The organism is Paenibacillus sp. FSL R7-0313 (genome assembly GCF_037969885.1).
Taxonomy (GTDB): domain Bacteria; phylum Bacillota; class Bacilli; order Paenibacillales; family Paenibacillaceae; genus Paenibacillus.
Genome location: NZ_CP150219.1, coordinates 2,708,593 through 2,939,278, shown reverse-complemented (window position 1 = coordinate 2,939,278; position 230,686 = coordinate 2,708,593). Strand labels below are relative to the sequence as shown.

The 230,686-nt window shown below is 46.2% G+C and carries 200 protein-coding genes, 9 tRNA genes, 2 rRNA genes, 1 pseudogene and 1 riboswitch; of the genes and pseudogenes, 39 read left to right on the top strand and 173 right to left on the bottom strand.

The features are described from left to right. Positions 1 to 37 precede the first annotated feature (37 nt). Positions 38 to 259: a hypothetical protein gene (locus tag NSQ38_RS12915; RefSeq protein WP_036617217.1), complete on the top strand. Its 222-nt coding sequence runs from the start codon at positions 38 to 40 to the stop codon at positions 257 to 259. A gap of 16 nt (positions 260 to 275) precedes the next feature. Then, positions 276 to 782 (top strand): membrane protein insertion efficiency factor YidD, encoded by a 507-nt coding sequence (yidD, locus tag NSQ38_RS12910; RefSeq protein WP_339789693.1) that lies wholly within the window; start codon positions 276 to 278, stop codon positions 780 to 782. A gap of 42 nt (positions 783 to 824) precedes the next feature. On the opposite strand, the gene NSQ38_RS12905 is transcribed toward yidD, so the two are convergent. The 4 genes from NSQ38_RS12905 to NSQ38_RS12890 all read right to left on the bottom strand — a co-directional run bounded on the left by NSQ38_RS12905 (position 825) and on the right by NSQ38_RS12890 (position 3,266). Next, positions 825 to 1,301 carry an EVE domain-containing protein gene (locus NSQ38_RS12905; protein WP_339789691.1) on the bottom strand — a complete coding sequence of 159 codons (477 nt, stop codon included), beginning with the start codon at positions 1,299 to 1,301 and terminating at the stop codon, positions 825 to 827. A gap of 26 nt (positions 1,302 to 1,327) precedes the next feature. Further along, on the bottom strand, positions 1,328 to 1,864 hold the full coding sequence (locus tag NSQ38_RS12900; RefSeq protein ID WP_339789688.1) for a DinB family protein: 537 nt from the start codon (positions 1,862 to 1,864) through the stop codon (positions 1,328 to 1,330). Between the two features lie 67 nt (positions 1,865 to 1,931). Continuing rightward, a complete protein-coding gene (locus NSQ38_RS12895) occupies positions 1,932 to 2,879 on the bottom strand; it encodes a YafY family protein (protein WP_339789686.1) in 948 nt (315 codons plus the stop codon). Positions 2,880 to 3,095: 216 nt separating this feature from the next. Beyond that, positions 3,096 to 3,266, bottom strand: coding sequence for an S-layer homology domain-containing protein (locus tag NSQ38_RS12890; RefSeq protein WP_339789683.1), 171 nt, complete (start codon positions 3,264 to 3,266; stop codon positions 3,096 to 3,098). Between the two features lie 310 nt (positions 3,267 to 3,576). Between NSQ38_RS12890 and NSQ38_RS12885 the strand changes: the two genes are divergently transcribed. The 3 genes from NSQ38_RS12885 to NSQ38_RS12875 all read left to right on the top strand — a co-directional run bounded on the left by NSQ38_RS12885 (position 3,577) and on the right by NSQ38_RS12875 (position 4,604). Continuing rightward, complete coding sequence (locus NSQ38_RS12885; RefSeq protein WP_339790813.1) at positions 3,577 to 3,963, top strand: hypothetical protein; 387 nt, start codon at positions 3,577 to 3,579, stop codon at positions 3,961 to 3,963. Continuing rightward, positions 3,864 to 4,082 carry a helix-turn-helix domain-containing protein gene (locus NSQ38_RS12880; RefSeq protein ID WP_339789680.1) on the top strand — a complete coding sequence of 73 codons (219 nt, stop codon included), beginning with the start codon at positions 3,864 to 3,866 and terminating at the stop codon, positions 4,080 to 4,082. The genes NSQ38_RS12885 and NSQ38_RS12880 overlap by 100 nt, the downstream gene beginning before the upstream one ends. A gap of 111 nt (positions 4,083 to 4,193) precedes the next feature. Then, positions 4,194 to 4,604, top strand: a complete 411-nt coding sequence (locus tag NSQ38_RS12875; RefSeq protein ID WP_339789677.1) for a hypothetical protein — start codon at positions 4,194 to 4,196, stop codon at positions 4,602 to 4,604. Positions 4,605 to 4,648: 44 nt separating this feature from the next. Here NSQ38_RS12875 and NSQ38_RS12870 read toward each other — a convergent pair whose 3' ends face one another. Continuing rightward, positions 4,649 to 5,356 carry a phosphodiester glycosidase family protein gene (locus NSQ38_RS12870; protein ID WP_339789674.1) on the bottom strand — a complete coding sequence of 236 codons (708 nt, stop codon included), beginning with the start codon at positions 5,354 to 5,356 and terminating at the stop codon, positions 4,649 to 4,651. 215 nt (positions 5,357 to 5,571) lie between these two features. Further along, positions 5,572 to 9,111 carry an S-layer homology domain-containing protein gene (locus NSQ38_RS12865; protein WP_339789671.1) on the bottom strand — a complete coding sequence of 1,180 codons (3,540 nt, stop codon included), beginning with the start codon at positions 9,109 to 9,111 and terminating at the stop codon, positions 5,572 to 5,574. A 607-nt stretch (positions 9,112 to 9,718) separates the two neighbouring features. Between NSQ38_RS12865 and NSQ38_RS12860 the strand changes: the two genes are divergently transcribed. Beyond that, a complete protein-coding gene (locus NSQ38_RS12860; RefSeq protein ID WP_339789669.1) occupies positions 9,719 to 10,678 on the top strand; it encodes a hypothetical protein in 960 nt (319 codons plus the stop codon). A 486-nt stretch (positions 10,679 to 11,164) separates the two neighbouring features. Here NSQ38_RS12860 and NSQ38_RS12855 read toward each other — a convergent pair whose 3' ends face one another. Further along, positions 11,165 to 11,626: a MarR family transcriptional regulator gene (locus tag NSQ38_RS12855; protein ID WP_339789667.1), complete on the bottom strand. Its 462-nt coding sequence runs from the start codon at positions 11,624 to 11,626 to the stop codon at positions 11,165 to 11,167. A gap of 136 nt (positions 11,627 to 11,762) precedes the next feature. Here NSQ38_RS12855 and NSQ38_RS12850 point away from each other — a divergent pair, with 136 nt between their 5' ends. Beyond that, positions 11,763 to 12,641 (top strand): SDR family NAD(P)-dependent oxidoreductase, encoded by an 879-nt coding sequence (locus NSQ38_RS12850; RefSeq protein ID WP_339789664.1) that lies wholly within the window; start codon positions 11,763 to 11,765, stop codon positions 12,639 to 12,641. 67 nt (positions 12,642 to 12,708) lie between these two features. Here NSQ38_RS12850 and pstB read toward each other — a convergent pair whose 3' ends face one another. From pstB to NSQ38_RS12780, 14 genes are all read right to left on the bottom strand, one after another. Beyond that, positions 12,709 to 13,464 (bottom strand): phosphate ABC transporter ATP-binding protein PstB, encoded by a 756-nt coding sequence (gene pstB / locus NSQ38_RS12845; RefSeq protein ID WP_339789661.1) that lies wholly within the window; start codon positions 13,462 to 13,464, stop codon positions 12,709 to 12,711. 96 nt (positions 13,465 to 13,560) lie between these two features. After that, a complete protein-coding gene (gene pstA / locus NSQ38_RS12840) occupies positions 13,561 to 14,472 on the bottom strand; it encodes a phosphate ABC transporter permease PstA (RefSeq protein ID WP_339789659.1) in 912 nt (303 codons plus the stop codon). After that, on the bottom strand, positions 14,469 to 15,437 hold the full coding sequence (gene pstC, locus NSQ38_RS12835; RefSeq protein ID WP_339789657.1) for a phosphate ABC transporter permease subunit PstC: 969 nt from the start codon (positions 15,435 to 15,437) through the stop codon (positions 14,469 to 14,471). Before pstC ends, pstA begins: the two co-directional genes overlap by 4 nt. Before the next feature lie 105 nt (positions 15,438 to 15,542). Then, positions 15,543 to 16,406, bottom strand: a complete 864-nt coding sequence (locus NSQ38_RS12830) for a phosphate ABC transporter substrate-binding protein (RefSeq protein WP_278298649.1) — start codon at positions 16,404 to 16,406, stop codon at positions 15,543 to 15,545. A 72-nt stretch (positions 16,407 to 16,478) separates the two neighbouring features. After that, positions 16,479 to 17,873: a stalk domain-containing protein gene (locus tag NSQ38_RS12825; protein WP_339789654.1), complete on the bottom strand. Its 1,395-nt coding sequence runs from the start codon at positions 17,871 to 17,873 to the stop codon at positions 16,479 to 16,481. A gap of 307 nt (positions 17,874 to 18,180) precedes the next feature. Further along, a complete protein-coding gene (locus NSQ38_RS12820) occupies positions 18,181 to 19,008 on the bottom strand; it encodes a sugar phosphate isomerase/epimerase (protein WP_339789652.1) in 828 nt (275 codons plus the stop codon). Between the two features lie 146 nt (positions 19,009 to 19,154). Beyond that, positions 19,155 to 20,477: an LLM class flavin-dependent oxidoreductase gene (locus NSQ38_RS12815; RefSeq protein ID WP_339789649.1), complete on the bottom strand. Its 1,323-nt coding sequence runs from the start codon at positions 20,475 to 20,477 to the stop codon at positions 19,155 to 19,157. A gap of 71 nt (positions 20,478 to 20,548) precedes the next feature. Next, a complete protein-coding gene (locus tag NSQ38_RS12810) occupies positions 20,549 to 21,781 on the bottom strand; it encodes an MFS transporter (RefSeq protein ID WP_339789647.1) in 1,233 nt (410 codons plus the stop codon). A gap of 206 nt (positions 21,782 to 21,987) precedes the next feature. Then, positions 21,988 to 22,431, bottom strand: coding sequence for a GNAT family N-acetyltransferase (locus tag NSQ38_RS12805; protein WP_339789645.1), 444 nt, complete (start codon positions 22,429 to 22,431; stop codon positions 21,988 to 21,990). 247 nt (positions 22,432 to 22,678) lie between these two features. Further along, entirely contained in the window at positions 22,679 to 23,578 is a 900-nt protein-coding gene (locus tag NSQ38_RS12800) for an ROK family protein (RefSeq protein ID WP_339789643.1), read from the bottom strand. Between the two features lie 28 nt (positions 23,579 to 23,606). Continuing rightward, positions 23,607 to 25,079 carry a glycoside hydrolase family 32 protein gene (locus NSQ38_RS12795; RefSeq protein ID WP_339789640.1) on the bottom strand — a complete coding sequence of 491 codons (1,473 nt, stop codon included), beginning with the start codon at positions 25,077 to 25,079 and terminating at the stop codon, positions 23,607 to 23,609. Positions 25,080 to 25,106: 27 nt separating this feature from the next. Further along, complete coding sequence (locus NSQ38_RS12790; protein ID WP_017686933.1) at positions 25,107 to 26,714, bottom strand: ABC transporter substrate-binding protein; 1,608 nt, start codon at positions 26,712 to 26,714, stop codon at positions 25,107 to 25,109. 55 nt (positions 26,715 to 26,769) lie between these two features. After that, positions 26,770 to 27,651, bottom strand: a complete 882-nt coding sequence (locus NSQ38_RS12785; protein WP_091027870.1) for a carbohydrate ABC transporter permease — start codon at positions 27,649 to 27,651, stop codon at positions 26,770 to 26,772. Positions 27,652 to 27,667: 16 nt separating this feature from the next. Continuing rightward, positions 27,668 to 28,528 (bottom strand): ABC transporter permease subunit, encoded by an 861-nt coding sequence (locus tag NSQ38_RS12780; protein WP_223200008.1) that lies wholly within the window; start codon positions 28,526 to 28,528, stop codon positions 27,668 to 27,670. Between the two features lie 540 nt (positions 28,529 to 29,068). On the opposite strand from NSQ38_RS12780, the gene NSQ38_RS12775 reads away from it, so the two are divergent. Further along, positions 29,069 to 30,145, top strand: coding sequence for a LacI family DNA-binding transcriptional regulator (locus tag NSQ38_RS12775; RefSeq protein ID WP_339789637.1), 1,077 nt, complete (start codon positions 29,069 to 29,071; stop codon positions 30,143 to 30,145). Positions 30,146 to 30,262: 117 nt separating this feature from the next. Here NSQ38_RS12775 and NSQ38_RS12770 read toward each other — a convergent pair whose 3' ends face one another. From NSQ38_RS12770 to NSQ38_RS12715, 12 genes are all read right to left on the bottom strand, one after another. Further along, positions 30,263 to 31,081 (bottom strand): purine-nucleoside phosphorylase, encoded by an 819-nt coding sequence (locus tag NSQ38_RS12770; RefSeq protein ID WP_036617166.1) that lies wholly within the window; start codon positions 31,079 to 31,081, stop codon positions 30,263 to 30,265. A 165-nt stretch (positions 31,082 to 31,246) separates the two neighbouring features. Then, a complete protein-coding gene (locus NSQ38_RS12765) occupies positions 31,247 to 31,417 on the bottom strand; it encodes a hypothetical protein (RefSeq protein ID WP_165980249.1) in 171 nt (56 codons plus the stop codon). Between the two features lie 198 nt (positions 31,418 to 31,615). After that, the gene (locus NSQ38_RS12760; RefSeq protein WP_339789634.1) at positions 31,616 to 32,617 is read right to left on the bottom strand and encodes an endo-1,4-beta-xylanase; all 1,002 of its coding nucleotides are present in this window, start codon (positions 32,615 to 32,617) and stop codon (positions 31,616 to 31,618) included. A gap of 241 nt (positions 32,618 to 32,858) precedes the next feature. Next, positions 32,859 to 33,206 (bottom strand): hypothetical protein, encoded by a 348-nt coding sequence (locus tag NSQ38_RS12755; protein WP_081746078.1) that lies wholly within the window; start codon positions 33,204 to 33,206, stop codon positions 32,859 to 32,861. A 135-nt stretch (positions 33,207 to 33,341) separates the two neighbouring features. Beyond that, positions 33,342 to 34,214 carry an aminoglycoside phosphotransferase family protein gene (locus NSQ38_RS12750; protein ID WP_339789631.1) on the bottom strand — a complete coding sequence of 291 codons (873 nt, stop codon included), beginning with the start codon at positions 34,212 to 34,214 and terminating at the stop codon, positions 33,342 to 33,344. Between the two features lie 37 nt (positions 34,215 to 34,251). Continuing rightward, entirely contained in the window at positions 34,252 to 34,731 is a 480-nt protein-coding gene (locus tag NSQ38_RS12745; RefSeq protein ID WP_339789628.1) for a DinB family protein, read from the bottom strand. A gap of 29 nt (positions 34,732 to 34,760) precedes the next feature. Continuing rightward, positions 34,761 to 35,297 (bottom strand): GNAT family N-acetyltransferase, encoded by a 537-nt coding sequence (locus NSQ38_RS12740; RefSeq protein ID WP_339789625.1) that lies wholly within the window; start codon positions 35,295 to 35,297, stop codon positions 34,761 to 34,763. Positions 35,298 to 35,607: 310 nt separating this feature from the next. Then, positions 35,608 to 35,964, bottom strand: coding sequence for a hypothetical protein (locus NSQ38_RS12735; RefSeq protein WP_339789622.1), 357 nt, complete (start codon positions 35,962 to 35,964; stop codon positions 35,608 to 35,610). A 125-nt stretch (positions 35,965 to 36,089) separates the two neighbouring features. Beyond that, entirely contained in the window at positions 36,090 to 36,611 is a 522-nt protein-coding gene (locus NSQ38_RS12730) for a cysteine hydrolase family protein (protein WP_339789619.1), read from the bottom strand. 30 nt (positions 36,612 to 36,641) lie between these two features. Continuing rightward, positions 36,642 to 37,058, bottom strand: a complete 417-nt coding sequence (locus NSQ38_RS12725; RefSeq protein WP_339789616.1) for a hypothetical protein — start codon at positions 37,056 to 37,058, stop codon at positions 36,642 to 36,644. Between the two features lie 47 nt (positions 37,059 to 37,105). Then, positions 37,106 to 37,651, bottom strand: coding sequence for a GrpB family protein (locus NSQ38_RS12720; RefSeq protein WP_339789613.1), 546 nt, complete (start codon positions 37,649 to 37,651; stop codon positions 37,106 to 37,108). A gap of 129 nt (positions 37,652 to 37,780) precedes the next feature. Beyond that, positions 37,781 to 39,271: a glycoside hydrolase family 43 protein gene (locus tag NSQ38_RS12715; RefSeq protein WP_339789611.1), complete on the bottom strand. Its 1,491-nt coding sequence runs from the start codon at positions 39,269 to 39,271 to the stop codon at positions 37,781 to 37,783. 180 nt (positions 39,272 to 39,451) lie between these two features. On the opposite strand from NSQ38_RS12715, the gene NSQ38_RS12710 reads away from it, so the two are divergent. After that, positions 39,452 to 40,354 (top strand): ArsR family transcriptional regulator, encoded by a 903-nt coding sequence (locus NSQ38_RS12710; RefSeq protein WP_339789609.1) that lies wholly within the window; start codon positions 39,452 to 39,454, stop codon positions 40,352 to 40,354. A 105-nt stretch (positions 40,355 to 40,459) separates the two neighbouring features. Here NSQ38_RS12710 and NSQ38_RS12705 read toward each other — a convergent pair whose 3' ends face one another. The 12 genes from NSQ38_RS12705 to NSQ38_RS12650 all read right to left on the bottom strand — a co-directional run bounded on the left by NSQ38_RS12705 (position 40,460) and on the right by NSQ38_RS12650 (position 48,450). Then, complete coding sequence (locus NSQ38_RS12705; protein ID WP_339789607.1) at positions 40,460 to 40,609, bottom strand: hypothetical protein; 150 nt, start codon at positions 40,607 to 40,609, stop codon at positions 40,460 to 40,462. A 29-nt stretch (positions 40,610 to 40,638) separates the two neighbouring features. Continuing rightward, positions 40,639 to 41,385 (bottom strand): metallophosphoesterase family protein, encoded by a 747-nt coding sequence (locus tag NSQ38_RS12700; RefSeq protein WP_339789604.1) that lies wholly within the window; start codon positions 41,383 to 41,385, stop codon positions 40,639 to 40,641. Continuing rightward, positions 41,382 to 42,326 carry a GNAT family N-acetyltransferase gene (locus NSQ38_RS12695; protein WP_339789601.1) on the bottom strand — a complete coding sequence of 315 codons (945 nt, stop codon included), beginning with the start codon at positions 42,324 to 42,326 and terminating at the stop codon, positions 41,382 to 41,384. The genes NSQ38_RS12700 and NSQ38_RS12695 overlap by 4 nt, the downstream gene beginning before the upstream one ends. Positions 42,327 to 42,349: 23 nt before the next feature. Then, positions 42,350 to 42,826, bottom strand: coding sequence for a hypothetical protein (locus NSQ38_RS12690; RefSeq protein WP_339789598.1), 477 nt, complete (start codon positions 42,824 to 42,826; stop codon positions 42,350 to 42,352). After that, entirely contained in the window at positions 42,823 to 43,452 is a 630-nt protein-coding gene (locus NSQ38_RS12685) for a hypothetical protein (protein ID WP_339789595.1), read from the bottom strand. The genes NSQ38_RS12690 and NSQ38_RS12685 overlap by 4 nt, the downstream gene beginning before the upstream one ends. A 39-nt stretch (positions 43,453 to 43,491) precedes the next feature. Next, positions 43,492 to 44,193: a DUF1361 domain-containing protein gene (locus NSQ38_RS12680; protein ID WP_339789592.1), complete on the bottom strand. Its 702-nt coding sequence runs from the start codon at positions 44,191 to 44,193 to the stop codon at positions 43,492 to 43,494. 41 nt (positions 44,194 to 44,234) lie between these two features. Continuing rightward, positions 44,235 to 44,663: a GNAT family N-acetyltransferase gene (locus NSQ38_RS12675; RefSeq protein ID WP_339789590.1), complete on the bottom strand. Its 429-nt coding sequence runs from the start codon at positions 44,661 to 44,663 to the stop codon at positions 44,235 to 44,237. A 17-nt stretch (positions 44,664 to 44,680) separates the two neighbouring features. After that, positions 44,681 to 45,130 (bottom strand): GNAT family N-acetyltransferase, encoded by a 450-nt coding sequence (locus NSQ38_RS12670; protein WP_339790520.1) that lies wholly within the window; start codon positions 45,128 to 45,130, stop codon positions 44,681 to 44,683. A 33-nt stretch (positions 45,131 to 45,163) separates the two neighbouring features. Continuing rightward, positions 45,164 to 45,574, bottom strand: coding sequence for a GNAT family N-acetyltransferase (locus NSQ38_RS12665; protein ID WP_339789588.1), 411 nt, complete (start codon positions 45,572 to 45,574; stop codon positions 45,164 to 45,166). Positions 45,575 to 45,702: 128 nt separating this feature from the next. Next, the gene (locus NSQ38_RS12660; protein ID WP_339790517.1) at positions 45,703 to 46,929 is read right to left on the bottom strand and encodes an amidohydrolase; all 1,227 of its coding nucleotides are present in this window, start codon (positions 46,927 to 46,929) and stop codon (positions 45,703 to 45,705) included. Between the two features lie 219 nt (positions 46,930 to 47,148). Beyond that, entirely contained in the window at positions 47,149 to 47,703 is a 555-nt protein-coding gene (locus tag NSQ38_RS12655) for a methylated-DNA--[protein]-cysteine S-methyltransferase (protein WP_036617114.1), read from the bottom strand. A gap of 42 nt (positions 47,704 to 47,745) precedes the next feature. Further along, positions 47,746 to 48,450 carry a DNA alkylation repair protein gene (locus tag NSQ38_RS12650; protein WP_133385830.1) on the bottom strand — a complete coding sequence of 235 codons (705 nt, stop codon included), beginning with the start codon at positions 48,448 to 48,450 and terminating at the stop codon, positions 47,746 to 47,748. Positions 48,451 to 48,641: 191 nt separating this feature from the next. Here NSQ38_RS12650 and mgtE point away from each other — a divergent pair, with 191 nt between their 5' ends. Continuing rightward, positions 48,642 to 50,012: a magnesium transporter gene (mgtE, locus tag NSQ38_RS12645; RefSeq protein WP_339789585.1), complete on the top strand. Its 1,371-nt coding sequence runs from the start codon at positions 48,642 to 48,644 to the stop codon at positions 50,010 to 50,012. A gap of 69 nt (positions 50,013 to 50,081) precedes the next feature. Here mgtE and mmsB read toward each other — a convergent pair whose 3' ends face one another. The 6 genes from mmsB to NSQ38_RS12615 all read right to left on the bottom strand — a co-directional run bounded on the left by mmsB (position 50,082) and on the right by NSQ38_RS12615 (position 58,526). Then, positions 50,082 to 51,245: a multiple monosaccharide ABC transporter permease gene (gene mmsB, locus NSQ38_RS12640; RefSeq protein ID WP_036674453.1), complete on the bottom strand. Its 1,164-nt coding sequence runs from the start codon at positions 51,243 to 51,245 to the stop codon at positions 50,082 to 50,084. After that, entirely contained in the window at positions 51,214 to 52,779 is a 1,566-nt protein-coding gene (gene mmsA, locus NSQ38_RS12635; protein ID WP_339789583.1) for a multiple monosaccharide ABC transporter ATP-binding protein, read from the bottom strand. The genes mmsB and mmsA overlap by 32 nt, the downstream gene beginning before the upstream one ends. A gap of 21 nt (positions 52,780 to 52,800) precedes the next feature. Then, positions 52,801 to 53,886, bottom strand: coding sequence for a multiple monosaccharide ABC transporter substrate-binding protein (chvE, locus tag NSQ38_RS12630; protein ID WP_339789582.1), 1,086 nt, complete (start codon positions 53,884 to 53,886; stop codon positions 52,801 to 52,803). Positions 53,887 to 54,251: 365 nt separating this feature from the next. Then, positions 54,252 to 55,478 (bottom strand): response regulator, encoded by a 1,227-nt coding sequence (locus NSQ38_RS12625; RefSeq protein WP_339790514.1) that lies wholly within the window; start codon positions 55,476 to 55,478, stop codon positions 54,252 to 54,254. Positions 55,479 to 55,558: 80 nt separating this feature from the next. Beyond that, positions 55,559 to 57,427: a sensor histidine kinase gene (locus NSQ38_RS12620; protein WP_339790511.1), complete on the bottom strand. Its 1,869-nt coding sequence runs from the start codon at positions 57,425 to 57,427 to the stop codon at positions 55,559 to 55,561. 91 nt (positions 57,428 to 57,518) lie between these two features. Further along, a complete protein-coding gene (locus NSQ38_RS12615) occupies positions 57,519 to 58,526 on the bottom strand; it encodes a substrate-binding domain-containing protein (RefSeq protein ID WP_289390148.1) in 1,008 nt (335 codons plus the stop codon). A gap of 203 nt (positions 58,527 to 58,729) precedes the next feature. On the opposite strand from NSQ38_RS12615, the gene NSQ38_RS12610 reads away from it, so the two are divergent. Further along, positions 58,730 to 59,311: a LysE family transporter gene (locus NSQ38_RS12610; RefSeq protein WP_338588267.1), complete on the top strand. Its 582-nt coding sequence runs from the start codon at positions 58,730 to 58,732 to the stop codon at positions 59,309 to 59,311. A gap of 19 nt (positions 59,312 to 59,330) precedes the next feature. Then, positions 59,331 to 60,116 (top strand): AraC family transcriptional regulator, encoded by a 786-nt coding sequence (locus tag NSQ38_RS12605; RefSeq protein WP_338588268.1) that lies wholly within the window; start codon positions 59,331 to 59,333, stop codon positions 60,114 to 60,116. 308 nt (positions 60,117 to 60,424) lie between these two features. Here NSQ38_RS12605 and NSQ38_RS12600 read toward each other — a convergent pair whose 3' ends face one another. Next, positions 60,425 to 61,003: a hypothetical protein gene (locus NSQ38_RS12600; RefSeq protein WP_339789580.1), complete on the bottom strand. Its 579-nt coding sequence runs from the start codon at positions 61,001 to 61,003 to the stop codon at positions 60,425 to 60,427. 173 nt (positions 61,004 to 61,176) lie between these two features. Here NSQ38_RS12600 and NSQ38_RS12595 point away from each other — a divergent pair, with 173 nt between their 5' ends. Further along, complete coding sequence (locus NSQ38_RS12595; protein WP_339790508.1) at positions 61,177 to 61,842, top strand: phosphatase PAP2 family protein; 666 nt, start codon at positions 61,177 to 61,179, stop codon at positions 61,840 to 61,842. A gap of 164 nt (positions 61,843 to 62,006) precedes the next feature. On the opposite strand, the gene NSQ38_RS12590 is transcribed toward NSQ38_RS12595, so the two are convergent. Then, positions 62,007 to 63,440, bottom strand: coding sequence for a glycoside hydrolase family 1 protein (locus tag NSQ38_RS12590; RefSeq protein WP_339789577.1), 1,434 nt, complete (start codon positions 63,438 to 63,440; stop codon positions 62,007 to 62,009). A gap of 332 nt (positions 63,441 to 63,772) precedes the next feature. Between NSQ38_RS12590 and NSQ38_RS12585 the strand changes: the two genes are divergently transcribed. After that, complete coding sequence (locus NSQ38_RS12585; RefSeq protein WP_339789575.1) at positions 63,773 to 64,690, top strand: YafY family protein; 918 nt, start codon at positions 63,773 to 63,775, stop codon at positions 64,688 to 64,690. 73 nt (positions 64,691 to 64,763) lie between these two features. Next, the gene (locus NSQ38_RS12580) at positions 64,764 to 65,579 is read left to right on the top strand and encodes a class I SAM-dependent methyltransferase (protein WP_339789572.1); all 816 of its coding nucleotides are present in this window, start codon (positions 64,764 to 64,766) and stop codon (positions 65,577 to 65,579) included. Between the two features lie 99 nt (positions 65,580 to 65,678). On the opposite strand, the gene NSQ38_RS12575 is transcribed toward NSQ38_RS12580, so the two are convergent. The 4 genes from NSQ38_RS12575 to NSQ38_RS12560 all read right to left on the bottom strand — a co-directional run bounded on the left by NSQ38_RS12575 (position 65,679) and on the right by NSQ38_RS12560 (position 69,310). After that, complete coding sequence (locus tag NSQ38_RS12575) at positions 65,679 to 66,473, bottom strand: hypothetical protein (RefSeq protein ID WP_339790506.1); 795 nt, start codon at positions 66,471 to 66,473, stop codon at positions 65,679 to 65,681. Between the two features lie 122 nt (positions 66,474 to 66,595). Further along, positions 66,596 to 67,012: a hypothetical protein gene (locus NSQ38_RS12570; protein ID WP_339789568.1), complete on the bottom strand. Its 417-nt coding sequence runs from the start codon at positions 67,010 to 67,012 to the stop codon at positions 66,596 to 66,598. 332 nt (positions 67,013 to 67,344) lie between these two features. Further along, complete coding sequence (locus tag NSQ38_RS12565; protein WP_145150094.1) at positions 67,345 to 67,749, bottom strand: VOC family protein; 405 nt, start codon at positions 67,747 to 67,749, stop codon at positions 67,345 to 67,347. 280 nt (positions 67,750 to 68,029) lie between these two features. Further along, a complete protein-coding gene (locus tag NSQ38_RS12560; protein WP_339789565.1) occupies positions 68,030 to 69,310 on the bottom strand; it encodes an XRE family transcriptional regulator in 1,281 nt (426 codons plus the stop codon). 203 nt (positions 69,311 to 69,513) lie between these two features. On the opposite strand from NSQ38_RS12560, the gene fabV reads away from it, so the two are divergent. Beyond that, complete coding sequence (gene fabV, locus NSQ38_RS12555; protein WP_091027779.1) at positions 69,514 to 70,707, top strand: enoyl-ACP reductase FabV; 1,194 nt, start codon at positions 69,514 to 69,516, stop codon at positions 70,705 to 70,707. 187 nt (positions 70,708 to 70,894) lie between these two features. Here the strand turns inward: fabV and NSQ38_RS12550 are convergent, their stop codons facing one another. From NSQ38_RS12550 to NSQ38_RS12540, 3 genes are all read right to left on the bottom strand, one after another. Beyond that, a complete protein-coding gene (locus NSQ38_RS12550) occupies positions 70,895 to 72,124 on the bottom strand; it encodes a crosslink repair DNA glycosylase YcaQ family protein (RefSeq protein WP_339789562.1) in 1,230 nt (409 codons plus the stop codon). 134 nt (positions 72,125 to 72,258) lie between these two features. After that, positions 72,259 to 72,486 (bottom strand): hypothetical protein, encoded by a 228-nt coding sequence (locus NSQ38_RS12545; RefSeq protein ID WP_339789559.1) that lies wholly within the window; start codon positions 72,484 to 72,486, stop codon positions 72,259 to 72,261. 163 nt (positions 72,487 to 72,649) lie between these two features. Then, positions 72,650 to 73,768: an NADH-dependent flavin oxidoreductase gene (locus NSQ38_RS12540; RefSeq protein ID WP_339789556.1), complete on the bottom strand. Its 1,119-nt coding sequence runs from the start codon at positions 73,766 to 73,768 to the stop codon at positions 72,650 to 72,652. A gap of 224 nt (positions 73,769 to 73,992) precedes the next feature. On the opposite strand from NSQ38_RS12540, the gene NSQ38_RS12535 reads away from it, so the two are divergent. Then, the gene (locus NSQ38_RS12535; RefSeq protein WP_338588280.1) at positions 73,993 to 74,427 is read left to right on the top strand and encodes a MerR family transcriptional regulator; all 435 of its coding nucleotides are present in this window, start codon (positions 73,993 to 73,995) and stop codon (positions 74,425 to 74,427) included. A 245-nt stretch (positions 74,428 to 74,672) separates the two neighbouring features. On the opposite strand, the gene NSQ38_RS12530 is transcribed toward NSQ38_RS12535, so the two are convergent. Continuing rightward, on the bottom strand, positions 74,673 to 75,269 hold the full coding sequence (locus NSQ38_RS12530) for a restriction endonuclease (RefSeq protein WP_338588281.1): 597 nt from the start codon (positions 75,267 to 75,269) through the stop codon (positions 74,673 to 74,675). A 261-nt stretch (positions 75,270 to 75,530) separates the two neighbouring features. Between NSQ38_RS12530 and NSQ38_RS12525 the strand changes: the two genes are divergently transcribed. Continuing rightward, entirely contained in the window at positions 75,531 to 76,799 is a 1,269-nt protein-coding gene (locus NSQ38_RS12525) for a hypothetical protein (RefSeq protein ID WP_339789553.1), read from the top strand. 283 nt (positions 76,800 to 77,082) lie between these two features. Then, entirely contained in the window at positions 77,083 to 77,964 is an 882-nt protein-coding gene (locus NSQ38_RS12520; RefSeq protein WP_339789550.1) for a putative RNA methyltransferase, read from the top strand. Between the two features lie 93 nt (positions 77,965 to 78,057). On the opposite strand, the gene msrA is transcribed toward NSQ38_RS12520, so the two are convergent. From msrA to NSQ38_RS12490, 6 genes are all read right to left on the bottom strand, one after another. Next, on the bottom strand, positions 78,058 to 78,573 hold the full coding sequence (msrA, locus tag NSQ38_RS12515; RefSeq protein ID WP_315938472.1) for a peptide-methionine (S)-S-oxide reductase MsrA: 516 nt from the start codon (positions 78,571 to 78,573) through the stop codon (positions 78,058 to 78,060). 178 nt (positions 78,574 to 78,751) lie between these two features. Continuing rightward, positions 78,752 to 79,009, bottom strand: coding sequence for a GlsB/YeaQ/YmgE family stress response membrane protein (locus NSQ38_RS12510; RefSeq protein WP_062835823.1), 258 nt, complete (start codon positions 79,007 to 79,009; stop codon positions 78,752 to 78,754). A 308-nt stretch (positions 79,010 to 79,317) separates the two neighbouring features. Further along, positions 79,318 to 80,622: an AAA family ATPase gene (locus NSQ38_RS12505; RefSeq protein ID WP_339789547.1), complete on the bottom strand. Its 1,305-nt coding sequence runs from the start codon at positions 80,620 to 80,622 to the stop codon at positions 79,318 to 79,320. Then, positions 80,622 to 82,085 (bottom strand): RtcB family protein, encoded by a 1,464-nt coding sequence (locus NSQ38_RS12500; protein ID WP_339789544.1) that lies wholly within the window; start codon positions 82,083 to 82,085, stop codon positions 80,622 to 80,624. Before NSQ38_RS12500 ends, NSQ38_RS12505 begins: the two co-directional genes overlap by 1 nt. A gap of 500 nt (positions 82,086 to 82,585) precedes the next feature. Next, positions 82,586 to 83,404, bottom strand: a complete 819-nt coding sequence (locus NSQ38_RS12495; protein WP_036617064.1) for a TerC family protein — start codon at positions 83,402 to 83,404, stop codon at positions 82,586 to 82,588. Positions 83,405 to 83,681: 277 nt separating this feature from the next. Continuing rightward, positions 83,682 to 83,993, bottom strand: coding sequence for a DUF3817 domain-containing protein (locus NSQ38_RS12490; RefSeq protein ID WP_237176989.1), 312 nt, complete (start codon positions 83,991 to 83,993; stop codon positions 83,682 to 83,684). 216 nt (positions 83,994 to 84,209) lie between these two features. Between NSQ38_RS12490 and NSQ38_RS12485 the strand changes: the two genes are divergently transcribed. Next, positions 84,210 to 85,313, top strand: coding sequence for a glycosyltransferase family 4 protein (locus NSQ38_RS12485; RefSeq protein ID WP_339789541.1), 1,104 nt, complete (start codon positions 84,210 to 84,212; stop codon positions 85,311 to 85,313). Between the two features lie 21 nt (positions 85,314 to 85,334). Here the strand turns inward: NSQ38_RS12485 and NSQ38_RS12480 are convergent, their stop codons facing one another. The 11 genes from NSQ38_RS12480 to NSQ38_RS12430 form a co-directional block, all read right to left on the bottom strand. After that, complete coding sequence (locus NSQ38_RS12480; RefSeq protein WP_237176987.1) at positions 85,335 to 85,697, bottom strand: HIRAN domain-containing protein; 363 nt, start codon at positions 85,695 to 85,697, stop codon at positions 85,335 to 85,337. A 40-nt stretch (positions 85,698 to 85,737) separates the two neighbouring features. Then, the gene (locus NSQ38_RS12475) at positions 85,738 to 86,715 is read right to left on the bottom strand and encodes a WYL domain-containing protein (RefSeq protein ID WP_338588287.1); all 978 of its coding nucleotides are present in this window, start codon (positions 86,713 to 86,715) and stop codon (positions 85,738 to 85,740) included. 275 nt (positions 86,716 to 86,990) lie between these two features. Next, entirely contained in the window at positions 86,991 to 87,560 is a 570-nt protein-coding gene (locus NSQ38_RS12470) for a hypothetical protein (RefSeq protein ID WP_338588288.1), read from the bottom strand. 105 nt (positions 87,561 to 87,665) lie between these two features. Next, positions 87,666 to 87,797, bottom strand: coding sequence for a hypothetical protein (locus NSQ38_RS12465; protein WP_339789538.1), 132 nt, complete (start codon positions 87,795 to 87,797; stop codon positions 87,666 to 87,668). A gap of 30 nt (positions 87,798 to 87,827) precedes the next feature. Continuing rightward, a complete protein-coding gene (locus tag NSQ38_RS12460; protein ID WP_339789535.1) occupies positions 87,828 to 89,306 on the bottom strand; it encodes a M20 family metallopeptidase in 1,479 nt (492 codons plus the stop codon). Between the two features lie 95 nt (positions 89,307 to 89,401). Further along, a complete protein-coding gene (locus NSQ38_RS12455; RefSeq protein ID WP_339789532.1) occupies positions 89,402 to 90,385 on the bottom strand; it encodes an oligopeptide/dipeptide ABC transporter ATP-binding protein in 984 nt (327 codons plus the stop codon). Positions 90,386 to 90,424: 39 nt separating this feature from the next. Further along, the gene (locus NSQ38_RS12450; RefSeq protein WP_339789529.1) at positions 90,425 to 92,074 is read right to left on the bottom strand and encodes an ABC transporter substrate-binding protein; all 1,650 of its coding nucleotides are present in this window, start codon (positions 92,072 to 92,074) and stop codon (positions 90,425 to 90,427) included. A gap of 58 nt (positions 92,075 to 92,132) precedes the next feature. Continuing rightward, entirely contained in the window at positions 92,133 to 93,032 is a 900-nt protein-coding gene (gene opp4C, locus NSQ38_RS12445) for an oligopeptide ABC transporter permease (protein ID WP_339789526.1), read from the bottom strand. Positions 93,033 to 93,082: 50 nt separating this feature from the next. Further along, complete coding sequence (locus NSQ38_RS12440; protein WP_339789523.1) at positions 93,083 to 94,033, bottom strand: ABC transporter permease; 951 nt, start codon at positions 94,031 to 94,033, stop codon at positions 93,083 to 93,085. A gap of 22 nt (positions 94,034 to 94,055) precedes the next feature. Continuing rightward, a complete protein-coding gene (locus NSQ38_RS12435; RefSeq protein ID WP_339789520.1) occupies positions 94,056 to 95,054 on the bottom strand; it encodes an ABC transporter ATP-binding protein in 999 nt (332 codons plus the stop codon). Next, entirely contained in the window at positions 95,051 to 96,055 is a 1,005-nt protein-coding gene (locus NSQ38_RS12430; RefSeq protein WP_339790503.1) for an ABC transporter ATP-binding protein, read from the bottom strand. Before NSQ38_RS12430 ends, NSQ38_RS12435 begins: the two co-directional genes overlap by 4 nt. 379 nt (positions 96,056 to 96,434) lie before the next feature. Here NSQ38_RS12430 and NSQ38_RS12425 point away from each other — a divergent pair, with 379 nt between their 5' ends. Both NSQ38_RS12425 and NSQ38_RS12420 read left to right on the top strand, forming a co-directional pair. Continuing rightward, on the top strand, positions 96,435 to 97,175 hold the full coding sequence (locus tag NSQ38_RS12425; RefSeq protein WP_339789517.1) for a response regulator: 741 nt from the start codon (positions 96,435 to 96,437) through the stop codon (positions 97,173 to 97,175). Between the two features lie 3 nt (positions 97,176 to 97,178). Further along, on the top strand, positions 97,179 to 98,951 hold the full coding sequence (locus tag NSQ38_RS12420; protein ID WP_339789514.1) for a histidine kinase: 1,773 nt from the start codon (positions 97,179 to 97,181) through the stop codon (positions 98,949 to 98,951). 142 nt (positions 98,952 to 99,093) lie between these two features. Here NSQ38_RS12420 and NSQ38_RS12415 read toward each other — a convergent pair whose 3' ends face one another. The 11 genes from NSQ38_RS12415 to NSQ38_RS12365 form a co-directional block, all read right to left on the bottom strand. Continuing rightward, entirely contained in the window at positions 99,094 to 99,723 is a 630-nt protein-coding gene (locus NSQ38_RS12415; RefSeq protein ID WP_076212356.1) for a 50S ribosomal protein L25, read from the bottom strand. 280 nt (positions 99,724 to 100,003) lie between these two features. After that, a complete protein-coding gene (gene pulA / locus NSQ38_RS12410; RefSeq protein WP_339789510.1) occupies positions 100,004 to 102,880 on the bottom strand; it encodes a type I pullulanase in 2,877 nt (958 codons plus the stop codon). 479 nt (positions 102,881 to 103,359) lie between these two features. Then, entirely contained in the window at positions 103,360 to 105,408 is a 2,049-nt protein-coding gene (gene pulA, locus NSQ38_RS12405) for a type I pullulanase (protein ID WP_339789507.1), read from the bottom strand. Positions 105,409 to 105,581: 173 nt separating this feature from the next. Beyond that, positions 105,582 to 108,875, bottom strand: coding sequence for a DUF5704 domain-containing protein (locus NSQ38_RS12400; RefSeq protein WP_339789505.1), 3,294 nt, complete (start codon positions 108,873 to 108,875; stop codon positions 105,582 to 105,584). A gap of 397 nt (positions 108,876 to 109,272) precedes the next feature. Then, on the bottom strand, positions 109,273 to 110,541 hold the full coding sequence (locus NSQ38_RS12395) for an S-layer homology domain-containing protein (protein WP_339789503.1): 1,269 nt from the start codon (positions 110,539 to 110,541) through the stop codon (positions 109,273 to 109,275). A gap of 347 nt (positions 110,542 to 110,888) precedes the next feature. After that, positions 110,889 to 112,400, bottom strand: coding sequence for an extracellular solute-binding protein (locus NSQ38_RS12390; protein ID WP_339789500.1), 1,512 nt, complete (start codon positions 112,398 to 112,400; stop codon positions 110,889 to 110,891). Positions 112,401 to 112,621: 221 nt separating this feature from the next. Next, positions 112,622 to 113,734 carry a glycoside hydrolase family 88 protein gene (locus NSQ38_RS12385; RefSeq protein WP_339789496.1) on the bottom strand — a complete coding sequence of 371 codons (1,113 nt, stop codon included), beginning with the start codon at positions 113,732 to 113,734 and terminating at the stop codon, positions 112,622 to 112,624. Between the two features lie 24 nt (positions 113,735 to 113,758). Next, positions 113,759 to 115,258 carry an extracellular solute-binding protein gene (locus NSQ38_RS12380; protein ID WP_062835837.1) on the bottom strand — a complete coding sequence of 500 codons (1,500 nt, stop codon included), beginning with the start codon at positions 115,256 to 115,258 and terminating at the stop codon, positions 113,759 to 113,761. A gap of 61 nt (positions 115,259 to 115,319) precedes the next feature. After that, positions 115,320 to 116,192, bottom strand: a complete 873-nt coding sequence (locus NSQ38_RS12375; RefSeq protein ID WP_133385864.1) for a carbohydrate ABC transporter permease — start codon at positions 116,190 to 116,192, stop codon at positions 115,320 to 115,322. 45 nt (positions 116,193 to 116,237) lie between these two features. After that, positions 116,238 to 117,191, bottom strand: coding sequence for a sugar ABC transporter permease (locus NSQ38_RS12370; RefSeq protein ID WP_017686861.1), 954 nt, complete (start codon positions 117,189 to 117,191; stop codon positions 116,238 to 116,240). A gap of 282 nt (positions 117,192 to 117,473) precedes the next feature. Beyond that, positions 117,474 to 119,810 carry an AraC family transcriptional regulator gene (locus NSQ38_RS12365; RefSeq protein WP_339789493.1) on the bottom strand — a complete coding sequence of 779 codons (2,337 nt, stop codon included), beginning with the start codon at positions 119,808 to 119,810 and terminating at the stop codon, positions 117,474 to 117,476. Between the two features lie 527 nt (positions 119,811 to 120,337). On the opposite strand from NSQ38_RS12365, the gene NSQ38_RS12360 reads away from it, so the two are divergent. After that, on the top strand, positions 120,338 to 122,341 hold the full coding sequence (locus NSQ38_RS12360; RefSeq protein WP_339789491.1) for a DNA mismatch repair protein MutS: 2,004 nt from the start codon (positions 120,338 to 120,340) through the stop codon (positions 122,339 to 122,341). A 140-nt stretch (positions 122,342 to 122,481) separates the two neighbouring features. Beyond that, positions 122,482 to 122,733 carry a cysteine-rich CWC family protein gene (locus tag NSQ38_RS12355; RefSeq protein ID WP_133385867.1) on the top strand — a complete coding sequence of 84 codons (252 nt, stop codon included), beginning with the start codon at positions 122,482 to 122,484 and terminating at the stop codon, positions 122,731 to 122,733. Positions 122,734 to 122,793: 60 nt separating this feature from the next. Here NSQ38_RS12355 and NSQ38_RS12350 read toward each other — a convergent pair whose 3' ends face one another. The 5 genes from NSQ38_RS12350 to gcvH form a co-directional block, all read right to left on the bottom strand. Continuing rightward, a complete protein-coding gene (locus NSQ38_RS12350; RefSeq protein WP_339789488.1) occupies positions 122,794 to 123,939 on the bottom strand; it encodes a mannitol-1-phosphate 5-dehydrogenase in 1,146 nt (381 codons plus the stop codon). Then, complete coding sequence (locus NSQ38_RS12345) at positions 123,936 to 124,370, bottom strand: PTS sugar transporter subunit IIA (protein WP_339789486.1); 435 nt, start codon at positions 124,368 to 124,370, stop codon at positions 123,936 to 123,938. The genes NSQ38_RS12350 and NSQ38_RS12345 overlap by 4 nt, the downstream gene beginning before the upstream one ends. Further along, complete coding sequence (locus NSQ38_RS12340; RefSeq protein WP_339789484.1) at positions 124,367 to 126,469, bottom strand: BglG family transcription antiterminator; 2,103 nt, start codon at positions 126,467 to 126,469, stop codon at positions 124,367 to 124,369. Before NSQ38_RS12340 ends, NSQ38_RS12345 begins: the two co-directional genes overlap by 4 nt. Before the next feature lie 38 nt (positions 126,470 to 126,507). Then, complete coding sequence (locus NSQ38_RS12335) at positions 126,508 to 127,962, bottom strand: PTS mannitol transporter subunit IICB (protein WP_339789481.1); 1,455 nt, start codon at positions 127,960 to 127,962, stop codon at positions 126,508 to 126,510. Between the two features lie 420 nt (positions 127,963 to 128,382). Then, entirely contained in the window at positions 128,383 to 128,775 is a 393-nt protein-coding gene (gcvH, locus tag NSQ38_RS12330; protein WP_047844042.1) for a glycine cleavage system protein GcvH, read from the bottom strand. 344 nt (positions 128,776 to 129,119) lie between these two features. Further along, positions 129,120 to 129,242: riboswitch (glycine riboswitch) on the top strand. A 321-nt stretch (positions 129,243 to 129,563) separates the two neighbouring features. Here gcvH and gcvT point away from each other — a divergent pair. The 3 genes from gcvT to gcvPB all read left to right on the top strand — a co-directional run bounded on the left by gcvT (position 129,564) and on the right by gcvPB (position 133,629). After that, positions 129,564 to 130,700 (top strand): glycine cleavage system aminomethyltransferase GcvT, encoded by a 1,137-nt coding sequence (gcvT, locus tag NSQ38_RS12325; protein WP_339789479.1) that lies wholly within the window; start codon positions 129,564 to 129,566, stop codon positions 130,698 to 130,700. Then, positions 130,697 to 132,052 (top strand): aminomethyl-transferring glycine dehydrogenase subunit GcvPA, encoded by a 1,356-nt coding sequence (gcvPA, locus tag NSQ38_RS12320; RefSeq protein WP_339789477.1) that lies wholly within the window; start codon positions 130,697 to 130,699, stop codon positions 132,050 to 132,052. Before gcvT ends, gcvPA begins: the two co-directional genes overlap by 4 nt. 71 nt (positions 132,053 to 132,123) lie before the next feature. Beyond that, on the top strand, positions 132,124 to 133,629 hold the full coding sequence (gene gcvPB, locus NSQ38_RS12315; RefSeq protein ID WP_339790501.1) for an aminomethyl-transferring glycine dehydrogenase subunit GcvPB: 1,506 nt from the start codon (positions 132,124 to 132,126) through the stop codon (positions 133,627 to 133,629). 296 nt (positions 133,630 to 133,925) lie between these two features. Here gcvPB and ptsP read toward each other — a convergent pair whose 3' ends face one another. The 11 genes from ptsP to NSQ38_RS12260 all read right to left on the bottom strand — a co-directional run bounded on the left by ptsP (position 133,926) and on the right by NSQ38_RS12260 (position 147,549). Then, positions 133,926 to 135,638 (bottom strand): phosphoenolpyruvate--protein phosphotransferase, encoded by a 1,713-nt coding sequence (ptsP, locus tag NSQ38_RS12310; protein WP_036617013.1) that lies wholly within the window; start codon positions 135,636 to 135,638, stop codon positions 133,926 to 133,928. After that, positions 135,631 to 135,906, bottom strand: a complete 276-nt coding sequence (locus tag NSQ38_RS12305) for an HPr family phosphocarrier protein (RefSeq protein WP_036617010.1) — start codon at positions 135,904 to 135,906, stop codon at positions 135,631 to 135,633. Before NSQ38_RS12305 ends, ptsP begins: the two co-directional genes overlap by 8 nt. 77 nt (positions 135,907 to 135,983) lie before the next feature. Beyond that, a complete protein-coding gene (gene ptsG, locus NSQ38_RS12300) occupies positions 135,984 to 138,035 on the bottom strand; it encodes a glucose-specific PTS transporter subunit IIBC (protein ID WP_249911907.1) in 2,052 nt (683 codons plus the stop codon). 287 nt (positions 138,036 to 138,322) lie between these two features. Then, positions 138,323 to 139,177, bottom strand: a complete 855-nt coding sequence (locus tag NSQ38_RS12295; RefSeq protein ID WP_047844046.1) for a PRD domain-containing protein — start codon at positions 139,175 to 139,177, stop codon at positions 138,323 to 138,325. Positions 139,178 to 139,342: 165 nt separating this feature from the next. Beyond that, the gene (locus tag NSQ38_RS12290; RefSeq protein ID WP_249911906.1) at positions 139,343 to 140,890 is read right to left on the bottom strand and encodes a flotillin family protein; all 1,548 of its coding nucleotides are present in this window, start codon (positions 140,888 to 140,890) and stop codon (positions 139,343 to 139,345) included. A gap of 63 nt (positions 140,891 to 140,953) precedes the next feature. Further along, complete coding sequence (locus tag NSQ38_RS12285; RefSeq protein ID WP_017686844.1) at positions 140,954 to 141,490, bottom strand: hypothetical protein; 537 nt, start codon at positions 141,488 to 141,490, stop codon at positions 140,954 to 140,956. 279 nt (positions 141,491 to 141,769) lie between these two features. Beyond that, positions 141,770 to 142,933 carry an iron-containing alcohol dehydrogenase gene (locus NSQ38_RS12280; RefSeq protein ID WP_047844049.1) on the bottom strand — a complete coding sequence of 388 codons (1,164 nt, stop codon included), beginning with the start codon at positions 142,931 to 142,933 and terminating at the stop codon, positions 141,770 to 141,772. Between the two features lie 93 nt (positions 142,934 to 143,026). Continuing rightward, a complete protein-coding gene (locus NSQ38_RS12275; RefSeq protein ID WP_339789474.1) occupies positions 143,027 to 143,599 on the bottom strand; it encodes an MSMEG_1061 family FMN-dependent PPOX-type flavoprotein in 573 nt (190 codons plus the stop codon). 164 nt (positions 143,600 to 143,763) lie between these two features. Next, complete coding sequence (locus NSQ38_RS12270; RefSeq protein ID WP_339789470.1) at positions 143,764 to 145,362, bottom strand: UDP-glucose--hexose-1-phosphate uridylyltransferase; 1,599 nt, start codon at positions 145,360 to 145,362, stop codon at positions 143,764 to 143,766. 14 nt (positions 145,363 to 145,376) lie between these two features. Next, entirely contained in the window at positions 145,377 to 146,366 is a 990-nt protein-coding gene (galE, locus tag NSQ38_RS12265; protein WP_017686840.1) for a UDP-glucose 4-epimerase GalE, read from the bottom strand. A 1-nt stretch (position 146,367) separates the two neighbouring features. Beyond that, positions 146,368 to 147,549, bottom strand: coding sequence for a galactokinase (locus NSQ38_RS12260; RefSeq protein WP_339789467.1), 1,182 nt, complete (start codon positions 147,547 to 147,549; stop codon positions 146,368 to 146,370). A gap of 153 nt (positions 147,550 to 147,702) precedes the next feature. Between NSQ38_RS12260 and NSQ38_RS12255 the strand changes: the two genes are divergently transcribed. Beyond that, positions 147,703 to 148,677, top strand: coding sequence for an AraC family transcriptional regulator (locus NSQ38_RS12255; protein ID WP_339789464.1), 975 nt, complete (start codon positions 147,703 to 147,705; stop codon positions 148,675 to 148,677). Between the two features lie 81 nt (positions 148,678 to 148,758). Here the strand turns inward: NSQ38_RS12255 and mgrA are convergent, their stop codons facing one another. From mgrA to NSQ38_RS12225, 6 genes are all read right to left on the bottom strand, one after another. Beyond that, complete coding sequence (gene mgrA / locus NSQ38_RS12250; protein WP_036674510.1) at positions 148,759 to 149,766, bottom strand: L-glyceraldehyde 3-phosphate reductase; 1,008 nt, start codon at positions 149,764 to 149,766, stop codon at positions 148,759 to 148,761. Positions 149,767 to 149,844: 78 nt separating this feature from the next. Then, positions 149,845 to 150,585 (bottom strand): NAD-dependent protein deacylase, encoded by a 741-nt coding sequence (locus NSQ38_RS12245; protein WP_339789461.1) that lies wholly within the window; start codon positions 150,583 to 150,585, stop codon positions 149,845 to 149,847. A 115-nt stretch (positions 150,586 to 150,700) separates the two neighbouring features. Continuing rightward, positions 150,701 to 151,468 carry an HAD family hydrolase gene (locus tag NSQ38_RS12240; protein ID WP_339789458.1) on the bottom strand — a complete coding sequence of 256 codons (768 nt, stop codon included), beginning with the start codon at positions 151,466 to 151,468 and terminating at the stop codon, positions 150,701 to 150,703. A gap of 63 nt (positions 151,469 to 151,531) precedes the next feature. After that, on the bottom strand, positions 151,532 to 152,296 hold the full coding sequence (locus NSQ38_RS12235; protein WP_339789456.1) for an alpha/beta fold hydrolase: 765 nt from the start codon (positions 152,294 to 152,296) through the stop codon (positions 151,532 to 151,534). Between the two features lie 95 nt (positions 152,297 to 152,391). Further along, positions 152,392 to 153,057, bottom strand: a complete 666-nt coding sequence (locus NSQ38_RS12230; protein ID WP_017686833.1) for a bifunctional 2-keto-4-hydroxyglutarate aldolase/2-keto-3-deoxy-6-phosphogluconate aldolase — start codon at positions 153,055 to 153,057, stop codon at positions 152,392 to 152,394. Positions 153,058 to 153,145: 88 nt separating this feature from the next. Further along, on the bottom strand, positions 153,146 to 154,111 hold the full coding sequence (locus NSQ38_RS12225; protein ID WP_339789453.1) for a sugar kinase: 966 nt from the start codon (positions 154,109 to 154,111) through the stop codon (positions 153,146 to 153,148). 222 nt (positions 154,112 to 154,333) lie between these two features. Between NSQ38_RS12225 and NSQ38_RS12220 the strand changes: the two genes are divergently transcribed. The 3 genes and pseudogenes from NSQ38_RS12220 to ilvD all read left to right on the top strand — a co-directional run bounded on the left by NSQ38_RS12220 (position 154,334) and on the right by ilvD (position 157,745). After that, positions 154,334 to 155,374: a fucose 4-O-acetylase gene (locus NSQ38_RS12220; RefSeq protein ID WP_339789450.1), complete on the top strand. Its 1,041-nt coding sequence runs from the start codon at positions 154,334 to 154,336 to the stop codon at positions 155,372 to 155,374. A gap of 124 nt (positions 155,375 to 155,498) precedes the next feature. Beyond that, positions 155,499 to 155,741, top strand: a pseudogene (locus NSQ38_RS12215) (general stress protein); the annotation flags it as partial. A gap of 318 nt (positions 155,742 to 156,059) precedes the next feature. Beyond that, the gene (ilvD, locus tag NSQ38_RS12210) at positions 156,060 to 157,745 is read left to right on the top strand and encodes a dihydroxy-acid dehydratase (protein WP_074096200.1); all 1,686 of its coding nucleotides are present in this window, start codon (positions 156,060 to 156,062) and stop codon (positions 157,743 to 157,745) included. A gap of 84 nt (positions 157,746 to 157,829) precedes the next feature. On the opposite strand, the gene NSQ38_RS12205 is transcribed toward ilvD, so the two are convergent. Beyond that, complete coding sequence (locus NSQ38_RS12205) at positions 157,830 to 159,233, bottom strand: polysaccharide deacetylase family protein (RefSeq protein ID WP_339789447.1); 1,404 nt, start codon at positions 159,231 to 159,233, stop codon at positions 157,830 to 157,832. Between the two features lie 174 nt (positions 159,234 to 159,407). On the opposite strand from NSQ38_RS12205, the gene NSQ38_RS12200 reads away from it, so the two are divergent. Beyond that, positions 159,408 to 160,604 carry an AI-2E family transporter gene (locus tag NSQ38_RS12200; protein ID WP_289390208.1) on the top strand — a complete coding sequence of 399 codons (1,197 nt, stop codon included), beginning with the start codon at positions 159,408 to 159,410 and terminating at the stop codon, positions 160,602 to 160,604. Here the strand turns inward: NSQ38_RS12200 and NSQ38_RS12195 are convergent. The 14 genes from NSQ38_RS12195 to NSQ38_RS12130 form a co-directional block, all read right to left on the bottom strand. Beyond that, positions 160,583 to 162,394, bottom strand: a complete 1,812-nt coding sequence (locus NSQ38_RS12195; protein ID WP_339789443.1) for a penicillin-binding protein 2 — start codon at positions 162,392 to 162,394, stop codon at positions 160,583 to 160,585. The genes NSQ38_RS12200 and NSQ38_RS12195 overlap by 22 nt on opposite strands. A 122-nt stretch (positions 162,395 to 162,516) precedes the next feature. Then, positions 162,517 to 164,805 carry a methyl-accepting chemotaxis protein gene (locus NSQ38_RS12190; RefSeq protein ID WP_339789440.1) on the bottom strand — a complete coding sequence of 763 codons (2,289 nt, stop codon included), beginning with the start codon at positions 164,803 to 164,805 and terminating at the stop codon, positions 162,517 to 162,519. A gap of 234 nt (positions 164,806 to 165,039) precedes the next feature. Next, positions 165,040 to 166,368 carry a U32 family peptidase gene (locus NSQ38_RS12185; RefSeq protein ID WP_339789437.1) on the bottom strand — a complete coding sequence of 443 codons (1,329 nt, stop codon included), beginning with the start codon at positions 166,366 to 166,368 and terminating at the stop codon, positions 165,040 to 165,042. Positions 166,369 to 166,385: 17 nt separating this feature from the next. Beyond that, positions 166,386 to 167,315, bottom strand: coding sequence for a peptidase U32 family protein (locus NSQ38_RS12180; protein ID WP_339789434.1), 930 nt, complete (start codon positions 167,313 to 167,315; stop codon positions 166,386 to 166,388). A gap of 14 nt (positions 167,316 to 167,329) precedes the next feature. Next, positions 167,330 to 168,370, bottom strand: a complete 1,041-nt coding sequence (gene mltG / locus NSQ38_RS12175) for an endolytic transglycosylase MltG (RefSeq protein ID WP_338588329.1) — start codon at positions 168,368 to 168,370, stop codon at positions 167,330 to 167,332. A 75-nt stretch (positions 168,371 to 168,445) separates the two neighbouring features. Then, on the bottom strand, positions 168,446 to 168,760 hold the full coding sequence (locus NSQ38_RS12170) for a DUF1292 domain-containing protein (RefSeq protein ID WP_047844066.1): 315 nt from the start codon (positions 168,758 to 168,760) through the stop codon (positions 168,446 to 168,448). Beyond that, positions 168,761 to 169,060, bottom strand: coding sequence for a DUF1292 domain-containing protein (locus tag NSQ38_RS12165; RefSeq protein ID WP_017686820.1), 300 nt, complete (start codon positions 169,058 to 169,060; stop codon positions 168,761 to 168,763). It abuts the gene before it with no gap. Positions 169,061 to 169,072: 12 nt separating this feature from the next. Continuing rightward, positions 169,073 to 169,489: a Holliday junction resolvase RuvX gene (gene ruvX, locus NSQ38_RS12160; RefSeq protein ID WP_062835871.1), complete on the bottom strand. Its 417-nt coding sequence runs from the start codon at positions 169,487 to 169,489 to the stop codon at positions 169,073 to 169,075. Between the two features lie 125 nt (positions 169,490 to 169,614). Continuing rightward, positions 169,615 to 169,875 (bottom strand): IreB family regulatory phosphoprotein, encoded by a 261-nt coding sequence (locus NSQ38_RS12155; RefSeq protein ID WP_036616950.1) that lies wholly within the window; start codon positions 169,873 to 169,875, stop codon positions 169,615 to 169,617. Between the two features lie 242 nt (positions 169,876 to 170,117). Continuing rightward, positions 170,118 to 172,748, bottom strand: coding sequence for an alanine--tRNA ligase (gene alaS, locus NSQ38_RS12150; protein WP_339789432.1), 2,631 nt, complete (start codon positions 172,746 to 172,748; stop codon positions 170,118 to 170,120). Positions 172,749 to 173,183: 435 nt separating this feature from the next. Beyond that, a complete protein-coding gene (locus NSQ38_RS12145) occupies positions 173,184 to 174,251 on the bottom strand; it encodes an AI-2E family transporter (RefSeq protein WP_091027676.1) in 1,068 nt (355 codons plus the stop codon). Between the two features lie 288 nt (positions 174,252 to 174,539). After that, a complete protein-coding gene (locus tag NSQ38_RS12140) occupies positions 174,540 to 174,749 on the bottom strand; it encodes a hypothetical protein (protein ID WP_017686815.1) in 210 nt (69 codons plus the stop codon). Between the two features lie 10 nt (positions 174,750 to 174,759). Continuing rightward, positions 174,760 to 175,281: a PRC-barrel domain-containing protein gene (locus NSQ38_RS12135; protein WP_017686814.1), complete on the bottom strand. Its 522-nt coding sequence runs from the start codon at positions 175,279 to 175,281 to the stop codon at positions 174,760 to 174,762. A 164-nt stretch (positions 175,282 to 175,445) separates the two neighbouring features. Beyond that, positions 175,446 to 176,597: a cysteine desulfurase family protein gene (locus tag NSQ38_RS12130; RefSeq protein WP_339789429.1), complete on the bottom strand. Its 1,152-nt coding sequence runs from the start codon at positions 176,595 to 176,597 to the stop codon at positions 175,446 to 175,448. Between the two features lie 132 nt (positions 176,598 to 176,729). Here NSQ38_RS12130 and NSQ38_RS12125 point away from each other — a divergent pair, with 132 nt between their 5' ends. Next, positions 176,730 to 177,125 (top strand): hypothetical protein, encoded by a 396-nt coding sequence (locus NSQ38_RS12125; protein WP_339789427.1) that lies wholly within the window; start codon positions 176,730 to 176,732, stop codon positions 177,123 to 177,125. Positions 177,126 to 177,302: 177 nt separating this feature from the next. On the opposite strand, the gene NSQ38_RS12120 is transcribed toward NSQ38_RS12125, so the two are convergent. Next, complete coding sequence (locus NSQ38_RS12120; RefSeq protein WP_076212458.1) at positions 177,303 to 177,722, bottom strand: Rrf2 family transcriptional regulator; 420 nt, start codon at positions 177,720 to 177,722, stop codon at positions 177,303 to 177,305. Positions 177,723 to 178,043: 321 nt separating this feature from the next. On the opposite strand from NSQ38_RS12120, the gene mnmA reads away from it, so the two are divergent. Next, positions 178,044 to 179,168, top strand: a complete 1,125-nt coding sequence (gene mnmA, locus NSQ38_RS12115) for a tRNA 2-thiouridine(34) synthase MnmA (RefSeq protein ID WP_339789425.1) — start codon at positions 178,044 to 178,046, stop codon at positions 179,166 to 179,168. A 131-nt stretch (positions 179,169 to 179,299) separates the two neighbouring features. Here the strand turns inward: mnmA and crcB are convergent, their stop codons facing one another. The 4 genes from crcB to NSQ38_RS12095 are packed head-to-tail and all read right to left on the bottom strand — an operon-like array spanning position 179,300 to position 182,331. Then, the gene (gene crcB / locus NSQ38_RS12110) at positions 179,300 to 179,659 is read right to left on the bottom strand and encodes a fluoride efflux transporter CrcB (RefSeq protein WP_339789422.1); all 360 of its coding nucleotides are present in this window, start codon (positions 179,657 to 179,659) and stop codon (positions 179,300 to 179,302) included. After that, positions 179,656 to 180,057, bottom strand: a complete 402-nt coding sequence (locus NSQ38_RS12105) for a CrcB family protein (RefSeq protein WP_339789419.1) — start codon at positions 180,055 to 180,057, stop codon at positions 179,656 to 179,658. The genes crcB and NSQ38_RS12105 overlap by 4 nt, the downstream gene beginning before the upstream one ends. Positions 180,058 to 180,090: 33 nt before the next feature. After that, positions 180,091 to 181,398 (bottom strand): replication-associated recombination protein A, encoded by a 1,308-nt coding sequence (locus NSQ38_RS12100; RefSeq protein ID WP_091027662.1) that lies wholly within the window; start codon positions 181,396 to 181,398, stop codon positions 180,091 to 180,093. Positions 181,399 to 181,440: 42 nt separating this feature from the next. Continuing rightward, positions 181,441 to 182,331: a LysR family transcriptional regulator gene (locus NSQ38_RS12095; protein WP_339789416.1), complete on the bottom strand. Its 891-nt coding sequence runs from the start codon at positions 182,329 to 182,331 to the stop codon at positions 181,441 to 181,443. A gap of 136 nt (positions 182,332 to 182,467) precedes the next feature. Here NSQ38_RS12095 and NSQ38_RS12090 point away from each other — a divergent pair, with 136 nt between their 5' ends. Further along, on the top strand, positions 182,468 to 183,211 hold the full coding sequence (locus NSQ38_RS12090) for an SDR family NAD(P)-dependent oxidoreductase (RefSeq protein ID WP_339789414.1): 744 nt from the start codon (positions 182,468 to 182,470) through the stop codon (positions 183,209 to 183,211). After that, on the top strand, positions 183,208 to 184,110 hold the full coding sequence (locus tag NSQ38_RS12085) for an EamA family transporter (protein ID WP_339789411.1): 903 nt from the start codon (positions 183,208 to 183,210) through the stop codon (positions 184,108 to 184,110). Before NSQ38_RS12090 ends, NSQ38_RS12085 begins: the two co-directional genes overlap by 4 nt. A gap of 118 nt (positions 184,111 to 184,228) precedes the next feature. Here NSQ38_RS12085 and NSQ38_RS12080 read toward each other — a convergent pair whose 3' ends face one another. The 16 genes from NSQ38_RS12080 to NSQ38_RS12005 all read right to left on the bottom strand — a co-directional run bounded on the left by NSQ38_RS12080 (position 184,229) and on the right by NSQ38_RS12005 (position 206,573). Further along, entirely contained in the window at positions 184,229 to 187,588 is a 3,360-nt protein-coding gene (locus tag NSQ38_RS12080; protein WP_339789408.1) for an SIR2 family protein, read from the bottom strand. A 248-nt stretch (positions 187,589 to 187,836) separates the two neighbouring features. Then, on the bottom strand, positions 187,837 to 190,017 hold the full coding sequence (locus NSQ38_RS12075; protein ID WP_339789405.1) for a UvrD-helicase domain-containing protein: 2,181 nt from the start codon (positions 190,015 to 190,017) through the stop codon (positions 187,837 to 187,839). A gap of 135 nt (positions 190,018 to 190,152) precedes the next feature. Continuing rightward, complete coding sequence (locus NSQ38_RS12070; protein ID WP_176872515.1) at positions 190,153 to 190,323, bottom strand: hypothetical protein; 171 nt, start codon at positions 190,321 to 190,323, stop codon at positions 190,153 to 190,155. A gap of 39 nt (positions 190,324 to 190,362) precedes the next feature. After that, complete coding sequence (locus NSQ38_RS12065; protein WP_339789402.1) at positions 190,363 to 191,169, bottom strand: DUF4097 family beta strand repeat-containing protein; 807 nt, start codon at positions 191,167 to 191,169, stop codon at positions 190,363 to 190,365. Between the two features lie 21 nt (positions 191,170 to 191,190). Beyond that, entirely contained in the window at positions 191,191 to 191,856 is a 666-nt protein-coding gene (locus NSQ38_RS12060) for a TetR/AcrR family transcriptional regulator (protein ID WP_339789399.1), read from the bottom strand. A gap of 148 nt (positions 191,857 to 192,004) precedes the next feature. Next, on the bottom strand, positions 192,005 to 193,804 hold the full coding sequence (locus NSQ38_RS12055) for an ABC transporter ATP-binding protein (RefSeq protein ID WP_339789397.1): 1,800 nt from the start codon (positions 193,802 to 193,804) through the stop codon (positions 192,005 to 192,007). Between the two features lie 73 nt (positions 193,805 to 193,877). Beyond that, positions 193,878 to 195,176: an NCS2 family permease gene (locus NSQ38_RS12050; protein WP_339789394.1), complete on the bottom strand. Its 1,299-nt coding sequence runs from the start codon at positions 195,174 to 195,176 to the stop codon at positions 193,878 to 193,880. Between the two features lie 433 nt (positions 195,177 to 195,609). Beyond that, the gene (locus tag NSQ38_RS12045) at positions 195,610 to 196,368 is read right to left on the bottom strand and encodes a tRNA threonylcarbamoyladenosine dehydratase (protein ID WP_076320351.1); all 759 of its coding nucleotides are present in this window, start codon (positions 196,366 to 196,368) and stop codon (positions 195,610 to 195,612) included. Between the two features lie 18 nt (positions 196,369 to 196,386). Beyond that, a complete protein-coding gene (aspS, locus tag NSQ38_RS12040; RefSeq protein ID WP_336765247.1) occupies positions 196,387 to 198,165 on the bottom strand; it encodes an aspartate--tRNA ligase in 1,779 nt (592 codons plus the stop codon). A gap of 213 nt (positions 198,166 to 198,378) precedes the next feature. Continuing rightward, positions 198,379 to 199,632: a histidine--tRNA ligase gene (gene hisS / locus NSQ38_RS12035; protein ID WP_315938409.1), complete on the bottom strand. Its 1,254-nt coding sequence runs from the start codon at positions 199,630 to 199,632 to the stop codon at positions 198,379 to 198,381. Between the two features lie 822 nt (positions 199,633 to 200,454). Beyond that, positions 200,455 to 201,723 (bottom strand): SEC-C metal-binding domain-containing protein, encoded by a 1,269-nt coding sequence (locus NSQ38_RS12030; protein ID WP_339789391.1) that lies wholly within the window; start codon positions 201,721 to 201,723, stop codon positions 200,455 to 200,457. A gap of 630 nt (positions 201,724 to 202,353) precedes the next feature. Beyond that, complete coding sequence (locus tag NSQ38_RS12025; RefSeq protein ID WP_338588344.1) at positions 202,354 to 202,800, bottom strand: hypothetical protein; 447 nt, start codon at positions 202,798 to 202,800, stop codon at positions 202,354 to 202,356. Between the two features lie 104 nt (positions 202,801 to 202,904). Further along, a complete protein-coding gene (locus NSQ38_RS12020) occupies positions 202,905 to 203,411 on the bottom strand; it encodes a type 1 glutamine amidotransferase domain-containing protein (RefSeq protein ID WP_105601829.1) in 507 nt (168 codons plus the stop codon). A 266-nt stretch (positions 203,412 to 203,677) separates the two neighbouring features. After that, positions 203,678 to 203,845, bottom strand: a complete 168-nt coding sequence (locus NSQ38_RS12015; RefSeq protein WP_339789388.1) for a hypothetical protein — start codon at positions 203,843 to 203,845, stop codon at positions 203,678 to 203,680. A 76-nt stretch (positions 203,846 to 203,921) separates the two neighbouring features. Further along, positions 203,922 to 204,383: a D-aminoacyl-tRNA deacylase gene (gene dtd, locus NSQ38_RS12010; RefSeq protein WP_339789385.1), complete on the bottom strand. Its 462-nt coding sequence runs from the start codon at positions 204,381 to 204,383 to the stop codon at positions 203,922 to 203,924. A gap of 12 nt (positions 204,384 to 204,395) precedes the next feature. Continuing rightward, complete coding sequence (locus NSQ38_RS12005; RefSeq protein ID WP_062835889.1) at positions 204,396 to 206,573, bottom strand: bifunctional (p)ppGpp synthetase/guanosine-3',5'-bis(diphosphate) 3'-pyrophosphohydrolase; 2,178 nt, start codon at positions 206,571 to 206,573, stop codon at positions 204,396 to 204,398. A gap of 373 nt (positions 206,574 to 206,946) precedes the next feature. Between NSQ38_RS12005 and uraA the strand changes: the two genes are divergently transcribed. After that, a complete protein-coding gene (gene uraA, locus NSQ38_RS12000) occupies positions 206,947 to 208,263 on the top strand; it encodes a uracil permease (RefSeq protein WP_338588346.1) in 1,317 nt (438 codons plus the stop codon). A 153-nt stretch (positions 208,264 to 208,416) separates the two neighbouring features. Here the strand turns inward: uraA and NSQ38_RS11995 are convergent, their stop codons facing one another. From NSQ38_RS11995 to NSQ38_RS11970, 6 genes are all read right to left on the bottom strand, one after another. Continuing rightward, complete coding sequence (locus NSQ38_RS11995) at positions 208,417 to 208,929, bottom strand: adenine phosphoribosyltransferase (protein WP_017686780.1); 513 nt, start codon at positions 208,927 to 208,929, stop codon at positions 208,417 to 208,419. Positions 208,930 to 208,966: 37 nt separating this feature from the next. Further along, positions 208,967 to 211,375 (bottom strand): single-stranded-DNA-specific exonuclease RecJ, encoded by a 2,409-nt coding sequence (gene recJ / locus NSQ38_RS11990; protein ID WP_339789382.1) that lies wholly within the window; start codon positions 211,373 to 211,375, stop codon positions 208,967 to 208,969. 40 nt (positions 211,376 to 211,415) lie between these two features. Further along, positions 211,416 to 212,375 carry a cation diffusion facilitator family transporter gene (locus tag NSQ38_RS11985; protein ID WP_339789381.1) on the bottom strand — a complete coding sequence of 320 codons (960 nt, stop codon included), beginning with the start codon at positions 212,373 to 212,375 and terminating at the stop codon, positions 211,416 to 211,418. Positions 212,376 to 212,448: 73 nt separating this feature from the next. Continuing rightward, entirely contained in the window at positions 212,449 to 213,357 is a 909-nt protein-coding gene (gene secF / locus NSQ38_RS11980) for a protein translocase subunit SecF (RefSeq protein WP_051447454.1), read from the bottom strand. Continuing rightward, complete coding sequence (gene secD, locus NSQ38_RS11975; RefSeq protein ID WP_051447453.1) at positions 213,347 to 214,597, bottom strand: protein translocase subunit SecD; 1,251 nt, start codon at positions 214,595 to 214,597, stop codon at positions 213,347 to 213,349. Before secD ends, secF begins: the two co-directional genes overlap by 11 nt. A gap of 91 nt (positions 214,598 to 214,688) precedes the next feature. Further along, a complete protein-coding gene (locus NSQ38_RS11970) occupies positions 214,689 to 214,928 on the bottom strand; it encodes a post-transcriptional regulator (RefSeq protein WP_036617497.1) in 240 nt (79 codons plus the stop codon). A gap of 227 nt (positions 214,929 to 215,155) precedes the next feature. On the opposite strand from NSQ38_RS11970, the gene spoVB reads away from it, so the two are divergent. Further along, positions 215,156 to 216,790: a stage V sporulation protein B gene (gene spoVB / locus NSQ38_RS11965; RefSeq protein WP_339789378.1), complete on the top strand. Its 1,635-nt coding sequence runs from the start codon at positions 215,156 to 215,158 to the stop codon at positions 216,788 to 216,790. Between the two features lie 3 nt (positions 216,791 to 216,793). Here spoVB and NSQ38_RS11960 read toward each other — a convergent pair whose 3' ends face one another. Next, complete coding sequence (locus NSQ38_RS11960) at positions 216,794 to 217,552, bottom strand: DUF421 domain-containing protein (protein WP_339789375.1); 759 nt, start codon at positions 217,550 to 217,552, stop codon at positions 216,794 to 216,796. A 183-nt stretch (positions 217,553 to 217,735) separates the two neighbouring features. On the opposite strand from NSQ38_RS11960, the gene NSQ38_RS11955 reads away from it, so the two are divergent. Next, positions 217,736 to 218,128 (top strand): TIGR04086 family membrane protein, encoded by a 393-nt coding sequence (locus NSQ38_RS11955; RefSeq protein WP_036616878.1) that lies wholly within the window; start codon positions 217,736 to 217,738, stop codon positions 218,126 to 218,128. A 126-nt stretch (positions 218,129 to 218,254) separates the two neighbouring features. Here the strand turns inward: NSQ38_RS11955 and yajC are convergent, their stop codons facing one another. From yajC to NSQ38_RS11860, 19 genes are all read right to left on the bottom strand, one after another. After that, positions 218,255 to 218,569, bottom strand: a complete 315-nt coding sequence (gene yajC / locus NSQ38_RS11950) for a preprotein translocase subunit YajC (protein ID WP_145324035.1) — start codon at positions 218,567 to 218,569, stop codon at positions 218,255 to 218,257. 67 nt (positions 218,570 to 218,636) lie between these two features. Beyond that, complete coding sequence (gene tgt, locus NSQ38_RS11945) at positions 218,637 to 219,773, bottom strand: tRNA guanosine(34) transglycosylase Tgt (protein ID WP_036616872.1); 1,137 nt, start codon at positions 219,771 to 219,773, stop codon at positions 218,637 to 218,639. 35 nt (positions 219,774 to 219,808) lie between these two features. After that, positions 219,809 to 220,837, bottom strand: coding sequence for a tRNA preQ1(34) S-adenosylmethionine ribosyltransferase-isomerase QueA (gene queA / locus NSQ38_RS11940; protein ID WP_047844089.1), 1,029 nt, complete (start codon positions 220,835 to 220,837; stop codon positions 219,809 to 219,811). Positions 220,838 to 220,844: 7 nt separating this feature from the next. After that, a complete protein-coding gene (locus NSQ38_RS11935) occupies positions 220,845 to 222,932 on the bottom strand; it encodes a SpoIID/LytB domain-containing protein (protein WP_339789372.1) in 2,088 nt (695 codons plus the stop codon). A gap of 92 nt (positions 222,933 to 223,024) precedes the next feature. Then, positions 223,025 to 224,035, bottom strand: a complete 1,011-nt coding sequence (gene ruvB / locus NSQ38_RS11930) for a Holliday junction branch migration DNA helicase RuvB (RefSeq protein ID WP_091020485.1) — start codon at positions 224,033 to 224,035, stop codon at positions 223,025 to 223,027. A 55-nt stretch (positions 224,036 to 224,090) separates the two neighbouring features. Next, positions 224,091 to 224,705 carry a Holliday junction branch migration protein RuvA gene (gene ruvA, locus NSQ38_RS11925; protein WP_338588354.1) on the bottom strand — a complete coding sequence of 205 codons (615 nt, stop codon included), beginning with the start codon at positions 224,703 to 224,705 and terminating at the stop codon, positions 224,091 to 224,093. Continuing rightward, the gene (gene ruvC, locus NSQ38_RS11920) at positions 224,702 to 225,205 is read right to left on the bottom strand and encodes a crossover junction endodeoxyribonuclease RuvC (RefSeq protein ID WP_017686765.1); all 504 of its coding nucleotides are present in this window, start codon (positions 225,203 to 225,205) and stop codon (positions 224,702 to 224,704) included. The genes ruvA and ruvC overlap by 4 nt, the downstream gene beginning before the upstream one ends. 308 nt (positions 225,206 to 225,513) lie before the next feature. Then, positions 225,514 to 226,206, bottom strand: coding sequence for a BofC C-terminal domain-containing protein (locus tag NSQ38_RS11915; RefSeq protein WP_339789369.1), 693 nt, complete (start codon positions 226,204 to 226,206; stop codon positions 225,514 to 225,516). Between the two features lie 203 nt (positions 226,207 to 226,409). Next, positions 226,410 to 226,483, bottom strand: a tRNA-Pro gene (locus NSQ38_RS11910). A 7-nt stretch (positions 226,484 to 226,490) separates the two neighbouring features. Then, positions 226,491 to 226,569, bottom strand: a tRNA-Leu gene (locus NSQ38_RS11905). A 16-nt stretch (positions 226,570 to 226,585) separates the two neighbouring features. Continuing rightward, positions 226,586 to 226,662, bottom strand: a tRNA-Arg gene (locus NSQ38_RS11900). A 6-nt stretch (positions 226,663 to 226,668) separates the two neighbouring features. Next, a tRNA-Gly gene (locus tag NSQ38_RS11895) sits at positions 226,669 to 226,743 on the bottom strand. A 25-nt stretch (positions 226,744 to 226,768) separates the two neighbouring features. Beyond that, positions 226,769 to 226,846: transfer RNA gene (locus tag NSQ38_RS11890), tRNA-Asp, on the bottom strand. A 27-nt stretch (positions 226,847 to 226,873) separates the two neighbouring features. After that, positions 226,874 to 226,947 (bottom strand) — tRNA-Met (locus NSQ38_RS11885). A gap of 17 nt (positions 226,948 to 226,964) precedes the next feature. Then, positions 226,965 to 227,040, bottom strand: a tRNA-Val gene (locus NSQ38_RS11880). 7 nt (positions 227,041 to 227,047) lie between these two features. Beyond that, positions 227,048 to 227,119, bottom strand: a tRNA-Glu gene (locus tag NSQ38_RS11875). Positions 227,120 to 227,123: 4 nt separating this feature from the next. After that, positions 227,124 to 227,199: transfer RNA gene (locus tag NSQ38_RS11870), tRNA-Asn, on the bottom strand. A gap of 84 nt (positions 227,200 to 227,283) precedes the next feature. Beyond that, a 5S ribosomal RNA gene (gene rrf / locus NSQ38_RS11865) occupies positions 227,284 to 227,400 on the bottom strand. Positions 227,401 to 227,474: 74 nt separating this feature from the next. Continuing rightward, a 23S ribosomal RNA gene (locus NSQ38_RS11860) occupies positions 227,475 to 230,400 on the bottom strand. Positions 230,401 to 230,686 lie beyond the last annotated feature (286 nt).

Sequence of the window (230,686 nt, the reverse complement as noted above, 5' to 3'; positions counted from 1 at the left end):
TATTGCCATAATTCCAACATACGAAAGGATGATTTAAATGAGAGAGTACACAGTTGTTCCAGGTCCGAAAAATGTTCAAGTAAACCGAGGTGATACTCAGGCTGCTGTTAATTTATTTGCGGATATCATCAATCACAAAGCACAATCTGGATGGACCTATCAATCCATGGAGTCGCTATCCGTCACTGAGAAACCCGGTTGTCTCCAGCAACCTGTTACAACGCATCATTATATGCTGATTTTCTACAGAGAGATTTAATAATAGTACAACAATCATGAGAAACTCAGAATCTGAGGAACTGATATATAATAACATGCCATCCGAAGAAGAACTTATTAGACTCTTACATACACATCATGAAGAAAACGACCCTCGAAGCAGTTTCTATATAAGAACTCATGTTATTCCAGAAATTGATTGGTTGAAGTCTTTGCTTAACGTTACACTTGCATTATTCATAGGGCTAATCATCTCTATGATCTGTTTCTATCTCTTGAATCCATTCATTCCAGTATATGCTTTGCTGAGTGCCCAGATTGTTTTCATAGCAAGTATGTTCTTCATCGTTCTACGACGTGTTAGAGCGATCCTGATATGGAGTATTAGAATTTATCAACGTTTTGCCCCTATTAAGGTGAGGAACAAATGTCGTTTTGAACCAAGCTGTTCTGTGTATATGATTCAAGCTATTGAGAAATACGGGGCGATTAAAGGTCTTTCCTTGGGCATCCAGCGTCTTCGCAAATGTAATATCAACGGTGGAGGATATGATTATCCATAAAGCAAAAAGGTCCATAGACAATCTATGGACCTTTTGGTTTGGTTAACATTTCTGGCTTAAGCTAATATTTAGTAGTGACTGTGTCTCATCTTCCAACATGGAGGAAGCTATCATCATAAAGTCTTCAGCCCCAATTTCAAAGTGACCTTTACGAAATGGAAACCCCCAATTGCGATTCCCGCGTGTAAAACTAAGTTGGTCTAACAACGTTGCGATCTTTACTTCTCGACATGGAAGATAACGGAGATCTCGGCGAAAGGGTATAAAGGATTCCGACATCTGATATTGGTATATCCTGTCGTCCGTAATTTGACCAATAGCGGTAAAAGCCTGAAGTGGCTGCCCTGTTGATATGTCTGTGCGTGGAGAATAGTATATCAGCCAATCACCCGCGGACATCTGTCGCAACAGTGCGGACTTGCCATGGCACAACTGCGCAAACCCTCCCTCTACGGCTACATTCACATGAGAAGCAGATACAACACCAATCCAATATCTGCTGTCCTGATTTGGTTTCATGGATACATCCCATTCCCTTCTCTCGTTTACATTTCCAGATTCGATTTCAATCGATCTAATTGTAAAAAATGATGTCTGTAATGCATCTCTATCAACAAAAACCACTCCTGAGCATTTAGAGCGCCAAGCCTTGGATGACGTATTTTGTTATTTACGGATGCTTGGTGTAGAACAGATGCCGTGCTTCTCATCCGTTCCACGACCATGTGAAGCCCATCGCTCAAGGACTCCATGCTCTCGGGTGGTTGCGGGGTGTACTGCGGGGAAGCAGGGACTTTAACAGGCACGGGAGGGAATTGTCCTAATTCAAATACTTGCCTACCCAGTTCTGTTTTTTCCTCCCCCGAGTTTAACGTCGAATCCTCAATGCTCAAACACTGCTCAATATTATGCAGATGCAAGAAAAGCGCTGATTGAATCAAATGTACATACATCTGTCCAATGGACCATTCCTCTTCACTCTGTTTTTTATGTAAGCTCCCCATATCCAATTTGTTCAGTTCTGCCAAATATCGTTCCACAGCCGTTTCAAATGATTTCAATACTTCCGTTGTACTTCTCATCCTTCAACCCACTCCTCTTGATCTGTGATATATCAAAGTATAAAAAAACACTACTGACAGGTGTATGTCAGTAGTGTTTTAAGATGTTTTTGGCTACTTCCTGCATTCGGAAGCGTAAAGACTCCGGTTCCAAGACCTCGATATCTCCACCCCAGCCAAGTAAATAATGCAATATTTCCTCCGGGTAGCGGACACGAAAATGAAAAATCACATCTTCCTCTTGCTCCTCAAATGCATCCATATAAAAATGAAGTGCCTCCATAATTTTGTCAGCAATTTCGGGTTTTGCCCTGATTAATATGTGTTCGTTACGGTCATCAGGAGGTCGATAACTGTTTAGATCAAAATCCGGTGGCAAAAGGAATTGATCCTCCAGCACGGAAAGTTCAGTCATGCGTGACAAACGAAAATGACGAATGTCTTGTCGCATATCACAACGTGCAATTAACACCCAATTCTCCTGAACCAGTGAGAGTCCATAGGGTGATACCTCACGCATGTTATACCGATTGCCATCCGTTCCTGGCATTTTTTTCAGGTACATAAAGCTAATTTTACGTTGTTCCAAGATGGCATTACGTATCTGGTTAAGGTATGTTTTCACCCGCGCTCGGGTTAAAGGTTCAACCGTATGAAGCAGTCGCATCGTTTCCCGAACACGCGTGGATTCGTTACGAACGGCTTCTGGTAAAATCGCTTCAATTTTCCGTTGAGCCGACTTAGCCTCCATCGCGTATTCTGTATCCAATCTCTGTTCGATAAAATCAGCTCCCATGAGCAGGGATACCGCTTCTTCTGCGGTGAAGCTTACCGGGGGCAGAAAATATCCTTCCATAAGGGAATACCCATGACCCGGGGCACCCATAATTGGAACACCAGCTTCACTTAATGCCTGAATATCTCGATATATCGTACGTACACTTGTCTCCAATTGAGCAGCTAAATCTTCTGCTCGTAGCATCTTTCTTCGCTGCAATTCAAGCGTAATCGCAAGCTGCCGCTCCGTTTTGTTCATTTTCTAGCCCCCACCGTTTCATCATCCAAACCTAACTCATTCTATCACAGTAACTTGCCCTTTCGTCTCGTGAATTACAGCAATGGACCTTCTTACATGCCACCCCCGAAGAGATGAGCAACTCTTAATCTCAAAAAAACTGATACCCCAAAAGGATATCAGTTTTTTATCTACATTATATCTGCTGTCAATACGGTTAATTCTCTTTGTTACTTCTTACACATACATGGCCAACAACAACTTATAGATCATCGTCGCAGCTTCCGCTCGGGTCGTTTCACTTCCTGCACGAACCGTATGGTCCGTATATCCGCTCACAATCTTAGCCTGCACGGCTGTATCCAGTGCTTCTTGTGCCCAAGATGGCGTCTGCGATGCATCGGCCATTCCTTTTTACCTAGTCTAGCAGACTACTGACAGCCGTGTGTGCCAATCTTAAACTGGTTTTGGACCATTGTAACATATAGATACATTTTTCTATCTGTAAAGAATAGTAGATTAACAAAAACTAGAATAGAAACTAACTAATTTATCGATTTTATATACAAAAACACTTTCACTCGGACTTAAAAGAAGGTAATATATTCATATATAGGAACTAATGTTCTTATTTTAAGCGGAATTGGTTTCAAATTCTTTAGATATAGTTCCTAGATATTATGTATCATTACACTACACATGAAAGGGGTAAAATCCAATGAAAGATGCACAAATTAAAGAAATAATTGATGTCGAACTCCAGCGGATGGCATGGAGACTCCAGTATCACGGTAGGAAAGCAGCGAAGCAACATCCCTTCACTTTTGATTTCACAAGACAAGAATCCTTCGAAGATGAAATTATTGACGAGTTAAACATCAAAGATATATTAAGTCTGATCGATAAGGAAAGTGGAAGGAAGGTAATATATTCACTTTACGTGGAGGACAAAAGTGCTAAGGAAGTCTCAGTTGAAATGAATATTAGTGTTCAGGGGGTGAATAAATGGAAAAGAAAAACACTAGAGAATCTACGAAAGAAGATCTCACCCGACTACTCTTCCAAGCTAGAGCTGGAGAAGAACAGGCAACACTTAAAATATTAGAACTTTATTACCCAGAAATGGAGAAATTAGCAGAAACCATTAGAATGCCAAAAGAAGATACCATACAAAGTTTACGGCTCGAACTAATGGAGTTTATTAAGCTTTTTCCTACACAATAAAATTAAAGAAAGCAATACTATGGATATTTTTAGCCATAGCTTCTTTTTTTGTAACTTTTTGAATGATTGGACGTCTACATACTATAAGTACATTGAGGAAGGATGAAAAATTTGAAAGCAAAAAAAAAATGGCCCTTCGTGGTATTAAGCAGCTTTGTCGTGATAATTCTGGTAATCGTCTATTTCGTTTTCTTTTCAGATTATATGAAAGGATGGTCTTCACCAGCAAAGGAACAGCAATATTACACTGGCACCATCGTTGAAATAAAAGAGCAAAACAGTAAAGTAGACGGAGACAAGGTACTTTACTCGATCGTACTGGATAATGGAGAATATCTGAATGTAACGAAAAATTCGAGGTTTTATGTTACTTCGAGTGATTTTTATCAAGCAGACGCAAAATTCAGTAAAATGCGAATCGAGGCTGATTTCGATGAAGTTAAAGTAGGTGATAAAATTGAAAGTTGGACGAGACAAATAAATAATCATTTATTTGAAATATATGAGTTAACTATCAAATAAACAAAGAACAAGCCTTGGATAAGGCTTGTTCTTTGTTTACCACATTAATTTTTATTTATCAATTTAACCATGTTCCATACATATCTTCCCGGGGTCGGATCTGTACCATCTGCTTTGATCAGTTCACCATTAGCATACACTTGCATCTGAACGGAACCATCACCATCCAAGAAAACAGCGTTATTACAACCAAGATTTTCTTTAAAAAAGTCTCTTAAATTGTACAGGGTTTTCCATATAGTTGATGTCACTAAGTATGCATACACACCATTGCTTTCATTTTTAAAACCTAGTCCAGCCCGTCTTGTTCCAGGAATACCAGCGTGTACGTTCCACATTTCATCTTCGTGTACGGTCTTAAACTGGTCTTCTGTCCCAGTTAGATGAAGGCTCCCCCCACCAATAATTGTTTTGAACTGTAAGTTACCAACTTGTTGCTTTAAATTTGGAATAGTTGTGCAGCGGGTAATTCCTGCTTTAGTAACACCATTATCTAGGTAAGTAAAAAACGTACCACGATTCCGTGTCCCCCCTGCATTGCTTCCAGGATCTTGGGTTGCACCATCATAACTGATTGAGAGACCACCTGTTGGAGGCGCAGTATATAGATTTGATGCAAAAAAACCCCCATTAATACCATAATTGTTTGTAGAACAAACCGGTTTCTTAATAACTTCTGAGACAATATTACTAACATGAGTCTTGATTACACGATATCCACTGCTTTCAAAATAAGTATAGTTAGTAGCCATTCTCTTATCCCTCATTCTTAATTTAGTAAAGACGGGGAGCAAGAGGAAACGACCGTCCCAAGCCTTTCTATCCTCTTCGTCTTTCACTAACTAAGGAGTTTTTATTCTGTAATTAGAAACCAGTATTCAACTTTTTTAGTTAATGGACTGTACTAAACGTTGAAATAAACAGAGACCATCCCTCTTAGGACGGTCCTTGCTTCTTTCTATTGAGATTACACGTACATGGCGAGCAACAAATTATAGATCATCGTCGCAGCTTCCGCTCGGGTCGTTACACTTCCTGCACGAACCGTATGGTCCGTATATCCGCTCACAATCTTGGCCTGCACGGCTGTATCCAGTGCTTCTTGTGCCCAAGATGGCGTCTGCGATGCATCGGTGAAACTTGGTTTAACGGATGTATTGCCAGACATTCCGGCTTGTGCATCTGAACTTACTTTCAGCGCATTCGCCATCATGACTGCCATCTCGGCACGCGTAATCGTCCGATGGGGCTTAAATGTATTATCACCGTAGCCGTTCACGATTCCGGCTTGCACGGCTGCGGCAATATCACCTTTCGCCCAGTCTGGCAGACTACCTTGATCTGCAAATGTCAGATCCGACTCCACGGACTTCAATGCCAGCGCCTTACTGAGCAACGTAACAAACTCTGCCCGTGTGATCTTCTTCGATGGTTGGAATGTTCCATCTGTGTAACCTTGAATCACGTTCATGCCCAACAAACGATCTGCGTAGTCAGAAGCCCAGTGTCCACTCAGGTCAGACAGATTCACCGGTGTGTAACTGGACACAACAAATGTACCCAGATGATTAACATTAGCCGTTATGCTTCCTGCTGCATTCGTCTTGCCACCGATAAATACCCAACTCTGACGAGCTTCATTATAATAGTAGATTGCAGGTTGGGTGCCATTCGGCAGAGCTGCCGAATCCACATTCAGGCTCAATGCCGCCTGATCATTCAACGTTCTTCCGCCACTGCGGCTGATCTGTACAGCTTGTCCAAGTACATTCAGGGAAGCTGTATTCTGCAACTTGTCCTTGGCAACCACAGACACTTGCAACGTATCCTTGGAACCAATGGCTCCCGATGGAACATTGAATTGCACGATGTCTTTCAAACCCGTTTGGACCGGCTGATTCGCATCCACCTCTACCTTCACTTCAGTGGATGAATCTGACCCCGTTTCCGGGTTGGTTGGTGTGGTTGGAACAGTAGGCGTTGTTGGCACACTTGGTGTACTTCCTCCAGAATTCCCACCGGAGTTGCCTCCATTACCTCCACCTGAACCCCCGCTACCATTGCCTGTGCGGGCTTGTACAGTGACGGTACGGATGACTTCCTGTGCCGCATTACCAGCGATATCCTTCACGTTATACCGAAGGGTGTAGATCCCTGCTGCTTGTGTGTTCACCGTGCCATCCACCTGCACGGAACCACGGATGCCGACATTATCAAAAGCCTGTGCTCCAGGCTCGTTGTACGTATCTCCCACATTCAGCGTCATCTGGCTGCTACCTTGCAGGGTGATGACGGGAATCTCACGGTCTATTTTAATGACCAGAGGTAAAGTATACGTTTGTTCCAGATCATCGGTTGCTCGGAATAAAAGGTTGTGCTCTCCCGGCTCCGTTACCTCCAAAGGTGTATTCTCTGTATATGGTTCGTACGTCTGCCCTCCATCACGGGACAACTCGATGATCGCGGAAGTAGCAGGTGCGTATACTGCGCTGGTTACACTAACCGTTACGGACTGGTTCGTCCATGTATCCGTGTGATACGGCTGGCCGTCAGCAGTTGTCATGTTGCTTTTTAACACCAGCGCCTGATTATTCTTGCCTTCCACAATGACAGTGAACGTTTTGGGTTGTGACTCCGTGCCACGTTGCACAGTTGCCGTCAGTTCAAGTCGCTCATTATTGTCCGGTTGCGTTAGCAGCTTGCCCTCGTTATTCATTAGTTCCGGCTTGGAGCTGGACCAACTAATGGTTGCACCATGCTTCCCTTCAACAGGAAGGGTAAGATCGGAATGGACCGCGTTCAGATCCCCCAGATCGATTGCTTCAAGCGTATCGGTTACCGCCTGTGCGTCACTGTACGGTGTGGCACTCACGAAGATTGGGTTGGAGTAGAACCACAGATCGCGATAGTTGCTATCGTTAATTTGATTAAAGCGTGTCGTTGCATCAGCTGTCGTATTTTTCGGATCAAGCTGTGGTTCACCATTTACAGTCTCACCTGTCACGTTCATGCCCAGATTCGTACCGCGCAGGCGGAAATACTTGTCCTGATCTGTGGCTTTGATTTTGTACGTGATGATATTATAGCCTTCGGCATCTGTCGTCCAATCGTTGGATGTGAAGGTAGCCAGTACTTTGGTAGAGTCGTTGGTGTCTTTGGTATATGCGTCTGTGCCCTTCTGTGCCTTGGCTGTCACATCCCCAGCGATGAGATCGACGTGATCCACCACGGGTACTTGTCCAGCAGACGTGCCGCTGTTGATTGGATTTTCATAGTTGTTGCTTGTCGTTGGACTCTTGAAGCGGATCTTCAGCTCTACTTCATCGCCTTGAGTCACATTAAGGTCTCCGCCCATCTCAACCTGAGCACCCGCTCCGGAAGCTGTAAAGTCCAGTGCGTTGATCAGGTCACCAAATACGGAAAATGATTTTCCCGAACGCAGTCCATCCAGAACAGCCTGCATGCCTGTACCCTCAACCCATGAATAGGTCTTGGCATATTCGCCCGGAAAATAACCACTGGAATTCGTGCCAATCGTCTTGAAGTGATAATCCGAATTGCCATAGTTCCAGAAGTGACGTCCTTCTCCAAGCAATGCATCCCATAGTCCGCCAACCTTGGCAACCATATAGTCTACACCGCCGTATGTACGGTATTTGTATCCATCATCAGCGGTCGGATTAGCTACATTGTAGCTTGTGTTGTACCCTCCACGATCCGGTTCCATCTGGTTACCCAGCATGCCCTCGATACCAAATACCACTTGTGGAGCCAGATCGTTGAACTCACGGAAGTCCGCGATGGTATATTTGTTTTTGCCGCGTGAAGGATGGTTGATCATCGCATAACTTGTCATTGGATAGTTCGTAGCGAGCCAATTGATGGCGGTTAAGGCATCCTGATGGGTCGTGTAGGCACGCCCTCCGTTCTGATCCCATTTGGCTACGTCAGCCGCATTAAACAGGTTCGCTGCACGATTCGTGAAACGGTATTCGAATTCCTTGGCAGCGTTCAGCGCTTCGGTTGAGTTCGGCTCATCTGTAAGAATCCCCACCCCAACGTGTTCATGTGTTGGCATGTCCCATTCGAAACCGGAGAAGATCGTTTTACCTGCATATTTGCCTGCATCCTGAAGTGCCTTGATCTGTGGTACCTGATATTCATTCATCCCTTGGGACATGGGTATTGGTCCACCCGAAATGTCGTTCCCGTTGTGATCTCGCTTGGATAACCGCAAATGATCCGTAAGCGCGATCCAATCCAGCCCATATTTGGTTAAACCCGCGTCGAGCACGTTCTCCAGTGAAACCTGTGCATCATCGGACTCAAACGTATGTACATGCAAATCTCCGGTTTGCCAAGAACCTGTTACCGAGCTGTTGACCGGCGTGTTATCTCCTGCATCTGCATACGTTATCGCAGCAGGGAAAGCTCCCATGACCATCCCTGTAGCCAAAGGTATAAGTGTAAGCATAGCGAGCATTTTCTTGCCTTTATTATTGAACAAAATCATCCCACCACCCGTTCTGAGTTGTTGTGTCGGGAGTAAATATAAGAGACTTTTGGGGCAGGGTCAACGGTCTGGAAGTATGTATTTAAAATTTTACATATACATGCATTCTTTCATATTCCGTTAAAGTTTTTTCTAACTTATCCTAACGAAGTTATATTCTATACTGCTCCATATTGAGGGAGTGAATCTAGGAAAAACGCAGCATATAGGAGGTGATACAAAATTCAGAGATTGTTCACGATTCAGGAAAGTTCCACCACTGCTGTGGATCATTAGGAGGAGACCTCGTGTAGGAGAAATGATGAAACCGAGAACATAGTAGGTTTTGTAAAAAGATCAGGGTTACGTATACGCTGAGTATAGAAAAAAGCACCCACGAATCATAGGCATGATATGCCCAGAAGCCGCAGGTACTTTGAGTTGAGCGGGATTTTGTTTCAGCCTTTACATCTTTACTTTTGTAAACTGGGGACGAGTTGTTTGTGAAATCCGACCTATCTCCACTTTATATTTAAACTGGAAAAATACGATACATAAACCGATAATGTTGAAGATGGCTAATAACGCAAAGATCATTATTTATTGAAGGAGTTGCACAATTTTGAAAAGATTCTATCAAAGTTTTGGATTAACAATCATCGTTATCATTGTACTATTATCAAGCTCTTCTACAACTGAAGCAGCATCGAAGAAAGTAAACTTAAAATTGTCAGATGGAGCGACGTACTATGGTGAAGTTTTAAACGGGAAACCTCATGGTAAAGGAACCGCAAGATGGGGAGAAACCGAAGTTTACTCTGGAGATTGGGTGAGTGGTAAGCGGCAAGGAAAAGGCAAATATACATATACATTAGTTGAAGGTGGAGGTGTCCCCTTTGAGGATTACAATGAATCTAATATGGGCCATGGAACAGGTGAATTCACTACAAAAACCTACACCGGATCATGGATTAATGATACATATCATGGTAAAGGAAAAGAAATTACGCAATGGTTAGAAGTACAGTATCTTACTTCTGATGGTAAGGTTTACCCTGTACATGACCGTTACAACAACACCATTAACGATGGAACATTCAATCAGGGCAAGATGTCTCAGGGATATTACGCAATCCACTCTTCAGATACTGTCTCACTAGGATATACTGATCATACAACTACGATTGCTCTCCAAAATGATTATTTCAACGAAAAGTTAACCGGGGATAAGGACTTTTTTGACACGATTATCAATTATAAAAAGAAACATGGTTCTTCTGAAAAATATATTGGGATTAAACCATCCCAATTCTCCAAAGGTACATTAACTAATGGCAAATTCACGGGGGTTACACATCTAATCGATTATAGTAATTCAGTTAGTTATTCTAAACAAGTCATAATGAACGATAATGTATTAAAGGAGAATTACATAACTTCTGCCGTATTTCATAAAGATCGTAAGAAGACCATTAATGAATTCCTGCAAGCTATTAAGCCCTATTCAGTCAAAATCAATACCATCTCTGACGAGATTATGTCATTAAAAGACATTAACTATGAGGGAATGATCCCTAGGTAGTGGAGGTCACAAAATGAGCAAAAAGCGATGGATTGTGAGCATAGTCATTTTGATTATCATACTTTTCGTGAGCGAGTTCGTGATGTTGTACTCAGGGAAGGTTGGAATTCTCAACACAACGCAGAGAGTTATTTCAGGTGCACCTCATGTTATCATTCAAGGGCAGACACTGTCTTACCAAGGTAAGATTCATTGGGAGGATATGCAAAATAGTATCGAAGTATATTCCGTGAGCGATGAAGGGACGGTCTTGTATAAAGCACTAGGCACGCCTGTACCACCACCTTGGATATATGTGAGAAAAGGAAACCATCAGGGTTTCCGATATAAAATCCCGCAGCTTCCCTGGAAACTATAAAATTATTTGGTTACATCGCGAGCGGACATCACTAGATGTCCGCTTTTACTATGATTCTGTAGTCTCTCTCATTCAATGGTGACATAACCTATATTCCTTGTATTGAAAACATTCCACCATCGAATCTCTCACTTTTCTTCCAAACCGTTAAACTGCCGTAGCATGGTGGTGAAACGCTCCAGTTCCTTATCATCCCATCTGGATATACGGTCATAAAAAGCTGATTCCTTCTCCTTGAGTGTACCAACCGTCGATTGTTGACCAAGTTCCGTTAGAGACAGTAATACCCCGCGCCGATCTTCGGGGTCTGGCTCTTTGCTTACATATCCTGACTTTTCGAGTTGTTTGATTAATCGGCTGACCGAGCTGCGGTCCATTGCATTCGCTTCTGCCAAAGCCGCGGCGCTTGTTGGGCCATAGGAGTAGAGCCATCGTACCAGTTGAAAAGCGGCAGGTTGCAGGTTCGCATCAAAACGCTCGGCAGACCGAACGTTAAGCGCATGCGATGCACTGATCAGTGCATGAATCTGCTCACCCAGCGCTAGCTCCAGGGCTGTTCTATCTTTGGTTTTGACTGGATTTTTACTCATTATTGTTAACTCCCTCTCCCAGATACATGAAAGTAGACTTCTCGAAATATAGTTGACAAATATCAATTAATATTTATAGTTGATTTATGTCCATTATATAATTCCGAATCTATTCGTGTCAAAAGGAGATCTTCTCATGAAAACTAAACATCCCATTATTGTCATTACCGGAGCAACAAGCGGTTTAGGGCAGCTTGCAGCCATGGAACTCGCCAAACGCGGGGCACATCTTATACTCACAGCCCGAAGCAAGGAACGTGCCGAGGCTACCAGGTACAAAATCAAGGAAATCATGCCGTCTGCCAAAATTGAATTTTTCTATGGAGACTTGTCCTTACTGAGTGATGTAAAACGTGTTGGGCTTGAGATTGCAGCCGCTTATCCGCGTATAGACGTACTTTTGAATAATGCCGGACTTCATGCATTTGAACAGAGAGTCACGTCCGAAGGATATGCCGAGATGATTGCCGTGAACTATTTGGCACCTTGGCTGTTAACGCACACATTGCAATCTTCCCTGATTCAGTCCGGCCATGCCCGAGTCGTGAATGTTGCATCTGAAGCTTCGCGGAATCATGGCACACTGGTGCTGCCAGATGACTTAACGGATATCACTCCATTTACTGCACTCGGTTCCTCTCCAATCTATGGCAAAACCAAACTGCTCAATATTATGTTTACTGGTGAACTCGCCAGACAATGGCGAGGAACTGGGATTCGCGTAAATGCCTTGAATCCTGGCTTTAATGTTACGGGTCTTGGACGAGAGCTATGGTTTGCAAGTGTGCTTGAACGCATTTTAACCTTTTTGCACATCGGCGACCCACGACGGGGTGCGGATATCATAACTCGGTTGGCTGTGGAACAGAAGTATGGCGAGGTTTCGGGAGGATATTTCAATGTGGGAAATGGAGCATCTATAACTCCTATACATCCTGGCGAAGATGCGGCGATGCAAAACAGACTGTGGGTGGTTACGACACAATTGATGGAACAACGGGGGCTGCTAAAGTAATTAAAAACAGCAAAAAGCCTTTCAGATCAGATCTGAAAGACTTCCACATTCCTCAACTAATAAACAATCAACCAAATCTACCACTAATATAATCCTGCGTACGCATATCAACTGGCTCAGCGAACATGCTCTGGGTAGGGGAATACTCCACAACTTCGCCGTTCAGGAAGAACACCGTCTGCTGGGATACACGAGCGGCTTGCTGCATGTTATGTGTCACCATCACGATGGTATAACGCTCCTTCAATTCATGCGTCAGTTCCTCAATCTTGAAGGTGGATACGGGATCAAGCGAAGCGGTCGCCTCATCCATCAGCAGAATATCTGGCTCCACTGCCAGCGCACGTGCGATGCAGAGGCGTTGCTGCTGACCTCCGGACAGACTTAGCGCGGAGCGCTTCAGGTTGTCTTTTACCTCATCCCACAGGACTGCGGAACGCAGGCTCTGCTCCACAATTTCATCCAACTTCTTCTTGCCATGGATACCGTGCTGTTTGGGACCGAAAGCCACATTGTCGTAGATGGATTTTGGAAAAGGGTTCGGTTGTTGGAAGACCATACCGATCTTCTTGCGAAGGGTCTCCACATGAACTTCACCATTGTAGATGTCGGTCCCCCCTACGGCCACTTTGCCTTCAATCCGTGTGCCGGGTATCCGGTCATTCATGCGATTGAGCGTACGCAGCAGGGTTGATTTGCCACAACCCGACGGTCCGATAAACGCAGTGATTGCCCGCTCAGGAATTTCAATGGACACATCCTTCAGCGCTTGAAATTGACCGTAATACAAATTCAATTTGTTGATCTCAATAATAGGTTGCACAAGGCGCCCTCCCGGGTTGAAATGGAATGATATGCAGATTCAACTTACACAGTTATCGTTGTTCCAGGTGATACCGATTAGCGGTATCCTCTTTCATCAGGCTTGATTTTTGCGTGCATTCAGCCACAAGGGTACACGGAACAGAACATTAATGAGCAACGCCACAAAGATCAGCACCGCTGTGGTTTTCTGCGCAATTTCCTCGGCATCCGGCACAATGGCTTCCGATTGAATGTACCAGAGATGAACGGCAAGGGTTCCTCCCGGCGATAACAAATTAAAGTCCCACATCTCCCCGGAGGTAGACACTCCAGCGGTTAGAATAATGACGGCACTCTCACCAAATGCCCGACCTGCCGTCAGGCAAATACCCGTCATGATCCCGTTGATAGCCACCGGCAACAACACTTGACGAATCGTCTGAAGATGCGTTGAGCCCAGCGCAAACGATCCATTCCGAAGTTCTACCGGAACCGCCCTGACGGATTCCTCCGTTACTCTGGTAAGCACAGGCAGGTTCAGGAAAGCAAGGCTGACGGCTGCGCCCAGAATGGTAAGACCAATTTCGAAAAACTCCACAAACAGGGCAATACCGAACAAGCCAAAAATGATCGATGGCACAGAGGACAATCCCTCCACGCAAATACGAACGGTCTCGATCAGCTTATTATTTGGTGCAAACTCTGCCAGATATATGCCTGCCGCCATACCAATCGGGATGGAGATGAGCAGGGACAGAATTAACACATAGAACGAGTTGAACAGTGCCGGGCCGATCCCTCCGCCTTCTTCAATCTCACTCGGAACACCGTATAGGAAATCCCAGCTGAGCAGTGGCAATCCTTTGTTCAGCAGCAGAAATAACAGTCCAACAATAAACAAAATGACGACAATACCAACGCCCCATACCATGCCTGTAAAAAGCCGATCTATCACCATCGATGAACTTCTCCGTTTGCCAAAAGAATAAGACGGGACGACAGCGTTCGCCTGCTTCTTCACACTCATACGTTTCGGTCCCCTCTCTTCTGAAGCAATCTTACGATAACGATCATCAGGATCGAAATGGCGAGCAGGATAAAGCCCATCATGTACAGACCATGATTCCAGGTGGAGTCGAATTCGACGCTAGAGATTTGCATGACGATATTACTAGTCAGCACGGCTGTTGGCGTGAACAGACTGTTGGCGAGCTGCGCTGTATTACCAATGACCATCACCACCGCCATCGTCTCACCGATCGCACGAGTCATTCCAAGAATGACCGCGTACATGATCCCGCCTTTTGCAGCAGGTAAGACGACACGAGTCACAGTCTGGAATCGGTTCGTGCCGAGTGCATAGGCAGCATCACGGTATTTGTTCGGCACAGCAGATATGGCATCATCACTGATCCGGCTAATCGTGGGAAGTACCATAATAGTCAGTACGATGGACGCAGCGAGTAATCCGTCAGCCAGATCACGTCCGCTAATATCCCTTAGCCAGGGGATGAGGATCGTCAGTCCCAAGAAACCGTACACCACAGAAGGAATACCTACCAGCAGATCCAACACAGGTCGTAGAATATGGCGAAGCCATTTGGGTGTCATTTCGGCCAGAAATACGGCAATGATGACAGAGAGTGGAATAGCGAACAACATGGTGAGACCCGTAAGAGCCAGCGTTCCGAGGATAAAGGTCAGTGCACCATAGTGTTCATTTTCCGGGTCCCAGTTGGTGGAGAAAAAGAATTCACGCAGCGACACATCTGCAAAAGTAAGAACGCCCGTACGAAGCATGAGAATTAAGATACATAAGAGAACCAAACATACAAAGATCGTACTGCCGATGCAAACCATACGAAACAGGTTATTGGACCACCTTAAACGCGCTTTACGGTTAAACCGCGTGCCCGAATCAGCGGCCTTACCAAGGCTCGTGCCAAGTTCACTCGGGGCGGGGCTGTTCGGGGATGGATTCAAATCGATCATGAAGTGCTCTTCCTTTCACATAGAGAAGCCAGCTTGCGACCGTGCGCAGAAGCTGGCTATCCCTTTTCTTATGAAATGTGAGAATGTCGAACGTGTGAAGCGCCGTTATTTTACAGCCGCAAGCGGAATGAATTTCAGCTTTTTCAGGGAACCGTTCTGGAACTTGCTGCTTTGGATGTAATCAATGAACGCTTTGGTTGCACCGGTAGGTTGACCTTTGGTCATGTAATATCCGATACCCCATACTTTGTAGGTCTTGTTCAGAACGTTTTTCTCTGTTGGTGCCACGCCATTGATGGATACAGCCTTCATTTTGCTAGTTACATAAGGAAGGTCAATATAACCGATCGCATTCGGTGTCGTTTCGATGGTTGTTTTCATATCACCGCTAGAGCCAACTTCTTTGTAGTTGTCACCTTTGCTCATGAAATCCTTGCCGTCAAGCGCTTTTTGCTGGAAGTTGACCCGTGTACCGGAACCGAACTTACGGTTAACAACAACGATGTTGGCATTCGCACCGCCGACGTCTTTCCAGTTGGTCACTTTGCCGGAGAATATGTCCTGCAATTGTTTTGTGGTCAGACTGCTTACGCCCACATTTGTGTTAACGACAGCCGTGAATACTGTCACTGCTACTGGATTAGCAACCATTCCATCGAATTTCTTGAAACCAGGTACATCCTTGGATGCGTCCCAGTCCACAGCACCGATATCAGCAATCCCTTTACGTACGGATTGAGGACCTGTGATTGAACCTGCGGCGGAAGCCGAGATTTTGACTTTTGGATTATCTTTCTTGAATTCACTTGCAGCCTGAAGAGTCAGTGGAAGCAATGCCGAGGAACCGTTGATGACGATTTTACCTTTCTCTGTGCTCTTGGCAGCGGATGCCGTCGTTGCTCCTCCAAGTCCACCAATTAGCGATACAGCCATAAGCATTGCCGTGAAGGGTTTGATCCATTTTTTCATTTTCATAAACTCCTCTCGAATTATAAAATAGTTAATTGCAATTATGTGCTTATCACTCTTGGATCAAAAAAATCACTTCGTTACGGCTCTCCAGCTCCCACCCGCTTGTACCAGAACTCGGCCGTTCTCAATGACAGCCAATTGTGATCCGGCAACGGTAATGGAGGAAACATCGGAAGATACGGTATACAGTTTGGTTTGTTTTCCTGTTACCGTGTCGATGGAAATAATGACGCTGTTGCTGTCATCTTGCGCAGCCAGTACGTACAAGACGCTACCCGACAGAATCGCTTGCTCTACATCGTGAACGCCATACACCGTTGTTGCCTCCTGGGATGAATCCACAGATTGCAGCGAAGCATTGCTGTCCTCGGACGGTACACTTACGTAGTAGGCTTTCTGCCCGTCAACGGACCATACAAACACTTTGTCATCGGTTGAAGTCGTTAATTGCGCCGCTTCAGGTTTTGACAATCCGTTGTTATACGAAAATATTTGCTGTTGATTGGCTGAAAAGTCGATAGACACGTTGTCTTCATCTACATTGGTTGCATCGGAGGTTACCTTGCCCAGTGTTGTCACTGTGTAGATGAATCTTTTGCCGTCCGCAGACACATTCAGGTTTTCTTTGTAATCCACTTTGTCTTCAACCAGTTTCTTAATAGCGCCATCAGCCAGATTCAGACTTGCAATCACCGACCCCTTATCTCCTTGCAGGAAATACATTGCGCTTCCATCCGCAGACCATACCAACTCCGGTTTGATACTTGTGTCACTCGTGATTAATTTCGAAGCCTTTGTCTTCAGATCGATAACGTAGACGGCTCCATCCGCATTCGTATACGCCGCTTGATCTCCACTCGGGGAAACAACCAGATCCGATCCGCCATCTGTCGTTAACAACAGATCGTATTTACCACTCGTGGTATTCACGAGATAATCGGTTCGGCCATTGTCATCGCTCTTGGAAACGATCAGCTTGTCCGCTCCGGCAAAACGGGGATTCTCTGCGCCTTCGAGCAATGCTACCGTGCTAACTTCAAGCAGTCCACTTCTCTTGACGATTGTACCGCCAACGCTGGATACCAATGGACGAAGCGCAACGTAGCTTGTACCTCCAAGGATCGTAACCGGTTGATTCAAATTCACTTTGTTACCATCCACCAGAAGTTGTTTCGCATTATTCTGGAGTGTCACCGTGTGACCATTTAGCTTGATTACGGTCGTTCCACGTTGCACTTCCGCTTGTGCGCCAATAGCCTTGACCACATCGCGGAGCGACACAAGTGTCTCGCCATTCTTCACGATGGAACGAACGATAACGCTGTTTCCGTTTATTGTAAGCGTGGAATTTTGCACCTGAGCTGTACTAGCCGCAGGTTTCACTGCAGGAGCAGCTGATACTGCACTAACCACAGAAGTTGTTAACACTGTGGCTACCATGGACACTACTAACACCTTTTTCATTGACATTGGCTTTGGTCACCCTTCTTTTCTCCATATAATTTGCCTTGTATGCCGTGCCCTGTTGTCTGGTATGTTGCATGTATCATCAATATGAGAGCTTGTCCGCCTCATCCCCCCAAACTTCCACGTTCATAGTAAAAATGACCTATCACGTTTGTAATTATAGGAGCGAATTGTAAACGGAAAATCTTGGAATTGTTAACGAATTGTCAATGTTTTCATATCAGCACATTCATATTGTTAAAACAACAAAATGACCCATACAGAATGTATGGGCCCTTGCTCTCATTATATATTTTCTCACACATTATACTGTGACAAACACCTGATCGAAACCAGCCTTTGACTTGGCGAATAGTTCGTTCGTACTAAGATTCGATGCCGGTGCCAGTACTTCCTGAGCCACCACACCGTTGTAGCCAATGGCCTTCAGATTTTTCAAAAAACCATTCAGATCAATTACACCTTCCCCAGGATACAAGCGTTCGCCATCCTTCAATTCCTCGATCGGCAGATCATAGGCATCGTTGATATGCACATGAACAATCTGCTCTTTCTTCAGCTTCAACAGATCTTCCATCGGTAGACCATTCGTATGCCAGTGATAGGAATCTACGAGCAGGCCAACATTTGGCGCATGGATCGTCTCGATCCAGTCCAGCGTATCTTCAACACGCCAGATAAACGGGTTCTTCCATTGCGTCCGCAAGTGATGGCAGCCAACAAACTCCAGCCCTAACTTAATCCCGTAAGCATCCAAGATATCTGCGCAGAGTCTCAAACGTTTCGTAGCCGCTGCCATAAATTGCGCTGCCGGTTGATCCGTTGAGGGTAAAATATACGTGCAGCAGCTGTAACAGTCCAGCGAAGCAGAAGCTTCTGCCATAGCGACCAACGATTGCAATCCCTCACGGAATTGCTCATCTGTCGTCCGCCACTCCACCGTCAGCCCCGATGAACCGATAATCACCTGATTGCTTTCCAGCAGATGTTGCGCCTGTTCCTTGCCATACGTTTCAATCAATGAGAGCGGATTCAAATCTACAGATCCGAATCCGTGCTTGGCCGCATCTGTGATATATTGTTCATCAGACTCGATGTTGCCCAGTCCCGCATTCGTTAACCCTCTAATCATCCCAATCTCCTCCTGTGACTCGTCTGGAATTGCAGCTTGTATATCATTTTCTTTATCATTTTATAATAGCAGTACTCTCCGAAAAAGAAACCATCAAAAAAGAGCCGCAACAACGTTACATTAACGTCATTACCGCTCTAGCTTCTCTATCTCACACGCTCTAATGTATATCGATTACGCGGGATCTTAAGACCCAGATTCTCCCGTAGCGTCTCATGTTCATACTCCGTGCGGAACAGCCCTCGTTCTTGCAGAACTGGGACAACTAGCTCCACGAAATCTTCCAATCCATTGGGCACTACGGTACGAACATTGAATCCGTCTGCCGCTTCGCCTTCAAACCATTTCTGAATCTGATCTGCGATCTGATCTGGTGTACCAATGAACGATGTACGCGGAGTGGATGCCAGCAACGCGACTTGGCGCAGGGTCAGCCCCTGTTCCCGTGCCTGCTGCTTAATCTTATCTGTTGTACTGCGGAAGCTGTTGCTGCCGATCTCCCCAATCTCGGGAAAAGGTTCGTCCAGCGGGAATTGGGAGAAGTCGTAATGATCGAAGTATCGCCCCAGATAGTTCAGCGCCTGATCAATACTCACTAGTTCGGCAATTTCCTGATACTTATGCTCCGCCTCTTCCTCCGTTCTGCCCACAATCGGGCCGATGCCAGGGAAGATCAGGATATCTTCTGCCTTGCGTCCATAAGCCACCGCTCTTGCCTTCACATCCCGGTAGAACTCCCTTGCTTCCTCCAGCGTCTCATGTCCTGTGTAGACGGCATCTGCGGATCGGGCGGCCAGATCTTTACCAGATTCAGATGAGCCCGCCTGAAAAATCACCGGATGCCCCTGCTTCGAACGCCCTACATTAAGCGGACCCTGTACTGAGAAGTGCGCTCCTTTGTGATTCAGCGTATGCAGCTTGGCAGGATCGAAAAATACGCCCTGTTCCTTGTCTCCGACAAAGGCATCGTCCTCCCAGGAATCCCAAAGTCCTTTGACCACATTCAGATGTTCTTCCGCAATCTCGTAGCGGAGCGCATGGTTCGGATGTTCGCCTTTGCCAAAGTTCAGTGCCGAACCTTCCAGAGGTGAAGTAACCACATTCCATCCGGCTCTCCCACCGCTTAATTGATCCAAAGAGGCAAATTGCCTCGCAACCGTGAAGGGTTCACTATAGGAAGTAGATAATGTAGCAACCAATCCAATGTGGGAAGTTGCCCCAGCGAGTGCGGACAGAAGCGTCAGAGGTTCGAAGCGATTGAGAAAATGAGGATTGGACTTCTCGTTGATGAAGAGGCCATCTGCAATAAAGAGCAGATCAAACTTCCCTTTTTCCGCGATACGCACCTGCTTCTTGTAGAACTCCAGACTAACACTCGCGTTGATGGGAATATCCGGGTGACGCCAAAAGGATATGCTGTTACCTACTCCATTCAGATTAGCTCCCAATTTCAATTGTCGTTGCGACATATATATTCCTCCCTAGATTGTAGTGATGACCATTCAGTTCGAGTATCCTTTTATCTCTGAGAGTCGTTTCGTCATTTCTTTATGCTGTTTCCGCCAGCTTCTGCTGCTGCCATGCCTAATCCCCGTTTATCCGCCTGTTTCACAGCACTAACCCTGACTGCCCAAGCCGCTCCCAGCAATACAATCCCTGTGAATAGAAAAATAAACGGAATGCCGATCCATCCACCGAGAAAACCGCCGATCAACGGCCCAAGCACGATACCGAACTGACTCGCCGTCTGACTCAGACTAACAGCCCTCCCACGAAAATCGTGATCAGCATACTTGATGATTAGCGCATTAAGCGCCGGATAAACCGCGGCAAAGAACAGACCATAAACAAATCGCAGGCTGCCAAAATAAATCAGATTCGTTGCTGTCATTTGCAGCAGGCTTCCAATTCCACCACCAATCAGACCGATAAACAGGGTTTTCTCGTACCCGATCCTTCCACCAATCTTCCCCCAACGCGGCCCCATAATGACGGTTGCCACACCAATCGCCGAGAAGACAATCCCTGCACTAAGTGTTGCACTGCCAACATCTCCGCCAATCTGGACCACATAGAGCGTCAGCACCGGTTCTATGATGAGAACGGAGGTCGAGACTAGCAGAATCAAACCGTAGATTCGCATCAAACCCGGCGTGGAAGCTGCTCTTTTCAAATCCCCTATGATCTTCGTTGGAACGATCGTTCGAGCTTGTCGTGACTCCTTAACACCGAGGACCATCAGAGCCGCAAATAATGTAATCACAGCCGATGCAATGAAACATCCCCGCAGTCCGATCCAGTGACTCAACACACCACCGGCAAGAGGACCAAGAATCCCGCCCGCAGCACTGGCCGTGGAGATCACACCAAGTGCGTAACCCACATGTTTCTCCGGAGTATTGGTGCCGATCAGTGTAATTGAGGCGGGATGAAAACCAGCCATGAGTCCCTGAAAGATCCTCACTGCGATAAACGTATATGGATCGTAAACAAAGAAATTAGCCAGATGTGCAATGCCTAGCCCAACTCCTGAACGGACGAGCATCAGTTTACTGCCATATTTATCAGCCAGTGATCCCCAGAAGGGTGCGCATAATCCACTGATCAGAAAGCTGATCGAAATGGAGATACCCGACCAAGCTTCCAGGCCGCTCTGGATACCGAGATCATTTTGCAGGAAGATAGGAAAGAACGGAACGGATAATGAATACGCCATATGATTAAAAAACAGGCCGAACCACAGAATATACAGATTTCGCTTCCATTGTGGCATCTTGGCATTCTCCATACTATATAATTCCTATATAAAAAGTAGGTTATTATCCATATTAGGGTAACGTCATCGGAAAGTATAATAGAAAAGTTCAATAGACCCATTCAAGAATTAAATGAATGGGTCTGTTACGTAACCGTTACACTGACCACTACGCAGTCAGAACGTAAATATGAAGTTAACTTTCAATACGTATGGTAATCATACTATTCCGGCAATTGAACCGACATAAACACATCGACCTCATCTTCACTGTCCAATATAAATCCAAATCGTTCATACAATCGCCGAGCAGGACTTCCCTGCAAAACATTTAAAATAACCCGTTTCCCCTGAACTTCATCCTGTTCCAGCAGCATGTTCAATACCTGAGTTCCTATTCTCTGGCCCTGATAATCGGGATGTATGTAGAAATGTTCCAATAGATATTCCTCAGCCTTGGGCTTCAAGGCTACACAACCTACCATTGAACCCTCCACTTCAATAATCCGCGTATGAACAGGGTCGAATGTATTGCGGAAACGTTCACGCACTTTCACATCATCGTACCTTCCCAGCCTGGTTAGATCATCGTAGAGTACCAACGCTCGCAAATCAGCGAGTTTCTCTTGGTCTGCCTGTACAGCTTGACGCATTGTTATATGGTTCATTGGTTGGATTCCTTTCCATTCGAGACACGCTAAATTTTGAATGTCTTATCGCACTATAGGGATAGACACTAAAAATCATACCTTTGGCAGCTCACATGAGCAACATCGGATTTTAGAACGCAATATTTTTTTCAAACTATTTATCTCCGCAAAAAATAAAAAAGCCCAAAAAGGACGGTGCAGTCTTGCTTATACAAATAAGCGAATCCGCAACCGTCCCTTCTGGGATGAAGATTATTTAAGAAAACTACGAAGCATGTGACGCTTGTGCTGCATGCTGCAATGCTTCCAGACCCAATGCGAGCGCACCACACAGACCTGCATGCTGGCCCAATCCGGGCTGGACAATATATTGGTCGATATGTTGCGTGATTGGTGCAGCATTTACATAACCATTCAGATTCCGCACTACCTGCTCCCGGATCATAGAAAACAGATGATCTTGCTGCATCACACCACCGCCCAAGATGATTTTCTGCGGCGAATGAAGCAGGATGGCCGTTGTAATCGACTCCGCAATGTAAAAGGATTCGATCTCCCACGCCGGATGATCTGCCGGCAGTTCACTGCCAGGAATCTGCCAGCGAGCTTCAATGGCTGGTCCTGCTGCCATCCCCTCCAGGCAATCGCCATGATACGGGCATAATCCGGCAAAGTGATCGTCTGGATGGCGTCTTGTGCGAATATGTCCACCCTCGGGATGTAACAATCCGTGTACTCGTTTGCCCCCTGCCACAAGTCCGACACCAACTCCTGTGCCAATCGTGTAATATACACAGTTATCCAGCCCTTGCGCCGCTCCCCACGTCACTTCACCGAGCGCGGCAGCATTCACATCCGTATCCCATCCAAAAGGAACCGGAAATTCATGCTTCAAGGTTCCAATCACATTACAGTTTCCCCACCCAGGCTTAGGTGTGGTCGTAATATAACCATAGGTGGGACTATCCGGTTGCAGATCAATCGGACCAAAGGAGCCGATACCCATTGCTTCCACATTTTTATCCCTGAAATAGTCGATCACCTTGGCAAGAGTGGTCTCCGGATGTTCTGTTGGAAAGCTGATCCGATCTTCAATCTGTCCATGCTCATTACCTACACCACATACAAACTTCGTTCCGCCCGCTTCTATGGCTCCAATACGCATCGTTCTGGGCTCCTTTCCTTCATTACAATTAACCTTTAGCCTTGGTTGGTGATATCTCATAGATATGAAGTGAGGAGAAGACCAGATCAGTATTTTCAGCATGAGCAGAGATGCCCTTGGAATCCACATCCGGATAGATCAGATCCGTAATAACCGCCTGACCATCATTTGCAAATACCTCCACAGATGAATGATCTACATAGATACGCAAACTTTGATTCCCATTTACATCTTTTAACTCAGCTGCATGGCGGCTCAGGAAATGTTCATGAAAATCGCCGATACCCGATCCACTACGATCGATATATACTTCCCCTCGGTTGGCATCTACGCCAATGAGCGTTTCGTTGTCGGCTCCACTTCTTAAGGCAAAATGGAACGACTGATCTGGAGTCCACTCTGCATGGATCTCATAGTTCACTAGTTGCAGAGCGTTCAACTGCTCACTCACTTGCTGAATCGAAGCATCCTGTAGGGACAATAATGGCGTACGGGCTTGCTTAAGTTCACGTGCAGGACGTTGAATCAATATTACTTCTCCGACTCTTGTCTCGAGTGACAGCTCCCGTGCAATGGTCATTGCTCCACGATAATCATTGGTCGGCGTCTGGTTGGCATACATCCAGTTGCTCATCCACCCCATAAACAGGCGTCTGCCGTCTTCAGCCGGAATGTCTGACCAACTAACTCCCGCGTAGTTATCCCGGCCATGATCAATCCAGCGAATCGTATGGGATGCCTCATCTGGAACAAATGTTCTTCCATCAAAATCTCCGGTAAAATATTGTGTTCTGGATCCTTCTTTAAAAGCAGGATCTGCACCGATGCTAACGAGCATCACCCATTTCACCTGCTCTGAATCTCCATCCACTGCAAGCGGGAACAGGTCCGGGCATTCCCACACGCCATCGTGTGAACCGATCCCTTCGCCAAATTCACTTCCTAGCGTCCAATCCTTCAGATTGGGAGATCGGTACAGACATACCGTTTGACCACAAGCGATAATCATAATCCATTCCTTGGTCTGCTCATGCCAGAACACTTTGGGATCACGGAAATCAACAAAGGACTCATGCTTTAATACCGGATTACCCTCGTATTTAGTCCAGGTTCTGCCGTTGTCTTTGCTATACGCCAGACTCTGACGCTGAACAGGATGATCATTTGGTACTTCCAGATGATGTGTAAAAATGGCTACCAACCCCGGCTCATCTTCGAAAAATCCGGAAGTATTGTTCCAGTCCACCACCGCACTGCCGGAGAAGATCATGCCATGTTCATCCGGTGCCAGAGCTACAGGAAGTTCCTCCCAAGTGACGAGATCTCGGGTTACCGCGTGACCCCAATGCATCGGTCCCCATGTAGTACCAAACGGATGATACTGATAGAACAAGTGATACTCCCCATTGAAAAACACCATGCCGTTTGGGTCGTTCATCCACTTCTCTTTCGGTGAAAAATGGTATTCATTTCTGTAATCTTGTTTAAGAATTGTCGACATTATGGTTTCTCTCCTCCGTACTTTTCTTTATTTGTTATTACGGTCATATCCCGCTTGTTTAATCTGTAGCCATTCTTGCAATCCAAGGCGATCCAGCTCTTTCAAGTAAGCATCCCATTCCTGATCTATTTTCCCGTTCTGATACCATTCTGTACGCAAACGTAACACGTAGGCGAAGAGATCGGTCTCGATCGTGGACAATCGATCCAGTTCATCAATGGAGAAGAACACACTTGGATATACGTTCTCCGCTTTCATATGCGGAACCATAACCTTGTCGAGAAGTTCCATCCGCCAAGCCGCATCTTCCGGTTTGGTTGTGTATTTGTCATAATAACTGTCGAGAATGGCCAATGGTCCTGCGATACTGGTTTTTTGTCTAAGTTCAACTGGTGCAGAGCCTTCCAGCGGAAGATGCTTCAGCATCCCTTTGGCTTCATCGAATTCAAAAATATTTTGCTGACTCTCATCTCCATAGGTACCCCAGTTGTTCTGTACGGATTGGAGCGGATCGTACAATTGGTCTACCCACTTCGCTGTGGACTCCAGGTTTTTATTGCTGCTGGTGATGACCATGCGACCACGATCAAGCCCAATCCCGTTTGTTCTTGTGACATTAACTTCGCCGTTAGGTCCAGCAACCGGAGGCAGAACATCATACGTATCATTCATGCCTGTAATGTTAGCCTTATCCCAAGTGAAGTACATGCCGTACTTGTTGTCCTTGCCTTTCGCAAGATACGTGTTCCAATCCTGCTGATACGACTCAACATCGACGAGACCTTCCTGAACCAGCTCATGAATGTATTTAACCGCTTCCTTGTAGCCTTCATCAGCTGCCGTGAAGACCACTTTCCCATCATTGGTTACCACGGTATGATCCCAGTTCTCTCCGAGTCCAAATGCCGCAAAGAGGAATGTTAGATCTTCTCCGCCCGGTTTGTTAATGAAAGATAACGGAATTTCGTCTGCCTTACCGTTGCCGTTAGGATCTTGGGTTTTGAACGCGATCAATACTTCTTTCAGTTCTTCGGTTGTCGTTGGCATCTTCAGTCCAAGCTTGTTCAGCCATTCCACATTAATCCAGGGCAAGTTATCCACTGCCTGAATCCGTTGTTTGCCACTTCCGAGTTCTTCAATCCATGGGAATGAATAGATATGTCCGTCTGGAGCCGTGATCATGCTCTTGTATTCGGGAGCTTCCTCCAGCACCTTTTTCAGATTGGGCATGTGTTGTTCAATCATGTCCTCAAGTGGAATGATCGCCCCGTCCTTCGCCAGTTTCAGGAGATCATAATCCCCGTAACCTGCATCAAAAATAGCATCCGGCAAATCACCGCTGGCGACCGCCAGATTTCTTTTTTCTGCAAACACATCACTCGTATAGTTCTTCCAGTTGATATGCACATTGGTTTTCTCTTCGAGTCGCTTGTTAATCAGCTTGTCGTTCGGATCAGCGGGAGCCAGCGGAGAGCTCTGTGTTATAAAATTCAATGTCACCTTGCCATCAGGGGATTGCGCCTCACTTGCCGCGCCGCCTCCACCCCCGCCACAGGCGGTTAGAAAGAGCATTGCAGATAACATGGAAATGGATGCCGTTGTAACGGCTTTTCTGGATTTGTTCACTTTTTTCATAATAATGACCTCCATGAGTTGGATTGGATCAACTTACTGTATCGCAGGCTGTTCACTATTTGAGGGAACCGACCATGACACCTTTTTCGAAATACTTCTGGAAGAACGGGTACATGATGATGAGTGGCAGACTCGAAATGACAATCGCTGAGTATTTAATCATCTCGGAGAGCCGTTTCAGTTCTGCCATCGCAAGCTGATCACTGATCATGCCAGGTGCTGCCTGATTCTGAATCAAAATGGAACGCAGAACGAGCTGTAACGGATGCAGTTTCGGATTATCCAGATAGATCATTGCATCAAAATAGGAATTCCATTGCCCAACGAACGCATAGAGGGCAAGTACAAAAATGATCGGTTTCGACAACGGAATGACGATCTGGAAGAAAATCTTCATCTCAGAGGCGCCATCCACGTTTGCAGCTTCTTTCAGTTCTCGAGGGACTCCTTTGAAAAAGGTTCTGGAGAGAATGATGTTCCAGACGTTAACGGCTCCAGGGATGATGATCGCCCACACCGTATCAAGCATGCCGAGATTACGTATGAGTAGATAGGTAGGGATTAATCCCCCGCCGAAGAACATGGTAATGATAAAGATAATCATGAAAAATCCACGTCCCGCGAGCCTGTCATCCGACAATGCATAACCTGCAAATATGGATACGGTCACGGTGATCAGTGCAAAGGAAACCGAGTACAATACCGCATTTGCAAACCCCCGGATCATGGCTGGATTGGACAAAATCATCTGATATCCGTCCAAACTCCAGTCCGATACATTAAAGGACAGTCCACGATTCAGTAACACCGTGGGGTCCATGAATGAGGCGATAACAATATAAATCAGGGGAACAACCACAACCAGTACAGCACAGGTGAGAAAGATGGCATTGAGTGTGAGGATCAATCGATCCATTCCCGTGTGTTTAACAACCATGGATAATACTCCTTTCCTAATAGAGGCCTTCGCCTTCATTCAATTTCTTCACAATCAGATTCACCGTCACCAGCAAAATCACATTGATAACCGAGTTGAACAATCCAACTGCCGCAGAATAAGCGTAATCTCCAGACTGTAGACCCACCTTGTAGACATACGTGGCAATAATCTCGGAGGACGGCAGGTTCATGGACGTCTGCATCAGATAGGCCTTCTCAAATCCAATGGACATAATCCCGCCAGCTGCAAGGATAAAAACGATGGCCATAATCGGACGAATTGTTGGAAGGTCAATGTGGCGAATACGCTGAAGGAGATTGGCTCCATCCAGATTAGCCGCATTGTGAAGCTCCGGATCAACATTGGCCAAAGCCGCAACGTATATGATGGAAGCCCAGCCGGCTCCGGTCCAGATATCGGACAAAATGTAGATCCAGCGGAAATATTCCGGTTCAGACATGAACATGATTGGCTGACCTGTAATCCATGTGGCTAATTGATTAATTGGCCCTGTCGGTGAGAGGAAGATGAACAGCATACCCACAACCACAACAACCGAGATGAAATTGGGTGCGTACAGAAACAATTGAATATTTTTCTTGATGCCAGCTTTGCGTACCTGATTCAGCATGAGTGCCAGTAAAATGGGCACCGGGAAACTGAATATCAATCCCAAAAAGCTGAGTTTAAGCGTATTCATTAAAATGATATCGAAATTGGGTGAAGCTATAAATTTCTCAAAATGCTTCAGTCCTACCCAATCACTGCCCATGATGCCTTTGATCGGACTGAAATCCTTAAACGCAATGATGGCTCCGTACATCGGAATGTACTTGAAGATAAGAGTCAAAATTAAGGCTGGTGCAAGCAACATATATAAAAAGTAATTTTTTTTGAGCTGCTGCAACCTATGACCGCTTGTCGTCCTCACTTTCAGTACCCTTCCCTCGCCCTTTTTGCTGTCGGCTATGTTATCCAACACAATACCCCCGTTCCATTCTAGAAGTTGACAATTGTTTTCAGTAAGGGCTTTCAATATTTACAATTGCCTATTTAATAATTTACAATTTATCAGGTTTAAACGGATTTAGTCAATACGTTTTGTAAAAAAATATTTGTGCATTTGATCATTTTATCTTTGCATCAATGTAACTAAAGAGGATTAAATTTGCATATATATAGCACTGAATCGTTAATACCAGCATAGCTATTTCTATAGCATTACTGTAATAGATCATCATTGTTACATAGTTAAAGAAACTTCTGGAACAATTATGAAAATAGAATTCGCCTATCTAAATGTAAATACAATTGTGCATTTGTAAAACAGAGATTGCTATTTGTCCCGTTCTATTATACATTTGACTTAGAGAAGAATATGGATGACTATTGATGATTAGAGGTGAAGCATTAGATGGCAAAGGAAAAAGTCACGATACAAGACATTGCTGATGCTTTGGGGATTTCCAGGAATACGGCTTCCAAAGCATTAAATGATAGCGGAAACATCCCGGATGAGACCCGAAATCGTGTAATTAAAAAAGCAATTGAACTCAAATATAAACAGTTTGCCTATATGGACAATGAACATGTTCTAACCAAGGCTCCAGGCAATATCGCCCTGTTAACTGAAAACCTGCCTAATACATCTCACTTTGGTTCGTTGTTAATCAGTGGTTTGGAGAAAAGAATCAGTGCGGAGGGATACAATCTCTCGATTCATATCGTGCGTGAAGACGATCAAGATACACTTACACTTCCTAACAATTTTGATATAGCCAAAGTAGACGGCATCATTTGCATCGAATTATTTGATCTGGAATATACACAGCTCATTACCGATCTGGGCATCCCCACCATCTTTATCGATTGCGCTTCCAACATATGTTATCCCGAATTCCAAGCAGATTTGCTACTCATGGAGAATGAACATAGCATCTACCAGTTAACCAAAAAATTAATTGAGAGCGGCTACACAAGTATCGGATTCGTCGGGGATTACAATCACTGCAAGAGCTTTAATGAACGATGGGTTGGATATCAGCGCGCTATGCTGGAGGCGGGGTTGCAGGTCGACCTCTCCCATTGCATCGTAGATAATGATCGCCTGTGTTTCTCCAAGCCAGGATGGTTGAACCAGCGAGTGGCAGAGCTGGCATCCCTCCCTTCCGCTTACGTATGCGCTAATGACTTCATTGCAGTTGATCTGATCAGGGCGTTAAAAGATAGAAATGTCGCTGTACCACAGGATATTGTGATATGCGGATTCGATAATGCACCCCAATCTCGAATTATTGAGCCAGCATTAACAACGGTTCATATTTACAGCAATGAGATGGGCATTAAGGCTGCGGAGATGCTGTTATCCCGGATTAATAGCCCCTCACAACCTTATCAGGTCTCGCACATTGTGACCAAACCCATCATCAGGGAGTCCACGCCAGCAATCATGGCCGATCATTCTCAGATGGTTCATAGTTCTGCAAAATAAAAAAACGTATGTCTCACGAGTAACAGCTCGTGAAGCATACGTTTTTTTGTGTTTTCGATTTGGTTGGATGAAAACTCTATCCTATCCATCGCTGCCTAGATAGAAATCATCTCGCGATTAGATCTCTTTCAAGATGCCTTTTACCAAACCAATAAAGGTTGTTTTCACTTGCGCAGCCACTTCAATAACTTCATCATGACTTAACGGCTGATCCAGAATGCCACAGGCCATGTTGGTCAGACAGGAGATGCCCAGTACCTTCATACCGCCATGAATGGCAACAATGGCCTCAGGTACTGTGGACATGCCCACTGCATCCGCACCCATCGTACGAATCATGCGAATCTCCGCTGGTGTCTCATATGCCGGACCACTCCACCATGCATAGACACCTTGCTGCAGCCCAACATTTTGTTCTTCTGCAACCTTAAGGGCAATACTGCGCAGTTCGCGATTGTATACCTGTGATACGTCTGGGAAGCGCACACCCAGTTCAGCATTATTTGGTCCCATCAATGGGTTATTGCCTACCAGGTTAATATGATCTGTAATGAGCATCAGTTGACCTGGCTCAAAGCTTGTATTGATTGCTCCGCAGGCATTGGTGATAAGCAACTGCTCGACACCCAGCGCCTTCATGATGCGAACCGGGAATGTCACTTCGTCCAGTGTAAAACCTTCATAATAATGAAGACGTCCTTTCATTGCTACAACCGTTTTGCCCATCAGTTCACCAATAACCAATTCATTGGCATGACCGATAGCCTCCGATTGCGCGAAATACGGAATATCTGTATACGGGATAACGGTCGCATTTTCAATCTCGTCCGCGAGCGCTCCCAGTCCCGAACCCAGAATCATGCCTACGGCAGGTTTGGTATGGATTCGGTTTAATATGTAATCTCTTGCTTCCTGAATATGTGCGGATTGATGCATAATGATATCCTCCTGATGATCTGAATTGAGTTAACTAAAACTGAGTTAATGAAGTGCTACTCATCAAGTGTAATGAACAATGGTCTTGATGTAAATGGAAGCTGTTCTATATACAATAAAAAAACGAACGTGTACTCCAGAATCGTTTAAAAACATGGACATACCCTAATCCAATGTATATTTGTTTCTACTTTTCATGTAATCGATTGTCATGATCAGCAACAACATGAATGTAGCAAACATCAGCGGTTTGGCAAAAGTACCTTCTTCAAAGATATAATAACTAAATGCAAAATTTCCGGCAAAAGTAATTAAATAGTTTCGGATGTAATCCATCTTCTCATCTCTTTTCAGGAAAGAATTTGGTTCGCCATTTCTTCAAGCCTATCACAAAATTCCATTTAATACCATATTTTTATCATCCACACCAATCAACGCCTCAATCATGCACGAGATAGACGTACTGTATAATCTATATTGACTACAGCAAAAAATCGGCCACATTGTGACCGATTCTCTCCACTTCCCTGATGTTCAGGACATAGGGTTAATGATACGCCAGAATGATTCCTTAGGCTGCAACTGCTGATCAAAAACAAAGGGCCAATTTTTGCGCCCACGAACCGGGAAATGGTCCAGCCAGGTGTAATTGTCCGCTACTCCCCAGAACGTCACAGAGGTAATGGATGATTTATACTCACGGAACAAATTAAAGATCTCCTCATATCGACGCTCCTGTAGCTCAGCCATCTCCGAAGTTGGCGCGGTGAGGTCCGTTCGACGATCCTCATGACGAAACACGGACATATCCAGCTCGGTAACATGCAACTGTACATCCAGTGAAGCATAACGCTCAATAGCCATTCGGATTTCTTCAATGGAAGGACCATGGATATTCCAGTGTCCCTGCATGCCGATTCCATGTACAGGTGCTCCCTTATCCAACAAAGAACGCACCAGATTGTATATTTTCTCCCGTTTGACCGGATCCGTCTCATTGTAGTCATTATAGAAAAGAAGGGCATTGGGATCAGCTTCATGAGCCATGCTGAATGCTTGCTGCAAGTAGTCTTCTCCCACTAGCTCTAACCACTTCGTGTCCCGCATGAACAGGTCTGTCTTGTCTTCAACAGCTTCATTAACAACATCCCACGCGTATATTTGCCCCTTATACCGACCTACTACCGTATCGATATGTTGCTTCAAACGGGATAATAACAGTTCTCTGGAAGCAGGAGCACCTGTTGTATCCTCGAAAACCCATTTCGATGTTTGATTATGCCAGACCAAAGTATGTCCGCGAACCGCAATTCCTTGGGCAACGGCAAAATCAACAATTTGATCCGCCGCCTCAAATGTATAACGATCCTCTTCCGGGTGAATTTCTTCGAATTTCATCTGATTTTCAGCCGTGATGCTATTGAAGTGTTTGGCAATAAATTCCCCTTCGGACTGCAACATTCTGGTATGTACAGCAGCACCTATTTTAAACGTATTGGCGTATGCAGCATGTAGTGATGGAATTTTTGTTGGCATTTACAATTCCTCCCTGCCAGTTTTTATCCATCATATCGTTTGTTGAATACGCTTACAACGAACAAATTATACTTCTTCCCCCTCATATTTAACTATTTATGATCCCGGGCCCTGTGCGCGCAAAACAAAAACACCTCCACGTATGTTCCAATGCTCATCGCAACAGAACATTTCTTCGAAGGTGCTTTGTGATCGTGATGTTCAGTTAAATTCAACTCATGTACAAAGAGGGTATGAAGCGTTACAGCTTGTCTACCTGTAACAAGGTCACCTGTTTCACGGTGCATGCCGGGTTAATTTGCTCCTCGGACAGAATGTTCAGCTTGATCAGGCTTTTCAGCTTATGGCTGTCTACCTTGGACAACAATCGCCAGATGTCCGGGTCTGGAAGAGAAGCATACAGCTTCTGATCATCGTATTCCTTCCGGTTCTGCAGCACTGTTTTCACGGTGTAACCACCAACCTGCGTCTCATAGACCCCTTGTTCTGCACAATACGCGACAATCTCATCTCGTAGTACAGACAACTGCTGCTCAATATCTTTTTGCTGCTGCTTCAGTTCAAAGTACGTTTGCACTTTCTGCTCCATATCGATCACGCTCCTCTACTATCATAGGTATGCGAGGATCGCTAGTTTAGGACTGGCTGTTTATTTTAATTGAAAAATGCGGTCTTTTTATTACTTAATCGTATACTGTCGTCATTGTGTATCCCCGTATTACGATTACAGCAGATGTTCATTCAAATATGGATTATGGACAGCCATGCTGTGAACCCTTTCCATTACATCTGGCCCCATGGGTACATCCCCAACGCGTCTTAACAGAATCCAGCGCAGACAAGCTATCGCTTCAAAAACCTGCTCCTCTTCCAGCGTGTATGTATTACTTGCAGAATGTGCAAATTGAGAGCGATACATCTCACCGTAACTCTCACCATTATAGATCGTGATGAGAAACACCGACCATGCAATATCATACCTTGGATCACCGTATTGGCCGTTAGTCCAATCGATAATGGTGTAATCGCCTTCCATTTCAAGAATGTTTCCCAGATTATAATCACCATGAATCAAACAGTCCTGTCTGATCTGGACCTGCTGGATCAAGTTTGCCAGAAGATCATATATATCGTCATGTAACTCAATTTGAGGAAAAAAGTATTGAACAAAATCGTACCTGAATATGTATTCTTCATCTGCTCCAGTACCCACTTCATTCACCGGATAACGATGGACTTCCATTAATCGCCCAGCCAAATGTGTCAGTTTGGTTTGTGTTAATTGGGTAACCGGCTTTCCATCATAGCTCGTTAACAGCACTTGATTCCCTTGCTCGTTTAACCCCCAACCGTAGGATTCAGAAACACGAATCCCACTTTGATAAAGCTTGGACATTAATCGATATTGTTTGGCGATATCCGGTTTGGAATCCTTGTCCCAGACTTTCAATGCGTACCGCTGATCACCCATTTCGATTCTCATCACACTCGCTTCCAGTCCAGGTGGCAAAGGAATGATCTGATACTCCTGTTCCATCACCTCCTGGATACGCGCATCCAGTTCTATCCAATTAATCTGGCTAAGTTGAATCGTCATCGTTCTCCTCCTCCCATGTTATGACCGCCTCTCCCTGTTAGTCAGGTATAATCAGGCCTTTGCCAATCACATTGGCGGATACTGGCTGTTTGCCCAATTCTCTGGCCCATACCGACAGCTGTCCCATATGGTGAATCTCATGGGCGATCACATGTCGCATAACTTCTCCCCATGAATCTGTACTGGCCTTGCCCGCTGAGCGATGATCGATATAAGCTCTTTTTTCCATACTCGAATCCCATGCTGTAACAAATGCCTCCACATCAGGACGTAACTTGCGATCCAATTGCCTTACCGCCTCAAGATTCTGGTAGTTTGCAAAATCTTCCGCATCATCCGGTTTGCCCTGAAGCAACTGAAGCCAGCTCCACTCTACATCAATGATATGAAACAATGTTTGTAATATGTTGCCTACTCCGCCTGTACGAGGCCGAAGCAACTCTTCAAGCGGCACATCTTCACACCACACATACCATTGCTCACGCACCATCCAGTTATAACGAAAGAATGTTTCCATTAGTATATTCCCCTTTACTAGCTAGTTTTTCAGAGAGATTTGATCAATTCTGTATTGGCAAAGGTATCCTCCGAATATTCAAGATCACCATAAATTCCATTAATCTGATTGAATCCGGATTTGATCCAGAAGCGTAATGCAGGCCAATTTTTGAGTGCCACGTTAATTCGAATTTCCTTGTAACCAAGCTCGGAACAGTGCAGAGTTAGTGCCTGAATTAATTCTTTTCCATATCCCTGCTTCTGGATCTCGCTCTGGATATATAGAAATTCGAGATAGATCGAATCCTCGGAGGGATACCCATGGTACACACTTAACAAACCAATATAGCGGTCATCCTCATTCGTGCGAATGGATTGAATTCGATAATTCTCCAGCCTGCCTCCCGGCGGAAGGTGGCCTTCTTCAAAACATTCTTTCACATAATTCCGATCATGCTCTTGTCCATCCCATTGATGCAAGTACCGACTGGTCTCATATATGGACTCAAGTTCAGGAATATCGGATTCTTTCACATTCGAGACAATAAGCCGGTCTGACTTCCATTCTTCTGGAAGTTGTTTCATCGTCATCACTCCATCTTTACGTTCTAGTTAATTTCTTTTTAATATACAAGATTACATGAATCCCTGCATAAATAAACAGCACATTGAACAAATATAGAAGTACATTTAAATAGATGCCAGATATAAACCAGATTGTTCCCTCTGAATTAGCATAATGATAATCCGTAAAGAATCGGATCGGGAAACCATACTCTGTTCGGAGCGGTCCATCTTCAGTATGTAAAGTTCCAGGAATACATAGGATGGCTAATACAGCAAGCCAGGCTGATAGATTCATTATTCTTTTGTTAATCGTCAATACCTCTCCTCCTCATTCATCCTTAACGGGATCTTTACCAAAATACGTCTCTTTCAACTTTTGATCCATAAAGTCTCTTAAGTCCTTTTGATCAAGTATATATTTCGAATCTCTATTAAATCTGCTTTTTGTGGATACAATAATCTGTTTCCGATTGTATTGAATCGTAATTTCAGCGTTATGCTTTAATCTCAAAGCAATTCCTGCACTAATGCTTCCTGTGACATCATCTACTGGTATTTTGGCCGATTCCGGGGCTGCATTCAGCCAGCCGACTATACGGCTAATGTCTTCTTTACTTAACGTAACATTGTCAATACTAGTGTGTGCTCCACCGTCGCCTGTCCTGGTGTACACAACTATGCTCATCTCTGTGCTTATCACTTGATTTCTCGAAATCGGCTTATTTGGATCAGGGTTACTCGTGAATAGAAAATACAGAAACATGATTGCCGCACCTATGAAAAACCAGAATCGCCTACGTTTTCCTAGCATTACAGCGCATTCTCCGTATCCACCACGTTGGCAAACAGTCTCAGTACCGTATTGTGATGTTCAATAATCCGCTCCGCTTGAAGTGTCTTTGAATTCCATGTGCTGTGCGCATCTTGAACCAGATTGACCGTGTATCCCAGACTGTACGCTCTGCGGCAAGTGGTGTCTACACATACCTCGGTCTGCATACCCGCGAGAATCAACTCCGTCACGCCATTTTCTTGCAATTTCAGATGCAGATCGGTTTTGTGAAATGAATCCGGTGTCTCTTTTTCGATAACGAGGTCACCAGCTATAGGTGCAATGGACGGATGAATGGCCCATCCCGGAGTTCCTCGTTCCAGTGGACTGCCTACCCCTTCACTGTGCTGGATATATATGATGGAATGGCCTGCTTCACGGGCCCTGGCAATTAACACCTGAATCTTCTGAAGCAATCGTTCCCCTTGATATACGGGATCTGCTTCATCAAACATCGCTACCTGTACATCAATGATTAGAAGTGCACAATGCGTTGTCACTTTGCTTTCCTCCTGACGAATTAATATAATTCAACTCTTTCTTCTTTGCTTTTTTAACAAAACTTCCAATCCCATATCAATCAGTACAAATAGAATAGCAGCAAGAACGCCGAATAAGGTCAGAACTAACGTCTCTTTGAAATCCAAGATTGCTTCTCCTGCGCCCATGACCACATAATAAATAAACATGCCCAAAACTCCAGCACATGCATAACTCAATATCCTCGTACTTAGATACAAAACATGATTGACGAATTGTATTCGGCTGAGAAGATAGTCCAGCAATATTGATAAAGGTAGCCCAATCAAAAGGATCAGGGGGGTCGCGTATACCAGATAAATAAGAATGTAAAAATCAAAACTGTAGGATTCATTCATCGATATGATACTTGCAACCAAAGTAAAACAAATGATGGTTAGAACGGTTGTTATCAGCTTTCTTCCCATGTTCATCTCATCACTCCAAGTAAGTTATCTCTATTCATTGGATGTGCTCATGCGTCAGATTTTGTCGGTTGCCATCCGATTTCTTGAGACCAACGATGTGCTCTCTGTAATATGCTCCACACCATCGGTCCTTTTCCTTCAACATATTTGAGACGCTCATCTTTATACAATGACATGAGTCTGTGCTTTTCTTCCGCATAGTTCAAACAATCTTCTGGATGCTCCCTTAAATAGTCTCTGAACAACAAGGTCATCTGCTCGGAGAAACTGCCTGCCTGTCTAACGTGTATATGTATCCTTCTGTTTCCGGGTTCTTCACGAAAGTAACGTTTAGTCTTATCTGGATTTTCTGCTCTGAATACAAAACCAACTGTTTCGATCTGACGTTTGTAGTCCAACAGATTTTCATAATTAGAAACAGATATTTGTATATCGATAATAGGTTTGGCGTCTATTCCGACAATGGAAGTGGACCCAACATGATCAATCCGCACAGCTTTTTCCCCTAACGCTTCTCTTAATTTCCAACCCGTTTCGAGAAACAAACTAGGCCATGCCGGATCATACTTTGCGATTCTCCATTGATCCTCCATACAAGTCCTCCTTGGTTATCCAATCAAGCTATATAATTAAATAACACGTTCTCTTAACCTTTTGTTACATGTAGATTATTTGACACAAATTAAAAAAGAGAAGGACCCTTAGGCCCTCCCCTTAACTTCTTAATGATAATCACACTTGAAATTTGTAAACTCAGCTGAAGCATCTTGCCCGCTCGCGTATAACCCAATAAGTACGCCTGTAAAACCTCCTGCCACCTCCGAGGATAGGTATCTCGTCTGTGCCGTGCCCAGCAGAATCTCTTCACCATCTACTTGAAACAGGAAGCTGTAGCGTTCCTGGCTTGAGCAAATGACCAGCGTTGCATGCTGTTGATTTCCCAGATTCACTTCATGTTCTATTGATTTGACATCACCGATATTTAGACGCTCGATCACCTTATAACCGTCCTGCTGCCCACGAATAGCCACTTCATAATGATGATTCTCATCCATGTAGATCGTGATCCCAGCTTCTCCACTCGTCACACTGACATCGACTGAAATTGTGGCATTAAAGTCTTTTTGACGTAACCCAATGAACGTTGGGGATGCTGGAACGTCCAGCGTTACATCAGTTCCTGTTAGCGTAAGCTTGTCTGATTCAAGCTGATAGTGTTCTGTATTTGGATGACGAAGGTAACACCAGTCGAGGTTCCAGTCTGTATTTGCAAACGTATAATTCTTCTTTTCCTGCTGGATCACCGTGTCGGGAATACGATTAGTCTCAAAACTCGTCAGCGTTGTGCCTTCATGCCCGGCTGTAAACCATCCGTCTTCATCAAACGTGATCGGAGTCAGAAATACTTCTCGGCCCAGATGATGGTACGTAGCCCATCTGCCGATCTGTCGGAATCCCAGGTGAAAGAGCCAGCAGTTCCCCAGATCATCCTGAACCAGATCACCATGCCCCACACCCTGGAGCTCATAACCGCCCAGATTGCGGTTAGTCAGAACTGGATTGTGTACATAGGCTTCGAACGGACCTGAAGATGAAGTTCCCCGGGCATACGTAACCATATGACCATATTCGGTGCCGCCTTCAGCTGCAAGCAGGTAATAATAACCGTTCATTTTATACAGATGCGGGCTTTCCAGATATCGTCCACCTGTCCCGTTCCATATCGACCGACTTGGGGTCAGTTTGCGGCCCGTTTCAATCTCAAGCTCACACTGGACAATTCCGCCAACGCCTTCATCATCCACCCCGTTACTCATAAACAAGGTTCTTTCATCTTCAAAATACAAATCGGGATCAATTCCGCCTTGATCCACATAAATAGGCTCAGACCATTCTCCGTAAATATCGTCCGTCCAGACATAGAAATTCTGATGTGTTGTATCGTTGGTTGTGACCATATAAAAACGCCCGTCATTATGCCTAATGGTTGGGGCAAATACACCCCCGGAGCTGTTCACCGTCTCGAGCTGAATCTGGCTTTTGCGAGTCAGGCAGTGACCAATCTGCTTCCAATTCAGCAGATCCTTGCTTTCAAAGAGCGGTACGCCCGGAAAATATTGAAAAGAACTGCAAACCATATAGTATGTATCGTACACCTTAATCACACTAGGGTCTGGATAGAAACCTTTTACAACAGGGTTATTATATTTCATTACGCCACTCCACCTCTTATTATAAAATTCACAAATATAAGAATTCAACTTCGTAACAACTAAAAAAATTAAACACCATTGGGTGTAAACTTGCAATGAATTTGGATTGCATCTTGGAGTTAATTTTATTAAATTAATATATATGTGATTTTAGAAGATTGAGGTTAGGGAGTTGTACAGATGATCAAAGCAAACGGGGAGCCACAGTTCCTTCCTTTATATGAGGCGCTGGCAAGCGAAGTCAGATGGAGAATCATGGATATGATTGCAGATCGCGAAATGAATGTGAAGGATATTGCGGCAGTATTAGAGCTTAGCCCCTCCATTGTCACGATGCATATTCGCAAACTGGAGGATGCGGGTCTAATTGGGAGTAGAAGAGTTCGGATTAACGGAGGAACACACAAATTATGTTACCTCAAGCAAAATCAGATTGAGATCGAGCTGCCATCCGCAAGCCAAACTTCACGAACCAGAGAACAGACGATATCCGTCGGACACTATACTGCTTTTGATATCCATCCTACCTGTGGGCTAGGCACACTCGAGAAAGAAATCGGTGTATGGGATGATCCGCGTTACTTCCTTGATCCCGAGCGGGTACACGCCGCTATCCTGTGGTTTGGGAAGGGTTATGTTGAATATAAAACACCTAACTTTGTAATATCCGATCAGACTACCGATGCTATCGAAATTTCGATGGAATTAGCCTCTGAGGCTCCTGGTTTACGGGATCATTGGCCTTCGGATATTCGCTTCACCTTCAATGGTGTTTCTCTTGGAACGTGGACAAGCCCTGCCGACTTTGGCAGAGCAGCACGCGGCAAATATACACCGGAATGGTGGCATCGCAATGTGAATCAGTATGGATTATTGAAGACCATTCGTATTGATGCCTCCGGTACGTATATGGATGGTGAGCGGATGTCAGACGTTACTCTCAAAGATGTCAAACTAGACGAACCGTTCTGGACGCTTCGTTTCACAGTTGACGAAGAAAGCCCCAACGTAGGTGGATTAACAATCTATGGTGCCGGTTTTGGTAACCATGATCAGGATATTGTTATTCGTGTATTGGGTTAAAGTGGCTAGCTGCACAAGAATCCTCCCTTACCTGACCTACAGGAGAGGGAGGCATTGGAAAATGCTGATCCTTAGCTAATTTTGAAGCACAAGCCTAATCAATCTTTACCCTCGTTCTTTCAATAGGTCCTTAATTTCCCTTAACTCTGATAATATCTCTTTGGTTTGCTGGCTACTTTTTGAGTTATCTATTCCAACTTTTACAACATAAATACCGAGAAACAGATATACCACCAACATAATGATCATTCCCATGTACATCTCTCCTTTACCAAGAAACGTTGCTACGAACGTTTACTCCCCCCGTACTCTCTCTCCAACTGATTCCCATGGAATGCCTTCAAAAGAAAAGCCCGATCCGGAACGTTCAACCGTTCATACGATTGTAGATACTCCCTGTTGTCATATGGAACGCCAATAAATTTCACGTCCACTTTGCCCTCTTGGAGATCCACGATGCCATATCTGGCAATGGCAAGATCGTTACAACCTAAAGCGCCCGGATTCAGATATACTCTTTGATCTGTCCTATAATAATGAAGAATATGATGATGACCAAAACAAACCAAATCATGGGCCGTCCCCTGATACTTCGCGTCTAATTTGGTTCCAGATGGTTCTTTATCGATGACATCCAACTTGTCGTTGCTCATATGATAGTGAGTCAGAAGGAACCGACGTCCTTCTACCTCTTTTTCAACGAATTTCGGTAGAGCTTGTATACTCTTGATCGATTCTGCACTTAGATGTTGACCAATCCATTCGTGGTGCTCAGCTATGCCTTTATGCCCATCTAATGGCCCCTTATTCTGGAGCAAACTCAATACGGCTTCTTCGTGATTCCCCGAAATCGCTATCATATTTTTACGGCTGTACAACATCTCGATCACTTCATTGGAGTAAGGGCCAATACCGATCATATCCCCCAAACAAAATGTATGCTCAACATCTCCTCTGGAATCGATATCACTTAATACCGCTTGAAGAGCAGGAAAATTCCCATGAATATCGGTTAAGATGGCAACCTTCATTGTGATTCCTCCTCAGGAATATACATCGTCTGAATCTCCTGCACACCCGGAATAAAGCCCAGATTCAGATACACGGACTCCGCATCATTTCCTTGCATCACATACAATCGTAGAACAGGATACTTACCCTTAAGTTCATTTAATGCTCTCTGTAACATCTGTGTAGCAAGCCCTCTTCCTCTATATTCCGGGCGAACCCCAATACTATATACAGCAGCCTGATTATCCTGCAGACAAAGACGACAGTTGGCAATAAGCTGCCCCGTTTCCTTATCGTATACAAGCGTGGAGGCTTGAGTCAGAATTTCATTCGTATAATTAGGGTCATCGCTTGGAATAAAATCTGCAAGCGTGGTATGTTTTCTGCGTGTAGCTTCAAGACTTCCTGCAAAACTATTCAGGTCACATTGAGCAATTTCATCTTCATTCACATATTTTCTATTTCCGGTTTCACTTTCAATAATCTCTGGACTCTTCACGGTTACCCTGTTGTCCCACTCGATCTCAAAATGATCTGTAGGTCGTTGCATCCAGCGACATCTGAACTCCACTGGCCAGAATCCAGCTCTTGCGTATAGATCCACTTGGTCTGGAAGGATCTCAAAGGTCAGAATGCGTTTGGTGCGATCGGACCACTGTAATAATTTATGCTTCAGAAGCTTCAATACCTCAAAGCACTGCTGGAATGGCGGGATAAAAAACAAATGATACATCCGGTTAGGCTCCATTCTCACGCCGCCTATTTTGCTTTCCCCTTTGTAAATCCAGTACGCACTGATCTTGGAAGAACTGAACTCTTCTTCTCTGAAAAATCCGACATAACGCATATCATAATAAACCGTGCAATATAATCCCCATTCGGCAAAATCAGCTTTGCGAATTGAATATTCATCCGACAGATCATATTGGAGATTATCTGTAGACCACTCCGTTAAACCCATACGTCATTCCTCCTCAGTTCTAATTAAATGTACAGTAATTTAAGAAGCTTTCTATATTCCACCCCATGAACATGAATTAACACATGCTGTGCTTCCATACGTTCGAAGAAATCCAACATGTCCTTAAATGGATTCTCGAAATACGAAGTCAGGTATGCAAGCTCTGGCGTTGTTTTAATAAAATTATAAAAAAAGTAGGGGTCCATGTTACCCACATCTTCTGGACTACCAAGGGAAACCTCCAATATCTGCCCTGTTTCTGTATTCTGGAACATACAGTGCTCACCATGAACATCAAAAAACCAGTTTCCCGTTAATTCTTCTCCTCCATGGATTACATCCGCATTGGTCAGCATATCGTACGCACCTGCCAGGATCTCCATGCGATCAGGCTGATCGGTTTCCAGTATCAATTGGTCAATCAATTGCCGCGCGATTCTTTGGTACATATCCATCACAACCAATAATTCTTCCGTGATTTCCTGGGTTATCGCCTTCATACGTTCAGATCCTTATCCGGGTATCCAATTTCTGCAATTTCACCTTCGATATCACTTAATCTCAGTTCATCATTTAATTGCTGTAGTAAGGCCTCATCGATCGGCTTCATATCAAATACCTGTTCAACCAGTTTGATATCCAACGCTATCTCGTAGTAATCCTGTGCCCAAGCATGGTAATATTTCGCGCCGCCTACCAAAATCTCTAACAGTTCGTATTCATGATCCCCAAGCACCGTGCCCGCAGACCACCCTTCCTGATCCGCCACACTCCAGATACAGAACGTCGTCTGATCCATTACAAATGCCGGCTCTGCCAAAAATGTATTAAATGCTTCTGGAACACTCTTTACCACATCACTCCTGTCAACCTTATGCTGAAGTGCATGCTCTTTATCAAAGCCTTTAATAATCAGCCCATTCGGACTGAATATTGCAAAATAATGATCTCCTTGCCCATCTCTCATGGATGCCATTTGCTCACTCGTGTCCCACTGGGAATTATACGAGTAATACCTGTACTCCCATTCCGGCATCAAAATGGCATCCAGCATAGCTGCTGCCTTTAGAATCTGTTTGCATTCACTAATGTGAGGAAGTTTATCGATAAAATTAAGATTACCCATCGTGTGATATTGCCTCCTTTACCCTTTCAAATGAAGTAATTAATTGCTAGACCTTGCGGTTAGCAAAGATACGATAACGTAGCCAAAAAGTTGAACCGTAAATACAATGGCGACAAACTCAACCATCATGCTGTTCGCTGCATTGAAATCATTTACAAGATCCACGAAGATCTTCCCAGGCCGGGATAATACATCCCACGAATTCCACCGATTAAATCTACCAATGTAGACCCCTATACTGCTTAAGAGCAAAATAAAACCGACAACCATCATACTAATGTACTTATTGATTAATTTGTTTAACATGCCATGGATTTGAATGATCGAACAAGTCGAGAGCAGCAATCCGATAATTGCTACGGCAAACGTCAGGGTGAGACTATGCCAAAAATCAATATTAACCCAAAATCTAACCTCCCCTTGAGCATCAAAATATCTGAATGAATGCAGAATCTCCGTAAAAAGGTAGGTCGCATTGGGCAGAAAAAAGAGCCATACTCCACACATCAACCCTATACATATCGCGCTCATTTTCGTTACTTTTTTATTTGATATGTATCTAATGCAGGATGAGATGATGAATGGTACCCATGCCAGGAACATATCCCAACTTAAAAATCGATACATATTCGTATCTGTTTGGGCACGTAAATACATCACAACACCTAGACAACATATAGTAGCCACGAGCAAGGTAACGATGAGTCGGAGATCTTGAACCGGATGTTTGTTATCTTTCATTTCTTTGCTTCTACTTCCTTTTCCTTGATGAATGTTATACGTTATAAATACTTTTTAAATGCCTTGCTGGATTCTCCGTTGTACCCCAATTTCGTATAAAAGTGATGTGCTTCGTTTCTGGATGATCCGCTCGTAAGAAACACCTTCACACAATTTTTCTGCTCACATACATGCTCTATATGTTTCATCAATTCAGATCCATATCCCTTGCTCTGCACATGTTCCGTAATGATAACCCGCTCAACTACGCCGAATGGTCTATTTTCCACCAAAGCATCCAGACAAATATGTAAATGAGCCGTGCCGATCACCTGATCACCCAGTTCATACACCAACAAGAAACTGTTTGGGTTATTCCGAACCTCTTCAATACGTTCTGCCAGTACCTTCGTGTTTAAGTTGTTCGGCAATAATTCTTTATATAGTCTTTCGATAACCGCTGCATCCCTAGCTTCTGCCTCTCTTATCATCAAGCTTCCCCTCCCTGTTATTTCACTTGATAACTTAAAATGATATCACCGTTGTCTTCCAACTCACCCGTTTCTTGAAACCCGATACGCTTATACAGCGCATTTGCCGCAATGTTATGCGGAACATGGGATACCCTGATTTGCTGGCAGTCACTTCTCTCTTGCAACATACGAATCACTTCTTGAATAGCAAGTTTGCCGTAACCCTTCCCTTGGTACTTCTCATCCATCATGAAGCGCAGAATCCAGTAATACCCGTCATTGTAAATCTCGTTATCATATAAAATAAAACCGACCATCTGATTCTCTGCAAAAATGCCATATGGTTTGGACGTAATCTCCTTCGTCGCATGGATCAATGAATCCGCATTGCTTGCGACCAAATCGAGCTGATCTTCCCGCGGTTTAAGGTTGATGCATTCGAATTCATTTTCTTTGGTTATAGGTCGTAACGTCACTTGTTCCATACCCACAATCCTCTCTCCTTGCAGGCTTATTCACTAGATTTTCTTGATCAATATAATCTCCAAGGGTTGTGTATCCAGCAACAGAGCCCCTGCATCAACATACCCCAGCTTTCGATAGAAATGTTGGGCATGTTCGTCTGATTGCGTTGAAGTCATCACGGTATCGAAGCCTTGTTGCTTCATTAGACTTTCCCAGTGATGCACCACTTTTTTGCCAAATCCGCCGTTTCGATAGGGTTCATCAATCCAGATCATATTCATGAAGGGAAGGTTGTCCCAAAAGTATCCGTACCTCATCCATCCAACTCTGGATCCCTCGTCCTCGTCCCATAGGATGAATATTTCTTTCTCACGAATCTTCGTTTTCACAAGTGGCTGATGGATATGCCGATCTCTTTCAATGATATAGTCATAGTCAGCTTCCGTTGCATACTCAATCTTCATTTGAATTACTCCCTTCATTAACTACGTCCATCATAACCCAAAATGTGGTATATGCGAACAGTTCTTTCCTCTTTTTCTCCCATGCCAAAAAACCACGGTTTCCCGTGGCTTCACCCGCTCTATTTTCCTCAATCCGCTGTTGATCCGCTGACCAATTGCCCCTTGTACCATACGGCCTGCCGCGCAGATCGCCGCGCAACGGCTTCCGCCGAACAACTCGCATGCACCAATACAAAACTCGCGGTGTTGCCTACCTTCGGCCATACCTGTTCCCCTTGTGAATCCAGCGGTGTAATACCGCCTGTTACCCATGCCAAAGATTGAGACAAGGACAATTCGTCACTATAACCGTACAGTTCTGCGAATCGTCCCGCTTTCTCAAGCAGATCCCCATTGCCAAAAGGAGACCAGTGATCCGTCAGGCTGTCTGTGGCCAGCTTCACGTTCACACCCATACGGTGGAGCATGGGAAGAGGCATCATCGTTCTGCCAATGGGCACCGTGGAAGCAATGCTCATCCCAAGCGAAGCCATTCGCTGCGCCAGTTCTTCCGCTTCCTGCTGCCCTGCGCGGGCGAACCAGAATGCATGACTTACCGTAACTTTACCCTGAAGCCCTGCTGCTTCGGTCAGATTCGCGAGCTCCTGCAGTGTTTGTTTGCCGGCCTGCCCTCCATCATGCAGATGAATATCGATGCCCGCCTGGTGCTGAACAGCCAGTTCAACCATGGCGTTCAATGATTTCTCGATCTGTTCATCCACCGTATGAGGATCAAGTCCGCCTACATGTGTTGCACCTTCCTTCATCGCTTGGCCCATAAGCTCCACTGAATGGGAACGAAGCAGTCCATGCTGCGGGAAAGCCACGATCTCCGAAGAGATTTTGCCCGAAAATGATTCCAGAGCCTGCCGCGTCGCTTCCAGTCTTTTCAAGCCACTGACGGGTTCAATATTGCAATGACTACGCACATGAGTGGAGCCGTGCCCCTGAATCAAGGTCAGAATACTCTCCGCTTGACGTTTCGCATCTGGTAGCAGCTTGGGCAACAGAACCTTCTCTTCTTCAATACGTTCGAAAATACTGGAGATACGTTTAACCGCTGTCCACGGCCCATCGTAGTACGTTTTATCCAGATGAATATGTGCCTCCTCGAACGAAGGCAACAGCAGAAGTCCCTTGCCATCTACTTGTGGTAGATCGCTAGACAGCGGGTTGTTTCCTTCCACAATCTCCGCGATCACTCCCTCTTCAATCCGCAGATGAGCAGGGCTTGTCCGTGTCCCCGTCACCTGTTCCCCCTCCCAAACATAACCCCGCTCCACATTCACGTTTGTTAACCAATAAGCCTGCTTCATCATGTCATCCCTCTTTTCTTACCCGGCATTACGTACCCCGGATACCGATTGATCTATGATCCATGGTACCATACGGTTTCACAGGGCAAAAATACGTAAAACGTTGGTGTTCCATATGCGGAACGTTTGTATTACGCTACATTAATACATGCAAAAAACAGACACACTGAAGTGCCTGCCCTGTCCATATCACCTTAATCTTCTATGTTCCCTCTTCCATTAAAAATGAAACCGCGCATGCCCTCCATCGGTCACACCTTCAATCTGTTCGATATCCAGCAGTCTGCGCTTCATCTCCAAACCTCCGCGGAACCCTGTCAGCTTGCGATTAGCCCCAATAATACGGTGGCAGGGTAACAATACTGGAATTGGATTGGCTCCATTTGCAGCCCCAACCGCTCGCACAGCCGAAGGTCTTCCAATCGCAGCAGCTATATCACCATAGGTCCGAATTTCACCATAAGGCACACGCCCTAGCTCTCTCCATACCTCCTGCTGGAAGTTCGTTCCGATCAAGTCCAGTGGGATCGCATCTGTATAAGCCATCGGTTCCCCTGCAAAATAGGACTGTAACCAGTCCATCATACCTGTTTGTTTCAGAGCATCCTCGTTCTCTTCCAGTTCCACGCCAGGTGCAACTTTCTGTATCCAGCCATTCCAGTCCTCCAGTGTTTCGTTGGGCATGACCACTCGGCACAATCCTTGTTCCGTAGCGAGCAGCACCCATGGACGACCGTCCAACTGCATCGTAGTGTACATCAACTTTTTTCTCATCCGTTTATCGCCCTCTCCCCGGTGGAATGCTTAATGCTAGAACTAGGAGGTAATCTGCTTCTTCACCTTACGTTTCATACTGCGGATTATCTGCTTGCTCTCTGGATCAACGCGATAAGATTCCGTGATTTTCTGAAGTGCCTTATTATACGTAAAATCGTCCAAGGTATTATCCTTTAGATACCGCATAGTCACCTCAGGTTGTTTCACATAGGCCATTGAGATGGCCCAAGCAACTGCCATTCTCACATAATACGCCTCGTGACTAATCTGATCCAATACGGTCAGAACCTGATCAATATATCTCTCATTCAGATAAAAATTCAACAGCATTACCACGCCAAACCGGATTTCATATTCTTGATCTGATCTCAGATAGGGCTGCAAGAACACCCACATCGGCTCCGAATGGACCTTCGTATATTTCAGTCCCGCACAGAAGCTGTCACACACCGACCAGTTGTCAATCTTCGGTACAAATGTTTCAATAGCCTTTAACAGTTCGTCCAGATCAGCCTGGACATGTCCAATGACCATTGCTTGCAACATCACTTCTTCAAAATATTCATCCTCTGCCGTTTCCAGATACGTGCGCCAGTCCCCGGCGGCAAGTTGCTTGGCAATTTTTCGTAAGGCCGGCAACCTTACACCTAGTACATTCGTGATGTTGGGAATAAGCGCAGCCGAGAATTTCTGATACTCCGGCTCAACCATGCTGAGCAATTGTGTTCTGATATCTGCTTCCACTAGCGCATGTCCTCCTCGTCTGTTGCTATACAACAAGTATATCCTTGCAGCGGCTGTTTGTAAGCCCATATCGAATGTTTGAGCAAGATTACAATATCATTTTGGATATTCTCTTTTTTTCTCCATTTGTTTAACCGCCAACCTATTTCGTTTAAAAATATGAAGCTGACCGAATAGAAAGGAGTGTCGATATGAACGAACCTCATACCAAGAAAGATTTCTCCGTGGAGGAGATCACCGAACAACTCGTACAACATGTACAATCCCGGAACCTTCCCCACTTCTATAAATTGGTGAAAGAACTGCATCCCTACGACCTCTCACTTGTATATAAAAAGTTCCCTGAAGAAGAAACCAATCGGTTTCTGCTCCTGTTCAAACCTGATGCTCTGGCGGATCTCGCCGAGACCTTGAAGCTGCACGAACAGATTCAACTGTTTGAACGACTTGGGCCGGAACGAACACTTGAAGTCATGCAGCAGATGGACAAAAGTGACCTGATCCGGTTCATGCACGATTTGCCTGCCAAACGCAGAGAAGAATTGCTGTCCAACATGAATCTGGACCACTCTGCCATTATCCGATCCGTGCTTAATTATCCGCCGGAAACGGCAGGACGCATCATGACAGATCAATATCGGACCCTGCTCGCTCATGAGACAGCCAAGGAAGCCTTACGACAATCGCAAGGTACCATGCATATTTCAGCCTCTAGTTATCTCTATGTAACCGATAATGAAGGCAAACTGGTCGGTGTCGTGAGTTATCGATCCCTTGCCTTGGCTGACGATAAGACCCAGGTTGAAGAACTGATGACCCGGCGGGTGATCCATGCAACGGTTGATATGGACCAGGAAGAAGCAGCACAGCTTCTACAGCGTTATGAGTTCATTGCACTTCCGGTGGTAGATGAAAATCACAGATTATGCGGTATCATTCAGATGGATGATGTCATCGATATTATTATGGACGAAGCCAGTGAAGATTTGGCCAAGATGGGGGGTGGCAGCAAGGATATCGACTTTGATACCAAACCACTTGTTGCCGTCAGACGCAGACTTCCCTGGCTCATTCTATTGCTGCTGATTGGTCTAATCTCAGGAAGTATTGTGGATTTCTTTGAGGATACACTCAATCAGGTTGTGGCATTGGCATTTTTCATGCCGATGATCGCAGGTATGACCGGTAACACAGGAACGCAGTCTCTGGCTGTTGTGGTACGCGGACTGATCGGACGCAAACTCGACAAAGCCACTGTACTCGCACTGATTGGTCGGGAGATCAAGGTAGGCATAATGATTGGCTTGGTCTGTGGGTTGCTGATTACTGTCATCGCTTATTTCTGGCAAGGGGACTGGCTGCTAGGCGCCATTATTGGGGTGTCTCTGTTCCTCACTCTTGTCATTGGTACACTGACCGGTACCTGCATCCCGCTTCTGCTTAGTCGTTTCAAAGTCGACCCGGCTGTTGCCTCTGGCCCGTTAATCACCACATTAAATGATATCTTGTCCCTGTTTATCTATTTTGGAATCGCCACACGTTTCCTCGATGCCTTGATGTAACTAAGTTGGGCATACAGCAAAACAGACCTGATCCTGAGATCAAGGTCTGTTTTTTCATTTTATCCAGTGTTACGCTGATCTTTTATTTTTATTATAGATATCAAACGCTACAGCGAGCAGTAGTACCAATCCCTTAATCCCCTGTTGCCAGTCAATACCGAGACCAATCAGGGACATCCCGTTATTCAGCACACCCATAACCAAACCACCGATGATGGCACCAAATACCGTACCTATGCCCCCTGAAGCGGAAGCACCACCGATGAAACAGGCCGCAATGGCATCCAGCTCAAAGTTGGTGCCCGCTCTTGGCGTAGCCGCATTCAGACGTGCGGCGAAGATTAACCCGGATACCGCGGCAAGCGTACCCATGTTCACGAAAACCCAGAAGGTTACCTTTTTTGTTTTGACACCGGACAGACCTGCGGCCTTCTCATTACCTCCAAGCGCATACACATGTCGTCCCATGACAGTACGATTCATAACGAAGGAATACACAACGATCAGGACAAAGAGCAGGACCAGAATATTCGGAATACCTGCATAACTTGCGAGTACAAACGTAAATAGATTCGTCACAACAGCCACCACAATCAACTTGAGCAAGAACAGTCCCTGTGACACGACCTCGAATCCATATTTTCGCTGGGAACGGCGTTCACGCAGCTCATTGACAATGTACCAGACGGTGAGCACAAGACCAACAATGATCGATACCAGACCAAAGCCTGAGAATTGAATGTCTGCCAGGAAGCCCGAACTTATTTTCTGGAATCCACCCGGGAAAGGAGAGATCGATTGCCCCTCCAGGACAATCATCGTTAAGCCGCGGAACAGCAACATCCCTGCCAACGTTACGATAAATGCCGGAATCCGCACATACGCGATCCAGAAGCCTTGCCATGCACCGATCAAAGCACCAACTAGCAAGGAAGCAATGACTGCAAGCCAAGCCGGAAGCTGCCAATCAACCATCATAATCGCGGCAACGGCACCCACAAAGGCTGCAATGGAACCAACAGACAGGTCAATATGCCCGGTAATGATGACCAGCACCATTCCGATCGCCAGCACCAAAATGTAGCTGTTCTGCAAAATCAAATTTGTAATATTAATCGGCTTGAGCAACAGCCCGCCTGTAAGTACCTCGAACAAAAGCATAATCACTACCAAGGCAATAATCATGCCGTATTGACGGATATTATTTTTGAACAGCTTTGTTATCATTTCCATGCTTGCCGCCTCCAGACTTGGTCATATATCTCATCAACGTTTCCTGCGATGCTTGCTCCCGGTTGACTTCACCGGTGATTCGCCCGGCATTCATCACATAGATCCGGTCACACAGGCCAAGAACCTCCGGAAGCTCGGATGAGATTACCAGCACGCCCTTGCCTTCCGCAGCAAGCCGATGAATGATCGTATAGATTTCGAATTTCGCTCCCACATCAATGCCGCGGGTAGGTTCATCCAGGATAAGAATATCCGGTCCGGCAAAAATCCATTTGCTGAGCACCACTTTTTGCTGGTTGCCACCACTCAGATTACCGGTCTTCTGCAAAATACTAGGTGCTTTGATGTTCATGCTTTTCTTCATCTCTTCCGCCACCAGCACTTCTTCACGCTCGTTCACTACCGCGTTTCGCGTCAGCTTGCTGAGACCCGTTAAGGAAATATTGCGCTTGATGTCATCCATCAGAATGAGTCCGTATTCCTTGCGGTCTTCTGTCACATAAGCAAATCCGTTCTGAATGGCCTCCGTGACAGTATTGTTGTGGATCGGTTTACCATTCTTGATGAGTTGCCCCGAAATATTTCGGCCATAGGATTTGCCAAATATACTCATCGCAAGCTCGGTACGTCCAGCGCCCATCAGCCCAGCAATGCCTACAATCTCCCCACGTCTGATATTCATATGGATCTGATCCAGTACTTTCCGCTCGGCATGATGTTCGTGATATACCGTCCAGTCCTTTACCTCAAGGATAACTTCACCAATGGTGGCATGACGCTCCGGATAACGACTGGTGAGATCACGTCCTACCATGCCGCTAATAATCCGGTCCTCTGTCACTTTTTCCTTCTTCATATCCAACGTCTCAATCGTCTTGCCATCCCGTAAAATAGTCACGGAATCGGATACCTTGGATACCTCATTCAGCTTGTGCGAGATCAGGATACAGGCGATGCCCTGTTTCTTGAATTCCAGCATCAATTGCAGCAGATTTTCACTGTCATCCTCGTTCAGCGCAGCGGTTGGCTCATCCAGAATAAGCAGCCGAACTTTTTTGGAGAGCGCTTTAGCAATTTCGACCAGTTGCTGCTTGCCTACCCCGATGCTGGATACCAGCGTGTTTGGATTTTCGCTCAGTCCCACCTTCGAGAGTAGCTCCCTTGTACCCACAAAAGTTTCCTTCCAGTTGACAATTCCTCTGCTGGCACGCTCATTGCCCAGATATATATTTTCCGCGATCGAAAGGTAGGGAATCAGGGCCAACTCCTGATGGATAATAACGATTCCCAGATCCTCGCTCTGCTTGATATCCTTGAACTCACAATTTTTGCCCTGAAATAAAATGTCGCCTTCATACGTGCCATGTGGATATACACCACTCAGTACCTTCATCAACGTAGATTTACCTGCGCCATTTTCACCACATATGGAATGAATTTCGCCTTCACGGACTTTCAGATTGACATTTTCCAGTGCTTTGACGCCAGGAAAGGTTTTGGTGATGTTTTTCATTTCCAGAATGATTCCGGCCATGGGATGTGCTCCTTTCATGTATTATTTCAGTCCGATTTCTTCCTTCGTGTAATACTGGGTACCAACGATATCCTGCTCCACATTTGTACGATCCACGGAGATGGGATCCAAGAGATATGCCGGAACAACCTCAATTCCGTTGTTATATGATTTTGTATCATTAACTTCCGCCTGTTTTCCTTGCAAAATGCTATTGGCCATCTCTACCGTCTTCTCGGCTAACTTCCGCGTATCCTTGAACACGGTCTGCGTCTGTTCCCCGGCCACAATCGACTTGATCGAGGCAAGTTCGGCATCCTGTCCTGTAATAACGGGCAGCGGCTTGTTCGAAGTACCGTATCCAATCCCTTTCAAGGATGAGATGATACCAATACTGATTCCATCATAAGGAGATAATACTGCATCCAGATGATCACCCGAGTAATACGCACTCAGCAGGTTATCCATCCGTGACTGGGCCAATGCACCGTCCCAGCGCAAGGTCGCAATCTGGGCCATCGTCATCTGCTTGCTGCGCACGACCAGCTTGCCGGAATCGATGTACGGCTTCAGCACAGACATCGCACCGTCGAAGAAGAAATAGGCGTTATTATCATCAGGAGAGCCACCAAACAGCTCAATGTTATACGGTCCTTTTCCATCCTTGAGCCCAAGTTTTTGTTCGATGTAGGAGGCTTGAAGCACACCCACCTTAAAATTGTCGAACGTGGCGTAATAGGTTAAGTAAGGCGTATTGCGAATGAGCCGATCATACGAGATCACTTGTATCCCTTCGTCATGCGCTTTCTTGATTACATCCGTTAATGTGTTGCCATCCACGGACGCGATGACCATCACATCCACACCTTTGGTGATCATGTTTTCAATCTGTGAAATCTGATTTTCAACCACGTCCTCAGCATACTGAAGATCGGTTTTGTACCCCTGCTCCTGAAACAGACGGACCATGTTCTCCCCGTCTCCCACCCATCGCTCTGATGATTTGGTTGGCATCGATATACCGACATATCCCTTTTCTTTGCTGCCTGGCCCACTCTCTGCCAGATTGCAGGCCGAGAGCATCAAGGTCATCACCAGAAGCCAGATGAGCATTGCTCCTTTTTTCATATGAAGTTCCCCTTTCCTCACGTCATACGGTTCTGAATGAGTTCTAAGATAACGCTTACAATGCATGTGGTACATTCTGTTGCTTTGTGTTCCTGTCTGAGACCAATGGTAGCATTGGAGAAGCCGTAAGGTCTTTGCACGTTTTGAACCTTTTTTATAAAAATTTAACTTTTGATGGAAACGCTTAAAGTTCAAGTGTGACCCATGAGATACCATAACAGAGTCAAAAAAAAGACATGCTCCACTTCGCTTCACACGAAGTAGAACACATCCAGCTCTTTCATCATACGTCTTAATGATCAAGTATTGCGGTTATTTCTGTTGAGGTAAGTCTTTTGATTGGCCTCATATGCTACATATTATATTTAATTCGCAGAAGGATGATAAGCCGTTCCCCCGTTCTTTCTATACTGCACTGGCGAAATGCCCATTGTTTTCTTAAACGCGGTGCTGAAATAATGCTGGGTGTCATAACCTACACGCTCAGCTATGGTGTGGATCGGAAGTGTTGTTGAGTCCAACAGCTGTATAGCCTTGCGAATGCGAGCATGGGTGACAAGCGTGACAAAGGAATCATTCAGCTCTTTCTTCAACACACGACTAAGATATACGGCAGATACTTGTAGACGGGAAGCGAGCGATTCCAGGGTCAGTTCCCGCTCGGCATATTCTTCGTGAATAAGTTGTCTTGCCCGGCGAACCAGAGGCGACAACTGCACTTCCCCGTATACCCGTTCCCGGCAATGACGGTACGTATCCGGCGTTTCTTCCAGTGTCCCTGCATGTGTCTCCACATGAGCATGAATGGCAATATTCAGGCAAGAACTGATCTGCTGTTCCAGAAGGGACTCTATTTCTTCAGGGGCTTCCTGCCACAGACATATGCCGATCAACCCGCTTACGTCCCGAAACAGGACATGTGGCACGTCCCCCAGTAGTTCACTAATTATATTTTCCACTGCATACAGAAACAACTGACGATCATTTTCTCTCAGTATCGTCTGACGAGCTTCAGCGGCAGGCCAGCGTACGACCCCAATCTGCACAGGTGGGACGGCGGGTAACCGCAAAAACACAAGCTGCTCCGTCAGATCCCTCCCTTCAGCCTGCCCCTCCAACCACTCCAGCATAAATCGCTGGCGAAGCAGCGGGATATTACGTTCAATCTGATGAGCTGCCTGTTGTACATATGCCGTCCTCTGGTGTTCTTCAGTAAGTCGCTGATGCAATCGCTCAAGTGCAGCATATAATTGTTCTGCTTGCACAGGTTTTAAGATGTAATCCTCTACGCCAAGACGAACCGCCTCCTGCGCATATGCAAATTCATCATGTCCCGAGATGATCAGGTAACGACAGCCCGAGCACTTCTGCTGAAGGGCACGGATTAGTTCGATTCCGTTCAGGAATGGCATATTCATATCAACGAGAACAATATCCACACCCATGTCAGCCGCCCGTTCCAGCGCTTCCTCGCCATCTTCCGCTTCACCAACAACCTCCATCCCGAGAGTTGTCCAGTCAATGGCATCCCGAATCCCCTCACGAATGATCGGTTCATCATCAGCGATGAGCACGCGGTATTTCTTTGCCATGTGGCTATCCGGCGTAATCTCCATTACCTTGGTTGATTCGGATGTCTCATCTATCCCAGTGGAAGTTGTCACGGTCGATTTTATGAATTTTCCCATTCATTCTCCTGCCTCTCTTCATTATTGATTTGCTGGATTGGTGGGAGCTCTCGCATCAACGGATGAATGATGGTCACACTCGTTCCTTCACCTTCCTGGCTCTCCAGTTCAATACCGTACTCATCGCCAAAGGACAGCCGGAGACGGGCCTGCACATTCAACATTCCATAACTTTTGCCTGTCATCCCAGGCGAAGACGCTTCCAAACTTGCTAGAGGAGCTTCGAGCAGCTGCTGCATCTCGGCCAGTCGTTCGTTGGACATGCCTGCTCCATTATCCTGAACGGTCAGCAGCAGTCTGTTATGTTCCAATCTGGCCTCCACCCGAATGTGTCCTGGCCCACGCCTGCCCTTGATTCCATGATAGATTGCATTCTCTATCAGGGGCTGAAGCAGTAGCTTTAACACAAAAAGGTCCCGCAGTTCCTCTGGAATATTCAATGTATACTGAAGACGATCGCGGTATCGTGTCTGCTGAATTTGCAGATAGCTGGTCATATGCTCAAGCTCGGAGTGCAGTGGAATGTAATCCTGTCCTTTACTGAGCCCTATGCGAAATAATCGAGATAACGCGCCAACCATGCCGGACACATCTTCTGCACCTTCTTTGCGTGCCATCCAATGAATCGTATCCAAGGTATTGTATAAAAAGTGTGGTTTGATATGCTCCTGCAAACTTCGCATTTCAGCGTCGCGCTTCTGCCGCTCCCTCAATTCATTTAGTGATATCAGTTGTCTAATCTGTGCCAGCATTCGGTTATAACTGTTGCCAAGCATGCCAATCTCGTCAGCGCGATCGCTCCAGCGGCCTGGTCTGAGATTGCCGGTCTCCGCCCTGCGCATATAGGACATGAGCCGGAAAATGGGCTGAGCAATAGAACGGGAGAACCATAAAGAGGCGCTCAGGCCAAACAAACACACCACAAATACAAAGCTAACCACATAAAACTGGATCTGGCGCACTTCCGAGATCGAGTCTCTTGTGGGAAATACCCCTACCGTTCTCCAACCCGTAAAGGTAGACGACTGGTACATGAATAATAACGTTCCACCTTCTGTATCGGCGGTAAACGTTCCACTCTCACTGGAGGGGAACCAGTCTGTGGGAATGTGTTCTATTAGCGGATGCTCAGGCTTGTATACACTTTGACCCTCTGCATCCGTCACCATCACATAACCGGATTTCCCCAAGGTTACATTACGGGCAGCCTGAGAGACGGACCTTAGTTTAAGATCAATCATAATAACGCCCCGCACACGTCCTGACGCCTCATCCGTTATGGAACGTGCAACCGATACAATCTCATCGTCCTTGTACCGTACATGTGTCGTGAGATTACGCTCTTTTGGCTGACCCAATACCATGAAAATGCCCGGATTGGCCGAAGCTTTTTGATACCATTTTTCCTGGATCAGGCTCTGTTCCGCCCGGGGATACATCTCGTTGCTAATATAGTCACCACGTTCATTAACAAGAACAATCCCGGCGATTTCAGGATACAACGTTGTGAACCCCTGCAAGGTTTGCTTGATGCCATATAACCGATTTTGCTCCGTTGCGGCATTGGTGTCCATGTTCATCGGTTCGATGCCTGCATCATCATTCGGTGGCATTTTGTCGTTCATAAAAGCATCAATATCCGGGTCAAAGGCAATCAGGTAGGTCATGTTTTGCAAATTTTCCATTTTGCTGTTCAGAGCTTCATTCACTTTGCCAATCAGCTGCATGGTATGACCTTCAACCTGTCGCTCAACTACCCGCTCCACCGTCCAGTTCACAAGCAACCCAAGTCCTACGGAAGGTACAATGGCGAATAACAGAAAAAGCAGCATCAGCTGGTAGCGAAGGGGCATATTACGCAAGCGTAAACGCCGAATCCCGTTCCTGAAAGTGGAGAGAATTGCTCTCCTGCTCCAAGGCCTTGGACTCTTGGAATCTCCCTTGTTATTTGGCATAGTAATCATCCACATCTGAGCGTGTCACCACAGAGATCCCTGTGTCCACCATCACGGGAAGCGGTGCATTTTCACCGGATGAGGATGGGGCCGGAACCGTTAACTGGTGATGCAGATGGAACAAATATTGGAGTGACCAATATCCCATATTCCAGGTTCCTTGTGCAATGGTAGCTGAGATCGTACCGTTCTTGATCATGTCCAATGTATCCTTATTTGTATCAAACGAAATAATCTGCAATGGATGTCTGTCCCCCGCAGTCTGAACGGCTTCACCCGCTCCTGCTCCTCCGGTGGCTTCAGTCACAAAAATACCCGCCAGCTCCGGGTGTTCCTTCATCATTCTCAGTGTTTCGTCTCTGGATACCATCGCATCACCATGTCCGTCTGCAACTTCTACAATCTGCATGGAAGGGTATCTCTCCTTGATCGTATCGCGGAAACCCTTCGTCCTCTCTTCATGATTTTGTTGCCCAGGTAAGGTTAATACCGCGACCTCTCCCTCACGACCCAGTAGTTCAGCCATTTTATCTGCAGCCATTACACCCGACTTGTAATTATCTGTCCCAAGAAAAGAATAGGCCTGGCTATCAGGTGCATCAGCGTCAAATAATACAACAGGAATATCTGCGTCGATTGCCTTGTTAATCGCTGGAACTAGCGATTGCGGATCGATTGCAGATATGGCAATACCCGCCGGTTTACGAGCGATGGCCTGCTCAATCACCATCGTTTGCTCCTTCGCGTCATACCGGGTAGCTCCGCGATATTCTACGGTCACACCAAGCGCATCCGCGGCATCCTCGAAACCTTTGAGCGGGCTCTTCCAATACTCCAGCCCGGACTGGAATGTAATCATGATATACGTCTCTCCGATATCGCCGCGCAGCCCCCGGTCCTCCCAAGAACTGTTTACCTGACTGGTGTATTCGAATCTCAACACATACAATGCAAAGGCTGAGATTAGTAAAATGTATACCAGTAGCATTTTTTTCATTCCGTTCACTTCCTCAAGTGGTCTGATCACCTTGTACATCGTCTAAATTGTAAACGCAATCATTCAAAAAGAAAACTACTCCTTATCTTTTATAAGCAAGCTCCTGTTGCCAACCGTGTATCTGCTGCAATAATGTACTATATGGTTTCTCCCTCTGGACGTATGATCATGGAACTAGACTACAACCAGAGGAGAGCATCATCATGAATCTTGCATCTTTTTTAATCTACTGCATCGTTGTTACATTCACACCCGGCCCCAGCAATATCGTAATTCTTTCTTCTACACAGATCGTTGGCGCACGAAAAACAATGCGTTATGTCTGGGGAGCTACACTGGCATTTGGTCTGTTGCTTACCGCATCAGCGTTTCTTAATCAACTTCTTGCCGGCGTGTTGCCCGGAATTCTGAAGGTGATGCAGATCGTCGGCGGTCTGTACATGGTGTATCTGGCGTACCAGATCTACAAGATGGGTACCACCGAAGATGCACCGAAACAAGTTACCGGATTCTGGAACGGTTTCATCATGCAATTTGTGAATCCAAAGGTGGTCTTGTTTACTTTCACGGTCATTCCAAGCTATGTATTTCCCTTTTATCAAAGTTCCTTCTCATCGTTTCTGTTTGTGTTGCTCATAACGTTCATTGGTTTTCTGGCCTATTCCAGTTGGGTTGTTTTTGGCACGGTTTTCAAAACGTTGTTGAATCGCCACCAAAAATTACTGAGTATTCTCATGGCTCTTTTTTTGTTATACTCAGCCATTATAGTATCCGGATTGATCTAAAGCTTGGGAGGTGTGCTGCATGGAACGGTTTAACTATAAAAAGTCGCAAGACGTGCTGGCACTATCCGCCAGCTTTACTGATTTTGCATACAAAAAACATTGCCACGAAGAGTATGCGGTTGGCGTAACCCTGCGCGGCATTCAACAATACAACCTGGACGGACAATATCAGGCTTCTCACCAAAATGGTGTCATGTTATTCAACCGTGAACAGTCCCATGATGGAAGCTCCTATGATAAGGCTGGCATTGACTATGTGATGCTGTATTTGAAGCCTGAATTGGTAGAGGAAATTATAGGCAAAAAGGAATTGCGTTTTGGAAGTCCCATCGTCTATGATCCCGAGCTTGCACGCAGCATTCTGATGCTGAACGACTCCGTTCAACTCAGACAGGACGAAGCCGAGTGCAGCGAACGGGTCTTCGATCTGGTTCACCTGCTGGCTCAGAAGGAGATGGATACCAAGCTCTGGTTGCCTCAGGACAGTCTGGTTCGCAAAGCAAAGGAAATCATGTTTTGCAGCACCGAAGATGTGCTCAAGCTGGACAATCTGAGCTCCGAATTTGGCATGTCCAAGTTTCAATTTATCCGTGAGTTCAAGGCACAAGCCGGCATATCCCCCTACCAGTTTTTCTTAAACTGCAAGGTGGAACGTGCCCGTCAATCCATCGAAAAGCAGAAGGACGTCTATGCTGCTGTTGCCGATTGTGGATTCGTTGATCTGACCCATCTGAATAGGCATTTCAAACGGGTATTTGGGGTCACAGCTTATGAATACATGTTGCAGCTAAACTATACAAATTGAACTAAAAGATATTTACACTGGCCACTCCGATGACAGAATAACCTTCTGATCGCTGTTATCCCCAGATTTTTTTGATCGCTTTTATAAAGGGAAAATCCGGTGATAAAGGCGAACGCTCCGCTTCTTCAAGTTCTTTCTGTCCTCTCCGTTTTGTGTAAATGTTTAGTTTAATTTATATATTTCCATCGGATCGATAGAACCGACTCCAAATGGATACAATTTTGCCGCCACTCCTAAAAATCCCCGTATAGAACGTTAATGTACCTTAACACTCTGTACGGGGATTAGTTTCTTTTTTCGTTGGGCAATCAGATTCTTTTCTTGCGTCTCCAGACCCACACAACTGCCAATGCTGCCAATAAAATGACTGCACTGTATAAGATAAGATAGAAAGGCCCACTTTGCCCACCACCATCATTGGTTTCTCCAAAATCTTCTTTACTCACAACCTTGCCCGAACCCAACAATTTCAAATCGTCTCCGGCTTGTTCGACAGGAACATTGCGACTGCACAGATTCGTATGTAGCTTATGATCCACTTCATATTGAAAAGCATAGATCAGGTATGACTCATTCTTTTCAAATTGAATGCCACAGGATTCAGACCCTCCGTCACTCGCAAGGATTTTCATCTTTTTGGCATTAACCCCCTTCCATGCCGTATCTACATCAAAGGTATACTCTCTTAATAAGCCATCATGCTTCGACTGTTGAGAACGTCCCTTCTTCACCACTTCTCCTGTAAATACAGTTGTGTTTGTCTTCAATCTCTCTTGAACATCACTCTCGACACAACTGCAAGCATACACTTTTTCTCCGGGAAATAGAGCTAACCCAGACGTAACCAACAGTAAGATCAACATGCACATCACCAAACGTCGTTTCATTCCGACCGCTCCCCCTCCTACATTCTCTGCTTGAATAAGCGTTGTTAAGGTTACATATTTTTATTGCTGCTATATTTATTGTAAAATTATAGCACAATACAAATATCGTTATGTCCGAGATACGCAAGGACACAACATACGAAATCAACGATCACGGAGGAACTCAACATTTGATGCACAACTGGAAAAAGAATATCTCATTCCCGCTGCTCGTTGCAGCGTTATGCATGATCGCCTTTGTAAGCATCGCCCTGTCCCTCAGTGACAACCAGATTCATCGATTTGATGATACGCTGATCGGCTGGATTCAGGGGTTGGAGTCCCCCGGCATGACGCAATTCATGCACCTTTTTACCTGGATCGGCAGTGAAATGCCTGTGGTCTTCATTACCATCATCGCCATGATTGTGTTATACGTCTATCTGCGACACAAACGCGAACTGCTCTTCCTGGCTTGTGTGCTCGCAGGTTCAACCCTGTTAAATGCATTGCTCAAAATGATATTCCAGCGTGCTAGACCTACCATTAACCGGATCATCGAAGTGAGCGGCTACAGCTTCCCCAGTGGGCATTCCATGGCCGCATTTAGCCTGTATGGTGGATTGGCCTTTCTGATCTGGAAACATGTACCCACTGTTACGGGCCGTGTGCTGATGATTATTGCCAGCGCCGTATTTATACTGACCATTGGTATAAGTCGTATCTACTTGGGTGTGCATTATCCAAGTGATATCGTCGGAGGATACTTCTTGAGTGGTTGCTGGCTCTCCACATGCATATGGTTTTACCGGCGGCATTTAGAGCGCATGTCCCAACTGCAAAGCAGAAGGCTCGCCTAGGCGGTCCGCTATTGAACTACACAAAGAAATACCCGGCTTTCCTTAACTGAAGGATAACCGGGTATTTTTTATATTCATATATAGTAGTCCTGAACTCGTTCAGGACTACATGGACCGCTTGTCCCATTTAAGGGAACAGACCGATCTGGTTTTTTCACACCAACTTATAACTCTTCACCATTGGATTCGATAACTTTTTTGTACCAGTGGAAGCTCTTCTTCGGTGTTCTGCTTAAGTCACCTTTACCATCGTTGTCCTTGTTGACATGAATGAAGCCATAACGCTTCTTCATCTCTCCAGTGGATGCACTAACCAGGTCGATACATCCCCACATGGTGTAGGCAATCAGATCTACGCCGTCAGCTACCGCTTCTTTCATTTGTTCAATGTGACCTTTCAGATAATCAATGCGATAGTCATCTTGAATGGAGCCATCTTCCTCTACCACATCGACAGCACCCAAACCGTTCTCAACCACCATCAGTGGAATCTGATAACGATCATACAGATGATTCAGTGTGTAACGCAGTCCTTTTGGATCGATCTGCCAACCCCAGTCGGAAGCTTCGAGATATGGATTTTTGATGCCGCCCAGCAGATTACCTTCTGCTCTCTCGAGGGACTCGTCCGCACTCTCAACCAAAGACATGTAATAACTGAAGGAATAGAAGTCTACGCAGCCTTCACGCAAAGTCTGCTCGTCTCCCGGTTGCATCTCGATCTGGATACCTTCTTCGGCGAAGAAACGTTTGGCGAATCCAGGATATGCTCCACGAACCTGAACATCACCGCAGATCATATTGGAGATTTGGTCTTTCTTCTGTGCAAGTAACATGTCGTCCGGGTTACATGTGTTTGGATAGGTTGTCATGAAAGCAACCATACAGCCGATCTGGAAATCAGGGTTAATCTCATGTCCCAGCTTCACCGCTTTGGCACTCGCGACGAATTGGTGATGTAATGCCTGGAAACGAGTCTGTGGATCATCCACTCCGTCAACCAGCGTCTCTTTGCCTTCAAACAGAATACCTGCAGCCATATAAGCACCCATCGGCATCGTCAGACAGTTGATCTCGTTAAATGTCAGCCAGTATTTCACTTGATCTTTGTAGCGGTTGAAGAGAGTTGTACAATAACGGATATAACAGTCAATGACTTCACGGGAAGCCCAGCCGTTATACTTCTGTGTCAGACCAAATGGCGTTTCGTAATGGGAGATCGTTACGAGCGGCTCAATATTGTACTTTTTCAACTCGGCAAAAACATTATCGTAGAACTGTAATCCCTCTTCGTTTGGCTCCAGATCGTAACCGTTCGGATAGATTCGGGACCAGTTGATGGACATGCGGAACATTTTGAAGCCCATCTCTGCCATCATGGCAATATCTTCTTTGTAATGTCCGTAAAAATCAACCGCTTCATGGCTCGGATAATACGTGCCCTCTTCCAACACAGGCGTAATCCGGCGCGGAATCGTGTGGGTTCCTCCTGTCATCATGTCAGACGTGCTTGGCCCCTTGCCACCCTGGTTCCATCCACCCTCGAATTGATTGGCAGCCGTTGCGCCACCCCAGTAGAATCCTTCTTTCATTGTCATGACCAGTTCCTCCTTCATAATTAACTCATTTCGATATAAAGTGCTTGATAGTATGCAAGTAGCCGTTCCGGTCACGAATCGTTCTTCTGATCGCTGTTATCCTCGGATTTCTTTAATTCCTATTTCTAAATGGAAAAATCCGATGATAAAGGCGAACACTTCGTTTCGTCAGAATCGATATCGTCCCCTTCACTACTTCGCAATAAATAAAGAACAAATTATAAGACAGAGTCAAAATGTCTTGGTAATACTTTTACACCAGTGTACCATCCATACCCTGACACCTATTGTCATGGTATAATCAGAGCATGGAAAATAACCGACTATTTCGAATGTTGCTTTTGTTATTGGAGAAAAAGAAAGCCACCGCACCAGAACTCGCCCGTATGTTCGAGATTTCTGTACGTACGGTGTATCGCGATATCGACCGGCTGAGCGCCGCGGGCATCCCCGTCTATACCACGACCGGCAAGCATGGCGGTATCCATCTGATGGACAACTATGTCATGGACAAGTCCCTGTTGTCGGAAGAAGACCAGAACGAAATTTTGATGGGACTATACAGCATCAGTGCGATCCCACACCTTAATAGTGCTCATATGCTGCAACGGCTGACCGCTCTGTTTGATCACAAGCTGGATTGGATCGAATTCAATTTCTCACCATGGGGCAGCATCCCCCTGCAAGAGAGAGAACTGTTCAATCAGGTGAAACAGGCTATATTAACGAATCAACTAATTACGTTTCACTACATTAATTCGGATGGTGAGAAGAGCATTCCTACCGTGGAGCCACAGAAACTTATATTCAAAAACAGTACATGGTACTTCAAAGGATATATCCATGATGATCCTGACCGGAGAGAATTCGAGACATTCAAGATGAAACGGATTACCCAGTTGACTTTTCTGGCGAGAAAACACGATCACCCTGTTAATGCGGGGTCAACCTATCCTGAATCAGAAATAGCTCCTGCCCTGACCCCTCTGACACTCTCGTTTTCCAGCACCATTGCATACCGAGTACATGATTTTTTCGAACCGTCCCTCATTAAAAAAGAGCCTAATGGCAGGCTCCGTGTCTCTCTCGAACTGAATGTTGGGGAATGGCTCTACTCCTTCCTGATGTCGTTTGGTTCCGAGCTGACCGTCATCGAGCCTGCTCATGTTGGACAGGAATTGCTCAGGCGTCATATCAAAGCTGTTGAACATTTACAGAACGTCATGAACAAACAACCCGACAATGAATGATATAATATAGGCCTATACAACTTTTGAGCACAGCTGACTCTCTGTCGTCCATCTGACCGAAGGAGGTTTATCCATGCAAGACATTAGACGCAACAATGTGGAACGTTTCAAAGGTTTCGGTACGTTATACGATGAGAATCGCCCAGCTGCTCCCACTGAAGTGGTGGATATTCTAACGACATATCTTGGCAGTACACCGCGTATGGTCGCAGATGTTGGCTGTGGCACCGGTTTATCATCGTGGATCTGGCTTAATGAGGCAGAACGCATCATTGGCTTTGAACCCAGCGATGACATGAGGTCTGTAGCGGAATCCAAGTGGGAATCTGCCGGGAAGCCGGATAACCTGCGGTTTGTGTCCGGCTTGTCTCACGACCTAGGACTACCAGATGGCAGTGTCGATGTGCTGACCTGCTCCCAATCATTTCACTGGATGGAGCCGCAACCCACACTACGCGAGTTTGCACGTGTACTTCGTACAGGGGGCATATTTGCTGCCTACGACTGCGACTGGCCGCCAATGGTAGACTGGCAGTTAGAACAAGCCTATCTGAAGCTGAATCAGGAAGCAGATCAACGTGCAGCCAGTCTGGCTCCCCAGGATAGCCAAGCACACAAATGGAGCAAAGATGGACATCTGCAGCAGATTCAGCAGTCCGGGCTATTCCGATATGTTCGGGAAATTGTGTTTCATCACCACGAGACATTCACAGCCGATCGTTACGTCAATCTGGCCTTGAGTCAAGGCGGCTTGCAAACGGCGTTGAAGCTCGGAGCGGATGATCTATTAATAGCTGCCGACGACTTTAGAGCGCTGGCTAATCGTGTATTTGACGGAGAATCCAGAAAAGTACTCTTTTCTTATCGCATGCGCCTTGGTATTGTCTGAAAGTAGTACGTTGCTTGCATCTGTTGTACATACCAAAATGAAAAAGGAGGTCCTACACGTCATAAACATGATCTGTAGGACCTCCTTTTGTCTACATCCTCAGGAAGAGAATAGGTCACTTAATTGTCGCTCCTGTACATTCAATGCCAACACCAATTTGGTCGGGTCTTGTCTTGAATAAATGACGTTAATGATATGACCTTGCTGCACCTGCGGCAGCGCAGATGACAAAATTTCTTTTTGCGTTGTCACATTGAAGGTTTCACCGTTCGTCTTTGTTATGCTGAGTTTGAGCTGAAGCTTAATCTTATTACTGCCTCCACTCCCAAGTGGAGTGACATCGAGAATCTTGGCCATCGCTTTTTCACCTGTTCTCGCAATATCCATCATTTCAGGTGATCCCCCCTGCTGTACCATCTTCTCATCCAGTAATTGCTGCATATCTTCTTGCGACAACCGCCCTTTCAGATCAAGTCCTACCTTGCGCTCATCCTTTACAGAAACGACTAACGGAATGAAACTGCCCGGTTGGAACTGTGCCAGGGAGGTCAATGGAATGACTGTTTTCATCTCCGTATCGTATTTCTCACGCCCCTTACGCGACACCGTCAGACCCAATCGAACCTCAGGCTGTTCATTAATATACGTACCTGTCTGTTGTATAGTTTTAATGACCCCAACTGCTGGTAAACCTGTCTTCACTCGACCTACGCCAAAAATATTGCTCAAAATCGCAGGAACAAAGATCAGTGCAAACCCGGCAAAGATTGCCGGAGTATACCACCATGCCTGCATAATCATAAACGGATCGTTCCACAGCTGCTGTGCCAGAAATGGGGAGAACCCCACTCCAAACACCGTTAATACGCCAATCAATCTCAGGAAACCTACCATATGACCCACCCTCTCTTAATCTTTCTCTTAATATCTCTATCAAAAGCTTTAATAATATATCTATTAATCGTTGTTATACGCATTATTTAAATAGAGTATCGCTGTCTATAACCACATATCTTCTAGATGGATATTAACCCCATGTAGATCAGTTCGGACGGATTCGCTGGATTCTGGCCCAATCCCACCCGATCTCCAACTCGTGGAATCTGCATTTTGGACACCAATGTCTCCAATGTTCGCTGATACTGGTTGCCGTTTGTCTCTGTAACATCCAATACAAGCACAACAATCGGATCAAAATTGATCAGTTTGCCTGTATCGGTGATTGTCACCACCGTAGCCGTAGCTGTTAAAGGCAGAGAACCACTCGCTGCCAACTGTGCCTGCTTCGCCGAATCCAGACTTTGGTTGATGGCCTCCCGATGTTCCTTTGATACAAAACCTTTCATCATCATGCCAGTGAGTCCTTTATTCATCATTTTATCCGCTTTAGCAATTGCATCTTCCTGTTTGTTCTTTTTACCGAACCATCCCATATCAAGCACCTCATTTGTTTTATTTGTTTTTATATTATAGTTAAATTATAAACACCGTGACTTGTCCTTGAATACCCTTCTGGCGGCATACAAAAAAAACGATAAATCCGGCAATTGAATTACCGGATAATCGTTTCTTTGGTAAGGAAGTATGCTAATTCCGCAAAAAAAGATCTGCTAATCCGATCTTCATTTCACGATTGACGGCCATATTTTGTGCCAAGTGCTTTGGCAATGCACAAAATCATGCCAAAACAGCGGGATTTAACCCATAAGTTTTCCAAAACACACACTTTTTCAACCTTTTCACTGAGTGAGCTGTTCCCCTAGAATCAGCCCCTACCGCTGAAACGTTTGATCGCTTCCTCGGTCACTGGCTGGAAGAGGTTAATGAGATTGCCATCAGGATCACGGAACAGCACAGCACGATTCCCCCACGGCATCGTGGTCGGTTCCTTTACCCACTCGTCCACAAACGGCTGCAAACGCTCGTATTCGGCATCGACATCGTGAACGCGGAACTCGAGGATGACAGTGTGATTGTCGGCCGCCACTGCAGAACCAACGCCAAACAGTGGCACCGTCTGGGAGTGGCCAATCGCCAGGGTGCACGATGGCAAAACAAGTTCGGCAAAGACAGGCGCGGGGCGTACCGCCGAAACACCCATGACTTTCTCATAAAACTCGACAAGACGATCCACGTCGTCGGTAATAATGCGTACAGAAGCAAAAAACATAAAATAACATCCTTCCTGTTAATGATAAAGTACCCTATCATTTTTTGGGCCAGAATCGGCCTTCCATCCCTTTATGTTTACTTCATTGATGATAAAATAACGCTACTGACAACGGTATGTCAGTAGCGTTATTCAACATTTTTTTGGGGGTTATTCCTTAATGCTTCAAAGAAACAACCAACTCATGATTGACTCTTATCAGAAGGGCATTCTCAATTCTATTTTTTCTTTTATCCTTCTGATTAACACCCTTTATTACTAGAATTACTTTTAATCCAGTCTATTTTTTGCGTATCAGATATACCAGCTTCCGATAATACATGGCTGCTTCCTTGTATTTCCGCTGATCCTCGGATACTACAGCCAACCCTTCATATAACGGTTCAAGCCGCATGACATGCTGCGCGGATTCAAAATAAGGCAGACAGGCAAGCGCCCGCTCCATGAAAACTTCGCGATCTCCATGCGCAAGAGCCAGATGGCTCTGGTAGAAGGTTGCGCTCATCTGCTGGTCCTGTGTTGTTGCACATTTCAAGAGTTGATCTACACTCTGCGCCAGCACGCCCCAGTTCTTCCGCGCCAGAGCCACTTCGCATCGATATACACTGACGAGCGGTCGCATCGCGAGCTGTGTTTCTTCCGTTTCCTGCTGCAATAGCGACTCGAATCGTTCAATCTCCGTCTGTGCCTGATCCAGTTCACCTGTCATCGTTAACATGACAATCCGATTGTTCGCAATCGCCGTCACCAGATCTCCCTGGTTGCCGGCATATACAAGGTTTGCCTCCGCCATGGTTAATGCCGAGAGTGCCTCCTGAACCAGCCCCATTGCGAAGCAATAGCCACTATATGCCACATATAACCCGGACAACCGATGGAACATCCGCTGATCATAGACATGACGCATCGTAAGCTCAAATACCTGTTTTGCCTCTTCATACTGTTTGACCTGAATGTAGGCTTCCATCTTGATATTTTGCACAGACAGCCAGAATTCACTGCCAGGAAGCGCCAGCTCACTGAGCCTGGTTGCATGAGTTAATACATCCACAAAGGCCATTTTGGAGCGATAATATTGTATTTTATAGAACAAAAGTGCTTTGACTAACGGACGCGGCAGATCAATATCATCTGGACGACCGTACTTCTCTAGGTAAAAATTGAGGTAGGACGTATGTATATACTCATGAGCCGTTGCATCGTTTAATTGCTGATAATAGACCGCCTTCATCAAGGCCGTTGTCAACTCTACGGTCAGCGTGTCATCCCGATCTGCCAGAGCATGCACCGTATCTTCGGATATCGCCGACGCTGGAACAGACATTTGTTCGAAAATAACCTCTGCCCGTTCGAGTGTTTCCTCGTCCTGAGCCGCAGCCTTTAGAATATAGGAAGGGGATACCCCAAGACGCCCCGCGATGGCTTCTGCCAAGTCCTCAGGTAGAGGATAACGATCAGCCAGGATATTGGCAAAGTGGGCCTGCGTGACCAGACCTTCCACAAGGTCTTTACGTGAGATTTGTTTTCTTTTGCTTAGTAGTTCAATGCGTTCCTTCAGCATGGTATCCCTGTCCTTTCTATCCTAACAAACGAGTACATTCTATTCACATCATCGCAAAATTAGAGATATAACGCCACCCTTCCGGCGAAATCAAACGAAACGGTTTCCGTTTCCGAGGTAATTGTTTTACAATAAGAAAGTATGTGTAAGAGCATTTTATCGAAATGCTGAAACATGAGCTGAATATGAAAGGATGCAAATAAATGATTATTAAACCAAGAACACGTGGTTTTATTTGTACCACTTCCCATCCTGTAGGTTGCGCTGCGCAAGTGCAGGAACAGATTGATTATGTGAAATCCCAGCCTGAGCTGAAAGGACCCCGTAATGTGCTCGTCATCGGTGCTTCCACTGGATACGGACTGGCGTCACGTGTTGTCTCTGCTTTTGGGGCGGGAGCGAATACGGTCGGCATTTATCGTCCAAGCAGTTCCACAGAGAAACGTACAGCGTCAGCAGGTTGGTACAACTCCGCTGCATTCGAAAAAGCCGCTGAAGAAGCAGGCCTCAAATCGTACAGCATCACAGGTGATGCATTCGCAAACGAAACACGAGACAAAACCGTTGAACTGATTCGCAGTGAACTCGGTCAAGTAGATCTGGTCGTATACAGCGTAGCCTCGGCACGCCGTACCGATCCGAACACGGGTGAAGTGTTCAACTCTGTGCTGAAGCCTATCGGACAATCCTACACGAACAAAACGGTAAACTTCCACACAGGCGAAATCAGCTCCGTTACCCTTGAGCCGGCAAACGAAGAAGAAATTCGTCAGACGGTAACCGTAATGGGTGGAGACGATTGGGAACTATGGATGGATGCCCTGCAACAAGGCGGCGTTCTTGCTGACGATGCAACAACCATCGCTTTCTCTTACATCGGTCCTGAACTTACTCATGCCATTTATCGTGATGGTTCCATCGGTCAGGCCAAGAATCATCTGGAAGCGACAGCACACAAGCTGAATGATCGTCTGAGTGCCAAAGGTGGACGTGCGTACGTAACTGTAGCCAAAGCGTTGGTGACTCAATCCAGCTCCGCGATTCCAGTAGTGCCGCTGTACATCTCAGCATTGTACAAAGTCATGAAAGAAAAAGGCTTGCACGAAGGCTGCATCGAGCAATTGCAACGTCTGTTCGCTGATCGCCTGTATGCGGGAGGAGAAGTTCCAACCGATGCAGAAGGTCGCATTCGTATTGACGATTGGGAGATGAGAGCTGACGTTCAGGAAGAAGTGGCGAAGCTCTGGAATGAGTTGACCACAGAAAACATCTACGATCTGTCCGATCTGGAAGGTTACCGTCGCGAATTCTTCCAGCTGTTTGGTTTTGAAACCGATGGTGTGGATTATGAAGCAGATGTTGATCCCAACGTTGAAATGCCTCATCTGGTGAACTAAAGAAGTTTTTGCGTGGACGTGAGCTTAGGTTTTTGTTAGAGCTAACTGCGGATATCATGTTAAAACTAATTTTAAAATCAATGAAGAAGGAGGGGCCCTTGGGCTCCCCCTTCTTCATCCTTTTTAGATCCTTTTCCCCTTAACGATTCCAATTCCCTTATCCATACACTCCTTCGTATATCCCTAATCAAATCGATTTAAGTTGCTTTTTCAGCTCTTTTGGTACCGTCTTCTCGATAGTGATCGAACGCGCTCCATGCATGGACGCAAAGAATTGAAGCCCCTCCCGAAAATCCGTAAGCCATTTCGCCACAGGTGGAGCAGTCTCTTCCATTGATAACAAACGAACGGTAAGTACTCCCGTTTTGCGATCAAGTCGTGGGTCCATACGTCCAATCAACCGATCACCGTGAAGAATAGGCATGGCATAATAACCGTAGGTTCTTTTCACCTCTGGCGTATAAATCTCCCACTTATAATGAAAATCGAATAAATCGACAATACGTTCTCTTCTCCATAACAGGTTGTCCAGTGGCGGCAGGAAACGGACCGGGCCTGATGGATCATAGTGTGGCTCTTCCCTCTCCATGTGCAGCAGCAAATCCTCATCTTCAGCACGTATATAATAAGGCGTGGCCACGTCCTCCACCTTAAGCGGGATCATTCGCCCATCTGACACACGGTCAGCAATATCGGTGCGTCGTTCAGCCGCTGTAGATTTTAGCCAACCCAGACGGGGATCACGGGCATCTACGACACGATACGCATGAATGTATTTATCCAGCAGAGCCTGTCTTTGGGCCAACACATCCATGTCTTCTTTTATCGTAAGTCCCTGTTGTTGCAATCCGGATTCGGTAATATGAAAATAACGTTCATTCCCCTGCCTCGCCACCACACGAATCACAGCGGAGTCTAACAGTAAATTCAGAGCAAGTGTGGTATCCTTTGTCTTTGGCACATCTGCACTGTCCCAATAACCACTTACCCTTTCTACAGCACGAAAAGCTCTTGAAGGTAAAGGTCCTTCTTCCTTCAAACGCTGTAACACATGCTGCACTGTTTTCTCCAGACCTTGCAAGGACGGAGCCAGACGCTCCCTTAATCGAGCACGCACAGGTTCAAAGAGCGCATAGTCTTCTATTGGAATGACACAGGCAGCATTTGCAAAATATTCAAACACCTTGTGATCACTCAGCAGCGTATTTAAGCTGTCAGCAGTATAACCCGAGTCACGAGCCCCCAGCACCAAATGCTGGTTTCCAGTTACAGCAGCCACAGGATCGATCTGCACGCAACCAAGGGAGCGAATCAAACTCAAAACTTGGTCGGGTCCCGAAGGTAAGGAAACTGCGGGCCAACGTCCAAGTAAAGCTTGCGTTTGCAGCAAAAAACGCCGAACGATTTTTTTATTCATGTGCAGCGCTGTTGTCATATGTATAGGTTCTTCCCTTCATTAGATATACAAGGATTCATAGTTCAGTTCATTAAGATTGATTTTAACAGTCCACATCATTACTTTCCAACCAAAGAAAGAATTCAATGTCTTACTTATCCAGCAATCCGGTCCTTATGGACAAAATAAAAAGAAGCACCACCATCCTGGATGATCTGCTTCTTGTGTTTGACCTTTTGCAATTTTTCTTGCTTCGTAGGCATGAGCCGCACATGCTGGGATAACGCACCATAATCTCCGTTAACTCTTCGGCTCTGTTCCAAGCACCATTGACCTGACCGCTCTGCTTTGCGTAATGCTTTTTGTGTTTGTGTACGTGCCATAATGGATCACACACTCCTTTGGTTGATATACACTCAATATATCATGTGCAGCTATGCAAGTGAAGGTGAAGCTTTTTTTGTTGAAGCGGATAAATTAGTACAACTGTTCTTGAAATCAAAAAAAGCCGCTATTATTAGCGGCCTTTTTGATCTTTCATCTTCTTTATTGTTCAACTTTAAACCATGGACCTGCATTTTGTATGACACCCCATAGTTTCGCTGGCAACACAAGATCTCTAACGTTAGATGATTTAATCACGTTTTGAATTTCCAATTCTCTTCCTTGTTGAACTTTTTCAACCCACTCTGGATCGGAGATTAATACACGTCCAATTACCGCCAAAGAGAGTCCTCTCTCCATGCTTTCAGAGACATCCTCTGGGCTTTCCAAGGCACCCGCTGCAATTACAAAAATCCGATTGTTAGCATGTTCAACAATCAGCTCAAGATACGTTTTTTTGTTATCTTGGTTATATTTTGGTTTTGACGTAAGGGCTTGTACCAAGGAACCATGAACATAATCAACATTTTCTTCAATCAGTTTATCAATCAGTGCGTACGTATCATTCATTCTAAGGGCATCTTGTTGATGTTCCTCTGGGGAAATGCGGTAACCTAAAATAAATGGTTTTGTCGAATATCTCTCAATAGCTTTTTTCACCTCTCGAATAACAGCTATTGGAAAACTCAGACGTTTTTCCAGTGATCCCCCCCATTGGTCTTGACGTTTGTTGAAGAATGGAGATAAAAAGCTTTGAAGTAAAAAACCGTGGGCTCCATGGAGTTCAACACCATCAAAACCAGCTTCAATTGCACGTCTTGTAGTTTCACCGAACGCATGAATAATTCCCAGAATTTCTTCATGAGTAAGCTCTCTAGGGGATACTGCTTCAGTCAGAGCAACACCGCTCGGACTTACCACGTCACCATTAGGAACTAATTCAGCAATCGCTTTATCTCCAGCATGGAACAATTGAAGAATTGCTGGAGCTCCTCCACTCTTAGCAGCATCTGCCAATTTTTTTAGACTAGGGATAAATGAATCATTATATGCGGCGAATTCATGTGTAAATCCAATACCATTGGGTAGGACATGAGTACAGCCAGTGATAACTAAACCTACACCATTCACTCTTTTTTTATAATATGCAACTTCCTCATCGGAAATCGTGTAATCATCATTACTTGACCATGTCGTCATCGGAGACATAACCACTCTATTCTTTAAGGTAATCCCTTTATTGAATGTAAAGGGTTCAAACAATTTATTAAATTTACTCATTCTACGTTCTCCTTTATATTTTGATTTCTAAGTGCTTATTCATGGAACAGATGAAGATAACCTTATCTCATCCATCCCAATCACAAGTTCTACACAAGAATATCAGGTTAACCTAAGGGGAAGTAAAGTAGGAATTGATACGTAATTTTAAACGATTTTATTTTAACTACTATTCTATGTGATAAAATAACAGTTACAGTAACTGTAACTATGGAGGCGATCAGATGTTTTTTTCAATGAAGTATGTAGTGGAGAATTATAATATAACTGCAAAGACACTTCGATTTTATGAAGAGCAAGGGATATTACCGAATATTTCACGCGACGAAAAAGGGAATAGAGTTTATACCGAACAACAAATCGATTGGATTTCTTTTATTCTTTGTCTCAAAGAAACAGGAATGCCGCTTTCTAAAATTAAAGACTACAAGGAATCCTATGAGATGGGGAACTCCACCTATTTAGAAAGAGAGGAAATGTTAAAGAAACATAAAATTGAATTACAAAAGAAAATTGAAGAAAGTTTGAAACATATGGAAGAAATAAATTATAAATTAGCTATGTATGAACTTCAAAAAGATGAGGTTAGGAAAAATCCTAACCACAATTTTAAATGTCACGGCCTTGAGGTAAACATTGTCGATACCAGAGAGGGGTGAATCAAATATTCGAAATGCTAAAACTAACAGATGAACAAACGGAGCTCGAAATATCCATCCAGAAAAATAACCAGTCGCCTGTATCTAACTAGCGATTGGTTATAATCGTTTTAAAATCTGCATCTGTCGTATTCATCCATTTTTTTTGAGGGAGCCTCAACGGTTTAAACGTTAATCCTGACTACATTATTACTTTTTGATTATATTTAAAAAAATCTACGTTGTGGCACATTAATACAATGAAACTAGCGAGATTGCCGCTTTCGCCGGGACTGCCACGTCTCGATTGGTTCATGATCATCTTCTTCGATCAGTTCCAATGCTTCTTCCACTCTTCTCGCTTTGAATAACAGGATTAATTCCATCAGGTCTTCTCGGTCCAGCAACTTCACTCCATTGACTGCTGCAAGCGTCCGACAGGCTTCGGTGTAACGAGCGGACGTTAATACAATTGACCGGTCGGCTTCATAATAACGCATGGATGTATATATCTCCTGCACTGCACTCAATCCTACAGGATGATTCGCACCATATCGCTTCGCTTGTATCACACTTCGTCTGCCGAGTCTATCAACAAACACCAGATCTGCCCCAAAATCCCGGCTGCTCGTTGTCTTATGCACCTCCTCGTACCCGAGCTCTTCGAATAAATGATAGAGATATAATTCAAATTCCGAACCATCCTCCATCTTGTCGATGTCCTTTATTGTGATCTTACGAGGATTGGCTTCACTTCGGATCCGCTGCCCGCGCCCGATAACCCGCCGAATAATCCAGGCCAGCAACAACAATATGATGATACATCCAATGACCCATAGGGTCACATTTTCACTCCAGTTCATAGCTGTTCTCCTTGTTCATTTCCTATGTTCTATCCAACGTCTTACGCAGATATGGCTTGTCACCGCACTAAATATATCAGACTTCCACCTTCATCGAAAGAAGATGAATTCCCTGTAACCGCTAGACTTCACCAAACATGGTTATTTCGATAAACCAATGATAAAAGGTTACAGTGTGTTCGGTTGAATTCAGCTTGACTTTAATGGTAAAATTCAACAATCGGTTCTATTTTGAACCGAAGAAGAAAGGTGGTTTATCACTTGCATACATTGACCAAACACAAGTCCAAAACATGGGCTGCCCTCATTCTCAGCGGCATGCTCCTCTTCACCATGAATACAACAGGTTACGCCGCTGCTTCAACCGAATCCATGCCCAAACCGGCGTGGACGTCATCTTCCCTGATGTTATCTGAGGCTAATACAGAGAAAGATGTCCTGATTAAGGGAATCCATGCCGTGCCATCCAAAAATCTTGTATATGTACATGCCTCCCAGCCCGTGACCAAAACAAGCAGCAAAACAACACTCGACTGGCAACTGGACTCTCTCCAAGCATTCGATGCGACAACTGGACAATTGAAGTGGAATACGATATTCCATGAGAAAAGTGGTCCTTATACCACCTACTCTGATTCGGTATATGCCAGCAACGGTACGGCTTATGTGTATATGGAATATTCAGACAAAACCAAAAAATTGTACTCATTCAATACATCCGGTAAAACCAACTGGGTCAAAACGGTGAATTCACCTGCAAGCATATCCCTATTGGATAACGATACGTTGATGGTTGCTTCAAGTCAGGGCGTGCAATCGAATGGTTCGGTTCGCTCCGCCATCTCGTTATATGACAAAAAGGGCAAGCTGATTACCGAAAAGACCATTAACGGTAACGTGCTTAAGGCTGATAATGGTCGAATTATAGTGGATGCCAGCAAACAAACCAAGGTAGGAAACTTCTGGCAGCAAGCTGCGAATCCCAAAGTAGAGATCTATGATCGTACGTTGAATCGTCTGTCCTTCTTCCAATTCCCAGCCAATGCAAATACATTAGGAGATGGCGGCGGTGAATCGCTGGCCATTCTGGACGATGGTTCCATCATTATGCGCGCCAATTTTGAGAACACCGGTAACCGACTGATGGGCTTTGGCATCGATGGCAAGCTTGCTTGGGGACGTGCCATTGCTGGTGATGCCTACATTCAGACGGCTGGCAACGGTTATACAGTCTTTACAGGGCAGAAGCTGGAATTGTACACGATGAAAGGCAAAGTGACTGAGCGTACGTTCAAGGACGCACAGCCTGCGTTGATGCATGTCGACCAGACACAGGATGGTCAGTATCAGCTTGATTTTGCCAAAACAGGATACATTCTTGATTCACAGACGCTGGAAGACGTGCATATCTACACGACCAGTGCCTCGGTTCCTTCATTAGAAGGTGTCTCTACTTATGTGGATGATGTCATCTATTCCATGAACAATGAGACATTGTCCAAATATGCATTAAAGGTTGCTGCAAAATAATGAACAGAGCGCTTCTGTATGACCGCCTAAACGGTTGACAGGGCGCTCTTTTATTTCAAATCCGCCTGGCTCCCCTTACTTGTCATTTCTTCTCATCCTGTTATACTGGTAACGTTCTCTTGCTTCACCCTGATCTTGATAGGCCAAAGGAGCTTAACCTTCCTATGATTATTCAGTTCATTCGATACAGATAACTTGGGGCATAGCCATAAACCTCTTTTTTGAATTTTGTGCAGAGGTTTATTTGTTATGCCCTTTTCTTCAGTTATCCAAATCTGAATGAATGGGGTGTTTTTCCATGTCAGTCCATCGCAGAGAACGTAGCGCTGCGCTTATTAATCCATACATCCATATGTTGAACTGTCCCATTTGTCATAGCCCTATGGCAACCATTAACTCAGGGAGCATTCAATGTGTGTCCAGGCATAGCTTTGATCTTGCAAGACAAGGCTATATCAATTTCATGACACGTTTTTTCAAGGGCAACTATGACAAACGTTTATTTACAGCCAAAAGGAATATCTTATCGGAAACCGGTATTTATGCTCCTTTGACCGAAGTACTACGCAGGTGGATTGCACGTTATTCCGTTGACATCAGCTGTCCCGTGCATATTCTGGATGCAGGCACAGGAGAGGGAACATTTCTGCAGCAGATTACGCAGAATACTCCAGCCGTTGGCTGGGGCATCGACATTGCCAAAGAAGGCATTGCCATGGCTTCCTCTGCCTACAACCAGCAAATTTGGTTTGTCGGCGATCTGGCATGCAGTCCGTTTGCAGAAGGTCAGCTGGACATCATCCTGAATATACTTTCTCCTTCCAACTATGAAGAGTTTGGACGAATTCTGAAAGATGGGGGATGGATCATCAAAGTCATCCCCCGTGAACGATATTTAATTGAACTGAGAGAAATGCTGTTCCTGAATCGACCTGATCGAGCAGACGGCCGGGAACTTACGCTGGACCGATTCCGCAAACATCATCATCTCATCGCCAGCATTCCGCTGACCTACACGCTGCCCGTCACCGCAAACATGCTCTATTCACTCGTTCATATGACACCACTTTCCTGGCATCTGTCGGGAATATCCCGGATGGGCATTCAAGCTTCCTTGTCGAAGATTACCATTGACGTAGAAATACTGGTGGGAACGAACAATTAGATAACCGTTATGGCAGATTTCAGCCGCCATACAGCCAAAAAGCCGGGCGAGTTCCAACTGGAACTTTCCCGGCTTTTCATGTGATCTGATGCATTATTTCCAATTCTCGTCTATAAATTCGTCCCGTCCGGATAACGCACGGTCTTCCTTATAATGTTTCTCGTTTTTCTTGTGGTAATCCTGATGATAATCTTCAGCCGGATAGAATATAGCTGCATCGCGAATTTCCGTAACAATCGGTTGACTGAATCGTCCGCTGGCTGCCAGTTCCTGCTTGGACTGTTCAGCAAGCTCACGTTGACGTTCATTATGCACAAAGATTGCCGTACGATACTGTGTTCCCCGATCCTGGAACTGGCCTCCGTCATCCGTCGGATCAATCTGTGGCCAGTACAGCTCCAGCAGTCGTTCATAAGGGAATACATCTGGATCAAATGTAATCTCAACCACTTCGACATGACCGGTCTCCCCGGTTTTGACCTGCTCATATGTTGGATTCTCGACGTGACCGCCAGCATAACCCGATATAATGCCATGAATGCCCGGTTGTTCTTCAAACGGTGTAACCATACACCAGAAACATCCGCCAGCGAATGTAGCTTTTTCCATTCCGTTCATCCCCTCTTATCTAAACTACCTATACAATACTGATGCTAAGTTACGCATGTATCCTTATATTCTAAAACAACAAGAGGTTGATTGAAAGCCATGGTTATGGCTCTCAATCAACCTCTTCATTGGTAATGCATTTAGCTGACAACTAATTCAAGAAATTATCTTGATGAAGTTACCCGCGACTACGTCCCATCGAACGGAAGATCAAGCTTACGATGGCTACAAGAACGATCGCACCAATCAATGCAGGTACAATGTGGAATCCGCCCATCTCAGGACCCATATCGCCCAAGATTACTCCACCTAACCATCCACCGATGAAACCAGCAATGATGTTACCAATAACACCACCTGGAATGTCACGACCAACGATCAAACCTGCCAACCATCCAATGATACCACCGATAATTAATGACCATAACCAACCCATATCATTCACCTCTAATTAAAGTTTTTGTTGTTGTCTGTCTACTATTAACCGCTACAGAAGCATTTAAACAATTGGCATAAAAATTTTTGCATATTACCTTTTGTCCCCATGCATCTCTCTCTGCAAAACAAGCCTTAGTCAGGTATGGAACAGATCGCGTTACTTTCCGGCATCTCACCAGCTCAGGGCTGCGTTATGTACCTCCCGAAAGTCATTGTATGTTAGAGCAGACAAGGTTAGTATCACCAATTGAGGTAGGATTATTTATAAAATTGCGTCATATTATAGGATGGATGGATTAGATCTGATCAATAAAAGCCTGCACGGCCCTTACCTGGCTGCGCCAGCCAAGTATGTTTGTGGCTCTTATCCAGCTCGCCACGCATCGACTGAATGACTTTTACAATGTCTGTCTGTCCATTCTGATGCCATTCGAGTGCAGCGCTCACATACAACTCACCTAGCTGTGCAAGAGAAAACGTGTCGGTCAGACGAGCTGCTTCTACTGTGCCTTCTTCACCCGCAAAAATGGTGAAGCCTCGTTGGCGCAAGTATTGCAAGCGCAGCGCTTCATCTGGCAACGGAATTTCATAAGCCCGGTCAAACCGTCCAGCACGGTTCATGAGGCCAGGATCTATTTTCTCCGGATAATTCGTTGTCCCGATCAAGAAAATGCCTTCCTTCGACGTAGCTCCATCCAATGTATTCAGGAAAAAGGAACGGACTTCATCCGGCATCGAATCGATGTCCTCAATGATCAGTACCATTGGTGCCAACCGCTTGGCAGCCTCGAACACTTCACGCACCGATTCACTGTTGGTATACTCCGTAATCTGCCAATACGCAGCCGGGCCCGGGATACTTCCCGCAATGGATTTCACCAACGTGGTCTTACCATTCCCCGGATGTCCATACAATAGAATGCCCCGTTTGTACGGGATATCATAATCTCTGTAAAAGGAACGATCTGCTTCGAAGAACTGATCCAGCGAGCGGAAAATATCCTGCTTGATCTGTGCCGAGAGAACAACATCCTCTCGTCCCACGGAGCGAGTGATGGATTCCACATGGCGATCGCTGCCATTCCGGGCATCGGTGTAGACCGTTACTTTTTTCATATTTTGCTGACGTTCCCGTTCCCGGACACTTCCCAGAAATTGCTTCATCTCCTCATCACCGACGGCAAAGACAAAGTCTTCACTGTAGATCCCGTTCTCTCGGAAAAACGGAACCCGGACAAGTGCAACGCCCCATTTCGGATAGGCAAATACGTTATTGCGAATGGAGTAATGCACACCATAAGTGGGTACATCTCCATCATCGTCGTAATGTAACGTCTGAAGCTCCAGATCCTCGAATATGCGGGCTACCAATTCTACTTCGTCACTGCCATTTTGCAGGTCTTCCCGGAGTAACTCCCAATATTCATTGTTCGGGTCAGAACTGGCATAAAGCTTGTACTCAACTCCATAGCGCTGATGGAGCGCCTCACTGATTCCACGAATCAGCCTTGAATAGATAGCGTAACCTTCCACTCGAATTCGAGTATCATGTTGTTCGTCATAGGTATAGATCGCTTGAGTTGGATCTGTTTGTTGTTCGTTTATTGTCATTATTTCGCTCCCTTTACCGCTACAAGCGGTTTGCATTTGGCTACAACTTGAGCCAGGCCTGCGCCGGTAACACTGTCTATAATTTCATCTACATTTTTATAAGCCTGAGGTGATTCATCAATAATGGATTCAAGTGAGCGTTGATTTACCACGATCTCATCAAGTGTACCCACACCTAGTGCCGTGGCAAAATCTTCCACGCTAATCAATCGTTTCGTTGCCGTCCGTGAACGGATGCGACCCGCACCGTGACATATTGAATAATAATTATCAGCACCCTGCGGCTGACCTACCATGATATATGAAGCAGTTCCCATGGAACCGGGAATAAGCGCCGGATGTCCAGTTGCCAGATAAGGTTTCGGATTATCCGGGTGACCTGCCGGCAACGCACGTGTCGCCCCTTTGCGATGCACAAAAACAGAACCTTTGTCTACGTGAGATTCCTCCCAGGCATAGTTGTGCATCAGATCGTATAACGTACGGAATTCACATTTGGAGCCAAACACATCCCGGAATGCTTCGCGAATAGCATACGCAATCAGGTGCCGATTGACAACAGCGTAATTCAATGCAGAATACATCATGTTCACATAATGACGACCTTCCGCATGCTCCAGTGGAGCAAAGACCAGTCTGGGATCGGATGTACCCAGGTTAAGCCGCTGCATGACTTTGGCAATCGCTGACGAACTCGTCTGACTTACATAACCACCCCATGCACGAGAGCCGGAATGAATCATGACCACGACTTGTCCATCATACAATCCCCAAGCTTCGGCGATTTCACGATTCTCTTCAGCGATCTCAATCGCCTGGATCTCGGCAAAATGATTCCCCCCACCCAGTGTTCCGAGCTGACGATGCGAACGATGCCACGTCATATCAGGAACATGGTTTAACACATCCTCATCATAACTGAACTTGCTGCTTTCCACATGTGTCATCGAGGTTGATTTTTTCGGTGTATAGCTGTCGGGAATATACTTTTTGGGTAAACCATGCAGTCCTTTACGAACAATATGCTCCAGTCTGATGTCTGAGTAATGACCTCGCTGGTTCGCCTCCATCGGCAATACTTTCTCAATGGCCTTGACGAGTTTACGGCGAAGCTTGATGTCTTTCAATTCGTCCTTGTGCAAATTCGTCATATGCACTCGCATGCCACAGCCGATGTCACTACCCACGATGGAGGGAGAAACGTATCCGCTGTGGGCATCCCACACGGCTGTCGTTCCAATGCACGTACCTACACCGACGTGTACGTCTGGCGTGTAACTCATATAAGAGAGTCCAGGAATCTGCAGATTATTGTTTGCCATCTCGAACACCTTGTAATCGAGCGAGGAGAAGAGCTGTTGCGCCGCATATACGGTTAGGTCGCCTGCAGGCAATTTCACTTCATGCCGGTAACCACCTGCGATTTCATTTGGATTGGTAAATAAATTAAATTCTGTATTCATAAAAGTGTATTATTCCTTTCTGTACGTTCAGCAAATTCGGTTTGCTGATTCATCTGTAAAATAAAACTAAAAAAAGCCATAGGCTAATCGCCCATGACTTCTACTGAATGACAATAACGGAGAACAGAACAGCATACATGCTGTGTGTCTGTCATCCATCGCTATAATATAAGCGAAGAACGCATATCGATTATAAAAACCGCTAAACGATATGCCTATCCCCTATGTCGACCGTATGAGGCCAATGAAACGATGAGCCGGATATGCTATTGTGTCTACGTTGCGCCCTGTTTGAATCAAATCATAACCAAGCATCATGTCTCTCGGCCTCCCTTCGTTAATGTTAGTCTTATATTAAGGGGACTAGAATTCATGTGTCAACCCTTTTCTTGGAAATTGGTCCATGGTGTAGATTGCATATGTAAACAAAAACAGGAGATTGTCCTAGGACAATCTCCTGTTTTCCAAATAATAATGATGTTGTTAGCGTAACATGATTATTACAGTCCTGCTTGTTTTTCCAACTCTTCAACCGGATTTTCGTCTTCTTTTTCAGGAACTTTGGAAGACAGGAACCAACCACATACCGCAATGGTGATCAGTACAATATAGAATCCGAATTTCCAAATTTTATTTTCCGGGAAATGCTCATCCAGAACACCCAATGAAGGGTGTGCGAGTGTAATAACTGCCAGCTTAACCCCTACCCAACCTACGATTACAAATGCCGCAACTTCCAGTCCTGGACGGGAATGAAGCAATTTCACAAAGTATGAGGCTGCAAAACGCATGATCACAAGCCCGATGAATCCACCGAGGAAGATAACGATAAACTGTCCACCGTCGAGTCCGCCAATTGGAGGCAATCCACTTGGTGGCAACGCCACGGCCAAAGCAACAGCAGCCAGAATGGAATCAACTGCAAATGCGATATCCGCTACTTCGACCTTGAAAACGGTCATCCAGAAACCGGATTGTTTTTTCGGTTTCTTAGGCGTTGAATCAGCTGCTTCATCTGTCTTATTGCGACTACCCAGTATCTTTTTAACGATATGGTTAATCGAAATATACAGGAGGTACAGGGCACCGATCGCTTGTACTTGCCATACATCGACGAGGAAAGAGATCAGGAACAACGAACCTAAACGGAAAACAAATGCACCCATCAAACCATAGAACAACGCTTTTTTGCGCTTATCTTCAGGCAAGTGTTTAACCATGATTGCGAGTACCAATGCATTATCTGCTGCGAGTAATCCTTCAAGGACAACTAAGACAGCAAGCACCCACCCATATTCTAATAATAATGAAACATCCAAAATTGACTCCTCCTTAATATTCTTATGATGTACAAAAAAAAGGACCTTTACCATCACTGGTAAGGTCCTTTTATATCCACAAAAAGAGACCTTTACCGAGCATGAAAACTTGGTAAAGGTCTCGCTAACAACAAAATTGCTGCCAATAAAGCCGGGGATACGATCCCGAATTGACGACTTTACTGTAAAAGCTACTCCCCTTTAACAGGAATATGTAGTTTTAGTTGGAACGGGTTGTTTAACCTGTACTCATCATATTTCATAACGTTAAATAAAGTCAAGCTTTATTTAGTTGACGATACAGCTTACGGAATACGACAACATCGTAGATCATATTCCCCAGTGGAATGAAAGAAACAAAGAACAGAGCAATTGGACGGCGCAGACGCCACTTCTGTGAGGTGTACATACTCACCATGAATAACAAATACATTAAAAACAAAAAACCGTACAGATTTCCAAACCATGTGACAGCCTGCGGCATAATCCCTGCATCTCTCAACGGAAAAGCAACAAACAGTAGCAACACGTACGAAATGCCCTGCAACCACAACATCAGCCGGAAACGCCCCAGCGTAGAATGTAACATTATTTTCCTCCTGCTTTTATACATGTAACGAATTCAATTGTTCCCGTACAGTATATCACAAAAGTTGTCTATCTCCGCTTCATTCCATGCAACAGATTATTCCTGCATGCTTATATGGGTGGTTCATCTACCATTTCGCAGGAGCCAAATGCTTTAGCTTCTCATAAGATATATGACGAAGATTGTTACAGATGTCGGACAAGGAGGAGCCTGATCATGAAAATAGCTATGGTTGCACCCGAGAAATTGCCTTTGCCTGGTAATGGTTCTGTGGAAATCTGTATCCTGGGCATCGCTCGTGAACTAGCCCATCGCCATCAGGTGACCATTATAAGTCGTCAAATGGAAGGCCTCGCCGCCACGGAACAGATCGACGGGATCACCATTCAACGTGTCCCTGCGTCGAGTCCTGTCATGTACACCAAAGCAGTCATACGTTTGTTATCCAAACAACCCTTTGATGTAATTCAAGTGGATAACAGGCCACGCAGTATGGCGACCATCAAACGAGCTTTTCCACGCACACCTGTTGTACTCTATCTTCACTCGTTAACGTTTGCCCAGCCCGGACCTTCCAAACTCACATTAATGAAAAAAGCCGATTGGATTGCCGTCAATAGTCAATCCCTGAGACAAAGGTTAGGCCGCAGATTTCCGTTGGTAAAACATCGGATGAGTGTTGTCCCATTGGGTGCAGATCTAAGCCGCTTCAGGCCTGTTGAATCCAGCGAAGAACAGATTCATCTGCGTACAAAATTTGGAGTAACTAAACCATTCTCCATTCTGTATGTCGGCAGGCTTATTCCTGGAAAAGGTGTAGATGTATTAATTCGTGCAACTGCCCTCCTTCAGCAACAGATGCCTGTTCAACTGGTTGTTGCAGGCAAAGGACCTCCGTATTACATGCGTAAACTTCGCGAACTTGCCCAAAAACAAAAAGTCCATGTTTCCTTCCGTGGTCAGATAAACCATGAACATATCGATCAGTTGTACCGGGCAGTCGATTGTCTGGTCTGTCCGTCTCAAGAACATGAAGCTTTTGGCCTGGTAAATGTTGAGGCGATGGCTTCAGGATTACCCGTCATTGCTTCGGATAACGGAGGTATTCGTGAGATTATTGAATCAGGTATCAATGGATACCTTGTCACCGCTTATAAGCGTCCCCAACGTTTCACCTCTTACCTTTACAAACTTGCAAGCAATCCCACTTTTGCCGAGATGTTAGGGAAGTCTGGCCGAGACAGCGCAAGGGCACATTTCAGTTGGGCAAGAACAGCCATGCATCTGGAAGCGACCTATACCAGGCTCATCCGTAAATGAGCCTTTCTTCTGTTACGATGATCAAGCTTTTTCACGAAATTGCCATCCCTTAATCAAAGAATCCATCTGCGGAACAGGAATGTGACTCATCTCAATTAACTCCATAATAACCATATCTCTCATCATGAATCGTACTTTGGCACACGTTAGTTGATGAAATACATCGTAGAATGCCGTCCCGGTCCAACATCCATGAGGTACGACAAGCGGATCATTCACGATATAACCTACAGCTCCAATCGGGGGAATAACAACCTTAATCGCTTGATGATCCAAACGATTATCTGGATCTTTGACGAGATACACGGTATCCCCCACATGTAAAGCCTGTACTCCATGGTAGTGGTCCATCCCATACATAGCTGCGAATAATTTGGTGCTCATATGACCTGCTCCTTTTCCTGTATTTCTCCATAATTAAAATTTATTTTAGCAATGGTACATCGGTTTCATAATGTTCCAACCACTCCACAAGTTGCCTGCGTATCTCTCTACGAAACTCACGAGGTTCAAGTACCTCTGCCTCGGGCCCAAATTGATACAACCATTTCAAAAATTCTCTGCTGCTATTCAGTGTCACTTCAAATAACAATCCCCCATCCGACATATTCGTCATTCGCGGGCGAACAAACATTTCTTCTTCTTTTATGTAGGGGGCCACTTTCTCAGAGAATCTTACCTTGAAATGGATATGTTCGTCGCCACGGTCAATAGACCAGGTGTTCTTCATGTACTGTGTTATGTTAAAATCACCCATGTCGAAACCGGCATTTGTTCGTGTCACATCCAAAAAACGGCTAATTCGAAACAATCGAACTTTTTGCAGCAAATGACAGTATCCAATCAAATAAAAACGTTGATCACGTGGAATGAGATAATAGGGATCGATATCGCGAACTGTGATCTCATTTCTTGTCAGCGTATGATATTGAGTACGAATGGTTTGCTGGCTTAGAATAGCTTCGATGATGGGAATCAGCAGATTAGGGTCTTTTCCTTCCTCACGATAAGCTGGCGTGCCCATCCGAATAATTCCCGCAATATTCTCTACAATGTCACTGTTTCTTGATTTTAATTTGGTATGAGCCGACATAACCTTGTCAAAAGCTGAATCAAACTCAGCAGGTAACTTGGAGGTATCAACTACGGACGGGAGCAAGGAGAAAACCATTGCTTCCTGTTCAGTAAAATCTAATGGATACATTGCAAACTCACCAATAAATCGGTAACCTTTGCCGTATCCTTCATTCATAATCGGGGCGACCCTATCCAAAATCCGGAGATCACGATAAATCGTGCGTACAGTCGTACCGCATTTCAGCGCCAATTCCTTGGCCGAAATTCCAGGATTTGCTTGTATAGCCTGAAGTATACGCAGCAGACGAATTAATTTCTCTGTCATGTAGTTTCTCCCCTTCGATATTTTATCGGCAAGGAAAACTAGTTCCTTTAGTACAGAACTAAATCTTTAGTCCCAATATTATTTTCGCAATTTCACCATTTTTGTATAGTCCAATTGCACTCTTACCCCCCTTTAATATACATTCTCTTACTTGCTTGCGTAAAACATTAACCTAAAAGGCCTTAAACCTAAGCCTGAAAGCCTATACAATTTTCTAAAAATAATACAAAAAAAGCCCTGATCTCTACAAAGAGACAAGACTTTTCTCGGAATTACTAGTTATGCAACTGTAATAATTGATTCATCACATTCGCCATATGCTCACAGAGTTCAGCAATGTCCCCCATCTGGTCTTCATTCACACTGCGGTCAAAATAAACATGAGCCGTGACGTTATACATGATTGGCTGTTCATCAAAGATATATCGGATGTTCTGGCACATCCTCTGCTCAGGCCAGCTCTTCTGTAAGATCGGACGAATAACCGGGCACTGCTTCTCAGGGTCCTTCACAACCGTACTAAACCGTAGTTCCAAGCGGCAACCCGGATTTGCACCAGGCGTCTCCAGGATCTCCGCTGCAAGCTCCTCAAGGGAACTGCTTAATACGACTTCCCCTGTTACTTCCGGGCGATCCCTAAGACAGAATTTTATTGTGAACTCTCTGGACATCACTGCCATCTCCAGCCGATCTTTACGCCCTGTAATCTGAATACGTTCGTCCAGGTTATCCATATCATAGAGATAATTCTCAAACCCGACTTTCAGATTGTCATACACCGTTGGGTCAAACATTGAAATAAACCCACTTTCTTTTCCTTTGACTTCATCTGCACTGGTTCTCATCACTTGATCAAGCCTATGTTCAGGTTTATTGTAGTATATTCTCACTTTCCATGCACTTTTTCCGCAGCGTCCAGTAGCTCCGACCGTTGTTACCCCTCTGGTGGATTATTCGCTCTCTCCAGAGTTGCGTCGGATGGCAGTACGTTTAGCTTCGGTGTAACCAGCGGCTGGCCAGCCGCTGACTTGCTCCTGCGGTGCCCGAAGCTTTATTTTGCTTCGATGGTCTTTCTCTGCCATTGTCATTCTCTATATTCATTTGGATGGGAATTACACATTCATCGTTGTTTGTTCAGTTGCTGCTCCGCCAGTACTTTGAGAAAATGAAAGATTCGGAGGCATCACCTCATCGGGGAACGGACTAACGTATGACTCTCCATCCAGCCTTTCCGTCAGTTCAGCCTTTGCCATCTCGATGAGCACAGGATCGAGCAGCGCTGCAATGGCAGTACACGCCATCGCTTTCCCCGCGAGCAGCATGCCTTTGTGGGCATAGCCGCTTTTGCCCTGCGCAACGGTCTGCCAGGCATGGATTGGCGTCGCGTAAGCCCAGGTCGCCGTGCCGCATTGCGCAGTTGGCACATTCCAACTGACGTCTCCAACGTCCGTCGACGCCGGCATAACGCGCATTGTCTCCATAAGTGGAGCAACGAAGCTCGCAAGAGGGCGAGCCGAAAGCATGTCATGAACCCCCTTGCCATTTTGCCGCGATGCACTCGTCTTATCCTCATCCGGGATCACAGCAAAGATCTCTTGGGCAAAGGCCAATTCATCCTCCGTATAAATGGGAAGCTCCAGCCCACTAAGGAACTCGTGCATTTTGCCTTCCAGGGTCGCATTCGGAATGAGATTGGACGCTCCACCTTCATAGTGATATGACATCTTGGTTCCCGTCATCAGAGCCGCTCCACGAGCAACATCGAGAACCCGTTCGAACAGGTCAGCCACCTGGGAGGACTTCGGCGCCCTAACCAAATAATTCACTTCTGCTTCCGCCTGAACAACATTGGGTGCGAAGCCGCCTGTATTCGTCACGGCATAGTGGATTCGGGCATCCGAAATCATATGCTCACGCAAGTAGTTCACTCCCACGTTCATCAGCTCGACCGCGTCCAGCGCGCTTCGTCCGAGATGGGGCGCGGCTGCAGCGTGGGCACTGCGGCCTGCGAATTTGAAGTGCACATGTAGATTGGCAAGAGAGGACATATGCATGACAACATTCATCGTGGTAGGATGCCAGCAAAAAGCGACGTCGACATCCTGAAACAAGCCTGATCTGGCCATGTAGGCTTTACCGGATCCACTCTCTTCAGCCGGACAGCCATAGTAGCGAACCGTGCCGGAGATTTGATGCTCCTGCAAATAATTCTTGACCGCAAAGGCAGCCGCAAGAGATCCTGCTCCGAGCAAATTATGCCCGCATCCATGTCCATTTGTCCCTGGCACAACAGGATTGAATACCGCTGCCCCCGCTTGCTGGCTAAGACTGGCCAAGGCGTCAAACTCACCAAGAATTGCAATGATCGGGGAACCGTTCCCGAAGCTGCCTATAAAGCCAGTGGCGAGTCCGGCAACACCTCTCTCAACGGAAAACCCTTCACGTTCCAGTTCCTTGCAGAGCAAATCTGCTGACTCAAACTCTTCGAATCGCGTCTCAGCGAAGCCCCAGATCGAGTCACTTACATCAATAAATACATCTCTCTTCCCTTCGATATACGCAGTAACCTCTTCAATGATCTTCTCATTCATCCTAAACACCTCTCTCCTTCATTTTGGCTAATCTTCATTATTCACAGGCAAAGGATGCAACAGATGCAGCAAATACTTTGAGTACCGGCTATCGGTCAATCAAATGCGAAGCAGGCAACGGCATGATCGTGACCCTTGAGCTCCGGCTCAAATTCGCGACAGATTGCTTTGGCGATCGGACAGCGCGTATGGAAACGACAGCCACCTGGCGGGCGAACCGGATTAGGCACATCCCCTTGGATGATAAACCGCTTCTGCGAACGAAGCCTGGGATCTGTTACCGGATTTGCACTAAGCAAGGCGTTCGTATAGGGATGCTTCGGCACCCTGAACAGCTTCTCCCGGCTCGCAATCTCCACGATCTTTCCCAGATACATGACCGCTATTCGATCACTGATATAGCGGACGGCGCCTAGACCGTGTCCGATGAATAGATAAGCGAGCCCCTCCTCCTTCTGGAGCTTTTTCAGGAGATTCAGAATCTGTGCCTGGATAGAGACGTCAAGAGCGGAAACAGGCTCGTCACACACGATCAGCCTGGGGTTTAGGGACAAAGCTCTCGCAATGCCAATACGCTGTCGCTGTCCTCCTGAAAATTCATAAGGATAACGACTTTTGTCTTCTTTCGAAATTCCGACTGTTTCAAGCAGCATATCCACCCGATCCCGAACAGACGAACGGCTCTCGAGTCGGTGCGCTAGCAGAGGCTCTGCCAGAATATCACTGATCCTCATCCGGGGGTTAAGCGAGGAGTATGGGTCTTGGAAAATCACCCCTATGCTCGCCCGGGTTCGGCGAAGTTCCCTCTTGCCGAGTTCTGCCAATTCCCGGCCCGCATAGAGAACCCTTCCTTCATAAGGAGTCTCTAGTTGAAGCAGCGTGCGACCGACACTCGACTTACCACAGCCCGATTCTCCGACAAGACCGAGCGTTTCTCCTTCGCGAATCGAGAAGCTGACACCATCGACCGCCTTGATGTATTCTGTGACCTGAGAGAAAATGCCCTGCCGGATCGGATAATACGTCTTGAGACTTTCAACGCTCAGCAAAGGTGGTCTCTCCTTTTTCAAACCTGGCATCTACAGCTCCTCCCTGAACCGAAGCTAGTCGTTATTCGATCATGGGTTGAACGTCCACTTGGCGACATTGTTTGTCAGGCCGACTGTACTGGTCTCAAGGCCTTTGCCAAGGTCTAGATTTTTGGCCGCAGCATACATTTGCTTGTCAGCGAACAGAGCGATAACCGGAACATCGTCGTGCAGGATTTGCTGAACCTGCTTATAAATCTCGAAACGCTTGGATGGCTCCAGCTCCTCCGCTCCTTGGACCAGCAGCTCGTCGACTTCGGTGCTCGAATAGTCTGCGATATTGAAGCTGACTCCTGTCTTGAACAGCCCTAGCACGGAGTTCGGATCGAGAATGAATCCGAGATTAATTATCGTCAAGTCGTAATCGTGCTTAAGTGCTCTTTGATAGGTTGTCGGAAAATCAAGCTTTGTCACTTGTACCTTCAGACCGACTGCTTTTAGATTCTCCGCAATGATGTCAGAAGCTTGTTCACGGATCTTGTTACCTGTCGGAACGACGAATTCAATCGTCTGATTGAAGTCCCAGCCCGCTTCCTCCAACAGTGCTTTCGCTTTCTCCGGATCGTAGCCATACAGTGGTATTTCCTTATTGTAGTAAGGGTGGTTTTGGCCGAGCATGCCATCCACGAGTTCCCCTTGTCCTTTGAGCAATTGATCTACAATAAGCTGGCGGTTCATGGCATAAGCAATTGCTTGCCGCACTTTTGAATCCGGGAACTTCTTCGAATTGATGAACATAATGTTCGGATTGTTCGCATCGCCGTAGCCCGTAGTCACATTCGCCATATTGGCTACCTTGTAAAAATCCTGCACCGGAATAAGACCTACACCCGGAGAAGTCAACTGTATGTCCCCTGTCTGGAGCTGCGCTGCCAGATTTGTCGCCGGCATCATCTTGATGTAAATATTCTTGATATTTGGCGCACCTTCGTAATATTGCTCGTTCGCGGTCAGCTGAACGTACTGGTCCTTGGCGAATTTGACGAACTTGTAGGCCCCGTTGGTGACCGTAGGATTCATCATAAATTCATTCTTGTTCAGGTCCACCGGGGCTACATCTTTCAACATATGCTCTGGCAAAAAGCGGAAGTACGTGCCGAATTGACTCTTGAATTGATTCGTCTCCATCGGGTTTTTCGTTTTGATAACAAAAGTGTAATCATCAACCTTCTCATAAAATCCCAGCTCCGTCTGCCCCTCCTCTCTCTTACCGGCTTCGTTCAGTCCAGTGACAAACGTCATGTTGAGGAGTGTCTTCACGTTAACGTCCGTGAACATCCGGAATGTGAACTCAACGTCGTCCGCCGTGAACGATTCCCCGTCACTCCACTTAGCATTCTTGTTCAGCTTGATGGTGAAGTTCCGGTTGTCCGTCGTTTCGATTGATTCAGCAAGTTTCGGATCGAATCCATATTCGCTGTTCATCGCAACAAGCGTATCGCTCATCAACGAGTTAACGAAAACACCTGCATTGTCCAGATTGAAGACATCGAATGTTGTCACCGGATTCACAAGACCGATATAAAGAGGCTGACCGGAGCCTCCGGAAGCAGAAGCGCTCTCGCCATCCGATCCCGGAGACGTTGTTTTATTGCTGCCAGAATTCGAACCGCAGGCCGCGACCAATACCATTAATAATGTCAGTACTCCGCAAATCCAAACTTTACGCACCCTTTTCATCTGATCTCCTCCACCTGATTATCTTTTTGAATGCCATATTTGAGAGCTGCATTGTGGTTTATTGTTTAGGGTCGAGTGCGTCGCGCAGCCCGTCACCTACGAAGTTGATGGCGAGCACCGTCACCAGAATCATGATTCCGGGAGGCAGCCAAAGCCAGGGCTGGTCGGTCATGACGCTAATGGATTGAGCGTCCGTCAGCATATTGCCCCAACTGGCGGTCGGCGGCTGTACGCCCATGCCTAGGAAACTCAGCCCTGACTCCGCCATGATTGCCGCCGCAACACCAAAGGTCGCATTTACGATGATCGGTGCCAGCGCGTTCGGCAGGATGTGACGGAAGACAATGCGCGGCGTGCTGAGCCCCAGAGCGACTCCGGCTTTAATGTAATCCATTTGCTTGAGCGTCAATACACTCCCCCGGACAAGTCGGGCGATGGACGGCCAGGAAAACAGAGCAAGAACAAGTACGAGCGTCCAAAGCGTTGGTCCAAGCACACTGACGACAACGAGAATAACCATCATGTAGGGGAATGCCATAAACATATCGGTAATTCTCATGACCATCATGTCGACCCAGCCACCAACATAAGCAGACCAAAGACCGATGATCGTTCCGAACGCCACATACAGAGCGACCGTTCCGAACCCAACCGTGACAGCGACTCTCGTCGCGTATAGCAGACGAGACAGCACGTCCCTTCCCACCTGGTCAGTTCCAAGCCAATGGGAAGATGAAGGCGCGGCAGAAAATTCGGCGGTTACCGCATAAGGGCTATGCGGGGAGAGCCACGGGGCAAAGATGGCGATGAGGATAAGCAGCAAGGTAACGACAAGACCGGCGACGGCCAGCCGATGTTTCAGGAAACGCCGGGCCATTTGCCGGAAGACACCCTCGGGCTCTTCTTGTTGAATGGGAAGAATGACTCCTCCGGCGACTGGGGTATGTACAGCAGACATCGAGTCCGCCTCCTCTCATTCGTGTTCGTTTCACAGTAATAAGCCTTAATTTAATGATATTGGATGCGAGGATCGGCTACCGAGTAGAAAATATCCGTGAGCAGATTGGCGGCCAGCACAATGATGGCAGCGACCAGATTAAGGCCCATGATGGTGGAATAGTCGCGGGACATGATCGATTGGATGGTCAACTGACCGATGCCCGGCCATTGAAACAACTGCTCAACAATGACGGCTCCCCCGAAGAGCATCGGGATTTCCATTCCGACGACGGTAATGATCGGAATCAGAGCGTTGCGTAGCGCATGCTTGTTGGTAACATAAAACTCTTTGAGCCCCTTGGCTCGCGCTGTTCGCAGGTAATCCTGCTTCAGTACATCCAGCATGCTGGCCCGAATATAACGCACTTTGCGTCCCGCAATACCGACGGCCAGTGCTATGGAAGGAAGCACTAAATGACTGATTCGGTCGCCTAACCCTCCTCCTCCACCAAGATCCTCCGTTCCGCCGACGGGAAGCCAGCCCAGTTGAACAGCGAAAATATAAATGCACACGAGACCAAGGAAAAACTGGGGAATCGAGGTTCCGACAAACGATAGTCCAGTCATGAGGTAGTCAAATTTCGAGTTTTGCCGGACAGCGCTCATAATACCGATCGGCAGCGCGATCAAAAGGCCAATAAACAGAGCACAGATGCCGAGCAGCACCGTCTGCCCCAGACGCTCACCGATGAGCGAAATAACGGATTCGCTTGTGCTGAAAGAGTATCCGAGATTGCCGGACAGCAGTTGCCCTAGCCATTTGAAATATTGAATGATGATCGGATCGTTCAATCCAAGCTGCTCCTTACGCAACTCAAGCAGCTCCGGAGGTGTGTCCGGTGTCATGTACATGTCGATCGGGTTACCCGGCGCAAGGTTGATGATGACAAAGTTGATAATCGTAATGCCAAACAAGACGGGAATCGCAATCAAAATGCGGCGAATGACGTAAGTAAACATGCTCTCTCTCCTCTCTTGCGATTTATCCTGTAGTCAATGGATAATGACAAGCCGCTGCGTGTTCTCCTCCTTGCAGAAGAGGCTCCTCCTCCTTGCACTTTGCTTGAACGAACGGACAACGGGTATGAAACCGGCAGCCTGACGGCGGACTAGCGGGACTTGGCACATCTCCCTGAAGAACGATTCGCTCCTGTCCACGCTTGCGGGGATCCGGTACCGGATAAGCATTGAGCAAAGCTTGGGTATACGGATGGCGCGGACTCGCAAAGATCCGTTCCTTCGTTCCGATCTCAACCACCTTACCAAGGTACATAACAGCGATGCGGGTACTGATGTACTTAACCGCCCCTAGACCATGAGCGATGAACAAATAGGTGAGTCCGAGCTCCCGCTGCAGCTCCTTCAACAGGTTCAAGATCTGTGCCTGAATGGAGACGTCGAGCGCGGATACTGGCTCATCGCACACAATGAGTTTCGGGTTCATGGAGAGTGCGCGGGCGATGCCGATGCGTTGCCGCTGGCCGCCTGAGAATTCATGAGGGAATCTCTGCTTGTAGCTGCGGGGAATGCCAACCGTATCCAGAAGGGTATCTATTCTTGCCTCTAGCTCTGCTCCACTGGCCAAGCCATGCACCCGCATTGGCTCGGCCAGCAGCTCCTGCACCCGCATCCGGGGATTAAGAGAGGAGTAGGGGTCCTGAAAAATCATCTGCATTTTCGTTCGTTCCTCGCGGAGGTCCGACATTTTGCTTGTCGTAATTTCTTGCCCTTCGAACCAGATTCGGCCGGCCGTTGGATTCTCGAGTCGAATGATGCTCCGGCCGATGGTCGACTTGCCACAGCCCGACTCACCAACAAGTCCTAGCGTCTCTCCTTGGTACAGCTCCAGCGAAATGTCGTCCACTGCTTTGACATTCCCGACTGTGCGGGATAACAATCCTCGTTTGATGGGGTAGTACGTCTTTAAGCCTTCGATTTTAAGCAGAGGTTCTTGGGCCACTCTGCGTTCCGCAAGCGTCATATGACCCCCTCCTCTCGCATCTTCCAGGCACCGGGATCCTGTGACATCCAGCAGCGCACTTGATGTCCCTCCTGAACCGGAAGCAGCTTCGGCGCTTCGGAAAGACATTTCCCTGCGGCAAACTCGCAGCGAGTATGGAATCGGCAGCCCTTCGGCATGTTGGTAAGTGGAGGCACCGCGCCCGGGATGGAGGTCAGCATCTCATCGGCATCAGTTTCAATGTGGGGAATGGATCTCATCAATCCTTGCGTGTAAGGATGAAGCGGCTTCTCAAACAGGGTAAACACGTCCGTTTCCTCGACCACCTGACCGGCGTACATGACCACAACCTTGTCCGCCATCTCCGCAACAACGCCGAGATCATGGGTGATGAGCATGATCGAGGCACCCATCTCTTCGCGGAGCTCCTTCATCAGATTCAGAATCTGTGCCTGAATCGTCACGTCCAGTGCGGTCGTAGGCTCATCGGCGATGAGTAGCTTCGGCTTACAGGAAAGTGCCATTGCGATCATCACCCGCTGTCTCATTCCCCCGGATAGAGAGTGTGGGTAGCTCTTCATAATCGCTTCAGGACGGGGAATGCCGACCTTTTCAAGCATTTCGACTGCGTATCTTTCAGCAGCCTTGCCTCTCAATTCGGTATGTAGCCGGATGGCTTCCGTCAATTGATTTCCAATAGTGAACACCGGATTGAGTGAGGTCATCGGTTCCTGAAAGATCATCGCAATATCTCCGCCGCGAATCAGGCGCAACTCGGCCTCAGGCAGCTTCGCGAGATCCTTGTCCATGAACCGTATTTCCCCCTCCCTGATGCTGCCGTTCTTGCCGAGCAGCCTCATGATCGAGAGAGAAGTGACACTCTTACCGCAGCCCGATTCGCCGACGATACCGATGGTTTCCCCCTTCTCCAGCTTAAGGCTGACCCGGTCCACCGAAGTGACTTCCCCTTTTTCCGTTTTGAAAACGGTCCTTACGTCCTTAAGCTCTAGTAGCATGCGCAGCCCCTCCTTTGCCTCAATATTTGGTATGCCGATAAGCAGTTTTATGTTATGTTTGTTAACATTTAAAAGAACATCCTAAAACCCTATTATGAAGGCACCTGTGAAATCCCACACTTTTTTCTCTTTTTTCTTGGGGAAAACTACATATTTTTCATAGGCCACTTATGCTATATTTCAAATATAAGATTCATTTTCTTGCGAACGCCCCCTAACATTTCAATCATGTCTCTCTTCTTGTAACTTTATTTAACGTCAATATGACGATTAATTAAAGACACTTTACATTAGCTTTTGGAATCATTTCTTGGCATCCATGCCTCCGTAAGACCAGAAAGGTATCAAATTTTAAGAATTAATAAAAAAGAAGGGAGTGTGGGCCGTGTACAATCTTCTAATCACCGATGACGAGAGCGAAATTCGCAACGGTCTAAGTAACTATTTCCCATGGCATGAATTCGGTTATCAAGTTGTCGGGCAAGCGTGCGACGGTGAGGCTGCACTCGCCTTTATCCAGGAGCAGCCTGTGGATGTGCTTCTCTGTGACATCCGCATGCCCTCCTTGTCGGGCATTGATGTAGCAGAACGGCTATACCGACAAGGCTCGGAGGTCAAGGTTGTTCTTCTAAGTGGCTTCAAGGAATTCGAATACGCGCAGTTGGCCGTACAGTATGGAGTCAAGAGATATTTGACAAAACCTACTAAATACACGGAAATCGCCGAAGTGTTCGGACATCTCCGAAGCGAAATGGACAATGCAAAAATGCCTGCCCCTCCCCTCTCTGCATCAACCGCAGAGAGCGGCCTGGCGGACCAGACCATCGAGAAGGTTAAGATTTACTTGCAGGATAACTTGTCCGCCGCCACCCTGGAGAACGCCGCAAAGCATGTTTTTCTTAACCCCTTCTATTTAAGCAAATACTTCAAGACCAAGACCGGTGAGAACTTCTCGGATTATGTGACGAAGCTTCGCATGCAACATGCGGCCGTACTTCTGAAGACTACCTACTGCAAGACGTACGAGATCAGCGAAATCGTCGGGTACAGTAACGCAAAGAATTTCACGCGAATGTTCCGGAGCTTTTTCGGCATGACTCCCAGAGAATATCGGAACGAGGAATAACTTATGATCACGACCACCGTCCGCTTTTTCATCAAGAACCTGTTGACCTTCCTTTTGCCCATGCTGATCCCTCTCCTCGTTCTCGGTGCTCTGTCCGCCTTCCTGATTCAGCAGTACGTCGTTCACGGAATTAACAACAACAACATGAACATGCTTAAGCAGACCAAGGAGAACATTGAACTTCTGTTCAATGAACAGAACTCCCTGAACCTGCATATCATCGCCAGCACGACCCAGTTCATGAACCTCAAGGGTATGCTGAACAAGCCCCTGCCATCGGCAGAGGATTACCAACAACTGGCGGTCTTAAAAAATTTTATCGATTCACCCTCCATTGCCAGCCCCTATATTGATTCCATCTATATTTTTCTAAATAACGACAACCAGCGCTACATTTCATCCGTTACCGGAGGCTTCATCGAGCTTGGAGAGGATCCAGACCACTTATGGTACGACAGCTATCTAAAGCATGAGCATCACGAAGCAATCTGGACGGAAAGCCGGGCGGTTCCGCGCTATAATCTGAACGAAGAGATTGAATATGCAGATGTCATTACCATGTACCGCAATTTCAAGGTGTCAGATGACACTCGCGGTGTTATCGTCCTTAATATCAAACGGGAGTATATTGAACGCAGATTGAACGATCTCTCAACAGCAAAAGGGCAGCTGCTCGCCGTTGTAGATCAACAGGGCTCTGTTATATTCCGCAATAACGCCCGGTACGAGCTAAGTCCCGAGGAATTGGAACAGGTCATTTCAAGTAAAAGCAACTTTATTACGACACAAACTCCGAATGACGAGGCCTTGATCAATATGATTTACTCCAAGACCTATGACTGGGTATTCATCTCCGTCACTCCAAAGCAAACCCTGTACACCGCGCTTAATCGCCTGCTTCGCATCGGGGCTGTGCTGATGATCATGGCGTTGCTCGCAGCGCTTCTGCTAGCCTTTCATTTGACGAAGAAGAATTATTTGGACCTTAAGATCATCATGTCCATTCTCGGCGCAGCAGAACAAGGCAAACCGCTCCCTCTACACCGCACAAAGGGTAACAGCGTTCACAGCCATATCATCCGCAGCTTGCTTCAAAATTTTATCGAGCACAACTATATGCGCGTTCAACTTTCAGAGAGCCAGTATAAAACGCAAGCCGCCCAGTTCGCCGCCCTACAATCGCAGCTCAACCCTCATTTTCTCTATAATACGCTGGAGACGATACATTGGAAGGCAGCAGGTTATACCGAAGGGCCAAATGAGCTAACGAGCATCGTGGAGCATTTGTCCGATATTCTGCGGTACTCCCTGGACGGGCAAAATGGACTTGTGCCGCTTAACGTGGAGATCGCCAATACGAAGAGCTACACAGCGATACAGAAAACAAGATATGGGGAGAGATTTTACATTTGGTGGGAGTATGACGCGGAGCTAGAGAAGTACCATGTGCCCAAGCTGATCTTCCAGCCACTGATCGAGAACAGCCTACAGCATGGCTTGAGTCGTTCGGATCAGAAGCTGGCAGTCAAGATCAAGATTCAGCGTTGTGGCAATTCCCTCCGCTTGGCCATCATTGACAACGGCAACGGTATATCGGAGGAGCGAATGGTCGAGCTTCACACGAGGTTGTTTAGTGATTCGACGGATGCAAACCACATCGGCCTTATTAATACACAGAGAAGAATTCAGCTTGCTTACGGTCATAAAAGTGAGCTTCGCATCAAGAGCAAGCCCGGCTGGGGAACGCTAATTGACATTACGCTTCCAATCAGTTAATTCGTGGATTGGTGGCTGGGGTGTTACAATATTTTTCACATGTATTTCACTTCCATATGTTTGTCCTGGAAATATAAAAAGCCCAGTCACTAGGACTGGGCTTCGGCTAAGCATGGGATCTGATGAGATCCCTGAGCTTCGCTTATTCTTCTGTAGCTTTTTCTTCAGCTGCCGGTTCAGCTTCCTCAGCAGAAGCTGTTGGCTCTTCCTCAGCCGCTTGTGGCGGCATGACGGACGCGATGATGGACTCAGGTGATGTTATGAGTGTCAAACCTTTATCCAGCTTGATATCCGCAGCAGTCAAGCGATCGCCAATATCCAATCCGCTCACATCCACCTCAATGGACGTTGGCAGATCCGCAGGCAATCCTTCTACTTCCAATTGTGTTTCTTGTGTCTGGAATACACCGCCAGCTTTTGAGCCAGCCGCTGTACCCTGGAAGTCGATCGATACACTTACGCTGATCGGCTTGTTCTTGGAAATTTGCAGGAAGTCTACATGCAGCAAACGTCCGTTACGCTCTTGCTGATCCTTGATCAGCACCGGAACCGTTTTACCGCCCTCAACATTCAGGTTGAACATTTCGGAGCGGCCTGTGCGTGCCACTTTCAGCATTTCTTTTTCATCTACATGTATTGAAGCACCTTCAAGTCCCGGGCCGTAAACGACTGCGGGAACTCGTCCGCCTTGTCTTAACAGGCGCAGTGCTGCACCTTTCTTTTCCGTTCTTGGCGTTGCTGTAAGTTGAGCCATTTTTCCGTTGGATTTCATGATTGAACATCCTCCTTCAAGGGATCACTACATTATATTTGTTGGAAAGCGCTAAAGCGTCGCTTATAGACCATAATGGTCTTTTTTCCTTTGGCCGAATCGTGGGCCATATCTATATTTACCCCAATGTTAGAGGATCTCAAACACGAAACAGGACAATTCTTTATTTTTTGGCAAGTTATGCGGCTTATAATCAGACCAAAAAAGCAGTTGGAATCTCTTCCAACTGCTGATTTAACAAGGTTTTGACGAACTACGTTCGACGTTATAAATTAAGAAACTATGCGCTATCACGATCCTCTGTTTTTTCACTTTCACGAATGATCTGCATCTCGTCTGATCCGCTACGGACAATAATGTGCACATCCCCATCTTCAGGTACAATGTCCACGTAACGGTCTCCGCACGTATCTTTAGCTTCCCATTCGTTCAATCGAATGATCAATCCCAGGTGATGCAGACCCGGAGCAACGCGGAAGCGGGCTTCGGCGGCATTTCCGACTTGTTCCAGCCGTACTGCTCCGTCCTCCATACCTGTGCCCCATACCCAGACATCCCAACCTTCATAATGTTGGTCTTCCCGTTCGTATCGAAGCGTGACGGTTCGCGAAATCTGTTTATGAATCGTCACGGCAAGCGTTGCCCGGATTCCTCCAGCTTCAGCAATAATATGGGTTACTCCAGGTGTCATCGCACGTACGATCCCTGCTGCACTCACCGCTGCAAGTTCTGGATGAGAAGAGCTCCAGCGTATATTTGAATCCTGAAGCGGCTGACCAAATTGATCCAGAACCAAAGCACGGAAGCGACTGATTCGAGTCATGTACATGACTGGTTCGCCCACAATTTCGATTCGTTCAGCATGACGATAATCCACTTGTAACATACAGCTTGCCGTTATGTCCCCACAGTGGACTGTAATCGAAGTTTCCCCCCGTTCCAGTGCATGGATTGTTCCATCAGGCTGGATCTGAATAATAGCCGGATCAGAAGAAGTCCAGGTAACTGGAGCTTTTTCTACCACATTACCAATGCTGTCCCGTACGATCGCTCGCAGTTGAGTGGTCTCCTGTGGACTATATACCTGGCGAGGAAAACTAATCTCCACTGTTGATGGTTCAGCGCCTCCAGCATGCTCTGTGTCATACAATACCATTAAGGACCATCGTTCTACCTGAACAGTACCACGAACAGTCTCGATCAATTCTGTGCCTGCCTGATGATCATTGACTACAACATGCCAGTCCCCTTCCCCCAGGTCGACATGCTGTTGGTGCTCCGTTCCGTTATAGATGACCATAATCTGATTCCAAGTGTCCTGATTCGCACCATCATGAAGTATGAAGGCAACTACATTGCCATCCCCACGAATGACACGAAGGTGATTTCGTACCTGTTCTGCATCAATCATACGAAAAGCAGGATGTGTTCGCCGCAAATGAATGAGACCACGATAGTAGTCGAACACCGGTCTAAACCGTGATTTGTTGGCCCATGTGATAGCGTTCACCGCATCCCCGCTCCGATAACTGTTATGATCACCGGCTTTGGATCTGAGCATCTCATCCCCTGCATGCAGAAACGGAATTCCCTGAGAAGTAAGCAGAATGCCGGAAGACAGTAACGAGCGACGAACCATCTCATGATCCAAAACATCATCTGCATCCACATACCGATAAGGATCTGCTGCTTTTACAGCGGACTCAGCACTCCCGCCACCCACGGGCTGTCCGTCCTTCCATACGGGAAATCCTAATTCATGTCTAAGGTTCATTGTTGTTGCAATTTTATCCCACAGATTAAGATTGTCATGGGCAGTTACATAATTGACAACTTCCACAGGTGAAGATGTGAAATCATCCAGTGCTCCGGCTAATCCTCTGAGAATCTCATATTCCTGTCCTCCGGCACCCGTGACAAACCCTCTGCCGCTGCCATCACTATCGCCCTTGATTGCACTGCGAAAGTGATCATTAAATACTGCAAACCCCTGACCTCGCTGGGTTCCTTTTAATGTTTTGCGGTCCAAAGGTGAATCTCCACCCATCCAGGGTTCCCCATAGATCAGAAACGCCGGATCGATCTGTTCCTTCAATTCGCGTGTCAATTCATTCATCGTTTCCGTATCAATCAGGGCCATGAGGTCAAATCGAAATCCGTCCACATGATATTCTTCTGCCCAATATCGGAGAGAATCCAAAATATATTTTCGCACCATTGGACGTTCTGTCGCCAATTCATTGCCTACACCAGAACCATTACTGAGGGTGCCATCCTCCCGATAACGGTAATAATAGCCTGGTACAATCCGTTCAAAAGGTCCCTCTTCCACGCTATACGTGTGATTATAGACAACATCAAGAACAACGCGAATGCCTTGTCTGTGCAGCGATTGAACCAGGGATTTGAACTCCCGGATGCGAACTGCCGGATCACGTGGATCTGTCGCATACGAACCTTCGGGAACGTTATAATGCTGGGGATCATACCCCCAGTTGTATGGTGCTCTGACATTTGAACCCACATCTGCTGTAGCGAGTTCATTCACCGTCTGATAATCTGCCACAGGCAGAAGATGTACATGAGTGACTCCCAGTTCGGCAAGATGGTCTACCCCAATGCTATTGCCAGCTCTATCCGTCAGTCCAGATGCCGTGAATGCCAGATATTTTCCCTTATACGGAATATCTGCATGTGGATCCGAGGAGAAATCACGGACATGCAACTCATATAACACAGCATCGACAGGACGCAGAAAAGCAGGTTTGACATCCAGGTCCCAATCAACCGGATTGGTGGTCTCCGGATCTATAATAGCCGTTCGTTGCCCATTAGCCGTTACCGCTCTGGCATAAGGATCAACAACCACTTCAATCCGCTGCTCATCATGGATAATGCGGTACATATAATAATGTCCTGCCCAATCGCCGCTGAGCTTCAGACTCCATATTCCGTCCGCATCGCGCGTCAGAGTATGTTCCTGCCCATTTTCATGATCTTGTACTTTACCAGTATCGTTGTAATGCCCTTCATCGTCAAAAATCAATATATAAACCTGTTGTGCCGTAGGTGCCCACAATTTAAAAGTACTTGCAGCACGAGTATATGTTAAGCCAAGATCGTTGCCTTCGTAACGAAAAGAAGTCCATTCCGGCATCGTTCCCACCGCCTTTATATCCATTGTTTTCGTGTTGTCCCGATGTTACGGAGCGGGACGTGATTTGTCAACCCGGGGTTGTCTGTACTCATCATATCGGTCCAATTTGCGTATTCAATTAGCAATCGCTTTCAAAATATAGATATGAAAACAAGCGCCATAGATTGACAGCATTTGTACCTGTCCTGACAAAAAAAGTTTGGAGTATACAAGAATATAATGCAGGGTGTCATTTGGTTGAGATTAAAAATGCCCAACTGATGCACAACATAAAGAAGGTCGATATATGACGATGTATAGTTCTAAGACCAAGCCAATGGCTCTGATGCATCAACAAATCCTCCTTTCTTTCGAGAAAGGAGGATTTGTTTTATCTCAATTTATTTGATTAGATTTGATTGGAATCTTGAACTTGGCCTTGTTAGCCATTTTACTAATGGTTTGTTGGGCTCTTCAATTCTTGGCTAGCATTGCGTTCATTAGGAATTGGAATACATCACCGTTATGGATAGCGCATTCACATTTACCTGTTCGCCCTGTACGGTACGTATCGTATTAACGCCTGCTTGTCCTTTTTCTACAATCACATTCCATGTCCCTGTGGGAACAGCGATGTCAAGGTTTTCTTTTGCCGCGTTGTATATGATAACAATACGTTCCCATGAATCGCTGGTTGCTGTACCGTTCAGTTCATAGGCTAGCAGCCCATTACCTTTTTCGATTAGACGAACATGCTTCTCGATCTCTTCCCGGGTACGAAGCCGAAAGGCTGGATGTTCTCGCCGAAGACGGATCAGCCCACGATAATAATCAAATACCGGCTTGAACAGCTTCTTCTGTTCCCAATGTATGGCATTGACTGCGTCTCCACTCTGGTGGCTGTTGGCGTCCCCATATTTGCTGCGAAGCAGCTCATCTCCAGCCGCGATCAGGGGAACACCCTGGGAGGTTAGAACGATACCACTGGCAAGCAGACTACGCCTAACGGTCTCATTCTCCAGAATGTGTTCCGGATCAATCTGCAGGTAAGGCTTAGCCTTCTCTACGGCCTCCTCCACACTCTGGCATCCACGAATACTTCCATCCTCGTCATAGGTGAGGAAATTCAAGGTATCGTGGAGTCCTTGTGTACGTGCGACTTTGTCCCACAGGTTGAGATTATCATGCACTGTTACATAGTTAATCGTCTCGGATGGACCATCCGTAAAATCTTGAATGGCTCCCCGGACGCCAGTCCACAATTCGTCTTCTTTTCCGTCCGCACCCGTCGCAAATCCCGTCCCCATGCCATCACTGTCTCCCTTGATCACTCCGCGGAAATTATCGTTAAACACAGCAAAACCTGCTCTGCTCTGCGTTCCTTTTAGAGTCATATCATCCCCAAGCGGCGAATCCAGCGCGCCCCATGGTTCACCATATAACAATATGGAAGGTGACACATCTGTGTGCAATTCCGCTGCAAGCTGTTTCATCGTAGTTGTGTCGATCAGGCCCATGAGATCAAATCGAAAACCATCAACATGGTACTCCTCTGCCCAATAACGGACCGAGTCGATGATAAACTTACGAACCATGGTGCGTTCAGTAGCTACCTCATTGCCCGTACCTGAGCCATTGCTATAGGTACCATCAGCGTTTTGACGATAGTAGTACCCTGGTACAAGTTTTTCAAAAGAGCTGCCTGCCGTATCAAACGTATGATTATATACCACATCCATAATGACACCTATTCCCTTGTTATGAAGGGCAAGCACCATTGATTTGAACTCACGAATCCGTGTCTCCGGATCATCTGCACGTGATGCATAGGACCCTTCCGGGACATTGTAATGAAGTGGATCATATCCCCAGTTATAGTTGGAGGCATCAGACGTATCACCATCCACCCTGGATTCATCCACCGTCGCAAAATCAAATACGGGGAGCAGATGAACATGGGTAATTCCGAGTTCAACCAAATGATCGATCCCCAGTGTGTTGCCCTCCGAATCACGCAGACCCGTCTCGGTGAAAGCCATGTATTTACCTTTATTCGTTATACCCGATGATGAGTGAATGGAAAAATCACGTACATGCAGTTCGTACAGGACTGCATCTACAGGACTGGTCAATTCCGGGCGAATATCCTCACTCCATCCATTCGGATGTGTCTGCTCCAGTCTCACAATTACAGCCATTTCTCCATTCATGGTCACTGCTCGTGCGTAGGGATCTACAGCATGGGTTGAATGTCCATTTTCGAAAGTAGGCTTGTACATGTAACGGTAGTTACTTAAATCGCCCTCCAGTTCCAGAACCCAGACGCCTTGTTCTTTCTTTTGCATAGGTAACGCCTGCTGTTTCCGTTGATTGGGCTCTTCCTCCGGGCTCCCCCCTGTCAAAGGTGGGTACAGAAGTAGTTCCATCTGAACAGCTAACGGTGACCAGACTTTGAAGTGACAGGTTTGTGCTTCTAATGTGACGCCTAAATCTCTTCCTTTGTATGTATCTTCTGAAATCAATAGTTCCTGCTTATCCTCTTCAATCATGTGTGTTGTTCCCCTCTCGTTGAGAAAATTGATGAATATGGATGGTACGAGTGCTCTTTACCCTTTATACCCGTTCTGCTGCCCGACCATAATCCAAATTACACAAAAAAGAAGACAAACGTCATGTAGATTCACATGACGCCTGCCTTCTTTATGGGTAAAACGATACCTCTCTAATGTGGTACCTGGGATTGGAAATCATTTCGGCTGGATTGATCCGCGTGGTACAAAACCACGTCCCCATCTTGCATCGGCCAACTTCTCCCCTGACCATCTACCGGGCTGTTATCAAAACCTTCCATTTGCCATTGATTCATCAACGGTGCATGAATATATTGCAGATGGGGTGCATTCGTATTGCCGCTGCGCAATGTTTCGATATTGAAGTTAACCACAATGTAACCGCCCCTCAGAAATACCGTTGCCTTCTCATCCAACCGGTTTTGTCTGGCAAGCGACTCGAGATCGGTTCCTTTGGGCACTGCATATACATCTGCTGGCAAGCTATATTCCCCATACCAGCGCTGAATCGCTGCATTCGCCCGATCCACATTAACACTGGAGGGAATATCTGCTTTTGGGCCAATGAGTGTGCGGATCTGTGAAGGAAGAATCATCCAGTCATAACGACCTACCCACGTTTTATGATGAGAGGTCTGATCCACGAAACGAACCATATGTTCCGCCATTGTACCCTGATTACGTTCCTCCGCCGACAGTTCATAGGTATACTGATAACGCGCTGTATCACCCAACTCCGTACCGGGGACATTCCGCAACCGTGAGTTCAGGACAACAAAACGTTTTTCTAAATCTTGTGCCGATCCGATACGAATGAGTCGATCCTGTCCTCGATGGTAGTATAAATCCACTTCTTGCCGGTTGGTGCCATCTTTACTCACAAAAGAGAACGTCGGCGTGATTCGGATACCATCCTGTTTCCCAAACATATTGCCCTTGGTTTTCAGATCAAACTTGAAATGGTAACCTGTCTTCACTGCAGCATTTCGGAAACCCTGTACCGGATGACTGCCGGGACGAATGGGAAGTACAAAGGGAGCCAAATTACCTCGGGGATCTCCGTCTATACTGTTTCCTCCGGCCCAGTAGCTCACACCCGTTGGTTCGGAGCTGCCTATCCGCTTGCGGAACACATTCTCCCAGTTGTAGTCTGAAATATCGGTGATGTGAAAATCATACAATCGTCCGATAACCTCTATCGCAACGGTATCTGCTGCGACATGATGAGTCAGATTCGTATTGGCATCCTGTTGTTCTGTGAAGTTTGCCGGTGCATTTTCGGCGATATTACGAAACTCAATCTGGTAATTCCCTTCATCTACCCATACAGGAAGATAAAAAGGGGTGTCCAACTGATTTACCGGAATATCCACCCATGTCATGGCCGGAATAAACTGACTTCTGGCACCGTTATAAACATCGAATGGGAAACGAACCTGTTTGATCCGGAAATATTTCGCATAATCATGGTTTCCATACCCAGGGTAACTCGCTACATCCAGATGCTGCCCTGAAGTTGGGATGCGTACAATAAACGGACGCTCTAAAATAAGTGCAGCTCTGGTCGGATCTGGCGTAGTCTTCTGATTATGAGGCTGATCATCTGACACCCAAGCATAGTTCACAACTGGAGTATGTACCGTCACCGAGTTGATGCCCAGAATAGGGAATTTCTGATCCTGCCCTCCGTTAACATTGCCAGGGAGAAGTCCATACGTAATCTCACCCGTGGTCGGCTGGTTAGCTACGTTCAACAATGTGTTTTTGATCGTCAGACGGTTCAGGTACAGAACATCGTCTCCGATCATGCCAGGCTGCGGGATCGTCCCAGGTCTTGGAGCTGTTTTCTCCACAGGAGCAGGATCAACAATCGTTGCTCCATTAAAGGTTACCTTGTCGTTATTAACGGTGTTCTCTCTAACCTCCGCTTCAGCTTCAGATTGAAACAATGACGTTTCATCTGGCGTAGAGGGTTCAGTAGAACCACCTGGGACCCCTTTGATGCCAAGATCAATTTCTCGACATGGTGCAGGTTTCACATGACTGGTAACCATAGTATCCATAGCCGATTGCAAAGTCGGTGGTGTATATGCAATGGGCATAAGGGTCACGGTGTCACCATAACCGCCTAATGCATAGTTAGAGACCTTAGCCTCATTTAACTTGTATACCTCCAGGTTATCGATCTGCCAATAGCTATATGTCCTTGTTACTTGCATCGTTTTATCCCCAGGCACATCACGTTCTCTCGGCTGAGGAGGTGTTCCTGGATCCCCCTCACCACTAGATGCTCTTCCCGGGATCGTCCAGGTTTTATGATAAACCCTTTTCACTTTAACGGTGTAAGTCACCGTCCCTGTCATATTAACCCAACGGTGCTGAAACAGATATTCCTTGGCCAAGACATTGGCATAGAGATCTTCCGAAGTCGGAATACCACGGGTAACATCGAACTTCTCAGATCCCCGATCGTCTGCCTTCAACACACCTCGAACAGACGGGTCCATAACCGATGCTTCAATAACCGTGCCTCTACTCGGTGGGCTGATAGTCACAGGGCAAGCGTTCGCAGGGTCGCCCCCCGGATCGCCATCATTACCACCTTCTCCATTATCCGTGCAGTCCTTCACCTCAAGCACCTGAGTTCCTTGTTCATCCAGTTGCTGAGCTGAATCAAGAAAATGGGCTTTGATGGTAGTGCTACCCACGATCCCTTTTGTTGTGATTTTGCCATCAGCACCAATCGTGGCTATAGTCGGATTCGAGCTCTGCCACGTCAATTTGGGATGAGCCGTCAGTTTATGAACAGAGCGATCCGGTTTTGTTAAAACTGCTTCTGCCTGTAAAGGTGTCGTATTGGCCTTACAAGCATTCGGCAGATTCACAACAAGTCCTGGCTCAGACGTGACTGTTATGGTGGCAGTATCCGAGATCAGATATGTACCATTGTTCCAGATCGCACGCACAGTGACCGTGCCCGGACTTTCGGCTGTTAACATCCCTGTTTTGAGCTCTATACTCGCAATCGTCTCGTCAGAAGAAAACCATTTGATCTCTGCCTCTCTTCGCGATACGTCGATGCCCCCATTAAAATCTGTTTCGCCATAATGTCTTGTGCTAACTTCGGCTTTCATCTGCTTTGTTTGTCCAATAGTCATAACCGAATCCGGTGTTACATCGATCTCTTTCTCTTCAACCAGATCACCTTCCCAGATGATATCCATGGGCGTATGGTAGGCTACCACTTGCTTGAGACAACCTTGATTTGTTCTACCACCGTTCTCATAATCATTCCACTCCGTTACTTGGTGTGAACCTCCTGTTTTGGTAATGATTTTTACTATGGTACTACCTTCTCTAATAACCGTAGTACCAACCCCAGTATAGAATAACTGCTTATTGCTTGTTTGATAATCTACACTCTTAATCCGAATATTTTCTACCATTCGCTGTGAAATTCTTTGGGATTGGAACTCTGGCCATTGTTCAGCTGGCCATCTGGAAAAATCAACTTCGTTAGGTATATCCCTCTCAGCTGGGTATGGTTTAGAACATGAATTAGCATTAAGGTTCTCCGAGAGAGTTGGTCCAGAAGTATGGTCTGCCCTGAAATTACCATTATCAAGTTGATACCAGTAAACACCTGGATTCGCTATTCTTTTTTCAGATTGTACAGTATTAGATATTTTTTGCTTTTTAGGTCCATACGAATCTGAACTTGAAGCTTCAATTGAGGATGTGAAATGAAAAAAAAGCATATAAATAAGAAAAATTGAGATAAAAATTAAGGATTTCTTCTCAACATGGGCACACAAAAATATCTCCACCACCATTAAGTTTGATTTACATATTCTGAATTTTTAGTATATTTTCACTTTTTTGATTAAAGGAATATGCTCCATTTTCACCATCTAAAACGGATGTAATCCAAAATCTCTTCTTCACATCTTTTTTTATCAAATCCCTTGAACTTTCTGGAATAGTAACTAGGCCATTCTTGGATGCTTGCTTAAGGTCCAATCGATTAAACTGTAAAAAACCATTGTATAAGCCTCCATTAAATGTGATTAGATTGGATTTCTCAATTTTTGATGTAAAAGATATATCTGCAAAAGCCATATAATTACCTTTGAAAAGATGTGTCTCTGAACCAATAAATAATGGTGCATAGATACCTTTTGCTTTACCTTGGGTAACATCTATGACGATATATCTATGGAGTGTAACTACACCAGATTTATTGGATAAATTAATTTCTTCTTTTGATATATCACTTACTTTGACAGAGTTCTTAGTATAAAAATAATCACTAATTGTCGTTAAATTCGTACCCGTCGTACCGACCTCTCTCATCTCATTCAGGTCACTGTACTTCCCGGCGTCCGTGCCCTCCACATCCATATAACGCAGCAAAATGGCTGATACTTCTGCACGAGTGGTGGAATCCGCTGGTTTTAATGTGCCATCCTGGAATCCACCGACAATACCTGTCCCACGAACAAGGGCAAGATACGGAACCTGCTCGGCACGAATCGTGCCACGATTCACTTCCGGTGTAGGAAGCAGCGTATTTTTTGAATCGTTAAAAGCATCCTGGAAGCTGGTTCCGGACTTAATCAGTCCATCGGCAATCCATTTCATCATCTCGTAACGCGTTAGCTCCGCATTTGGATTGAATCCTTTGGCGTAATCGCCAGCGTTAATGAACCCTTGTCCTACAAGCTGGTTAACCGCCGCTTCAGACCAATGTCCCTTGAGATCAGCAAAGGGATTCTGCCCCTCTACCTTCTCTAGTCCAGTCGCGCGGGCGAGTATTGTCGCATATTCCCCACGCGTGATTTTGCCATTGGGACGAAACGTTCCGTCCTGGTAACCAGAGATCAGATTTTTTTCATAAGCTTTGGCAATTGTCGCTTGAGCCCAGTGACCCTTGATATCTTTGAACTTGCTAAGGGCCGTGTCACTTATTCCCGATGCAGCATTCGCTGTTGACGTCAAATGTACGGGGCCAATCGGTAATAGTGTTGCTGCCAATACAGCTGTCGTTACCAATCCGACGATCCAAACATTCCGTTTTTTCTTCTTCTCATGACCTTCAATTCGTTTCTTCAATCTACTCACGCTCCTATGTACCTTAGTATGGGGATGCTTTACTTGGTCAAGCTAGTCACTTCTCTTCATAACCAAAACCTAAATTTGTCATAATAATCAATATTCTACCATGTTGTACTAGGCTATTGGTATTATTTTTCGACCATCCCCATCACTTCAAGGCGTGCAACGCTCCTTCCATAGACCCACTTCATTCGCCTAAAACACAAAAAAAGGCCATGAATCCGCAGATTCATAGCCTTATGCTTTAAGGGTGTGGTCTTTCTTATGATATTGGAAAAATGAACTCACTCATAGAATAAACCATATCATTCCATTTGATCAACCTTTTTTTATTTCAGCCAGCTTTATTTTCCGTTCAATTCCTTATAGGACGCTTCGAGTTCCGTGATCAATTGATCACCACCGGCTTTTCTCCAGCTTGCGATTTCCTGCTCCCAACCTGCGTCATCGATTTTACCCATAATGTACTTGGTCTGCGCATCCCAGATCATCTGGTCCAGCTCCTGACCACGCTCGGTATAGATCGCCGAAGATAATGTAAGTGCCGGATTGGCAATGGCGTACTGCTCATTCTCACGCGCCATCTTTGTACCTTTCATACCAATGGGAACATCAACCAGTTCAGGCACATTATAACCCTCAATGCTTAACAAATTATCACGATATGGCTTCACTTCACGCTGATAAGCGTCAAAATCTTTGAGTTCGGTTTTCCCATCCGCAGTCTTGGTGTAGTGCACATCGAGCAATCCACGGAGCTGCAACGTGCTTAATTCCTCATCCATCAACTGGTCCAGGAACGTGAGAACTTGTTTCAATTGCTCCTCATCCGTAACGGATGCCTTCGGGATGACCAGCATTCCATAGTTTCCTGGCTCTCCGGCGATACGAATACCATCGGTTCCTTGGAACGGAGCCACATCAATCTCTCCGTCCGGAGCATTAGGCGTAAGCCGTTGCTGAGAGGACTTTCCGTTCTGGGCCACACCATTCAGCTTCATGCCAACCAGGCCCGAATCCATTTTTTTGTCCGCATCAGAAGGATCCAGCGCAGGGAAGTCACTATTAATTAATCCCTCGCTAAACAGTCGCTTGAAGAGCTTCATCGTATCCACATATTCGGTGGTCAGGAACTCCGGAGTCAATCTCCCAGCATCGTCCACACCCCATTTGTTAACGCCGCCAATACTTACAGCGATCCGCGTCAGCGGGGAAGAGACACCCTCATTATACTTTTTGAAGAGCAGTGCACCATACGTATCTTCCTTACCATTCCCGTCAGGGTCATCTTTACGAATAGAGCGCATCACTTCATACCAGTCATCCAGCGTTTTGGGTATGTCCAGCTTCAATGTATCGAACCAGTCTTTGCGATACACGATCGCAGTCCGTCCAATATCCCGGAAGTTTGGAATACCGTAAACCTTGCCTTCAATTTTGATATTGTTAAAATAAGCTTCGGATTGGGCAGACAGGTTTTTATAATCCTTCAAGTATGGCCCCAGTTCCCAGAACAATCCCGTTTTGGCGGCATTAAACGTTGTCGGTACATAATTCACACGCATAATGGTAGGCATCTCGCCTGAAGCAACCATAACGTTCACTTTATCATCAAAAGCAGACTGCGGAATCCACTGTACATTGACATCCGTATTCGTATATTCCTCAATCTTCTGCTCAATCCCGTTCTCCTTGGCCGGTATATCACCTACCTGCATTAAAGAGATGGAAATGGGAAGTTTACCTTCCCCTGCAGCAGGCGCTTTTTCTCCCCCGCAACCTGCAAGCAATCCAGCGGACATTGCACCAATTACAACGATTCCGCCTAAACGGGACATTGGACCTTTTGGACTCATGAACCATCTCTCCTTTTGGATAAGGTTATGTACACAGACCACTCCGATGACAGAACAACCTTCAGATCGCTGTTATCCCCAGATTTTTTGATTCCCTTCTAAACAAAGGGGAAAATCCGGGGATAAGCCTATGCTTCCGATGCAGCTTTCTTTCAGAAAGCTTTTAGGCGAACGCTTCGCTTCCTCAAGTTATTTCTGTCCTCTACGTTCTCATGTACATGTTAGTTGGACTTGTAAAGTTCAATCTCCACTCCCGCCAAAATGAACGGAGCGACCGACTTCGGATCATTGATCCGAATGGACTCGGTCACATAATACTCGTAGGACCCGTCACGATACGGGCTTCCTCCGAGACCGGCTCCGCCATTACACTGCGTCAAGGACAGCACGCCTTCACGGTCCGTTTGCAGCAGATGCTGTAGCAGACCCTGATATCCTTTTTCCGCAACCGCTTTGAACTTGCCACTCAGATATCCTTTACGTACACCTTTGCCCAATGCATAGACAAACATCGAGGTCCCAGAAGCCTCCAAATAGTTCCGCTCACGTCCCGGTTGATCCAACAAATGTGGCCATAGTCCGGTCTGCTGATCCTGCACATGCACTAGTGCGTTTGCTACCCGTTCGAAGATACCCACAATCTGCCCGCGCTGCGGATGATCTACGGGGAGGTGATCCAATGTATCCACAACCGCCATCACATACCAGCCCATCGCCCGACTCCAGACATGTGGAGAACATCCGGTCTCTCCAGAACTCCAGCGTTGCTCTTTGCTCTCATCCCAGGCATGGTACAAGAGACCGCTACGCGGATCACGTGTACGTTGCTCCACCAGCAAGAGCTGCAGAGCCGCCTTGTCAAACCACTTCTCTTCGCCTGTCACTGCGCCATACTGGGTCAGATATGGAGTGGCCATGTACAATCCATCCAGCCACATCTGGAAAGGGTAAATCTTTTTATGCCAGAATCCGCCTTCACTTGTGTGTGGCTGTCCCTTGAGCTGAGTCATAAGCAACTCCGCAGCTTTGCGATACTTTTCTTCTCCCGTTTTCTCATGCAGCAGGAACAACGATTTACCCTGATTGATCTGATCCAAATTATATTCCTCGATCGTATAGGATCGAATGGAGCCATCGTCCTGAACAAAATGATCCATCAGCTCACGGATGTAGTCAAAATACTTTTGCTCCCCCGTGTGTGTGTACAGCTCCTCCAGTGCTTTCAGCAGGCAGCCATTCTCATAATGCCAAGTGGAGTACAGCTCATGGTTGCGATAACTTTCCATGAACTGCTGTGCCATGCGCACCGATGTGAATTGCAGTGTTTCTTTCATGATCAAGCCTCCGCTTCCGGCTCTTTATTGAGCCTGTTTTTTGTAATCTTCGGCATATTCCTCACGAATCTTGTTTCCACCAGCATTGCCCCAATTCTCGATTTCCTTTTCCCAGCCACTTTGATCGATCTTGCCCATAATGTATTTGGTTTGTGCATCGGCAATCACCTGATCCAGATCCGCCCCGCGGTCACCATACGTTGGAGAATATAACGTCAGCGCAGGGTTTGGCACAGCATGCTCCGCCAGTTCCTTGGCAAGTGCCGTACCTTTTTCACCCAGTTCGGTATCCTTCAACTTCGGTACGTTATATCCTTCGACATAAGGCAGGTTGTCACGGTAAGGCTTCACTTCACGCTGGAATGCATCGAAGTCACTCATCTCCACCTGATCTTCGCCCACTTTGGTGTAATGTTTGTCTTCCATACCACGCATCAACAGGGTCGCCATCTCAGGGTCCATCAGTTTATCCAGGAAGGAGAGCAGGTTCTTGAGTTCTTCTTCCGATTTCACCGTTGATTTAGGGAATGCCAGAATTCCCGAGTTACCCGTCTGTCCTGCAACACGATCTCCGTTCGCTCCAAGCAAACCAGCGATGTCTACCACACCATCCGGATTGTTTTTGGACAAACGCTCTTGCTGACTTTTTCCGTTCTGAGCAACACCAACACGGATACCGACAACACCGGAATCATACTTTTTCTCCGCTTCCGTAGAGTCGAATACGGCAAAGTCTTGATTTAGCAATTTCTCATCGTACAAACGTTTCAGTAGATCCAGCACCTGCATATATTCCGGTGTCATGAATTCCGGCGTGAAGCTGCCATCATCCTCGACCTTCCACTTGTTAGGAGCACCAAAACTTACGCCAAGGCGCGTTGTGAAGGAGTATTGGTCCTCATTATATTTTTTGAAAAGCATCAGTCCAAACGTATTATCCTGACCGTCTCCATCCGGATCGGAGGTGGCCAGTGTTTTGATCGTTTCATACCATTCATCCGGTGTTGTTGGCACCTTAAGATTCAACTTCTCGAACCAGTCCTTGCGATAGATCACTGTAGCCCGCGCAATATCGGAGAATACCGGAACCCCGTAGATTTTGCCCTCTACCTTGATGTTGTCAAAAAAACGCTCGTTCTGTGCCGACAGATTTTTGTAGTCTTTCAGCAAAGGCCCCACTTCCCAGAACACGTCATTACGCATCGCGCTGGTCACCGTTGGGTTATATTGCACTTTCACAATTTTTGGCATATCGCTTGAAGCGATCATTACGTTAATTTTGTCATTATAGGCCGAAGCCGGAATCCACTGGATATCCAGTTTGGTATTGGTATACGCTTCAATCTTTTGCTGAACTTCATTGCCTTTGCTTGGCACATCACCCACCTGTGCAATGGCTATGGACACATTTTGTACGCCGCCCTCGGCAGCCTGACCCTCATCTGATCCGCATCCTGCCAGCAAACCTGTCACCAGTGCCAGTGTGCTCAAGACAGCTACGGCTTTCTTTTTTGTTGCTTTCATAACATGAAAACCTCCCTTTTTTATGCAGTCATATTGAACTGACTTTGAACCATGTGCCGACTCAACCTTTCACCGAACCCAGCATCACTCCTTTTGCAAAGTGCTTTTGCAGGAATGGATACACCAGCATAATCGGGATTGTGGAGAATACGATAACCGCCATGCGAATGGTAAGCGGCTGGATCTCGGTCTCTTCAATACTCGTGTCTCCGATTCGACTCTGTGCCAGAATGACTATCTCACGCAGCCAGACTTGAACAGGCCACTTCTCACTATCGTTGATATAGATAACAGCGCTGAAGAAACTGTTCCAGTGGGCCACCGCGTAAAAGAGTGAAAATGTCGCCATCGCTGGCATGGACAAAGGCAGAACAATCCGGAACAATACGCCGACATCGTTACATCCATCAATTTTGGCTGCATCCTCCAGTTCGTCGGGAATGGCCTGGAAGAAGTTTTTGAGTACGATCAAGTTAAATGCACTAATAGCGGTAGGCAGCATCAGCGACCATAACGTATCCGTCAGGTGCAAAGATTTCACGACAAAGTATGTTGGAATCATCCCGCCACTGAAGAGCATCGTGAACAATACACCCAGCAAAATTGGCTGGCGTCCACGCAAATATCTTCTGGAGAGCGGATATGCCATAAGTGATGTAAACAGCAGGTTGATGAAGGTACCAATCACCGTAATATAGACCGATACACCCAGACTGCGAATCAAGGTATCTGTAGAGAAAATGTAACGGTATGCGGCCAGAGAGAACTCTTTTGGAAAAAGAATGAATCCTCCCTTAGCCACTTCATGCGGACTGGTAAATGAGACAGCCAAAATATAAATGAACGGGATGACCGTTACGATACCAATCAACAGCAGCAAGCCGTGATTCACAAAATCAAAGATCCGGTTGCCCCACGTTTTATCCTGTTGCATCTTAATGTTCACTCCTGTCTGGTGAAGAACGTCTGCTCCCGAGAGTTAGTAGACGCCTTCCTCCCCGAATTTTTTGGCCAGCGTATTGGCACCAAGGACAAGTGCCAGCCCGACAACCGATTTGAACAATCCGACAGCAGCACTATAACTGTACTGTGCCTGTGTGAGCCCCTTCGTGTACACGTAGGTATCAAATACCTCGCCCACATCCCGGTTTGTCGGAGTCAGCATCAGGAAGATCTGTTCAAAGCCTGTATCCAGGAAGTTGCCCAGACGCAGAATGAGCAAAATCACGATCGTACTGCGAATGGCCGGCAACGTAATATGCCAGGTTTGGCGCCAACGATTGGCACCATCAATCCGTGCAGCTTCATAGAGCTGTGTATCAACACCGGAAAGCGCCGCCAGGAAGATAATTGTGCCCCAACCAACTTCTTTCCAGATGGATTGTCCAACAATCATGGTTCGGAACCAACCTGGTTCAAGCAGGAACGCCACTTTTTGTCCAGTCAGGTTATAGAGCAATTCATTAATCGCACCACCCTCGGTTGTGAACAGCATGTAGAACACACCGACAACAACAACCCAGGAAACAAAGTGTGGAACATAGACGAGCGTTTGTACAAATCGTTTGAAGCGTTCACGGCGGACCTCATTCATCATGAGTGCCAGTACAATCGGCAGTGGGAAAAAGAACACAATGTTGTAAATGGCAAGCAAAAACGTATTTCGAAACAATGTCCAGAACTGCGGTTCTCCGAAGAAACGCTGGAAATGTTTGAACCCTACCCAGTCACTCCCCAAGATGCCCTTGTAAGGCGTGTAATCCTGAAAAGCCATCGTGATGCCATACATGGGTATGTATTTGAAAATAACAAAGTAAAGCACACCCGGTATTAACATGATATACAGCCACCGGTTTTTGATAATGTCCCTCCACAGCAGGTTTTTGTCACTGCGGGTAGCGGGCCGTGTTCGTGCCGCCGTTTCGGCTTTCATATTGTCTTCCTCCCCACATTGGAAACGATTACAAAATATCACTTCCTGAATTCATGTCTTCATTGTGGAGGATAAACGAATGACTGGCTATCGTCTCGTTTTAGCCTTTTGTTTTTCCTTATGTAGCAAGACTTTAGCCCATTTCCCTCACAGAATCTAAAGGTGAAATGAACTGCTTTCAACCTCCATATTCCTGTCTTAACTTCATGGAGAAAAGCGGTCTTCTTTCTTCATCTGGACATGAAAAAGCCTGCCTGCCATGGCAGGCAGAGCAGGTTTGTCTTATCGCTGCTGCTCCCGGTACTTGCCGGGGGTTGTTCCTGTAATTTTGCGAAACGTACGGATAAATGCGGTTGGATTGGTATAGTTTAATTTCTCGGCAATCTCCGATATTTTAAGATTTGTCGTTTGCAGCCATGTCTTTGCTTTTTCCATACGATACTCTGCCAGATATTCCGTAAAATTAACTCCCGCTTCCTTCTTGAAAACCCGACTTAAGTAGACAGGATGGAAATTAAGCTCTGCGGCACAGGCTTCCAGCGACAATTCACGATCATAACGTTCCTCGATCAAACGAATCATACGTCTCGCAATATTCATGTATTGGGATTCTTCCTGCTCTCGCCAGAAACGGATGACGGGCAGGAACAGCCGTTTGCGGAACCAATTGGTCATCTCGTCCAATGTGGACAACTTGAGCAAATGTGCCATGGATGCTTTTTCACCCAGCACTTCGGCTACATCTCCGCCTTGCTCCTGCACAAGCTGATATACACGAGACAATAACTGAACCATAATGACGGGATATTCACTGAAATGAAGCTTCTTGTCTGCAAGAAGTCCCAAATATTGCTTAAAGTAGGCGTCTGTCTTCTCTTCATCTCCTTGCTTAAGCGCAGAAGCAAGCTGATCCTCAATCATGCGTAACTGGGTATACAACGCAGCTTCCATCTGACCACGTGGCTGTATATCCTCGTAATGTAAAATAATACGGCTGCCCAGACTAACCCGGCCTTGCAGTGCCTCTCGGCTCTCCTGAACCGCTCTTGGCGTATCTCCGATACAAGTATAAGAACGACTGATGCCGATACTTACGGGCAGATTCAGATAGGTCACGACACGTTCGCGAATCCAGTCTGCCTGGGTATGCATCCATTCCTTCAGCTTCACCTCATCCGTCAGTTCGGAGGCAAGAACGGTGACCTGAGCATCATCCAGCATGACCGGAGTGAACCGAACTGCTGAAGGAAGGAGCTCACCTACCATATTGTTGACAGCAAACAGCAACAGATCGCGATCCTGTTCCTCATATCGGGTCCCTTCCAAGGTATCGATCTGGAGCATGAGTACGCCAAGATTTGCCCACCCTGTCGGGAAATCGTACAATTCTCCCTGATATCTGAAATCCTCTTCCGAGATTTTGCCTGTGAGCAGTTTGGTCATAAAAAACTCTTGGAGGTGCACATGCTGCCCCTTCATCTGCTCACGCATCGTTTTCTCCGAGCTGAACAAGGTTGACAATTGCTCCTCAATATAGATAAATTCATCCTGACGGCGTCCTGACGGAGCAACTGGGGAATCCAACCCCTTCGTAAATTGCAGCAGTCTGGAGATCGGTGAGTACATCCGCCGACTGCCGTATATGGCGAACAATCCCGTTACACATAACATGACCAGTGTAGCGATACCGGTGACCAGTGCAATTTTCTGTGACTGGGCCGTAATCTGTCCAAGAGATACAACCGACACGTATAACCAGCCATTGAGCGGAGATTGCCTATAACTAACCGCCACTTGATTACCTTCCACCTCCGCACTGAAGAAACCCTCTGACTGGGCCGTCGTTTGTACCATTTCCTGAATTTCCTTATTCAGTGCGTCATATTTCCCGCCTTGCTGCATATCGTTCAGAAAATACTTCTGCTCCCGATCCAGAACGTACATATCTCCAGAATTCGTATTTCGGCTCAAGTAGGTACTCAGTTCCGTATCGGCGATATCAATCACAAGAAATCCCTTTGGTTTCACATTGGTTGGTATCATCGGGATTTTGAATACCATACTGACCACATTATCCGATGATATAAGGGTAGGTGCCTGTTCGGGTGTTAGTTCACCCATACCTGCTGACACAGGTACACTTTCTTTGGCTGAACTGGCATTCTGAGTGACCCAGAACAGGCTGTTGGTATAACTTAGGTAGGAGCCAATTCGGTCTCGAATACTGAAATCATCCAATTTGCCAAAAGAACGCGTCGAAACAACCCAATCTTCATCCAGATTAACCAGATAGGCTTGGTCAATGTTCGTAACCGCTTGCAAGTTGTTAAAACCAGATGTCAGATCACGAATCTCCTGAAACTCGCTGCTGTCTAGTGGTTTCTTCATCGCCTGTAGTACCAAGGGCGAATTAACATACTGGATGGATGATAATTGCAGGCTGCGCAGAACTTGTTCTACCCGCATTTGGGTTTGATGCAATATCTGAAGATTGCTTTCACGTACTTTCTGTTCAATGTCACGTGATGCAATCGTATACGAGACCGAACCAATAACAATGACCGGAAGGGCTCCGAGGATCAGGGTAAAACAGAGCAAACGCAGTAAATACTTAGGCAAGAAGAGCATCCTCCTTTATACGTGTGTTTATTAAAATAAATCGCTTTCATTGGATTATTTTACTATTGTTATTTTAAAACCCATTCTTATTCAAGTCCACTCATTTATTCTAAAGGTTGACTTCAAACCAATTTCCAGTTTATATTGGTTGCATATTCCTCAATCAAAGGAGAGATTTTTAATGTCGGTGAATGTTCTTAACTAACCAAGTTTCATATTCAGGAGTTTGGCCTTTCATTGCGCTTGTGCCCATATGGCATACGTGTATTTCATGATGCGCCAGATCCCTGTACTTAGTTAAGAACAGCGGATATCATAAATCGCCTCCGGGATTGTCATTGTCCGGGTCTATTTCCGCGCTGAGTTCAGCGCGGATTTTTTAATATAGACCTGTAGTGGACTTTGCTTTCCCATATGTTTAGGGCGGAGAATGACGTTTGTTCATTCTCCGCCCTTTTTGCGTTTTCCAGGAATATGTTTCAGCGCATCAACTGAAATTACAATTCAAATTCAAGGAGAGATTACGCATGAATGAAAACACATTAAACAGTCTGGGTTATCCACAAATTCAAAAAAACGTTGCAAACTGCGCCCTGTCTTACCTGGGCAAACGTTATGCGAGAGAACTAAAACCGATGGTAGATGCTCACCTTATTCAGATTCGCCTGGAAGAAACTGCAGAAGCGGCTGCGTTGATTCGCTTCGGGGCCAGTATTCCCCTCCCTTCACTCGACGGAATGGAAACCATTATGGATCTGCTTGGCACCGGTTATCTATTCAGTGAACGCGACTTCAGTCATCTCGCTCAGTTCCTGCGGAGCTGTGCACAACTCATGAAGTACATGGAGGGCAAATCTGGGGCCGCTCCCACCGTCAGTCGTTATGCAGCATCCATGATTCTGATCGAACCTTTGCTGAGTGAGATTGAGCGCTGCATCCATAGTGGACGCATTCAGGATCAGGCGAGCAAGGAACTCATTCGTATTCGTAAAAAAATAACGGTCAATGCGGAACGCATGAAACGAAAACTTGATTCTCTGGTGAGTAAACATCGCTCCATTATGCAGGAACATGTCATCAGCCAACGGGGAGGAAGAACGGTTCTGCCCATTAAGAAAGAGTTCCGTAAACAGGTGAAAGGCAGTGTACTGGATGAATCCGGGAGCGGGCAAACCGTATATATCGAACCTGTTGAATTAGTAAGTTTACAGATGGAATTGGCCGCTCTACAAGCGGAGGAGTCCCGAGAGGAGATGAGAATTCTCGGTGATTTAACCTCCCTGGCCGAATCGTATAACCGTGAAATCGCCCTGAACACCGAAACGGTAGGTGTATTGGACTTCCTGTTTGCCAAAGCCAAATATGCGGCCACCATGGACGGACGTACCGTTCGAGTCAATACTCAGGGCCACATTAGCCTTCAACGTGCACGTCATCCGTTCATGGGTTCTTCCATGGTCCCCCTTGATTTTGCAATCGGCAAAACGTACTCGTCGCTCATTATAACGGGCCCGAATACAGGGGGTAAAACGGTCGCACTCAAAACACTTGGTTTGTTAACCCTGATGATGCAATCGGGTTTGCTTATTCCGGTGGAGGAAGGTGGCGAGATGGCTGTTTATAACGAGGTAGCAGTTGATATTGGTGACGGGCAGAGTTTGGAACAAGCACTCAGTACATTCTCTGCACACATTCGCAATATGATTGGCATACTGGAACAGGCCAATGCGTCAACTCTGGTGCTCATTGATGAGATGGCTTCCGGCACAGATCCCGGTGAAGGTGTTGGACTATCCATCGCCATGCTGGAGGAACTTCACAGCCGCGGAGCAACCGTTGTAGCGACAACACATTTTGGTGAAATTAAACATTTTGCAGCTGCCACGCCAGGATTCGAAAATGCCCGTATGGAATTTGACACCGTTTCTCTCCAGCCGCTGTATCGATTACGTATCGGAGAAGCTGGTGAGAGCTATGCTTATTCCATCGCATTAAAGCTGGGCATGCCACAGCGAATTATCGAGCGATCCAAGTCCCTGTCCAATCAAAGTATTTCAAGAGATCGTACATTCGTGTTCACATCACCTCCTTTGGAAAATCCGGCCCTGACGCCTGATCGTTCCGTTGCAGAAGCAGACGGCCCAGCAGAGTTATCCAAGCGGAACCAGTCGAAACAGTCAAAGGATTCAATCGGTCCCCACAAAAAGACAACAACTAGAGAGTCGGATTCTCCTGCTCCTGCCAAAACTTTTCGCAAAGGGGATCGGGTGTATGCGGCCTATCTTAATCAGTCGGGCATCGTCTGTGATGTGGAGGATAGCCGTGGAAATATCAGGGTCATGCTGCGAGGACGCAAAGTCAAAATCCATAAGAAACGCCTGACCCTGCATATATCAGCCGATGAGCTTTATCCGGGTGACGATTATGACTTGGACATTGTGCTAGAAACAAAGGAAAATCGAAAGAAGCGTAAGTTGATGGGACGCAAACATGTGGAAGGCCTACAGATCGAATTACCGCCTGAAGAATAGCCGATGGGAGAAACAGATGTGGTGAACTGGAAGTCATATATACAGAGCGAAATCCATAATCACCGGCACATTTCTGTTATACTGGGGACCAGTATGTTTAACTTCAGCTCGTAGCTATTGCACAGGGAGGGAAGAACTGAATGTCTGCAGAACAAGACGATCAAGAGCACATCCATATCGATGTTCTTGTCTGCCCATTATGCGGGGAAGCTAATCGCTGTTCCTATGCCGCAGGACATCCTCATTCGGAATGCTGGTGTAACCGGGCTACTTTCCCCGAGGGTGTGTTTGACCGCATTCCGCCAGAGCAGCGCCGAAAATCGTGCATATGTCAACGCTGTTTGGACGAATATGCCGATAAAAGCCAACAAAAAGAAGAGCCACACAGTTAACAACTGTATGGCTCTTCTTCATTATGCCTCATCTATACTGTTAGCTGGCTGCTACTGTTCTTACATTTGGTTATACTGGGCAACAGCCTGTTCAAGCACCGGATGATGCTCATCCATGGACGTATAATGATGCAGTGCAGCTGTAATCCCCTTCTGGCGGATCATGTTCTGCAGTTCAACTGCTTCCGGATCATCGGAGACATCGAACTTGCAGGCTGCTGCCATACCCATAGCCAGATAAGTCGTATCAGTTCCATCCGCATATGCCTGAAGGGCCGGGCGAACCAGACGATCATTTTGAGACAACTTGCGCAGCGGGGAACGACCTACTCGAGTAACCTCATCGGTAAGATACGGGTTGACAAACCGTCCCAATATTTTGACAATATACTGCTCATGTTCTTCCGGGTTGAATGCAAACCGTTTCACCAGAACTTTTCCGGTTTCCTGCAAAGCACCGTATACAATCGATTTCACCTTCTCGTCGGCAATAGCCTTCTGAATCGTGTCATACCCGTGCACATTACCTATATAAGCTGCAACGCAGTGTCCTGTATTAACAGTGAACAACTTCCGTTCGATATACGGCTCCAGATCATCGACATATAGAATGCCCTCAACCGGTTTGAATGCAGGAGCCATCTGGGAACGATCCACCACCCACTCGTAAAAAGGCTCCACCTGTACATGCAACGGGTCTTCATGATGCTGAATAGGCACTATCCGGTCTACGGCTGAATCTGGAAAATAAACGTATTGATCCGCAAGGGAACGTACCTTTTCATCAAGCAGAGCATATACATGCTCTTTCAACTGTGTACTGGCTCCAATGGCGTTCTCGCAAGCGATAATGTGAAGCGGGTTTTGAGCAGGACCGGAATTTAATCTTTTCTCAAGTCCTTTCGCAATACCTGGTGCAATATGTTTCAGCACACCCACGCCCACTGCAGTTGTAATCAGATCCGCTTCCACAACGGTTTGGGCAACCGTCTCCAGTTGGGTTCCATCGATTGCATTTACACCTGTGACGGTCTCCTGATCCTTGCTCTCGTTAGCCAGTTCCACCGTATATTGCCCCCGTTGCTGAAGAGCGGTTACCAAGGTCTGATTCACGTCGGAGAAAACCACCTCATAGCCCGCACGGGAGAGGATCAATCCGATAAACCCGCGTCCAATGTTACCTGCGCCAAAGTGTAGGGCTTTCATAGCTCCATTTCACTTTCCAGAATTGCGATAACTTCTTGGGCTGTTTTGGCTAGACGCAGGGCCTCCATGTTCTCATCCTCAGCACAGATCACCGCGATGCTAGTCAGGATCTCCATATGTTCCCCGCCTTGAGCCGCGATACCAATGACCATATAAGCCTTTTCTTCGCCAAAATCAACACCTTGAGGATACTGAATGACAGAGATACCTGTGGATAAAATAAAAGCTTTTGATTCCTTCGTACCGTGTGGAATAGCCAGGCCGTTCCCTACATAGGTCGAGACAATCTCTTCACGCTCAATCATCTTTTCAATGTAATCAGCGGTAATATGTCCCGCATCCTTCAAAATCTGTCCTGCCATACGAATCGCTTCGTATTTGTCCTGAGCCGTCGCGTTCATGATGACTTTATCTGTTGTTAACATACTCATAATGGTTGACCTCCAATTTCGGTTTTACTGCGATAAAATCCAACAAGTTCCTGGGACAGGTAATGAATGAGTTCATCCCTGATTCCTTTTTCCAGCAATGTAATCATTTCTTCCTGCAATAACAGGGCGCTGATCTCACTGAGAACCTCCAGGCTTTCCTTGGATAATTCTCTGGGACCAAGCATCAAGAGGACATGGGTAACTCCAGCCGGATCATCCGGTGTACGAAGGAGTGGCTCAGTGAGCTGAAACAAGCTAATGGACGGCCTATAAATTCCCTCACTGCGTGTATGAAACAGCGCAAGTCTTGTGCCGGGAATCTTCTGACTCCCCACTGCCTCACGTGCCTCCAACCGTTTCGCGATCTCCCCCGGTTCCTTCAACACACCAGTTCCATGGAGTACGTTGCACATCGCATACACCGTTTTATAGAATCCGATATCCTGGTTATCCAGCGGATAAACCTGAAACTTACCAATAATTCGGACGATTTCAACTAAAATAGCTTCCATTCCATCCGGGTCAGAGTAATGACTTGTCGTCTGAACCTCTGCTTCACGGGGCTTATTATGCTGTCGTTGTAATGTTGTTGTTCGGATAAAATGACGCAGACGTTCGCTCTCTTCCGCGGTAAGCAGTGGACTCACTTTGTAATACTGATGCTCATCCATCGGTAGATCAACAGTGGATAAGACCAGATCATATTGATCTGTAGGTATCCGGGCAGCCTCGTACCAGGACACGCTATCCATGATCCGAATCTCGGGAATCTCCTTGGATAATCGGCTGGAAAGCATGCGTGATGATCCAATTCCGCTTGTACACACGATGATCGCCCTGATCTCCCGTTTCAATGCACGTAACCTCTCGATGGAAGCTCCAAAGTGCATAACCAAGAAACCAATCTCCTCATCGGGAACGTCTGTGCCTGGCCAAGCTTGCCCCACAGATTTTTTGACATCTTCAAAAAGTGAATCATAATCCTTGCGAATCTGCTGCAAAAGCGGATTACGAATCATCTGTTGTCCTTCAATTCGCTCCATTACAGGTTGCATGTGACCAAGCAAACCTTCACGAAGCAAACGATCCTCATGAAAGGCGTAATGCGTTCTCGCCTGCATCTGATCAATCAGTGAATGTACCCTGTCCAGTAAAATCAAGTCGTCTATTGGCAACAGCCGCGAAGAGTGAATCCGCTGCTCTGTCTCAATTAATAGTCTATGAAAATAAGCTTGCTCATCTTGGGAGAATGTCAGCCCCAGCTGGGTGGATAACACACCACACAAGCGGGAAGCCATATAAGGTGGAACCTTCATTTCATCCTGCTCTGCGACTTCATCTACCTTGTTCACCAGGGGAGGTATACGGCCAATGCCAAAGCCTTTACGAATCCGTACAACCGCTACGGATAATTGAATCAGCAACTTCATGTATTGGCGTTCCGGGATGTTCTCCAGCCATTCGATATCTGGTTGCCATAACGCATTCTCGACCGTAAGCACATCACCGTGCCCAATCATATCCAACAGTTTTTGGTTTACGATGGAGCCTCCCTGTTCTGGCTGTCTTCCGAATAGGTCGGACTCATCCAGAAATTCGAGAGCAAGTGCAGCTATGGCTGTGCGATGAATCGTCTCACTTCCGTTAATCTTGACGCCATATCCACGTCTGCGAACCAGCTTCAGTCCCGCCTGACGAATTCGTGACTCCAGATCGTCCAGATCAGTGGTTACGGTGGATACGGTCACTTTCAGATCCGAAGCCAAGGCGAGTAACTTTACAGGCTCCGGTTCATCCAGCAGGATGCAAAGCATGAAGAGCTTACGCTCTTCCGGCGTAAACTCTACATATTCTTTACCCTCTAGTTGATGGCGCAATACAGCCAGATCATCGGAACCGGCATCAATTCGGATACCGGTTCCTGATTTTTTTTCCAGCTTCATGCCCAAAGGTTCAAGCCATTGTTCAATCATTTGCAGCTCCCGGTGAACTGTTCGGGTACTGACCTTAACTTCAACGGCGATTTCGCCGGCAGTGACTTCATGTGGATGCTCCAGCAGAAACTCCACGATTTCACGTTGTCTTTTGGTAATACTCATATCTCAGCCTCCGGCTCAGGGAAAACGAATGCGTGCAATTACTTTAGACGTTCAACGAGCGCATCGTATTCCGGGCTTTTTAGGAAGTTGTCGATGGATATATGTTCTGCGTTCGGCGCAACGGAGCGGGCACGATCGGTTAATATTTGTTGTGTGATGACCACATCTGCATCCGGCGGGATATCACTGATAGCCGTATTGGTCACCGTAACGTCAATCCCCTCTGCCTTCATCTTCTTGCGCAGAATGGAAGCACCCATGGCACTCGACCCCATGCCTGCATCACAGGAGAAGACAATTTTCTTCACGTCTGTTTTGACTGTAGAAGAAGCCATATCTGCGGCTCTGTCTGCTTCACGATGATTAGCCGTAATGCCAGCGTTTGGCACGGTTCCTTGACTCTTCATGTCTTTCATCCGACTGGATGCGGACTCCAGATCTTCGTCCTTTTGTTTACCCGTTTTCAGCAACACTGCTGCTACCAGGAAGGAAACGACGGCTGCTACAAGCACCCCTGCAAGCATTGGCAGGTATCCACCTTTCGGTGTTAAGAGGAAATACGCGATAATACTACCCGGTGATGGTGCTGAAACAAGTCCTGCTCCGGTGAGCATAAATGTTAATGTACCTGCGACGCCACCCGCAATTGCGGCAAGAATCAGAATCGGTCTCATCAAAATGTAAGGGAAGTAGATCTCATGAATTCCCCCGAAGAAATGAATGATAACGGCACCTGGTGCAGAAGATTTGGCCATTCCGCGTCCGAAGAAACAGTAAGCAAGCAAGATACCAAGTCCCGGACCCGGGTTCGATTCAAGCATGTATAATACGGATTGCCCTAACTCTCTCGCTTGATCTGTTGCAATTGGTGTCAGAATCCCGTGGTTGATTGCATTGTTCAGGAACAATACTTTACCTGGTTCAATGATTAGGTTGACCAGCGGCAGCAAACCAAGATTCATTAAGCCTTGTACCCCGGCAGATAATACTTTGCTAATTGCTTCTACAGCAGGCCCGATGCCCAGTAGCGCAAAAATCCCCAAGATCCCGCCAATAATACCGGCTGAAAAGTTGTTAACCAGCATTTCAAATCCAGCTCTAACTTTACCTTCGATCGATTTATCAAACTTTTTGATGATCCATGCTGCCAGTGGTCCGGCAATCATGGCACCTAGGAACATCGGGATATCACTACCCACGATGACCCCGATGGTCATAATGGCACCCACGACACCACCACGCTGACCATGCACCATCGTACCCCCGGTGTAACCAATTAACAGTGGCAGCAAATATTTGATCATCGGATCGACTAGCTGCGCAAGCGTCTCGTTAGGGAACCAGCCTGTTGGAATGAACAGAGCCGTAATTAATCCCCAGGCAATAAACGCTCCCATATTCGGCATGACCATACCACTCAGGAATCGGCCAAAACGCTGAACACCTACCCGTAGCCCACCTTTGGAATTGGACGATTGGTCCAAATTACTCATTGTATTATCCTCCTTGGATCAAGTCATTATGATTTATGAAAGGGGTATCATTTCTCCCCTGCTGTAATCCTAAGCGAGAATGCTCTCCTGTTCAATGAAATGAAAGCGTACTTTCGTCATGAACAATGATGACAACATTAGGTTATGTAATCGTTTTAATTGATGCATAATGGCTGAACCCATTGGTACACAAGGCTTTTCTTGCCTATGACTTTTATCATTTCCAAAATCAATTTCTAACCTATAGCTTGGTCTAATCAGGCGATTCACATCCACAATCTGCTTCAATCCGCATTGGAAACCATTCTCGGAAAGCACAAAAAACCTGTGCAAGCCTCAGGCTCACACAGGTCGAAACAATATGAAGCACATCTCATTTTGTTTATAAAATGTATGTTAATAAGTACAAGTTCGTTGATACTATTCTTCCGTATGTTTACGATACGCGTCTGCATTCATCAATGTAGACAATGCTGCTGTCAGATCTCCCTCAACACGGATTTCAATCATCCAGCCTTCCTCGTATGGAGAGCTGTTGACAAGTTCAGGGGAGTCCTGCAACGAATCATTCACTGCAATAATTGAACCAGTGACGGGAGAAAACAAGTCCGAAACCGTTTTGACCGATTCGATCGTTCCAATGCTGTCCTCTGCTTTTACATTGGTTTCAAGGTCAGGCAATTCCACAAACACAATGTCACCCAGCTGATGCTGCGCGAACTCGGTAATGCCAATACGTACAGTATCCTCCCCTACGGTTTGCACCCATTCGTGCTCTTCACTGTACAGGAAATCACTTTTCAATTCGCTCATCGATATCCGCCTCGCTTTTCATTAAATGAGTGCATGCGTTCTTTGACCTTAACCTTTTTCCCAGAACATAGCGTATGATATTTTTGATTCAAATGTCAAGATACCTCACAATTTATTTATTGATCACCTCTAAATCCTGTAACCCGATTACACTCTTTCTTCATATACTGGTGAATATTAGAATAGTAAGCGCAGTCTTTTTAAATACACGAACAATAACATTTAAGATAAATTAAATATTCGGTTTTTAGTTATGATCTATGACATCGTTCTTGACATCGGCAGTGGATTCACGTTTTAATGAGAGGAGTAAATGTGTTTATTGGACTATGTTATACCCGCGGATGAATGTAAAGGGAGAGATTACCCGTGACACCCGATTCGGGATGTACATGAGGTAACGCCGAAGGAGTAAACCACCGATAAGCGGGGGTGAATCTCTCAGGCAAAAGGACTTTTACGGGACGCAACTCTGGAGAGCATCTATTCGCCCTGAGCGGGCGTTATGATCACCCAAGGGGAAACCTGCTGCACAAGGCAGCGGGGTAACTCTCAGGTACAAGGGACAGAGCCTTAGAATACAGCGTGCTACTTGGCATGCCGATTCTTTGGCCTGTCCTTTTCCTTTTTCCCAAAAAACGAAAAACAGGATTCAGATCGGCGCTGCCATAGCTGCCTTACCATACTTATGTGATGAAAATATCTAGCGGAAAAATGTAAAAATACCCTGGTTCATTGATCCACGATTGTATATCCGGCCGGTTGACGGCCCATGACGAGGTGATTTGATGTCCGATTTGCTTAGAACACCACTCTTCCCACTGTATCAGCAATACGAAGGCGTACGGTGCATTGATTTTGGAGGCTGGGAGCTTCCGGTACAATTTAGCGGAATCCAGAAAGAACATGAAGCGGTGCGTGAGCGTGCTGGACTGTTTGATGTATCCCATATGGGCGAATTCACAGTACAGGGTGAGCAGGCTGAAGTTTTTTTGCAACAAATGATGACCAATGATGTGACCACGCTCGTTCCGGGTCAAGCCCAGTACACCCTGATGTGTTACCCAGATGGCGGTGTGGTGGATGATCTGCTCGTGTATAAGCTGGAAGATCAGCATTATATGCTCGTCGTTAACGCCTCCAATATCGACAAGGATTGGGCATGGCTGCAAGAGCACTTGATCCCTGGCGTGAGCATGACCAACGATTCGGAGCAGACGGCGCTGCTCGCCTTGCAAGGACCACTGGCTGTAGACATTATCGGGAAAGTTACAGATACGGATGTATCCTCGATTGAGCCTTTCCGTTTTGTACAGCAGGCAGAGGTATGCGGCGTTAAATTACTGTTGTCCCGTACCGGTTATACCGGTGAGGACGGCTTTGAACTATATGTACCTGCGGACCAAGCCGCTGCGGTGTGGAATGGATTAATGCAAGCCGGTGAAGGTCACGGACTCGTACCAACCGGACTTGGTGCCCGGGATACACTGCGCTTTGAAGCAAGGCTCCCCCTGTATGGACAGGAATTGTCGGCAACCATCTCTCCGCTCGAAGCTGGCGTAGGCATGTTTGTGAAGCTGAATGCGGGACCTTTTATCGGACACGAAGCCTTGTTACAGCAAAAAAATGACGGGCCTGCCCGCAAATTGGTCGGCATCGAAGTGCTGGAGCGCGGTATTCCCCGCCCTCATTATCCGATTTACGCCGAAGGCGTACAGATTGGCGAAGTTACTACAGGCACACAATCACCTACATTGAAGCGTAATCTGGGGCTTGCTCTCATCGACAGTAAATACGCTGCGCTGGGAACCCCGCTTGAGATTGAGATCCGCGGCAAGAAACTAAAAGCCGAGGTCGTGAAGACCCCTTTTCATAAACGGACACGTACGTCAAAGACACCTACTCAAGGAGCTGATCAAGCATGAGCAAGCACCGTTACATTCCCATGACTGAGCAAGATCAGAGCGCCATGCTCGCAACCATCGGTGTGGATACGCTGGAGGATCTGTTTCAGGACATTCCAAAAGAGATTCGTTATCAGGGAGAGCTGCCCGTATCCTCCAAACTCGATGAATATGCGCTGACACGTCACATGTCCAAACAAGCTGGTGCCAACGCCAATTTCGAAACACACTCTAGCTTCCTCGGCGCAGGCATATATGATCATCATGTTCCTTCCGTCATCAATCATGTCATTTCCCGTTCCGAGTTCTACACTGCCTACACACCTTATCAGCCTGAGATCAGCCAAGGTGAACTACAGGCCATTTTCGAATTTCAATCCTACATCTGTGAATTAACAGGTATGGCTGTAGCCAATGCCAGCATGTATGACGGCGCAACTGCCTTTGCAGAAGCAGGTAATCTGGCCGCAGCAGCAACGCGTCGCAAACAGCTTATCGTATCCCGTACCGTTCATCCGGAAGCCCGTCAGGTATTGCAGGCGTATGCGCATGGATTGAGCCTCGAAATTGTCGAGATTGGTTATAAGGATGGCGTCACTGATTGGGATGCCCTGCAAGCTGCCATATCGGACGATACCGCTGCTGTCATGATCCAGAGTCCAAACTTCTTTGGTGCTGTGGAAAATGTAAAACAAGCGGCTGACCTCGTGCATGCGCACAAAGGCCTGCTCGTTGTAAGTGCTAACCCGCTATCGCTGGGTCTGCTGGAAGCCCCAGGCAAGCTGGGTGCCGACATCGTTGTTGGCGATGCGCAGCCCCTCGGTATCGCCGCTTCACTCGGCGGCCCGACATGCGGATATTTCGCCGTATCCCAGCCTCATATGCGCCGAATTCCTGGCCGAATTGTAGGCCAGACAACCGATCGCAATGGCAAACGTGGATTTGTACTCACACTGCAAGCACGTGAGCAGCATATCCGCCGCGAAAAGGCGACCTCCAACATCTGTTCCAACCAAGCTTTGCTTGCACTCAGCGCATCTGTGTACATGTCCATCATGGGTAAACAGGGCATGATCGATGTCGCGGATCTGAATTTGCAAAAGAGTCATTACACCCTGAATACATTAACTGCAATTCCTGGAGTTGGCCTTACTTTTAATGCACCAACATTTAATGAGTTTGTGATTAAACTTCCTGAAGGAACAGACGTGGATGCTCTTCAGTTGAAACTGCTGGATGCAGGCTTTATTGGTGGCTACGAACTCGGACGTGATTATCCGGAGCTTGCCGGACATATGCTGATTGCTGTTACGGAACGGCGCACTAAGGAAGAGATTGACGAATTCGCACGAGCATTGGAGGGATCACTGTGACTCAGGAAACGACGACGACAACGACAACATCGGTACAAGGACAATCGGTAACAGGTACCTCTTTCTCCACTTTGCCTCAATCTGAGACAGATACAACATTCAGTGCACAGACCTTATCTCCTGCTCCGGAACAATCATTGATTTTTGAACTCAGCAGCCCTGGACGTGTCGCTTATTCCTTGCCAGAATGTGATGTTCCTCGTCAGGCTGCCGATACGTTGATTCCCCGGGAAATGCTCCGTTCGGAAGCAGCAGCACTGCCGGAAGTGTTCGAGGTAGATGTTATTCGACACTATACTGCGTTGTCCCGCCGGAACTTCGGCGTAGATAACGGATTCTATCCACTGGGCTCTTGTACGATGAAATACAATCCAAAGATTAATGAGGATGTTGCACGTTATAACGGTTTTGCCAAAATCCATCCGTACCAGCATGAATCCAGCATTCAAGGTGCACTTGAATTGTTATATACGTTGCAAAACGACCTTGCAGGTCTGACAGGCATGGACGCTGTGACCTTGCAACCAGCCGCTGGTGCCCATGGAGAATGGACTGGACTCATGATGATTCGTGCCTACCACGAAGGTCGTGGCGAACAACGTACCAAAGTCATCGTGCCCGATTCATCTCACGGGACCAACCCGGCAAGCGCAACCGTTGCAGGATTTGAAACTGTGACGATTCCATCCCGCGCAGACGGACTGGTCGATCTGGACGCACTCCGTGCAGCCGTCGGTTCCGATACGGCAGCCTTGATGCTGACAAACCCGAATACACTTGGTTTGTTCGAGAAAGATATTCAGGAGATTGCATCCATCGTACATCAGGCTGGTGGCTTGCTTTATTACGATGGAGCGAACTCCAATGCCATTATGGGCATTACCCGGCCAGGTGATATGGGCTTTGACGTGGTGCATCTGAACTTGCACAAAACGATGAGCACGCCTCATGGCGGTGGTGGACCTGGCGCCGGACCAGTCGGTGTGAAGAGCCGTTTGATCCCGTTCCTGCCTAAACCGATGGTGATCAAGAATGATGATGGTGTATATTCACTGGACCGTGAAGGCGATCAATCCATTGGCCGGGTGAAAGCATACTACGGCAACTTCGGTATTCTGGTACGCGCGTATGCCTACATTCGTACCTATGGACCGGAAGGTTTGCGCCGTGTCTCTGAATGTGCGGTACTGAATGCCAACTATATGATGGCCCGTCTCGCACCTTACTACGAGATTCCATATCCAGGTGTATGCAAACATGAATTCGTTATGTCTGGTCGGGGATTGAAACAATATGGTGTGCGTACACTGGATGTTGCCAAACGATTGCTTGATTTTGGATATCACCCGCCTACAGTGTACTTCCCGCTCAACGTGGAGGAATGCATCATGATCGAACCGACAGAAACCGAAAGCAAAGAAACGCTGGATGGGTTCATCGATACGATGATACGGATTGCCAAAGAAGCGGAAGAGACACCTGAGTTGGTACTGAACGCACCTTATGGTACACCGGTCACTCGTCTTGATGAGACTACCGCAGCCCGCAAACCTGTACTGAACTGCGCTTGCAGTTAATTAAATCATTGTTAATACGAAAGCTCTTGCTGAGGTTCCAATCAGCAAGAGCTTTTTATGTTGCCTTCCCGGTCTACTTATGCCACTCTTACAGCTCACCATCCTCCTGCTAGAGCGTGTCTCAAACGCAGGCAAGTTATGCTCCGATGTATACCAGTGTCCGAATCACATGTCCTGTTTATAACAAAAAAAGCCGATATCCACAATGAATCGCGGATACCGGCAAAATCGCTGCATCAATGCAGCTCATTATCGGAAAAAGAAAAACCTCAAATCCGGAGGAAACCCCGGCAAAATTACGCTTTAATGCTTTGAACCAATTCAACGACTTGTTCAGCCGTTTGCATATCCAGAGCTTTAGCAGCCAGTTCCTGCATATCAGCACGGGAAAGTTTGGTGATCTGACTACGAGCTGGCAGAATGGATGTTGCGCTCATGCTGAACTCATCCAATCCAAGACCAAGCAACAATGGAATTGCTGTTTCGTCTCCTGCCATCTCACCACACATGCCAACCCATTTGCCTTCACGATGCGCTGCATCGATAACCATTTTAACCAAACGCAAAATGGCTGGGTTGTAAGGCTGGTACAGATAAGCCACTCGTTCGTTCATACGGTCAGCAGCCATTGTGTATTGAATCAGATCGTTCGTTCCGATACTGAAGAAATCCACTTCTTTGGCAAACTGATCCGCCAGAACTGCAGTCGAAGGAATTTCGACCATGATTCCAAGTTGAATGCTGTCAGAAACAGCAATACCTTCAGCAACCAGCTTCTCTTTCTCTTCGAGCAAGACAGCTTTTGCTTCACGGAATTCACCAAGTGTTGCGATCATTGGGAACATGACACGCAGGTTTCCATGTACGCTTGCACGCAGCAATGCACGCAATTGTGTACGGAAGATATCCAGACGGTCCAGACACAGACGAACTGCGCGGAAGCCGAGGAATGGATTCATTTCTTTTGGCAGATCCAGGTATGGAAGCTCTTTGTCTCCACCGATGTCGAGTGTACGAACAACGACAGGTTTGCCTTCCATTTTTTCCAGTACCGCTTTGTAAGCATTATACTGAATGTCTTCAGAAGGAAGCTTGTCTCTGCCCATGTACAGGAACTCGGTACGGTACAGGCCTACAGCCTCGCCGCCATTCTCCAGAACACCCGTTACATCATTTGGTGTACCAATGTTGGCTGCAAGTTCAACATGAACGTTGTCCACCGTTACCGTTGGCTCGTCACGAAGTTTTCTCCACTCTGCACGTTGTGCATCATACTGTTCCTGTTTGGCACGGTATTCAGCAATAACTTCATCAGTAGGGTTAACCAGTACGTGACCATCCAAACCGTCAACAATAATCATATCGCCTTGTTTCGCTTGAGCCAAGATGTCCTTGGTTCCAACAACAGCTGGAATTTCAAGAGAGCGCGCCATGATCGCCGAGTGAGAAGTACGTCCACCAATGTTAGTTGCAAAACCTTTAACAAATTGGCGGTTCAATTGAGCCGTGTCGGAAGGTGTTAGATCCTCCGCAAGCACAATCACTTCTTCATTGATCTCAGCTGGACTCATGAAGTCGATACCAAGCAAGTGATTTAGCACACGTTTGGTAACGTCACGCATATCTGCAGCACGTTCCTGCAGGTAAGCACTCTTCATGTTCTCAAACATGGAGATAAATTGTGATGCCGTTTCGTTCAAAGCAAATTCTGCATTGATCATGTCATCTGCAATTCTAGCTTTAACCGGATCAATCAGTTCCGGGTCATTCAAAATGAGCAAATGCGAAGCAAAAATCTCTGCTTTTTTCTCGCCAAGCTCTTGTAAAGTACGCTCTTTGATCGCCTCAAGCTCAGCCTGGGATTTACCCAGAGCTGAGTCGAGTTTTGCGATCTCTGCGTCAACGTCGTTAATTTGGCGTTTTTCTACAGAGTAATCAGGATGCTCCAAGATAAACGCCTTGGCGATAGCAATACCCGCCGAAGCCGCGATCCCGGAGACATTAAGCATTAATTTCGCCCAACCCTTCGTTAACCATAACGTCAGTCAAAGCTTGAAGAGCTTCAGCTTCGCCTTCGCCTTCAACGATGATGCTGATGGTGTCGCCTTGTTCCAATCCGAGGGAAAGAACACCCAGAATGGATTTCAAAGTTACTTTTTTACCGTTAGCTTCTGCAAAGGATTCTGCACCTTTGAATTTGTTTGCTGTATTAACCAGGGCTGTCGCCGGACGTGCGTGGATACCATCTTCGTCTGTAATTCTGAATGTTTGTTGCATTACAATCATCTCACTTTCAGTAGTTTGGTTTAGGCATTGCATATATTTACACTTGCTTGCCATCGTCGTAACACTTCTTATTTTATCTCAATGATTGGCTGTTCGCCAACTTTCAGCACTCCACTCTTCTTCAGAGTTACTGTGGAGCCCTCTGGCAGGTTAGTGAAAATAACTGGTGAAATGATCGAAGGAGCGTTTGCTTTGACATACTCCAGATCCACTTCCATAATCGGCTGACCTGCCGATACCAGATCACCTTCCTGTACCAGTACGTTAAAGCCTTGACCTTTCAGCTTCACCGTATTAACACCTATATGAACAAGCACTTCCTTGCCACCATCGGACATGATGCCCACGGCATGTTTGCTTGGAAATACATTAAACACTTTACCATACACAGGAGAAGTTATCGTACCATCATGTGGCAAAATTGCGAACCCATCACCTGTCATTTTCTCAGCAAAGACCGGATCAGGTACGTTTGTAATGTCCAGCAATTCACCATTGACTGGCATAACGATATCCTCAGCAACGATGCGCTCGCCTTGCTCACCTTGTGCCTTCTCCTCTTCTGGAGTTGGTTTGGCAGCTGCTGGCGTTGGTGCTGGTGTTCGTCCTGCAATAATATCCTGCATCTGAGATTTGATCGTGTCGGAACGTGTTCCGAAGATGGCTTGAACATTATTACCCACTTCAAGTACACCAGATGCACCCAATTGTTTCAAACGATCTTTTTTCACATTGGATTTCTCATTAACTTCAATCCGCAAACGAGTAATACAAGCGTCCAGATGTTTGATATTCTCTTTGCCACCAAAGGCTTCGAGAATGTTATGGGGCAGGTCATCCGTTGAACCAGAGCCTCCGCCAGATTCGGTTTCAGGCGTTGCATCCTCTCGTCCAGGTGTTTTGAGATTGAATTTGCGAATGATAAGCCGGAAACCGAAGTAATAGATCACCGCAAGAATCAATCCGACAATAATCACGTCCCACCAAGGTGTACGGTTCGGAATAATCCCGAAGATCAGGAAGTCAATGAACCCACCGGAGAAGGTCATACCGATCTTGACACCCAGAATTTGCATGGTCATGAAAGACAAACCTGCAAAGATACAGTGTACTGCAAACAGGATTGGTGCTACAAACAGGAACGAGAATTCAAGTGGTTCTGTTATACCTGTCAGGAACGAGGTCAGCGCAGCTGAACCCATGATACCTGCAACATATTTTTTGTGTTCCGGTCTTGCTTCATGGTACATCGCAAGTGCGGCCGCTGGCAAACCAAACATCATGAACGGGAATTTACCAACTTGGAATGTTCCTGCTGTGAGAGCAACGCCATCACGTAACTGGCTGAAGAAAATCTTCTGATCCCCACGAATAACATCTCCGGCTTTATTCACATACTCACCAAACTCAAACCAGAATGGGGAGTAGAAAATGTGATGCAAACCGAACGGAATTAATGAACGTTCCACAACTCCAAAGATGAACGCCGACAAGGTCGGACTTGTATCTACCATGAAGTGAGATATGGAATTCAGTCCATTTTGAATCGGAGGCCAGATAATCACAAGAAGCAACCCGATTACAAGGGATACTACCGATGTGATAATCGGTACAAATCGTTTACCTGCAAAGAAACCGAGGTAAGACGGCAGTTCGATTTTGAAAAACCGATTGTAACATAGCGCGGCGGCAATACCTATGATTATACCTCCGAACACGCCTGTACTTAATGTTGGGATACCCAAGATGCTGGCATAACCCGGTACTTCACCGATCATGGCCGGAGTAACCCCTACTGCGCTACCCAGTGTGACGTTCATGACCAGATAACCGATGATCGCTGCGAGACCTGCAACCCCTTCGCCACCGGCCAATCCGACGGCTACACCGACGGCGAACAGCAATGCCAGATTATCGAATACGATCTGACCTGCGTTCATCATAATTGTTGCGATCGAGTTCACCCAAGGGGTGTCGAGCGCCGTTACATATTGCAAGAAATCTGGATTAACCAGCATGTTACCAATTCCGAGCAGCAAACCTGCCGCAGGTAGAATGGCTACAGGCAGCATGAGAGCTTTACCTACTCTTTGCAATACACCAAAAAGCTTTTTAAACATCGCGTCGTTTCTCCCTTTCGTCTAATTTATATGTTGTGATGCAAGCAAGGGAACACAAAAAAAGGCATGAATTAATAAAGTAAACTGTGCCAACCTTGGGGTATAGCATACCCTGTACAAGGAAAGAACAATCACACTTTAATTAACTCATGCCTGATCGAGTCAGTAACACGTCGCTTATGTTTATTCAGTTGCTTGATTACGGAAACCATTGTAGCACCAGTTCTAATCTATTGCAAGCCTTTACACCAAAAAAATAAATTCCGCATTCCATCACTGGAATGATCTCACTTATTCTCTTCTTCCTTCCGCTGATTCAGCCTTTGCAGATGAATGGTAAGATAACCTACCTCCGCAGGATAAACCGGCAGTTTCAGTCTTTTCTCCATTACTTTGGTCAGTTTCCATGCAAGCGAGTACATTTCGGGATACTCCAACTTAAGCAGGGAATCTAACTTATGAAGCTCTTCCACTTTGTCTCCACGGCGAACACGCTCAAGGGCGAAACGAAGATGAGTCAGCAAACGAGAGTAATCAAGCGATTCCGTTTCAAACGAATAATCAAGTTGATCAGACACCAGGTTCACCAAATCAGTGATCAATTGTGAATGTTCACGTACCTGGGATATATTTTGATTGGTCATTGCACTATAGATATGGAGGGCAACAAAACCAATCTCGTCCATCCCCAGATCTACACCCATTTTCTCTTTGATCAGACGAACAGCGTATTCTCCCATTCGATATTCTTCAGGATAAATCTCGCGGGTTTCATATAAAAATGGATTTTGTATGATAATGCCCTGCTCCTTGCGTTTTAGCGCGAAAGAAATGTGATCGGTTAATGCAATATGGATATGTTCATTCAGAGGAACGTCCGTACGCTCTGCAATATACGTAATAACTTCGTTAATAATCTCGATCAGTGCTTCATCCACCTGTGGAAGAAGCTGTTTGTACTGCTCTTGCTCCTGCTGGTTTTTCAAAATGAACATTTTCTCCACAGCCATCAATGGAATGTGATCACTCGGTTTTCGGTTAAAGCCAATGCCTTTACCAATAACAACGACTTCCCCGTGTTCTGGATGCTGTGCAATGATTACATTATTATTTAGCGCTTTATCTACATGCAAGCTGCTCATTGTTTGCACCTCTTTTTCACACCATCTTAGGTGTGATTAAGTCACACCCTGTTACGAACGAAAAGACACCCGGAGCGGGCAAACCGCGCCGGACGTCTCGCTTAAAAAGTAACAAAAATTCGCCTTAAGGTCAATAGAGCAACCATGCAAGATTCGAAGTGCTTCTTACTCGTCAACTCCAGCTCTTTCCACAATCTTGTCGATTATAGAAGGAGTTGTAACAGCCTCGCTCTGTTGAATGGCAACTGGCGCAGGTGTTTTAGACTTCGTAAGGCCTTTAATCAGCTGCTCTACATCAATGCCGGATACACTTTTGAGCATCTCTGGAGCGGTCGCCATAAGTTCAGTAACATAGTTACTCACTCGTGCTGCACCTTCACCTTTACCTGTATCTACCACCGTCAGTTTATCAATAGATGCAATTGGCTCTGCAATTTTACCAGCCAGTTCAGGCAGCATTTTGACAATGATATCGAGTACAGCTGCTTCGCCAAACTTCTGGAACGCTTCGGCCAGTTTTTCCTTCGCTTCTGCTTCTGCAAGACCACGCAAACGAATAACTTCTGCATCTGCTGTACCTTTGGCAAGTTCTGCATCCGCCATGGCCTGACCTTCAAGTCGCTTCTGTTCAGCTGTTGCTTTGGCATGTGTTTCGATGGAATACTGTACAGCATCGGCTTCACGCATTCTTTTGGCTTTATCTGCTTCGGCAGCCTGCTCTACCGCATAACGATCCGCTTCTGCCTTTTTCTTCACTTCAGCATCATATTGTTTCTCACGTACGACGATTTCTTTTTCTTGGAGATCGATCTCACGTTCTTTACGAACGAGTTCAACCTTCATTTCTTCTTCTACCACGGTCTGTCTCGCACGAGCTTCATGGATATGGTACGCCTGATCAGCTTCCGCTTTGGCTGTATCCTGATCCCGTTTAAACGTGGCTACTTTCAGTTCTTTCTCTTTCGCTGCCTCGGCGATATTGGTATCACGCAGCAACTCTGCCTTTTGACCCTGCTCTTCCGCATTTGCCTTCTGAATACGTGCATCACGCATGGCTTCCGCTTCAGCAATCTCGGCATCACGCTTCACAGCAGCAATTCTCGGTTTACCGAGCGCATCCAGGTAGCCCTGTTTGTCACGAACATCCTTGATGGTAAATGAAACAATTTGCAGTCCCATTTTCTTCAGATCTCTAGCTGCTACGCCTTGAACCTCTTGCGCAAACCGATCCCGGTTCCGATATACTTCTTCCACCGTCATTGTACCGAGGATGGCCCGCAAATGCCCCTCCAGTACTTCCTGTGCTTCGCTTCTCAGCGCTTCTACAGGTTTACCGATGAATTGCTCAGCTGCCGTAGCAACATCCTCTACAGCGCCTCCAACCTTGATAATCGCTACGCCGTCAGCAATAACCGGAACCCCTTGCTCCGTGTACACTTCAGGTGTGGAGACATCCAGCTTGTGGGACAATAAGGAGATAAACTCGGATTGCTGGAATACCGGCAAGATAAATGCACCGCCACCACGAACAATCTTAATTTTTCGGCCAGAATCATCATCGGAGATATTTTTACTACCCAGGAATGATCCCGTAACGATCATCGCTTCATCCGGTCCAACCGTTTTGTATCTCGCCCAGAAAGCCAATCCCAAAATCAGAATCACACCAACAACAACTGCAGGAATCAACAACACATCCCAATTTAAATCCATTCCACATCTCTCCCCTTATTCATTCATGATGAGTGCTTAAACTAATTAGGTGATAAGAGTACTTTATAAATCTTTAAGTACATTTTCATCCCATTCCGACACACGTAGTACACCATCTACAACATCCACCACGACAACACGCGCTCCCGCCGCAATGGGGAGGTGCTCAAAACTGGATGCCGTTTGAATCGTACTACCGGATGCAAAGCGGATCATCACTTCGCCAAAACCTTTTTCCGGCACCGGAATGGTAATTTCCCCAATTTTCCCAGATAACTCTTTCATTGAAAATGCAATCGAGACATCGCTGTTACGCATCGGTTTGATATATGCAAAGAATACCAGCATGGCTGCAGCAATACCTATAAGCAGGGATAATATTAGACCCGACATCGCACTTAATGAACTATAACGTGTCAGCATAATGCCTGCCCCACCGAAGGTTGTAATGGAACCAGCTAGCACAACGGGTTTGAAAAAATCAAGACCTGGCATTTCGAAGGCTCCGTCCAGCAAGCCGTCAATCAAGTCACCCAGCACAAGACTGACAACCGCAAATATTGCTCCTCCAATCAGACACCCCCAATAAATTGTCTCCATCCCCTGTTCCTCCTCTCCTCTGCCGCAAATTCATCCTAACTGGGCATTCCACATGTAAATAAATACGTAGCTAACATCAAAATGTTTCAAAATCTTTCCTCAAATGTATTCTGAACCCGATAATGGGTATTATCACGACATTCGGTTCTTCTTGCTTCATGTTCCTCCATCATTCACGTGTACAGCCCGAATACATGAAAAAACCGCAAGCCTCCATGAAGGAGACTTGCGGTTATTCGACAACAGGATGTGTCCGTTCACTTGTCAGTGATTATAAAATTACAGAGAAGCCTTGTAGATGGATACAACATCTTCCCGTTGCAGTTTCTTGAAGTTACCGAATGGACCAAATAGCATCGCTTTATCAGCCATTACGTCGATCTGGCTATCATCGATATCGTAATCTGCCAGACGGTTAGGTGCACCAATGGATGTCCAGAATTTGCTGAGCGCATCAATACCTTCTTCGGCAATCTGTCTGTCCGACTTCCCTTCAGGATTCACTTCGAATACATTAATTGCCAGACGTTTGAATCGGTCCACATTGACATCCAGGTTATGTTTCATCCAGTGTGGGAACAAGATTGCAAGTCCACCGCCGTGTGGGATATCATACACTGCGGATACCGCGTGTTCGATATTATGTGTTGCCCAGTCTCCTGCGAGACCCATATTCAGCACGCCATTCAGTGCCATTGTTCCGCAATATAGAATCGTTTCGCGAAGTTCATAGTTCTCCAGATCTTCAACCAGACGAGGTGCTGCTTCCATAACGGTACGCAGAATTGTCTCACAGAAGCCGAGTTGAACCGGTGTGTTGGCATCCAGATGGAAGTAATGCTCCAATACGTGGGACATCATATCCACCATGCCGTATACCGTTTGGTCCAGTGGAACAGTGTATGTATTCACCGGATCCAGGATGGAGAAAGCAGGGAATGAATAAGCGCTACCCCAGCCCAATTTTTCTTGTGTATCCTGATTCGTAATAACCGAACCGGAGTTCATCTCCGAACCGGTTGCTGCCATCGTCAATACGGTACCGAGTGGAAGAGCATCCTGTGCAACAGCTTTGCGCTGTGCAAAATCCCACATATCGCCATCATATTTGGCACCTACAGCAATAGCTTTGGAGCAGTCCAATACACTACCGCCACCTACAGCGAGGATCAGGTCGATGTTATTTGTTTTGCAGAGGTCTACCCCTTTATGCACCGTAGAAAGACGCGGGTTAGGTTCCACACCTGCCAGTTCAGTCACTTCTGCTCCAGCTTCCTTAAGCAATCCGATCACTTGATCGTATAGACCACTTCGTTTGATACTGCCGCCACCATATACAAGCAGAACCCGTTTACCGTATTTCGGCACTTCTGTCTTTAATGCTTCCAGTTGTCCTTTGCCGAAAATCAGCCGGGTTGGATTATAGAATTGGAAAGATCTCATATCTATTGTCGCCTCCAATGGAGTTTAGAATTTTTAGTGCAACTCCAATTATAGTACCCCGTTTATAGAAAAACAAATCGATAGTCACTCACTTTATAACAACCCGTTAATCTCCAAATGGGCTCGAAACATCTCGCTAGTAGAAGGCAAATCTTCAGGTGCTACCCATGTTTCAGGTGACCATAATCCAGCCTGTTTGAATGCCCGCGGACAATGGATAAAACACTCTTCCACATCCACAATGACAGCCGCACCTATGGTTTTACCACTCCAGCCCATACTGGCGATGAATTCCTCATCCTTGGTGATGGATGCTGTACCATTAATGCGCAGCACTTCATTCAGACCCGGAATCAAGAAAAGCATACCAATACCTGGGTTCGACAACATGTTCAACAACGAGTCTATCCGCCGATTGCCTGGGCGTTCGGGATAGACAAGCCGGTATGTATCATACACTTTTACAAATCCCGCTCCATCACCCCGAGGTGACACATCACTTTTTCCATCACGATCGGAGGTGGAGAGGAAAAATAACGGTGACATGGATAGAAAGTTCTGAACATGTGAATCCACAAATGAAATTGCCTTGTTACGCACATGTTCATGCGGTTCACCCACCATGCCTTGCAGTTCCTCAGCATCTGTAATCAACGGAATATTCAATGACTTCTTTTCCAAGTTATTAACCCCATTTCCTCAATTCATTGTGGTACTCTAGGACTTCAGTCCATTATAACTTGCCCGGAATTTCTTTCCAATGCACACAAATGTCTAGAACAAGAACAACACCCGCTCATGATTGGGCGGGTGTTTTGGTTTGTTGACTACTATTCAGTGTATCCCATGCTGCTTACAAAACGACGGAAAGCCTGACGTCCTGCTTCATCATATTTGTAGACACCTGCATGTTCCAGAATCTCGGCAAATTTCAAGCCGACTTCCTGTTGTACAATGGCAACGGCTTGTTCTTTGTCCAGGTTAGGACCAAAGCGTTCAATCAATTCTTCCGCCCAGCCCAGATGTTTGTTCAACACATGATCAGAAGCTTTGGAGGCTTCAGCAAGTTTGACATCTCCAGCGAGGATATCCGCGATACTGTCCAGTTCTTCTTTCAAACGACCTGGCAGGATGGCAAGCCCCATCACTTCGATCAGACCAATGTTTTCTTTCTTCAGATGGTGCATTTCACGGTGCGGATGGAAAATCCCTTCAGGATGCACATCATTCGTACGGTTGTTACGCAATACAAGATCCATCTCATAACCACCATCTGCACTACGACGAACGATTGGTGTTACCGTATTGTGTGGTACTTGTTCCCCGTCCACTTCACTGAATGCTTCGATATCCACAGCAGAATCACTGTAGACCTTCCACGCTTCATATACGGCGTTACCCGCTTCTAGCAGCTCTGCAGGGTCGTGAGAAGCCAGACGCATTACAGACATTGGCCATTTCACAAGACTCAAAGTAAGTCCAGGTGCATCCGCATGGCGGAAGACCGCTTCAGGCTGTGCATTTTGAATGGCGAACGTATGACGACCACCTTGGAAATGGTCATGTGTCAGAATCGATCCACCTACGATCGGCAAATCCGCATTAGATCCGATAAAGTAATGCGGGTACTCCCCGACAAAGGCAAGCAGTCTGCGCAGTGTATCTTTGGTCAGTTTCATCGGCACATGATCATGATGGAAAATGATGCAGTGCTCGTTGTAGTACACATACGGCGAGTATTGGAACAACCAAGGCTCGTTGTTAAGTTCCAACGGAATGACTCTCAGATTCTGGCGGGCCGGGTGATTCACCCGACCAGCGTAACCTACATTTTCACGACACAGTTGGCATTTTGGATATACCGGTGGCGGAAGCAATTTCGCCATGGCAATTTCCTTTGGACTTTTCTCCGGTTTTGACAGGTTGATAGTAATCTCCATGTCTCCATAGGCCGTGTCCTGTGTCCAGTAGACGTTCTTCGAGATCCGATCCATCCGAATATAGTTGGAGTTAATTGACAAGTCATAGAATTGAGATGTAGCTGCCTCAATACCTTCCGTCTGCTCCGTGTGGCGGAATGCGCGTACCACTTCGGATGGGCGTGCCATCAGATGGCCCATGATTTTGGCATCCAGCAAATCACGGAATGTATCGCTATTTTCAGGAATGAGTCCAATGGAAAATCCATAATCAATCAACGTATCCAGCATAGCCTGTGGACCATCAGGCACAGTCGTGTCCAACTCGCCGGCATAAGGCTCTGAGAATCCGAATTGTTCCAGCAAGAGGTTGCGGCTATAATCCCAATCCGCTTCCTCGATTAATTGTTTCTGCAAGGCAAATGCAACCAGACGTTCAATGGCATGCAGTGCTTCCTGCTGCTCCGGTGTCCGCTCTGTGGCACCTGCTGCAATATGAGTCTGTGACATAAGGTGTTCGCCTCCTAGTTTTTTCCGTAGCCGTCAGGACGTGATTGGTGCCAGCTCCAAGCGCTTTGAATGACATCTTCCAGATTGGTCCATTTCGGATTCCAACCCAGGACAGATCTCGCTTTGGCAGATGAAGCTACCAGCACAGCCGGGTCACCTGCACGACGTGGTTCCTGTACAACCGGAATATCGAGGCCAGTCACTTTTTTAGCTGTTTCGATCACTTGTTTTACCGAGAATCCTGTGCCGTTACCCAGGTTGAACACATTACTGTTCTCACCTTTGCGAAGATAATCTACTGCACGCAGATGTGCATCAGCCAAGTCGCTTACGTGGATATAGTCACGGATACATGTGCCATCTTCTGTTGCATAGTCGTCACCAAACACGGCGATGTGCGGGCGTTGTTTCAATGCTGTTTGCAGTACAAGTGGAATCAAGTGACTCTCTGGTTGGTGATCTTCACCAATTTTACCGCTGTCATGAGCACCGGCTGCATTGAAGTAACGCAGGGAAACGTATTTGATATCCTGAACTTTATCGAACCATGACATCATGCGCTCCATCATCAGCTTTGTTTCGCCGTATACGTTGGTTGGCTCTGTACGATCACTTTCTTCGATTGGCACTTTCTCAGGCTCACCGTAGGTAGCTGCCGTAGAGGAGAAGACGATGCGGCGTACGTTCGCTGCATTCATCGCTTCCAAGAGACAGAGTGTACCAAACACATTGTTGTCATAATATTTAACCGGGTCTTTCATACTCTCGCCTACGAGTGAGTTGGCCGCAAAGTGAATGACTGCATCGATTGAATTCTCAGCGAACAGCTTCGCCAGAATTTCTTTGTCACGCAAATCCCCTTCATACAATTTACCGCCGAGCAACGCCTCACGATGCCCTGTCTGCAAGTTATCCAGTACGACAACCTCTTCCCCACGTTCCAACAATGCTGCTACCGTATGAGAACCAATATACCCTGCTCCACCTGTCACCAAAATTGCCATTTTACTTCGCCTCCTTCAATTCTTTAACACCGTCGCCTACACCGCATACATAGAAATCACCTTTGAGACTGGTACGCGCTTCATATGCAGCGCCCACTTCACTTACAAAACGCTCGACATCATCTTCATGCACAAGTGATACGGTACAACCGCCAAATCCTGCGCCAGTCATCCGAGCACCAAGCGTGCCTGGAATCCGCTGAGCCTCTTCAACCATAACATCCAGCTCATCACAGCTTACTTCGTACAAATCGCGAAGCGATTCATGAGAAGCGTTCATCAGCTTGCCAAAGGTTTCCAGATCGTTACCCTGCAATGCTTCGACCGATGCGAGCACGCGAGCGTTCTCTTCCACAACATGTTGTGCACGCTGTCTTACTTTCTCATCCTTGATCTGATCCTGTAGTGTTACGAACTGCTCTGGCGTCAATTGAGCCAGGTAATTCAGTGCAGGCAGCTGTTCCTTCAAGATGGCAAGTGCCTGCTCGCATTGGGAGCGACGTTCATTGTATGCCGAATCTACCAGACCGCGGCGTTTGTTTGTGTTACCGATGACCAATTTGTAGGAGCCTGTACGGAAAGGAACCTTTTCGTACTCCAGTGTGTCACACATCAGCAGGATCGCGTGATCCTGAGCACCGTTTGCAACAGCGAACTGATCCATGATTCCACAGTTGACGCCTACGAACTCATTTTCCGCTTTCTGGGACAGAAGCGCCAGTTGAACCGTATCAATATCCGATACACCCTCCAGAGACTGAATCGCAAATCCGGTGAGTACCTCCAGAGATGCAGATGATGAAAGTCCTGCCCCGTTCGGAATCTCCCCGTGGTACAGGAAGTCGTAGCCTTTTGTTACATTTACGCCTTTGCCTTGCAATTCAACCATGACACCAACAGGATAGTCGGTCCATTCTCCGGTTTTTTCCTTACCGATGGAGGAAGTGTCTAGTACCCCTTCGTAAGACATGTTCGTGGAAGCCAGTTGCAACTTGTTGTCCTGACGCTCACGAATGATCAATGTAGTTCCGAATTCAAGTGCTGCCGGGAGCACGTATCCACCGTTATAGTCAATGTGCTCACCGATCAGATTCACACGCCCAGGGGCATGAAATACACGGATGTCCGCTCCACTCTCTCCGTACTTCTCAATAAACTTTTGTTTCAATTCAGTTACGTTCACTGCTGGTGCACCTCGCCTCGTTGTTGTGGTTTTCTTAATGTTATTATATAAGAAAGCGGTGCCTCTTGTAATGCAACCATGTGTGTTTCATATGGATAAATGTGACCTTAAGGCGTATAATGATCGGAGCATCCCAGAAAGAAGGAAACAACCATGGCAGATCAATCCAACGGCAAGAAAGACCCTCTTGCATCTACTATCGAAAAAATACAGGAATCACCTTCCGGTAAAAGTGGAGCACTCAGTTATTCGGTTGCCTCCAATCCCGTCTATTATGAGCAAGGCGCACTGCATGTCCTGTTTGCCGGAGCAAGCCAGACCCTTCCGGGTCACGCCGTCGGACCCAAACTGTTTGATTATTATCTGCTGCATTATGTAGAAAAAGGAGCGGGTACGTTCCGTACCGAACTGCACACCTACGAGTTATCCGCAGGTGACTGTTTCCTCATTCACCCCGGGCAGCTGGTAAGCTACCAGTCTCATGCCCGCAATCCATGGCAATACCGCTGGATCGCCTTCACGGGCAGCCAGGCTGCCCAGCATGCCGAGGAGGCGGGATTCCGCCCTGAGAAGTCCGTTTTTCATGCCGGATCCTCGTGTGGAATTTCCGATTGGTTATCCGTGATGCAAGATGCTTTTGCCGAGCGCAAAGAAAGCTCCCATTTCACATCACTGGGTACGTTATATATGATTCTAGCCGAAGCACAGAATCACCTTTCGCAGGGCCAAACCTTAATTCCAGGTGAATCATCCATCCGACGTACGGTGAAACAGATGATTCAATATATGTCCACCCAATATGCCTATCCTGTCTCCATTGAACAAATGTCTGCAAGTCTCGGGTACAATCGTGCGTATCTATCCCGTATTTTCAAACAGGAAACCGGACTTTCGCCAGTCACTTATCTGCTAAAACTGCGGATCGACAAGTCGCGCCAACTCTTGAGAGAACGCCCGGATCTGTCCATCGAACAGGTATCTGCCTCAGTGGGACTGCCAGACGCGCTGTATTTCTCCAAACAGTTCAAACGATTTCACGGTGAAGCGCCTAGCTTGTATCGAGAGAAAATACTGTCCCGCCCACTACATCAGGGGATACAGAAGAATGCTCAACAAAACAAACGGTAAGCAACTTAACGGACGGAACCACGTAAGACAAAAAAAGGTGCATTCCGCCATTATGGCTAAGATGCACCTTTTGCACTTTATTTATTTGTCATCAGGCTCCGGAGACAGGATGGATTCAATCCGTTCCAATTCCTCTGTAGAGAAATCCAGTTGACTGAGCGCAGCCACATTCTCTTCAATCTGGGAAGGACGACTTGCGCCAATCAGCGCGGAAGTTACCCTGCCATTACGCAGCACCCATGAGAGTGAAAATTGGGCCAAACTCTGACCGCGGGCTGCTGCAATCTGGTTCAGCGCACGCACTTTGCGGAGCGTCTCTGGAGAGATGTTGTTTTCATTCAGGAATACCGACGGTCCTTTGGCACGTGAGTCTTCCGGGATACCATTCAAGTATTTGTTCGTGAGCACACCTTGTGCCAATGGACAGAATGCAATACTGCCTGTTCCATACTCATCCAGCACGTCCTGCAAACCATCTTCAATCCAGCGGTCCAGCAGCGAGTATTTCGGTTGATGGATTAACAGGGGCGTACCCAGACTTTTCAAAATTTCGGCAGCCTGTCTTGTTTGCTCTGCGGGATAGTTGGAGATCCCTACATAGAGGGCTTTACCCGAGCGAACAATATGATCCAGTGCCATCATCGTTTCTTCCAAAGGCGTTTCGGGATCATAACGATGTGAATAGAAAATATCTACATAATCCAGGCCCATACGCTTCAAGCTTTGATTCAGACTGGATACCAGATTTTTGCGTGAACCCCACTCGCCATACGGCCCGGGCCACATATAATAACCCGCTTTGGTGGAGATCACCAGTTCATCACGATAAGGTTTCAGATCCTGGGCCAGTACCTGTCCAAATAACTGCTCTGCCGAACCTGCCGGTGGGCCATAATTGTTGGCAAGATCAAAATGTGTAATACCCAGATCAAATGATCGGGTAATCATATTACGGCCATTCTCAGCGTTATTGATACCGCCAAAATTATGCCACAGCCCCAGTGAAATCGCTGGCAGTTTCAAACCAGAACGTCCAACGCGGTTATATTTCATCGTTTCATAGCGAGTATCGCTTGCTACGTAGACCATTATGAATCCCTTCTTTCCCCAGGTTCCGCCTCTTGTATCCGGTCTACGCCGGAGAATGCGGTTATTCAGTCCATACGTTCAACCAAGAAGCTGGTCCACAATATTCATTACCTCACCAATCGGCTCTGTAATCAGCAAATCAGCCCTGCGGTCGTAAGCGGTAGGTGTGGCGTTAAGAAGAACGGTATGTTTTCCTTGAAAATACGTAATTAACTGGGCGGCTGGATATACCGTCAGTGACGTGCCGCCCACGAGTAACAGATCGGCAGAAGACAATGCATCAATAGAGCGATACAATGTCGTCTGGTCCAGCTCTTCCTCGTACAGCACTACATCCGGCTTGATTACACCACCACATGCGGTACAGCGAGGTACGGTATGTTGGGATTGTATAATATCATTCAGCGTATAAAACTGTTTGCAATCCATGCAGGCATTACGATGAACTGAGCCATGAAGCTCCAAGACAGTGCTGTTGCCTGCCTTCTGATGTAGTCCGTCGATATTTTGCGTGATCACTGCCTGAAGTTTTCCTTCCTGCTCCAGACGGGCCAATAGTCGATGACACCCATTCGGTTCCGCATCTGGATGAAGCATTTTGCCACGATAAAAATCATAAAAAATATCGGCATGTTGATCAAAAAAATGCCGGCTTAACAATTCTTCTGGTGGATAAGGCGAATGCTGCTCTGTCTGATACAGACCCGCAGCCGAGCGGAAGTCGGGAATCCCGCTTTCCGTTGAAGTCCCGGCCCCTCCGAAAAAAACAATACGGGAGCTTTCCTGAATCCAGGCAGCCAGTTGTTCTATTGCGTTCATCCTCTCTCCTCCTTTTGTTTACTATATAAATTGAACTAAAGAATATTTACACTGGCCGCTCCGTTTTGTATAAATGTTGAGTTCAATTTATATCGTTCAACCAAACCAGAGTGACTTATATAATCACGCTTATCTCATTATAATGACGAATAATGGCATGGGCATCAACCAGGTGGGATCCTTGATCTAACTGTGGACAGTAACCAAGCGTATAGGATACCTCTGCGTGCCGCCCCATCTGCATATCCCCATTGCTGTCTCCAATTACAACGGCCTCCGCAGGATCGATATGTAATTCACGGCAAGCCAAGAGTGCTGCTTCTCTATCCGGTTTGCCCTGGGTCACCCGATCACAGCCCACAATGGATGTGAAAAAGGAACGTATCCCCATCCAATCCAGATGTGTTTCTGCTGCCGCTGTACTGTCTGAAGTGACGACCGCCAGTGGTATGTCCGCTGCCCTGCATTTCTGCAAGAAATCCAGCAATCCTGACATGGGTTCAGCGGATTTGCGCTCTCTTACCGATCTCATGGCTACACTTGAAAATTTGCGTATCGTTGTGATCGCTTCATTCCATGGCATGCCTGCTGCATATAGCTGCCCGGCAAGCAATCCCGTGCACTCATCCACAGTCGCAATGGCCAGCGGGCCTTGCGGATCATATCCAACAATATGACCTTGGGGATTATGGATGGTGCCCAGAACGTGCTCCCGTTCAACCGTAAATGAAGCTCCAAGTTCATTCATACGTGATTGCAACTGATCCAGTAATGTCTCTGCCCACGGTCCCCATAGCTGGAGAAATTCCAGTAGTGTTCCATCTTTATCAAACAGGATACCTTTACATGGGATCTGCGCTCCATTCACTTGAAGCATGGTCATCCGTATCACCTCCATCAAGTATGCTATAAATGCATACAGCCCTTAGTGCAGAATAACCAAAACCTACTTGATGGTACTTAACCAAGCCAGAACTGTCTTGACGGTCTGATTCAGCTGTTCTTCTCCACTCACTTCCGGCTCGCCATCTCCTTTTTGATGACCATAATCACCGAACTGGGCGTGGTTACCACCTTCAATGGTGTAATATACCGTCTCTACAGGCAAATACATACGTCCACTCTGATACTTAGTCATATTCACAACCTCATCTTTAGTACCCAGAATGGATAATGCAGGTATTCCCAGTGTCATTACGCTTCCTTTTTCATCCGGGTAGGATGCCAGAAAGAAGATGCCGTGAAGTGCATCAGGATGCGATGCTACATAACGTGCAGCCATCGCCCCGCCGAGAGAGTGTCCACCCATAACAAATTGTTCGTCCGGATATGCGGCCAGAATCTCATCTGCCAAGTTTGGCTTGAGCACTGCCAGGTTAACTGGCATCTTGGCAATAATCGTGTGATGACCCGCAGCGGCCAACTCATGCGCAAGTGGTGCGTAACTTTCAGGTTTTACCAGTCCACCAGGGTAGAAAAGTACACTTTTCCCAGTCGGTTTATCTGGCACAAAATCAATCCAGTTCTCTTGTTCGCTCACGGTCACCTTATTGGCTGTTTCCATGGCCGTTTGAGCTGTTTCCTGTGGACCGTATGGTGTGAATAATTTCCACGCAACAAATCCACATCCAATGACAATGAGCGCCAGAAGTACGAGCAGGAATTTCCCGATGCCCCTCTTCTTGCGCCCTGTATTATACCGATTTCTCAACGTTAATCACCTTTCTTCACTTCCGCAGGTGCCGCGGCTCACAGAATTGGGAGCCTTCGTTAATTCAGGCTCCCTTTCTCCGAATTGAACAAATATTATTCAGCCTTGGCCTTGCGATAAGCATCCATATATTGTTCCGCTTTGCGACGGACATGACTCAGGTCACCCGTCTTCACAGCTTCCGATGTCAAGTCGGAGCCGATACCAACAGCCACTGCTCCACCCTTGATCCAATCCCCCAGATTAGACAAGGATACCCCGCCAGTTGGCATAAAATTCGCCTGTGGCATAGGCCCTTTCATCGTTTTGATAATCGAAGGATCATACAGATTACCCGGGAACAACTTCACGATGTCCACACCGAGTTCCAATGCGCGTTGAACATCAGCAATCGTCATCACACCAGGCAGAATCGGAATTCGATACAGGTTGCAGATCTGAACGGTATCCGGATTCAGGGAAGGTCCGACTACAAACTCGGCACCCGACATGATGGCCGCTCTTGCCGTTTGCGGTTCTAATACCGTTCCCGCACCAATAATCGCGAACTTCTCTGGATCTTGTGTGTTCCAATGGTATACACGGCTTAATTTTTCAATGGCTTTGAGCGCACTGGGCACTGTCATCGTAATCTCGATAACTTTAATGCCACCCGCAATCGCTTGCTCGGCCATGGCAATGACTTGATCAGCAGAATCTGCACGCAGAACTGCCACAACCCCATTGTCCGTAATCTTTTGCAACAGCTGAAGCTTCTTCATTTCATTCTCTCCCTTGTCAATGTGGTGGTTGTGTATACAAGCCTTACATTTAAGAACGAAGATGAGCCATATATGATTTCAGCAGCGACTAGCGCTCAACATGGGCAACGTTGTTCAGCTTGGCCTCGACCTGCCCCCACGTGGGGAGCGCCTCCCAATCGCCAACAGCCTGTATAACCATGGAACCGGTCAAATTGCCGAGACGGGTTGCTTCCTGCGGGGAGTATCCTTTTAACAACCCCGATAAAAATCCCGCGCAGAATCCATCTCCTGCTCCTACCGTATCCAGAACATAATCCGCCTTAAAGTACGGAACTTCCGTTAGGGTACCATTCGCCAATACGTAGGTCAAATCAGGGCCACCCTTCACGATGCACACAGCATTCATGGCAGATAAACGCTCAAGCACTTTTTGATCATTTTCTTCGTTATATAGAAGTTTCATCTCGTCCAGACCCGGTAAAAAGTAGTCCGCCAGTTCAGCTAAACGCAGTATAACCGGACGAGCCTCATCCGCAGACCATAGTTTGAGACGCAGATTTGGATCAAAGCTTACTTTCACCCCTGCCTGTTTGGCAATATGTATGGCAGCCTCTACCGTTGCAAGTCCGGACGGGCTTATCGCCGCCGTTATACCTGTAACATGTAATATCTTCGCCCCGGCAATATAGTCGGGATCCAGATCATCAGGTGTAATCGCACTTGCAGCAGATAGCTTCCTATAATAATGCACCGAGGCTTTCCCGGAAGCGTTCTCACGAATCATCAAACCAGTAGGCTCGTCATCACTTAACCTTACCCGGGATACATCTACACCTTCACCGCGAATGGCTTTCAGAATCATACTGCCGATCGGATCATTGCCCAAGCGTCCAAACCAACCACTGGTATGCCCCAGGCGGGATACGCCAATAGCCAGATTGCTCTCAGCACCCCCGAAAGACTTGTCCAGTGTGGCTGCATATTCCAGCCCTCTTGTATCCTTGGCGGTCAGCAAACCCATACTCTCCCCAAACGTAATAATTTCCGGGCTTGGATAGGGACTCGTTGACATGATTTCTTCCCTCCTTATATTTACATTCCCTCATCTTCTTTTACTATTGTCATCCTCTATGCAACCGTTGTCAATCCCGTTGCGTTCATTTTGTTGTCACAGCTTTGAGAAAAGATAACGCTTACCAATGTGAATTAAATCACAATAGATAATGTACATCCGTATTACCCTTATTACAGATGCAAATGACCTTGCAACTAGGGTCTATAAGGGGGCTACACCATGAAAAAACAGACACTGATCCGGGATGATCAGGAATCTTTCTTTTACAATCTGCGCTTTATGCTTATCGTCTGTGTCCTTGCTGGTAATGCACTGGAACCACTCATCACACGCTTTGCAGGAGCAGAAGCTCTGTTCCTGTGGATATATACGTTTCACATGCCACTCTTTGTATGGGTAACCGGGTATTTTGCGACACACTCACTTCAAGGTGCCTCTGGGCGAAATGTCCTGAAGCAGATTGCCTTACAATATGTACTGTTTCAGTCCTTATACGCATTAATGGACTTTACCGTCTTCCACACACCCCATATGCGGCTATCCTTCTTTGCACCTTACTTGCTGTTATGGTTTCTCGCGAGTCATTTCTGTTGGCGACTGTTGCTTCGTCTGACGATTTCATGGAAACCGATATATCGGCTGATTGGATCGATTGCGCTCGGTGTAATTGCCGGGTATTTGCCTATCGACGGATTCTGGCTCAGCTTCAGCCGTACGTTTGTGTTCTTGCCTTTCTTTGTTATCGGTTATGACTATGGAGCATCCATTCGTTCTCGTTTATTATCCGGTTGGGGGCGAAGAACTGCAGCCATCCTCTCCGCTGCACTGTTGGTATGGATCGCGTATGGCGGTTTGAATATTTCATCGGGATGGTTACTTGGCAGCATGACATACGCCGAACTGGGCCATCACGAATGGTATGCCGGCATCTTCCGACTTGGTGTCTACCTATTGGAAATCGCATCGGCAACACTTTTCTTGGCCTGGGTACCTTCCCTGACTTCCAGACTGACGGACCTTGGACGACGCACACTCTATGTATTCCTGCTGCATGGTTTTCTCGTTCGTCTCGCGATCTGGTCTGGAGTCTACAGTTATATGGGAAGCTCAGCTTATATTCCAGTCATACTTGTCATCGCGGTACTCTTTGCAGTCACACTGGCTCTACCGGCTGTACGTCACATGTTCAAACCCTTAATTGAACCGGATATATCCCGCTTTTCTTTCAATCGGCATGGGGTGTTCAAACGGTCGGCCTAACGCTCTGACGGATCTCTTGACCATCGATTCCATCCTGGTGTGTTGTTTCAGGCTGGAAATGATGTGGTAAATTAGGGATAACGCGCTACAAAAAACAACTTATTGTTGTAAGGAGTGATTTGTAATGGCACGTCAACCGACGTCAGAACGCAAGATGAGCCGTGAGGAAGCCGGTAGATTAGGTGGTAAAGCCACTTCCAAGAACCATGATCGAAGCTTCTACCAGATGATTGGAAAAAAAGGTGGAGAAGCGACTTCAGATGCCCATGATACTGACTTTTACAAGCAGATTGGTCGCAAGGGCGGCGAAGCAACCTCCGAAACCCATAACAAGGAATTCTATCGTGAGATTGGACGCAAAGGCGGAAGCAACTGATGAATTCCGCTCGCCACATCGAAACATGATCATAGCTTTCCCGCAAATCAAGAAGTCTAATTCCATGAAAATGGTTTGAGGCTTCTTTCTATTGATTGTAGAAATATGACGACGGTTGTGATAGACTCAATAGAAAAACCGGGTGTTCACGGGTTTAAAGCAGCAAAGAATTTCACAAACTACGGGGAGCTCGACACCGGCAAGCCCGATCTTTTTTTTAGAGTACGGATGAAATTAAACGACAGATGCACTGCCATTTACTTTTCCATTCATGTTGCTCAATATTATATATTTGGGGGGAAACACACCATGTCAGCCAAGAAGATGCGTTCCGATATGATCAAAAAAGGTTTTGACCGTGCACCGCACCGGAGTTTGCTCCGCGCAGCGGGCGTTAAAGAAGAGGATTTCGGCAAGCCATTTATTGCCGTATGTAACTCTTACATCGATATCGTGCCCGGCCACGTCCACCTTCAGGAATTCGGTAAAATTGTAAAGGATGCTATTCGTGAAGCCGGTGGCGTTCCATTCGAATTCAACACCATCGGAGTAGATGATGGTATTGCCATGGGACACATTGGTATGCGTTACTCGCTGCCAAGCCGTGACATTATCGCGGATTCCGTGGAAACCGTTGTATCTGCACACTGGTTCGACGGCATGGTATGTATCCCGAACTGCGATAAAATTACACCCGGCATGATGATGGGTGCACTCCGTTGTAATATCCCTACCGTGTTTGTCAGCGGTGGACCGATGAAAGCCGGTCGTGACAGCAATGGTAAAGCTCTGTCCTTGACCTCTGTATTTGAAGGCGTAGGCGCTTATCAAGCGGGTAAAATCGATGACAAGAGCTTGCTTGAACTTGAACAGTTCGGTTGTCCAACATGTGGATCATGCTCCGGTATGTTCACAGCGAACTCCATGAACTGTCTGGCTGAAGCGATGGGACTGGCTATGCCAGGTAACGGAACCATCCTGGCTGTTGCTCCTGAGCGTCGTGAGTTTGTTAAACAATCCGCTAAACAACTGATGGAACTTATTAAAATGGATCTGAAACCACGTGATATCGTTACTGTAGAAGCGATCGATAACGCGTTTGCACTGGATATGGCTATGGGTGGATCTACGAATACAGTACTGCACACGCTGGCACTGGCTCATGAAGCAGGTATAGAGTATCCAATCGAACGGATCAATGAAGTAGCTAACCGCGTTCCGCATCTGGCGAAACTTGCACCTGCTTCCGATCTTCACATCGAAGACGTTCACAATGCAGGCGGCGTAAGCGCAGTGCTGAACGAATTGCTCAAGAAACCAGGCGCGATTCATGGTGACTGTATTACAGTAACAGGTAAAACAATCCGTGAGAACGTTGAAGGAAAAGAAATCCAGGATACCAATGTCATCCACCATCTGGATAACCCGCATTCCGAAAAAGGCGGCCTGGCTGTATTGTTTGGTAACCTTGCACCACAAGGAGCTATCATCAAAGTTGGTGCTGTTGATGCTTCGGTTGGTGGATACCACAAAGGTCCTGCCATCTGCTTTGACTCCCAAGAGCAAGCGCTCGAAGGTATTGCTAACGGCAAAGTAAAAGAAGGACATGTTGTTGTTATCCGTTATGAAGGACCAAAAGGTGGACCAGGTATGCCTGAGATGCTGGCTCCTACTTCCCAGATCGTAGGTATGGGTCTTGGTGCCAAAGTTGGTCTGATCACCGATGGACGCTTCTCTGGTGCATCCCGCGGAATCAGTATCGGACATATCTCTCCGGAAGCAGCTGAAGGTGGTCCAATCGCCTTTGTTGAAGAAGGGGACATCATCGAGCTGGATCTGAACAACCGTATCATCGAATTGCACATCAGTGACGAGGAGTTTGAACGTCGTCGCGCAGGTTGGAAAGGCTTTGAACCGAAAGTAAAAACCGGTTACCTGGCTCGTTATTCCAAACTGGTTACCAATGCAAGCAACGGTGGCGTGCTGAGTATCTAATTCACTAATAAAAAAGGGTTGCTCTTCTGCCAAATCTGGCGAAGGGCAACCCTTTTCTTTTGCTGGTTGGTGTGATCAGTCCGTTCAGTTCCGTTCTGGCAGTATCTCTTGTTCAATTAACAGCGATCCATCTCTCGACTCTTCTACCGTTGCTGCCACCTGCGTCGTATGTTGACCATAACGTTCCAGCAGTACATCCAGCGGCATGGCAATCATCTTGGGTACCAATTGTTCTGTACGCTGTTTCAAACGTTTGGTTCCTGCTGGATGGATCACACTTAAGAGCAGTTTCAGGTATACTTTGGATGCAGCACTGAACGGTCCAGGAGGCAATTCTTGTATGGTAAATCCAAATTTTTCTGGTCCTCTGTTAATCATGCTCACACCGTATATCGCCTTGGCGGAGCGTAACTCCGGTTCGAGTGCCACCATGCGTGCCAAATCCGGCAATTGCTGTTCCATCGTCCGAATCATGCGAATAGCCAAATGCATACTGGAACGCGAAGTCACCCCAAGTTCGAACAACTTCTGATTGTCAAAATGCAGTTCTATCACCGGATCTCCATTTTGAATGACATGGCCATCATTCATCTCCACCCGTGCTCCGTGATATACACGTGATCTGAAGTGCAGCATCGGGTCCTCTGGCGAAGCCGTCCGCAGATGATATACCCAGTGGAACAACTTCTCCCAGTCCAGCCATAAGGCAACAACGATTCGTTTCCATAGCTTCAATGGTGTCTGTAATTGCGTTTTGTTCTGAGATTCGCTCACTGTGATACCTCCCATCAACGTATCGACACGTACACTTTGCAGGCCTAGCCGTTCAGCTTCCTGCAAGACGACTTCCAGCGCCTGAAGCATCTGCTCCGGCGCGTGTGCATCTGCACCAAGGGTCGTTCCTCGATCATGCAGCAGCATGACCTCTCCACCTCTCAGTTCCTTCAGCATCCGTTCGGTCAATCTCTCGGCACCTATTCGGCTTCTCCAGTCTTCAAACATGGAAGACCACAGTACGATTTTACGTTCTTTCTTGCTGAAAAAATCAAACAGATTCATAATCCCCCACGGTGGACGATAATAACAAGTCTTCACGCCGGTTACTTCATGGATAATCTGACCTGTTCGCTGAATCTGATCACGAACGGTACGCGGCCGCATGAGCCAGTTCGTCTTGTGAATATAATTATGAATACCAATAAGATGACCTTCGTCATGTATGCGCTGAATGAGTTCAGGATGACTCGCGGCATGTTCTCCAACGACAAAAAATGTTGCTTTTGCTTGATGCTGACGAAGCAGATCGAGCAGTCTCGGCGTATAATGTGGATCTGGCCCATCGTCAAACGTTAATGCAAATTGTGTATCACTTCTTCCCCGTCGAAATACACGAAAACCAAAAAGCCTGCTAATCAAACTTGGAATAAAGGCGTAAAAAGATGAAAGATACAATAACCACAGTAAAATACTATGAAGTATCGTTGTCATGATGCAAGCTCCCCACTTCTCATGCTGAATTACGGTGCACAATGGCACTATCTAAAATAAACCGCCTTTAATTTTATCATAGTTCATACTTTTCTTAAATCCTGTTTTCCCAAAAAGATAGCTATCGTGTACAATAAATACAATCTAATTATTTCCATTAAAGGAGCCATGTCCATGCTACCGCTTTACAAAAAATACGGGCGCACTGTCTTTGATATCGCGCTGCTCGTATTAACCGTGTATGTGATCATGTACGGTTTTAGTCAATTATACCAAGTGGCTGCACCGGTCTTTCTATCATTCATTGTGTATTGGATGATTGAACCGCTGGCCAAATTTTTACATCGCAAAGGATTGCCCAAGACACTTGGAGCCGCCATCTCCGTCTTGTTGTTTCTTGCATTAATTGTCGCTGCCTTTTTTGGTGTAGGTTTAATTATCATTTCACAAATTTCCAATCTTCAAGATAATTTCCCTGTATACATTGAAATGATACAGCGTGAATTCACCAATCTGGTGTTATTCATTCAGGACAAGTCAGACGCTCTTCCTGATGGAGTTATGGAAAAAGCGAATGATTATTTTGCAACACTGACCGGGTTCCTGTCCAAATGGGTAACTAGCGGAGCACAATTCGTTGTAGGTTTCCTCAGTTCATTCTCTTCGTTTATTACGAACTTCGGAATTGCGATTATTCTGGCATTTTTCCTCAGTATCGAGATTGAATCCTGGCGCAAGTTCGCCCGTGCGAAAACGCCCAAAACATTAAAGTTAGCTATTGAATTCATGCGTAATCACGTGTTCAAGACCATCCGCTCGTATCTGAAGGCACAGATGATCATGATGCTCATTACGTTTGTATTGATTTATGCAGGTTTGTTGATTTTGGGAACCTCTAACGCCTTTACCATTGCAGCAGTCTGTGCGGTTTTTGATCTGGTACCATTGCTTGGCGTTCCTGTTGTATTTATTCCATGGATCGTCTACTTATTCATTATTGGCAATAGTAGCTTGGCGATTGGCCTGATTGTGATTCTGGCAGTAACGATGCTGACACGACAATTGCTGGAACCGAAAATATCGGGTAACTCGATTGGTGTATCTTCGGCGTACTTGATGCTTTCGTTTATGCTGATCTCCCTTTCGATCTTTGGCCTGGCTGGTGTAGTGTTATCTCCAGTGCTTCTCATCCTACTGAAAGAACTGTTACAACAAGGGTACCTGCAGAAGTGGATTCACCTGCCAAAAGATGAATTTGAATCCTCTCCATTAGTGATGGACCCCCCCGTTAACAAGGCCTCAGCGAATTCTGCCGAGTCTACTGTACAACGTCCCGTTTCTGCGAAGGATCATGAGGACTCAGCCAAATAGTCCATCACCTTCCTGAAGAGAGCCGTCGCCTTATGTTGGCTGTCAGGAGAGACATTTTGAACAAGAACGGCTACAGCATATTGGGGTTGTTCTACAGGTCCATAACCAATGAACCATTGATTGTTTCGCTTCTCCCCATGTTTCTGTACCTGAGCTGTACCTGATTTCCCTGCAACATGCCACCGTGCACGCTGCAGGGATTTTCCTGTTCCCTCACGGACGACCTTATTCATCCAGGATAACAGTTTATGCGCTGTTGCGGGAGCAATCTGTCCTGATGCTGAAGGTGAATCATGCAAGGGCATCTCCAGCATGGTGCCACCATCCGCATATCGGATGCGCTTAACGAGACGCGGGGCAGTAACCTTTCCATCATGTAACAGTGTAACGATCAGATTGGCAGCTTGCAGCGGTGTGACCAAGACATCTCGCTGACCGATTGCTGTCTGTATTTTTGCACCTTCATCAGCAGAAGAAACAGCCTCTGTTCTCACACGCCCGTGATCCTCATGATCAAAGTGTCGTAACACGGGTATTCCTGCCATTTGCTTCCCCTCCCAGCCAATCGGACGCGCGAGTCCAAGACGATCAGCCGTGTTCTCCAGTTGTTCCATACTAAGCCTGCGCGCCGTTTCCGCGAATACGATGTTGCAAGACTCAGCGAACCCTTGCTCCAGGTTCAGGTCTCCATGCCCATGCTCCTTCCAGCAGGACAGCCCGTATCTTCCGTACTCACCACCGCAATGGAATTCTTCTCCGTTAGAAACCGCATGATACTCTAAAGCGGCAGCGGCAGTGACAATTTTGAAAATGGAACCCGGTACGGCTCCCTGTACTGCACGATTCCCCCATGCCGATTGCTTGGGGTCTACATGCTGTGGCTGATAGAAAGGGCGGGAAATCATGGCGCGAACATCTGCGTTAGCGGCATCTAACACAACCACGGCCCCTTCTTGTAATCCAGATTCTTGCGTCAACTGCTCCAACCCACGCTGTAACTCAGCATCGACTGTGGTTTCTACACGTAAAGGATAATGACTATTGGCCGGTGCAATGACGTGCGGCTGAATATCAGGAATAGTCTCTCCACCACCCGAGACCATACGTGATACAAGCGTAGGGCCAATTCCCCTCAACAGGGGTTCAAGTGTCCTCTCCAGTCCCGCTGCCCCTGATTTCATGGCAAATGGCTGTTTTACTTCATCCTGATGCCCAATTAGAACTTTGGAGGACTCAGGCTGTTCAGCCAGATAACCCATCCACTGCATCCCTGTATGCCCCAGAAGATACCTTGTCATCATCGGATAGATGCCAGCTCCTTGCAGGTGCAAACTACGTAGGCGCTCCACCTGAGCAGCGTTCAAATGAACAGGCTGATCTGTACCTGCTGTCCAGAAATGAGGTGCGCTTTCCTGATTCCATTCCTTCTTCAATTGATCCAAATCTGTATGTAATATAGCTGCCAACTGTATTATCTCGGAGCCTTCTAATGCCCCTTGCTTGCGTAATTTCTCTAATGGACTTGCCTGTGGAAAAAGAACCAGTCCCCATTGCAGTTTACCGGTCAACGCCTCACCCTTGTAATCCGTAAATTGTCCCCGCCCTGAGTCAAGCATCACCCCGCGTTCACGCTGCAATACAGACATTTCCCGTACCGTTCGATGAAATCCAGGCATCGTCTGATTCACCTGAACGATCTGGATCCATCCCAATCGCAATATAAGCAATCCAAAGACAAGAGTTAGAAGAATACAAGTAATATAGATTCGCCGTTTCGCAAGGAGATGCATCCCAATCTCACCTTTTGTCGTTTTGACATATTATTGCTGATATGGCTTGGAATTATCCGGTAAACAAAAAGAAAACCTGTCCCATGTGCGGGACAGGTTCTCCTCATTTCAACCTTGGCTTGTTACACCGTAAAGCGTGACAAGGTTTCTTTCAGTTCAGTAGACACATTCTCCAGTTTGCCAGACAGATTTACCAGCTGGTTACTGATATTTTGCTGTTCACTGCTCAAGGAAGCTACTTCTTGGGACGTTGCAGAAGATTCTTCAGCTACAGCGCTGACATTGCTCATGGCTTCAGACAACGTACCTTGAGATTTGTTTAAATCTCCAATAGAACCTGTCACCATGCCCAGACGTTCCACAAATGCACCCATCTGTTCCTGTACGGAAGCAAAGATGACGTTGGTGTCTTTAACCGCATCCATCTGTTCCTTGAATAACGGATAAGCTGCCGACAAAGCATCCACGGTTTCATTCATTTCAGTCATGATTTTGTCTGTAATCTCTCCAACCATCTCAATAGATTGTCTGGATTGAGCCGCGAGCTGACGAACCTCATCAGCCACCACCATGAATCCGCGACCGGCTGCACCGGCACGTGCTGCTTCAATGGTTGCATTCAGGGAAAGGATATTTGTCTGTTTCGTAATGTTTTGCAGCACTTCAAGCACTTTCAGAACAGAAGACGTACTCTCTTTCAGCGAATCAACCTTATTCACCAGTGCACCAATCATTTCTTCTGTCTTCTGCGTTTTGGTCATCAACTGATTCAGATGTTGCGTTCCTGTCTGACTGGACTTCTCTACATGACGCGCAGAATCACCCATCTGTTCATTCGTAGCGATTACACTCTGCATCTGACGAGAGATATTGTCAGTTAATTCATTGCCACGTTCCGCTTCGGTTGCCAAACTGCCTGCACCGCCTGCGATCTCTTCTGTAGCTACGGCAATCTCCGAAGCAGATACAGCCGTTTTCTTGGATGCACTGCTCAGCTCAGAGGCCGTATCCAATACTTCCTGCGCAGAACGATTGGTTTGTTCAACCAGTTTTGTGATCTGCTCCATCATCAGATTGAAGGCGGATGAGAGCTGACCGATTTCATCCTGGGAGCTATATGGTGTACGAACTTTAAGATTACCTTTCGCACCTTCCTGCATCAGGTCTTTTAATTTGCCGAGTGGACGAGCGATCATACGCACCATCCAGATCCCGATCAATACTGCAATCCCCGCATCAATCAGCGCCATCCACAGGGTCAGGGTCAGAATGCCTTTTGCATCCTGAACCAAAACAGAGGTAGGTATCATACCAACCAGTTTCCAATTGGATGTGTCCATCGTACTGTATACAGCCAACATTTCCGTAGATTTGCCATCTACCGTATACTCCGTATTCGTGCTACCTGCTGGTTCGGTCAACTCTTTGACAAATGCAAGCTCTGTATCTTGTCCCGTACGATCCGAGATGGAGGATGCAACCACTTTATTATCGGGAGCAATCAGTTGAAGAACAGCTCCTGAACCCAGATCAAGCGATTTCAATTGTTCCTCCAGAACTTCCAGTTTCAGTTCAATAACCAGAACATACGACTGGGTCGTTCCCTGCAGGTTTTTCATTGAACGTGCAATTTTGAACGTTGGCGTTGAGCCATCTTCCTTGACCTCTGTTGGAAGCCAGCGATAACCGCCCGCCTCAATCAACTCACTGTACCATGCTTCCTGGCGAATATTGCCCATGGATGAACTGTTGCTACCTGTACCCATAATGGACTTTGTATCGTCCGTAGGTACCAAATAAATCGCTTCCATAGATTTATTTGTAAATGCAACATTGGACAGTTGCTTGTTGATTGAACTTGAGTTTATGAATGTATCATACGCAGTCAAATTCGTATCTGACATTTTTTGAAGCAAGGACTGCATTTCCGGATCAAAGAAAATCTGTGTGGATGTATCCACAAACCGCTCCAAAATGATGTCCATTTTTTGTTTGGTCTGATCAATTGTCTCCTGATTGGCCCGAGATGCATTCTTCTCTATCGTACCCTTGGCTTTTGAATAGGATAATAGACCCAAACTCACTACAAAAATCATAATTCCCGCAAAAAAGATCAAGAACAGTTTAACCCCTACGGATTTAACTGGATTTGCCTTCTTAATCTGTTGGAAAGAAGACCCTCCAAGGTTTTTCCAATCCCGGTTTTTTAATTGTTTCTTCACCCAATCAGTCTTGATCCAGCCCAGCTTGAGCTTGCTGCGGTCAATCTTAAACATTTTTTTGCCACTGCCTGTTGTTTTGCTTTTGACTACTTTTTCTTTCTTCACTTTCTGAACCTTCTCAGGATTAACCTGCTCGGCTTTTGTCACTTGCTCCCCACTGTCGTTCTGCTTCTTTTGAACCAATCCCATTCACCTGCCAGTAATTTACTTGTTGGATTTTTCTTTCTCTCCCCTATAAATATGTAGTATTCGACAGCTTTCTTCGTTCCCCTTTCACTTTCCAGAAATATTTTACAACTTTATTCCTATTTTTCTATAAAAAAAAGACCCCCATCTGCCGATAAACGGAGGTCCCCAAGTAAATTTCATAACACTATTTTGTTAAATCATAATACAATATTGACACATTATAGGTATTTGAGCCTACTTCTTTTTTCTCATCATATCGAAGTAAGAAACAGGTTGATCTACCTTCATTTTAATCAGTTGCAACGGGTGACGAGCAGCATCTAGAACATTGCCTTCTTCATCCTGTATTTCACCGACGACCTGTTTGAAAAAGTGACCTCCCGGACCGAAAAATTCAATTTCCTGTCCTGGTTTGAAGTGATTGCGCTGTTGAATGGTTGCCATTCCTGTTTCAGCATCATACCCCATGACCAATCCAGCGAAGTCAAAAGGTACAGCCTTTTCTTCCGGTTCATAGATATGATCTTCATGGTCTGGTGTATCATAGAAAAATCCGGTATTCAGCGGGCGATTCGCCGCTTTGTTCATTTCTTCAACCCATTCAGGTTTCAGAACATAATTTTCCGGGTCTGCCATATAGGCATCAATTGCTTGACGGTATACGTTAACCACAGTTGCCACGTAGTGGATCGATTTCATACGTCCTTCGATCTTGAAACTGTCCACACCCACATCAATCAACTCGGGAATATGGCCAATCATGCACAGATCCTTAGATCCCATGGAGAATGAATTGTCCTGTTCCTGGAACAGAGGAAGCTGGTTCTCACCCAGTTTGAATGGCGCAGGTGCCTTCATCTGCACGTCCTCTTCGCTAACCCAAGCCGTATCTTCTCTCGCATCCTCGAACAGATCATACTTCCAACGACAAGACTGGCAACAGCCACCCCGGTTGGAGTCCCGATCCGTAAAATGGTTAGAGAGCACACAACGTCCGGAATACGAGGAACACATCGCCCCGTGAATAAAGGCTTCAATTTCGATATCCACATTGGCCTTGATCTCTTCAATCTCTTCAAAGCTAGTCTCACGTCCGAGAACAACACGTGGAAGTCCTTCATCTTTCCAGAACTTCACGGCTTGCCAGTTGAGTGTGGATTGTTGAGTACTCAGATGTACCTCAAGGCCCGGCACAGCACGAAGGGCAACTTCAATAATAGCCGGATCAGCTACGATGATCGCAGAGATTCCCGCATTATAGAGGTTTTGCAGGTATGTTTCGATACCCTCAACATCCTCATTATGTGCATAGATGTTCGTCGCTACGAACACTTTGGCTCCATACTTTTTGGCAAACTCCACACCTTCACGCATCTCTTCAAAGCTGAAGTTATCCGCGTTGGAACGCAGTCCATAGGCCTGTCCACCGATATATACGGCATCTGCACCGTAATGGATTGCAAATTTCAGTTTTTCCAGATTACCCGCCGGAGCTAACAGCTCCGGTTTGTCCAGACGGTTACGTTTACCCGAGAACTTCCGCTGTACCGCCACTGTTTCCATTCTGTTCACCTCATCTATTAATACACTTGTTCTTTATAGAAAAATCCAAATGATAATTCACGTTCAGGGTCCTGTAACTTCCGCACCTCATCTAGCCACTCTTCAGAGAACGCATATGCATCAGCATCGGCTACATAACTGTCAATCGCTGTCCGATATGCACGTACAACAGCTTCATTGTAGGTAAGCGATTTTAACATACCTTCAATTTTGAAACTGTGCACACCCGCCTCCATCAACAGATGAAGATCTTCGAGGATACATATATCCTCTGAGCTCATAATGTGTGTACCGTTAATATCCTCGTAGATCGGGAATTTCTCATCCCGACGTTCAGCCTCGATCAAGAACAATCCCCGCTCTTTGCCCAGATGTCCCTCAACCGGCCGCCCTTGATGAGCCATATAACTTTGCACCAGACTGCGCTTGGAATGATAAATATTCGTCATGCCATGCACCTGAACCTGAGCTTCCACCTTCAGAAAAGGAACCATTTCCGTCAACTCGTCCATATTCAGCTCTCGGGCAAGTACAACGCGACTCGCTCCCTTGGTTCCCCAATAGTTGGCCGTCGCATAGTTCGTTGAAGTCATCTCCGCATTCCAGTGCAGCTTCACATGTGGTGCGTATTCCTTCATGGTAGCCAGCACGGATGGATCATTAAACTCCACACCATCAATACCGATTCTGCCAAGTGCTTGAACATATTCAGGCAATTCTTTTAACAGTTCGTTGGACATCAGATTAGTCATGGATACATACACACGCGCCTGATGTTTGGCTGCAATGGCAACCACCTCTGCTGTCTCTTCCACGCTAAAACTGCCTGGAAGACGCATGCCGAATCGATCATCTCCGATGACCAGAGCATCTGCTCCAGCCTGGAGCAGCACTTCTGCCTCTTTCACATTCGCTGCTGTAACGAGCAGTTCATGTTTCTTACTCATATAATCCCCTCCGCTTATTGCGCAGCCTTACTTTTGGCTATATTTTGCTGGTGTTCCTTATACGTTTTGGCAAATAGATGTCCGGATGACCCGTCCTTTTTCGTCACATAGAACAGATACTCCGAAGCTTCCGGATTTAGCGCTGCTTCAATGGACGGAAGACTTGGACTCGCAATTGGACCTGGTGGCAAGCCTTTATTCAGATACGTATTATACGGACTTTTCACCTTAAGATCTTTGTAAAACAATCGTTCCTTTGGCCTATCGAGCAGATATTGCACGGTAGCATCAATCTCCAGCTTCATATCCTGATTGATCCGATTGTAGATTACACCTGCAACCAGAGCACGTTCCTCGTCCACCACTACTTCTTTCTCCACAAGTGAAGCAATCGTCAGCAGTTCATGCAGGGAAAGGTTCTTTTCCTGAAGCTTGGCTTCCAAATCAGGTATGGAATTGATCTTGGTCTGGAATTCTTCCAGCATCCGTTGCATCACATCATGCGTGGAACTTCCCTTTTTCAGTTCATACGTCTCCGGGAACAGATACCCTTCCAATACGTAGCGAAGTTCTTCATCCACTGGAATATCTTTGATAATATCTACATCGAAGGCCGAAGGATCATTAGCCAGCTTGATGAATTCATCCCGATCTACAACATGCTCATAAGAAAGCTTACCCGCCATTTGCAAAACGTTATAACCCTCCGGAATCGTAAATTTCACCATTTCCTCAGGTACAACTTCACCACTACTCAGCTTGCTAACAATCTCATCATATGTCACGCCAGGATTCATAGAATATGTACCCGCCATGAAATTAGACCCTAGTTTCTTCCACTTTAAATACCCTTTAAAGGTTAACCCGCTTCGAATGAGGCCTTCTTCTTGAAGCTGATCCGCGATTTTCGAAGTTCCCGATCCGCTCTTAATCTCGAATACGACCGGTTCTGTAGAAGCTTCCACGGGACGCATCATACTCCATACGTAACCGCCTGCACCACCGGCAAGAACTACAATGATAAGCAGTATGACTAAAATTACTTTCCCTTTCAAAAAAGAAACAACTCCTTTACACAACCAAAAAGAGCGGACTTCTCCGCCCTCCCGGTTTCTTCAATTTGAAGCTGATTAATCTTCGTCAATGGGGAGTGTACACTCATCATACAGCTCCGAGATGTTCTCCCACTCATCATCATCGTCGATCGTAACTAACTCTGGCATGATCTGGTCTTCACTTCCAGGTGATACCCGCAGAAGTTCAACCTCGTCATAAGGTCGCAACGAACTGCGGAGCACCGCGTACTGCTGACCGTTCACTTCGAACTCAGCCAACAAGTCATACGGTTGTGATTTACCGTTCTCTTCCTCGAGCTCAACATGAGCACCGAATGCCAGACGCAGTGAATCTGTCCATTTCAGGTCTTTGCGGCTATATTCCGTCATTTAGTTCGCTTCCTCTTCATCTTCAGCAAGAAATGTATTAAACGTCTCCTCGACGATATCCCATTCGGCATCATCTTGGATAACGAAAAGTTTGATATCGTCGCCCTCTTCTTCATAACGGAATGCATATACATCCGTTTCGCCATCTTCAGGTTCAACCGGAGCAACCATCATGTACTTGGCCTCCGAACCATCTACTTCAAACTTCATGATGACTTCGAATTCCTCTTCATTACCCTCGTCATCCGCAATGTAAATGATTTCCGCTTCTTCTTCCATACCCAGTTGATCTTCAGCCATTGTTGATCCCCCTCACCTTCTACTATTGGCATCCAAATAATTTTGCAAAATCAAGCTTGCGGCCATTTTGTCCACAACCTGCTTGCGTTTTTTCCGACTGACATCCGCTTCGATCAGCGTACGTTCTGCTGCCATGGTTGTCAGCCGTTCATCCCAAAGGTGAACAGGTAAATTCAGTTCATCCCGCAGGCGTTCGGCAAAAGCAATGCATATCTCACCGCGCGGTCCTACGGTGCCGTTCATGTTTTTGGGAAGTCCGACTACGATCTCACTAATCTCATGCTCACGCACAAGTTCGGCAATCCGAGCGAACTCGCCTTCATCACGGCGGCGTTCTAGCACTTCCAATCCCTGGGCAGTCCAACCGAAGGCGTCACTCGCGGCAACTCCGATTCTTCGGTCCCCATAGTCCAAACCTAATATTTTCATCCATGCTCTCCCATCCTGGGGCCTGCTCAGGTCGATTCAACATCGCCTTCTCAAGCTTCAGGCTGTCTTCTGTCGGTTCATTTCCCGCTGCCTGCATAGCTGCAACACAGCGGAAGCGGCGTACATTACCGGTGATTGGCCAGATAGGAACGTACAAGCTCTTCAATCAGCTCATCGCGCTCCTTTTTACGGACCAGACTACGTGCGTTGTTGTGACGAGGAATGTATGCCGGGTCTCCGGAAATCAGATACCCAACAATCTGGTTGATCGGATTATACTCCTTATCGACCAATGCATCATATACCGTGAGAAGAATCTCTTTGGATGATGCTTCCTGTTCGTCACCTTTCACATTAAATTTAACCGTCTTATCCATGGAGTCCATTGATGACACCTCGCTCCTGCATGAACATGGGGACCATGTCCTGCCGAATTGATTTCTGTTTATATAATAACATATTCTGACTGCCACAAGTAAACAAAGGATAAGGCAATTGTGTTTTTTGCTTGTCCTTTACTGGCTTCAGCATATTGCATCATTCGATTCCACACGCTCTCGGGTACAAAAAAATAAACGAACAGAACCATTTCGATTTATTTTTTGACGATTGAAAGCCCTCGTTCGATTTATGCAGTATGCCCGCTAACCAGCGAAACCGCCAGTTTCAGCGCTTCATCCAGCTTGGTCGCATCCTTACCTCCGGCTTGCGCCATATCTGGACGTCCACCGCCACCGCCGCCGCATACTGCTGCGACTTCTTTGACGATTTTGCCTGCGTGTAATCCTTGTTTTACTTGTTCAGCAGGTACAGCTACAACAAAATTCACTTTGCCGTCCGCTGGAGCACCCAATACGAGTACCGCGTTAGGCAATTTTACTTTCAACTCATCTGCCACTGTACGCAGCGCATCCATGTTCGGAGCATCTACGCGTGCTGCCAGCAATTGTGTATTTCCTGCTTGTACCACTTGATCCGTCAATTGACCAGCTTCCATAGCACTCAGCTTGCTTTGCAGGGATTCAGTCTCTCTGGCTGCTTCTTTCAGTTGTTGGTTCAGACCTTCAATCCGTTTAGGCACATCAGCCACATTTGCTTTGAGCAGTGCTGCTGATTGTTTGAGCAGTTCCAACTGGCTTTCCACATACAGATATGCGCCGCGACCAGTTACAGCTTCGATCCGGCGTACGCCGGAGCCAATTCCGCTCTCGCTCACCAGTTTGAAGATTCCGATCTCTGAAGTATTATTTACGTGACAGCCGCCACAAAGTTCCAAACTGTAGTCTCCAACTTGAACGACACGTACAATATCTCCATATTTTTCGCCAAACAGGGCCATTGCACCCATTTCTTTAGCTTCATCAATAGCTTTCAGCTCGATGTTCACGTTCAGACGATTCCAGATCTGTTCGTTCACCTGACGTTCAATCTCTGTCAACTCTTCCGGCGTAATACTACCGAAGTGAGAGAAGTCAAACCGCAGACGTTGTGGCTCTACGAGCGATCCTGCCTGGTTTACGTGTGTTCCGAGCACATCTTTGAGTGCCTTGTGCAGCAAGTGGGTAGCCGTATGGTTTTTGATAATGTCGCCACGTTTCGCTGAGTCTACTTCGGCATTAATCACATCGCCTACACGCAGTTCACCAGACTCCACAGTCACCAGATGTACATGTTGTCCAAGTGGAGCTTTGAACAAACCTTGTACTTTCGCTGATACACCAGCACCTCGCAGCAAGCCCTGATCACTCACTTGACCGCCACTTTCCGCGTAGAACGGAGTCTTGTCCAGAACAACCTGACACGTCTGTCCTTCGCCTACAGATTCAACAAGGGCGTCACCCGCTACGATGGCTACCACTTTTGCTTCCGTCAACAGGTCAGTATAACCAACAAACTCGCTTTTAACCTCCAGATCAGCAAGTGGTCCGCCTTGGACTTTCATGCTCTCGTTCTCTTGACGTCCAGCACGTCCAAGCTCACGTTGTTTCTGCATGGAAGCATCAAAACCTTCACGGTCCACAGTCAGACCATGCTCTGCGGCATAATCTTCTGTCAGGTCAAACGGGAAACCGTACGTATCATACAGTTTGAAAGCTTCAGGTCCGCTAATAACCGTGCGTCCTTCGGATTTGGCAGTGCCGCTGATATCAGCCAGAATAGCCAGACCATCTGTGAGTGTTTCGTGGAAACGCTCTTCCTCGGTTTTGATTACTTTGGCGATGAACTCCTGTTTGTCTACTACCTCAGGGTAGTACATGCCCATCACTTCACCAACGGTTGTAGTCAGTTCATACAGGAATGGACGGTCAAGTCCAAGCACTTTTCCATAACGAACTGCACGGCGAAGCAAGCGACGGATGACATATCCACGTCCTTCATTACTTGGCAGAACGCCATCACCTACTGCAAAAGCAACCGTACGGATATGATCGGCAATGACTTTCAATGCAACATCAATCTCTACGCTGTCGTTATATTTCACACCCGCAAGAGCGGCTGTTCTTTGAATCATCGGTTGGAACAGGTCTGTGTCGAAGTTGGAATCCACATTTTGCAGAATGGAAGCAAAACGCTCCAAACCTGCACCTGTATCAATGTTTTTGTTAGGAAGCGGTGTGTAGCTACCATCTTTGTTATGGTTGAACTGGGAGAATACCAGGTTCCATACTTCCAGGTAACGTTCGTTTTCCCCACCTGGATACATTTCAGGATCACTCATGTCGTTTCCGTAAGCTTCGCCGCGGTCATAGAAGATTTCTGTACAAGGTCCACATGGGCCTTCGCCGATATCCCAGAAGTTTTCATCCAATTTAATGATACGTTCAGCAGGCAGTCCTACTTTTTCGTTCCACAGTTTGAAAGCTTCTTCATCTTCCGGATATACCGTTACGGACAGGCGTTCCGGATCGAATCCGATCCACTCTTTGCTGGTCAAAAATTCCCAAGCCCATGTTACGGTCTCCTCCTTGAAGTAATCTCCAATGGAGAAGTTGCCAAGCATTTCGAAGAACGTATGGTGACGACGCGTTTTACCAACATTCTCGATATCATTGGTACGGATACATTTTTGGGAGTTCGCTAGACGCGGGTTCTCTGGCTTCTCACGTCCGTCAAAATATGGTTTGAGCGGTGCCATACCTGCATTGATCCACAGAAGGGAAGGATCGTTGTGAGGCACGAGCGATGCGCTCGGCTCGATTTTGTGACCTTTACTTGCAAAAAACTCTATCCATTTGGACCGGATTTCACTGGCTTTCATACTGGATGCCCCCATTAAATTATAATAGTCCGTTGCGTATTCGCTCCGGTTGGTCAACATTGTTTTTGTAAAAATAAACACAAAAAACGCCCCTGAATAATCAGGGACGATGTTATCGCGGTACCACCCTGGTTATTGCTGTTCATCCCTTGCTGCCCGGACAAACAAACAATCTCCTCGTTCATGCGAAATAACGGTCGCTCCCGGCAGGGTTGTCCTGCACTCCGAAATTAGCTTTCCGCCGCTTCATCTTTCAAGACTCTTCCAGCCATCAGTTCAGGCTCACCCTGATCCGATGAAGTCTATTCTCTGAGGAAAGGAACCCTCGGCGTACTTTATTTCATCATCGATTTCATGTTCTCAACATACACACTCATTATATCGGTAGCACAAGCGGGTGTCAACGCGGCCTCGTTGATGTTTTAACCCTGCTATTTAGTCGGTCCTTCGTTTGATGTAATAGGCGAAAAAGTGTTGCACAATCACCTTCAGCACGGCAAAAACAGGTACTGCCAGAATTAATCCTACAATGCCTGCCAGTTCACCTCCGACGAGCAGTGCAAATATAATCGACAGTGGATGCAGATGCAACGTACGTCCCACCACCTGAGGAGAAATAACGTTACTCTCCAACACCTGGCACAGTGTGTTCACAATGACAACAAGTAGCACCATTTTAAACGATACGGTTGATGCCATGACCACAGCAGGAGCAGCTCCAAGGAACGGCCCCAGATAGGGCACGATGTTAAACACAGCTACAATGCTTGCAAGCAGCAGGGCATACGGCATATCAATGATGATATAACCAATGTAGGCAAAGATACCAACAATGACACAGACAATAAACTGTCCCCGAATGTAGTTCCCCAGTGCAGTATCGATCTCTTTCATCACCGAGACAATCGCTTTACGACGTGAACGCGGAAGATACGCTACAATGGTGCGCTCGAATACCTCAAAGTCTTTTAACATGTAAAAGATCAGAAATGGCACGATAAACACATTAAATAACACATTAATGGTCGCCCCGATATTGTCCATGAGCACGGTAATTCCCTGAGTTAGTCGATCCTCCATCTGAAAAAACCAACTGTTCATGCCTGTTCGCACACTTGGCGGCATTAATTTGTGATCCATATTGTTCATCAGGCTCTGGGCACGCATGGATAGCTCAGGCATATGCTCGTTGAGTTCCCCCAGCTGTTCAATCAATACCGGAATGACATTCATCAGAATGACACCGAGACAGGTCAGGAAAAAGGCATATATGAGGAGTACCGCAATCGTACGAGGCACCTTGCGCCCTCCCAGCATGCTGACAATCGGATTAAGTACATAGGATATGATAAGGGCTACGATAAAGGGTGCCAGCACTGTTTTCAGGAAAGCATATATATGAAGCAGTAAAGGCCGCAGCAGCCATATAAAATATAAAATGATCAATCCGAGCAGCAGCCAGATCGCGTAACGGAACAGCTTGTTTTTGGTTAATTGCTCCACTTGCATCTCTCCTTTTGGACTGGCTCTGAGAGTCAGTATATGTAGGAAAGGTAATATTTATTAACACAGCGCAGAAGTGGAAAGGAGCAATCCGAACATTTTTTCCTCAAACCAAAAAACGCCTCCTTCATCAGAGAAGGAAGCGCATTTTGCAGTATAGGTTAGCATATAATCATACATACACCAGCCCTATGTAACCGCATCTATATACATCTGCCAACAATTAACGACAGCCTCTCATGACAGACATTGTCATGAAACCGCATATAGAGGAAGTTATTCTGCTTATTAAGAAGAAGCGTGAAGATGAGGGAAGTCTTGTGGCAGCTCGTCCCCGAAAAACAAATCATCCAGGGAACTCAGCGTACCGTCTTCTTCCACCTGATATACAGACATTTTCTCACCGTTCACCGTTAATTCAATAAAGCATCCCCAGCAATAAAACTGGTGGGAACCAATTTTCCCGATATCTTTGGAACTACAGTTTGGACATTTCATATTCATTCACCTATCCATTAACAGAATGAATGGCATTTTCCAAGCGTTGTTCACTCAGAGACGGCACCATAATGGCACTTTCCCCGATGGACATATCGCTTGTACATGGCAGCCATTTGCGGCCCTCGATCAGATCGGACACAAAACCGTCCGTAATTTCAATCCCTATTATTGTATTTCCCAACTCTTGGTCAAAATAAACATCGGAGACACGCCCGAGCAGCAAACCTTCTTCGGTGAGCACGGACATCTCCTTCAACTTAGACCGACCGAGGAGGTACGTGTATTTTATGTCGTCGGCTCCCGTCTTGCGGACAGCCTGTTGATTACGGATCATGACGGCATCTTCGCCGTAGGCAACGATATCTTGCCACTGCACGATTTTGACATGATTGGTAAACAGACCTTTGTTCTCAAGCTCAATGCCTTCGATCTCCCAATCATCATTCACAATGAAATCCTGGATTTTACCGACCTGCTTCCCGTCCTCAACATCAAAAACGGCAAGTCCGATCATTTCCTGAAGCTTCATCGCTGGGTCCCCCTCATCTTCTTATCATTAAATAGGCGCGGCGCTATTGCTAGGTATGCCCAAAGTTGATGAGTGGCAATCAGACGCCGATCATCAAAACCGCTTCTATCCAACCGATGAAATGGAACTTCTTCCCTCCTTCTGTTCCATGTGTAAAGTTCCCCTTAGGGTCTATTACGCAGACGTCCAAGAATGGTTCCAATTTTTTCGGCGGTTATCATGATTTCTTCCGTAGTATTACCCAATCCCCAGCTAAATCGAATCGCAGAGTGTAAAAATGTTTCAGGTAATTTCATCGCTTTCAGCACATGAGAGACTTCAAGTGACCCGGAAGTGCAGGCCGAACCGCTTGCAACAGCAATCCCTTCCATATCCAGATTCATTAACATCGTCTCTGTGGACACTTCTGGAAAGCTGATATTCAGGATGTTTGGCAGCGTATGCTCCGGGTGTCCATTCACATGAAAGTGCTCCGTACCCACATGAAGTTCAAGCTGTTCCAACAAAAGTTTACGCAATTCCAAATCATGCTGACGATGCACATCCGTTTGAGCTGATACAATCTTGAGAGCCTCTGCAAATCCGGTAATACCTGCGATATTTTCCGTACCAGCGCGCCGCTGACGCTCTTGCAATCCACCGTGAGCTCTTGCTTCCAGCACAATTCCTCGCCGTACATAGAGTGCACCCACACCCTGAGGCCCGTTGATTTTATGCGCTGAGAAGCTGATCAGGTCCACAGGCAGTTCCTTACAGGAAATATTCTGGCTGCCCAGAGCCTGAACTGCATCGGTATGGAAAAGGATATTATGCTGACGGGCAAGCTCACCTACCTCGCGGATCGGCTGAATCGTGCCTACTTCATTGTTGGCATACATCATGGTGATTAACACCGTATCCGGTCGAATGGCCTCTTGCAACTCATCCAAATTTATTCGTCCATAACGATCCACAGATAGATAGGTTACTTCATAACCTTGCCGCTCCAATTCCTGACACGTATGCAAGACAGCATGGTGCTCAATTGCAGTCGTAATGACGTGTTTCCCCTTATCCTGCCTGGATGAGACTACTCCAAAGATTGCCAGATTGTCGCTCTCCGTGCCGCCTCCGGTGAATACCAATTCGTCCGGGAAACAGCCCAAAGACGCCGCAATGACATCCCTTGCTCCGCTGACAGTCCGTTTGGCCTCACGCCCAAAGGCATGGATACTTGATGCATTGCCAAATTGTCCTGTCATGACGTTCATCATCGCTTCTGCGACTTGTGGATGCATAGGTGTCGATGCGGCGTGATCCAAATAAATTCGTTTCATTTATCTTCACCCCGTTATATGTTAAATTTCTATCTGATGGCAAACTGTCAAAATTGGAAACTGAAACGGATGCTCTATTGTCACATCTTCGTGTATAATGTTATATATCCATTTCAAAAAGGAGAGAGAGACATGAGTGACCCCATTCTCGGGCAGATTCTGAATCAGCTTCAACAAATGGACAAACGATTCGACAGTATTGATGGACATCTTGGAAAAATAGACCGCCGGCTTGATGCTATGGAAGAGAGGCTCGGTGCCGTAGAGAGCAGACTAGACACTGTCGATGACAGACTGAATACCATGGAAAGCAGATTGGACACCATTGAGGAACAAACTAAAAACATTCCGCTTCTTCAACAAGCTGTTCTGGAAACATTGACAGTTACGAAACGTCTTGACGCTTCCCAATCCGCCTCTGAACGCAAAGTAACTACCGAATTGAATACCCATCAGCACAGCATTGATATTTTGAATCGCCGTCAGTTACGCATGGAAGCTGATATAGAAACTTTAAAAAGTCGCTGATTTACAAGTGATCCAGTTAAATTCACACTTGACCATCTTGTAAATCACGCGGCTGAATACATAGCCCTGCTCAATTAAGATGATCTGTAGAAATTGAAGAACAAAGTACCCATTGGCATGTCTAAAGCCCCCAAGTTGGGGGCTTTATTGTGTCTTCTGTGATGCGAATTAATGATCTTAAATATAGAACATGTAGCTGTCTTTTTTGTCCTGATCCTGGAAGGTAATCAGGTCTTTCAGTGTTGTGGAATCCAACACTTCCGCAATGCCGTCACGAATACGCAACCAGAGATCACGTTTCGCCGGATCATCTTCCTCTGTGAAATCTACTGGAGAGATTGGCCCTTCCAGTACACGGATTACATCGCCTGCAGTCACGGTTGCAGGATCACCCGCAAGGATATAACCGCCGTAAGCACCTCTAATACTTTTCACCAGTCCTGCATTACGTAGTGGAGCAATCAGTTGCTCCAGGTAATGCTCCGAAAGCTGGTTGCGCTCGGCAATGCTTTTAAGTGATGTAGGGCCTTCGCCTGTTCTGGCAGCAAGCTCCATCATGATTGTGAGGCCGTAACGGCCTTTTGTCGATATTTTCAAAGGAGTCACCTCTTTCAATTTTCAGAAACGATTGGAAACTTTATATTTAATCCTATGGTCCATGACCGTATGTTTCACGATCTGTCCACAGCGGAGATGCATTGAGATTAGCATAAACCTTCTAATCCTCCGTATTCCGATCATAACCCTCAGCTAATGTTAACATATCTGCATGCTTTATGGAAAAGAAAGATTGACGATATTCCAAAATGTGCGCCTCTGGTGGACACTATCCAAAATTGGCCGGGTGTATCGTATCTTGAGTCCGGTTATGCTAGAATAAGAAACGAAACACATTTATATATAGAAATGGTGATAACGATGTCCAAAACAATTGAAAATACACGGGTCGTCGTTGGCATGTCCGGAGGTGTCGATTCTTCCGTTACCGCACTGCTGCTGAAAGAGCAGGGGTACGATGTCATCGGCATTTTCATGAAAAACTGGGATGACACCGACGAGTTCGGCCACTGTACCGCTGAAGAAGATTCAGAGGATGTACGCCGCGTATGTGAACAGATCGGCATTCCTTACTACACTGTCAACTTCGAGAAAGAGTATTTTGATAAAGTATTTACCTATTTCCTTGATGAATATAAGTCGGGTCGCACGCCAAATCCGGATGTCATGTGTAATCGTGAGATCAAATTTGGTGAATTCCTGAACAAAGCTCTGGATCTCGGCGCAGATTATGTAGCTACAGGACACTATGCTCGCCTGATTAAAGAAGATGGCACACTCAAGTTGCTTCGTGGTGTGGACAACAATAAGGATCAAACGTATTTCCTTAACGCACTCAATCAGAACCAGCTGTCCAAAGCCATGTTCCCGATTGGTCATCTGCCCAAACCGGAAGTACGCAAAATCGCAGAAGCTGCTGGTTTGTATACTGCCAAGAAAAAAGACAGCACAGGTGTCTGCTTCATCGGTGAGCGTAATTTCAAAGAGTTCCTGAGTAACTATCTGCCTGCCAAAGGTGGAGACATGGTTGATATCGCAACCGGTGAAGTCAAAGGTCGTCATGACGGTCTGATGTACTACACACTTGGACAACGCCAAGGTCTTGGCATTGGTGGTTCCGGCAATGGTGAACCCTGGTTCGTTGCAGACAAGAATCTGGAGAAAAATCAATTGCTTGTTGTTCAGGGCGATGCCCATGCAAGCCTGTACTCCACGGGTCTAACCGCTACGGGTGTGAACTGGATTGCCGGTGCAGAGCACATGCCTAATGTGCCATTCCGTTGTACTGCCAAATTCCGCTATCGTCAGCCGGATCAAGGTGTTACATTGACCTGGCAGGAAGATGGAAGTGTGGATGTACAATTTGATCAGCAGCAAAAAGCCATTACGCCAGGACAAGCCGTTGTTTTCTACGACGGAGAGGTCTGCCTGGGTGGGGGTACGATCGATCAGGTGCAAAAGGTACCTGTACCCGCAATGCAATAATAGAGCTTGTCCATTAAAATGCGGATTATACACAATACCGTGTATCCCTATTAAAAAAGCCGTCTTTCATGTATACCATGAAGGATGGCTTTTTTCCTGCTTTTCTTTGCAAAAAAAATAAAATTAGTTCGTTATGCAGTCAACCAGACTCCTGCCAAGGAGGCCAACACCCCAACTACAACCGAACTGACGACGTAGAGCGCCGCGCTTACGTATCGTTGTCGACCCATAAGTCCTAGCGTTTCATAGCCAAAGGTGGAGAACGTGGTGTACGCACCGCAGAACCCGGTTCCCCAGATCACCCAGATTCCATCTGAGATCATTGCAGATTGATGCCACCCGTATAACAGCCCAAGCAGCAGTGAACCACTGATGTTGATGATCCATGTTCCCCATGGAAAAGCCGTTCCCAGCAAGCCAGAGACCCATTTTCCCAGACTGAAACGCAGTACCGCACCCAGCACACCTGCAAAACCAATCCACAGGATCATGAGGCATCACCCTCTTGTCTTTGTGCTCCCAACATACGATGTCCAAGGCTCATTCCCAGCGCACAGAGCAACAACCCTGCCAACAGACTTACGATCATATAAATAGCGGCACTGATCCATTCGCCCCCTTCGGATAAACGAACAATATCCAGTGTAAACGTGGAGAATGTTGTAAATGCGCCAGTAAAACCTGTGCCAATCGCCAGTCGAAGTTGTGGTGTTATTTTGCCTGGAACAGCTATGGTAAAGAACCACCCTAAAAAAAGACTGCCCATCGCATTGATTAACAGCACTGCCCAAGGGAACCCCCCATTGACAGTTGGTATCGCCAACTGTATGGCATATCGGGTCACTGTTCCGAGAAATCCACCTGCCCCTATATACAAAAGCTCTTTCATGTTATGTGCATCTCCCGAGTGATCTGACTGATCTTACAAATCCCTACGCCGCTGTTGGTTTAACCTAATCTTCGATTCGTTCCCCTGCTCCGTGGCCTCATAGAATACTCTCCGTGAGAGCTGCTTCGGCAAATATTCTTGTTTCACGTAATGCCCCGGATAGTTGTGTGGATATTGATAACCCTCATGTCCAAGCTTCACGGCACCAGAGTAATGCGTATCTCGCAAGTGAAGCGGAACTTCTGCCGATTTTACCTCATCAATGGCGTTCATGGCTTTGGAAATGGCGGTATACACCGCATTGGATTTTGGACTTTCGACCGCAAACAGAATCGCTTGTGCAATGTTCAGCTTGGCTTCGGGCCAGCCGTTATTTCGGTACGCATCAAGCGCTCCAATCGCCTGAGTCATGGCTTGCGGGTTCGCAAGTCCAATATCTTCACTGCTCGCTGCAATCAGACGCCGAATGAAGGTCATCGGGTCCATGCCGAGCTTCTCCACCGCGTATAAAAACCAGAACAGCGCCGCATCACTGGAACCCCGAATGCTCTTGTGAAATGCAGACAGCACATCATACTGGGTGGATTCATCTGCCTTCACAATGGGGCGTCGAATAGACTCTTCTGCTACACCAAGCGTAATATGAATGGACCCATCCTTCTCCGGTGGCGTGGTCAACGCAGCCAGTTCAAGCGCGTTAAGCGCACGCCGAATATCTCCGTTGGCCATCGTTGCAATATGCTCAAGCGCCTCATCGTCCGCCTGCAGTTCCATGAACCCCAGACCTTTGTCCGCATCACTCAATGCTCTGCGCATTGCAATTAGGGAATGATCCTTATTTAGCGATTCTAGCTGGAACAGAGTAGAACGGCTCATCAAGGCTCCATTGACATAATGAAAGGGATTCTCTGTTGTTGCACCGATAAAAATAATCGTGCCCTTTTCTACCGCTGGCAATAGCGCATCCTGACGTGAACTGTTAAACCGATGTACCTCGTCGAGGAATAGAATGGTTTTGGTTCCATACAGCTGTTTGTTCGTTTGCGCCTGTTCGATGACTTCACGCACATCCTTGACGGAAGCTTCCACTGCATTCAGTCGAACGAACTGTCCTTGCGTTTGCTGAGAAATAATATGTGCAAGGGTTGTCTTACCGCATCCCGGAGGGCCGTATAACAAGATGGATGATATCTGATCAGCCTCAATGGCGCGCCGGAGCAATTTCCCCGGTCCAATAATATGTTCCTGTCCAATATATTCATCCAGATGCTCTGGCCGCATGCGGTCTGCGAGCAATCTAGCTTGTGGTTTTGAGTCTTGCTGAAACGAAAATAAATCCATTGCTCATCACTTCCTTAACGGATTGCCTTGCCTTGAATACAATTACACTTCTGATGGTTCTCCACTCTCTATCATATCATACTCTCGCGGTAACATAGCCATAAATGCATGAAGTGCACTGCTGACAAAGGCATCCTTGCGAGTAATAAAATGAGTCATCATACGATTCATACCGACGGGGAGTGTATGCGTGCGCAGTAATCCATTTTCGATCTGATGCCTAATCACAATCTCTGGTAATAAGGAAATTCCCATACCTGAAGTAACCCCACTAATAATCGCTTCAAGGGTTCCGAATTCCATAATTACTGGGCGGGTAACACCACCCACCTCTAACCATTCCTCCAAAACCTGACGATAGGAACACCCCATGCTGTAGACAAGAATGGGTTTACTCTTAAGATCTTCATCCGTAGGACCCATACCAGAATAGACAACAAATAGTTCCTCATCAAATATGGGAATAGAAACGATATCAGGATGATCACAGGGACAGCCTATAAATGCTCCCTCCAATTCATACCCAATAACCTGATCCATAAGCACCTGCGAATTACCAGTAACCAGTGACAAGGAGACACCTGGATACTGTTTATAATATCTGACGAAAAGTTCAGGTAGTCGCACGGCCGCCGCGGTTTGTGTAGACCCTATTCGCATTGGACCCGATGGTGTGCTCGTCGCCCGAAGTGCCTTGGAAGCATCATTCAGCAAACCAATAATTTTATCTGCATAGGTCAGCAACATTTCTCCGGCTGGAGATAACGTCATGCCTCGGTTATGACGAATGAACAACGTTGTACCTACTTCTGCTTCCAGATGCCGGATTCGTGCCGTTACGTTGGATTGCACATACCCCAGTTTAGAAGCAGCTTTGGTCAGATTCCCTTCCTGTGCAACACACTGAAATATTCTAAGATCCCCGCTCTCCATGGTCCCTCCACTCTGACATCATTCAAAATGATATCCGCTTCATTACCAATCATTATACTTCATGTGTAAACCGGACTACAATTCATGTAGATCCCAAACCAGTCAGCTGACTGGGTGATGATAAGGAGTGTTCAACATGACATACTGGAAAAATAGAGTTGCTCTGATCACAGGTGGTGGAACAGGCATAGGCCGTGCTGTAAGTCTGATACTAGCCGAGCGTGGAGCGTCGGTTGCCATCAACTACTCCCGCTCACGAGATGCAGCAAACGATACAGTCCAACACATTTTGGATTCAGGAGGCAATGCATTCGCCGTTCAAGCCAATGTAGCCAATGATCTTGATATCCGGCGGATGGTCACTACAATAACTGAAACCTACGGCCCAATCACTGCACTTGTAAATAACGCCGGAATCACGCACCATATCCCCATGCACGATCTGGAGTCTGTTAAAGATGACGTCTGGAATGAGCTGCTTGATGTGAATGTGAAAGGCATGTTTCATTGCGCTCGTGCAGTGACGGAAGGCATGAGACAGGCTGGCGGTGGTTCTATCGTAAATCTGGGCAGCATCGCAGGCAGTACGGGCTCGGGCTCCTCCCTCCCTTACGCCGTCTCCAAAGCGGCAGTTCATGGGCTGACCTTGTCACTTGCGCACGCACTCTCACCACACATTCGGGTGAATGCTATCGTTCCGGGCGCAGTTGCTACAAGGTGGTGGGCTGGAAACGAGGAGCGAATGTATCGTCTCGGCGGAGAAGTGTTATTACAACATATTGCCTCACCTGAAGATATCGCACACATGATCTGTGCTGCGCTGGAACAGCAATCCATGACCGGGCAGCTAATTACTGTAGATAGCGGACAGACGTTATGAGCTCCAGTCATGATAAAGATACCCGGGTCATCAAACCACTGAAATATACACTATTGATCATTTTGACAACGCTAATCATGGGTACTTCTTTTCCAGTTGGCAAGATCGGCATGTTATATGCCCCACCTTTCCTGCTCATGGGCATACGTTATATACTGGCAGGTGGCTTGATGGCCTTGTTCCTTCGTAAACGTCCTTTACCTAATGGATGGCAGTCATGGTTGAAAATAACCCTCATTGGCTTGTTCCAATCCGCAGGAGTGATGGGCTGTGCCTACTACAGCATGAACTGGATTACATCCGGTGAATCCGCCATTATTACGTTTACCAATCCGCTACTGGTCATTATCCTCAGTGCTCTCTTATATAGAGTGATCTACCGTTTCAGTCAGTGGATCGGTGTTATACTCGGTTTCATCGGGATAATGTTAACTTTTGGGTGGCAGATGAGCTTTAGCCCCGGAACCTGGATTGGATTTGGTGGAGCGATTTCCTTTGCCGTGTCCACATTGCTCATCAAACGCTGGGGTAATGGCTATGATACTTTTGTCTTAACAGCCTATCAGATGCTTGCTGGAGGTGCTGCGTTGCTTCTGCTGAGCGTATGGACTGAACAGCCTCACTTTATAATGAATACCACCTCGGTTATGGCGCTGCTCTGGTTAACGCTTGTTTGCTCCATCATTCAGTTTTCACTCTGGTTTTACCTGCTGCAGAATAGTGACCCAGCCCAAACCAGTTCGTATCTGTTTCTGGCACCGTTCTTTGGTGTACTATCGAGTTGGATTTTGCTGGGAGAGCACGTTCAGTGGTTTGCATTGGCAGGTGGTTTATTTATTGGTGTTGGCATATTCCTGGTGAACCGTCGCTCATCCAGATTGAGAAATAGGGTACCCTAACTAAACTCTCCCTGTCTTTCTTCCTTGGGAGATTAAATCGATAATGCCTCACCTATGTTTGGTGAGGCACGTTTTTCTTTACTTGTGCAAGAGGCAGAGTTGGCATAAGAAATTGCAATTATTCATTTAGCCACGATGGTATCCCCATACCCGAAATATCTACAATGTCAAATCTTTCTTTAAATGACATACCATTTGGATCAGAGACCAAGTTAGCTCTAGTCAACAAACCAATAACTAGATGCCCCTCTGGATCATCATTAATCGCCAACTGACTCCACCAATGGAGTATTCCAGTAAAATCATCAATTTTCTCAATTAAATTCTTACACTCTTCACTATTCGTTTCCATGATATTTAATAAAAGCTTATTGATAATAGCGAAAGGTTCATTATTTTTCAAAGCTGGAGCTAGTAAAACCTCGTGACTCGGTACGTTATTTCCAGTTACTTCCCCTCTTCTAACCATAAAAGATAGGTTTGATCCTGAAATTTCCGATCCACAATTAAAAGCTAACATAAAGGCATTTTTACTTAATTCATACTGTTTAGTAGTATAGGCTTCGAAACCTATAGAGTTGATCTCACCAAGAATACTCGCGAAGTAATCTTGACTCATAGTTCCAATTAATTGCTTAATATCCAAAAATAATTCAAGTGCTTCTTTTAATTTCCCCAAACCTCTCAGGCAATCACTTTTATTAATTTTAAATGAATATTCAAATGATTCCTCATGTAATTCTGTATCACTGTAATAAGTACTCTCTATTAAATCATGTGTCATGAGAGACTCTTCATATCTCTCTAAATTGCATAATCCTATTGCTCTAGATAATAAAGATTTTTTTGCTATAATTCTCAAATCGTACTCTGTTTCGTCCTTTAATTTGATATAAAGAGAATTTAATTCTTTAACTGATTTTGATTCATCTCCTAGTCTCCCCACAGTCAATGCTTTTTTGTAAAAACTGCTTTGAATTATTTCATTTAATATTTTATCTTTACCAAAGTTTTTGAATTTCATAATGATTTCTTTATAAATATTAAGCGCATTCGAATCATCCTCCAAATTTGTAAAATTTAGAGCTTTATTAGATAATGCAAATGCAACATATCTCTTAACCTTTATTTCTTTAATTTTTTGGACTTTTTCGATAAAAGTGTCAATAACCGTATTAGAGGATTCATACTTCTCTGCCTTCGCTAACGCAAATACTTTACCTAAATAAGACTGTGCGAACAAATCTACATTCGAATTATTAAGTTTTTCAACCGTAGAAATAATCTCATCGTATACAGTCACAGCTTCATTAAAATTTCCCATTGCAACATATGTATCAGCTTTCTTAAGCTGTACAGTATCTGATATTTGATCTGACTGGCTATAATATTTGTGAATTTTTTCATACATTTTAATCGCTTCACTATGATTACCAATATTATGTAAATATCGTCCTTTATTCATCATTGCATTTGCCGCAAGTTCTTTCAAAGACGACTCATCATCATCAGTGTATCTTTTCGTAATTTCATCAAACGTATCTAATGCCTCATTATGTCGCTGAAGTTTGGTCAAAGTTTCTCCTTTATTCTTTAAGGATTTAGCCACTGTCTCTTTTATATTGAGTTCTTCACTTTCACCAAATAAAATTAGCATTTCATTATAAACTTCTAATTCTCTATCTAATAGATTTTTAGAATTTAGGATTATTGATTTTATATATAGAGATAGACATATAAAGTGTTGAATTTTCGGATGACTATCATTACAAAATTCAAGTTTAAATGTATCTAGAACTTCTAAAGATTCAATTATGTCGGTATTTTCTTTAAACATAGTTGTAGCTTTCTTTAGATAGGATGTTGCTACTATATTCCTAACATTTTGTGTCTTAATATCTGAATATTCTTCAATAATTAAATTATAAGCTTTGATTTCATCTTGAAATTTTTCCATGCCTTCATAGATAAGACCTTTACGAAATATTGCTCGAACCACGTAATAGACAAATTGTTCCTCAATGAAATTTAAGATTAATTCATCATATACCACTAAAGCTTCATCATAAGATAATTTTTTTTGCAAAATATCTCCTTTACCTAATAATGCTTTGCAAATGATTTTTTTTATAACGCTCAAATCATTATCTTTCTTACTTCTTGTAATAACTTCCATTGATATTTTTTTTATTAAATCGTACCCTTCGTAATTTTCATATAATTTATCAGAAGCAGATAAGATAACATTCAGCAATTCCACATGCTCTTGAAAATCAAACATTGAGTAACTATAATTCATTTGTACTTTATTAATTAATTCTTCGTATTGTGATTTCTTAAGTAACTCTTTAAGTTCTTCTAAAAATAAATTTGTGGTATATTCCTTACTTGCCTTAGCTCTTTCTAGTCTCTCAATAACTTCTTTGAAAAAATACTTACCGTCCTCATTCTCACTCAAATTATCGCTGTCAACCGAACTATTTAAGGACTTCACATAAAACCCTATAGGATCACGTGTGATTTCTGGAGATTCAATGTTAAATTTATTGATGAATTGTTCAAATACTTCTTTAGCATCAAGAAAACCATTATTTTCAACAGAATCTTTTACTCCAAGTAAAATTTGATCGAGATTTTCTTGTGGAAGTTGTTCAATATTTGAATCAGGTACAACAAACTTTACATCACTATTAAACCGAAGCCATTTTGGTAAAGAGTATATGTCATTTTCAGTATAACAAAACCAATACAAGTTAAAAGGTAACGGACTTTCAAGTCTTCTCTTCAATGCTTGCATAAAGACATCATTTTCCCATCCGCTGTACCCAATAACTATTGGAACACGTCTATAGAGCAATGAATCAATGAAAAATGCCATAGTTCGGTTAGTATTTAATTGGCGTTCTGCTCTTTCAATGATTTCTCCACTTAGATTGCAACAATCATAAAACCAATAAGTCCCATGAATATGTACGATTTGAATTTCATTGTTTTCAGGATCTATTTTTTCTACAGTGTGCGGATGATCCGAAACAATGTGTTGTATTCCAAACATACTTAAAGACCTTGATAAAAAATCATCAAAGTTAGTAGTAATAACTAAATTACTTACTACTTTTTGAGACAATAAATGTGCTAATTTTATATTCGCGAGATTAATAGGACGATTATGAAGAATATTTTTTATATAGTTTTGTCTCTGAAATCGATTAGGATAGGCTAATTCAAACCAATCAGAATATGCATCTTGAACAGAAGAACTGTCTGGTGTAAGTTCTCTATTATATTTCAATGCATGTTCTTTACAATGAGTTATAATGTCTCTTGCTAAAGGTGCACTAGGAGAAGAGATCCCTGCTCCTACAAGAAAAAAGTAAGGAGATTTTTTCTTTAAGTGTAGCATTTCATCACAAACTTGTTTAATTTCAAGTATTCCATCATCTAGCATTATTTTTTTTGTTTTATCTGTTTCTTCCATATTATCTACAACTCCCAAGAAATTTTTCATAACAAAATTTTACCATCTAGACTATAATTATTCCATGTGATTTTTCAATATTAACTGTGAATTACATAATTAACTGATTTTTCGTATTCATCCATCCCTCTTACATACATGTTATTTTTCAAAACCATTAAACTTTTTCGCACAAAAGCAAAAAAAGGCAAGCGTTTATGGGAAATTCCAATGAACGTCATGCCTTTTATTGCATAAACAAACTTTATTCACCCAATCTCTGGCCAACCCTGAATGGTTACGGGTTCGCCATCGGGATTATGTGTTGCAGCCGCATAGATCGGCAGTTCACCGTCATGGAACAACCACAATTCGTGCAAAGCCCGTGTACAACCAACGTACAACAGCTTTGCATCACCCGCATTTGGCAGATAATGCTTCTGATCTACGTCTGCCACAATAACGGCATCAAATTCCAACCCTTTGGACAAGTAGACCGGTAAAACGGAGTGTCCACCCGTGTACTGCTTTTTGCCACCATCGATCAGGTTTAGATCCCAGCCTGCGTCCTGAAGTTCACGATGAAGTTCCTCTGCTTCATGCAGTGTACGGGTCAGGATGGAGACGGTTCGGTAGTCTTTGACCGTTAACACCTTCAAAGCCTGCTCCAGACTCGCCGTCCGCCCTTCTCCTCCATAAGCCAACGTCCGAACCGGATCACCACTCCGGAAAACAGGAATCGCCGTAATCCCGCTCTTGACGCCACGTTCCAGAATTGTATTGGCATAATCGATAATTTCCATCGTCGAACGATAACTTCGGGTCAATGCAAAGTATGCATTCTGTTCCTCAGGAAACAGAGAACTCATCTCTTCCCACGCATGAACACCACGGTACTCATGAATGCCTTGGGACAAGTCACCCAGTATGGTGAAGGAATGCCCTTTGACGAACTGATCCAATAACGCCACATGGAAAGGGGAAAAGTCCTGCGCTTCATCAATTACGACATGATCAAACCGCTCCGAACCCTCAATATCATGGACCAATGTATGAATGTATACCAATGCAGGCAGATCCTCTTCACGGACGATATCCTGCTTCAGATCTGCTCCGGTTTGTTTCATGACTAGTTTTGGAATAAGCTCGCTGAGCGAGGCTGGCACAGAGCCACCCTTTGCAGCTTTGAACAGCTGTTTATATAACGTAAGCGGCTCGTATTGAGGCCATTTTTTGGCATAAGCTTTCTCACGAGTAGACGCTTTTTTCTTGCGTTCTTTGCGCACAGCTTCTGGCATCGGTTTCTTAAGTTCCATCTCAATCCAGCGGTGAACCCGCGCCATGACCCGTTCTTTGCGTTTGGCCAGCGGATAATGTTTGTATTCCTCACCGAACCAGTTCTCAATCTCCGTCTTGCTAAGCACCTTACCATCCCATGGACTGAAGTCCATATCCGGTACGGAATCCGCTTCCATCCCCGAGAGCCACTCTCGAATAAGCTCCATGAAACGGATTGATCCTTTGTAACGTCCAGGTACATCATCATTCAATTCAGGCCGTGCATCAGGTGTTTCGAACCAGGTGTTCAAAGTATCCGACGTATTTGCCAAAGGCATCTCCAGCCCCAGCAGGTTCATCGCCCAATCCGGGAATGTCCGCTGCTGAATATCCCCTACTCCGAGTTCCGGAAGCACATCCGAGATGTAATCCAGGAACATGTGGTTGGGTGCAAAAATAACCATTTTCTCCGCAGATACCTGCTCCTTGTACTGATACAGCAAAAAGGCAAGCCGATGCAGGGCAACCGTTGTTTTCCCGGATCCAGCTACACCCTGAATGATCAATGCGGTGTTTCTTGCCGCACGAATGATCAGATCCTGCTCCGCCTGAATCGTAGATACGATGTCACGGAGTTTGTTATCCTTGTTCTCTCCCAGACGATAAACGAGGAATTCATCTGATACCGCTGGCTGGTCGCTGTCACGGTTATATGTATCCGCCACACGTTCCAATATCCGCTGCCGAATGACAACGTTTCGTTTCAGGTATACCAGACCTTCAATAAGCCCTTCCGGGGCTTCATACGTAGCGGAGGCTTCGCCTCCGGTAAATGAGTAAAACAGGCTGGCGACAGGAGCACGCCAATCGATGACGAGCGGATGCTCTCCCACCTCTTCGCGGTCTACGCCGATTTTGCCAATATACAGCGGTTTCCGTGCACCACTGCCCTGTTCTTCGAAATCCAAGCGTCCGAAATAGGGTTGCTGCGCGCTCTTGGACAAGGCGGTGCGGCGCTCTTCGCGTCCAGCTTCCAGCACTTGTTCTGTGAAGTCGTGGCCGGTATACACCGGAATGTTCTGCAGTCGTTCCAGCTGACTGTCCACTTCCTCCATCGTTCGCTCTAACCTGTACTCTTCTTCTTGATAGGCACTTTGAAAGCTGTCTGACATGTTTCAGTTACCTCCTAAGAATATGTTTTGCTCTGCATCACCTAGATCTGGAAATACAAAAGGATACTTACTATATCACATAGGGCAATTGAAAGCCACATCCGTTTTGCTGGCTTACTTTTGTAAGACATGAGCTCATCTGAATTGATAATTAATGATGGCACTGACAAGCGCACAACAACCAAACAAAATAAACCACCAGGCCCACTTGTTTCTGGCCTGCCTGCGCCTGCCGTTCAATGCGCCGTAAATCCCAATTAGCAGTACGATGGAGGAAAAGCTAATTCCTACGATCCAACCAGCCATGATATCTGCCCCCTTGGTTTTCAGTACACAATCGGTGTCTCATTTCCTGGATTTCAGATGAAAAGCTCCTCCTCGAATATCCACTTGGAATTCACTTTTTCCACTTTTGTGTATTAGATTATTGCTGTCCCCATGAAGGGGAGTCAGATCAAATTCACTATTTAATGCTCCTGATCTTTCTTTAAGTATAATTTGGAAACCTTCGTTATCTGGGATGGAAACCACTGCCTTTGCCCCTGTGGATACGGAATGTAATTTCTCTGGCATCTTGAGACAGTCCATATTTAATTTTCTGCCTAATGTGGTAATTTGCAAGTGACGAAACTCCCCCGAAATGTCGATCTTGGCTGAATGGGATTGAAGATTGAATTTATCTGCACTAAGGTGCTGCCCTTTCACTACGGATGCCAATGCGCACAGTTCAAGCTCATCCATCCTCCCTGATAGATCTACACGACCTGAGGTGATCTTACATTGACAGCGAGTGGCCAGAAGCGAATTCAACCGGAGGTGTCCTCCTGTGGAGATCAGCGAAATACTGTTAAAAACCCGAGCTGGTACATGAATCTTCAATGCTGTTCTACCTACATTTAACCCGATGAGTCCTCCCCTTTTTCTCCCGTCCACAATGCTTAAGGTATCCCCTCGTATGTTAACTTGCATCAGCCTTCGCTTGGAAAACCATGCATCCGCATATTGCATAACGTGAATCTGTTCATCCACACTCGGAAGAACTCTGATATCTCCTGACAACCAATTTAACTGTATATCATGAATGGGTTGATCAATGTCTATGCTCTTGCATATGGCAGGCTCACTACTTTTCAATATCTTCTCCCTCTCCATTTCAAACAATCAGGTATATGTTTATTCCGCCTCCGCATAGCCTCCTGTGCTGGCATGGCGATTCGTAATTCGCTGAATGAGCTGTTCGCTAACGATATCTGCTCCCAAGAGCTTCATCATGTGTTGCAAAAACTTAAGCCTTTCCATTGTCTGCTCCTGATCTCTTCCAAATAGAAGAGGGTTGATCCAGATGTTGACGAGCAGCATGAAGATTTCAGCACACTCCAGCGGATATTCGACTGAAATGGACCCATCTTCCTTGCCTTGCTCCATAATGTCGGCAATAATTTGGGCATCCTTCAGAATACCTTTTCTTATGCCGCCAAGAACAAACTGCGGATTCTTGATCTGAGTGCTAAGAACCTGATCAATTGAGTTAGACTGAATTCCAGGATCAACGATAACATTTTCCAAAATACTGATGAGCTTCTGTCTGGCATTTGGAGCATGCGTGTTCTGGATGAGTTCCATAAACATGTCTTCTGCCCGCCCAAGCTCCTTCTCCATCACTGCACTAAGGATATCCTCCTTGGACTTGAAATGATGATATATGGCACCTTTGGACATACCTAATTTTTCTATAATGTCTTGAATACTGGTTTTTTCATATCCCTTTTCGGTAAACATTTGAGTTGAGACTGCCAGAATCAGGTCCAGTGTCTGCTCAGGGTATTTATTTCTGGCCATAAGTTCCTCCTCATTCATACCAACGGTCGGTATCCAAAATATAGATTATGTTGGTCTTAATGTCAATATGAGGAATTTAAACAAAAAGAAAAAAGGATCTCCGTTGAAATACCTCATGGGTATAACGGAAACCCTCCAATAATGGAGATTACTCTTCTATTTGTACTATTGCTGCGTTGCCTTCCTGTGCCACAAACTGCTTCTGTGCCAACTCACGATATACCGGATGATTGCTGATCAATTCAGCATGAGTTCCGGTTCCGGTAACATGTCCATGCTCCAATACAACAATTTGATCGGACTCGACAACGGTAGATAACCGATGGGCAATAACAATTGTGGTTCTGCCTTCCATCAGGTTGGACAAAGCCTGTTGTACTTCATACTCCGAGGTGCTATCCAAACTGGATGTTGCTTCATCCAACATAAGAATATCCGGACTGCGCAGTAAGGCTCGAGCAATAGCAATTCGCTGACGTTGCCCCCCGGATAACTTGATTCCTCTCTCGCCCACTTCCGTGTCATAACCCTGTGGCAGCTTGTCTATGAAGTCGGCAGAATAGGCCATCTCAGCAGCTCGCCTTATCTCATCCATCGTGACCTCACGGCCCAATCCGTATGTGATATTGTCTTTGATCGTACCCGCCATAAGTGGACTTTCCTGAGATACATACCCGATCTTGCTGCGCCAGGAGGCTAACGAATATTCCGTTATCGCTTGTCCCCCATATGAAATATGGCCTGAATCGGGCATATAGAACTGCTCCATCAAAGAAAACAGTGTTGATTTGCCGCTACCGCTTGGGCCGACAATCGCCGTCACCTTGCGTGTGGGAACCGTCAGATTGATCCCGTGCAACACTTCCTCACCTGTGACATAGGAAAAGTGTACATCATGGAATGCAATCGTCTCATTTCCTTTTGGCGCTACCTTGGTGCTGTCATGTGGCTCTTCTTCATCAGCAAGAATAGCTTGTATACGCTCTGTTGCACCTACAACTTTTTGCAAACGGGAGTATAACGTCGTGAATTGTCCCATTGGCATAATGACCTGGAACAACAGCAAAATGAACGCAACCAGTTCACCAGGCGACAACAGTCCAGACGCTACACGCATTCCCCCCACACCCAGAATAACGACCAATACGGCAGTCATGACAAATGTAAACAAGGGACCGATCAGAGCAAGAATACGTGCTTCCTGCAAGCCAAAAGCAAACATTTTACGAATCCGGGAATCCCCTGCTTCTGATTCCTGTTTCTCCGTGCCGTAGGCTTTGACTAAGCGGATCTCACCAATAACCTGGCTAAGTACGGACGTAAGACCTGCCATCTCATCCTGCTGTTTCTTGGAAATCTTGTACATTTTTTTACCCACCGGCAACAGGATCAACAGCGTAAGTGGCACCAGACTCAGGATAATGAGCGACATCACCCAATCCAAGTAAAATAGTAATGCCACGCCACCCACAACAGCAACGATGTTCGACACAAAGGAAACCAGATAATCCGCGATCAACGTCATGATCTGGCTTGTATCATTCGTAATCCGGCTCATCGTATCGCCTGTCCGATTACGATCAAAATACGGCATTCGCAGCGACAAGACCTTGTTCCACAGCTTGGTGCGAAGCGTTGCGACCACGCGTTGTCCGGCGTAATTTAACATATAAATGCTAATGCCCGAGGCAATCGCCTGAATCACAAATGCCCCAAGCAATAACAAAATAACAGATTTGTTCAGTGCCGAAGTGGTTAGGCCATCAATCAGACCTTTGGTCATCAATGGCACAATCAGTCCGGCTGTAGTTTGAATCAGAGTTAAGATGAGGGCCAGAATCAAGATCAGTTTTGGCGGGTTCGTGGAAGCGATAAGCTTGACGAAATCCTTAAATCCCTTTTTTCCTACCTTCTGGTCATTCTGCCCTGCTTGTTGCTGCTCTTCCATTCCCGTTCCTCCCGTTCTCCATCTGCTCACCAGAGATCATACGTATGAATTTACATGACGTTGCCTTTTCTTATTACAAGACTCCATGCAACACAAAATTGGCTAAAAAGAGGATGGAAATGCCATACATGACCACAGGCACCTGTTTACCTTGACCTGCTGCCAGCTTCGCTAATGGATAGGCAATAAATCCAAACGCCATACCGTCCACGATGCTATATGTAAATGGAATCATGACCATGATCAGAAATGCTGGGAATGCCTCTGTGAAGTCACCAAAATCCATATCTTTCACACCTTGCACCATCAGGCCACCAATAATGATCAAAATAGGTGCAATTGCACTGTCCGGAATGTATCCAAGCAGTGGGATGAAGAAGAAAGTAGCCCCGAATAATACAGCTGTAACGAGTGGAGTCAAACCTGTGCGACCGCCTGCGGCAATTCCGGCTGTCGTCTCGGCTGCAGCAACAGGAGGACTACTTCCGAATACGCCTGCCAATACGGTACTAATGGATAGTGCGCGCAGACTTCCTTTGAACCGCTCTGGACGACCAATCATCTGTGTCTGAGCAGTAATTAATCCGATATTTTCGAACACCACAATCAACAGTAGCAAAAATACCGCGATCCAGAATGCGACATCAGCCAGCTTCATCAAAGACAATTCCCCAAATAACCCACCGTATTGACGCAGCGCATCCATCGCTGATACGGATTCACCCGGGTTCACAGCACCAAGTACATAGGCAAGGCCTGTCCCGACCAAAATACTGATCAGAAGTCCACCCTGTACGTTCCGTATAAATAAAATCAAGGCAAGCACCAGCGTAACGCAGGCTGTAATGACATTCGGATCATTGAAATGCCCAATCGCAACAAACGTGGTCTGATGCGCGATAACAATTCCACTTTTTTGCAAACCGATAAATGTCAGAAACAAACCAATCCCGACCGTAATGCCATGCTGCAGATTTTTCGGGATTGCTTCGCTGATCATTTTGTATAATGACGTAAACGCAACAATGGCAAACAGTATACCTGTAACGGTTACAACGGCCAGCGCTTCTTGCCAGCTTAATTTCATGGAATGTACAAGTGTATACGTGAAAAATGCATTAATCCCCATTCCGGGTACCACGATAATCGGTGATTTTCCGCCAAATGCCATGAGTAAACAGCCTGCAATAGACGTCAGCAGGGTTCCAACCATGGCTGCCTGTAAGGGCATCCCGGCATCGGAAAGAATTGTAGCATTGACCATAACGATATAGACCACGGCAAAATAAGAAATGGCTCCCGCCACAATTTCCTTCTTCCACTGGTCTCCTGGCTCCATGCCAAGACGTCTGGTCATCCATCCGTGTTTCATTTCGTTCTATTCCCCTCTCTCTATATAGGCTGAATAACTGAGTATTTACACTCTACCACTACGCGGACAGAACAACCTTCCGATCGCTGTTATCCCCAGATTTTTTGATTAAATTTTTTAAATGTACAAATCCGGTGATAAAGGCGAGCGCTCTGCTTCTTCAGGTTTCTTCTGTCCTCTTCGTTCTTGTGTAAATCTTATTCAGCTTATATGGCCGCAAATCTTTATGTATGTATCATCATTTCGCGCAGCAGTGAATATCATACACGGTTTTGACTTTGAAGTACATGACGTAACTCTGACATTTATCTAGGAATACAGTTCGGCTATCATAGACGATTGACGTCCCATCCGCTCCTCTCTTGCGAAGTATGATCACACAAAAAAGCGCAGATGCCTTATCGGCATCCACGCTTCTTCAGTTGGCAGCAAGTTACTGCTGCTTGTTCTCTGCAATTTCTAACAAATCCTTAATCGCAACACTGACCATAATCAGTCCGGCTACCGGAGGCACAAATGAGTTACTCGCAGGTGGCTGTTTAGCCTTGCGAATTTCCGGAGCATTCTCGGGAACGATTTTTTGTGTTACGTCCTCACGCGGTTTCATCGGCTTTTCAGTCGAGAAGACCACTTTCACACCTTTTTTGATGCCGTCTTTACGAAGTGTGGTACGCACAACACGGGCAATCGGGTCCATGGTCGTTTTCGAAATATCCGCAACCTGGAATTTCGTCGGGTCCATTTTATTCGCCGCACCCATGCTGGAAATCATCGGAATTTTACGTTTCAGGCACTCTTTAATGAGATGGATTTTGTAGATAATCGTGTCGGATGCATCCAGCACATAATCCAGTTCATATTTGAACAATTCCTCATACGTTTCTTCCGTGTAAAACATATTTAATGCAATTGCATCACATTCCGGATTGATCAATTTCACACGTTCCACCATCAGGTCCGCTTTTTTCTGTCCCACTGTCGTGGTCAGCGCATGAATCTGGCGGTTAATATTGGTGATGTCCACGACGTCTTTATCAATCAGAATGATGCGCCCAACACCGCTACGGGCAAGAGCTTCTACAGCAATTCCACCTACGCCGCCAATACCGAGCACAGCGACTGTACTATTCTTCAACGTGTCCAGACCTTCTGGTCCGATCGCAAGTTCTGTTCTTGAAAATTGATGGAGCATTGAGAATCGATGCCTCCTTTATTTCTTTTCCGCTACCGGTTTACGGGCTACGCGGATATGAAGTTGTTCCAATTGCGAGTCATCCACTTCGGAAGGTGCATTCATCAGCAGATCCGTTGCACTTGCCGTTTTCGGGAAGGCAATCGTTTCACGCAGATTCGTGCGGCCCGCCAGCAACATCACGAGGCGGTCCAGACCAAAGGCAATACCACCATGCGGTGGAGTTCCATATTCGAATGCTTCCAACAGATAGCCGAATTTCTCATTCGCTACTTCTGGTGAGAGTCCAAGGGCAGCAAACATTTTCTCCTGAACATCACGTTTGTAGATACGCATCGAACCGCCACCTACTTCATAACCATTGAGAACAAGGTCATAGGCTTGAGCGCGGATTGCACCCGGATCAGTGTCGAAGAGATGTACATCTTCATCTTTTGGACGTGTGAACGGATGGTGTTCTGCCACATAACGTTTCGCATCTTCATCATATCCGAGGAGTGGGAAGTCCACAACCCAAGCAAATTTGAATTTGCTGTCATCGATCAATCCAAGTTGACGGCCGATTTTCAGACGCAATGCGCCAAGAACGTCAGCAACCACTTTTTTCGTGTCTGCGGAGAAGAGCAACAAGTCGCCATCCTCAGCACCAGTACGTTCTTTGACCGCTTCGATTTCTTCAGGCGTGAAGAACTTCACGATTGGCCCTTTGAACTCGCCGTCTTTCACTTGAATCCAAGCCAGACCTTTCGCACCGTAACGTGCAGCAAATGGTCCAAGATCATCGATCTCTTTACGGCTCCATGTGCCACAGCCTTTAGCGTTCAGTACTTTCACTTCTCCACCTTTTTCGATGACAGAAGCAAATACTTTCACACCACTGTTTGCTACGATATCGTTCATTTCAACCAGTTCCATACCAAAGCGCAGATCTGGTTTGTCTGAACCGTATTTACCCATTGCATCTGCATACGTAATGCGTTGGAAAGGCAGTTCCAGCTCAACACCTTTGGTTTCACGCAGCAATTTGGCCATCAGTTCTTCCATCATTGGCAGCAGGTCATCCTGTTGCAGGAAGGAAGTCTCGATGTCGACTTGAGTGAATTCAGGTTGACGGTCTGCACGCAGATCCTCATCCCGGAAACAGCGAGCGATCTGGTAATAACGTTCAACGCCACCCACCATCAGCAATTGTTTGTAGATTTGTGGAGATTGTGGCAGGGCGAAGAATTCACCTTCATGCACACGGCTCGGTACGAGATAATCACGCGCACCTTCCGGGGAGCTCTTGGTCAGGATCGGTGTTTCCACTTCAACGAACTCTTCTCCATCCAGGTAGTCACGGAACACTTTGGATGCTTTGGAACGCAGTTTCAGTGTTTCGAACATTTCCGGACGACGCAGGTCTAGGTAACGATATTTCAAACGAAGGGATTCATCAACTTCGACACCATCTTCAATGAAGAATGGAGGTGTTTTGGCTGCGTTCAGCACTTCGATTTCTGTGATTTGAACTTCAATTTCGCCTGTAGGCAGGTTTTTGTTAACTGTTTCTGCATCACGTTTAACAACTTTACCCGTTACAGCGATAACATACTCGCTACGTACGCGATCTGCGATTTGCAGAGCTTCACCGGAATAAGCCGGGTTAAAGACAACTTGTACAATCCCGCTGCGATCACGCAGGTCGATGAAGAGTACGCCTCCCAAGTCACGGCGGGTCTGAACCCAACCGTTCAATGTTACTGTTTCACCGATGTGTGCGGGTGTTAATGCGCCGCAATGATGACTTCTTTTCATAACCAAACTCCTCATTATGTGAATTTCCGTTCTGTATGGGCAGTTAGTACCTGCTCTTCAACAGTCCGGTTACGTGTAGACCATGTATTCGAAAAGGCATATTCTCTCTGGCTCGTCAACTTCCGATTAGTCGAAAATGTTAGTGAACCTCAGTAATTTTGCCGGATCAATTGTTTTACTTGAATGTTTAAGATTTAATGTAACACTTCGTGCTTATTTACCTTCGCGAATTGCCGCTACCAGATCATCAAGCTTCACGGTTTGTTGCTCACCCGTATCCATCGATTTGAGGGCGATCTCACCACGCTCCAGCTCGTCATCACCAAGGATGGCAGTGTAGCGGGATTTGAAACGATCAGCTGATTTCATCTGTGCTTTCATCTTGCGGCCCAGATAATCACGTTCCCCAGACAGTCCAGACTGACGAAGTTTGAACAACAGACGGTTCACTTCACGATCAGCTGCTTCTCCCAGAGCAACAAAGTATACATCCAGTGGAGCCAGTGTAGTAACCTCAATTTTTTGGTGCTCCAGAATCAGTTGAATACGCTCCAGACCAATACCGAAGCCAATACCCGGCTGATCAGGTCCGCCGATATCTCCAACCAGACCATTGTAACGACCACCGCCGCCAACCGTATCAATCGCTCCAATACCTTGGGCTTTTAATTCAAACGCAGTCAGGGTGTAATAATCCAAACCTCGTACCAGACGATTGTTCACAGCATAATCCACTCCGAAATCATCCAGGTATGCCTGCAGCTTGGCAAAGTGATTCAAAGACTCTTCATCCAGGCTATCCAGTATGGAAGGTGCCCCTACGAATTTGTCCTGATCGACTTTGCAGTCGAGCACACGCAGGGGATTACGCTCCATGCGTGACTGACAGTCCTTACACAGGCTGTCTTTCATCGGTCTGAGGAACCCAAGTAACGTCTCGCGGTATTCTGCACGGCTGGTTGAGTTACCAACGGAGTTGATCTCCACTTTGACATCCTTTAAGCCGAGTTCTACACACAACTGGTATCCAAGTGCGATTACTTCCGCATCAATTGCCGGGTCCAGCGCACCGATGGCTTCTACACCAAACTGGTGAAACTGACGCTGACGGCCTGCCTGCGGACGCTCGTACCGGAACATTGGACCGATGTAATATAGCTTGCTCACATCCGGTTCGCCGTAGATTTTATTCTCTACATACGCACGGACAACACCCGCTGTTCCCTCCGGACGAAGAGTCATGCTGCGATTACCTTTGTCATCAAAGGTATACATTTCTTTCTCAACGATATCGGTAGTCTCTCCTACACCGCGTACAAATAAAGAAGTCTGTTCGAAGATCGGTGTACGAATCTCACGGTAATTAAACCGTCGACACAGATCTCGTGCTTTTTCTTCTACGTACTGCCATTTCTCGACAACTCCAGGCAGTAAGTCCTGCGTTCCAGTCGGTTTTTGAAAAGCCATCTTGATCCCTCCAGCATTGATTTTTTTCTCTAAAAGTTAATCCAGAAATGTTACACCTGGTCTCTCCGACTGTAGTACCATCTTTCGATCGCTGTTATCCCCAGATTTTTTGAATTAATTTTCCAATGTGAAAATCCGGGGATAGCATATGCTTCCGATGCAGCTTTCTTTCAGAAAGCTTTTAGACGAACGCTTCGCTTCTACAGATTGGTTCTACAATCTCCGTTATGGTATAAATGTTAGAATCAACTTATATAACAAAAAAATCCCTCGCCCTGTCGCTGTGTATACAGCAAACAAGGGACGAGAGATTGTGTAATATACATTCACCCGTGGTACCACCCACATTCCGGAAACCTGACACTTTAGCCGTTCAGGTGATCTCTGATGATTCAGGTTTGCCCAAGGCATTCTGATCAAGCAGATATTCCGCTCTACGTGTAACGCACGTCCTGCGCAGGCCGGCTACTGGTCAACAGATCATCTCTGCTATGTTCGCCGTCTGTTCTCGGGGAAGTCATTCGTCCGCTCATCAAGAGAATCCTTACAGCCTTGGGATTCCTCTCTGGTCATGTGGGCACGGAGTACTTGGTCCCGTCATCAAATCAGTAATATAGTTCAAAAATCGACTTGTATTGACTATAGTCAACGTATTATTTTCTGATTGTAATGAACCGCAGTGCTAAAGTCAAGGGTTAACACAAAAAGATAGCTCTAAAAAATTTGCTCACACGCTGCACCGGATGGGGGAGTCACAGAAATCACGGATAATAGAAGCTGGATTCATCTATGAATTCCAACTTCTATTCGCTTCTTATTCCTCTATTGTTTCAGCATCCATTTCAACAGATCCGGCGCGCTTGCCCATAAACGGGAATGCATAATGACATATGCAATCGCTTCGTCTGAGTCGCCCATTCCGACAAAGTCAGGGAGGTTATGCGGCAGCCGTTTCAAACCCAACAGGTAATCAGGCACATGTTTGTTCACACCTCGGGCCACACGGTATAGCATTTTAAGCTGGGAGGTGATTCCGTTTTTCTTATACTCCAGAATAATCTTGTCATAGGCAAAGGCCGCTGCGGCGTCGCCTCTTCCATACTCCTCCAGCAATTGCTCTGCCTGATCCAATTGGTTACTATACAAATACACAGCAGCGAGCAGGTAACGTGCTCCGGTATTGTCTTCCGTATTAAGCTCTAGAATATGCTCCAGGATCTGTGATGCTTCTTTCGTATCTCCGCCAAACCAGCAGGATTCGGCATAGCTTTTGCATATCCGGATATAGGGACGAGTCTCATGAAGCCCCCAGAAGTCCCCTTTGTTCTCCTCAAAGAACAGTTCACCCAGTTCACGTTTGCCAGCAGTAATTCCTTCCTTGAGGTAAGATCGTGCATCATTCTCATTGTCCGATTCCTCAGCCAAAATGAGATACGCATCAGAACTGTCAGGATACATCTCCAGCGCTGTTTCCGCCAGACGTACTCTCCGTTTGGAAGAGCTCGCTTCCATCGCCTTAGACAGCAGAGCCTGTGCTTTGTCTTTCGATGTGCCTGGACCGTTCAGCATCAATAGCTCGTCCGTTTCACCGCCCATGCCGTATTCTTCGATGTAACTATTCATCTCCTTAACCTTCCGGGAGATCGTGCCTGTCGTTACCTCATATTTATCAGCCAGCTCAGCCTTTGAGACATTGAAGCCGTATTCCTCGGACAGCAAATACTCAATTGCAGCAGAGAACGAGCCTGTCTTCTTCACAGTAGGGCGGGTCTGACGGGAGTAGCCGTTCCATAACACCAGAGCTTCCAAAATTACCTCTGGCTCGTATTGTTTCCTCATGTTCTCAATAGTCTGCAGTGCCAGCTGTTCGTGAGCCGGATGCTCCCATTTCAAATCGCTTGCCACCATCTTTTTCAGCTTGGTCAAGGTCAGTTTGCTCTCAGGCTGAATGGAGGCTTCCCGAACCGATTGCTCCGTTGATATTATCCCCAGTATGGATTCTACTGCAGAGGACTCCTTGTTCAGACAACATTTCTTATATTTTTTCCCACTACCGCATGGGCATAGATCATTTCTTCCAACCTTACTCAAAACTAATTCCCCCTTAAATCTGTCTCTAGCCATTCGCATGAGAAATCTGTTGCTTTAGCATTGTAGGTGTCATTTCTCAAACGAGGCATTCTATATAACTTTCAAATTCCATCGATTAAGCAGAAACGGCTGCCGTACTTATATAAAAAAAGGCGGGGCCGTTTCAGCGAGTATATGTTCATCTGGAATATGACCGATCACTCTGGCGATGAGTTCCTCATACTCTCTGTCATAGGATTGGATTCGCCTGAACCCAATCGCTGGAGCTAGATTTACCGTCCAATGTAGCCCAACTATGAAAACAATTCGCTGTAGAATATATAAACCCATCTCTCTATTCTAGCAAAAATTGAATAAAGGGGTAAGCTCTACCCAAAACATACACATTCTCAGCTCAAAAAAAATAGCCTGCACACGGTGTGCAGGCTCAAAGGATATATAAAAAAAGGGGGTCATGTGTGTTATTATAAGCCCACTATGTTAAAGGCTTATGTATCTAATATTACAGTAATATTACAAAAATGATAGCGCTTTATAAATTAGTTTTTTAATATCCTCCTGATTAAAAAGCCCTTGCACATCACTCGACTGTGTGGTCGAGCAGTGCAAGGGCCAAGAAGTATCTACACGTTAATTCAAATCTTCCACATAGGCATGGTTGGAACGAAGCTTATGAACAATCTCCTCATAATCCTCATCCCTTACTTTGGCAGACAGAACATAATGCAGATCATCATAATCGGCCGAAGACACATCTGCAGCATTCAGCAGGTCTCCATCCTCATTCACTCTGTCACGAGTATCCCGTTCTGCATCACGGTCCACATTGGCTACTACAGGGATCACATTTTCGCTAGCTGGAACACCAGGGGCTGCACCTACACCCATTGCTCCGTTGGTGCCTACCCCACCTGCTGTATTATAAGGCACCAGTGGCACCATAACACGCGTGTCTCTACCTATCGCACTATCGAGTTGACCTACTTCCAAATGCTCTGTACGGAACGTCTGAAGTGAAGTTCTTGCTCCCTCTGCCTCGTCCTCGGTTCGAAAATACGCCTGAATATGTTTTGTCATGTCAAACCCTCCTTTTTCGGAATGAAATGCAACGTGAAGTTTGTAAACGTCACGATGTAACGTAGTTAAGATACATCAATGTATGTCAGTGGCACTGGCTGAAGTTATATAACTTTTAGCAGTTCACGTACAAACGCTGGCTCATCTTCAGGTGTTCGGGATGTAATATAGTTTCCATCCACAACGGCCTCATGATCCTTGAACTCTGCTCCTGCGTTTACCATGTCATCCTTAAGTGGTGGATAGGATGTAATGGTGCGGCCTTTCAACAGACCGGCACTAGCCAAAATTTGCGGACCATGACAGATCGCAGCAATTGGTTTCTTCGCACTGTTGATCTCGGTGACAAACTTCAAGATGTGCGCATCAGTCCGCAAATTCTCAGGGGATGATCCACCAGGAATCACGACTGCATCATAATCTGAAGCGGATGCATCACCAATCGCCTTATCTGTGGTATAGGAGGCCTTTCCTCCTTTACCTTTAAGGGTCTCACCGGCTTTTAATCCGATAATCTCCACTTCATGTCCAGCTTTTTTTACTTCGTCATACGGGACCTGCATCTCCGAATCCTCAAAGTCATTCGCCAATAAAAAAGCAACTTTACTCATAACGTATGTTCTCCTTTCCGTGTTCGAACTTTCTTTATAAAATCGGGTCTTGCAGTACATTGGCACTTCGTTGTGCCTCGTTTTGTTATTACCCTCACCAGAGCAATTTATAACAATTTGATGTAATTTCATTTTGTAACGAAGTCGTCAAACGAACACTTAAAAAGTTCTACTCACGACAAAAAGTCCTGATTCGGGAAGGAATCAGGACTTTTTCAGAATCTGTATAATCCAAATATCGGATGTTTATATACCTTTGTAAACATTCAAGATCGCGGAAGATGACTTTGCTTCCCTTTGTCAGTATCCTGAAGTGCCCAGATCGTTGCAACATACTCAGCAGCCGAACGGGCAAGCTGCAATGATTCATACAGGTTGCCAGGGAGTAACAAAGGTTCTGTACGGGTACGTGTTTCTTTCGCAGATTGGCGCATAATTGGATGGATACTCCTTTGATCATGAAATAGTCATCAACGAATTATCCCTCATTATGGCCTAAACCCCATGAAATTATGCACGTGGTTCCTGACGAACCGGACTTTCAAGCATCAAAGTCACGGGTCCCCAATTGGTAAATGTTACATCCATCATCGCTCCGAAACGCCCGGTTTCAACCTGAATACCTTTATCCTGTAGTAGTTGATTAAACGTTTCATATAACAGTTCTGCCGCTTCAGGTCGGGCCGCAGCCGCAAAGCTCGGACGCTTTCCTTTGCGACAATCCCCATACAGGGTGAACTGGGAAACAGACAATACAGCACCGCCTACATCAAGCAGGCTGAGATTCATCTTCTCCTGATCATCCTCAAATATCCGTAACCCACTAACTTTGTCAGCCAGATACTGGGCATCCTTCGTGGTGTCCTCATGGGTAATGCCTACGAGCAGCATTAATCCGGATTCGATCTTCCCTGTCAGCTCGTCTCCCACGGTCACCTGAGCCTCTTTACAGCGTTGTACAAGCACCCTCATCTTACAGGCTCCTTACTGCATAATCCGATGCACCGAATAGACATCTTTCACACGTTTGATCCGTTCTACAACGGATTGCAGATGATCCGTATTACGAATCAGAATTGTGACGTGCACCAATGCTAATTTATTTTTATCTGTCCGTCCTGTAACGGCAGATATATTGGTTTTACTTTCAGATACAGCCTGAAGTACCTCGTTGAGCAAGCCATTCCGATCATGGCCTGTAATCTCAATATCCACACTGTAACTTGCTTCAATATTCTCTTCCCACTCGACCTCAATCACACGTGCTGCTTCTTCTCCGTCTGCACTTGTCGGGATATTCGGACAGTCACTACGGTGTACGGAAACGCCGCGTCCGCGTGTAACGTATCCGATAATGTCATCCCCAGGTACAGGATTACAGCATCGTGCGAATCGGACAAGCAGATTATCAATGCCTTTGACACGAATACCGTTGGTTGGTCGATTTCTGCGCTCAGGTGCAGGTTTCAGCTCACGCATCTCGGAATTTAATTCCAGCAAACTGGACTCTTCCTGCTCTTTACGCAGTTTTTCCGTTGCTTTGGTTACAATCTGTGCAGCAGTAATCCCACCGAATCCAACAGCCGCAAGCATGTCATCAATATCGTTAAACGCATATTTTTTGGCAGCTTCCATCAACTTGTCATCCGTCATCCATGCAGAAGGATCAAGCCCCATGCGTTTCAGTTCACGCTCACAGCTATCCCGACCTTTTTCAACGTTTTCTTCACGGCGTTCCTTCTTGAACCATTGCTTGATCTTCGCTCGTGCATGAGATGATTTCGCAATTTTTATCCAGTCCTGGCTCGGTCCGTAAGAATGTTTGGACGTCAAAATTTCGATGATATCGCCTGTCTTCAGATGATAATCGAGCGGAACAATCCGACCGTTCACTTTGGCACCAATGGTCCGATTACCAACCTCCGTATGGATTCGATAAGCAAAATCCAAAGGAACAGAGCCGATCGGCAATTCGATGACTTCTCCTTTTGGCGTAAATACAAATACCAGATCCGAGAAGAAATCCATTTTGAGTGACTCTACGAATTCTGATGCATCCTGTGCTTCGTTTTGAAGTTCAAGAATTTCACGGAAGAACGTAATCTTATCTTCAAAATGATTTCCGTTCGCAGCGCCTTCTTTGTAGGCCCAGTGGGCTGCAATACCAAATTCAGCAGTCCGGTGCATATCCCATGTCCGGATCTGCACTTCCGTTGGTTCGCCATTGGGACCAACTACCGTTGTATGCAGCGATTGATACATGTTCGCCTTCGGCATCGCAATGTAGTCTTTGAAGCGTCCAGGCATCGGTTTCCATAACGTGTGTATAATTCCCAGGGTAGCATAACAATCCTTGATATTATCCACAATAATACGGATAGCAAGCAGATCGTAAATTTCGTTAAACTGCTTGTTTTTGGTGGTCATCTTCTTGAACACGCTGTAGATATGTTTCGGGCGGCCCGAAAGGTCTGCCTGAATTCCCATCTCATCGAGCTTGTTCGTAATTCCATCCATAACCGTATCAATATATTGCTCACGTTCTGCACGTTTTTTGTGCATGAGGTTTGCAATTCGGTAATACTGTTGCGGATTCAAATAACGGAGGGCGATGTCCTCCATTTCCCATTTGATTGCAGAGATACCCAAACGGTTTGCAATCGGACAGAAAATTTCCAGCGTCTCATATGAAATCCGGCGCTGGCTTTCTTCCGACTGAAACTTGAGTGTCCGCATATTATGCAGACGGTCAGCCAATTTAATCACGATGACACGGATGTCCTGCGCCATGGCGATGAACATTTTGCGGTAGTTCTCGTTCTGCTGTTCTTCCTTGGAGCGAAACTGAATACGTTCCAGCTTCGTCAAGCCGTCAACAAGCATGGCACACGTATTGCCGAAATGATTGCGGATCTCTTCAAGTGAGACCGTAGTATCCTCTACTACATCATGAAGAAGCGCTGCTATTATGGAGATGGTGTCCATCTGCATGTTCACAACAATGTCGGCAACCGCAAGCGGATGCAGAATATACGGTTCTCCCGATTTTCGCGTCTGTCCATGGTGGGCCTGATCAGCAAATTCGTAAGCTTCTCGTATGCGCACCAGATCGGGTTCTTTGATATATGCCCCGGCCTTCTCGAGTAATTGCTCTATGCCCATTCTGATCTGTTCCGTGTCCTTTCTATACCAAATGGAACCCGTGACAGTGCTGCAACACAGGTTCCCCGTAAAAGTAATTTCCTATAATTATGACGCTTCGCCCGTTTCCCGTCAACTGCTGACGAATAACAGCGCTTATCCAATTTTTATATTGGTGATCTGGATTACTTCTATCCCATTTCCCTATGACTCACAGGGGATTGGATGTATTTCTTATTTCTTATGTATTATTGCCGTTATTTGCTGAAATAGAAGGAAAATTCATGAAAATATAAATTCCATCGCTTTGCTACGTCAAAAATGTTATTGCTTAATTAAGAGAAACTCTGTAATCTATTGAAAGTTTGTGTTTCGGAAAAGGAGATGAAATTCATTGCAACGCGAAATTCAGGTTAATCAAAAGATGCCTCTTGGCTCAGGTTCACTGCTTAGCCTTCAGCATTTGTTCGCCATGTTTGGTAGCACGGTGCTTGTACCAAACCTGTTCGGTGTTGATCCAAGTATGATCCTGCTGATGAACGGGATTGGAACACTGTTGTACATACTCATGTGTAAAGGTAAGATTCCAGCATATCTCGGATCAAGCTTTGCCTTTATTGCACCTGTCACAATGGTATTAAAACAACATCCAGAGAATGGCTACTCCATGGCACTTGGAGCTTTTATCATAACAGGACTTGTTTTCTGTTTCGTGGCCCTCATTATTAAATTTGCGGGTACCGGATGGATTAACGTAGTCTTCCCACCAGCGGTTATGGGCGCCATCGTTGCTCTGATCGGTCTGGAGCTTGTACCTGTTGCAGCTGGTATGGCAGGATTGATTAACTCTGATCCTGTTGCTAACCCCAACTGGGTGCCTCAGGCCAAACCCATTATTTTATCCATGGCCACACTCGGTATCACTGTTATTGGAGCCGTAACGTTCCGTGGATTCCCCAAAATCATTCATATTCTAATCGGTATTGTAGTCGGTTATATCCTTGGCTATTCTATGGGTCTGGTTGATAAACAGGCTATTGGAAACGCTGATTTCATCTCACTACCAACCGTAACAACGCCTACATTTGACTGGTCCGTTATTTTCACCATTTTACCTGTAGCGCTTGTGGTTATCGTTGAACATATTGGACATTTGCTTGTAACGAGCAGCATTGTAGGCAAAGATCTTTCAAAAGACCCTGGGCTTCATCGTTCCCTGCTTGGTAATGGGGTCTCCACCATTCTGTCCGGGTTTGTAGGATCTACTCCTAATACAACCTATGGTGAGAACATCGGTGTAATGGCCCTGACCCGCGTATACTCCACATATGTCATTGGTGGGGCAGCAGTTATTGCAATCGTGCTCTCCTTCTCAGGAACATTCTCGGCGCTTGTAGCCAACATTCCTGTGCCTGTTATGGGTGGAGTATCACTACTTCTCTTCGGGGTCATTGCAGCATCCGGTCTGCGTATTCTTGTTGAACAGAAAGTCGATTTTGCCAAACCGACCAATCTACTGCTTACTACACTTGTACTGGTCATCGGACTGAGTGGTACAGAAGTTACCTTCTACGGCGTTCATCTGAAAGGGATGGCATTGGCAACCATCGTCGGAATCCTGATGAGCTTGTTGTTCAAACTGTTTGAAGTGCTAGGTTGGTTGAATGACGATTCGCGTAAACAGCCTGTCACTGAAAAAACGCCACATTAATTTCCATCGTATACACGTCAAAAAGCCTGTTCTCCCTAACCTTACGGTTGGAAGAACAGGCTTTTTGATAATCATTAATGCTGTATATTATTTCCCGGGAAACGGAAAAAACAATTCATGTTTCGTCACAGCGGTACATGTGGAGATCTCAGCTTAATAATTCATCAATGTGAATACATCGATTTCTGGCAATTTGGCACGACCATTCAGATCAGACAGCTCGATCAGGAAGGCAGCTCCGACAACTTTCCCACCCAATTGTTCAATCAAGTTGATGGAAGTTGCAATCGTTCCACCCGTTGCGAGCAAATCATCTGCGATCAGGACATTTTGACCTTTTTCAATCGCATCTGTGTGCATCGCGAGTGTATCCTTGCCATACTCGAGATCATAACCAACTTCAATCGTCTCTCCAGGCAGTTTTCCACTTTTGCGAATCGGAGCAAAACCGACACCAAGAGCGTATGCCAGAGGGGCGCCCACAACGAATCCACGTGCTTCAGGTCCAGCAATAACGTCAATTTTAAGATCAGAAACCATCACTTTCAGTTCATTGATCGCATTGCGGTACATTTCTCCATCCTTCAACAATGTTGTAATGTCCTTAAAGCTGATTCCCGGTTGTGGAAAGTCAGGAATGACACGAATATAATCTTTAAAATCCAAAATAATCTCCTCCTAAAATAAATACACAAACTTCCATCTAAGATACGCCCTTCATCCGGGATATCATCCATTGTGTCAGTTGCGGTGTGGCTGCATCCAGCATCACCTGTTCTATCTCGGCCATATTTTCGAGCGCCTGATAGTGACGTGAAGCGGTTAGTTCACGCTTAGGCGGGTTATCCACAAACGCAATTTTGCCGTTATCACGGGTAATGAAGGATAACTCTTCGAATACATCCAACATCATCGTAATCATGCGCGGCGAACAACCACACTGACGACTGAGCACAGGAGTAATCTCTTGTTCCTCCACGGGTTCAGCTTTCCATTTCAACACCTGCATATAAATACGCTTAAAGAGTTCTCTGGAAGGCATCTGAAGGCGATCTCGGCGGTTGCCTGATCCGTGCAGAAGGATGATATTCTCAGCTCCACTGAACAAAGCCAGCATGGCATTAAGTTGTTCCGGGGTTTCCGGCGTATCAAACACAAATAACGTCCGGACTTGTTCCTGTCCATAATGCTGTGCAGCAGCATTACACGGAAATAACCCGACCTTTCTATCATATACCCAAAGGCAAGGTTCATACAATGAATTTCCCTCGGAAACATCTGTTTCTTTCCGGACAATAGCACCAACAGAACCAGATTTATATCGCAGATGCACCTCAAGTGAGCTCAAGAAATGCTTCATCGCATTTAATGGCTCGGCATTACCGCGCAAATCAAACACTTGGACCTGAGGAACATGAATGTCCTGAAGCATCAGTTGAGGTTTTCTCATCCCATTCCATTCATTGATGGACAGTTCTCCCATCACATCAATAACGGAACCTGGGAGAAGAAACTCTGCTAACGCTCCCTTGCCAAAAGCAACGGTTTCCAGTTGCTGACCATCCTGTTCCAGAACCAGTTTCAGATGGCGTTTCTCTCGTCCCATTGTTCTGGTTTCCTTCACAGTCACACTTCTCAATACAAACCGTGGCGAAGGATTGCTCATCCCAAAAGGCTGCAATCTGTCGATCTCCTGGATCACTTTCAGCGGAACATCACTGATTCTGCATTCATCATCCGCAAGACGTTGAGGTACAAAGTCCTCTTCAGTCAATACAGATGCGGCAAACTCATTCAAACCAGCCTCAAGTTCTTCCAACTGATCCCGATGCAAGGTCATACCTGCTGCAGCAGGATGTCCCCCGTAATGGTCCATGGTGTGTTTATTGACTGTGAGCGCCTCATAGATGTCCAAGCCATCAATAGAGCGCGCAGAGCCCTTACAGACACCGCTCTCTGGATCGATCCCAAAGATAAGTGTAGGTCGGTAATAACGCTCCAGCAATTTGGAAGCCACAATACCAACCACTCCGACGTTCCAGCCCTCACCAGCCAATACGATTACATCTGGAACGGCTCCTGAACGAAGCTGTATCTTTTGTTCCAACTGTGCCGTTGCTTCTTGTAATATGCCCTCTACGACTTGCTGCCGCTCCCGATTCAAAAGATCAAGCTGGCCCGCAAGCGTATGAGCTTCATCCAGATTCTCGGTGGTGAGAAGCGATACCGCTCTCCCGGCATGATCCAAACGTCCACTGGCATTAATACGAGGCGCCATGGCAAAGGCAATATTAATCGAAGTCACCTGACTCTGATCCACACCACTAATTTCCAGCAATGCACTTACACCAGGAAGACGTGAACCACGCATCGATTCTATTCCATAACTGACGATAACCCGGTTCTCCCCTTCCAAAGGCATCAGATCGGCAACGGTGCCGATGGCGGCAATCTCCATCCATTCACCGGGCACTTCCCCGATTAATGCCTGAGCGAGCTTCAAGGCTACTCCTGCTCCTGCCAAACCTTTGAAAGGATACGGGCATCCCGGAAGTTTTGGATTAATAAGTGTAAAGGCTTCGGGCAAAATTTCAGGCGGCTCGTGGTGATCTGTCACAATGACTTCGATGCCCAGCGTTGCCGCATAGGCAATCTGTTCAACAGCACTGATTCCGGTATCTACGGTAATAATCAATGAAACGCCTTGTTGATGCGCCCAATCCAACGCATGGTTGTGCAATCCATACCCTTCATTCGAGCGATGAGGGATATATATATCGTACGAAGCCCCAAGATGACGCATCAAATGGATCATGAGTGATGTGCTGGATACGCCATCAGCGTCATAATCCCCGTAGATCAAAATATGTTCTTCCCGTTCCAATGCCAGCTTGATACGTGGCACAGCTTCATTCATACCGAGGAGCAGATAGGGATCATGCATCTGATTAAGGTCAGGATGCAAAAAACGTTCGGCCTCCTTCTCATTGTGCACTCCTCGACTCACAAGCAAACGTCCAACAAGGGGTGAAACGGAAAGCGCCTGCGAGAGTCCCGCAGCCGCCTCCAAATCGATATTCGGTGTATTCCACCGGTATTGCGAATAAAGCAATGATAACGCTCCTTTCCTGATCTACTGGACCCGCGCTTCACTACTGAATTAATGTCGCTTCGTGATCGGGCAGTTCATGATTGGATTTATAAGGATAACCTGGATCATAAGGTATCGCTTGAATCTGTACTTCTTTCACATGACTGAACCGGGTTAGCAGTAGTGTCTTGGCACGATTCGCAATCTCCTGTGCTTCCAGTATTGAGATTCTTGGATTCACACTAATAACCAGCTCAATCGTAACGTCATGTTCCTGTTCACGTGCAACCAAATGTTCAATGGTAATGATGCCATACACCCGCTGTACAGTCTCTTTGAAATCTGACGCTTCTTCCTGCTGCAGTTCCTGAACGAGTGAACCATAGACTGTGTCCACAATCATTCGGTAACCCTTATGAAGCACAAAACAGGAAGCAATCAACGCTGCCGTGGGGTCCAGGTAGAGCAACATGCTCAAACCCATCTCTTCACCAGCCATCGATCCTATAATGCCGATTAACACGGTGAGCGAGCAATAGAGCGAACGACGATGTTGCTGTGCATAGGCCAGCGCCTGAGACTGGTTTCGTTTACGGAAATATCTGTACTGAAATTGAAAAATTGCTTCTTTCACAGCCAGAGCTGCAACAGCCACCAAAAGTACCGACTTGCCTGGCGCTTCCGGTTCACTTCCGGAGAGACTACCCAATGCGGAGATAGCAAGTTGTAATCCACCCATGAGGATCAGGACAGATAACAATACTGAGATTCCGGGTCTAGCAACATGTGAATGTTCTTTAAACCGTTCCCTGTGAGCCCTGCTCTTATCGTGTACAGACTTGGAGGGAAAGAGACCAGCTAGGGCAGAACCAGCTTCAGAAGCAGAATACAAGCCGTCAGCGAGCAATGATTTGCTGTTTGCCATATAACCGACTCCCGCTTTGATCACCGCAAGTCCCATATTACCAGCAATACCGCTCCATGTGGCAGCCTGAGCAGATGGGATATGTTCTCTGGTCATGAATATTCCCCCTTAATTCTGTACATAAAGTTGCAAAACCGCGCCTGGCAGACGCGGCTTCACAATAAGATGTTTAGTTGGATTCTTTAGCTACTGTTTTTGGCTTATCCACTTGTTTACCTTTGAGCATCAGCCATAGTGGGGCAGCGATATAGATTGAAGAATATGCGCCGAACAGTGTTCCGATAACCATCGCAAGAGAGAACATGCGAATGGATTCTCCACCAAATATGAACAAACAGATTGAAGCTGCAAACACGGTGAATGTTGTATTCAGGGAACGTGTCATCGTTTGAGCCAAACTGCGATTGACTACCTCGCGTAGGTCGGCTTTGGTTGTCTTTTTGGCAAAACGCAGATTCTCACGAATCCGGTCAAAGATAACGATCGTATCGTTGATCGAGAACCCGACAATGGTCAATACTGCGGTAATAAAGGTCAGATCGACTTCCAAACGGAAGATGGAGAACACACTTATTACAACAAATGCATCATGGAAGAGTGCGATAACCGCAGCCAAACCAAAGCGCCACTCAAATCGGATCGCAACATAGATCATGATCCCGATACTTGCAATGAGTACCGCGTAGATCGCGTTGCGCTCCAATTCTTTGGCCATCTCTGGATCAACGGTATTTACTTCATACGAAGCTGATGCATCCAGTTTGGCAAATTCTTCTTTGAACTTACTTTCTTGATTTTCATCCAATACGTTCGAGAAACGAACATTTACACGGTCAGCCCCCGATGTAATGGTAACGTCACCCTCATCAACACCGATGTCCTTAACGATAGGTTTAATCTGCTCCGCTGTGATTGCTTTGGATACCGAGATATCCACATTCGATCCAGCACGGAAATCAACTGCATAATTCAAACCCAAAGCCAGAATGCTGATGATCCCCGTAATCGTCAGAATAATCGAGAAGATATAGGCAATCTTACTACCTTTAACATAATCAAAATTCCAATTAAAGCGCACGAATTTCACTCTCCTTCACTCCGAAGTACTTAGGCTTCTTCAACACGTTACCCCGTACAAGCAGGGTCAACAGGAAGCGGGAGAAGAAAATATTCGTGATAATACTGGTGACAATATCAAAAATCAGCACGAGTGCAAAACCTTTAACCGCACCTGTTCCCAAGAAGAACATAACAGCCGCAGCAATAATGGTTGTGATGTTGGAGTCGATGATCGTACGGAAGGAATGTTTACCACCCGCTTTAACCGAAGACAAGATCGACTTACCACTGCGCATCTCTTCTTTAATCCGTTCGTATGTGATGATATTGGCATCCACCGCCATCCCTATACCCAGGATAAATGCCGCAATACCTGGAAGGGTAAGTACGAATTCTCCTAAATAGAAGATTGCAAGTACCAGCCACGTATGTGTGATCAAGGCAAAACTCGCGATAATACCAGGAATGCGATAAAGCCCAATCATGAACACTAGAATAATAACGGAACCAATCAATCCCGCTTTAATGGTCTGATCCAGAGAAAGTTTACCAAGTGTTGCACCAACACTTTGTGAATACTTCTCTGTAAGTTTCAGTGGCAATGCACCCAGGTTAATGGTGTCACGAAGCTGGTTTGCTTCGTCACGTGTGTAAGCACCCGAAATCTGAGCGGAACCATCTGTCAACTGTTGTCTAACGGTTGGAGCAGATAACAGCTCATCGTCCAAATAAATAGCGAGAGGTTGTCCGATCAAACGTTTGGTAATCTCGGAAAATTTAGCTTTGTCTTTCACTTGAATGTCAATCATAGGCTCATTCAATTGAGTGAACACAACTTTGGCTGCATTCTCAACAAATTCATTTCCGCGAAGTTCGATTTTGGTGTACTCGCCTTCCTTGTCGTTCTCAGCTTTACTACGGAAGGTCAAAACAGCCGGTTCTTTCATTTTGGCTCTAACTTCAGCCTCATCCGTAACCCCTGCCAACTTCAAACGAATCCGGTTGCTTCCTTCTGTGGTTACCTCCGGTTCGCTTGTTCCGAGCGCATTGGCGCGGCTTTCAAGGCTTTTGGCCGTTTGCACCAGAGATGCTTTGGTGACTTGTTGACCTGCTTCGAGCGGCTCTGCTTCATATAAGATCTCGTAGCCTCCCTTTAAATCAAGGCCCAAGCGTATATTTTTGAGCAGTTCCGGGCTTGTTCCCACCATTACCCCTGTGGTGACAAGCACGACCAGAATGAAACTGATAATTCTTTTCATGCCGTTCCTAGATCCCCTTTCGTTCTCAATATTCCTATTATAGCGATGCCGTAAAAAGCAGTCAATTTTCAACAAAAAAGATCCCTTTCGTCTAGAAAGAGGACCCCCGGTATGCAGACACGGTCATAAAGTTCATAAAGCTTGTTGCTTTCAGTGACAAAATGTCGTTCACCAGCTGGTGAAGCGGTGGAATGCCCTGTTTTTCATATTTATGACTGACGCAATTCCAGACATCTTTGCTGGTGACATATTCGTAACCGACAAGCCTTAATTCCTCCGCTTTGCTACGGCAGAGCATCTCTATTGACTGTTCCAACTCCACATCATTCATTTCTTCCAACGGGGAGCCTCCCTTCGTACATCCAAGCCTTTATGCGGCATCAATATTACATGATTCGACTTCGCTTGATCATATTCCTTCTTGCTGATTATGGTTCTTTTTGTTAATCGTGTCCAAGTTGTCATGAGAAGATAAAGGACTGGCATAGGATGAAGAACAACGGCTTTGTCCCGTTTATGTTGATAGCCTGTACTTTCAACCGGGAAAGAGGGGTAGTCTTGAAGAAACAGACATTTATCCAGGGGGCCATGATCCTGCTCGCGGCAGGCATAATTAATCGAATACTTGGTTTCATTCCGCGCATTGCGCTGCCACGAGTCATTGGTGCAGAAGGTGTTGGCATCTACCAATTGAGCTATCCCTTTTTTATCGTACTGGTGACATTAATTACGGGTGGTATTCCGCTCGCCGTAGCCAAGCTCGTAGCCGAAGCTGATACCGGTGCCAATCGTTATTCCCCCCAGCGAATCCTGCAAGTAAGCTTAAGCTTTACGTTGACCCTGGGTGTTGTATTCATGTTTTTGTGCATCCTATTTGCACCCTGGGTTACCAAGTACGTGCTCACAGATGAGCGGGTGTACCATACGTTTGTTAGTATGAGCCCCATGATTGCCATTATCGCCGTATCAGCCGTCTACAGAGGGTATTTCCAAGGTAAGCAAAACATGATGCCTACTGCCATTTCATCCATTGTTGAAACCATCATTCGTATCGTCTGTGTCATTTGGTTTGCCTGGCTTCTTCTCCCCCACGGTATTGCCCAAGCTGCTGCTGGTGCCATGCTGGGCGCACTCGTTGGAGAATTCGGCGGTATGCTTGTACTCTTGTGGAAGTATAACAGGCAGAAGAAAGAGTTACCTCTAGCTAAGCAACAGAACATGTCCAATCTCACAACCAAACCTTCAGCCAAGCCTTTAAACCCAATACCTTCAGTTCTGAAAGAGACGGGTACTCCACAGCCCGGATTAATCCGGCGTTTGCTTGCAATCTCTATTCCTGTTACAGCAGGCCGTTTGGTTGGCTCCTTATCCTATTTGGCCGAAACCATCGTTACTGCCCAAAGTCTGGCTCTGGCAGGCATATCCAAAGGGCTTGCTACAGCACAATATGGTGCATTACAAGGTATGATTATTCCTTTGCTGCTGCTGCCGGGTGCACTAACCTCATCGCTCGCGACATCACTTGTGCCTTCACTGTCCGAGGCTTCTGCTCAGGGGGATCGCGCACTGATTCACAAAAGAATGCATCAGGCCTTACGCTTGGCACTTGTGACAGGTGCTCCGTTTTCTGTGTTTATGTATGTGCTTGCCGAACCGATGTGTCTTGTTCTGTATAATGATGCATCGATTGGAAGCATGCTGAAGCTAATGGCTCCTTTTGCTTTGTTCATTTATATTCAAGCCCCTCTTCAAGCTGCATTACAAGCTCTTGACCGTCCAGGTAAAGCACTACTGAATACATTTATCGGTGCTGTTATCAAAATCACGTTGATTTTAACGCTCGCTTCCAGGCCTGAATATGGCATCTTCGGTGCAGTCATCGCCATCTGTGTGAATTCTACGGTAGTTACCCTGTTACATGCCCAAAGCGTACGCAGTTTGTTACAGTTCCGCTTCAAAATGATGGATTGGGTCAAGACGGGAGCAGGAATGTTTATTATGGGAGCAGCGACACTACTCGTGTACGAAGAGACTGCGATGATGTTGCCCTTCTGGTTCCGGATGCTTCTCGCTCCTTTTGTCGGACTTATTGTGTATTTCATGGTTATGGGCTGGACCAAAATGATTGACTTTCATGATCTGTCCCGTGCCCCTTTGATCGGTTCATGGTTTAAGCGCCGGTCAGGCAAATGATTTTCATTTTTTATCATCTTTTGGACTGACATATATCTTCCCATTGTGGTCAATGGAGCATATAAATACATCTTTGAAATCCATAATTCCGTTCTGTTGAATTTGATTTTTCAGCCAAAATCTCGTTTTCTGGATGATCTCCAGATTTTGATCCTGGACCTTTCCGTCCATAATCAGAGGCAGCGGCAGACCTTCATATTTGATATTTGGAAATCCGTCAATCTGGTTTTTTCCCGTTTTGGATTTACCGGAAGAAGCCCCTTCTGAATCAGAGCCGGAAGAACTGCTGTCGTTAGAAGCATTCTCATCCTTGGGAAAAACGGTCAGCTTGCCTGTGGTCTCCAAGATAGCGAAATCAACCTCACCGATACTGTCTACATTCTGTTCACGGAGTTGTTGCAATAGATCATCCAGATTATATCGTTGCTTCCGCATCTCATCACGGTGAAGAACGCCTTTGGAGATCAAAACAGTAGGTTTGCCATCAATTATCAGGCGAAGACGCCGACTTTTAAGACCTATAAAGGCCATTCCGATCTGTACAATGATCAAGGTAAGCATGGGGGCAATCCCGTGAGAGAGCGGTTTATCAATATCTTCAATCACAAAAGCAGCCATTTCAGCAAGCATAATGGAGACAACAAGATCAAACATGGATAGCTTACCTATCTCACGTTTACCCATAACCCTCATTGCACAGTACACCAGAAAGTACATGAGAATGGTTCGAAAGATATGTGATCCGACATCTGGGAAGTTCACAACAGGGGTCCTCCTTCGAAGCTGAGTTTTTAACAGTTAGCTGGGTAGTGCAATCCCTATTTTGACCTGAACCTTACATGCTCATGCAGAAATAATCCGTTCATTTAATGGAAAACAGTTCATAAGTCCGAAGGCTTGACCATACACTGTATTAACTTATAACTTGTACAAGGGGGTTGCTTCATGCAATTGATCCGCCGCTTGGTTTCGTTTCGAGTGTCCAATCCGATTCTGTCAGGCCTCTGTCAGGCTTTTGTATGGATGTTTATCGGGGCATTTATTCTCTCCTTGTTTCTCTGGATGAGCGGAATGCGGGAACAGGACCTCTCGTTGTATACCTATGTTGTTCATGGCTTGTCATTATTGGTTGGTGGTTTTGTCGCAGGCAAACGTTCTGGTGAAAAAGGATGGTACTACGGAGGGATTACCGGAATCGTATATGGACTCCTTGTGCTGTTGATCGGATTTCTCGCGCTGGATGCTTCGTTTAATTGGAAGGATAGTTTACAACTGCTTAGCGCGTTCTTCATTTCAGCTCTCGGTGGCATGTTCGGTGTTAATACGCATCGCTCCTGACTGACTGGTAAGGAACATCGACCTCCCCTCATAAATCAAAAAAAGAGAACCGGGTCTCCAGGGAGATCCGGTTCTCTACTAGGGAATACGCCACAAACGCACCCTCGTTATTCTATGTTACAGTAACTATTCAACAGCCGTATCACGAGCTACAGCCGTGCTGATTGCATTACGGTCAAATGTAAGCTTAGTTACATCGTTTACACGCAATACAACCACATCGTCCGTAATCTCAGCGATCGTACCGTGAAGGCCACCAATCGTTACAATTTTATCGCCCTTTTTCAATTGGCTCAGCATCGAATTCCGTTGCTTTTGTTTTTTGTTCTGTGGACGAATCATCAAGAAGTAGAAAATTGCAACCATGAGTACCAAAGGTACAATCAAAGATACAATGCCTCCACCCGCTTGTGCTCCTGCTAGAGTCATTCCCTGAAACATTCAAACTCCCCCTTATCGACTATACATACAGATATTGCTTGTTACGCCAGTTTCCTCAAAAACTCAATCAGAAACCTTTGTCATTGTCATGAAGACCATATTGATCGAAAAATTCATCCCGGAAATCAAGCAAACGATCTTCCATAATGGCTTTACGTACATTACGCATCAAATTCTGCAAGAAATGAAGATTATGGATCGTTGTCAAACGCAGGCCAAATGTTTCATCTGCTTTGATCAAATGACGCAGATAAGCTCTGGAATAGTTGCGACAAGTGTAGCAATCACATTCAGGATCAAGTGGCCCAAAATCAGTTGCAAACTTGGCATTGCGAACTACCAGACGTCCTTGGCTGGTCATCGTTGTTCCGTTACGGGCAATCCGAGTTGGCAGAACACAGTCGAACATGTCCACTCCACGAATAGATCCCTCAATCAACGCATCGGGCGAACCTACCCCCATCAAATAACGTGGTTTATTGGATGGCAACAAAGGTAACGTATAATCCAATACACCATACATCAAATGTTTCGGTTCTCCAACACTCAGTCCACCAATAGCATACCCCGGGAAATCCATGGAAGTCAAATCTGCGGCGCTCTGACGGCGAAGATCTTCATGCATGCCTCCCTGTACGATGGCAAACAGACCTTGGTCATGCGGACGAGCGTGACTTTCGAGACAACGTTCTGCCCAGCGGCTCGTTCTTTCGAGTGATTTTTTGACATATTCATATTCAGCCGGATACGGTGGGCATTCATCAAACGCCATCATAATATCGGACCCAAGTGCATTCTGGATTTCCATGGCCACTTCAGGTGAAAGGAACTTCTTGTCTCCATTCAAGTGGGAGCGGAAGTTAACGCCTTCTTCCGTAATTTTGCGCATCTCGCTAAGAGAAAACACTTGGAATCCTCCGCTGTCCGTCAGAATTGGACGATCCCAGTTCATGAATTTGTGCAATCCGCCAGCTTCACGGATGATTTCATGTCCTGGTCTCAGAAACAGGTGATAGGTATTACTCAAAATAATCTGAGCATCCATTTCTTTCAACTCTTCAGGGCTCATTGTTTTGACAGTCGCCTGTGTACCTACAGGCATAAAGGTTGGTGTCTCAATAATACCGTGAGGTGTATGTACACGTCCCAGACGTGCACCGGATTGTTTGCAAGTTTTGATATGTTCATACGTGATTGCTGCCATTGGTTTTAATCATCCTCTAAAAGTTAATCGTTATACTAATATATCAACATGGCATCGCCGAAGCTGAAGAACCGGTATTTCTCTTGGATGGCTTCCTCATATGCCTGCATAATATGTTCCCTGCCTGCTAGTGCACTAACCAACATAACCAACGTGGATTTCGGGAGATGAAAATTCGTAAGCATCCCATCAATTACTTTGAAGGAATAGCCTGGATAGATGAAAATGCTGGTCCATCCGCTGCTCGCTTGCAGTATTCCATTTTCAAATTTGCTGCCTACCGTTTCCAAAGTCCGGCAGCTCGTTGTCCCAACCGCAAAAACACGGTGTCCATTCTCTTTGGTCTGGTTAATCAGATCTGCCGTTTCTTGTGACAAGGAGTAATACTCCTCATGCATGACATGATCTTCAACAACGTCAACCGACATCGGTCTGAATGTTCCCAGTCCTACATGAAGCGTGATGAAGGCCACATTAACACCTTTGGCACGAATCTGATCCAACAATTCATCCGTAAAGTGCAGTCCCGCTGTAGGTGCAGCCGCCGATCCTTCATGCTTGGCATACACGGTCTGATAACGTTCACGGTCATCCAATGTCTCTTTGATATAAGGTGGCAACGGCATCTCACCCAGACGGTCCAGAATCTCCTGGAAGATTCCATCATACGTAAACGTAAGTGTACGTGCCCCCATCTCGCCTTCTTCTTCAATGATTGCCTTCAGTTCATCGCCAAATACGATCACCGAACCGGCTTTCAGCTTTTTCCCCGGCTTAACCAGTGCTTCCCACTTGTCGCCTTCCACATTTTTGAGCAATAACACTTCCGCTTTTGCTCCGGTATCTTCCTTTGTACCGAACAGACGGGCTGGAAGAACACGTGTGTCATTCAGAATCAATGTATCGCCGGGATTCAGAAAATCGATAATATCGGGAAACGTTTGATGATTAATCTCACCACTATCTTTGTTCAAGGTGAGCAAACGGGATGCCGTGCGATCAAGCAACGGCGTCTGTGCTATCAATTGCTCTGGTAATTCAAAATCATATAAGTTCACATTCATTTTAGTTTCATTCCTTAACAATAGTCGCATTTTGATAATAGTGTTTCAATATTGCCTGGTAATCATACCCTTCATCTGCCATGCCTTTGGCTCCCCATTGGGACAAGCCCAATCCGTGGCCATTGCCCTGACCGATGAACATGTAGGTCTGACCTTGCGTTACCGCTCTGGCTTGACCATCACCACTCATAACTACAAGTGCATTACCGGATGACGTTCCTGTGCCAGAAGAAGACAATACAGAGGCACCATTTGAGCCGGTTTTACTGGCTGTTTTGCCGTCAGCGCCTAATACAGTATAACTTCCGGTCCCTGCAATATCAAATAAAGTGCTCGGTAATCCACCTAGTGCAGAGCGGTATGTATCGGCATATTTCACCGTCATAGCCTGTCCGTTGGCAGTGACTTCAAGTGCTCTTCCGGAAGGTCCACGCTTGGTCACTTCCAAGGTTGAGATGGAAGCAGGAACTGACGCTGTTGTTTTACCTTGAAGGGATTTAACCAACTGTGCAGACGTGAAAGGTCCTCTCACCCAAGCATAATCATTGGATTGAGCTACTTTTGCCAGTACAACAGCTTCGTTGCCTGGATTCATTTTAGCTACAGGTTCAACGGTGGATTGAATTAACGGAATGGCACGCACATTGGTATTCTGAGCTGTTACCGTCACTTTAGCCAGTCCTGCATTGGTCTTGGTCGTTAATTCTTTGATGTTATCCTCACGAATGTACCCACTAACGCCTGAGCTGAGCAGCACATGATACCACGTATGTAATCCTGCCTGGGCTGATGTATCCCCCGAGCTAACTACATTGGTGAACACACCTGCTCCACCGTTCCATACCTCAGAAGGATGAGCCGTCTGGCCGCCCGCATTGGAGGAGAATACAGCTTCGATGATTTTCCCACCGCTCTTGACCACTTCTCCAGCAGTTGCATCCACTGCGCTGGTTACTTTATCGTTCTCCGAACCAATCCCGTTATAGGCTTGGCTGAGCGTTGTATCCACAACATTTGCAATTTTGAAACGTTCACCCTGTTGAAGCGCGTAGGAACGAGCAGCTACAGCTTGAACTTTCAGAGCCTCAGCAGGCCAGGAGGAATACACCTCTGCCCCTACGACAGAGTACAGGTATTGTTCCAGCGGAACGACATTGACCAACGCCAGATCACCGCTCACGATGCTGATTTCCATATCTCCACGATACGTTCGCTGGGAACGTTCCACTACTTTGATACCATTGCTATTTCCTTGTACCAATGCTTTGGAATCAGTACCTGCAATGGTGTAATGCGGAGCTGTTTTGAGTGCATCCGTACTTAATCCTGCATCCTGGCGGATGATGAGTCCTGCACTATTGTTGACAGGTGAAAGGCTTACCCCTGGAGCTTTGGCTTCCACACTGTTCTTCAATGCAGTTAATTCCGCATCCGTTGAAGCTTCACCCACCCATACCGCATATGCTTGGCTTCCTCCACTCAGTTGAAGAACTGGATAGACACTACTAACTCCTGCTGATAAAAGGTTGGCTTGTGCTGCCTCTGCTTCCTGAATCGAACCATAGGTTCCAGCAGACAGGCGTTTACTTCCTGTTACAGCTGGCTTTTGACCAGCCAATTGAGCTGCCGCTACCTTTTGTACTCGTGTAACAGCTTGTCCTGCCAGTGCCTCCGTTGCATAGTTGCCTGTGTAGAGCTGGTAAATGGCATTTCCATTCACAGACGTTGTGAACAGCAACGGTTTATCTGCGGTTGCCTGCAACAATTTTGCTGCTGCAGATGCTGCCTTAAAGTCCGCTGTTTCCAACACCTTCACTCGGAATCCATCTGCACTGAAACGGACTTGTCCTGCCGGAAGGCTTACATTTGCGCCACTCTCCGATTGGATGCTCCATTGTCCCGTCGATTCAAGCGTAATGAGTGGTGTAGTTGATTTATACGTACTACCCAGATTTGCAAACATGGCTACCCGGATCGTCTGTCCATCATTTGCTGCTGCATACGCAGGCACTTGCAAACAACCCACTGTCAAAAGAGCTGCCGCCAGTACCTTCAATCGACGACTCCACTTCTTCGTTCGTATTGCTTTTCCCACAATCAGACTCCTCTCCATGCATTTCCTTCACTTTTATATCGGGTTAACACGTGATTATTTCAATGTTTATGGTGAATGTTCAATAGGCTCGATTATTTCCCGTCTCTTGGTGGAACAGGTAGACCCAAATGATGATAGGCGAGATCTGTTACGATCCTGCCCCTTGGTGTACGCTGAATCATACCAATCTGAAGCAGATACGGTTCATAGACATCCTCTATCGTCTGACTTTCTTCACCAATCGTAGCAGCAATGGTATCCAGCCCTACCGGGCCTCCCCGGAAGCTATTAATCATCGATTTGAGCATCTTGTGATCAATCTCATCGAGGCCACGCGGATCAATCTGGAGACGTTGCAGCGCTTCTTCCGCGAGTGTCTGCGTTATAATCCCATCACCACGCACCTGTGCAAAGTCGCGTACTCGTTTTAACAAACGGTTCGCGATCCTCGGTGTCCCACGTGAGCGCAATGCAATCTCTTGCGCAGCATCTCCCACAATCTCCACACCCAATATTTCGGTAGAGCGTGAGACGATATAAGCCAGCTCATCAACCGTATAGAATTCCAAGCGACTGATAACACCAAATCGGTCTCGAAGTGGAGCAGACAGCAAGCCAGCACGCGTTGTAGCCCCAATCAGAGTGAATGGCGGCAGATCCAGCCGAACAGAACGTGCACTTGGACCTTTACCAATCATAATATCCAATGCCGAATCTTCCATAGCGGGGTACATGACTTCTTCAACCGTACGATGCAAACGATGAATCTCATCAATAAACAGGACATCGCCTTCCTGCAGATTGGTTAACAATGCTGCAAGATCACCCGGGCGTTCAATGGCTGGGCCCGACGTAGTTCTTAGGTTAACGCCCAATTCGTTGGCAATAATGTTGGCAAGTGTTGTTTTACCCAGTCCAGGTGGGCCATATAACAAAACGTGATCCAATGCCTCATTACGAAATTTGGCAGCTTCAATATATATCTTTAAATTTTCCTTCACCTGATTCTGCCCGATATATTCATTCAGATACCGGGGACGAAGGCTCAACTCAACATTCTGGTCCTCCATCATCAGGTTCGCGGAAATAATCCGATCATCCATGTTCATCCCTACCTTTTTTTGCAGGCTACAGCTATATTATAATATGCAAATTGTATTATCCCGTAAACAGCATTTGCAGCGCCTTTTTCATTAACACATCAACGGAATCCGCTGTAGTAACATCCTTTTTCATTTTGAGCCATACTTTATCAAGCTCACTGTCAGTATACCCAAGTGCCTTGAGACCTTCACGTGCCTCATCCCAGGCTGAACCACTTCCCGACTCTTCCGATGGAGGAGCGAACAAACCCGTTGCATACGCTGCCGCGCCAAAACTATCCAGCTTATCCTTGAGATCCAGAATCATGCGTTGTGCAGTCTTCTTGCCGATGCCTGGCAATTTGGTCAAGAACGTAAGATTCTCCTGATAAATCGCCGTAACCACATGTTCTGGTGTACCTCCAGCGAGTATGCCCAGTGCCACTTTTGGACCGATACCGGATACTTCAATCAGTTTACGGAACAACCGTTGCTCATCCCGTGTAACAAATCCAAACAGCAACATCGCATCCTCACGCACATGATGGTGAGTGTACACGGTAATTTCGCCTTCTTGCTTGGCAAACACAAATGGATTCGGACAGAATACGCGATACCCTACACCATGAACATCCAGCACAATATAATCATTCTCTACATGAATGAACTGTCCTCTTAGAAAATCAATCATTTTCGCAATACCTCATTCAACTTGGAATTTAATGTATAAGAGTGTGCGTGGCACACGGCTACAGCCAATGCATCCGCTACGTCATCCGGTTTAGGAACGACCTGAAGACGCAAGAACATTTTGACCATCTCCTGTACTTGCTTCTTCTCCGCTTTACCGTACCCAACGACAGCCTGCTTGATCTGCATTGGTGTATACTCTGCAATAGGCAAACCCTTCTGTGCCGCAGCGAGTACCATGACTCCTCTAGCCTGACTGACTGACATCGCTGTTGTAACGTTCCGATTGAAAAAAAGTTTCTCCAGCGCTACTGCGTCCGGTTTGTATTTATCAATCAATTGCACCATACCTTCATATACATGAAGCAACCGTTCCTCTTCAGGCGTATGAGCTTCTGTCTGAATACATCCATATTGTACGGGTACTACCTTACTGCCGATTTTATCCACAAAACCAAAACCAACAATCGCAATCCCCGGGTCAATTCCCAAAAAACGCAAAACCATCTCTCCCTCACAAAAGCGAACATATGTATCGTTCATTTCATTATAACAAAAGATAGACCCTGCGGCAGGAAAAACTTTGTCTAACTGATTACTCGTCTTTATTCGCGAATTTTTTACATGTTTATTCGTATTTCCAACTATTTCAGTTCAAACGACAAAAAGGACATCTCTTCGATGTCCTTCATCATACTCCACATATTTTTGGGTCTATCGCTTGATTCCCTAAACCACCGTTGTTATTGCTATTGCCATCATCGTTTCAGTACGTAACAATCTTAATACTGTAGGTGAGGACGTTTGGATTACCCGCCATTACGGATTAAATGGTGATCTTCATCCACGGCATAGTCACTGAACGTAGAGATCACGCTATCATACTCATCCTTGTCCTGAATCCGAATACCCTGCTGCAATTGCTCCAGTACGCCTTCAGGCAAAGAACTCTCCAACGTCCCAACATCCAACTGAAAGAACGTACGAATAACCTTCTCATCTGTAGGCTTACCTTCGTACAAATTAAGGTTCCCTACAGCATCTATGCTGATATAAGCCTGCTGTTTACAAAGCGGTGAAAGGTCATCTACACGTTGCTTCAAATGCAACTCATCTGATGTTCCAACGGTAGCATCCCATTCCGGATGTTGAGCCAGAAGCATCTTCAACTGCGGTCTAGCCATCTTGCCTAACTGCTCTGTCTCCACTCCGCAGATGTACTGTGTCTCCAAAACCACACTCGTTAAATGATCCGGATCAGAATCAAGTTGCTCTACTAACGCCTGAATCTCCTGTTCAGATCTTGCTTCCTGCGTAACAGGGCCCATCACACTCGTTGCCTCACTAAAATTAGTTGTCAGCAAACGCTCTATCGCCGATGAGATAGACAACCCGCTGTAAGCCAATATCGTAACTGCAAGCAGAGCCGCCGTCATCCATACTGTTCGTTTCCACCGTCTCCAGCGTCTCTTGAATTGTTTTCTGAAGTTAAACGTGTTCACATGAACCCCTTCTATCACTTTTTAAACCTATTGTGACCTAAAGATTGAGGCTTTATGCACAACTAACTTGTTGTCTGAAGAAAGAACACGCATGTGTTAGCTTAAAGAATTTGTCATAGTTAATATCGAACCTGCATTTATAGAATCTTATATAGATAAATATAAAAAAAACACTATCTAATTATAGATAGTGTTTTTAGAGATCGGGATGACACGATTTGAACATGCGACCCCCTGGTCCCAAACCAGGTGCTCTACCAAGCTGAGCTACATCCCGTTATATATACCGGCGAGAGGACTCGAACCTCCACGGTTTCCCACTCGATTTTGAGTCGAGCGCGTCTGCCATTCCGCCACGCCGGCAAATTTGAAGTTATAATGGCGCGCCCTGAGAGATTCGAACTCCCGGCCTTTTGATTCGTAGTCAAACGCTCTATCCAGCTGAGCTAAGGGCGCAAATAATGGAGCGGAAGACGGGAATCGAACCCGCGACCCTCGCCTTGGCAAGGCGATGCTCTACCGCTGAGCCACTTCCGCATACGGTATTAAATTAATATAAAAATGGCGGAACCGACGGGATTCGAACCCGCGATCTCCTGCGTGACAGGCAGGCATGTTAGGCCAACTACACCACGGTTCCAGATCACTTTCTCAAAGGAAAGTATAATTGCGGGGGCAGGATTTGAACCTGCGGCCTTCGGGTTATGAGCCCGACGAGCTACCGGGCTGCTCCACCCCGCGTCGTTATAAAGTTTATATGGTGGAGGCTGAGGGGATCGAACCCCCGACCCTCTGCTTGTAAGGCAGATGCTCTCCCAGCTGAGCTAAGCCTCCATCTATATGACCCGTAGGGGATTCGAACCCCTGTTACCTCCGTGAAAGGGAGGTGTCTTAACCCCTTGACCAACGGGCCTTACTGGCTCCCCGAACAGGGCTCGAACCTGTGACAACTCGATTAACAGTCGAGTGCTCTACCAACTGAGCTATCAGGGAATAATATGCATTTGCAGGGCAAATGCAATTCATCGTACCACATCAACATGCAGAGCCTGTTTTCTATGTATGATGAAAGAGTTCGCTTGGCGGCGTCCTACTCTCCCAGGACCCTGCGGTCCAAGTACCATCGGCGCTAGAGGGCTTAACGGTCGTGTTCGGGATGGGTACGTGTGGAACCCCTCCGCCATCGCCACCAAACGCGTAGCTTACATTTCAGAGATCGTTCTCTGAAAACTAGATTCGAAACGAAACATGCGAATTACAACTTGCTATTGGATAAGCCCTCGACCGATTAGTACTGGTCAGCTCCATGCATTGCTGCACTTCCACCCCCAGCCTATCTACCTCGTCGTCTTCAAGGGGTCTTACATACTGGGAAATCTCATCTTGAGGGGGGCTTCACGCTTAGATGCTTTCAGCGTTTATCCCGTCCGTACATAGCTACCCAGCGGTGCTCCTGGCGGAACAACTGGTACACCAGCGGTACGTCCATCCCGGTCCTCTCGTACTAAGGACAGCTCCTCTCAAATTTCCTACGCCCACGACAGATAGGGACCGAACTGTCTCACGACGTTCTGAACCCAGCTCGCGTACCGCTTTAATGGGCGAACAGCCCAACCCTTGGGACCTACTTCAGCCCCAGGATGCGATGAGCCGACATCGAGGTGCCAAACCTCCCCGTCGATGTGGACTCTTGGGGGAGATAAGCCTGTTATCCCCAGGGTAGCTTTTATCCGTTGAGCGATGGCCCTTCCATGCGGTACCACCGGATCACTAAGCCCGACTTTCGTCCCTGCTCGACTTGTAGGTCTCGCAGTCAAGCTCCCTTATGCCTTTGCACTCTTCGAATGATTTCCAACCATTCTGAGGGAACCTTTGGGCGCCTCCGTTACTCTTTAGGAGGCGACCGCCCCAGTCAAACTGCCCACCTGACACTGTCCCCGCACCGGATTACGGTACCAGGTTAGAACCTAGATACGATCAGGGTGGTATCCCAACGTTGCCTCCACGCAAGCTGGCGCTCACGCTTCAAAGGCTCCCACCTATCCTGTACAGATCGTACCCAAATTCAATATCAAGCTGCAGTAAAGCTCCATGGGGTCTTTCCGTCTTGTCGCGGGTAACCTGCATCTTCACAGGTATTAAAATTTCACCGGATCTCTCGTTGAGACAGCGCCCAAGTCGTTACGCCATTCGTGCGGGTCAGAATTTACCTGACAAGGAATTTCGCTACCTTAGGACCGTTATAGTTACGGCCGCCGTTTACTGGGGCTTCGGTTCACAGCTTCGGATTGCTCCTAACCACTCCCCTTAACCTTCCAGCACCGGGCAGGCGTCAGCCCGTATACTTCGCCTTACGGCTTCGCACAGACCTGTGTTTTTGCTAAACAGTCGCTTGGGCCTTTTCACTGCGGCCCCCTCGTGCTATTCACACTACCGGGGCACCCCTTCTCCCGAAGTTACGGGGTCATTTTGCCGAGTTCCTTAACGAGAGTTCTTCCGCGCGCCTTAGAATACTCTTCTCGCCTACCTGTGTCGGTTTGCGGTACGGGCACCATCACCTGGCTAGAGGCTTTTCTTGGCAGTGTGAGATCATGACCTTCGCTACTATAATTTTCGCTCCCCATCACAGCTCAGCCTTACAATGTGCGGATTTGCCTACACATCAGCCTTACTGCTTAGACGGACATCCATCAGTCCGCGTCACTACCCTACTGCGTCCCCCCATTGCTCATAACGGCTTACGGTGGTACAGGAATTTCGACCTGTTGTCCTTCGACTACGCCTTTCGGCCTCGCCTTAGGTCCCGACTTACCCTGAGCGGACGAGCCTTCCTCAGGAACCCTTAGGCTTTCGGCGGATCAGATTCTCACTGATCTTTTCGTTACTCATACCGGCATTCTCACTTGTATAATGTCCAGCGCTCCTTACGGTACACCTTCAACCCTTATACAACGCTCCCCTACCCCTGATGCAAAGCATCAAGCCATAGCTTCGGTGGTGTGTTTAGCCCCGTTACATTTTCGGCGCAGAGTCACTCGACCAGTGAGCTATTACGCACTCTTTCAATGGTGGCTGCTTCTAAGCCAACATCCTGGTTGTCTGTGCAACTCCACATCCTTTCCCACTTAACACACACTTGGGGACCTTAGCTGATGGTCTGGGCTGTTTCCCTTTTGACAATGGATCTTAGCACTCACTGTCTGACTCCCGGAAGTAAGTCTATGGCATTCGGAGTTTGACTGAGCTTGGTAACCCTTGCGGGCCCCGCACCCAATCAGTGCTCTACCTCCACGACTCTGTTTTCCGAGGCTAGCCCTAAAGCTATTTCGGGGAGAACCAGCTATCTCCGAGTTCGATTGGAATTTCTCCGCTACCCCCACCTCATCCCCGCATTTTTCAACATGCGTGGGTTCGGGCCTCCAGTGCGTGTTACCGCACCTTCACCCTGGACAGGGGTAGATCACCCGGTTTCGGGTCTACGTCCACGTACTATGTCGCCCTATTCAGACTCGCTTTCGCTGCGGCTCCGGCTCTTCACCTTAACCTTGCACGGGAACGTAACTCGCCGGTTCATTCTACAAAAGGCACGCCATCACCCCTAAAACGGGCTCTGACTTTTTGTAAGCACACGGTTTCAGGTTCTATTTCACTCCCCTTCCGGGGTGCTTTTCACCTTTCCCTCACGGTACTGCTTCACTATCGGTCGCTAGGAAGTATTTAGCCTTGGCAGATGGTCCTGCCGGATTCATACGGGGTTTCACGTGCCCCGCACTACTCGGGATCCGTCTCGGAGGGAACAGACTTTCAACTACAGGGCTTTTACCTTCTTTGGCGGGCCTTTCCAGACCTCTTCGCTTAACCGGTTCCTTTGTAACTCCATGTGAGACGTCCCACAACCCCAAAGAGCAAGCTCTCTGGTTTGGGCTTCTCCGCGTTCGCTCGCCGCTACTGACGGAATCACTATTGTTTTCTCTTCCTCAGGGTACTTAGATGTTTCAGTTCCCCTGGTATGCCTCTACACAACCTATGTATTCAGTTGTGAGTAACTGGAAATTACCCCAGCTGGGTTTCCCCATTCGGACACCCCCGGATCAAAGCTTGCTTACAGCTCCCCGAGGCAGTTTCGTTGTTCGCCACGTCCTTCATCGGCTCCTAGCGCCTAGGCATCCTCCGTGTGCTCTTAGTAGCTTAACCATTTTGTTCCGGTTTCGGTCGCTCGCTTCCCTTGTTTTGCTTGCGCAAAGCCAAAAGTCACTCTCACCCGATACCATCACAAAAGCAATTTGACTACCGTTTTTATTGAAACTTGTTTAACACAAGTTTCAATAAAAAGGAATGTTCTAATTCGCGTTTGTTTCGTTTCGATATCTAGTTTTCAAAGAACAAGCTCCATGCAAAAGCAAGCTGTTTGAGAGTTTGAGCTCTCAAAACTGAGCAACGAGTGAGTAACTAGCCGACCTGGCTAGATTTTGTATTTGAA

Bases quoted from the DNA above. Each gene is read 5' to 3' on its own strand.
- NSQ38_RS11970 (WP_036617497.1), bottom strand. From the start codon at position 214,928: ATGAATGATGTGGAGTTGGAACAGTCAATAGAGATGCTCTGCCGTAGC.
- NSQ38_RS12575 (WP_339790506.1), bottom strand. From the start codon at position 66,473: ATGGTAGGTTTCCTGAGATTGATTGGCGTATTAACGGTGTTTGGAGTG.
- NSQ38_RS12680 (WP_339789592.1), bottom strand. From the start codon at position 44,193: ATGAAAGATAACAAACATCCGGTTCAAGATCTCCGACTCATCGTTACC.
- ilvD (WP_074096200.1), top strand. From the start codon at position 156,060: ATGTCAGCCAAGAAGATGCGTTCCGATATGATCAAAAAAGGTTTTGAC.
- galE (WP_017686840.1), bottom strand. From the start codon at position 146,366: ATGGCAATTTTGGTGACAGGTGGAGCAGGGTATATTGGTTCTCATACG.
- msrA (WP_315938472.1), bottom strand. From the start codon at position 78,573: ATGGAAAAAGCTACATTCGCTGGCGGATGTTTCTGGTGTATGGTTACA.
- secD (WP_051447453.1), bottom strand. From the start codon at position 214,597: ATGAAAAGAATTATCAGTTTCATTCTGGTCGTGCTTGTCACCACAGGG.
- NSQ38_RS12135 (WP_017686814.1), bottom strand. From the start codon at position 175,281: ATGAAGCTTCAGGAAATGATCGGACTTGCCGTTTTTGATGTTGAGGAC.
- NSQ38_RS12450 (WP_339789529.1), bottom strand. From the start codon at position 92,074: ATGAAAAGGGTGCGTAAAGTTTGGATTTGCGGAGTACTGACATTATTA.
- NSQ38_RS12140 (WP_017686815.1), bottom strand. From the start codon at position 174,749: ATGAAATGTCCAAACTGTAGTTCCAAAGATATCGGGAAAATTGGTTCC.
- NSQ38_RS12180 (WP_339789434.1), bottom strand. From the start codon at position 167,315: ATGAGTAAGAAACATGAACTGCTCGTTACAGCAGCGAATGTGAAAGAG.
- NSQ38_RS12490 (WP_237176989.1), bottom strand. From the start codon at position 83,993: ATGTTACATTCTACGCTGGGGCGTTTCCGGCTGATGTTGTGGTTGCAG.
- NSQ38_RS12545 (WP_339789559.1), bottom strand. From the start codon at position 72,486: ATGGCACGTACACAAACACAAAAAGCATTACGCAAAGCAGAGCGGTCA.
- NSQ38_RS12530 (WP_338588281.1), bottom strand. From the start codon at position 75,269: ATGAACTGGAGTGAAAATGTGACCCTATGGGTCATTGGATGTATCATC.
- NSQ38_RS12900 (WP_339789688.1), bottom strand. From the start codon at position 1,864: ATGAGAAGTACAACGGAAGTATTGAAATCATTTGAAACGGCTGTGGAA.
- NSQ38_RS12590 (WP_339789577.1), bottom strand. From the start codon at position 63,440: ATGACAATGAAAGAAGGATTCTACTGGGGTGGCGCAACGGCTGCCAAT.
- pstC (WP_339789657.1), bottom strand. From the start codon at position 15,437: ATGATCGATTTGAATCCATCCCCGAACAGCCCCGCCCCGAGTGAACTT.
- NSQ38_RS12360 (WP_339789491.1), top strand. From the start codon at position 120,338: ATGAATGAAAACACATTAAACAGTCTGGGTTATCCACAAATTCAAAAA.
- NSQ38_RS12055 (WP_339789397.1), bottom strand. From the start codon at position 193,804: ATGGAAGAGCAGCAACAAGCAGGGCAGAATGACCAGAAGGTAGGAAAA.
- NSQ38_RS12605 (WP_338588268.1), top strand. From the start codon at position 59,331: ATGGAACGGTTTAACTATAAAAAGTCGCAAGACGTGCTGGCACTATCC.
- NSQ38_RS12420 (WP_339789514.1), top strand. From the start codon at position 97,179: ATGATCACGACCACCGTCCGCTTTTTCATCAAGAACCTGTTGACCTTC.
- NSQ38_RS12245 (WP_339789461.1), bottom strand. From the start codon at position 150,585: ATGAACGCAATAGAACAACTGGCTGCCTGGATTCAGGAAAGCTCCCGT.
- NSQ38_RS12510 (WP_062835823.1), bottom strand. From the start codon at position 79,009: ATGGGTTGGTTATGGTCATTAATTATCGGTGGTATCATTGGATGGTTG.
- NSQ38_RS12615 (WP_289390148.1), bottom strand. From the start codon at position 58,526: ATGAAAAAAATGCTACTGGTATACATTTTACTAATCTCAGCCTTTGCA.
- NSQ38_RS12885 (WP_339790813.1), top strand. From the start codon at position 3,577: ATGAAAGATGCACAAATTAAAGAAATAATTGATGTCGAACTCCAGCGG.
- NSQ38_RS12665 (WP_339789588.1), bottom strand. From the start codon at position 45,574: ATGAAGATTGAGTATGCAACGGAAGCTGACTATGACTATATCATTGAA.
- NSQ38_RS12470 (WP_338588288.1), bottom strand. From the start codon at position 87,560: ATGAGAACCAGTGCAGATGAAGTCAAAGGAAAAGAAAGTGGGTTTATT.
- NSQ38_RS12855 (WP_339789667.1), bottom strand. From the start codon at position 11,626: ATGAGTAAAAATCCAGTCAAAACCAAAGATAGAACAGCCCTGGAGCTA.
- NSQ38_RS12580 (WP_339789572.1), top strand. From the start codon at position 64,764: ATGCAAGACATTAGACGCAACAATGTGGAACGTTTCAAAGGTTTCGGT.
- NSQ38_RS12670 (WP_339790520.1), bottom strand. From the start codon at position 45,130: ATGGAACAAGTGACGTTACGACCTATAACCAAAGAAAATGAATTCGAA.
- NSQ38_RS12735 (WP_339789622.1), bottom strand. From the start codon at position 35,964: ATGAGCATAGTTGTGTACACCAGGACAGGCGACGGTGGAGCACACACT.
- NSQ38_RS12790 (WP_017686933.1), bottom strand. From the start codon at position 26,714: ATGAAAAAAGTGAACAAATCCAGAAAAGCCGTTACAACGGCATCCATT.
- NSQ38_RS12435 (WP_339789520.1), bottom strand. From the start codon at position 95,054: ATGACGCTTGCGGAACGCAGAGTGGCCCAAGAACCTCTGCTTAAAATC.
- NSQ38_RS12785 (WP_091027870.1), bottom strand. From the start codon at position 27,651: ATGGTTGTTAAACACACGGGAATGGATCGATTGATCCTCACACTCAAT.
- NSQ38_RS12500 (WP_339789544.1), bottom strand. From the start codon at position 82,085: ATGAATACAGAATTTAATTTATTTACCAATCCAAATGAAATCGCAGGT.
- pulA (WP_339789507.1), bottom strand. From the start codon at position 105,408: ATGATTGAAGAGGATAAGCAGGAACTATTGATTTCAGAAGATACATAC.
- NSQ38_RS12125 (WP_339789427.1), top strand. From the start codon at position 176,730: ATGAGTGACCCCATTCTCGGGCAGATTCTGAATCAGCTTCAACAAATG.
- NSQ38_RS12130 (WP_339789429.1), bottom strand. From the start codon at position 176,597: ATGAAACGAATTTATTTGGATCACGCCGCATCGACACCTATGCATCCA.
- NSQ38_RS12540 (WP_339789556.1), bottom strand. From the start codon at position 73,768: ATGAGTAAATTTAATAAATTGTTTGAACCCTTTACATTCAATAAAGGG.
- NSQ38_RS12295 (WP_047844046.1), bottom strand. From the start codon at position 139,177: ATGAGCAGCTTGCATGTAGATAAAGCGCTAAATAATAATGTAATCATT.
- NSQ38_RS12050 (WP_339789394.1), bottom strand. From the start codon at position 195,176: ATGAAACACGGATGGATGACCAGACGTCTTGGCATGGAGCCAGGAGAC.
- NSQ38_RS12710 (WP_339789609.1), top strand. From the start codon at position 39,452: ATGATCAAAGCAAACGGGGAGCCACAGTTCCTTCCTTTATATGAGGCG.
- NSQ38_RS12075 (WP_339789405.1), bottom strand. From the start codon at position 190,017: ATGTCAGACAGCTTTCAAAGTGCCTATCAAGAAGAAGAGTACAGGTTA.
- NSQ38_RS12370 (WP_017686861.1), bottom strand. From the start codon at position 117,191: ATGAAAGCCGAAACGGCGGCACGAACACGGCCCGCTACCCGCAGTGAC.
- mmsA (WP_339789583.1), bottom strand. From the start codon at position 52,779: ATGGCCGGAATCATTCTGGAAATGAAAAACATCACCAAAACCTTTCCT.
- NSQ38_RS12825 (WP_339789654.1), bottom strand. From the start codon at position 17,873: ATGAAAAAGGTGTTAGTAGTGTCCATGGTAGCCACAGTGTTAACAACT.
- NSQ38_RS12345 (WP_339789486.1), bottom strand. From the start codon at position 124,370: ATGAGTATGTTAACAACAGATAAAGTCATCATGAACGCGACGGCTCAG.
- NSQ38_RS12770 (WP_036617166.1), bottom strand. From the start codon at position 31,081: ATGCATCAATCCGCACATATTCAGGAAGCAAGAGATTACATATTAAAC.
- opp4C (WP_339789526.1), bottom strand. From the start codon at position 93,032: ATGTCTGCTGTACATACCCCAGTCGCCGGAGGAGTCATTCTTCCCATT.
- NSQ38_RS12655 (WP_036617114.1), bottom strand. From the start codon at position 47,703: ATGAGAAAAAAGTTGATGTACACTACGATGCAGTTGGACGGTCGTCCA.
- NSQ38_RS12165 (WP_017686820.1), bottom strand. From the start codon at position 169,060: ATGGCTGAAGATCAACTGGGTATGGAAGAAGAAGCGGAAATCATTTAC.
- mgrA (WP_036674510.1), bottom strand. From the start codon at position 149,766: ATGGTCTACGTAGCAAGCGATACTCGCTATGAAACGATGAAATATAAC.
- mmsB (WP_036674453.1), bottom strand. From the start codon at position 51,245: ATGGAAATGATAACAAAGCTGTTCAAAAATAATATCCGTCAATACGGC.
- NSQ38_RS12440 (WP_339789523.1), bottom strand. From the start codon at position 94,033: ATGTTTACTTACGTCATTCGCCGCATTTTGATTGCGATTCCCGTCTTG.
- NSQ38_RS12745 (WP_339789628.1), bottom strand. From the start codon at position 34,731: ATGGAAACATTCTTTCGTTATAACTGGATGGTGCGTGAGCAATGGTAT.
- NSQ38_RS12340 (WP_339789484.1), bottom strand. From the start codon at position 126,469: ATGAGTATTACCAAAAGACAACGTGAAATCGTGGAGTTTCTGCTGGAG.
- NSQ38_RS11985 (WP_339789381.1), bottom strand. From the start codon at position 212,375: ATGACCAGAGAACATATCCCATCTGCTCAGGCTGCCACATGGAGCGGT.
- NSQ38_RS12095 (WP_339789416.1), bottom strand. From the start codon at position 182,331: ATGGAGAGCGGGGATCTTAGAATATTTCAGTGTGTTGCACAGGAAGGG.
- hisS (WP_315938409.1), bottom strand. From the start codon at position 199,632: ATGGCTTTTCAAAAACCGACTGGAACGCAGGACTTACTGCCTGGAGTT.
- NSQ38_RS12820 (WP_339789652.1), bottom strand. From the start codon at position 19,008: ATGATTAGAGGGTTAACGAATGCGGGACTGGGCAACATCGAGTCTGAT.
- NSQ38_RS12270 (WP_339789470.1), bottom strand. From the start codon at position 145,362: ATGTCACAGACTCATATTGCAGCAGGTGCCACAGAGCGGACACCGGAG.
- mgtE (WP_339789585.1), top strand. From the start codon at position 48,642: ATGAACGAACCTCATACCAAGAAAGATTTCTCCGTGGAGGAGATCACC.
- yajC (WP_145324035.1), bottom strand. From the start codon at position 218,569: ATGTTTCAGGGAATGACTCTAGCAGGAGCACAAGCGGGTGGAGGCATT.
- tgt (WP_036616872.1), bottom strand. From the start codon at position 219,773: ATGGCAGCAATCACGTATGAACATATCAAAACTTGCAAACAATCCGGT.
- ruvX (WP_062835871.1), bottom strand. From the start codon at position 169,489: ATGAAAATATTAGGTTTGGACTATGGGGACCGAAGAATCGGAGTTGCC.
- NSQ38_RS12230 (WP_017686833.1), bottom strand. From the start codon at position 153,057: ATGAAGAAGCTTCAGCTGTTGCAAAAGATTACGGACAATGGGGTTGTG.
- yidD (WP_339789693.1), top strand. From the start codon at position 276: ATGAGAAACTCAGAATCTGAGGAACTGATATATAATAACATGCCATCC.
- NSQ38_RS12625 (WP_339790514.1), bottom strand. From the start codon at position 55,478: ATGGCAAAGAAATACCGCGTGCTCATCGCTGATGATGAACCGATCATT.
- NSQ38_RS12190 (WP_339789440.1), bottom strand. From the start codon at position 164,805: ATGGGATTGGTTCAAAAGAAGCAGAACGACAGTGGGGAGCAAGTGACA.
- NSQ38_RS12660 (WP_339790517.1), bottom strand. From the start codon at position 46,929: ATGAAGCAGGCTTATTGGTTAACAAACGTGAATGTGGAGCGGGGTTAT.
- NSQ38_RS12400 (WP_339789505.1), bottom strand. From the start codon at position 108,875: ATGGTAGAAAATATTCGGATTAAGAGTGTAGATTATCAAACAAGCAAT.
- NSQ38_RS12080 (WP_339789408.1), bottom strand. From the start codon at position 187,588: ATGGAAGAAACAGATAAAACAAAAAAAATAATGCTAGATGATGGAATA.
- NSQ38_RS12870 (WP_339789674.1), bottom strand. From the start codon at position 5,356: ATGGCTACTAACTATACTTATTTTGAAAGCAGTGGATATCGTGTAATC.
- ruvB (WP_091020485.1), bottom strand. From the start codon at position 224,035: ATGGATGATCGGATTATTTCCGCGAACCTGATGATGGAGGACCAGAAT.
- NSQ38_RS12255 (WP_339789464.1), top strand. From the start codon at position 147,703: ATGGCAGATCAATCCAACGGCAAGAAAGACCCTCTTGCATCTACTATC.
- NSQ38_RS12705 (WP_339789607.1), bottom strand. From the start codon at position 40,609: ATGGGAATGATCATTATGTTGGTGGTATATCTGTTTCTCGGTATTTAT.
- NSQ38_RS12520 (WP_339789550.1), top strand. From the start codon at position 77,083: ATGGGGTGTTTTTCCATGTCAGTCCATCGCAGAGAACGTAGCGCTGCG.
- NSQ38_RS12225 (WP_339789453.1), bottom strand. From the start codon at position 154,111: ATGTCAACGAGTCCCTATCCAAGCCCGGAAATTATTACGTTTGGGGAG.
- NSQ38_RS12750 (WP_339789631.1), bottom strand. From the start codon at position 34,214: ATGACGATTCAACTTAGCCAGATTAATTGGATAGAACTGGATGCGCGT.
- NSQ38_RS12675 (WP_339789590.1), bottom strand. From the start codon at position 44,663: ATGATAAGAGAGGCAGAAGCTAGGGATGCAGCGGTTATCGAAAGACTA.
- NSQ38_RS12570 (WP_339789568.1), bottom strand. From the start codon at position 67,012: ATGGGATGGTTCGGTAAAAAGAACAAACAGGAAGATGCAATTGCTAAA.
- NSQ38_RS12720 (WP_339789613.1), bottom strand. From the start codon at position 37,651: ATGGAGGATCAATGGAGAATCGCAAAGTATGATCCGGCATGGCCTAGT.
- NSQ38_RS12810 (WP_339789647.1), bottom strand. From the start codon at position 21,781: ATGCCACAATGGAAGCGAAATCTGTATATTCTGTGGTTCGGCCTGTTT.
- NSQ38_RS12220 (WP_339789450.1), top strand. From the start codon at position 154,334: ATGAAAAAACAGACACTGATCCGGGATGATCAGGAATCTTTCTTTTAC.
- NSQ38_RS12465 (WP_339789538.1), bottom strand. From the start codon at position 87,797: ATGGCAGAGAAAGACCATCGAAGCAAAATAAAGCTTCGGGCACCGCAG.
- NSQ38_RS12480 (WP_237176987.1), bottom strand. From the start codon at position 85,697: ATGAGCACCAAATTATTCGCAGCTATGTATGGGATGGACCACTACCAT.
- NSQ38_RS12105 (WP_339789419.1), bottom strand. From the start codon at position 180,057: ATGAAAGAGCTTTTGTATATAGGGGCAGGTGGATTTCTCGGAACAGTG.
- NSQ38_RS12690 (WP_339789598.1), bottom strand. From the start codon at position 42,826: ATGAAGGCGATAACCCAGGAAATCACGGAAGAATTATTGGTTGTGATG.
- NSQ38_RS12015 (WP_339789388.1), bottom strand. From the start codon at position 203,845: ATGCGCCAATCTGCGAAAGAAACACGTACCCGTACAGAACCTTTGTTA.
- NSQ38_RS12380 (WP_062835837.1), bottom strand. From the start codon at position 115,258: ATGAAAGCAACAAAAAAGAAAGCCGTAGCTGTCTTGAGCACACTGGCA.
- NSQ38_RS12815 (WP_339789649.1), bottom strand. From the start codon at position 20,477: ATGTCGCAACGACAATTGAAATTGGGAGCTAATCTGAATGGAGTAGGT.
- NSQ38_RS12700 (WP_339789604.1), bottom strand. From the start codon at position 41,385: ATGAAGGTTGCCATCTTAACCGATATTCATGGGAATTTTCCTGCTCTT.
- NSQ38_RS12200 (WP_289390208.1), top strand. From the start codon at position 159,408: ATGCTACCGCTTTACAAAAAATACGGGCGCACTGTCTTTGATATCGCG.
- ptsP (WP_036617013.1), bottom strand. From the start codon at position 135,638: ATGCTTAATGTCTCCGGGATCGCGGCTTCGGCGGGTATTGCTATCGCC.
- NSQ38_RS12290 (WP_249911906.1), bottom strand. From the start codon at position 140,890: ATGGATTTAAATTGGGATGTGTTGTTGATTCCTGCAGTTGTTGTTGGT.
- NSQ38_RS12550 (WP_339789562.1), bottom strand. From the start codon at position 72,124: ATGAATAAAAAAATCGTTCGGCGTTTTTTGCTGCAAACGCAAGCTTTA.
- queA (WP_047844089.1), bottom strand. From the start codon at position 220,837: ATGAATGTGAACTTATATGATTTTGAATTACCAGAGCAATTGATAGCA.
- fabV (WP_091027779.1), top strand. From the start codon at position 69,514: ATGATTATTAAACCAAGAACACGTGGTTTTATTTGTACCACTTCCCAT.
- NSQ38_RS12535 (WP_338588280.1), top strand. From the start codon at position 73,993: ATGTTTTTTTCAATGAAGTATGTAGTGGAGAATTATAATATAACTGCA.
- NSQ38_RS12020 (WP_105601829.1), bottom strand. From the start codon at position 203,411: ATGAGTAAAGTTGCTTTTTTATTGGCGAATGACTTTGAGGATTCGGAG.
- NSQ38_RS12085 (WP_339789411.1), top strand. From the start codon at position 183,208: ATGAGCTCCAGTCATGATAAAGATACCCGGGTCATCAAACCACTGAAA.
- NSQ38_RS12475 (WP_338588287.1), bottom strand. From the start codon at position 86,715: ATGACAGAGAAATTAATTCGTCTGCTGCGTATACTTCAGGCTATACAA.
- NSQ38_RS12740 (WP_339789625.1), bottom strand. From the start codon at position 35,297: ATGAAACAACTTCCAGAAGAATGGAAGTCAGACCGGCTTATTGTCTCG.
- NSQ38_RS12595 (WP_339790508.1), top strand. From the start codon at position 61,177: ATGCACAACTGGAAAAAGAATATCTCATTCCCGCTGCTCGTTGCAGCG.
- NSQ38_RS12385 (WP_339789496.1), bottom strand. From the start codon at position 113,734: ATGAAAGAAACACTGCAATTCACATCGGTGCGCATGGCACAGCAGTTC.
- NSQ38_RS12045 (WP_076320351.1), bottom strand. From the start codon at position 196,368: ATGCTCCATCAATTTTCAAGAACAGAACTTGCGATCGGACCAGAAGGT.
- NSQ38_RS12415 (WP_076212356.1), bottom strand. From the start codon at position 99,723: ATGAAATCCAACGGAAAAATGGCTCAACTTACAGCAACGCCAAGAACG.
- aspS (WP_336765247.1), bottom strand. From the start codon at position 198,165: ATGAAAAGAAGTCATCATTGCGGCGCATTAACACCCGCACACATCGGT.
- NSQ38_RS12600 (WP_339789580.1), bottom strand. From the start codon at position 61,003: ATGAAACGACGTTTGGTGATGTGCATGTTGATCTTACTGTTGGTTACG.
- NSQ38_RS12890 (WP_339789683.1), bottom strand. From the start codon at position 3,266: ATGGCCGATGCATCGCAGACGCCATCTTGGGCACAAGAAGCACTGGAT.
- NSQ38_RS12005 (WP_062835889.1), bottom strand. From the start codon at position 206,573: ATGGGCATAGAGCAATTACTCGAGAAGGCCGGGGCATATATCAAAGAA.
- ruvA (WP_338588354.1), bottom strand. From the start codon at position 224,705: ATGATTGATTTTCTAAGAGGACAGTTCATTCATGTAGAGAATGATTAT.
- NSQ38_RS12780 (WP_223200008.1), bottom strand. From the start codon at position 28,528: ATGTTGCTTGCACCAGCCTTAATTTTGACTCTTATCTTCAAGTACATT.
- NSQ38_RS12505 (WP_339789547.1), bottom strand. From the start codon at position 80,622: ATGACAATAAACGAACAACAAACAGATCCAACTCAAGCGATCTATACC.
- pstA (WP_339789659.1), bottom strand. From the start codon at position 14,472: ATGAGTGTGAAGAAGCAGGCGAACGCTGTCGTCCCGTCTTATTCTTTT.
- NSQ38_RS12915 (WP_036617217.1), top strand. From the start codon at position 38: ATGAGAGAGTACACAGTTGTTCCAGGTCCGAAAAATGTTCAAGTAAAC.
- NSQ38_RS12070 (WP_176872515.1), bottom strand. From the start codon at position 190,323: ATGGCTGGTTGGATCGTAGGAATTAGCTTTTCCTCCATCGTACTGCTA.
- NSQ38_RS12350 (WP_339789488.1), bottom strand. From the start codon at position 123,939: ATGAAAGCCCTACACTTTGGCGCAGGTAACATTGGACGCGGGTTTATC.
- NSQ38_RS12065 (WP_339789402.1), bottom strand. From the start codon at position 191,169: ATGGAGAGGGAGAAGATATTGAAAAGTAGTGAGCCTGCCATATGCAAG.
- NSQ38_RS12585 (WP_339789575.1), top strand. From the start codon at position 63,773: ATGTTGCTTTTGTTATTGGAGAAAAAGAAAGCCACCGCACCAGAACTC.
- NSQ38_RS12100 (WP_091027662.1), bottom strand. From the start codon at position 181,398: ATGGATTTATTTTCGTTTCAGCAAGACTCAAAACCACAAGCTAGATTG.
- NSQ38_RS12090 (WP_339789414.1), top strand. From the start codon at position 182,468: ATGACATACTGGAAAAATAGAGTTGCTCTGATCACAGGTGGTGGAACA.
- NSQ38_RS12620 (WP_339790511.1), bottom strand. From the start codon at position 57,427: ATGCCCCTTCGCTACCAGCTGATGCTGCTTTTTCTGTTATTCGCCATT.
- NSQ38_RS12800 (WP_339789643.1), bottom strand. From the start codon at position 23,578: ATGCGTATTGGAGCCATAGAAGCGGGCGGAACGAAGTTTGTATGTGGT.
- NSQ38_RS12560 (WP_339789565.1), bottom strand. From the start codon at position 69,310: ATGCTGAAGGAACGCATTGAACTACTAAGCAAAAGAAAACAAATCTCA.
- NSQ38_RS12195 (WP_339789443.1), bottom strand. From the start codon at position 162,394: ATGCATCTCCTTGCGAAACGGCGAATCTATATTACTTGTATTCTTCTA.
- NSQ38_RS12305 (WP_036617010.1), bottom strand. From the start codon at position 135,906: ATGCAACAAACATTCAGAATTACAGACGAAGATGGTATCCACGCACGT.
- NSQ38_RS12880 (WP_339789680.1), top strand. From the start codon at position 3,864: ATGGAAAAGAAAAACACTAGAGAATCTACGAAAGAAGATCTCACCCGA.
- pulA (WP_339789510.1), bottom strand. From the start codon at position 102,880: ATGCCGGAATGGACTTCTTTTCGTTACGAAGGCAACGATCTTGGCTTA.
- crcB (WP_339789422.1), bottom strand. From the start codon at position 179,659: ATGATCCTGTGGATTGGTTTTGCAGGTGTGCTGGGTGCGGTACTGCGT.
- NSQ38_RS12485 (WP_339789541.1), top strand. From the start codon at position 84,210: ATGAAAATAGCTATGGTTGCACCCGAGAAATTGCCTTTGCCTGGTAAT.
- NSQ38_RS12805 (WP_339789645.1), bottom strand. From the start codon at position 22,431: ATGAACCATATAACAATGCGTCAAGCTGTACAGGCAGACCAAGAGAAA.
- dtd (WP_339789385.1), bottom strand. From the start codon at position 204,383: ATGAGGGTGCTTGTACAACGCTGTAAAGAGGCTCAGGTGACCGTGGGA.
- alaS (WP_339789432.1), bottom strand. From the start codon at position 172,748: ATGAAAGCCAGTGAAATCCGGTCCAAATGGATAGAGTTTTTTGCAAGT.
- NSQ38_RS12335 (WP_339789481.1), bottom strand. From the start codon at position 127,962: ATGAGTAATTTGGACCAATCGTCCAATTCCAAAGGTGGGCTACGGGTA.
- NSQ38_RS12460 (WP_339789535.1), bottom strand. From the start codon at position 89,306: ATGAATGAGAAGATCATTGAAGAGGTTACTGCGTATATCGAAGGGAAG.
- NSQ38_RS12765 (WP_165980249.1), bottom strand. From the start codon at position 31,417: ATGGATTACATCCGAAACTATTTAATTACTTTTGCCGGAAATTTTGCA.
- NSQ38_RS12850 (WP_339789664.1), top strand. From the start codon at position 11,763: ATGAAAACTAAACATCCCATTATTGTCATTACCGGAGCAACAAGCGGT.
- NSQ38_RS12205 (WP_339789447.1), bottom strand. From the start codon at position 159,233: ATGACAACGATACTTCATAGTATTTTACTGTGGTTATTGTATCTTTCA.
- NSQ38_RS12755 (WP_081746078.1), bottom strand. From the start codon at position 33,206: ATGGAGCAGAAAGTGCAAACGTACTTTGAACTGAAGCAGCAGCAAAAA.
- NSQ38_RS12355 (WP_133385867.1), top strand. From the start codon at position 122,482: ATGTCTGCAGAACAAGACGATCAAGAGCACATCCATATCGATGTTCTT.
- NSQ38_RS12685 (WP_339789595.1), bottom strand. From the start codon at position 43,452: ATGGGTAATCTTAATTTTATCGATAAACTTCCTCACATTAGTGAATGC.
- NSQ38_RS12185 (WP_339789437.1), bottom strand. From the start codon at position 166,368: ATGGAAACAGTGGCGGTACAGCGGAAGTTCTCGGGTAAACGTAACCGT.
- NSQ38_RS12455 (WP_339789532.1), bottom strand. From the start codon at position 90,385: ATGCCAGGTTTGAAAAAGGAGAGACCACCTTTGCTGAGCGTTGAAAGT.
- NSQ38_RS12895 (WP_339789686.1), bottom strand. From the start codon at position 2,879: ATGAACAAAACGGAGCGGCAGCTTGCGATTACGCTTGAATTGCAGCGA.
- NSQ38_RS12565 (WP_145150094.1), bottom strand. From the start codon at position 67,749: ATGTTTTTTGCTTCTGTACGCATTATTACCGACGACGTGGATCGTCTT.
- NSQ38_RS12775 (WP_339789637.1), top strand. From the start codon at position 29,069: ATGGCAAAGGAAAAAGTCACGATACAAGACATTGCTGATGCTTTGGGG.
- ptsG (WP_249911907.1), bottom strand. From the start codon at position 138,035: ATGTTTAAAAAGCTTTTTGGTGTATTGCAAAGAGTAGGTAAAGCTCTC.
- gcvT (WP_339789479.1), top strand. From the start codon at position 129,564: ATGTCCGATTTGCTTAGAACACCACTCTTCCCACTGTATCAGCAATAC.
- NSQ38_RS12760 (WP_339789634.1), bottom strand. From the start codon at position 32,617: ATGCCAACAAAAATTCCATCACTACATGCTGCATACGCCAATACGTTT.
- NSQ38_RS12285 (WP_017686844.1), bottom strand. From the start codon at position 141,490: ATGGAGACAATTTATTGGGGGTGTCTGATTGGAGGAGCAATATTTGCG.
- NSQ38_RS12060 (WP_339789399.1), bottom strand. From the start codon at position 191,856: ATGGCCAGAAATAAATACCCTGAGCAGACACTGGACCTGATTCTGGCA.
- NSQ38_RS12155 (WP_036616950.1), bottom strand. From the start codon at position 169,875: ATGGACTCCATGGATAAGACGGTTAAATTTAATGTGAAAGGTGACGAA.
- gcvH (WP_047844042.1), bottom strand. From the start codon at position 128,775: ATGAGCGAATTGAAAAGTGATTTCCTGTACAGTGAAGAGCACGAATGG.
- NSQ38_RS12610 (WP_338588267.1), top strand. From the start codon at position 58,730: ATGAATCTTGCATCTTTTTTAATCTACTGCATCGTTGTTACATTCACA.
- NSQ38_RS12830 (WP_278298649.1), bottom strand. From the start codon at position 16,406: ATGAAAAAATGGATCAAACCCTTCACGGCAATGCTTATGGCTGTATCG.
- NSQ38_RS12240 (WP_339789458.1), bottom strand. From the start codon at position 151,468: ATGACCATGCTTCAAGTGAATGGAGCGCAGATCCCATGTAAAGGTATC.
- NSQ38_RS12170 (WP_047844066.1), bottom strand. From the start codon at position 168,760: ATGACGGAATATAGCCGCAAAGACCTGAAATGGACAGATTCACTGCGT.
- mnmA (WP_339789425.1), top strand. From the start codon at position 178,044: ATGTCCAAAACAATTGAAAATACACGGGTCGTCGTTGGCATGTCCGGA.
- NSQ38_RS12905 (WP_339789691.1), bottom strand. From the start codon at position 1,301: ATGAAACCAAATCAGGACAGCAGATATTGGATTGGTGTTGTATCTGCT.
- NSQ38_RS12795 (WP_339789640.1), bottom strand. From the start codon at position 25,079: ATGTCGACAATTCTTAAACAAGATTACAGAAATGAATACCATTTTTCA.
- NSQ38_RS12280 (WP_047844049.1), bottom strand. From the start codon at position 142,933: ATGAGATCTTTCCAATTCTATAATCCAACCCGGCTGATTTTCGGCAAA.
- NSQ38_RS11955 (WP_036616878.1), top strand. From the start codon at position 217,736: ATGCAATTGATCCGCCGCTTGGTTTCGTTTCGAGTGTCCAATCCGATT.
- NSQ38_RS12390 (WP_339789500.1), bottom strand. From the start codon at position 112,400: ATGAGTCCAAAAGGTCCAATGTCCCGTTTAGGCGGAATCGTTGTAATT.
- NSQ38_RS12025 (WP_338588344.1), bottom strand. From the start codon at position 202,800: ATGACAAAACATATTCAGGCGTATTTTCGAACCGAGGACGAGGCAGAG.
- chvE (WP_339789582.1), bottom strand. From the start codon at position 53,886: ATGAAAAAAGGAGCAATGCTCATCTGGCTTCTGGTGATGACCTTGATG.
- NSQ38_RS12725 (WP_339789616.1), bottom strand. From the start codon at position 37,058: ATGGGAAGAAAGCTGATAACAACCGTTCTAACCATCATTTGTTTTACT.
- NSQ38_RS12695 (WP_339789601.1), bottom strand. From the start codon at position 42,326: ATGGGTTTAACGGAGTGGTCTACAGATAATCTCCAATATGATCTGTCG.
- NSQ38_RS12375 (WP_133385864.1), bottom strand. From the start codon at position 116,192: ATGCAACAGGATAAAACGTGGGGCAACCGGATCTTTGATTTTGTGAAT.
- gcvPA (WP_339789477.1), top strand. From the start codon at position 130,697: ATGAGCAAGCACCGTTACATTCCCATGACTGAGCAAGATCAGAGCGCC.
- NSQ38_RS12715 (WP_339789611.1), bottom strand. From the start codon at position 39,271: ATGAAATATAATAACCCTGTTGTAAAAGGTTTCTATCCAGACCCTAGT.